Here is a 199,143-nt window from a genome sequence, read left to right on the forward strand (position 1 = left end):
AGGTAAATGGAAAAGGAATAACATCGGCCTTTTTTCAAAGGGCGAGAAAGTTTTTGACCCACCCTTTCATATGTTTCGTTTTCTCTTACTACCATTCCCAAGTAAGTATTTCCGTGGTACGCTGGTTTGGTTACTCTGAAAAAAGGTTCCCTCCCCGGAATCTGAGGTTGAATGTCGGGAGGAGTTTCGGCACGAAAACCGCAATCAATCCATGCGGCGGGCGGATTTCCAGGCTGAGGAGTTCCTTCAAATGAACCATTAATCAAAACAATGGTAGATGTGTCTGCTTGCCCCAATAAGTTTGGATGAATATATAATATGAAAAAAGCGAATATAATAAATCTGGCAACCATGGATGTGATCTTGGAAAACATTAACGCAAGACTTAAATATTTTGTTGGAGAAAGATAAGAAATTTATTTGGCAATTGGAAAGAAAAATTGAATTAATTTAAAGTGTGTAATTTAAATTCATACAAATCCACTTATGAGTCAAATGACCAAATATGGTGTTAATAGTTAGAGTCAGAATTAAATTTTTAAAACACCTCTTTTGTCATTAAATTCATAAAGTATAAACCAGGTTATATTATTTTTATTAATTAGAGGGAAGGAAAAGGAAGCAAGATTTATTTGGTCATTTTGAAAGAGAATCTTATCATTTACATCATAAATTAAAATTGATAAGGTTTCATTTTTATTTGTTTGAGCCGCTCTAAGAAATAGAAAGTTGTTTTCTAAAATGGGTCTAAGCACGGGTTGGTCAATGTCACAAGAGTAAATTATAGAGTAGTCTTCATTATTCTGGTCAGTATAACTAAGTTTATAGCAGACATTTTCTTCATGAAAGGAATTGATGTGATCAATAAGTAGTATTTCTGAATGGTTTCCAATGAAATTTTTAAAGGGTTTTAAATTTTCAGAATTCACCCCTTTTTGAATAGATAAATTGTGAATAACATCGGGAAAGTCAATTTTTAACTCTGCAAAATCATAACCAATTTGTGTGAAAACGAAACTAATTTTGTTTTCTGCAGGTGAATTGGCGAGACAAAAGGAATTCAAAAGAACAAAAGGGAACACCCAATTTATACCTTTGAATGCGAAAGCAAAAAGAGTTTCAGTTAAATAAGACATATTCAAAAATTATATAATGTATAATTATCAAATAATGTGCCAAATGCGTTTTTAAAATACAAATTAATATAAATTAAAATTAGTCCATACAAGCATAATGTGATTATTTGAAACTCATGTCTATCGGATGTTAAAGTCAATAGGATAATTATCTTTGCTTTAATTTCATATCGAGATATGAGAATATTAATGGTTTGCCTGGGAAATATTTGTCGTTCTCCAATGGCTCAAGCGATCATGGAGTCGTTGGTTAGAGAAAAAGGTTTGGACTGGATTATTGATTCTGCGGGAACCAATGGATTACATGATGGCGAAAGTCCAGATGTCCGAGCAATTGAAGAAATTAAAAGGAGGGGTTTAAAAATTGGCCAACAGAGATCAAGAAAAATTCAAAAATCTGATGGGGAGAATTTTGATTTGATTTTGACAATGGATTATTATATTTTAAATGAATGCAAGAAAATATTTGCTAATAAGCCACACCTTAAAATTGAATGTATAATGAATTTTGTTAGTCCTAGTGAAGTGGTAGAGGATCCTTATTATGATGGAAGTTTTGATAAGGCTTTTGATAAAATTGAATCTGGGTGCAGAGCAATTCTCCACCGTTACTTAAAACATTATTGATACAGAAATTATTAATTAGTTTTAAAAAATATACAATGATACCAGAAATTGAAAAGGCTATAAATGAACAAATTGCGATGGAGGCTGAAGCAAGTTTCTCTTATTTAAGCATGGCGGTTTGGTGCGATTACAAAGGTTTAGAGGGTACAGCACAATTTTTTTACAGACAGTCTGAAGAGGAAAAATTTCACATGATGAAATTGGTCGAATATCTTTTGGAGATGGATTGCAAACCAGTAATTCCGGCATTGGGTAATGTGGTCAACGATTATGAATCTGTTCAATCTATTTTTAAACAAACATTAGTACAGGAGAAAACAGTTAGTCAATCTATCCATAGGATTATAGAAATGGCGACACAGACAAATGACCATGCTACGAATAATTTTTTACAATGGTATGTTGCTGAACAAAGAGAAGAAGAATCTATGATAAGGAAAATAATAGATAAAATTGAGTTAATAGGAAATGGACCCCAGAGTTTGTACTATATTGACAAAGAAATGGATCGCTTTAACCAAGCTATAATTAAGAACATAGAAGGAGAAAAAGGTAAATAAAATCCAAACTAAGGGACTTTAAAATAAAATATATTTAATTTGGCAATTAGGCCACATTACTAAATATAATTTGTAAACCTACCTTATATTACTCAATTGCAATATAAAATTTTATTATAGATTAAATAATAAAATTTCTCTTTTAAGATTCTTGCGATTTACCAGATAATTAAATCCAGACTTTTGTGTTTCTGGAACAAACATTGTATTTTTATAGTACAATTCAAAATTATGAAAGTATTTTTCTTTGCTGTTTTGGTTAGTTTAAGTGGTTTTATTGCTGCGCAAAAGATAACCCCAGAGGTTATTGGATCTGCAGGAGATGTTTTTAAATCCGGGGGATTTACGCTGGAATGGACTTTGGGTGAAATTGCAACAGAGAGCCTGACGTCAACTAATTTTAAACTCACTCAAGGTTTTCATCAAGGAAGAATAGTGATTTCTTCTGTCTCAAATCCTGTCCTTGAAGGGTTTAATGTTTATCCAAATCCTGTACGGGCAAGCCTTAGTATGGAGAATTTTACAAATGGAATGGTAGATTTTATTTTAACGGACATTCAAGGCTTGAAAGTTGTCCAAAATAAAATTACAGAAGGAGTTCATCTGCTCAATACAGAAAATATTCCTGCCGGGGTATATATTTTAAAAGTGCAAAATCAAAACCAATCACAATATTTCAAAATTGAAAAATTAAATAAATAATTTGAATCATGAATAAAAGTCTACTAATCTTCGCATTCACCTTTGGTCTTATTGTTAATATGGTGGCACAAGGTCCATCATTTAAGTATCAGGGTGTAGCCCGTAATGCACAAAATGCTGCATTGGTGAATCAAAACATCTCGTTGCGACTTTCAATTGTTAATGCAGCAAATGCCACGGTTTATTCCGAAATTCATAATACAAGAACCTCAGATTTAGGAATTTTTAATGTAAATGTGTGTGGAGGATCTAATCCATCAGGCACATGTGCAGCAATAGATTGGAGTGTTTCCGGATATCAATTAAAAGTTGAATTAGATCCAGCTGGCGGTTCAAGTTATTTGAATATGGGAAATTCTCCGATTTTAAGTGTTCCTGTTGCAGCATATGCAAGCAAGGCTGGATCCGTAACTGGGGATAATGATGGGAATCCACAAAATGAATTGCAGACGCTTAGTTTTAATTCAAACAGTAACATGTTATCCATATCCCAAGGAAATAATGTAGATCTAACTGCCTTGAAGAATGATGCTGATTTTGATCCAACTAATGAAATTCAAACCATTTCTTTGGACACCACAAATAATGAAATTAGGTTGAGTAAAAATGGGGGTAGTTTTTTGTTACCATCAAGTGGAAACAGCTTGTGGACAAAAGCAGGAAGCGAGCTTAAATATTCTCATTCTTCCAGTGTTGGAATAACATTTAATCCAGGTAAATTCGAACTCTCCTTTGGTCCAACATCTAAAAAGAATTTTACATCTAGTACAAATAAATGGGCTGAAGAGTATACAACATTTCCAACAAATGCAATGAAGACAACGGCATACGGAGCTGAGATTCAAGAATATCCTGCAACATTTAGTCAATATTATCTAAGGTTTAATGCAGATACCTTCTTCCAAGTAAGGGCAACGAATTTTACTTCACCCGGCGTAAGTACCCAATTGGTTTTAAGTAATGCAGTTCTAAGTGGAACCACACCCGTAAGGGTAATTGGAACCCTTTTGGATGCACAAGGCGGAATTGGAAGGGCTATCACCGCGTTAGCGGGCCGACCTGGATGTGGATTGGTTGCAGCTACAATTAATAATACCGTGACTCCATACATGGGGGTTTTTAGTCCTTCAAATCCAAATTCTTTGATAGGCGGAATTTATATAAATGGTACTCAATCAATAGTAGCAGCCAACATGAAAAACTTTTGGATGGATCACCCCACTGATCCAACAAAAGAAATTTGGTATGCTTGTGTGGAAGGTCCAGAAGCTGCAGCTTATGAAAGAGGAACAGCACAGTTGATCAATGGTGAGTGTGAAGTAAAGTTTAGTGAACATTTTGAAATTGTGATCAATCCTACAACAATGACAGTCCAGCTTACCCCACAGTCTTCTGAATCTGAAGGACTTGCAGTTGTAGAACGAACAGCTACTGGCTTTAAAGTCAGAGAACTTAGAAAAGGAAAAGGGACATATAAATTTGATTGGGAGGTAAAAGGAGTAAGAAAAGGATATGAAGACTATAAAGCCATAAGAGTTAAAGGACTTGAAACACCAGTGTTAGTTAAAGAAGGATCATCCATTGGGTTGGACTGGAAGGTAACAAATCAAAAGTAAATTAAATTTAATAAAATATAATAAAAGCCTCTACATTATATGTGGAGGCTTTTTTATTGTATCGGTTATATTTTAAAATTAATTTATTTAAAGAGACACAAAAATTAGAGGCAACGATTACAGTTCGTTTTCCTTATTGTTCAAATTGTTATACAGACGATCGAAATACTTTAGTTTTATATAATAATCCATCATTTTTTGGATAACATCCTTTGAATTGTCGCCATGATCAAATTGAACAAGATATTTTTCAATCTCATTTTTTTCATTTAAATAGAGCTGGTCGACAGTTTCTTTGAGTGATATGATTTCTTTTGAATTGTTGTTATCAACAGCCTTATCTATCATTTCATGGAGATCCATCATTTCAGATAAGAAAAGAGTATTAGGTTTTGGTTCATTTAGATCCGGACCCAATTTGAGATTAAGAATGTATTTTAGACGAAGCGAAGGGTTGGAAAGAACTCTAAAGGCTTCATTGTTGTATGCAGAACTAAGGTGATTGACAGCGTCATCCTTATCAAGATGATCAGGATGACTTTCTCTTGATTTTATGTAATACTGTTTTCTTAAATGATCAAGATCTAAATTAAAAATACATGCTAATCCAAAATGTTCGAAATAGTCCACATTATTTATTTAGAAAGCGAAATAGATCTAAACCATTTGCATAGAGCAGTAAGCTAAGTAATAATATAAATCCAATTAAAGTTGCTTTTTCGATTATTTTGTCTGGAACCTTTTTTCCACTTATTACTTCAATCAACAAGAAAACTACATATCCTCCATCTAATGCAGGTATTGGAAGTAAATTCATAAATCCCAAAATAATTGAAAGAATACCGGTCATTTTCCAGAACGATGTCCAATCCCAAGTTTTCTCAAACATATTTGCTATCGAAGCAAAGCCACCTAAGGAATCTTTAGCTTTAATTTTCCCTGCAAACATCTGCTTAAAAGCCATTAGTTGGCCTGACAATAAATCTACTCCTGTAGTTACCCCTTTAGGCAGAGATTCAAAAAAGCTAAAGTGTTCTTTTTCTGTTTTTAAGAATTTATCCATTAATTTCCAACCCAACCCAATAATACCTTTTTCATCAGATAGCACACTTATATTTATACTATCCGCTCCTCGTAAAATACCAAGTTTAAAAGCTGTATTTGGTTTGTTCTTCAATTTGCGATGCGCTTCATGTAAGTAGCCTACATTTTCTCCATCAATAGAATATATTATATCGCCAGGAAGAACACCAGATTTTGATGCTGAAGAATTATCAAGTACCCGAGCGATAGAAATAGGAATACGGGCACCCCAAAGTTCCATGGATTTAATTTCGGGTTTGGCCAGCTTTTGAGCATAATCCGGCGAAATCTTTAATTCAACAGGAACTTCATTTCTAAGTACAGTTATGTTGGTTGCGTTCTCTAAAACAATGCTCTTCAGTAATTTTCCCCTATCAAATCTTTCAAAATCTGAATTCCCAATTTTGATAATTTTATCACCATCTCTAAAACCCATAGCATATGCAAAGCTATCTACACTTATTCCATATGTCATATTTGCAGTGGGTAGGTATTCTATACCATTTCTCCAAAGTAGCATCCCAAAGATAAAAAAGCCAAGAATAAAGTTAACGGTTACGCCACCAAGCATAATAATTAATCTTTGCCATGCAGGTTTGGACCTAAACTCCCATGGTTGGGGTTCTTGTTTGAGTTGTTCAGTATCAAAGCTTTCATCCACCATGCCAGAAATTTTAACATAACCACCAAGGGGAAGCCAACCAATACCGTATTCCGTTTCACCTATTTTCTTTTTAAATAAAGCAAAATATGGATCAAAAAACAAGTAAAATTTTTCAACCCGAGTCTTAAACCAACGGGCAGGAAAGAAATGACCACATTCGTGCAAAACCACCAAGATTGTGAGACTTAAGACAAATTGGCTTATCATTATTAAATTGTCCATGGTACTAATATTGAAGTTGAAAACTACAAAAACGAAGAATTGTTTAGGTGGCGAAGATAAGTACTTAAATTCAGGATTTGTAACTCTCAATTTACGCATCAATTTATAGGAATCTATAAAAGAGAATACCGATATCTTTGGGCATAATTTTTCAATCATGCTTTTGTTTAAGGGATTAAGAAATGGCCAGAGAAACATTTTACTTTCACCTGAAGAAAGTCACCACTGTTTAAAAGTTACCAGACATAAATTGGGCGATATCGTTTTAGTATCAGATTTTGAAGGTATTATTTGGTCCGGAAGGATCGTAGGAACTGTAAAAGATCAATGCGACATTGAAATAATTGAAATTTCAAAAGAAATAAAAGTAAAGGGGGGAAAAGTATCGATAGCTGTAAGTTTGACAAATCATTTGGATAGGTTTGAATGGTTTCTAGAAAAGGCAGTAGAAACGGGAGCTGACCAAATTTATCCTATGGTGTGCGCACGAACCGAGAATCATAAGCAAAAGAGGGAACGATGGGAAAAAATTATTTTGTCCGCCGCAAAGCAAACATTAAGACCTAGTCTACCTATTCTTGAACCTTTAATAAATTTTGAAGCATTACTAAAAACAAATAGCACGGCGCAACGTTTTATCTGTCATTGTGAAGATGGTGCGGATCAGTTTATCGGGTCAGTATATAATTCAAACCAAGATGTAATTGTGTTGGTTGGCCCTGAAGGAGATTTCTCGAGTTCAGAAATAAGTAATAGTCTTTTGGCCGGCTTTAAAGAGGTAAATTTAGGAGACTTCCGATTGAGGACCGAAACTGCAGCAATTGCATCCTGTATCATTTTACAAACCATAAAAAATATTAAATGACAAACAGATATTTTATACAAATTGCTTTACTATCCATTCTTTCTTGTTTGGCTTTTTCTACCGCTCCACCCAGTATTAAACTTGGTTTATTAAAATATAATGGCGGTGGAGATTGGTATGCAAATCCGACTTCTTTAAGTAATTTATCCAAATTTTGTAATAAAGAAATAAGAACTAATCTTGATATTAACTATGGAACGGTTGAAGTTGGTAGTGCAGAAATTTTCAACTATCCATTTATTCACATGACAGGACATGGCAATGTTGTGTTTAGTGATATGGAATCTCAAAATTTAAGACAATACTTAATTGCTGGTGGATTTCTTCATATTGATGACAACTTTGGTATGAATCCTTTTATTCGGCCATCTATGAAAAAGGTGTTTCCCGAATTGGAATTTATAGAACTACCTTTCAATCACCCTATTTATCATCAGTCCTTCAATTTTAAAAATGGGTTGCCTAAAATCCATAAACACGAAGGAAATGCCCCCCAAGGCTTTGGCTTGTTATGGGAAGGAAGGTTGATTTGTTTTTATACTTATGAATGTGATTTGGGAGATGGATGGGAGGATAGAGAAGTTCACAAAGATCCTGAAGAAATTAGGACTCAAGCCCTACAAATGGGAGCCAATTTAGTTCAATATGCTTTTACGAGATAAGGATCTAGAGAAAAGAAATAGTTTTGTCTTCTAAAGATTTTATATTTATTGTTTGGGAAGCTACCAACACCCATTTTTCATCAATAAAGGTGTAGAGTTGAACTACATATAATCCTGGTTGAGCGAATTTCATGTATATATTGGTACTCAGCATTTTTTGGCGAATTCCATTGCCAAAATCAATAAGGTATTTTTGATTTGGATTAAATTCTATAAACACAAAATTGAGTAATTCATTGGTAACAAAATTTCCTTGAATTATCAATTTTCCTGACTTTTCTAATTCAGATTTTTGGATTAAAGTATTGTTTTGTATGGAGTTAAAGGTCTTGTTTTTACTTAAGAATCCTGAGCCCGAAATGGTTTCAGGATCCGGGGTAATAGACCGTCCAAGTATCATATAGCTTCCAATGATACCGACTATAGTGATAATAAATGCTAAAAGAAGGTCTTTTGTCCTTTCGGTAAGACCTTTAAAAGGTAAGAAGCTTAATAAACTTAAATTGCGTTCCATTAAAAATCAGATCTGGGAGAGCAAATATATAACAATTAATCATAATATTAATTATAAATAACTATATTTTAAATAATTATATATATTTTATAAATATAATATGTATAATTTGATATAAAAATTAATAATCCCCCAGAATTTCAATAAAACCAAGTGTAAAAACCAGAGCCATTAAAATACTTGCTACCTTTGGAGTGTAAAAAAATAAAATGGATTGGTTAAAACAATTATTAGATTTCCTTTTGCATGTTGACGTTCATTTGGTTGAGTTAACAACTCAATATGGGATCTACATATATATTATACTTTTTTTAATTCTTTTTTCTGAAACCGGACTTGTTGTAGCTGCTATTTTACCTGGTGACAGTCTTTTGTTTGCAGCAGGAGCAATGGCCTCAAGTGGTAATTTGGATTTACTCACCGTGATGTTTGTTTGTATAATAGGAGCAATTTTAGGGAATACAGTAAATTTTTTTATTGGTAAATGGTTAGGGCCAAAAGTTTTCGAACAAGATTCTAAATATTTCAGAAAAGATTACTTAATCAGAACACAAAAGTTTTATGAAAAACATGGAGGTAAAGCCTTAGTAATTGGAAGGTTTTTACCTTTAATCAGAACTTTTGTGCCGTTGGTTGCAGGGATCGGTAAAATGAATTCAGGTCGGTTTACTTATTACAATGTACTAGGTGCCATTCTCTGGATTATTCCTTTGACTACAATCGGGTTTTTATTTGGTAATATTCCCTTTGTTAAGAATAATTTTTCATTGGTTATAATTTTTATCATAATTATAAGTGCAATGCCATTATTTATTACAATTCTTAACCGTAAGCGTATTTTTAGCAAAACTAAAATATTTGATGAATAAGTCAGATTTTAATGCACCGAATTCCTACTGTTGATTATGAAAAGCCGTATTCGCAAACACATCAAATTGGTTTATTTGTTCACCATTATAATTGGTGTATTCTCAGCTTTACATGGTTTAATACAGTTTGATATTCCAGACACGGTTAGTGGAGGGATTAGATGGGTTGGGATAATTGGATTGTTAATAATAGGAATAAATTCTAATAAGCTAACAACATGGATTTTTATCAGCATGTTTATTGGCGCAGAAATTGGTTATGATTTTCCTGTCCTAGGAAATGAGCTTAATGTACTGAGTAAAATATTCATTAAATTAATTAAATCGATTATTGCACCTCTTTTATTTGGAACTCTTATAGTGGGTATAGCGGGTCATTCCAATATAAAACAGGTGGGGAGACTAGGTTGGAAATCCTTATTATATTTTGAAGTGGTGACTACTGTTGCTTTAGTTATTGGATTAATTGCAATAAACATAAGTAAGGCAGGAGTTGGCATAGTGAATACTGGAATTAAAGAGGAAATTCCTCAAACAATTAAACAGCAAGGCTGGAAGGACCTTGTACTTCATGTTTTTCCGGAAAATTTTATTAAAGCCATTTCTGAAGGACAGGTGTTACAGATTGTAGTTTTCTGTTTACTTTTTGCAATTTCTATGTTGTTTGTAAGTAAAGAGACAAGGAAGCCTTTTATTACTTTTGCTGAATCTCTGTCTTCAATTATGTTTAAGTTTACCGACATAATTATGTACTTTGCTCCATTTGCAGTTGGTGGAGCAATTGCTTATACCATTTCTAATCTTGGAATTGATATAATGAAGAATCTTATCCAATTGCTTCTTACCTTATATCTTTCACTAATAGCATTTGTATTATTGGTTTTTGTACCGATGATATTCTTTTTTAAAATTCCGATAAAAAGATTTATTGCATATGTTACAGAGCCGGTGACTATTGCTTTTGGTACAGCGAGCTCTGAGGCAGCGCTGCCATTAGCTATGGAAAATATGGAAAAATTTGGTGTAAACCGAGAAGTTGTTGCTTTTGTACTTCCAACGGGTTTAAGTTTTAATTTGGATGGTACAACGTTGTATTTATCTTTAGCTGCGATTTTTGTAGCACAAGCTGCAGGAATTGAACTGACTTTGGGTCAGCAAATAGTTATGCTACTAACACTTATGCTTACCAGTAAAGGTGTTGCCGGAGTGGCAAGAGCCTCATTAGTAATTTTAGCAGCTACAGTAAGTTCTTTTGGACTTCCGGAATGGCCAATTGCAGCAATTTTAGGAATTGATGCTTTAATGGATATGGCAAGAACTGCTGTCAATACTCTTGGTAATTGTTTAGCAACTGTGGTTATCGGTAAATGGGAAAATGAACTTAACATACCTACAGAAAAGATTAACTAACTTGAAATTTAAAGAACGTTGAATTTCGATTAGTATAAATTCCAAGAAAAAATATTTTTTGATCTTTTTCAAATGTGATGTATTAAAAGACTTTTATCTTTCTATTGATTATAATTTACTGTTAAGCTGTATTATAATAGATATAACTAATTTTAAGAAAATTAAAAGTTAGTGAATCTTTCTAGAATGTTTCCATCTTTTGTGTGACCAAAGCCAGTTTGAAGGATCTTTTATAATTGTTTTTTCAAGTTGCGACATAAATTTTTGCGTAATTTCTCCAAAGGAACAACTGGAAGGATTTTCTACTAACATACTAAACTCTAAGGTGTAATAGGATCTTTTGATTCTTTGCATTTCCATATAAATTACAGGTAAATTATAAGCTCTTGCATATTTTTCCAAACCATGCAAACATGCAGTTTCTTTATTAAAAAATTTTACCCAAATTGCATCATTAACGTTGGAGGGATTCTGATCTGCCATTAGTAGAATAAGTTTTCCATTTGGAATTTCTTCAATCATTTTTCTAGTTTCACTGGTAGGCAAAAGCAACATTGAACTTTTGGCTCTTAATTTTCTAATATAATTTTCAACATAAGGATTAGAAATTTTTTTATAAATACCAATGACTTTATTTTGAAAATAGTAACCAATTCCTAATACTGTCCATTCCCAGTTATTGTAATGCCCACAAACACAAATTACAGACTGCCCTTTATTTAAATAGTCATTTACAAGGTTGGAATTGATGAATGTGTTTCTGGTAAATATTTCTTCTTTACTCAGCAGCAATCCCTTGATGCCCTCAATAAATATATCAGAGATGTTTTGGTAAGTTTTTTTAATTATATTTATTTTTTCTATACCTCTTAAATTGGGAAAGCATGAAACCAGATTATCTTCTATTACCTTACGACGATATCTAATTATATAAAATAAGACATAATACACAATATCAGAGAGAAGACGCAGTACTCCGAAGGGCAAGAACCTGAAGAAAAAAAGAAAAAATCGGATAATTAAATAAATTAGCATGCGAGTGCAAAAATAATCAATGACAATTCATAACACTAAATTATATTTGAGTATTAGTAGCTGAAATAGTTTTATGTATAAAAATTTGTTCTGGTATTGTTTATTTTTTCCATTGTTTTCCCATGCTCAATATGTTGAGTATGTAAATCCATTTATTGGCACGGGAGGACATGGTCATACCTTTCCTGGTGCTACAAGTCCCTTTGGAATGGTGCAATTAAGTCCGGATACCAGGATTAAAGGCTGGGATGGTTGCTCCGGATATCATTATTCAGATTCAATAATATATGGATTTAGCCATACACATCTTTCTGGAACAGGGGTCGCTGATTATTGTGATATATTGGTTATGCCAGGCTGCGGAAAGCTGGAATTTTCAGATGGATTTTTAGGCAACCAATCATGCGCTGCAGAATTTGACAAGAAATTGGAAAAGGCCGTACCAGGAAAATATGAATGTTTCTTGATCCAACCAAAAATCGAAGTACGTCTTACGGTTACCCCGCGGACAGGAATTCATGAATATTTTTTTAAAAAGGAAAACGAACACAAGTGGATTAAAATTGACCTAAAACATCGAGACAAAGTGATAAGCGGGGGCTTCGAAACTATAGGTAAGAATGAAATTTCAGGGAGGAGAATTTCCTCCTCTTGGGCAAAGGAACAGCATATTTATTTCGACTTAAAATCATCTGTACCATTTAAAAGGACCTTATTAAGTAGAGATAGCTTAGTACTTTTTTGCGAATTTGAAAAGAACACTAAACGTGTTGTTTTGCAATGTGCTATTTCGGCGGTGGACGAAGATGGAGCTCAAACTAATCTTCAATCAGAGTGGGTTGGCTATAATTTTGAAAAGGCGTATAAATCAACCAGGAGTTTATGGAACAATATGTTAGGGAGAATCGATGTAGGCTCTAAAAATTCTGAACACAAAAGTAAAGTCATATTTTACTCCGCACTATATCATTTGTTAATCCAACCAAATCTTTTCCAGGATACCGATAACAGGTATCGTGGAATGGACAATAAAATTCATATTGGTGAATCAGAATATCCAAGATATACAGTATTTTCACTTTGGGACACCTATAGGGCAGCTCACCCTTTATATCAATTAGTTTATCCCGATTTTAACGAAAAATTTGTTTTGAGTTTTCTAGGGCAGTTTGAAGAATCTGGAAGACTTCCTGTTTGGGAATTGGCAGGAAATGAAACTTATTGTATGATTGGCAATCATTCAATTCCTGTTTTAGCAAATGCATTGTTGGATCGTAATTCCAGAATTGAAAAATATAGACAAAATATTGAAAAGGCAATTCGCGGAACTTTGGCTTTAGATTTTTCTTGTTTAGAAAATTTTAAAAAGGGGTTTATTTCCTCTGAGGAATGCAGTGAATCAGTGTCAAAGACTATTGAAAATAGTGTTGATTTTGGGGCACTAAAATGGATTGTTCCTGATGATGAAAGTATAAGGGAACATAATTACTTTAAAAATTTGTTTAATCCCGAAACAAGTTTTTTTCAAGCAAAACTTAACCATACGTTCATTGAACCCTTTGACCCAAAGGAAGTTAATTTCCATTTCACCGAAGCAAATGCATGGCATTACTTATTTGGGGCTCATCATGATGTATGGGGTATGATAGAATGTTTTAATAATACAAGAGGAAAAGGCAAATCAAATATTTTTGACAAGCAACCTCTGGAAATTTTACTGGATAGTTTGTTTCAATCTGATTCAAAAATGACGGGTCGTGAACAATCTGATATTACCGGTTTGATTGGGCAATATGCACATGGCAATGAACCAAGTCATCATGTAGCATATTTATATAATTATTGTAATCGCAGCAACAAGACCCAGCAAATTGTAAAAAGAATTTTACAAACGATGTACACTACACAACCGGATGGATTATGTGGAAATGAGGATTGTGGACAAATGTCTGCCTGGTATATTTGGAGTAGTTTGGGATTTTATCCTGTAAATCCAATTTTGAATTCTTATGACCCAGGATATTTTATTTTTGATAAAGCGAGTATTAAAGTTCCTGGCGAAAAACGAATACATATAATTTCCAATAGAAAAAGTGGATCTAAGTATGTTCACCAGATTATTAAAAACGGAATTCTCCAGAACTCTTTAGTTGAATTAAATCCCGGAGACAAATTAGAATTTATTTTTAATGATGATAAATTTATAGACTTAGTAATGAATCAAGATACCTTGGCTGATGATTTTAAATTTACATTGCCATATATTTCTGAAGGAAACAGGACTTTTCAAGATAGTGTAAAAATAAATTTCTCATCCTTGGGAAATTTCGGGATAGTATACAAAATTGGAAATCTAGATGGTCCTGAACGTAATTACACAAATTCTATAATATTCAGAGAAAATCAAAAAATTTTCTTCAAAAACAAAAACAGTGAACCAGCAGGGAAAACCAGTCCTTGGTTATTGGCTAATTTTACAAAACGTCCAGGAGGTTATGAGATTAGAAGAATCACTGAATTTTCTCCTATGTATGCAGGAGGAGGAAGGGAAGCCCTGATGGATGGATTGGAAGGGAGTTTAGATTTTAGAGATGGACATTGGCAAGGGTATTTTGGTAAAGATTTCAATATTGAATTTTCTCTGGAAGAGAATTTGGGAATTGAAAGGGTGGAGGCGAGGTTTTTACAAGATCAAAATTCTTGGATTCTATTACCAGCTAGCGTTCAGGTTTTGACTTCACCAAATGGAACGGATTATATTCTAGAATCAGAATATTTTAACACAACACCACAAAATACGAATGGTGCTTTTGATAAATTATTTCAATTTGAAATAAAGCAGAAAGGCACTAGGTTCATCAAGTTAGTAGCAAAAAATCCTGGAAAGCTTCCTGAGTGGCATCTTTCATCAGGAGAAAATAGTTGGATTTTTATTGATGAAGTAAAGCTTATAAAAAAGTAGGAATATGAAAGAAAGAAGAAAATTTATACAATCCATTGGGATTTCAGTCTTAGGTATTTCATCAGCAAATTGGTTTAAAGAACTAGAATCAATTGTTGGAAAGAATAATAAAATTCCAAAAATGAAAGTGATTGCCACATGGAATAACCCAAAAGCTGCTAAAGCAGCTTGGAATAAGCTTTATGAAGGAGGAAGTGCATTGGATGCTGTGGAAGCGGGAGCAAGGGAACCAGAAGCTGATCCATTGGACACTTCAGTAGGCTTAGGTGGATTTCCTGACCGAGATGGCGATGTTACCTTAGACGCATGCATAATGGATCATTTAGGAAATGCTGGGGCTGTTCTTTATTTGCAAGACATACTTCATCCAGTATCCGTTGCCAGAAAAGTTATGGAAAAAACACCACATGTATTTTTAGCCGGGGATGGTGCACAGAAATTTGCGCTGGCGGAAGGATTTGAAAAGCAGAATTTATTAACTGAAAATGCGAAAAAAGCTTGGAAAGATTGGTTGATAAAATCTGAATATAAGCCTATAATTAATGTAGAAAGGCACGACACCATTGGAATTCTTGCAATGGATAATATGCAACATCTTTCAGGAGCGTGCAGCACCTCCGGACTTGCATTCAAGATGAAAGGAAGAGTTGGAGATTCTCCTATAATTGGTGCAGGGCTTTATGTTGATAATGAAATCGGTGCAGCAACGGCAACTGGTCTTGGAGAAGCAGTAATTAAAAAGGTTGGGGCTTTTTCGGTTGTTGAAATGATGAGACATGGTTTGAGTCCACAAAATGCATGCAAAGAAGCCATTAAAAGGTTGTTAACTCTTAAAGAATCAAAGGACATGCAAGTGGGATATATAGCCATAAATAAGCGGGGTCAGATAGGGGCATATGGGCTAAGAAAGGGCTTTCAATATATTGTTGCTGAGGATGGTAAAATCACTGTACATGATGCCGATTCGTATTTTCCATACTAAGAATGACCACCCCAAACTAACTTATTAAAAAAAAATTATATCCATTATTTTAAGTGCATAATGCATTTTTATTGGATATAATATATTGATAAACAACACTATATATTAATTTACAACAACTTCAATTTTAATCTTCTAAAGAGAATTGACCCCATAAATACAGCTTTTGGCATTGGTTTTGCTTGTAGAAACGCAAGACATATTAGACCAAGACTATATGCGAAGTTTGAAAGTTGGCGTGGTTGATGATCATGAGTTGTTTCTAAGAAGTTTTGTACTTCTATTGACAACTATAAAATCCGGATTTGATATCACGGTAGCTGTTGAAAGTCTATCAGAAGATGACTTTTTAGCCAAACTTCGACAAAATGATCTTGATTTAGTATTTCTGGATCTTAATCTGACCAAATCAGATGGGATTCGGTTGATTCCGAAAATCAAGGAGAGGAATCCGGAAACCAAGGTTTTAATTGTGAGCATGTCTACAGAAGCCAAGGTCGTACGGGAGTCTTTCCAGCAGGGTGCCGACGGGTATCTTTCAAAGTATTCTGATCTTGATAATCTAGTTGAAGGAATTAGAGAGGTGATGGATGGAGAAATTTTCTTTGGTAAAGGCATCGAAGCTACCCAGAAAATTTCATCTGAAGTGGTAAAGCAGACAAGTACACCAATGCTAAACCGCTTTAATGCAAAGTTCCATCTTACCAAAAGAGAATCAGAAATACTTGAGAAAATGACCGAAGGGAAGTCTTCAAAGACGATAGCTGCAGAACTGTTTATCAGTAAGGAGACCGTGAGTGTTCACAGGAAGAATCTGATGAGAAAGTTAGGAGCTTCCAATGCTTTGAATCTTCTTAAGATAGCCCGGGACTATAATTTGATTTAAGAAAAAACAAAACTAAAACTATCGACTCACACTTGGACCAGATTGTCCGAGAAGCTAAGCATTTGTAAAAATTTTTGATTTACTCATATCCGTTTAACTGAAAGTATTAACATGAAAAAGGAAACGTTTACTACCAAAATTAATTTCCAAACTCGAAGGCAGGCAGTCTTTATGAATGCACTGTTTCTTTTGCTCAGCTTTTTTATAATTCAGGTGCAAGGAATCTCTCAATGTCCATTGGCATGTGATGATGATATTCAGGTTTCACTTGACGAAAATTGCGAAGCAACGATTACTCCAGACATGATACTTGAAGACCCAGGTGGTCCGTGTAATTATGTTGTTGTTGTTTTCGGAACCAATGGACTTCCATTACCACTTCCAGAGGTAAATAGTACGCATGTTGGCAAACGTCTAAAAGTTGCAGTTTACTTGGGAAACAATTCTTGCTGGGGTCACATACTTGTCGAAGATAAGTTGCCTCCAACGATCATTTGTCCACCCAATGACACAGTATTTTGTAACAATAGAGACCATTTGTTATTACAGCCATTTGTACGAGACAATTGTTCAGGGGTAACTCGAATCAACTTATCTGATAACACAGAAATGTTTGATTGCACACTTAACCCGAACGACAGTATAATTGCAAAAAGGACCATTAGATACTACTATGTTGATGCAAGTGGAAATAAATCAGATACATGTAATCAATGTGTCTATTATAAGAAATTCAAACAATCAGATATTGTATGGCCAAGCGATGCAATTTATAGTTGTGATCAATTTGATACTATTCCTTCCCCTTTAATAAGCGGAGTTCCTCTAGTAGGAAATGACACAATTTTTCCAAACTGGGGAGTATGTAAAATAGCTGTAGCCTATGAGGACCAACTCATACCTGTGTGTCCAAAATCATTTAAAGTTTTAAGAAAGTGGACCGTTTTGGATTGGTGTGCTCCGGCAGGGCAAAATATTTTTACTCATTTCCAAATTGTAAAAGTAATTGATGACAGAGGTCCAATTCTTTTTTGCAATCCATTAATGAATATTAGTACAGACGTTTGGAGTTGCACAGGAACTGTTTTAATTCCGCCGCCAACCATAGTTAAGGAATGCTCAAGAGTTACTTTTCAAGTTGGATACAAAATACAATCTCCTGGAGGAGTGCCTACATATGAAGGAACCTCTACTGCCAATGTGGTAAAATTACCTAATGGATATTTTTCTATATCTGGACTACCATTGGGGTTAAATTGGGTAATTTTCAGAGCTACGGATGAATGTGGAAATTATACAGATTGTTCAACTGAAGTACTTGTTGAAGATAAAGTGCCTCCAGTCGTAGTGTGTGATCAGAAAACAGTGGTTACCCTAACTGTAGACGGTACAGCTAAAATAGAAGCCTTGACTTTTGATGATCGTTCACACGACAATTGTGTAATTGATAGATTTGAAGTAAAGAGAATGGATAATGGCGTACCATGCAAGGATACGGCCAGAAGTAATAAATGGGGCCCTTATGTTTATTTTTGTTGTGATGACATAGGAAAGACAATAATGGTTTCTTTGAGGGTGTGGGATTTAGCAGGCAACAGTAATACTTGTATGGTTGAAGTGGAAGTTCAAGATAAAATTGCTCCATTCATATTTTGTCCTCCTAATATAACAGTAAGTTGTGAATATGACTATCCAGATTTAAGTGTTTTTGGAACAGTGAGAAACAATGTAGCTGATAGAAAGCCAATAATAATTAAAGACCCACGTGTCATCATGGATGCTCCAGCAATCGACGGATATGCATACGATGGTTGTGGAGTTACCATAAAAGAATTCGTCTCAACCAGAGGTAAATGTGGACGGGATACTATTACCAGAGTATTTGAAGCAACAGATGGCAACGGTTTGGTAAGTAGATGTACACAAACTATTGTTGTTTATGATTTCACTCCAGATAATGTAAAAGTGACTTGGCCATTAGATTATATCAGCAATACTACTTGTCTAAACAAACCAGAAATTTCACCAGATATTACTGGCAAACCAAAGGTAGAGTTTGCAGATAGATGCAACAGCATTTTTACAAATTATACAGATCAAGTATTCACTTTGGATCCTGATGCATGTGTAAAGATTATCAGAACCTGGACCGTGATAGATTGGTGTCTTTATGACCCAAATAATTCACAAACGAAAGGATATTGGACCTGGAAGCAAATAATTAAAATCAGCAACACAGTGCCTCCAACAATTATAAGTGATTGCAGAAACAGAACTGTAGATGTTTTCGGCCCAGGATGTGCAGGGTTTGTAGATCTCAGAGGAAGAGCAACAGATGATTGTACGGATACATTAAATCTTGTGTGGTATCATGAGGTTGATTTAAATAATGATGGTATAATTGATGCAGCATTCACAGGAATTGGAGCCGATGCAAGTGCAGTTTACCCTGTAGGAGAGCACAAAATTACATTTAGAGTTAAAGATGCCTGTAATAACCTTACTAGTTGTACTTTTATTCTAAACGTTAGAGATGGTAAAAAACCGACACCATATTGCAACAGTGGTATAACAACAACAGTAATGCCTAGTACGAGAAGTATTGAGATATGGGCAAAAGATTTTAATATCAACAGTGAAGATAATTGTACTCCAAAAGATAGTTTGAAGTACTATTTTCTGGTGAATAATACCTTTGTTCCAAGCATGATATTTGATTGCAGCAATAGAGGAAAAAATATTCTAAGGATCTATGTAGTTGACAAAGCAGGAAATTCAGATTATTGTGAAACAACTTTAGAAATTCAAGACCCAAATCATGTTTGTCCTACCGGCTTGACAATTCAGGGTAGAATTGCAACACAGGATAATAGATCCTTGAACAATACTGAGATATTGCTTGAGCGTACTAATCCCGCAGGAAGCAATATAACTTATACCAATGCCAGTGGAATTTACAGCTTTAATACAGTTACTTCAAAGATAGATTATACAGTTATTCCTTCCAAAAACTATGATTTCTTGAATGGAGTTAGTACACATGATATTTTGTTGATTCAAAAACATATCCTTGGTCAACAAGAGTTTACCTCTCCTTATTTGATCATTGCAGCTGATGCCAATAACAGCAAGACAATTACAGCTGCAGACATGGCTGAACTTAGAAAGTTAGTGCTCGGTAAAATTGATAAATTTACAAATAATAAATCATGGAGATTTGTACCAACATCTTTCAATTTTGCGAATCCTAAAAGTCCATTTCCTTATGACGAGTTCATAAAATATGGTTCAATTGGACAAAACGAAATGAACACAGATTTTTATGGAATTAAGATAGGGGATGTTTCAGGGAATGCAGATGTGAACAATCTTGGAAGAGAGATTAGTTCAAGAACCTCAGGAGAATTTAAATTATACACCGATCAAATAGAATTAACAGCAGGAGAACAAATTACTGTTCCAATATTTGCCTCAGATGATTTGATTTTAGGAGGAATTCAAATGTCCTTAGATATGGATATTTCTCAGGCAGATTTTGTAGGATTGAATTCCGGTTTATTAAATTTAACCGATGAAAACTATGCTATTACAGACAATAAGTTAAAACTAAGTTTTGTCGCTCCCGAAGCAATTAGCATAAAAACCGGAAGTCATTTGTTTAGTATTGTTTTGAGGTCCAAGAGTGCAACAAAATTAGATAAAGTATTGAATATTAATAAATTAGGCTTTAATTCAGAGATCTATGATGATCAAGCAAATTTATTTGAATTGGATCTTAACTTTAGGACTAAGAATCATACGGAGGAAAAACCAACCCAAGCGGTAGCAAAATTGTATCAAAACAAGCCAAATCCATTTAGCGATCATACAGTTGTTGGGTTTGAAATACCTGAAAGTCAAGAACTTAGTCTTGTAATATACGATTTAGACGGAAAAGTTTTGAGAAGGAATACAAAAGTATACGGCAAAGGATATCATGAGTATATAGTTAAAGCATCGGATTTGGGTTCAGCGGGTATCTTTTATATCCAATTAAATTCCCAGAACTTTAGCGAAACTCGTAAAATGGTGTTTATAAAATGATAAGGATTGAGTAAATGCAGAATAAAGGCCTGATTGTGGATAACCCACAGTCAGGCTAATTTTATATCAGAATAAATGAAAATTAAAGCGAAATTAAAATTCATTGTCAAAAAATTAGATATTAAAGAAAATTACCATATTGCTAAAACAATTGTTAACTTGTCTTTATCTTTGTAAAGTGTTTTATGTATTTGGTTTTCCCGAAATTCAGTAAATTATGAAAAAATTAATTTTAGCGTTTTTTTTACTCCTCTCCATTTTTACTGTGAATGCTCAATTTTTAATTAAATTCAGCAGTCCCAATGGTAATCAGAATGATTTTGTAAATGTTAAAGTAGAAACAGATAATTTTACAAAAATTACCGCAACCCAGTATTCAATAACCTATGATTCGGCTGTATTGGAGCTTGTTGACGTGGTTAATAAAAAGATAGATTATAATGTAAATGTTGGAGATCATAGAGGTGGTGCAGCAAATATTAAAAATGGGCAACTAACTTTTACCTGGAATAGCGAAACATCGGATCCAGTAACCTTTCCTAATAATACAGCCCTATTTGAAATTCGATTTAAATTAATTGGAAAGCCTTGTGATTCATCTTTTATTCGATTGGCCAATAAACCTACCTCAATAGAGGTTTTAGATGAAAATGAAGAGCCCATAACAGTAAATTCTCAAGAAGGAAAAGTTAAAGTTAACGGCGTTGGGTGCCCAGGTTCAGGTGGCGGCGGAGCAAAGGATTTCACCTTTACAGCTTCAAAAATTACTGTACCCAGAGGTACAGATGGATGTATCAGTGTGAGTGTAAAGAATTTTACGGGAATAGAAACTATGCAGGCAACTTTGAAATGGAACAAATCAGTTGCAAAATTTAAAAGTGTGGGCAGTTTTAATCTTGTTGATTTAAACGGAGGGGATTTTAGTATTAATTCAGACAGTACAGAACTTGGGTGGGTTTGGTCACCTAATAGTGGAGTTGGGGTAACCATTCCAGATAATCAGGTAATCTTCCAAGTTTGTTTCACTGCAGTTGGCTCGAATGGATCCTCGACAGACATGGAATTTGTAAATGCTCCATTTAGGGTTATAGAAGTAACTAATGCACAAGGTAATGTACCCGTTGTTTCTGAAAAAGGTTCTTATACAATTGTTGAACCACAATCCTTGTTGACCTTATTCACAAGAGACACTAGTGTTTTGGAGGGGACTGAGCTTTGTCTGCCTATTTATGTTAACGATTTTAGTTGTATTGAAGCTTTTCAATTTGCTATAAAATATGACAATACTAAACTCAGATTCAAAAGAGTCTCTGGAATAAATCTTGCCGATCTACAACCTTCAGATATTGTTCCAACAAATGATACCATTAAGGTGCTTTGGGCTTTCAGAACGGCCGGTGCACAAACTTTAGCAAATGGCACATCCCTATTCAGTTTATGCTTTGATGTGATTGGTAAATGTGTAACCACGACGAGTCCTAAGTTTATTCCTTTAGGCGGAAGTCTAGAATTTTCTGCAGGATGCAATAAACCTGAACCAACAGTTGTGCTCAGTGAGAAGACGATTACCATCCAATGCAATACAGGGCCAACAGACCCAATAGTGAGTATAAATTCAATTGGCCATGTGAAATGTGCAGGAGATTGTAATGGGTCAGCTTCTGTTAACGTTACAGCTGGTTCCGGGAATTTTACATATCAGTGGTTTGATGCAAATACCAACCAACCTGTTTCCCCAGCAATTACGACTAAAGACCCGACAACTTTATGTCCTGGAAGGTATTATCTTAAAGTTACGGATACTGCGCCACCTAATAAAACTGCAAACAGCCCAACAATAACCATTAATGATGCATTGCCTATAGTAATTAACGCTTCAGTAACACACGAATCGGATATAAAAAATGATGGAAGAGTTGAAGCAATAGTGACTGGAGGTTGCCAACCGTATAAGTATAAATGGTTTAGAACACCTAATAATACAGTTCTAGATACAATTGATAAAGTAATCAACCTTAGATGTGGTAATTATGCTGTAAGTGTGACGGATTGTAATGGATGCATTAGCAAAGATACCTTCAGAGTCAATTGTCCAGTTACACCATTAGTTTCCAACATCACAAGGACAGACAGTATTCGTTGTTTTGGAGAATGTACTGGTGCGTTAAGAGTTGAAACTCAAGGAGGAGCCATACCATATAGTTATCTTTGGGCTCCCGGAGGGCAAACGACTATTTCCATTAGCAATCTATGTGCGGGAACCTATAATGTAAGAGTTACAGATGCAAATGGTAATGTTTCAAGAGACACATTTATTATTACTGAGCCTCAACGATTGAGTGTTGTGGTGAATCAAATCGTTCCATCGTCTGGATCAAATGGCTCAGCAACAACTACAACAACCGGAGGAACTCCTCTATATAAATTCGAATGGTCCAAAGCAGGGACCGGAGTAGTTTCGACCGCTAAAGATTTAACTAATGCGGCACCGGGGACTTATACTTTTCTTGTCACAGATGCTAACAATTGCACTCAGCAAATTGAAGTTATAATACCGCAGGATAATTCTGGAGGAGGTCCTTCTGTAAGTATAAAAATTGATACCAAACCTGGAGGATCAGCAGTAAGTTGTAGAGGTGTGTGTGATGGGAAGATCATCGCAACCACAACCGGGGGTACAGCTCCAATAACTTACAGATGGTCACATAATCCAAATTTAAATTCAAACATAGCAGATAATCTTTGTCCTGGTACCTATACGTTAACGGTGACGGACGCACTTGGAAAAACCAGCACGTCAACTTCATTAACAGTTAATGATGCACAGGATATTAGCATTAATATTCGCAAATTAAGTTGTGCTACAGACAATACAACCTCTGATGGCAGATATGAAGCTGTGGCCACTGGAGGATCAGGTACTTTGACTTATCTATGGTGTTCTAATGAAATAACTCCAATAGCAGATGCCCTTCCTTCGGGAACTTGCAGCTTAAGAGTAACTGATCAAAATGGATGCAGTAAATCACAAAGTTTTACAGTTTGCGTTGGAACTCCACCGGATGAACCATGTTTTAAAGGACGGTTGGCGATATCTCCGAACGGAGATGGTTTTAATGATTTTTTTGTCATTGAATGTATTGAAAATTATAGCAATACTCTGCAGATCTTTAATCGTTGGGGAAAGCTAATTTTTAACAAAAGTAACTACGTAAATGAGTGGCCAGATCAAAACCCTGATGAAGCAGACTTAACTGAAGGAACATATATGTGGGTTTTAACCGTAAAGGAACCTGGAAAAAATGATGTAATTTATAGAGGAACAGTTACCCTTGTAAAATAATTTTAAACCAAGTAAACACCGAAAAATGAAATCAATTAATTCAATTATAATATTTGTAGTTCTGGTGACTCTTGGCCAATCTATTAAGGCACAAGATTATGCTGTTGCATTAAAAACTCCAGCTGTATATAATCACTATACTCTTAATCCTTTCTTGATTAATCCAGCACATACAGGATTTGAAAAAATAAATAGAATTGTTTTTAATTTTAGAAATCACTGGGCCGGTTTTGAAGGATCACCTAAAGGATTAACCCTTGGAATTAATGGTAGTCCAGCGGAAAACATGGGTTTAGGTGGAATCATATATTCTGAGAATTTTGGTGTAGCAAATCGATTCACAGGTCAGGTTAATTATGCCTATAATTTTAAAGCAACAGAAACCACAAAAATGTCCTTAGGTTTATCAGGTTCTTATATCCAGTACAGCTTGGACAATGAAGCGATCACAGATGGTTTGCATCAAGCTTCTGATGGGATAATAAATGCTGCGGTAAATGGAGAGAACTTTTTTGGTGCAGATTTAGGTTTTTGGGCTGATTTTTCTGATAAATTCAGGATAGGTATTACTTTACCTCAACTTGTTTTATCCAGATTGGATAACAAAAAATCAGATGAGAATAAGCCATTTAATTTTATTGGTTTTCTAGGGGTAAAATGGAATGTTCCATCTTATCGAATGAGCATAGAACCCTCAGTTTGCGTAAGAAAAATTAGTGATGTTCCTTTTGGAACAGATTTAAATGTGGTGGCTAATATGCTTGATGACCGATTGTTTGCTGGATTCACTTATAGCTTTGGCCCTTCGGACAGTAGGGTTTCATTTTTAGGCGGAGTAAGGGTAGAACAGTTTAGATTTTATTATTCTTATGATCAGTCATACCAATCCTTCCAAAGTTTCAATAATGGTTCACATGAATTAACCTTGTCATTTGATCTTGGCAAAGGCAAACAAATGTCTAAACCAAAAATGAATAACGGGGAGGAAAGTATTGGAGATGTAAAGAACTAAAAGGAATTAATTTCTATTCAAAAAGGAAATTATTATCAATAATATTGTGCCAATGAGAGCAAGGTATGCTAATGCATCACCAATTTTGCAATAGACTGTAACCGTTTCATTGAAATTACAAATTCCTCTTATTGCCGCATCTTGTCCATATTTTGTAGCCTGATGAATGTTGCCCTTGGGATCAATAAAACAAGATATTCCTGTATTAGCTGAGCGAGCAATAGGTTTTCTTAATTCTATCGCGCGTAATGCACCAAATGCAAGATGTTGTTTATAACCTGGGGTATTGTCCCACCAACCATCATTGGTCATTATAAAAATTGCTTGTGCCCCATTTTTCATATAACCTCGCATGTAATCACCATATATGGATTCATAGCAAATTACTGGTGCGATTTTAAAGTTATGATTTGATATTATGGATCTTTCTTTTTGAATGGCTAAACCAGCTGGAGAACCTCCCAGTTTGTCTACTAAGGGCTTAAGAAATGGCAAGAATTTACGATAAGGAAAGATTTCTGCCCCAGGAACTAGCTTTGATTTTCTATATAATTGGAAGCTAGAATCCTCTTTACTTATCTTTATTGCGCTGTTTTCCAGTTCATAAAATCTTGCTTCTGTGCTATTGCGAAAAGGCCTGGAGAATTTAGTAATTCCTTCATTTTTTTCAACAATTCTGATGCTTGTAATTCCCATTACGATACTAAGATTTTCATAATTGCTAATAAAATTTTGCCATTCCTGAATTCTGGTATCTGAGGACAATTCGTTTCTTCTAAAAATATTTCCAGGTGGATCTCCAAAACTTGTTTCCGGGAAAATTAAAAATTGGGTTGATGGACTCACTGCTTCTTTTGCTAACTTTCTAAATTTTTTTAATTGTAAATATTCAGGAACGCTAAATTTTTCATAATGTGGTTCTAGATTAGGTTGCACAATTCCAATTTCAACGGGCGTCCCATTAATTTTATAATTAAGAGATATAAAAAGTGAAATAAGTAAGGGGATAAAAAGCACACAGCAAATACTCCAAATCAGTTTTTTATGCGTAGAAAACATTGTCTGCCAACCAAGATTTTTATAAACAGAAAATATTTTATAGAAAAGTATATTTGATAATAGAATCCAGGAGGTTCCCCCGAAAACACCAGTAAATTCGTACCATTGAATCCATGAAGGCCAAGAAGCAAAGCAATTACCTAAAGTGAGCCAAGGCCATGAAATTTCCCAATTCAAATGGATCCATTCAAATGTCATCCAAAAACAAATTAGGGCCCAGTAGTTGATACTATTCTTATTTTTACTCAATTTAACTGCCCCCCACCAGGGGATTAGCATAAAAAATGAATTAAGCCAAATAGCTACCATACCTGGAATGAGTGCAGCATTTGCAACCCAGTATGTTGCAACAATATTCCAAATAACAAATGTATTAAAAGGGAAAAAGAGAGTCAGTTTATTGAATTTATCCTTTAAGTATAATAAAGGAACCCAAGCAACAAAAATGAGTGGTGTCAAGCCAAATGGTGGAAAGGAAAGTGCAAAAAACAAACCAGAAAGGCCAGACCAAAGAAAACATTTAATGTATTCAGACGGGTTAGGCTTGAATTTATAAATTGACAGAACTACAGTTCCCCAAAGTGAAGAAAAGAAAAGGAGTGGCAGATGTCCCCATAAAGGAAGATTATACATTTTCCACCCTGAAAAAATTAAGATTATTATTAAACAAAATAAGGAGGGAAAATACCAATGTTTTATTCTGATCAAAGTAAGAAATTTAGTCAGAAAATTACATATAAAAATTAGTTTCTAGATATATTTTAGCATTTTAGATTTCGCAAGAGTATAATACCTTAAACCATTTTGATTATATAATCATCATCCATTTAAATTGACTCTTTTTATTTTTTTAAAAGTTAACTGCCAATGAAAGTTTTAAACAATGGCTTGTAATAGGATTACAATATAACTGGAAGTTATTTATCCATTGGATCCCGATAAAAAATTTAGAAAATTTTTAAGGTCTTCAAAATTGTATATTGCTCTGATTTGAGCATTACATCTACTTATTTCTGGTGCGAGAAAACCAACAAAGACTGGAGTAATATTTTCAGGAACCTTTTGTATACAGTGTAATAAGTCCTTCGCATAATTGAGAGTAGGTTCTTCATTTACAAAGCATAAAATGAATTTAGCTTTGTAAGTTTGAGCTGCTTCAACTATGTCTTTTACATCGGAATCGTTGCTCATATACAAGGAAGGAATGGATCTCTGACAAAGTAAATATTCGATAAAGAAACGACTTAGCTGTTGATTTTCAGTTCCAGGCATTGCCAGGATGAACTTATTTTCATTGAGTTTTGGTTTATCTTCAAATAAGATAATTTGTTGAATAATTTTTCGCTTAATTAATTGCATGGCAAATTCTTCATGAGCTTTCCGAATGGAACCTCCCAGCCACATGTCATGAAGTTTGTCTAATAGAGGCATCAACAATTCTTCAAAGGTCTGATCAAATCCATGTTGCTTTATATGCCTATCAATAATGTGAATAAATTTTGTTTGGTCAAGATGAATAATACTAAGCGTTAATGCATCAATAGAATCCACATTAAAGGAAGCGACATCACTTAAGTGTGCTACTATATCTTCAATTTCATTATCAGGCATCATGCTGATAGAAGAAATTTTGTACCCTTTATGATTCAATAATGCAATACTGGTAACCTTTTTAAGGTCATTATCGTCATAATATCGAATATTTGTAGTAGTTCTTTTAGGATGAATAATGTTAAATCGCTTTTCCCAAATACGAATGGTGTGGGCCTTTATGCCGGTTAATTTTTCTAAATCCGTAATTGAATATATGGCCAACTTTATCCCTGATTTGTTGCAAAGAGGATAACATTTAATCTATTTTTTTGTTTAACTGAATGTATGAGGAAGGAGTTTATCAATATAGGAATAGTGTGTTACCCAACCTATGGTGGAAGTGGTGTTGTTGCTACAGAGCTGGGTAAAGCTTTGGCCGCAAAAGGACATCAGGTACATTTTATTTCTTATAAAAGACCAGCCCGACTTGGCTCTTTTCAGTCGAATGTCTATTATCATGAGGTTTCAACCAGTGAATATCCTTTGTTTGATTTTAAGCCATATGATACTGCATTAACAAGTAAGATAGTTGATGTTTCTATTCACCATAATCTCGATATACTACATGTTCATTATGCAATACCTCATGCTATAATTGGATTTGTAGCCAGAGAAATTCTTGCAAAAAAGGGTAGAAGGGTACCGTTAGTTACAACGCTACATGGTACTGATATAACCTTGGTTGGTGTTGATGGGTCCTTTTATCCAGTTGTTGAGTTTAGTATAAATGAGTCAGATTGTGTTACTGCAGTTTCTGCATCTCTTAAAGACGATTCAATAAGAGCATTTAATTTGACGAGAGAGATTGAAGTTATTCCCAATTTTGTTGATTCAACAAGATTTAAACCAATTGATAATCAATATCTTAGATGTCGTTTTGTAAGAGAGAGTGAAAAAATTATCAGTCATATTTCAAATTTTAGAAAGGTTAAAAGAATAGAAGATATCGTCAAGTCATTTTTTGAAATTGACAAAACAATACCCTCAAAACTATTACTCATTGGGGATGGGCCTGAGCGTTCTGGTTTGGAGGATTTAGTGAGGGAATTAGGTATTGAAGAGAAAGTATACTTTTTGGGTAAACAAGATGCTGTGGAAGATCTTCTGGCAATAACCGATCTTTTTATGTTGACCTCAGAACACGAGAGTTTTGGTCTTTCAGCCCTGGAGGCAATGGCATGTGCTGTTCCGGTTGTTTCATCTAATGCTGGGGGATTACCAGAGGTGAATGTTGAAGGATATTCAGGGTTTAATTGTCCTGTGGGCAATGTTCCCGCTTTCATTGATGCGAGTCTAAAGATTTTAGGTACCAAGAAGAAACATGAACAGTTTAAATCCAATGCTTTACAGCAATCCATGAAATTTGAATTAAGCAAGATTTTACCGATGTACGAAAAAGCATATTGGAAAACCTTGGATAGAATTTAAGATTGATTTGGAATCTTTGCTGTCCTTTAGAGTTTATGAAGTTCAGCATTTACCTTTGCAGAAAATTAAAGATATGGCCAATCGAAAGGATTTGTATGATGGACATGATTATTACAATCTTGATGAATTTCTTTCTGAGGAGCATTTGCTTGCCAGAGAATCTGTAAGAGAATGGGTAAAACAGGAGGTCACACCATATATTGAGCAGTATGCTGAAAAAGCAGAGTGCCCAACTCATTTATTTAAAGGCCTTGCAGAAATAGGAGCATTTGGACCAAGTCTTCCGGTGGAATATGGTGGAGGAGGGATGGATGAAATCGCATATGGAATTATTATGCAGGAATTGGAGAGGGGTGACTCTGGTTTGCGTTCCATGGCATCAGTCCAAGGTTCTCTGGTGATGTATCCCATTTTTAGATTTGCTTCGGAAGAGCAGAAAATGAAATACCTGCCAAAGTTAGGTGCAGGAGAACTAATAGGATGTTTTGGGCTTACAGAACCCGACTTTGGTTCTAATCCTGCCGGTATGGTCACAAATGTTAAGGATGATGGAGACTGTTTTATTTTAAATGGGGCTAAAATGTGGATAACCAATTCCCCCGTGGCAGATCTTGCAGTAGTTTGGGCAAAGAACGAAGAAGGAGATATTTTAGGAATGGTGGTTGATAGTGATTCAAAAGGTTTTTCTGCACCTGAGATGCATGGAAAATGGTCATTAAGGGCCTCTATTACAGGTGAATTAGTTTTTGAAGATGTTAAGGTCCCCAAAAATCAAGTTTTTCCATTGGTCAAAGGGTTGAAAGGACCCTTATCTTGTTTGTCAAAAGCCAGGTATGGAATTGCCTGGGGAGCCATTGGGGCAGGCTTGGATTGTTATGATACCGCTCTTAGATATTCAAAAGAGAGAATTCAATTTGGAAAACCATTGGCCTCATTTCAGTTGACCCAAAAAAAATTAGCTGAGATGATAACAGAACTTACTAAGGCTCAGCTTATGGTTTGGAGGTTGGGAAAACTTGCAAATGATGGGAAAGCTACTCCTGCACAAATTTCAATGGCCAAGAGGAACAGCGTTATTACAGCACTAAATGTAGCAAGAGAATCCAGACAAATTTTAGGAGGAATGGGCATTACCAACGAATATCCAATCATGCGACATATGATGAATCTTGAAACCGTCCTTACTTATGAAGGGACTCATGATATCCATTTACTTATAACAGGCATGGATATAACAGGCATTAACGCATTTAATTAATTGGAATTAGATAAGCTCGCTTTAATCCAAAAAAAAAGGTTTATCTTAAGTAATCATTTACTAGAAGAAACGGCTTTTGATTTTTTTATAATGGGATCGATAAAAAGACTCCCCATAATGATCATAACACCCACATAAAAGAGTCCGTTTAATTGCTTATGCTCCTGAAGAAAAACAATTGATAGTATAATTCCATATACCGTCTCCATGTTGAATGCGAGCATAACTGAAAATGCGGACAAGAATTTCATTGCTTTCAACGCCAACACGTAAGCAAAAACGGTACAAAATAAAGACAATATGAATAAATAAAACCAGTCACTGGAGGAAGGTAAAAATGTATTTTCCGGTTTAAACCAATAAAATCCAGGTAGAATAAAGCTAATAAATAACCAAACTGACAATAACTCTATCCAAGTTATGAGAATTGGATCCGCTTTGGTAATGTGCTTCTTATTATAGCTAGCAAAAAGAGCTGACAAAGCAGCTGCTAGTAAACCTACGAAAAAGCCTAATCGAAAATTATCGGGAATACTTTGGTTAATCATTAAAATGCCAGGGATAGTTAGTAATCCTATAAGAGCGTCTTTCCACATAATTGCTTTTCTACTTGTCCAAGCTTCAAAAAAGGCAGTCAGGACAGGAATTGTTGCCAAACAAATCATAGCGACTGAGGCGTTTGCAAGCTTTATGGATCCATAAAAGCAAATCCAATGCAAGGCAACTAAAATTCCAATTCTTCCAAAAATTATAAAATTACCTTTATTAAACTGACGAAAAGCCCCATTATAAAGCATATACGGAATGAGAAGAAGCCATGTTAGTAATGCACGCCACCAAACTAATGTGATAGCTGGAAGTTCAATTAATTGTCCTAAAATACCTGTAAATCCAAATAGAAAAACGGCAAAATGAACATAGAAATAAGATTTTTTTTCAGACACCATAAATAGCTCTTCGCTAGAATTTTATTGATATGAGGAAACCAAAGGCGTATTAGACTAAATAAAATTAACTCCTCTTAGCTTAAATATGAGGCAAATATCTATTTTTGCGTGCTTTAATTTGAAGGGGAATGAAAATTTTAAATATTGGTGATAAAGCACCTGGATTTACAGTTGTTTCAACAGACAAACAAATGGTAAGTCTTTCTGATTTTGCAGGTAAAAACGTTTTACTACTGTTTTTTCCTTTTGCTTTTACAGGAACATGTACCAAGGAGCTATGCATGATAAAAGATGATATTGCAAGATATACAACCGTCAATGCTCAAGTAGTTGCTATATCAGTGGACAGTCCACATTGTCTCAAAAAATATAAAGAAGAATTACAGTTACCATTTATAGTGCTTTCTGATTTTAACAAATCAATTTCGAATTCCTATGGCTGCTTGTATGAGGAGTTCTTTCTAGGTCTTAAAGGGGTATCTAAGCGATCGGCTTTTGTTATAGACAGTGAGGGAGTAATAAAGTATGAAGAAATTTTGGAAAATGCAGGAGATATTCCTAATTTCGAACTTATAAATCAAACCTTAGCTTCATTAAATTAATTTATATGATCAATTCTACTCCAGAAATATGGAAGGATCTTGATGAAGAAGTTCTAATTGAAGATCACGCAGGGGAAGTATCAGAAATCATTGTATATAATGATGACGTGAACACATTCGATTGGGTTATAGAATGCTTTGTCGATGTATGTAAACATACTTTTGAGCAGGCAGAGCAACTTTCATTGATGGTTCATTTTAATGGGAAAGCAAGTGTTAAAAGAGGGGCTTTTGACACGCTTAGACCTATGAAAGAATGTTTGTGCGAACGAGGTTTGTCAGCAGTGATAGAAAAAATTAAAGTTTAAGCTCAATGCCGGTTTTCAAAATACCGGACAATAAAATTATTTTTCCACACCCTACTTTCGCTAATAGAGATGGCTTACTTGGAATAGGTGGTGATCTAAGTGAGCAGAGATTAATTTTAGCATATCAGAATGGAATTTTTCCCTGGAATAATGAAGGAGAACCCATCTCTTGGTATTGCCCTGTCCCGAGGCTAGTTCTTTACCCTTCAGAAATTAAAATAAGTAAAAGCATGGAGGTTTTATTGAGGCGTAATAAATTTCAATTTACTGTAGACCAAAATTTTAAAGAAGTAATTGCTTTATGTGGGCAAGTCAACAGAAACGGACAAAATGGAACCTGGATTTATGAGGAACTGGAAAAATCATTTTTGTCATTACACCTAGCAGGGTTTGCACATTCTATTGAAGTATGGAAAGAGGATAATTTGGTAGGAGGATTATATGGCCTTGCTCTGGGAAAAATGTTTTGTGGTGAGTCAATGTTTTCTTTGGTCTCTGATGCATCCAAGTTTGCACTTATAGTTTTATGTAAGATATTAAAAGAGAATTCTTTTGAGTTAATAGATTGTCAGCAGGATACTAATCATTTGAGGTCAATGGGCGCAGACTTGATGGAGGCGGAGGAATTCTTTTCATTTTTAGAGAACAATAAATTACATCCTCAAATCAAAGAATTTTGGAAAAAATATGACCAAAAACAAACACTTAATTAGTTTTGGCAAAAGGACACAACATTAAACCTACCTGTTTAGGTTATCCATTTACTGTTACCTAAAATTTCAAAATATTCAACATCTTTTTAAGGATACTTATTAATTCTGCAAAGTTCTTTAAGTATGTTTGAGAGGGCTTTTAAAATAAACAATTAACCTAAACAGTTGTAGATCTCTCCTTGTCAAATTAAGTTTACCAAATGAGATCGACAATACAAGTAAAATATTTCAAAAAAGGTAAATAGAAATATTTTATCTAGAATTTTACACAAACAATATTAAGACTTCTTCTTTATGAATGCAAAGTAGATATTTACTTGAGTGCAAACTTTTATAAAAATGACAGTAGCTTCTTTTCTAATTCATGTTCATCACCAGGTGTGTATCCGGAATGAGTATAAAGGATTTGACCATTAGCATCAATTACAAAAGTCTGTGGAATTGATTGAAAGCCTAATTTTTTTAGACTGTCCTTATTCACATCTGAAAGAATAGTGTAACTCCAGCTTTTTTGTTGGACCATTGGCTTTACTTTATTAACTTGTTGAATATCATCAATAGTAACAGCAATTACCTCAATTCCCTTTTTTTGCCATTCTGAATAATGACTACTCATGGCATCCAGCTCTTTTTTACATGGAGAACACCAAGTAGCCCAAAAGCTGACCACAGTGAGTTTATTTTTAGAGAATTTTTGATTTAATTCAAATGCCTTTCCATCAAGAGTTTTTAAACTTAAAGTCGGAAACTTGCTATGAACAGGTGTGAAAGAGAATAAAACTGATGAAAATATTAAAGAAAAAAGAACAAGATTTTTCATGAAGCACTAAGTTTTTTATTCAAACGTAAAATTCAATTAAAATTTCCATTAATTTGGGGCTTCTAAAAAATTTTAACGAATGATTAACCTATTCAGAAAACTGTTCATAACCAAGCTATTAGTATTTGTTTTTTGGACTGTTGGCGCACAAGAGTCACTATTAATTAGTGGCGGTTTTCAGACGAACGGTAATTTATTCTTGAGAGATAGTGCAATTGGGGCTGCTGGAATTCCTCAATATGATTATCAGCTTTTTGGAGCAGAGTCTTGGTTGGACTTGAATATGTCTTATAATGGGTTTAATGGGGGAATAAGATTTGATCTTTTCAATAATTCAAATCTACTAAATCCACTTAGTTCATATACAGCGCAAGGAATTGGAAGATGGTTCATCAATAAAGAAATTGACCGATTAGATTTAACAGTAGGTTACTTATATGACCAAATTGGTTCAGGGATTATTTACAGAGCGTACGAAGAAAGGGCACAATTATTAGATAACGCACTTTTAGGGGTTTCAGCTAAATATAGAGTGGGAGAACAGTGGAATGTAAAAGCGTTCACCGGTAAACAAAAGAATTTATTTACCACATATAATTCAATTATCAAAGGAATTTCAATAAATGGCTTTTATCAGCCCAATGATTCTTCGATTTGGTCAATAGCACCAGGGGCAGGTTTTGTAAACAGAACTTATGGGGACGCTATAGTAACAGACCTCACGAACATTTCTGCAGGGTATTTAGTTAAGGATCAGTTTATTCCAAACTATAATACCAATGCATTTACCTTATTTAATACCTTCCATATTAAGGAATTTAGTTGGTATGCGGAAGCTGCATTTAAACCAGATGATGTTTTTTATGATCCAAACGCAGTACGAGCTTTACCTAAGGGAGAGTCCAGTATAGGTAAATTTGTGAAACGTAAAGGATCAGTATATTATACAAGCCTTGGTTATGCTGCACATAATTTGGGCATTACCATTGAAGGGAAAAGAACGGATGGTTTTGATTTTCGTGCGGAGCCGCAGTTAAGTTTGAATCGCGGATTGGTTTCATATATTCCTCCGATGGCCAGAATTAATACTTATCGATTAACGGCTTATTATTTTCCCGCCACACAATTTCTAAACGAAATGGCTTATCAGGTTGATCTCAAGTATGGCCTGGGAAAACATTGGAACTTTTCTGTCAATTTTTCAGACATTCGAGATCTAGATTTTAAAAGAGAATTTTATAAGGAAATCAATGCGGAGGTAGTTTTTAAAATGGAAGAAAAATATCAGATATTAGCCGGGATTCAACATCAGAGGATGGATATAGAATTGTATTTTGGGAAGGGAGGAGAAGAAGATGTAAGGACCATTACCCCATATTTGGAACTTTTATATTACATCAACGAAAAAACTTCATTAAGAATTGAATCCCAGTATATGCATAACAAACATGATATTGGTTCTTGGGTATATGGATTAGTTGAATTAGGTATTTCTCCACACTGGATCTTCGAATTGTCTGATATGTATAACACCTATTCCCCGAAAGGAAACAAAGCTCTTCATTACCCTACAGCCGGGATGGTTTTTAACTATGGAAATAACAGATTTGGACTGAGATACGTTAAACAGATTCAAGGAATTGTATGTTCTGGTGGTATCTGTAGGTTGGAACCTGCATTTAGTGGTTTTAGGGCATCAATTACTTCAACGTTTTAATTTACAATTTATGAAAAAGATTTATGCTTTAGGATTTTGTTTGATCAATATCTGTACACTATTATTGTTAGAATCATGTGCGGATTGGGAACAACCAATCCAATTGCCTACAAGTGGTGGAATTAAGTCTTCAAGGGTTTTATTGGTGGAAGAATTTACAGGAGCTTCATGTCCGAATTGCCCTTCAGGTACGGCTGAACTCAATGGGATAATAGATAAATATCCTGACAATATTGTTGCAGTTGGAATTCATTCCAATTTTTTAGGAGCGCCAGCTACACTTGGAGAAGTCGATTTAAGAACTCCAGAGGCACAAGCTATAGAGACATTTCTTGGTGCTTGGCTTGGAAAACCAGAAGCTGCGTTTAACAGAAGGAAATTTAATAACCAAAATGGAATTAGAATAGGTAAGCCTGACACTTGGATCACTTTTGTAGAACAAGAGTTGAAAGAAATAAATGAAGCTGAACTTAAGATTAGCAATAGGTATGACTCAACAACTCGAGAATTAGAAATTACCTTAACCGCCACAGCATTGCGCACCATTTCCAAACCAATCTATATTCATGCATTGATAACTGAATCTGAAATTTCAGCTTCTCAGAAAAATCAAACTGGAGTATTAAAGGATTATGTGCACGAGCATGTGTTGCGCAAGCTACTCACCCCAGTTGCGGGAGATTTATTGATAAATTCACTAGAAGAAGGTAAGAGTGAAAGTAAAATATTCAAATACACCCTACCTGCAGAAAACAAATTATGGGTTGCAGAACATTGCTCCACGGTTGGATATTTAAGTTATTCCGAGCAGGAAAAGTATGTGATTCAGGCCGCAGAAAGTAAAATAAAATTATGAGGTTTTAAAAGTTTATAAAAGTGCAGCTCCAATTACACCCGCACTATCACCAAGTTTTGGTTTTGCAAAAATGGTTTTGAGGTCATTATTGAAGAGATGTTTTTTAACTTCCGGTTTACCCTTTTCATAAAGCACATCAAGATTACCTAAACCACCACCAAATACTATAATGTCCGGATCAATTATGTTAATAATTACAGCTATCGCTTTACCAAAATAATGAATTAATCTATCTATGGTTTGAACTGCATAGTCATCGCCAGATTGGTACAAGCTATAAATATCTTTCATGGACTTTTTTTCACCGCTGATTTTTGTAAAATACTTTTCAGTCCAGGGTCCGGCAAGAAATGTTTCTACACATCCCCTTCTACCGCAGTAACACATTTCACCTGATTCATCTAGACAATTATGTCCCCATTCGCCACTGATTCCATGTTTTCCATTTAGAACTTTACCATGAACCACAATTCCTCCTCCTACACCAGTGCCCATAATCACACCAAAAACAGATTCAGGATTTATTACATAGTCCGGGACAACCCCAAGATGTGTTTCTGCCATCGCGAAACAGTTTGCATCATTAGCCATTCTGACTTCGATACCTAAAAGTTTTTCTAAGTCTTTTTTCATGGGTTTCCCAATAATACATTGGGTGTTACTGTTTTTTATCAGTTGGGTATCTGTATCAATTATACCAGGAGTGCCTACCCCTATTCTAATAGGTTTTTTGCCCGTTTGTTCTCTTAACATATCTACCAATTTTTTAAACTGATTTAAGACATGTTCATAACCTCCTTCTTGTTCAGTAGGAACTCTAAGGCGACTGATAATATTAAAATTAGGTTTTGATTGCAATACTACACCCTCAATCTTGGTTCCACCCATATCAATACCCCAACAAAGATCCGACATAAATTTTTTGTTAAGGTAAGGCAGTTCTAACAAAATCTCATGATGAAATAAATTTTATTTAATTAAATTCTTGAGTTTAAGGGATTTAATTTAATGAAATAAATTTATGAAATCTAAAATTACTTTTTTCTGAAATCGCCTCTTTTCCAAGCTTTGAAAAATTCTATCCAAGCCATAGGATTTAAAATTTGCATGGGCTTAAATTGACCAGCGTAGTAATATTTTTGTGCATTTTGAGAAAGGTATAAGCTGGAAGTTTCACGACCATCAGCGGGTGTGATTTCCATTAATCTTCTAATTTTATCCTGAGCTAAGTTTGCTGCAGCAATATCTTCCATGCTTTTAGATATATCCATTGCAAGAAACTCTTGGCGGAAAAACTCCCTGTCCGGCCATGGATAAACAACAGTTTGTGGCAGAAATATAGTATCTCTGGTCATAATTTGAAAAATAGTATAATGGTCTTTATGAAGACTGTCTGGAACGGTAAAATATGCCGGTTTAAATCCAATATAATTGAATACCAGGGTATCCCCATTTTCTACAGCAAGGGAGAAGAAACCCTTTACATCTGAATAAACTCCCCTGCTGGTGTTTAAAATACTAATTTCAGCAAAGGGCAATGGTTTTGGTTCTCCATCAGAATCAGTCATGACCATACCAGATAATTGGACAAGTCTATAATTTTGGGTAAACACATAATTAGGCCACCAAAAAAGAAAAGCAATAAATAAAACAAAAACTCTCATTTTCCTGAAGATAACGTAAAGATAAAACAGATATTCTATTGGGCATCAGTGACTATCTACTAGAGTCGTATATTTACCTTTTAATAAGATAGCCAAATGTTAAAGTCGTTTCAATCCATTCAGATTTTTTTGTATATTTTTTATACTTTCAATCAAATTGGTGCACAGATTAAAAGTGGACCAATGTTGGCCTATGTAGAATACAGAACTGCCAAAATATGGTGCGAAGCAGAAGGAGGTGCTAATTTAATACTTAAGTATTGGCCAACCAACCTACCCAGTCAAGTTAAAGAAGCATATGTAACAACCCACAAAGCATTTTCTTTTGAAACTTTTGAGTATGATTTGGTAGATCTGATTGCAGGGACAGAATATAATTATCAGGTTTTTAATAAGAAAACAAAAATTCATGGTGCTAATGGTAGCTTTAAAACACAGGAAATATGGAAATGGAGAAAATCTGCACCAGACTTTAAATTTTTAGCTGGTAGTTGTAATTATGTAAATGATGTGGAGTTTGACAGACCAGGTAAACCATATGGATCTGATTCAATCATCTTCACAACGATGGCAAAGGAGAAACCAACTTTTATGCTTTGGTTAGGAGATAGTTGGTATACAAGAGAGCCAGACTTTCAAAGTAAATGGGGATTATGGTATAGGGCATCTCATGATCGGGCAACTCCCGTTGTACAACAATTTTTAAAATCAACTTCCCATATTGGCATTTGGGATGACCATGATTATGGTCCAAATAATGAAGGTATCTCATATCATTTAAAAGAGGAAGCCAGAGAAGTTTTTAAAGCATATTTTCCAAACCCAAGTTTCGGTTTTCATGGGAAAGGTACCTATACTAAAGTCACTTATTATGATGTGGATCTGTTTTTAATGGATAACAGAACGTGGAGAACTTCAGATAATATGAACCCATATATTGGAGATAAGCCAAATCCCGAAAAGAAAATGTTTGGGCCAGAACAAATGAGCTGGTTAAAGAATAGTCTACTTAATAGTACAAACACATTTAAGATAATTGTAAATGGATCTCAATCTCTTAATAAAACCTCTTCAGGAGATTGCTGGGCTAATTATCCAGTTGAATTAGAAGAACTCTTGGAGTTTATAGAATTTTACAAAATTAATGGTGTGCTTTTTCTTTCTGGAGATAAACATATCAGCGAAATTATTAAACTTGAAAGACTTAATTCATATCCGTTGTATGATATAACGACTTCGTCCCTTACAGCTGGAATTAGTAAAGTTTGGGGACAAGAAATAAACAATCCCCTCAGAGTAAATAATATCCTTTTAGAAGAACATAATTATGGTAGATTTTCAATATCTGGACCAAGTAAAGAAAGAGAGATTAAAATTGAATTTGTAGATATCAACGGAAAATCACGAAGGGAATTTGTCATCAAGGAAAGCGATATCAGCTATAACAAGAAATAATCATTCTTTATGAATTGGTATAATTGGATTATTATAATACCTATACGTCTTTATCAACATTTACTTTCTCCTTTGCTAGGAAAAAATTGCAGATTTCGGCCTTCATGTTCGAATTACATGATTGAGGCTGTTAATGAATGGGGTATTTTTTATGGAGTTTTTCTTGGTATAAAAAGGATTAGCAGATGTCATCCATGGGGCGGACATGGAGATGACCCGGTACCAAAACGAACTAAATAATAGAATTATAAAGGGTGTCTCACTACACTTCTCCCCTATTATGTTGTTTCCAAATATTCCATATAAGTTTAAATGGTATAAGTAAAATTCCAATTAGACAAGATATTGAAAAGAAAACCATTTGGCTTCTTATATATATAGCCATTGAAATTTGTTCCCTTTCTGGAATATCATTAAGTATCTCTTGAATTCCAACTTCGTCAAGAAAATTTTTAAAATCAGAAAATGCATAAATCCCATAGAAAAAGATTGGAATCATTAGAAAGATTAATGCAATTTTTAAAATTTGAATTCTTGCGTAAGGAGTCAAATGCCAAAAAAAAAGCCATCGCAAACCAATAAAGAAACCGATTATGAATAAGAGGTTGCTTAAATAAAAATCATATGGAATTTTGAAGTAATAAATAGGAAACAAAATAATAATCGAAAGGAGTATAGAAAAAAACCACCAAATACCTTCCGATCTAAGTTTAACCAAAGTTGAATTCAAAATAAATTTTATAAATTTTTTATACTAATTAAATATTCTCCTCCAATGATTTAAAAAGTTGATTAGGATCTTCCTTTTTTAAAACCAAGGCAATGATGGATGAAATTATAAAGTATATCAAGAAAGAAGACGCCAATATGATCATCAAGTTTCCAAATCCAAATGGATTCTGTTCCTGAATTCTCTCTATAGCTTTATCTGCTTCAATATCTCCCATGTTAGCTCTAAAATTTTCGATAAGTTTTATTTGAGCTTCTTTTTGTTGCTCAGCTAATTCTGGATCAATATAGTTATATAAAACAGCCATAAATAATACGGAAATAATTCCATAAACAATAGAGCTAACCCAACATGGAATCAAAGCTTCTTTCCAGGAGATAAAGCCACCCAATTTTTTCCTAGTATCTAGTCCAGAAAAATACATAAATACAATACCAATTAAAAACAAAACAATACCAACCCCAAAGTTTTGAATCATATTATGGTCAAACAAATATAAAACTAGGGTTAATACTACATAAACTGCGGACCAAATTAGTCCATACCGAATAGCAATAGTGTGTTTTTCCATTTTCAAAAAATTTAATTGATATATATTTTTTTATAGAAAGTTCCTAACACCTTACCCCGTAGGGTTTTAGAAATACAAGGACTATTTTTAGAAACTGATTTTATATTTTCCAAAGAATAATTCCAACTTTTAGTGGGATTAAACCAAGTAATGTTAGCTATATTACCCACTTTAATACTGGCATCAGTTAAATTGAATATTTTTCTTGGATTTATAGATGCTTTTTCCACCCACAAATCAGGATTTATTTCATCTGAAATAAATGTTTGGCTTAAAGCAAAAGAAGTTTCTAGCGAAATAGCGCCAAAGGCGGCAGCTTGAAATTCAAGATCTTTTTTCTCAGGATTCATCGGTGAATGGTCACTGACAATAATATCGATTGTGCTATCTTGCAAGCCTTTAATTAGATCTAATCTATCTTTCCTGGATCTAATCGGGGGCATTAGCTTCAAATTTTGAGAAAAGGATATTAAATCAGAATCTTCAAACACCAAATTAAAAATAGAAACAGAACTAAAAAGTCCGGACTGTTTTTTCTTTGCAGATCTTAAAAGGTTAACAGCTTCGGAGGTAGAAATTTTGTGAATCATTAATCTGGATTCAGAATATTTTAATATTTCCAAATCTCTAAGTACAGCAGTTATTTCGGCTAATGATGGAATCCCTTTAAGCCCAAGATATGTACTCGATTCCCCTTCATGCATTTGTCCAGAACCACCCAATTCCTGTTCATAGGAAGAATTGAGAATTATACTCTCAGGTATGTTCTTAATGTATTCTAGCGACCTTAGTAAAAGACCAGTTTTTTGGATTCCGCTGCCACCATCAGAAAATGCAACAGCGCCAGCTTCGTGCATTTGGAGAATTTCAGCCATTTCAAGAGATTGGGTATTTTTACTAATCGCGCCTATTGGGTGAATATCTATATTCAAATCCTTTGATCTGCTTTGAATAAAATGGATTTCCGATTTTGAATGTAATGCTGGCTTTGTGTTTGGCATACAACAAATGGCAGTATATCCTCCTGAACTTGCAGCTTCATTTATATTTAAAAGGGTCTCTCTTTCTTCAAAACCTGGTTCTCCTGTATAACATCCTACATCGACCCATCCGGGAGAAATGCATGAATCAGGTTGATTGAAGATTTTAACATTTCTTGGGGTGTCAATAGAAGTGGCAATTTTAAAAATCAACCCATCTTTGATCCAGATATCACGAACTTTATGGTGTAATTTATGACCAGGTTCAATAATTTTGACGTTTTTTAATAAACAATTCATATTCATGTATTCTTCCAAAGTCTGATCAGCAGGCTTTCCAAAATTAAGAATAAAATACTCCCTAGTACCAAAATCCACCAAAGAGATTTTTTGCTTTTGGATTCTTTAATGACTATACCTAAATCTGTTATACTTTTTTCGTTGATTATCTCCGCATTTATACCAAAATATTCATTTAGTATATCATCAGAAATCCTTTCCATATTTGATTCTAATCTATTTTCATTAAAAGCGATAAGATCGATAACTTGATCTTGGTTTTTAACTTCATAAATACCAGGCTTTTTTATTTGGTCGTATAGTTCATAAGCCCACTGATTTCCAGCTACTCTTATAGAGGGAATGAATTCTTCCGGACCCGAAAGTGAAAATCCTTTCTCAGGATTTGGAAATTCCTTAGACTTGGGCAACAAAATTACATCATCTATACCAATAGTGTAAGCTAATTTTATTCTTGCATTTCCACTTATTGCTGCTTTGAAAAGAAAAGGAAGTAAAATTTCCGGGCTTTTTATCAAATTATTGTAATCTTCAGCAATTGGAGAGGCAACTGTGTATATATACCCATTGTTTGCTCTTGATTTCATTAAAAATGGGGAACCGTCACGATAACTAAGAATGGTTTCAGAGGATAAACCATTACTCAAAGTATATTGGCCTTGGGTGAAAGGTAGTTTAAGGTTAGCCTTAGGATTGGTGAATACATCTGAAAACAATTCACTTTCAAGATTAATTGAACCGACTTCTTTTCTTGTTTTGTCAAAGTTCTTAAAGGATGATAGACCAAATTGATTTTCTAAACTTTGATAAGCTTGAGGTTCTGCTTCAGGTTTTGGAAAAATGATGATGTTTGTCCCATCTGAAGAGGCTTTATACAATTCCTTCGTAAATCCTGATGAAATTTCATTTAAATCACATAACACAATCAACCTGAAGTCACTAAACTTACTATAATCTATTGAACTAGAACTTACCAGCATTGGTTTAAAATGGGGTATAGCTGCTAGGGCATTGAGCATAGACTGGGGTAAAATATTGTCATAAATTACCAAAACTTTAATTTCCTGATCCACTCGAAAAGCAGCATGGTATTCATCATCAAAAAGGATTGGGTAGTCCTTGATTTTTAAAATGAGTTTTTGATATGGGGAAGTATCTACATAGACTTTTAAGGTGTCAGATATGGTTTGTTGAGCATTTAAATTTAAACTGGTATGAGGAAATTCTTGACCGTTCAACAAATAGCTAACACGGACATTTTGAATAGGATTATTTCCATGATTAGTTAGGCTAAAAACTAATAAATTTATTTGATCTGGTATGATGACAGGTGAAATAAAATAAGCACTATCAAGACTTAAATTGTTTTCACTAATTCTTTGCAGTGGAACCAAATGGTAGTTTACGGTGGAATCAATTTGTTCTGAAGTAATGTCTATTATTGATTTTTGGAAATCGGATATTATATAGGATTCCTTTTTAAAACCCTCTACTCCTGACAAAGTTTGACTTTGTTTTTTAAGAATCTTACTCATTAGATTAACCACAGGTCCCTCATCGATTTCCTGGATTGCAGAGATGGCATCACTTTTTGAAAGTAGCCTAAGCTGTTTGCCACTTAAATCGTGACTCAGGATTTGAAATTTATCGTATTCAGTATAGCCATTTATAATTTCAACAGCTCTTCTCTTTGCTTGTGAAAACAAAGAACCCTGCTCTGATTCGGCACTCATGGAATGGCTGTTGTCTATAAAGATACTGACCGCATTCAATTGGGTATTTTCCTTATTTCCTTTAGGAAAATATGGTTGTGCAAAGGCCAAGATTAGCGCCGATAAAGCCAATAGTCTCGATAATAGGATTAACAGATTTTTTAACTTATTTCGACTAGAGGTTTCTTCGACCAGTTCTTTCAAGAACCGGACATTGGTAAATAGTACCTTTTTATACCGTTTGAAATAAAAAAGATGAATAACGACAGGAAGAGCCAAAAGGCTCAAGACCCAAAGAAATCCGGGAAATAAGAACTGCATGTTCTGTTTAACGTTTGAAGGCGTAAAACTAATTAATTATCGGTCAAAATATTTTTGTGAATACAGAAATCTATAAAAAGATTTGGCTCGTTATAACAAACAAAAGTTCTACAATTACGCATTAAAAAATAATTTAATATTAATTTTGTAATTTTGTGCTCTATGATAGCATATATAAAGGGTATTGTTACAGAATGTGCTCCAACTCATGTTGTAGTAGAAGCCGGCGGAGTGGGTTATCAGATTTTTATTAGTCTGAGTACCTTCAGCCAGATAAATGGCTTAAAGGAATTGAAAATACTTACTTATGCCCATTACAAAGAAGATGGCCAGAGTTTGTATGGTTTTTATAAAGATGATGAAAGATCTCTTTTTGTGCACTTGATTTCTGTAAATGGCGTAGGACCCAATACTGCAAGACTCATTCTTTCTTCGCTAGATACTTTGGCACTTAGGACTGCAATAATTAGTGGTGACGACACAACATTTAAGAGGGTCAAAGGGATAGGTCCCAAAACTGCTCAAAGAATAATTATTGATTTAAAAGATAAATTGACCAAAGATTCAGTCCATGACTTGGGATCTTCATTTATTTCGACTTACAATCTCAGAAAAGAAGCTCAATCCGCATTATTAGCCCTTGGATTTGGGAGGCCCCAAATTGAACAGGCATTGAACCGGATTCCTGCGCCTGTATCCGAAGGTATGAGTTTAGAAAATATGATAAAGGAAGCTTTAAAAAATTTATCATAAAAGCTTATAAAATATACCTTTTGCGCAAAAATATCGTTCTAATTATTCCTTTTTAAAAAGTCGGGAGTTTTTTGTTCCAGAATATGAGAAGTTTTTTTTTAGTTTTATTTATATGGATTTTATCTGAAAGGGTGCTATTAGCAGGAGGCAAGGAGCTTCCAGAACCGATACAGATGAATAATAAGCCTTATTCCGATACTATTCCGTTTAAAGACAGAACAGGCAGTTTTACCGATCCAGACGCAAAAAACCCATTTGATCTAAAGGACCCTAAAGTAATAGACCAAACTATTGAATATGATCCGGTGACAGGTCAATATCGTGTCACAGAAAAAGTAGGGAATGATTATTACAGGCCATCTACTTACATGAGTTTTGACCAATATATGGCATTCAAATCCAAGCAACAAGACAAAGAATACATGAAGTCTCTTGCAGGAATTAGCTCAGGCAAAAGGAATCTGAGTGGACTTGTAGATCCAGTTAGCAAGATAGATATTAAGAGGAATTTGGTTGATCGGTTGTTTGGAGGTTTGGGAATTCAGATAGAGCCAAGGGGTAATATAGACATGACAGTAGGTGGTTTTTATAATTTTACCGATATCCCCAATATTCCAATCCGACAAAGATGGCAGGCCGGGCCTGATTTTGATATGGATATTCAAATGGAAGTTGCAGGAAACATTGGTGATAAGCTAAAATTGAATACCAATTATAATACCCAATCTTCTTTTGATTTTGAAAATAAGCTAAAGCTTGAGTACGATAGTGAGAAATTTTCAGAGGATGACATAATCAAAAAAATTGAAGCAGGAAATGTCAGTTTACCTTTAAGATCCACCTTGATTAAAGGAAGTCAAAATTTGTTTGGATTCAAAACGGATTGGCAGTTTGGTCATCTGCGATTGACGGGCTTAGTATCACAGCAAAGGTCAAGACAAGAGAATATCAAAACCAAAGGGGGCGGAGTTGTTCAGGATTTTCAGATCAGACCGGATAATTATGACGAAAACAGACACTTCTTTCTGAGTCACTATAACCGAGAAAATTATGAAGTATCTCTTTCCAATCTTCCTGAGGTCAATAGTCAATTCAGGATTAAGGACATTGAAGTTTGGTTAACCGAAGATGGCCAGAATTCTAGGGAAACTAACGTTAGGGATATAATTGCCTTAGCTGACCTAGGTACTCCGGATGGATTACCTTTTGATATGTCGGCTAGTCAACAATCTAAATTTCTTCCCGGAAAAGCGGTTCCCAGAGACCTTCATGGAAAACCATTGCCCTCCAATACTTCAAATCAACTGTTACAACAAATACTTGCCCTTCAGGGGTCCAGAGATTTGAATGAAGTGGTAAGAGTACTCTCTGATCCAAATGGTCTTAACCTTTTACAAGGTCGGGATTTTGAAAAAATTAGGGCAAAAAGACTAACCCCAAATGAATTTACATTTAATCCTGATTTGGGATTTATTTCCCTTAGAGTACGACCACGACCAAATCAAGTTCTTGCTGTCGCTTATCATTATACCTATAATGGAAAGGATATGGACCCAAGGACTCAAACTCAACTTAAAGTTGGGGAATTTTCAGCTGAAGTAAAGTCAGATTCGCTTAACTATAAGGTGATGTTTGTGAAGATGTTAAAATCATCCAACCAAGTTACCTTCCTTCCGTCTTTTGATCTGATGATGAAAAATGTTTACCCTATTGGGGGCTTTAATTTGAATCAGGAAGATTTTAAGTTTGACATTTTTTATGAATCTCAAGACGGAGCTCAAAGAAGATTTATTGAAGAAATAGATGGATATCCGTTATTAAACCTCTTTCAACTTGATAATTTAAACAGGACAAATGACCCTCAACCCGATGGAATATTTGATTGGGTTAACGGTCAAACTATAATTCCCAGCAGCGGAAGTGTTATTTTTCCAGTTTTAGAGCCCTTTGGATTGTCTTTTAAAAACTTATTATCAAAGCTTGAGTTTCTAAAAAACGATCCAGTGAAGATAGAAGCCATATATAAAAAGTATGCCTATCCACAACTTTATGACACCTCTGTAACATCAGCACGTCAAAATTTACAATCCAACCAATTTATTCTAAGAGGAAGTTATCGTGCCGGGAAATCAAATGAAATTCCTCTTAATACTTTTGGGTCTGACCCAAATGCTAAGATAATTGTACGTGCTGGATCATTAGTTTTGACTGAAGGAATTGATTATACTGTTGACCGAAGTTTGGGAAAAGTGACCATTCTCAATGAATCTTTATTACAGTCAAATACCAATATTAGTGTGGATTTTGAAAATAATGCACTTTTCAATTTCAATACCAGAACCATGCTTGGTTTCAGAGCTGAATACTCAAAAAGCAAAGATGTATATGTGGGGACTACATTTATGAAATTATTTGAAAGACCTTTCACCCAAAAAGTAAATTTAGGTGAGGATCCAATAAATAACAATATATATGGCCTTGACTTTGGAATAACTAAACCGGCACCCTGGATAACCAGGACATTAGATAAACTTCCACTTTATAGTACTAAGGATCCATCCAGATGGTCACTGCAGGGGGAAGCTGCTTTACTCCAGCCTGGTTATTCAAGAGCAATTAATCAGGATGGAAGTGATGGAGGCGTTGTATATATAGATGATTTTGAAGGAAGTTCGACTGGTATTGGCTTGTATTTTAATACCACTCAGTGGATTCTTGCAACGCCACCAACATCAAACCAAGTAGACGGAAACCTTGGTGGAAATAATGTATATAATAACTTTTATACAAGTTCAAATAGAGCACTCTTATCATGGTATAGAATTGATGATTTTGCAAGAGTTGGGGCCCCAGATGCAGCATCTACCTATTCCAGACTGGTGGATGAGCTTGAGATTTTTCCTCAGCGACAGCGACCAGTTGGATTTGCCACTGAACTAACATTTGACCTTACATATTATCCTTATGAAAAAGGTCCTTATAATTATGAACTTCCCGAGGGAATTAGAAGTGGAGATTCTACCTATACGACAAAAGGGTTAAATTCAGATAATACATTAAAACAACCAGAAACCAGGTGGGCAGGGATAATGTCTAAACTGAATACCAATGATTTTGAATTGGCCAATGTTGAGTATATAGATTTTTGGTTGTTAAATCCATTTTTGCCAAAAGCCAATGGAAGTAAGATTTCAAACAGTGGCAAGCTATTTTTTCAATTAGGGACTTTTTCGGAAGACATTTTAAAGGATGGTAAACAACAATTTGAACACGGATTGCCAACCCCAAATTTAAATCTACCAACGGATAATAGTATTTTTGGCAAAATCAGTAGAAAACCTCCGGTAACTAATACTTTTGAAGTCAGAGACAGAGAAACCCAAGACTTAGGTTTGGACGGATTGAATAGTATAAATTCAACTCAAACACAAACAGAGCGTAGTCATTTTAATGATTACCTTGAAAGAATGAGGAATTTTCTGGACCCTCAGGCTTTTAACCAAATTCAACGAGATCCATCAAACGATGACTATCTTTCCTATAGGGATAATTCCTTTCCAAATGGAACAACTGTACTGGAAAAATATAAAAGGTTTAATATGCCTGAAGGCAATTCACAAATTGATTTAGGAAACCAACAATCCACTGCATATACGGCAACTCCGGATATGGAGGACCTTAACTTTGATAAGTCACTGAATGAAATTGAATCATATTATAGTTATGAAGTTCCAATCAATAATGTGAATAATAGTTTGGGACGCAATCCTTTTATTACAGATTCTGTAATTGTTTCTAAACCTTCTGGAAATGAAACTTGGTATAGGTTTAGAATTCCTATTACAAGGTGGAATTACAAAGCTGGCCAAATAAGTGATTACAGATCAATCCAATCTATGAGATTATTGATGACAGGCTTTGACGAGCAAATTACTTTCCGGTTGATAAAGTTTCAATTAGGTAGAAATACCTGGAGAAGAAATTTTGACAAAGCCTGTACAAATGATATACCTGAAAAGCCACTAATATTAGATAAAATAGATATTGAAGAGAACTCTTCAAAGAGACCTTTCAATTATGTCTTACCAAAAGGAATTCAACGAGAGCGTTTTTTTAGTACTCAGTTTGCTGATTTATTTCAAAATGAAACAAGCCTTTTATTAAGAAAGGAAATATTTCCTCCAAGATGTGAACAATCAGTTTTCAGAGTTATAGATCTTGACATCAGGCGGTATAAGAGACTTAAAATGTTTTGCCATACAGAAAGTTCTATGAATTTGCAAAAGGGGATGTTTCCGTATTTATTAGATTGGGTAAAGATTTTACTCAAAACTATTATGAATATGAAATACCAGCACGAATTTCACCACAAGGCAACATTAGTTTTATTAAGGACCAAGATACTATTTGGCTTAAAGAGAATGAATTTGATTTTCCTTTACAAGCATTAATTGATTTAAAAAATAAAAGAAATCTTAATAACATTCCATACAGTACCGTATTTTCAATGCCAGATCCTGATAAACCTCAGAATACGATAAAAATTGTAGGTAATCCAAACATTGGATTGGTTCGAGGAATACAAATTGGATTTCGAAATAATACAGACACACTTATTTCAGATTATGAAGTTTGGGTTAATGAGTTGCGCTTAACTGGATTAGAAAATAGAGGAGGGTTTGCTGCGTTGGCAAGAGGTGAGGTACAACTTGCTGACTTAGGTAACTTGAGTCTTGCTGGTAGTTATACTTCATTGGCCTGGGGAGGTATAGATCAACGATTGGCAGAACGTTCTCTCGAAAAAATTCAGCAATATGATGCAACGACAACTTTGGAACTGGGTAAGTTTTTACCTAAAAATGCCAATGTTGTGATTCCATTTAGTGCACAATATTCACAAGGCACAAAAACTCCCGAGTTTGATCCAAATGATCTTGATGTTAAATTAGAAGACAAGTTCGATCAAGCTTTAAATAAACAACAAAGAGATTCAATTAAAGAGAGGGCAGTTGACTATACACGTGTAACCGGATTTGCATTTAATAATGTACGTAAAAACAGAGCCGGTGGGGCAAAACCAAAACCTTGGAATATTGAAAATTTTAGTTTGTCTTATGGACAATCAACTACATTAAAAAGAAATCCAATTGTAGCTGAGGATAAAGAAAATATAAAAAGGGGAGGAATAGATTATAATTTTAGTCTGACACCTAAATACATAGAGCCTTTTAAGAAGATTGTAACGAATAAGAACCTTAAATTTATTTCGGATATTAATTTTAATTTGGTACCAAATTCATTTGCTCTTAGGAATAACCTTGACAGAAGATATTCAAATAGGATTTATAGATTTGCTGCTCCTCAATATGCAACTTGGGAGAATGTTAAGTTTATCTGGTTAAGAGATTATAATCTTAATTGGGATCTGACTCGATCTATTAAATTGAATTTCAGTGCTCAGAATGAAGCAACAGTAGACGAAATTACTTATAACCCACTCAGGCAATCTTATGTTGATCCTTTGAGTAACGAATTAGTTTCCAGAGCAGAAAAAAAACCATTTTTATATAAGAATTTGGGAAATTTTGGAAGAACAAGAGATTATAAACATAGCCTTGGTTTAAGTTATGCACTTCCGACAAGATTAATTCCAATATTGGATTGGATTCAAGTAAGAGGACAATATAATTCTACATTTAATTGGGCTTCAGGATCAATAAGAACTATAGATACATTGGGAAGTGTAATTTCTAATTCTCAAACCATTTCATTAAGTGGTGAATTTAACTTGGTTTCTCTTTATAATAAATCAAAATACCTAAGAGGAATAAATGGAGAGAACACACCTGGTGGGAAAAAGAAACCGACTCCTTCAAAAGTTCCGAAACCTAAAAGCCTGGAAGAAGGAAGTAAAAATGAGTTAAAGAAGAAGGCTAAGGAATCAGAAAGAAATACAAGCAGGATTCCTACGTTAGCGGAGAAAATACTTATCAGACCATTAATGTCCGTTAGAAGAATTCAATTCAATTATTCTGAGAATAACTCAACCATCATCCCGGGTTTTATGCAATCACCTGAACTATTAGGAATGGATAAAGGCTTTGTTGCTCCGGGTTGGAAATTCGTTTCTGGTTTTAAGCCTGATTTGAAGCCAGGGGGCTATCTTGATCAAATTGCAAGTAAGGGTTGGATAACCGATAATAAATATTTCAATAGAGAAATGATTCAGAGGCACGCAACTACAGCAGGAGCAAAAGTCAGATTGGAGCTATTTAAAAATTTTAATATAGATGTGAACATTGATAGAAATTTCACAAGAGATTATACTGAAACTTTTAAATTTGATTCTGTTTTAGGATCACCAAATCAATTGGCTTTCCAACATTTTACTCCATTTGAGAATGGGCAGTTTACAATATCTTATGTCTCCTTTCAATCGATGTTCACCAAAGATATTAACAAATTGTTCAATAGTTTTTCTGAGATGCGAAAAACCATGTCCCGACGAGTGGGAGAACAATATGGAATAACACAACGAAGTACAGTGAATCCAGATTATATAGATGGTTTTTTAGGAGATCATCAAGATGTAGTTTTACCAGCTTTTCTCGCCACATATAGTCATGCTAATCCTGAAAAATCTAATCTTGATATTTTTAAAACAATCCCTTTACCAAATTGGCAGATAAACTATTCAGGTTTATCAAGATTGGAAGGAATGAAAAATATTTTTCAAGATTTCTCCATTAGACATGCATATAAGAACACACTTACCATGAATAATTATAGGACAAATCTGGATTACAGAGAAAATGTTCTCGAGGTTCCAATACGAAGGAAGGGTGATACAATAATTGCATCCTATTATGCTCAATATGAAATTCCTGAAATATCCATAAATGAATCCTTTGGTCCTTTGATAGGCATAAATGTCAAGACAAAAAATGGAATTGAATTGGGCTTTGATTTGAACAAGACCAGAAATCTTCAATTAAAAAATGGAATAGAGGGTCAGCTTGAAGAAAGAAACTCAACAAATTATACTTTTAAGGCTGGCTATGTTATAAAGAATGTGTATTTATCTTTTATTCCCGGCGTTAAAAAAATGCAGAAAAAGGCAACCAAAAAGAAGAAGAAGGGGGAAGATCCAAAAGAAGCAACTGCAAACAAACCAAAAGGTAATGACTTGGTAATAAGTGTTGATTTTGGAATCAGGGATAACATTTCGAAACTATTTCGGTTGGATGAAAATATAGAAGCCCAGGCATTTGAAGGGTCAAAACAGATAAATTTCACCCCTTCCGTTCAATATAATGTAAACAAAAGTTTGAACTTGAGACTCTTTGTTGATTATTCCAAATCCATTCCATATGTTCAAAATTCTTACAAAAGCGTAAGGATTAATGGAGGTTTGACTGTACAATTTCTCCTGAATTAATCGCTAATGTGGTTAATCAACAATTTTGGTATGAGTCCTTTACTTGTTGATTCAAACGGAATCCTCTATTAGTAAATTGATAGTCTTGTTATTGTGCTTGAACTTGTATACTTCTTCCTATTTGATGAACGAAGGTTGATTGTGATGACATTCGACAAACAGATGAAATTATTCAAGAATAAAAATCAAGAATTATTTTATTAAAAAATTTGGCAGACATCCTTTAATGAAGATGCACAATTTTCAAAAACTGATGAAGTGAATTTATTTTTTCCACTTGATGTTACAACCAGCACTTGGATATTGATTGCCAGAAGGCTTTTCACCAATTAAAATTTGATCAATTGCTGATCGAAGATCATTTCCAGTAAGAGGAATATTATTTCCAGGTCTTGACTCATCCATTCTTCCCCTATAAGCTAAAAGGGAATACTTGTCAAACAGATAAAAATCAGGAGTGCAGGCGGCATCAAATGCCTTAGCTACTGATTGGTCTTCATCGTAACAATAGGGGAATTTAAATTTCCATTCTAGCGCAAGATCTTTCATTTTATCCGGACTGTCATCTGGGTAATTTTTTATATCATTTGAACTGATGGCAATAATTTTTATTCCCTTTTGTATATAGTCTCCTGCTATTCTTACAATTTCGGGCAACACGTGAATCACGAACGGGCAATGATTACAAATAAACATTATTAAAATACCATTGAAACTCTCCCCTTCGTCAATAGATATTATTTCCTTATTTTGAACATTTACTAGGGAAAACTTTGGCATTTTAGTTCCTAGTAATAGCATATTGGATTCTTTAAATGACATCTAGTGACAAGTATTAATTGAACTGAGATATTCTTTGGCAAAATTTAATTTTCTCACAGACTGATAACCTTTGAAGTTGCAAAGGTTATTTTCCGAATAACGGTCCATTTGGTTAATCCATATCCTATGGGCTATTTTTATGTAAGACCAGTGCCATTTTTCTTCTTTAAAACCTGATGGTCTTAAGGAATCTTGTTCAGTATATATTTGGCAAAATCCAAATTTGGGTGCATTATTTTTAAGCCACGCATATACTTTGGCTCCTTCTGTAGTATTGAAGTATTCTTCTTCAACAGAATTAATATCAATATCAGTACCCCAATGGTGTCTGGTAAAACCGGGAGGCGCAGTATATTCAAGTATCTTACGAGCCCTTTCTATTGGATTTTTATGGCTTTTATTCAATTTCATATGATCAACTAAAGTTTCACCAACCCATTTTTTCTCCCAAATTTCTTTTTGGTATTCAAAATTTCTAGTAGCTGAAATAATTTTTAGTTCAATGGAATCGGCTTTAGCTGCTTCTGCCATTGAGACAAAAGCATCGTAGGCTTCTTGCAGCATATATGAATTCTTGTCACAATAGAAATTGTCTATTTTGACAAATTGTGGATGATCATCTGGTTGGAATTTCCCATATATGAAATCATCTTCCTCAATAAAGTTATAGGTATTTATATTATTGCTAATCATTGGGTTAAATGAATAGCTTTGCGATTTAACCGAAATTAAATACGCCCAGCATATAAGTAAGAGTTTGAGTTTTTTAATATCTATTGATTTTCTCTTTCCAATTTCTTTTTTCTAATTTCTTCTTCTTCTTGAATCATTTCTTCTATTGTCTTCTTTTTCTGAAGTGTTTTAGAATATGAACCGGTATTATCAAGAAGATAGTAAATATTAGTCAACCATTTGGAAGTATCCGGCTCCTGTGAAGGACTAGTTACATACTCTTCAATAATCGGGGAAAACAATACAAAATTTGAAGAGCTCATAATGTAATCCAGTTTTGAATGTGCATGCTTAAGCGTTTTGTAAGATCCAAAATGCTCTAATTTCAAACAAGGTATATCAGGGACTTCTTCATAGTCAAATCCAAGTGGAGGTCGTACGACGCGACCCACAGGAAGTGCTGCCATTATGTAAACATAGTTTGAAGAACCTTCCCAATCGTAAATCAGTCCGACTGGTGGACCACTTGGTGTTATGCCGAGTGAATCAAGAGCTTTATATATTTTTGGGTATGACTCGGCATAAAATTTTGGGATGTTAGCATTATAAATTGGAGCTTTCATACCAAAATAACCTTGTTTTTTAAAGGATGAAGGTTTAATACCAAATTGGGTATTAATCATTCCCTCAATGTAATTCTTTAAGTTATTCAAATCATTTTGATGCAAGTTTGCATATTCTTTTTCAAATGACCAGTAAAAGGGCCTTTTAAAAAAAGGTACTTTAGTTAGCAACCTATTACGGCTGATTAATAAAACTGAAGTTCGGGTTTCCGGGATGATTTGCCAGGTTGTAGACACTTTTCCCGGCCAATTACTATTGGTAATGTAAGATGCAAGTAGAGAGTCTTTGTGCGATTCCTGAACTTCTACAATACCTTTACCGAAAGATTTACCTTCGAATGTAAAATTAGCGCCAATATTTACTTGTCGACCACCCATTGAAAAACTAAGATTTGAATCTTCTTTTTTCCAACTAATCCAATTTGGCCATTCTTTAATGTCGTTTATCATTACATACATTAAGCCTTTTGAGCAATTGATCTTAATTTCATTAGTTTGGGACATTGATGATGGAGAAACAAAACAAGCCAATAGATACATCAATAGTAAAACACCGACAGCAACAATGATTTTAATAAAATTATTAGACATATGTATAATTTATAAAACTTCGAGTCCGAATTAATATATACAATTTAAAAGACTCTATTATTATGCAAATATAAAAAGATATTATTGTAAATTTTGTATATAAAAACTTATGGTAAGTAAAATTAGTATAAGTTATTCTGGAAGACTATAATTGAAAATATCTTCAGAATTTGTTGATTTAGATTCACAAAATTTGATTCTGACATTTGTATTAACTGTTTGTTTTAAGTTTTTTACATTTTTAATCCCATCTCCAAGGGGTGGCTGCGCCGAACCAACAATGATGCAATTACTAGGATCAATGGACAAATCTGTACCATATTTGTATTCACCAAATAATTTCTCATATCTGAAAGGCAAAACATTTGCTTCAATTGGCTCTTTGCCAGACGCTAAGAATTGTAAGCCTTCATAAGTACTAAGACTCAACCACCTTACATCAGATTTATTTGCCATTTCCTGTGGTCTAACCTGAGGAACATTAAACTCTGTAACAGTACTTTTAAAATTTCCTATTAACATCCCAACTTTACGATCCTGATATGAATCATAAGGCCCTCTGCCATACCATTTTGCTGAACCAAATGAGCTGGGGATATCAAATATCCAACCAATCCTTGGAGGAATGCTGGCTGTGTCAGATTTTTTGATTATTTCCATCTTTAGAGCAATATCACCGCTAGCATAAATCAAATATTCAGCTTGAAGACTGATGTCATTTTTATTGATTATTGTAGCAGAATATGAAAATTTAATGACCTTATCGTTTAGTGCTTTAATATTTTCAGATTCAAGTATAATTTGATCCGATATTTTCCACCACGATAAAAGGTCAGCTCTTTTACCAGAGTAAATGTCATTATCAATTGGTGCTCTACTAAATATTAGCCTAATTGGAGACTTTAACATTTCGATTCCTTTCATTTTAAGAGAAGAAATATTTCCATTTTTTCTATCAATTGTAAATTGATATACATTGTTCTGAACAAAATGTAATTTAGAATCTGTACTTATTTTCATTTTGTCATAGCTGTTAAGATCTAATTCTGGAACTTTTCCTCTAGGGAAAATAAATTGGTCAACTGCCATAAGTTGAAACCTAAACATACCCTTAAACTTGCTAGTTTTATTAATTGTAATATTTATAGTGTATTCTTTTCCAGGTTTTCTATCGAAGGGGCCATAATCAATTTTTACCAGTTTATGAGCACCAGGCAAAAGATGAAAATTTGCAATTTTTCCTTCTTTTATTATATCACCATTTTCAGAAATGTTCCAAAAATAATTAAATGCAGTATCCTTGATAAATTTATGGTAATTGTAAATTTCAAATTGACCATTATTAATATCAATAGCTTTGGTTTCAAACCAATTAAAAACAGTACTCACAACTTTGGCAGAAGGTTTAGGTGTTTTATTTGAAGTCATTATTCCACTGACACAAAGGAAAGAATCAGACTGTGTTTCACCAAAAGCACCGCCATATGCAAAGAAAAGTTTCCCACTTTTATTTTTCATATAAAAGGTTTGGTCTGTAAAATCTTCAATAAATCCGCCAACGATATTTTCATTCTTTTTGACTTCATCCCAACATTCACTAAAACCACCTAAACCATTTCCTTTGTTGGTACTCATTTTATAGAGAATAGTAGGTTTGCTTTTTTGAGGACCCAAACTTTCCCCACAATTAAGTACCAAATCTCCATAAGATTGGTTAGAAGAAATCCATGAAGCAGGTCTTTTACTATCCTTTGTTTTGATCCATTTGTATGCTTTCATAATTGAAGCGCCTTGATTCAATTGATAACCAAGAGACCAACAAATAATGTTACAATAGTTTTTATTTCTTTCAAACATATTTTGCACCCTTTGAAGGTAGATGGCTGAACAAATAGAATCATCTGGAAAAGAAATATTTTGATTAGAAAAGACAGATGTGGTAAGGTTACTTTCATCTAATACAAAGAGACCAAATTTCTGCATAGTTTTGTACCAACTAGACGGAAAAGGATAATGATTATTTCTTACTGCATTTATATTATATAATTTGAGGACATCGGCATCATTTTCCATCCATGGTACATCCAAAATCACCCCTTTAAGCGGGTGAAATTCATGACAACTCACCCCTTTAATTTTTATTTTTTGGTTATTCACTAACATTACACCATTATGGAATTGAATTGAGTTAAAACCAATTTTGTATTGAATTGCTTCAAGACAATTTCCTGATGAATCGCTAAGGATTATTCGAAGATCATATAGTTTTGGTATTTCATCTGACCATGGCTGTATATTGGAAATTGACCCATTCACAATTTTCAAAATATCCTTTGTCTTGAGTCCATTTAGAGAAATGTTTTTTTCAAAAATTTCCTGACTACTATCTTTAAATATTTTAATTTGTAAATTATGATTATTAATTACTTGCGAAGTGTTGTTTTGGAGGTTTAATTCCAAATTAATTGAGGCTGAATTTCCTTGAAAATTCGTTTTAGCATAAAAATCTCTTATTCTAAATTTTGGTCGGGAAATTAAATATGCATCTCTGTTTATACCAGTTAAATGCCATTTATTTGATGATTCAAAATAGGACGCATCACTCCATCTGTAAAGAACCAAAGTTAATTGATTTTGATTTTCTTTCAAATATGGATTTAGGAGGAATTCAGACATAGCTTTTGAATCTTCATTGTATCCGACCAATTGCCCATTGACATATAGGAAATATGCTGAACTTATTCCTTCAAAAAGTGCAAAAATATCTCTGCTCTTCCAGTCATCAGGAATGTCTATATTTCTTTTTAGAACCATTACTGAATTGCTATCTCTGGGTACGTTTGGGTAATTGGCTTTAAATGGAAGGTCAAAGTATTTGAAAATAGGTTTACCAAATCCTTTTAATTCTATACAAGCCGGAAAACTCATTTCCAACCAAGTATTTGAGGACTCTGATTTTTCAATCTCCGCAGGTACGTAATCAGGACCGGGATAATATTGGTATCTCCAAAAACCATTTAATGTTTTCTGATATTTGCTGTTTACCGGTATATCAGATATTGATTTGATTTCAGATTCGTAAGGGAAAAAATCTGTTCTTGACTTTTCTCGTCCATATTCAAAAATATGGGGATCATTCCAAAATTCCGGAATAGTAGAATTCTTTACTGCATGTAAAGTTTGTTTATCTAATACTTTTTTTTCGCTTAAGTCGTTTTTGCATGAAAATGTAAGGGAAAATACAAACAATAATAAAAAGGCACGGTACATCATAAAATTAGTTCTTTTTAAATAGACCCTTTAAGTTAGAGAGTTGTGGTACCCAAAAGACTTTTTTTAAGTATCTATATTTTAGAAATTTGAAAATGTATTGTTCTGAAATATTGAACTTGTTTAAAAAGAAATTACAAAAAGGCAAATTTTTAAAATAGTATTTAATTATAATAATAATTTAATTGAGAATTCTATTTAAGATATGATTTAGTTTATTTATAAATAAGATTATTGCTTAATTCAGTTCATAAATGTTAAATAAAATTTTAATTGATCACAGTTAGTTCTTAATTAATTTATAAGTGTTTACAAAATTGCCATCGCTTAATGTTAAAAAGTAGATACCGGGAAGAACATTTTGAGTTTGGCAATTAACAATATTTGGACTAACTACACAGTCAAATAAAATCTGATTACCTAAAATGTTTCTTAAGCTAATATCTAAATTCTTCAATTCACTTTGGTTAAAGTTAATAACAAACCTTTCCTTAAGCGGATTTGGATAAATATGAAAATCACTTAAACTTTTAACAGGGCTTGAAGTAGAGTTTGGAGAACAATTTAAATTTAAAGTGTTAAATATTATTTGAAGTGAATCTATGGGTTCTATCTTACTATTGGCTCTGGTTTTTACACCAATTTTAATACTGGGTTTGGTATATTCATCATTTGGTTTTGATACTTTTAGAAAAGCAAATAAAGAAGAAGTTCCATTTGGGCTGCAACGAGAGTCAGCACCCGAAAAGTTAGCACCCTGTAATGAAGCCATTAGTTTACACGCAAGGTTACCTTTGGTTTGAATAAATTCATCTTCCATTTTATCTAGCACTTCGGGTCCCAGTAATATATTTCCCTGAATGGAATAATTTGATCCAATGCGGTGACCTTTATAATCAAAGCAATTTTCGCCTGTAAATGCAGCTGCCTGTATTCTTCCATTTTTAATACTTACTACACCATATTGTCTTACGGAAGGGTTGTCTTCAACATCATTGTTGAACAACCAATCCAGTACTTGTTGAGCGTTATCACCAGCAAGAAGTCTTGTTCTTGCATTTGTCTGGTTGGCGGCAATATAATATGATTGCGTATTAATAGCTCCGCGACCAGGAACTACATCAGCAATCAAATCGGTTTCATATGGAAGACCAAAAAGATCAAGACATGAGGCCCCAGCGGATCCGATCTCTCCAGTTAAAGTATCAATGGCTACAATAGAAAAAGTTTCCTGAGCTTCTGAATTTTGAATATTAATTAGTAAACAAAAATGAAGAGAAAAGATATACAAAAATTTATGAATCATATTTAATTGTAATCTAATTTCCTGTTATTACTCCTGAACAAGAACCAAAACCAATTCTGTAATGCTCATTTTCGGCATATGCCTTCATCTCAATGCGATCCCCGTCTTCAAGGAAGACCCGACTGGAACCATCTTTTAATTGTATTGGTTTTGTACCTTTCCATGCCAACTCAAGCATTGAACCAAAGGATGTTTGGTCCGGACCAGAAATAGTTCCTGAAGCACAAATATCTCCAACTTGCATGTTGCATCCATTAACTGTGTGATGTGCGAGTTGTTGTTTAATACTCCAATATAAATATTTCATATTCGATTTTGAAACCAAATTATTATTCAACCAAACCTCTAATTGAATATTATAATTATTTGCTCCACTCTGTTTAAGATAGTCTAGCGGGACAGGATTTTGTTCTGGGCCTGCAACTCTAAATTTCTCTAACGCTTCTAAGTCAACAAGCCAAGGTGAAGCTGTAGATGCAAAATTTTTCCCAAGAAAAGGCCCTAAAGGCACATACTCCCATTTTTGGATATCTCTTGCCGACCAGTCGTTAAAAAGTAATAAACCTTGAATATGTTCTTCTGCTTTTTCAATAGGAATTGGTTCACCCAATGCATTGCCTTTACCAATTACGAAAGCCATTTCCAGTTCAAAGTCAAGTTGACGACTGGCACTATAAACAGGGGGTTCCCCATCTCTTAAAACTATTTGTCCGTGAGGTCTTTTAATAGGAGTTTCACTAACGACAATGGATGAAGATCTGCCATGGTATCCAACTGGCAAATAAAGCCAATTTGGTAATAGGGCATTTGCAGGATCCCTAAACATCATTCCAACATTGGTAGCATGTTCCCGGCTACTGTAGAAATCTGTATAATCACCCGCCTTTACAGGTAAATGGAGTTTAACCATGCTGACAGGCCTTAAAGCTGAGCTTAAAGATTCTTTCGATTTATCATTTTTCTCAGAGAAAATTGTTAACAGTTCTTTTCTAATGAGACTTACTTTATCTTTTCCTAGAGTTAGTAAAGGGTTTAAAAAATCATTATAAAAAATTGACTTTGGAATACCACAATTAGATGTAATATCTGGAATTTCACTAAGATCAATAATTTGATCTCCAATAATGCTGCATATTTTTTTTTGACCTCCATTTACACTAAAAATACCCAAGGGTAAATTGTGGATGGGAAAATCACATTCACGCTCGTATGGGATCCAAGATTTTAATAACGCGGGCAAAGAATTTTCCATATTTGAAATGTAAATGATTAAACGGTAAAAATAATGGTTATGTTAGGATAGTTAATAGAAAAAATCGCAATGATCCAATCAACCACTAGAAAAAACTTTCTCATATAGTTCATTGACAGTTGATAGAAGTAGAACTTTTATTTTTGCGTTTCTTGACAAATCAATTTTTCCGTTATATTTAGAGATGCAAATGGCTTTAAATCCAAGACGCTCAGCCTCTTGAATTCTAGCCTCTACTCTTGAAACAGCCCTAATTTCACCGGAAAGACCAACTTCTCCTGCGAAACATATTTGACGGTGCAAAGCATGGTCTTCCAAGGATGAAATTAATGAGGCTACTACAGCAAGATCTATTGCAGGATCGCTAATTCTTATACCCCCGGCAAGATTTATAAAAACATCTTGAATTCCGAAATGAAACCCACACCTTTTTTCAAGGACAGCAAGCAACATGGAAAGTCTTCTTGTGTCAAAACCTGTGGCAACCCTTTGTGGCGTTCCATAAACCGCAGCGCCAACCAATGCCTGGGTTTCAATTAAAATTGGCCTTAAACCTTCAATTGTACAAGCAACAGCACTACCACTTAATCTATCTTGGTGTTGGGAAAGAAGCAATTCACTTGGGTTTTCCACAGGTTTAAGTCCTGTGCTATCCATTTCATAGAGACTTAATTCATCTGTAGAACCGAATCGGTTTTTTAGAGTACGCAGTATTCTGTAGGAATTATGTTTTTCGCCTTCAAATTGTAAAACAGTATCCACCATATGTTCCAATAATTTAGGCCCAGCAATATCACCTTCTTTGGTTATATGTCCTATTAAAAAGACAGGTACACCCGTTTCTTTAGCATATCTAATAAGCTCATTAGTGCATTCACGAATTTGAGAAATTGTCCCAGGGGCAGAATCAAGATGAGGCGAACTTAAGGTTTGTATGGAATCAACTATAAGAAGTCCCGGTTTAAGTTTTGCAGATTCTGATAGTATAATATCCACCTTAGTCTCTGAGAATAAATAGCAACTTTCCTGACTGTGATTTAGTCTATTTGCTCTAATTTTGATTTGTTCCTCACTTTCTTCACCGGAAACATACAAGACTGCATTAAGACCTATTTGAAGAGCAAGTTGAAGAAGCAATGTGGACTTTCCTATGCCCGGCTGACCAGCCAATAAAGTTACAGAGCCCCTAACTAAACCACCACCAAGGGCTCTGTTTAATTCTTTATCGTGCGTGTCCAATCTAAGTAATTTTCCAGTCTCCAGTTGATCTAGTCTAACTGACTTTATACTTTTGTGGTCCTCTTTAATAGTTTTCCATCCGTGTTCAGAATCCTCCTTTTTATGAAGAATCTCTTCCTGATAGCTATTCCAGGCACCGCATGAAGGACAGTGGCCAATCCATTTGTGTGCATTGGCTCCACAACCTGAACAGACAAATATTATACGAGCTTTTGACAAGGGATAGTTTTAATAATTTTATGTGCTTAATTTCTGTATATACCTAAATAATTAAGGCAATTCTAATCGAAAGACCAAAATTAATAAATAAAACAAGATTGTAATATATTGAATGAAAGCTATCAGAGGAAAAGGAGCATCGGATCAATTTATTAAAAGGAAAATATCGCAGTCAATCTTCTGGATTTTGTAATTTATCTCCAACCTATTATATTATTTAGTTATTTATTCAGGAAATCCCAACTAAAATCAATGTGAAGGATTTTAGAAATTGTGCTCTAAAACAGATTTTTAATTAAGCTTTTAAAAATTAAAATTTCAAGTTCCCATAATAAAATAAAAATTTATGTTAAGTTACAGGTATAAACAATTAGGGAATTTACTATTTTGAGTTTAAATCCTCAACTATTATAGAGGATTGATGGTTTTAGTAATTACTTTTGTATCATGAATACTACGAATTTTATACCAGCTATAGAAAGTTTAATATTTGCTGCTCCAACGCCAATTTCTGTTGCAGATATTAAATATTGCCTTGAAAACACCCATGCAATAAGTATTGGCATTGAAGATATTGAAAACTGCATTCATTTGATAGAATCAAGATATCAATCCAGTGATTTCGGAATTGAGTTAAAGGAAATTTCGGGAGGCTTTCAGTTTCTTTCAAAACCTGATTTTTTTCCATTGATTGCTGAATATATAAAAGTTAATAACAGGAAAAAATTATCCAGGGCAGCAATGGAAAGTTTAGCCATAATTGCTTATAAACAACCTATTTCTAAATCTGAAGTTGAGCAAATTAGGGGAGTTAATAGCGACCATTCGATACAAAAATTGCTTGAAAAAGAGTTGATTGAAATTACCGGTAGAAGTGAGGGCCCAGGCAAACCCATTCTGTTGGGCACAAGTAACAGGTTTATGGAATATTTTGGATTAAAAAATCTTGCTGACCTACCCAAACTTAAAGATTTGGCAATGCCCGAAAATGAAATTGGAGAGCCAGCGCCTATTGAAGAAACGGTTGCCTTATTAGAAGACCATGAAAATTTAAATAAACTACCAAAAGATGAATAATGCAGGCGAATTGGTTAATCGGGTTGCTTCAAGTGGTTTGGTAACAATTAAACTTGAAGATTTTTATCCTGTCGAAGAGATAGTTGAATTTGATATCAAACCATTTCTGTATAAGGAATTGATTTTAAAAGAATTAGACTTCCGGGAGGCAATGCAAAATCACAATTGGTCAAGTTATGCCGGAAAAATACTTGCTGTTTTTTGTTCCAATGATGCAATAATTCCTACATGGGCATATATGCTTATCTCAACACACGCTTCAAGGCAGACAGCAGATTTATTTTTTGGTAGCTCGGAACAAGTACTTATCCAGTATTTTAACCGTATTTTAGATAAGTTTGATTGGAAACAATTTCAGGGTTCTAAATTGGTTATTAAAGGTTGTAGTGACAAACCAGTACCGCCATCTGCATATCTGAGGGTTACCCATCATCTTTTACCGTATGCTTCGAGTATTATGTATGGAGAACCCTGTTCTACGGTTCCCGTTTATAAGCGAGCTAAAATTAGTACATGACGAAGTAGAAGTTGTACTTATTAAAACCTTAACTCCACGTTAAATCCCAGTTAAATAGAAAGAACCTGAAACAAACACAATAAAACTTAAGTTATGCTCATTAAACCAGGAGTTATTCAAGGAGAAGTTTAACTTCAGTAAATTGTCTGAATATTATTAAAAACCAACACAAATTCTATGAAGTCATTAAGTAAGCTCACTTTTATCATTATTTTGATTTTAAGTACAAACTATTCCTATGCTCAAAGATTTGCTCTAGTCGATGTCAATAAAATACTTGAGAATCTGGACGATTACAAAAAAGCCCAAGAGGAACTGGATCGAGTAGCAGCCACCTGGAAACAGGAAATAGCGGTTGAATATGATAAAATCAAAGCCATGTATAATAAGTATCAGGCAGAACAGGTCCTTTTAACCGATGAACAAAGAAAGCAAAAGGAGGAGGACATCATGAGTAAAGAAAAGGAAGCCAGAAAATTACAAAAAGACAAATTTGGCGAAGAAGGAGAATTATTTAAAAAGAGGCAAGATCTTGTAAGACCTATACAGGACAAAGTTTATACTGCCATTCAGGACTATGCAGCTACCAAAGGATTAGAAGCAATTTTTGATACCAGTGGATCAGCTGGAATTATATATTACAGTAAAGAATTAGATAAAACTGATGAAATTCTTAAAAAATTTAAAGTTACGGCCAAATAAGCTTTCCATTCTTTTTTTAAAATATGTATATTTGCCCGTTTTTAAAACATAATTAAATGAAAATCAACACATTAAAATTTTTATTGCTAACTTTTTTGTTGGCTTACCAAGCTCCTTCTTTTGCTCAAAAATTTGGCTATTTAAATTCACAAGCACTTTTATCCGAATTGCCTGAAGTAAAACAGGCCGATGCTAATTTACAGGCTTTACAAGCTCAGTTGGAGAAAAAGGGCCAGCAAATGGTTGCGGAACTTGAAAATAAATATAAGGATTTGCAAAGGAAAGAGCAATCAGGAGAAATTTCCCCTAAAGCACTTGAAGAGGAAGCGAAAAAGCTAAAAGAACAAGAAGCAGAACTGGGAAAATATGAACAGGAAATGCAAAAGCAGCTCTTAGCTAAAAGACAAGAAACTTTACAACCGATTTTAGATAAAGTAAATAACATTATCAAACAAGTTGCAACCGAAAATCAATTTACATACATATTTGATTCAAGTGCAGGAATTTTATTATACGCACAGGAATCAATGGATGTGACTGCCTTAGTCAAAACCAAATTAGGAATCTAGGGCTTGCCTAATATTCAAGAGCGGCCTATAGGTATTTTTGATTCAGGGATAGGTGGACTTACTGTTGCCCAAGCAATAAATCGTTTACTTCCTAATGAACAATGTATTTATGTTGGGGATACGGCACATATGCCTTACGGCGATAAGTCAGTAGAATTGATTCGTCATTTCTCTTTGCGTATTTCCGAATACCTATTGAATAATTATAATTGTAAAGCTCTTGTAATAGCATGCAATACAGCATCGGCTGCTGCTTATGAGTTTCTCCGAGATAGACTTAAGGGAAAAGTTCCAGTAATTAATGTGATTGACCCAATGGTTGAGTTTGTGATCAATCAGGAATCTATCCAACATGTAGGCATAATCGCGACCAAAACAACCATCCAATCTGAAGTATATCAAGAAAAATTTTCCAGAAGGAAAAAGGAATTAAAATATTCAACTTTAGCTACTCCATTGCTAGCCCCAATGATTGAAGAAGGCTTTTATAATAATACCATCAGCAATGCCGTACTTCATGAATACCTTGACATGCCAGATCTCAGAGGCATAGATAGCCTTATCCTGGCATGCACACATTATCCACTGATAAAAAAAGAGATTGAAGCATTTTATGAACATAAGGTGAAAGTGATTGACTCAGCTGAAGTTGTAGCGATGAAATTGAAACATATTCTAGTAAAGGAAAGTCTACTTAATGACACACAAAATGCACAAAAGAATTTGTTTTTTGTGACTGATTATAGTGTTCACTTTGAAAGAACCACAAAACTATTTTATGGAGAAAAAATTAACTTGCAGAAAATTTCAATATCTGATTAAATTTTGATTTCTAAAATGTTCGGTTAATATTTTTCTTGTTTCACCCGGTTATAAATTCCTAAATAAATCAATTGTTTCAATTGAATTCTTAAAATAAAATAAGTTTGTTGGATTAGTATAAGAACTAACAACATGAAACTTAATTCGTGATTTAAAATATTTTCTAACATTAAGTAGATGAAAAGGATGCACAATTGAAAAAAAATCATTAACAATATAAATTTTAACAAAACTAGCCAATTTTTTACTAATGATTTCAAACCTATACGAAGGCACTTTCTATATGTAAATTTTTCTTGCATAAAGATCAGTTTACTGATCACTGACCAAGTAAATATAGATAATATTAAAATTGCAAGTATTATTACTAAAATGATTAGTAGAATAAAAATAAACTTTTCTGATGAAAAATAATTCAAAAGTGAATCTAAGGATAAAGCAAAGGGAACTATAAAGGATAAAATTGAAATTAAAATTAAAGTGAAGAAGAATAAATTAAACTTTAAATTAGGGATAAAATATTGTATAGAATTTTTGAAAAATGAAATTGCAGAATTTTGATTTTTATTTACGGTTGAAAATAGTATTCCTGCATTAATTAAATTACTTACCAAAACCCAAACCAACAGAGAGTATTTAGCTGAATGCAAAATTGTCAGAATTGAAGATCTATTAAATCTCATATAATCTGAAAATACTGTATGATTGTAATGGTTTATCAAATCATTTAGTTCTAAGGAACTTCCTATTGAACCTTTTAGTATGGAATATAAATCAAAGGCAAATAGACCTACAATGGCAAGTTGGATAAAATAGTTGGTCAATGTAATTTGCCAATTATCAAAGATTTGTTTTATTTCATTTTGGTAATATTTGAACATACCTCTATAATAGTATACTAAGTGATTGAAGTATGTTTTGAAAATAAAACATAAATTTATTGGAGTACCATATTAGAGCAACTTGGTTCGGCTCTACCGAAAAGCTATTATTGTTTAAATCGATATCTAGTAGTAAATTATGTTTAGGGTCAATATGAGCTGATATTACTTTAGATGAATTGTAAATATTTAAAATTTTGCTGCCTTCAATTCCACTCCAATTTATTATTTGTGAAGATCCATTTTCAAAATTAATCTGAATTTCAACAGGAATTATCCAATCTCCTGTTCTTTCAACATGTACCTTTGAATGAATGAGTGCTGATATTTCAGGAGATAAATAGTTTGAGTCAAATATTCCACTTTTTTTAAGCTGGTGTTCATAAGTTATATTGGTAACAGCATAGTCCAGAATTTTCGAATCATATAAACTGCATTCAAATAGTTCATAGTTCCGAATTGCAATCACAGAATCAAATTTTTTCAATAGCTCTGATTTCATAAGATTCATAAAATCTATACCCTTTGGGTGTTTGAATTTCCAAAGGTTGAAATAAGATTTTATAATAGTATCCAAATTACTCTCCCCAATTAGATTTTGCAAAGTGTGTAGCGTAGTAGCTGTCTTGCTGTAAATAAGTGATTTGTAGTTTTTCTCATTAAATAACCAGGCTGGCCTAGCAGTGGGTCCTTCTCTGTGATTATTCATAGTAGTATATTCCAGGCGTGTTAAATCTCGATTATCGATTTTTATTCCTATAAAATCTACAAGTGATTTAGATTTACCAAATGCAGAGTCTATAATTCGGTCCTCAAAATAAGTAGAAAAGCCTTCATCTAACCATGGTTCTTCCTTTTCATTGTTGGCTACCACTGCCATAAAATATTGATGAACAAATTCATGCACTACGAGTGATTCTGTTGTTCTGATATTTTTTGGCATTCCATAAACAGACCCCGTAGTAATGAGTGTAGGATATTCCATTAGGCCGGATTTTAATCCATGGAATGGAGGGCAGACAATAGTTATCGAAGGATATGGATATCTTCCAATGTGATTTTCCATATATTCCATTGCAAAAATTAATATTTTTATGTATCTGTCTATCTGATCATCATATTCTGATGGTATTAATAATTTTATTTTTATCCCATTCCAGATTTCTTCCTTAGTTTTAAAGTTAGGGTAAGCCGTCCAGGCAAAATCAATTACATCGTTAGCTTGATACTTTCTTGTAACTGTATTATTTAAATTTAGTATTTCTGATATTAAGCAGCCGGAGGCACCTACAATATATTTCTGTGGAACAGTTATTTGAACATTATAATTTCCAAAGTCTGCATAAAATTCTGTAGAACGTAAGAATTGATGACAATTCCAATCCCAAATTCCAAATTTATTTTTCTCAAAAACACCAAGCTGTGGAAACCAATGACTTAAAAAGTAAAAATCTCTACTGTATCCGCACCGGGCAATGGTTTTAGGAATTTTAGCTTTCCATTCTAAGTTAAATATAGCTGTGTCTCCTGGCTCAATTTTATTCTTTAATAGAACTTCCAAAACTGACTGATCATTAATATTTCCATCATCGCATTGAATGTATCTTGTATTTTTTGTTAGATCATATTTAGTTTGATGCTTTTCCTGGGTAATTTTTTCAATTGAAATCCATCCCCATTCATTGAGATTTCGATTAGAAAATTGATTTCCAAAAATTGTTGAGGTTCCCTTAAGAAAACTTGTTTCCGTGTTTTTAAATGAATTTAAATACATGTAGAATTGCAAATTCTGAATACAAGTATTTGATTGATTAACAAAATAAATGGTTTGTGTTCCGGATAAGATATTATTTATATCATCTAGTGAAGTTTGGATCTCATAGTTGGTGGTTCGTTGGCTTAATACAGGTTGAGGATTTTCAGAACAAGATGAATTAACCTCTTGCTCCGTTGGGATAATAATATTAAAAAAAATAAATATTAAAGTAAAAAAAATCATTCAATTGTTTTTAGCAGTAGACTACAATGCCAATCGGACCAATTAGTATTATACCACAAAAGGTGAAATTTTGACTAATTGTACTTCGCTAATTTAGGTAGTTTAGCGGAAATTATTTTAGAATATTTAAATGCCCTAACCCAATTTATTTTGCTATTTCTTTCAAACGGGCAGTGAAATGCCTTAAGGTAGGAGCCTCATAGACTATTTCCATTCCCTTAATTGAATTTCTCTTTTGAAAAACATCAATAATTACTTCTGCGACATAATCTATATGGCTTTGAGTGTACACACGTCGCGGTATAGCCAGTCTTACAAGCTCCATCATAGAAGGAATTAGATTACCATTTTCATCATATGTTCCAAACATAAGTGATCCAATTTCACAACTTCGGATTCCTCCTTCTAAAAACAACCAGGCAACTAATGCTTGGCCAGGATATTGATGGGTTGGAATATGCGGTAAGAATTCTTTTGCGTCAAGATAAACTGCATGTCCTCCAGCAGGTTGCATAACCGGAATTCCTTCTTTAATTAGTTTTTCAGTAAGGTATTCCGTTGTTCTAATTCGATATTGTAAGTAATTTTCTTCTAAAACCTCCTCAAGACCAATGGAGATGGCTTCAAGGTCACGGCCAGCTAAACCACCATAGGTCGGAAATCCTTCAGTAATGATTAGTAGATTCCGACAATCTTGGGCTAATTTCTCGTCATATAAGGCTAGAAAGCCACCAATATTTGCAAATGCGTCCTTTTTGGCGCTCATGGTACACCCTTTGGCATAGGAGAATAACTCTCTTGCAATTTCTTTGACAGACGTGCTCTCATAGCCTGGCTCTCTTAACTTTATAAAATAACAGTTTTCAGCAAAGCGGCATGCATCAATGAACAAAGGAATTTCAAATTTATCACAAATACCTTTTACAGCTTTAATGTTTGCCATACTAACAGGTTGTCCACCACCTGAGTTGTTGGTTACTGTAATTAAACAAAGCGGAATATTTTCCGAACCCTTTTCTAGAATAAAACTTTCTAAAGCGTCAACGTCCATATTACCCTTAAAGGGTGCTGATATAGTTGGTATTTTTCCTTCCTTGCAAAGTAGATCAACGCCAACCGCACCACTTGCTTCAATATTAGCTCTAGTGGTATCAAAAAGAGTATTACTTACAATGTATTTACCTTTACCGCCCATTATCGAAAAAAGTATCTTTTCAGATGCTCTTCCCTGATGTGTTGGTATTATTATAGGCATACCGGTAATTTCTTGTATGGTTTTTTCAAAACGAAAGAAACTTCTACTGCCAGCATAGGATTCATCTCCCAGCATAATTCCTGCCCATTGAGCGCTGCTCATGGCACTTGTTCCACTATCTGTGAGCAAGTCAATTATTACATCCTCCGCTTTAATTAAAAAGGGATTATAAAATGCATCGGCAATAATTTTTTTTCTCTGTTCTCGTGAAGTAAACTGAATAGGCTCTACTGATTTTATTTTAAACGGCTCAATTATCGTTTTCATACTAATATTCTTATGTAGTTAATAAATTTTAAAAAAACATTTTATAAATTTTCCAATTTAGTATGAAAGAATATTTGGTCAAAATTTATGTAATGTTTTTTTGAATTGAATAATTGTGCAATACAATAAATTTATTATGTATTAACATATGATCAAAATCATTTGATTTAATGATATTTATTTTCATTTAAAGCTTACAGTTTAAAAACCTAAATTTCTAATATAAAATAACATAAGATAAGTGATAAATTTCCATAAATGAAAAGAATATATTGATAAAATGGCATGGACTATATACCATTAGCAGATGCTATTTTTCATCGTCCAATGGTTGAGTTGAGCTATATTCCTGATTATAGAGATTCAATAGTAAAAGAACAATTGAAATTAAAATAGGACCAAAGATTAAGCCAATAAACCCAAAAATTTTAAGGCCAATGATGACACCAAAGATTGTAATTAATGGGTGAGTATCCCCTATTTTTCTTTGCAACCAAAATCTGAATAAATTATCTACAGAACCTACAATCAATAATCCGAATGCTAAAAGAAAAATTCCACCAGAGAGATTTCCATTGTAAATTAAAATTATTGAGAGTGGCACATAAATTAACATAGCTCCAAGCATTGGAATGAATGAAGCTATAAAAGTTACCACAAACCAGAGAAAGGGTTCTTCTACACCGGCAACCCAATATCCAATTAAAGCTACAAGGCTTTGAAATAATGAAACCAAGGGGACTCCAATGGCATTGCTATAAACAAGAGATTGAAGATGCTTCTTTAAATATCTGCCACTATGTTCATTTAGCGGTAACATAGAAAGAAATTTCCCCTCAATTTGGCTTCCATTAGTCATGAGAAAATACAAAATAAAATATAGTAATGCCACAATTCCCACACTCTTGAGAGTTGCATTGATAAATATGCCACCTTCTTTAACTAACCAATCCCCTATCGAGCTTATGTTTTCTTGTGTCATAATTTCAATATTATACTTTCTTTCAATGTCTCCTATAAAATCCTGAACTATTGTATACAGATATTCAGAATTCTGAAAGTATGGCAAAATTTTAGACCCTAATATTTGAAATAGACTATTTAGGGGAAGAATAAAAATAATTATTGATACAACCATCAATAAAATGGCGGAGAAAGACTTAGGCCATTTTTTTTGATTATGAAGGTAAAACATTGGTCTTCTAAGAAGAATGTATAATGTATACGCTCCTAAAAAAGATGGTACAAATTCCTTGAGGTTCCAGAAAATTAAGCTAAATAGAGTTATAATTACTATGATTAAAAGTATCTGACGAGTTAACGAATTTGGAATTTGTTGCATTTTATAATTTTTTACAATAATATTTGAAAGTTTAAATGAAATCCATTTAATATTTCTATAATTTATTACAGATACCTAGAATTATTCAAGTGTACACTTGTTTAATAAACTCCTCCCTGTTGTAATATATTTTCATAAGAAAAAATCGAATTTAATTGATAAGGAAATAGTTCATTTACATTTGATGAAATCATATTTAAAAACTAGTAAAAATTCAAAAATCAATTTTTAATCTCCACCCTAAGACAGCATATATTATAAAATAAGGATGTGTTTATTTTATAAGTTTACTATGAGATTTAAATTAAAAATTACTAAGTATCATTTTTTTTGTTGAATAAATATTACCATTAATTTTTAGAGTATAAAAATAGTTGCCACTCTGGTAATTGTTCCATTGATAATCATAAAAAATTTCATTCAGACCTGATTTTAAATCAAGCTTTATTACTTTTATTAAATCACCCATTTCATTGTGAATTTCGAGGTTTGCACTTTTTACGAATTGAAGGTCATTTATAACAATGGGGATCAAAGTCAATTCATCAAAGGGGTTTGGTCTATTTTGCATCAATTCAACAGGGGGTAAAAGTGTTAAATTGTTGGATTTTGAGAGTACCCTAGTACTGTATTCTTGTCCAAACATTCCAATCCATCCATTAGTGTCCTTCCCTGTTGCAGTTACATAATATAAACTTGGGTTAAGTCCACTAATTAAAATCTCAGGCGTATTTGAGAATATGATGGTGTCAAAGTAGGCAGAATTAATTTTCCTGATTCCTATGATATACTCTACTGCATCTTGTGGATTTTCTATGATAACCTTTAAAGTATTGACGCCTGCAGTTAGTTGTAGTATGTAAGTGTTTAGAGTGCTGGAAGCAGCATTTACTGCTGATATGGCATTTACAAGACCATTATTTTTTAAGTAATTAAAATTCACATACAAGCTGTCCAATATTCCATCTCCATTAAAATCCTTGCCAAGGATATCACGGGAACTATGTTGTCTGTCTGAATAATCTGGTTGATTGGGATTTCCGTCTCCATGTTCGTATGAAGAAGTAAGCCTTATTGCACTATAACCTTGCTCTCTGAATGGGATATGGTCGCTTCCCCTTCCACTCCTGTCTTCTCCAAACATAACATCAATTTTGGGTAAAGAGAAGGAAGTATCTTTAGAGGTGTAATCCATAATCAATCTGGTGAGACGTGCAAGATTTTTTGACATGCTGTTGGTTACCCCCGAAGAAAATATTCTCAATCTTGTACTATCATATTGAAATGGTCCAGGACAACTTGGAGGAGAAGAAGTTTTACCACATTCTATGCCACCCACAATATCATTGTTAAAAACAGCTTTTACAGGAATAGAATTTATTTTGCAAAATGAAGCAAATGATCTGGATCCACCAAGTCCTTGCTCTTCCCCGGTTACCCAAAGAATAACAATTGTTCTTGAAAGATTTACTTGACAAAGGTTTCTTGCAATTTCTATAAGCAATGCAGAGCCTGATCCATTATCATCAGCACCCTCGGCCAAACAAAGAGTATCACAAAGGATTTCGCAACGACTATCTAAATGGGCCTCCACAATTACTAGTTCTTTGCGCAAAGGACCATTACCCGGAATAATACTTAATAATTGCGAATGTCTTGTACGGTTACACATTAAATAATCAAATTCAAATTCACAAGTAAAGAGATCGGCACCTGGTAGCATAGACCATTTATCCAAATGTGCTTTGATCCAATTTCTCGCACCTCGTATCCCTTGATTTGGCTTATCATTGAAATCATTTACTGTATTTCGATTTTGAAAGGATACAATTCCTTTTAGGAAATATTCAATGGAGTCCTTGTTTAGATTTTGATTTAAAAAGTAGTTCAGACTTTTGTTAGAAACTATAGGTCTAGTTGAAAAACTGTCTGTACTAAAATTTCCCTTTAGTAATTCCAAACAGAATGGGTCTGATAAATTAAAATTTGTTTGGGCATTAATAGGTAATACAATCAATTGTATTAGAAAGAAAATCAGTCTAGTATTTTTCATAAACATTATATTTTTATTTAATAGTCTGCATATGTAAAAATATACAATATATGTGATCCGTTTTTGAGAATAATAATTTTATCATTTTGCTATACCCAAGATAATCACAATATTTAAAAAGAGTGAATCTTTTTTAAATCGGAACGTATTCCTGGATGTATAATATGGTTAAACCTAATTAATAAAATTGGATTTATGAATCCATTCAAATAACCTTCAAATAACCTATATGCTGATTAGGTAGCCACGTGAATAGCCAAGAAGAGTAGACAAGTCGACCTAGTTGAAAATATAGATTGGGTAAGGATTCCTTCTATTATTGCTTTTTATCCTTGCTAGCTTTGCATTGATAAGTAAGGGAATTACATTCCTAAGTACCTACCTAGTATTATTATACAAGAATTATTATAAATATTAAGTTTCTTATAAAATAAGTCAGAAAATGATGTGTTAATCATTTGAAATTTAGCGGGACCTTATTTTTTCTACTTTAGTACAAAATTTTTTATATGTCTAATCTTTATTCCTCCAAATCTGTAAACGAGCAATACAGATTTGCAATTCGACCTTTTAGGTTAAATTAAGGAAACGAAACTGAGATAAATTATACCAGGTAATAAGAATTAATCATCCTTTTTCAAAACGAAACTTCGAAAAATGCATCTATAATAGACAAGGAAAAATCGAAAATATTATAATAAAATACCCAATAGCCAATAGTTCAAAATTAAAATTAATTTCTCCTGCGTTTGTTGCCTTTAAATTCTTGCCTACCTTCTTTAAATTCCAGTCTCCCTTCTTTAAATTCTTGTCTCCCCTCTTTTTGTTTAGAAGCTTCATCAATTCTGAAGGGCCTTCCGTTAAAGGATGCATTTGTAACTTGACACATTTGATCTGCACTTTCCCGATCTGTCATAAAGAAGGAATAAACTCCTTTCATTTCAATATCTCGAACGGCTCTTCCACTTACTTTTGTGTTTTTGAAAATCAGTTCCCTAACCTCATCATACTTGAGTTGATCCTTTTTACCGACATTCACAAATAATCTAACCATTTCGGAAGAATTTCTTCCCGAGTCTCTTTTACCTTTGCTCCTGCTATTATTTCCTCTTGAATCATCAGAATAGGATGGTGATTTGGTAAAAGATCTTGGTTCTCTAACCTTTTCATCGATATTTATATCCGGAGAATCCTTATACTGAATTCCAAAACGTTTCATCTCAAGGGATAGCAATCTATGTACAAGATCCTCTTTTTCCATTTCCATTAATGGCCAGATCCATTCATTTTTAAACTTAATTTTATTTTCCGCTTCATCCTGATTTTTAAAAAATTCGATAAAGTTGTTGATTCTCACATGGATAACATCCTCACCAGTAGGAATCAGGTATTTTTCAAATTTAACACCTGCTAGTTTTTCTATTTGATGTAACTTGTAGGCCTCTCTAATATGCAGCAAAGCAATAGAAATACCTTTTTGCCCCGCACGTGCTGTTCGCCCACTTCTGTGCGTGTAATTCTCAATATCATCCGGAAGATGGTAATGGATAATATGGGTAATATTTTTAATATCGATACCTCTAGCTGCCACATCTGTCGCAAGCAAAGCTTTAATGGCTTTATGGCGGAAACGATGCATGACCTTATCGCGCTGAGCCTGTGCCAGGTCTCCATGCAGACAATCTGCAGAATATCCATCTCTTACGAGGTGATCACTTAGATCCTGAGTTTCTGCTTTTGTAGTACAAAAAACAATACCATAAAAGTCCTCATGAAAATCAATGATTCGTTTAAGTGCTGTGTACTTGTCTTTGGCTTGAACTACGGAATATTGATGAGAGATATTTTGTTGTGCGGCGTTCTTTTTACCTATGGTAATTTCAGCAGGATTTTTTAGGTAGGTGTTGGCAATTTTTCGGATATCAGGCGACATAGTTGCGGAAAACAAACCCGTAATTTTTTCTTCAGGTGTTTGTGCCAGAATGGCCTCCATGTCTTCTCTGAATCCCATATTTAGCATTTCGTCCGCTTCATCCAAGACGACAGTGTGGATGTTATTCAGCTTTATAACCTTTCTTTCCATTAAATCCATCAAACGCCCTGGAGTTGCTACAATAATTTGGGCAGATCGTTTGATGTCCTTTATTTGCTTAAGGATACTACTACCACCGTACACAGCCACAACACTTATGGACCTAAGGTTTTTAGAAAACTTAGCTAAATCATTAGCTATTTGCATACATAATTCTCGCGTGGGCGAAATGATAAGCGCTTGTGTAAAATGGTTGTTTGGATCAATATTTTGAAGAATAGGTAAACCGAAAGCAGCTGTTTTCCCGGTGCCAGTCTGGGCAAGGGCAATCAAATCGGTATTTTGCGCAAGAAAAATTGGAATTGCTTTCTCTTGAATTTCTGTGGGTTGTTCAAAACCGAGTTCGGTAACTGCGGTACAAAGTGCGGGCTGTATGCCCAAAGTTGCAAAAGGATTCATTGGTTAAATTGGTTAAATGATAAAATACCCGCAAATCGCTTGCCTCATTTATCAGAACCCTATAAGTTTAGTCGATCTAAAACGACACCCGAATCCTGTGCTGCGTGAGCAGAAAAATGTCAGAAAGGCGATTTTGGAAATAAAATAAAACCTGCTGTTAACATAACAGCAGGTTTTTTGTATAAATCTTTACTGTTTGCTTATCTAATAATTCATTGTACTCAAGTGAGTAGAGACTCCTGGATCCAAATCAAATCGAGAAAAGAGAACAAAAGATTTATAGGATCCGTCCTTAGAATCTTCTAAAACGGTTGCCACCACCTCCACCACCGTTGTTATTCGGGCGGAATGGTTTACGCTCTCTTTGTTCAGGTGGTTGAGCTTCTGAAACAGAAATGTTTCTGTCTTTGATAGCCGTTTGATCAAGATTTTTGATCGCTTCTCTGGCTTCATCGTCATTTGGCATTTCGACAAATCCAAAGCCTTTTGATCGGCCGGTCATCTTGTCAGTGATGATTTTAACAGAACTAACCTCACCAAATTCAGAAAACATGGCAGAGAGTTGTTGTTCCTTGACGGAGTAGTCAAGGTTTCCTACATAAAGATTCATTATAAAAAATATTAGAGATAAAAAAAAATTACAACGGTGAGATAATATAATCGAGCATTCTCCTAAAAAACCAATTAAGTACAAATTTCGTTCCACAAAAATATAAAAAAGTATGAATAAAACCCGTAAATATTAATATTTAGAGAATTGCGTTGGGTAAGACTCTATTTTAAGCTTAAGTATGTTTCATAGTCCGTATTAAAATTTGTATTTTTATATTTTAACAGCAGCATATAATTTCATATAAAATACAGATTATCAATACTATATGAATTTATTTCAATCGAATTTATTAAAAAACAATTTATAATGATCTTTTTGCTGCACTAAATCCTATTAACCCCTAATTTTGTTGGAATTTAATTGATTATGGATACTCAAAAGTCAGAGTTTTGGCAAAAACCAATATTTCCAGGGTTGCTTTTCGTGCTTTTAAGTCTTGGATTATATTGGCAAAGCGTTGGTTTTGGTTATGTTTTGGACGATACGATTGTCCTAGATGAGAATAAGTTTGTCGCAAAAGGATTTTCTGGCATTTGGGACATCCTTAGTAAGGAAAGTTTCACTGGTTACTTTGGAGAACAGAAAAATTTAGTGGCTGGGGCCCGATATAGACCACTTTCTATAGTGAGTTTTGCGATTGAACGACAAATATTGGGTAAAAACCCATGGTTTAGCCACTTGATCAACATTCTTCTTTATGCGATCTGTGGTTGGCTTATTTACCGTTTAGGTAGACTATTAAATCTTGGAAAGAGTTTGGGTTGGGAAAAAATTTTTCCTTTAATTTTTGGGATTCTGTTTATATGTCACCCGATTCACACCGAAGCAGTAGCTAATATTAAAGGTCGGGACGAAATAATGTGCCTGCTGTTCTCATTGTTAACTGCTATCTATACCTTGAAGTTTATTGATTATAAATCACAGAAATACTCGATTTTATCCTCTTTATGCTTTTTTCTTGCCTTGATGTCTAAGGAAAATGCCATCACTTTTTTGTTAGTTATACCTCTAATCCTTGTTTTTTTTAGGAGTGAAAAATTTTGGCCAAGTATCCGTCAAACATGGTATTTATGGATTGTAGCTGCAGTATTTTTATTCATTCGGACCAGAGTAATTGGTTTCTTTTTTGATAGTGGTATTAAAATAACAGACTTAATGAATGATCCATTCATTGGAATGTATCCCCTCCAAAAAATATCTACAATTCTATTTTGCATTGGTTGGTATCTCAAGTTACTCCTATTTCCGCATCCGCTTACACATGATTATTATCCATACCATGTGCCCAAAATGAACCCCACTGATGCGATGACACTACTTTCTCTATTGATGATATTAAGTTTGGTTGCCTGCTCATATTATTTCAGGAAAAAAGAAAAAGTCGGATGGTTTAGTGTTTTGTACTTCTTTATCACCATATCCATTGTCTCAAACCTTATATTTCCAGTAGGTACTTTTATGAATGAGAGGTTTTTGTTTATGCCATCTCTAAGCTTTTCATTTTTTTGTGCTTATTTAGCTGTTAAAGGTTTGGAAAGTAATTGGAAGGCTTCAAAAATATTGGTTTATAGTATACTCTCTTTGGTTGTGGTATCCTATGGAATAAAAACAATTCTTAGAGTACCGGATTGGAAAGATAGTTTGACACTTAATTTAGCAGGTGCAGCTGTATCAAAAAATAGTGCCAGAATTAATCTTTTTACTGGAGTCAGTTATTTCCATTTGTATGAAAAAGAAATGGATGTCTCCAAGAAAAAAGAGTATTTAGATATTGCAAACAGATACATTGACAGATCATTAATCATTTTTCCTGCATATGGACAAGGATTAAATATGAAAGCGGGAATATTGGCAGAATACCACAAAATGTCAGGAGATTTGGATAATTTCTTAGACGGTATCAGGAAAGTAATAGTAGTTAAACCTGATTTAAGTTTTGTAAATGAATATTTGAGTTATATAAGCAAGAAGGATGAAAATAAACATAAAATGTATTTATTCCTGAGAGAAATGGGTTATCAGGTTTTGTTTAAAAAAATGAAACGATATGATTTCGCATATCAATATATTAATCAAGCTCATGAAATGCGACCATATAATCTTGAGGTAAGTAAAGAAATGGTTGAAATATTAGATGCCTATTTATCCAAACCAGGTATTAATCCTCAACAGGTAGACGAAATGAGAAAAAAAGCTGAAGCACTAAGATTACAAAATACACTTATGGAACCTAAAAATGAATGATTTACTTTATCTAATAGCACTAACCCAAACTGAAAATATCGGTCCTATTATTGCCAAGCAACTCATTGGATATTGTGGAGGGGCAGAAGCAGTATTTAAAGAAAAGCCCAGTAGATTATTGAAAATTCCCGGAATAGGAATGCAAACCGTGTCGGGACTGAAGAACAAAGACAGCATTACCAAAGCTGAAAAGGAACTCCACTTTATCCAAAAGGAAAACATAAAAGCATTAGTACAATCAGATAGTCTTTATCCTGGCAGGCTAAAACATTTTCCGGACAGTCCATTGGTATTGTTTTTTAAAGGAGAAGCAGATTTGAACACAGAACATGTTGTTTCAATTGTAGGGACAAGAAGTATAAGTTCGTATGGAAAACAGCTTACAGAACAGCTCATTCAGCATTTAGCTGAATTCGAAGTTTTAGTAATTAGTGGACTAGCTTATGGGGTTGATTCGGCAGCCCATCGAGTTTCATTATTAAACGATATACCAACTGTGGGTGTACTTGGTCATGGTTTGGATAGAATTTATCCGGCTGAGAACAAAAGTTTGGCGGCAAAGATGTTGACAAAAGGAGGTCTGCTCACTGAATTCTGTAGTAATACTAAGCCAGACAGACAGAATTTTCCCATGCGGAACAGAATTGTTGCCGGTATGTCTGATGCAATCGTCGTTATTGAAACAAAGTCTGGTGGGGGTAGCTTAATCACTGCCGAGTTTGGAAATGAATACAATAAGGATGTTTTTGCATTTCCTGGAAAAGTGGGGGATGAATTGTCTGCAGGTTGTAACCAGTTAATTAAAAATCACAAAGCTCATCTTATTGAAAGCGGAGAAGATCTTACAGAAATGCTTCGATGGGAAAAGCCCGGAAATGTTAGGCATAAGCAAGTAAAAAAGGAACTTTTTGTAAATTTTACTGAAGATGAGGACATAGTTGTCCAAATGATCAGGAGTAAACAAAAAGTTAATATTGATCTGTTAAGCCATTGTCTTAATTTTACGCCAAGTCAACTGGCAAATATTTTACTCAATTTACAATTTAAAGGAGTTGTCCAAGAAATGCCGGGGAAAACATATTCAATTTGCATTTAAAATGTTTAAAAATCAATTCAAAGGAATTCTATTAATAGGATTTCTTCTACATTTAAGTTGTTTACCAACAAAGCCTGTACAAAATGTAAATCCCGTTTTGGTTCAAGAGGTTGAAGAGGTGTCGCATCCCAAAAACATCATTTTGTTAATTGGTGATGGTATGGGAATTTCACAAATTACCGGAGGGCTTTACGAAAATATGAATTGGTTAAACTTAGAGAGGTTTCCTGTAATTGGTTTACACAAATCATATTCAGCAGATAGCTTGGTTACAGATTCAGCTGCAGGAGCGACAGCATTTTCTATAGGAATTAAATCTAAGAACGGGTACTTAGGAATAGATTCGAGTAAAAAATCTCACATTACTATTTTGGAGGAATCTGTAATAAGGGGACTTGCCACTGGGTTAATTACTACAACAAGTGTCGTACATGCGACCCCAGCAGCATTTGTTTCGCATCAACCGGATAGAGAGCAATATGAATTAATTGCAATGGACATGATGGATGTTGATTTTAATTTATTAATTGGAGGAGGTAAGAAATATTTTGAACGAAGGAAAAAGGATAGTTTTAATTTGATAAACTTACTTTTATCAAAAGGATATATGGTGAGAGATTACTTTGAGGAGGATTTTGAAAGTTATAAAATTCCTTCCGTTAAAAAGTTCTGTTTTTTTACTGCTGATGGAGACCCTTTACCAGCTAACAGAGGGAGAAATTACTTGCAAAAAGCTACAAAAGAAGGATTACGTTTGTTAGAAAATGCAAGTCAGAAAGGTTTTTTCTTAATGATTGAAGGCGGTCAGATTGATTGGGGAGGACACGATAATGTAAGTGAATACCTTGTTTCGGAAATGCTAGATTTTGACAAAGCTGTAAAAGAAGCTTTAGATTTTGCAGAAAAAGATAAAAATACAATGGTCATTGTAACCGGGGACCACGAGACTGGAGGATTTTCAATTTTGCCAGGTTCTGAAATGGCTAAACTAAAAACTGCTTTTACAACAAAAAAGCACACTGCAGATCTGATTCCAGTATTTGCTTATGGCCCAGGCTCTGAGCGATTTGCAGGAATTTATGAAAACACAGCAATTTATCATAAAATGAGAAAATTGCTTTTTAATATTAATTAATTTACTAGTAGTAATCATTTAGAATACCATCCATGCTATTATTATTTTCTGGATTGTTGAAAATGTAATTCACGGATTAGTTTTCTGTGAAACTTGAAAAGTCGAATACAATAGTTTTTCAAAAACAATAATTTTAGTATTATAGCATTTAGCCCACCCAAAGTGATGTATTATATACAATTGCAATTTCTTAGAAGTGGTTTAATAGATTATTCAAAACATTATTGAATAAGAGAAAATTAACTCACTTACTTTTCTTAGGTTGATCAGAAAATTTAATTCAAGCTTAGGGTTATTTGTTGTTGCAGTGGATATTTAAGAGATTGCTTCATTAACGCAACATTAACACCCTGTTTTATAGATGAATTTTTTGTTGTGACAATGGATTTTTTTGGTAAAAAGTTGAGATAATTTTTTTGTTGAATATTTTTTGCATTGAATAGCTATTGCAAAATTAAAATCATGTGAGAATTGGTATTACCCAATTAGAATTTCACCCAATGGAGTATAATTAATACATATTACTATATTGAATAATATGAAAATATGCTCATATTCATAGTATTATAAAGGAATTAATCCCTGTTAACAAAATTCAAAAATTCAATTGTTCGTATAAAAATTAGAACCTTTGGTCGATAATATTTGTCTGAATAGAAGAATAATGCAAAACTTTGCAACGTTATTTTGATCCTTTGATCATTAAAGTGGAATTCAAAGATTTTAATTTTAAATATTATTTTATGAAACAGTTTCTATTATTAGGTATGTTATTTTTAAGCGCGTTTTCAAATGCACAGTTGAATAGTGAAACGCATCCAGAGATTTTCCGTGGTGTACTTTTTGATTTAAAAACCAGCCAACCGATTGAGGGTGCATTGTTAACCATTAGTTCTCCTTTGGGTGAAATGGTAACCATGACAGATGAAGAGGGTTTTTTCATTGTACCAGGTGCGCCGAAGTCAAATTTTAGAGTGATTATTTCGATGACGGGATACGAAGATAAAGTACTTGAACAAGTAAGCAGAGTAAACGATGTTGAATACCATATTGGTTTGGAACCAAAAAAGGTAAAGCATCTAACCACTGGCTATTAAAAATTTTGATGCAGAAAAAAAGGTACCTGATCTGTAAAGATCAGGTATTTTTTTTGTTAAAAATCATAGGATTTCCTAATAATTAAGATCATACAACAAGATGATAATACTCAGGTCAATTCTGTTTTATGACAATTGAAATATTCGCCATTATCTGATATATTTGCAGGACAGATGCAACATAGTTATCCCATTAAAATAAAGGAGGTCCGGCGCGAGACCGATCAGTGCGTTTCGATTGCACTAGAAATTCCTGAGGATCAAAAGGAGTTATTCAGATATACGCCTGGACAGTACATTAATCTTATAAAAAATGTTGATGGAGAGGAGTTACATAGGTCTTATTCCCTATGTTCCAGCCCAGTGGAGCAGGAATGGAGGGTAGCAGTAAAGCAAATTGAGGGTGGAGCTTTTTCAACCTATGCAAATAAAAAACTTAAAGCAGGTGATATCATAGAGGTGATGCCTCCAAATGGAAAATTTACATCAGAAATCAAGACAGGACAAGCTAAATCTTACTTATTTTTAGCGGCTGGCAGCGGAATAACACCCATCATTTCACTTGTAAAGACTATTCTGAAAACTGAAAAACTGAGTCAAATATGCCTTATTTATGGCAACCAAAAGACTGATCAAATCATATTTCTGGAAGAATTGATGGGTCTGAAAAATTTATTTCTTGGAAGACTTAGTTTATATTTTATACTCAGTCGGGAGTTAATGGAGGAACCTTATTTTAACGGTAGAATTTGTCGAGAGAAACTTGAGCTTTTCAAAAGTAAATTGTACGAACCGAATGATGTAGACGAGGCTTTTATATGTGGCCCAGAGGAAATGATTTTAGAGACCAAGGCCGCCCTTGAAGAACAAGGTATTGCTCCACAAAGGATTCACGTTGAATTATTTGGAACCAAGTCCTCAGCCAAACCTACAAAGTTTGCAGGCTTAGGTTCAGATAAAGAATCCAGTATTTTGCTAAAGACGGATGGGAGAACTGTCAGCTTTAATCTTCCATTTAATTCTACGAGTCTATTAGATGGTGCGCTTAAGAATAAAGTCAATCTTCCGTATGCATGTAAAGGTGGGGTTTGCTGTACATGTAAGGCAAAGCTTCTTGAAGGTGAGGTGGAAATGGTTAGAAATTATGGGCTAGAGCCTGAGGAAATAGAGGCAGGATATATTTTGACTTGCCAGTCATTTCCAAAGTCTGCTAAAATTTCAGTGGACTTTGATCAATAGTCGATTATTGTTGTTTAAAATTGGGTCAATGCCTAACTTTACTTTGTTCTCAAAATAAAAATTTTATGTCAAACGAGGAGCTGTTAGTACATTTTCAAAGTCGAATAGATGCCGAGGAGAAAATCGAAGCAAAGGATTGGATGCCTGAAGAATATAGAAGAACTTTGATTCGTCAAATTTCGCAACATGCTCATTCTGAGGTAGTTGGGATGCTTCCTGAAGGAAATTGGATAACCAGGGCTCCTAGTTTAAAACGGAAATCGGTTCTGTTAGCCAAAATTCAAGATGAGGCGGGTCATGGTCTTTATTTATATGGGGCTGCAGAGACACTTGGCGTGGAAAGGGATGTTCTAATTGATGAACTTCATTCCGGAAAAGCTAAATACTCAAGCATATTTAATTATCCGGCCATCAGTTGGGCAGATATGGGTGCGATTGGTTGGTTAGTTGATGGGGCGGCCATAATGAATCAGGTTGCATTATGCAGAACTTCTTATGGACCATATGCAAGGGCAATGGTTAGAATCTGTAAGGAGGAGAGCTTTCACCAACGTCAGGGATATGACATTTTACTTACTCTCTCAAGGGGTTCCGATGAGCAGATCAGAATGGCTCAGGATGCTCTAAACAGATGGTGGTGGCCTTCCTTGATGATGTTTGGACCTAATGATTCAAATTCACCTCATTCTGCACAAAGTTTGATGTGGAAGATTAAAAGATTCAGCAACGATGAATTGAGACAGAAGTTTGTCGACATGACCGTTCCACAAGCTGAAATATTGGGTTTGAAAATCCCAGATGCTAAACTAAAATGGAATCCAGATAGAGGACACTATGATTTCGGTGAAATCGATTGGGTAGAATTTAATAATGTGGTAAAAGGTGATGGACCTTGTAATAAATTAAGGCTTGAAGCCAGAATAAAAGCCCATGAAGAAGGAGCATGGGTAAGAGAAGCGGCACTTGCTTATGCTGAAAAACGATCACGAAAAATCGCATAAAACCAACATCATGAAAAATTGGCCATTATTTGAAATTTTTATCAGAAGTAAAAACGGATTGGACCATCGCCATGTTGGAAGTTTGCATGCAGCAGATGCGCATATGGCACTTGAAAATGCACGCGATGTCTATACTAGACGGCAAGAAGGAGTTAGTATTTGGGTAGTTGAATCTAAGGACATTACTGCTTCAGATCCATCAGAGAGCGGTGCTTTTTTTGAGCCTGCGGAGGATAAAATATACCGTCATCCAACCTTTTATGAGCTTCCTGAGGCTCTTAAACATATGTAAAATATGACGGACAATAAGAATTTGTTAGATTTCTTACTAATTCATGCTGATACAGGTAATATTATCGGCCACAGATTAGGTGAATGGTGCGGACATGGTCCCGTCTTAGAGCAAGACTTAGCGATGACAAACTTTGCTCTAGATCATCTTGGGAGAGCTAGATTGCTTTACCAATACGCTGGAGAAGTTGGAGGTAATTCTAAAACTGAAGATGATTTGGCTTTTTTGAGACATGAATATGAATATAAAAATCTTCTCCTCGCAGAATTTTCAAACACCGATTTTGCCCATACCGTAGCTCGTCAATTTTTTCTGGATGCATATTATATTGATCTTTTGGAGGAACTTATAAAATCATCTGATCAAAAGATATCCCAAATTGCTTCAAAATCACTTAAAGAGACATCATACCATTACAAATGGAGTAGTGAGTGGCTTATTCGGCTTGGAGATGGAACAGAAGTAAGTCACTCCAAAATGCAAACCGCCGTAAATCAACTCTGGGAGTTTACAGGGGAACTTTTTGTGCTGGTTGAATCAGAAACCTACTTGGCAAATGAGGGGATAATTCCTTCTGCCGATACCTTGTCTCCAAAATGGAAAAAGAGAGTAAAGGAGATATTTTCAGAAGCAACAATTTCGATTCCAGACAGGAAATATCAGCAAACAGGAGGCAAGTCAGGAAATCACACGGAAAGGCTCGGCTATATACTTGCGGATATGCAATATATGCAGCGTGCATTTCCAGGACAAAAGTGGTGATTCGTTTTATAAAGTTATTGAAATTTGGCACAAAATGTAATGACAGAAAACGAAAATTTAATTAATCTAGATAATCCTAAGATCCAAAAAATTCGAGACATTTTATCCAATGTCTTTGATCCTGAAATTCCGGTTTTGTCTATTATCGATCTGGGTATATTAAGAAACATTAGATTGGAAAATGAGGTTTTCATTATTGAGATCACCCCTACGTATAATGGATGCCCTGCAATGAATGTTATTGAGTGGGCAATGAAAGCTGCACTTGATGATGCACAAATTCAGCACTATGTGATCCATACGATATTATCACCTGCCTGGACTACGGATTGGATGACTGAAGAAGGAAAAACTAAATTAAGGGAGTATGGCATCGCTCCTCCAGCAACAAAAGCCAGAATACGCAAAATGTTTGATCCTCAAGAATTAGTATCCTGTCCGAGATGTAATTCAAATCAAACACATTTGGTTAGCGAATATGGTTCGACAGCTTGTAAATCAATGTATAGGTGTATGAACTGTTTAGAACCCTTTGATTATTTTAAATGTCACTAAAAATTTCAGTTTAATGAAAGTGGGTGTTGTAGGGATGGGTGCCATGGGTCAAGGAATTGCATTAATTGCTGCAATGGCAAATTGTGAGGTGGTTGTTTATGATACATTTGCTCCAATGTTGGAAAAAGCCAAAGAAGAATTGAAAAAAAACCTTGGCCAGCTTGTATCAAAATCCAAAATTGATGAAGAAAAGGCAAAAAAAATTGCTGCAAGATACCATTGGTGTCATAGCTTGAATGAATTTTATAATTGTGAACTTATTATTGAAGCGATAAAAGAAGATTTGGAAACCAAAAAAAAATTGTTTGGAGAATTGAGCAAGATAGTTTCTGATCAATGTATTCTTGCAAGTAACACTTCTTCATTATCTATAACCTCTCTTGCAAACAGTGTTTCCGTGCCGCAAAGGTTTATAGGCATTCATTTTTTTAATCCTGCACAAATTCTTCCGCTTGTTGAAATAATCCCTGCGATACAAACCGAAGAAAATCTTACACGGAAAGTAGTCCAAATTATTACAGATTTCAATAAAATACCAATCCAAGTAAAGGATACTCCCGGCTTTGTAGTCAATAGGATTGCACGACCTTATTATGGCGAAGCATTGAGAATTCTAGAAGAAGGAATTGCAGATGTAACCACTATTGATTGGGCCATGACGGAATTGGGACAATTTAAAATGGGGCCTTTTACACTTATGGATTTTATTGGCCATGATGTTAATTATCATGTAACCGAAACCGTTTTTAAAGATTTTTATTATGACCCAAGGTATAAACCTTCATTCACACAAAAGAGATTGGTTGAAGCTGGTTATCTTGGCAGGAAAACAGGGAGGGGATTTTATGATTACAGCAAAGAGAACTTACCCCCTCAGACAGAACCGAATTTAAGTTTGGGTGAAGAAATTAAGGATAGAATAGTTGCCATGTTAATAAATGAAGCTGCAGAAGCACTTCTTTTAAACATTGCATCCAGAGAGGATATTGAAATTGCAATGACTAAAGGTGTTAATTACCCAAAAGGACTTCTGAGGTGGGCAGATGAAATTGGTATTGAAGAATGTGTGAGAAGATTGGACAACTTATATGATCATTACCATGAGGATCGCTATAGGTGTTCTTCAATTCTTCGGAATATGGCAAACAGGGGTGAAAATTTTTTTAATTGACATATGATTGAAGAAAATAATATCCCGGAAAAAGTGCTAAACAGAATGTTCAATCAGGATGGTTTTAGTCAATGGTTGGGAATTGAAAAGGTATTGGTAAATGAAGGTCATTGCATACTGAAAATGAAAATAAGAAAGGAGATGCTGAATGGATTTAAAGTTGCTCATGGTGGTATTTCTTATTCTTTGGCAGATAGTGCATTTGCTTTTTCATGCAATAGTTACAATAAAATTAGTCTTTCAATAGAGACCTCAATTTCTCATTCCAAACCAATTGTTGAAGGCGACGAATTGATAGCGGAATCAAAAATGATTACCCAGTCTAATAAGATTGGAAATTATCAGGTAATTATTAAGAATCAAAAGGATGAAATTGTGGCTGTTTTTAATGGAATTTGTTATCGTACAGAAAAACAAGTCATAGAAGAATGAAAACAAGTTATATTGTTGATGGGGTTAGAACCCCGATTGGATCTTTGGGTGGAATGTTGGCATCGGTCCGAACAGATGATTTAGCCGCACACGCAATAAAAGCATTGGTTGAGAAATTCCCAAATCTTGATCCATATTTTATTGATGATGTTATTCTTGGCTGTGCGAATCAATCTGGGGAAGACAACAGAAATGTCGCAAGGATGGCCCTTTTATTGGCCGGTTTGCCAACCCATATACCAGGAGAAACCGTAAACAGACTCTGTGCATCCGGAATGTCAGCGGTGGTTGCGGCTCACCGTTCAATACAAAGTGGAGATGGAGATTTGTTCATTGCTGGTGGAGTAGAAGGCATGACCAGAGGACCTTGGATTATTTCTAAGACTTCTTCAGCATATGGTAGAGATGCAAAAATGTATGACAGCACTTTTGGTTGGAGGTTCATTAATCCTAAAATGGAGAAAAATTATGGATGTGACAGTATGGGTCAAACTGCTGAAAATTTGGCAAAAATGTATCAAATCTCAAGAGAAGACCAGGATTTGTTTGCTTATAAATCTCAAATGAAATATTCTAGGGCTTTAGCGGTAAATCGATTTGAAGAAGAGATTGTTGCTGTTGAAGTTTCTATTGGTAAGACTGAAACTACAAAGTTAGTTAACGATGAATTCCCTAAACCCTCAACAACTTTGGAAAAATTATCCTTGTTGAAACCCGCATTTGAATTAAACGGAACGGTTACCGCAGGTAATTCTTCTGGTCTTAATGATGGCGCAGCAAGTCTTTTAATTGCTTCAGAAAAAGCTTTAAAACAGCATCCCTTAATTCCATTAGCACGTATAGTTTCCAACAGTGTGATAGGTGTAGAACCCCGAATTATGGGGATTGGACCGGTTGAAGCGAGTAAAAGGGCTTTGGCTAAGGCAGGTTTAACCATTGGAGAAATGGATATAATAGAGTTGAATGAAGCATTTGGTGCACAAGTGTTGGCTTGTACCCGGAATCTTGGTTTGGATGATGCAGATCCCCGGATAAATCCAAATGGAGGAGCAATCGCACTAGGTCATCCATTAGGAATGAGTGGAGCAAGACTCATTCTCACGGCAGCTAAAGAACTGGCCATAAATCAAAAAAAATATGCCTTGTGTACCATGTGTATTGGCGTTGGTCAGGGATATGCAGTAATAATAGAGCGCGTATAATCCTTGTATTAATTTCTGAAGCCTTCACTACTGGATTAGCCTCACAAAATTTTTTCTGCTACATTAAATTATTTTTAATCCTAAGGTATTTTATCGTTAAATACCTTAATTATATCTTAAATATCAGTGATTTCGTATAGTTATTAACCTAACATTGAAGGCTGAGGTTATTTTTGTACAAAATTTAAAAATGATAAAAATGAAAAGTTTCATTAACCTATTGATTGTATGTATTTTAGGTGTTTCTACTTCGGTTACAAATGCTCAAACAGCAGATGAAATTGTACAAAAGCATTTAACTGCATTAGGAGGTATTGATAAGCTCAAATCAATAAAATCAGTCACCATGGAAGGTAAAATTACTGCTCCAAATATGGAAATTGCAGTCAATATGACAACTGTTCATAATAAGGCCTGGAGAATGGATATTGATTTGATGAGCATGAAAGGCTGGATGATTATAAGACCTGATTCAGGATGGGTATTTATGCCTTTTCAAGGACAAACCACTCCGGATGCCATGGCGCCAGATGCAATTAAAGAACAAATGGACCAACTAGATCTTGAATCTACCTTGTGTAATTTTAAAGAAAAGGGGCATACGGTTGAATATTTAGGAATGGATGATGTGGAAGGAACTGAATGTTTTAAACTTAAGACAATTACAAAATCGGGAAAAACAATATATCAATTTCTTGATCCAAACTCCTATTACATTGTGCGGACTATTTCCAAACAAAAAGCAGGCGGAAAAGAATTTGATGTACAGGCCGATTACAGTAATTATAAGCCTGTTGAAGGTGGATATATCTTTGCTCATACCATTGCAAGCCAAAATGGACCAATTGATTTTCAGAAGATTTCTGTGAATACAAATGTTGATGAGCGCATTTTCTCACCAACGAAATAATTAAAGATTTAAAATTAACAATTGACACGGCAAATGAAGATTTGACGTGTCTTTTTTTTGATCCTGGCTCAAAACATTTACCCTTTATTATTCCAAATAAACTTCAGTTCCTATGAAAATTACAATTCAAATTTTCTTTTGTCTCTTTGTATTGGAGAATCTTTATTCACAGGTCAAGATCAATTCCTCCACTTTTGGGTCAATAGAAGCAAGAGCAATGGGCCCTGGAACAATGAGTGGTAGGATAACAGCCATTGAAGGTGTAAATCAAGATGGTAAAACTTTATACATTGGAACTGCCGGAGGTGGAGTTTGGAAAAGTACTAATGCAGGTGCATCATTTATTCCCATTTTTGATAAATATTGTCAATCCATTGGAGCATTGGCTGTGGATCAAATGAACCCGACAACTATCTATGTAGGCACTGGTGAAAGTAATATGAGGAACTCCGTCTCTATAGGGGTGGGAATGTTCAAATCCAATGATGCTGGTGTAAATTGGACAAGAATAGGACTTGATAGCACAGAACATATCAGTAAAGTTATTATAGATCCCAAAAATTCAAATACTATCTATGTAGCTGCTCCAGGACCACTTTGGTCAGACAGCCCTCACCGGGGACTATATAAATCAATGGACGGAGGTAAAACATGGGATAAAATATTGTATATTGACATGAAGACAGGTTGTGCTGACTTTGCTATAGATCCAAATAATCCTGCCATCATTTATGCTACCACCTGGGAGTTCAGGAGAACTCCCTACTCATTCAATTCTGGAGGAAAAGGAAGCGGATTTTACAAGTCGGTTGATGGAGGTAAAAACTGGAAAAAAGTTACCAAAGGATTACCTGAAGGAGACTTTGGAAGAATTGCACTTGCACTCGCTCCAAGCGCTCCCAATAATCTAATTGCAATTGTGGAGTCAAATAAAACTGGTCTTTATATTTCTTCCGATTCAGGAGAGAGCTGGAAACAGCAATCTGCAACCATGAATGTTGTATCCAGACCTTTTTATTTTTCTACCATTGTTGTAGATCCAAAAGACCCTAAAAGAGTCTATAGACCAGCTTTTAATTTTGCTTATTCAGATGATGGAGGATTTTCATTTAATGATGCCTCTAATGATGGAGGCTGGGTACATTCTGACCATCATGCCCTTTGGATTAATCCTAACAATACAAATTTCCTTGTTTTAGGAACAGACGGTGGAGTCTATATTAGCAATGATCGTGGGGCTACATTTACTTTTTGTCAAAACTTACCTGTTGGACAATTTTACCATGTTGCAGTAGATGATAATAAGCCATATAATATATATGGTGGATTGCAGGATAATGGAAGTTGGATCGCTCCATCTGCAAAACCTGGAGGAGTTTCCAATGGTGACTGGAAAGGGTTATATTGGGGAGATGGTTTTTGGACAATACCGGATTTGGACGATTCGGGAGTTGCCTATGCGGAAGCTCAGGGAGGGAATATGGCTAGAATTGATCTAAATACCTTTAAATCTTATCCAATACAACCACAACAAACTACAAATGATGACAAATTAAGGTGGAATTGGAACACCCCAATTATAAAGGGAAAAAAGAACAAAAAAAACCTTTATGTGGGATCCCAGTATCTGTTTAAATCAAATGATCAAGGGTTAAATTGGACAAGGATTTCACCGGATCTTACGACTAATGATAAGAATAAACAGAAACAGGAAAATTCAGGAGGATTAAGTGCGGACAATACCAGTGCCGAAAACCATTGCACCATATTTACAGCTTCGGAATCCTATGTTGATGAAAACATGATTTGGGTCGGCACGGACGATGGCAATCTTCAGGTGACTCTGAATGGAGGGAAAACCTGGAACAATGTTTCAGAAGCTTACACAAAAGCAGGCATTCCCGCCCAAACTTGGATATCAAGTATTGAACCATCCAGATTTGATGCCAAAACAGTTTATGTAACCTTAGATAATCATATGTACGGAGATCATAGCACTTATCTTATAAAGTCAAAAGATGGTGGGAAAACATGGGAAAGATTGAATAGTACAGAATTTACTGGCTTTGCTCATAAAATTACAGAAGACAGGATGAATAAAAATTTACTCTTTCTGGGTACAGAAATGGGTTTGTTTGCTACCCTGGATGGTGGAAATAATTGGTTCAGAATGAAAAACAACATCCCAGAATATGCCTTAGTAAGGGATATACAGATACATCCTTCTGAAAATGCCTTGATCATTGGAACGCACGGCAGAGGTGTTTATATATTCGATGACATAAGCACCTTAAGGACAATGAACAGAGAAGTTGCAGATAAGGAATTGCATCTTTTTGAAATAAGTGATATGGTTATTTCTGATGGTAAATATGGTGGAGGAAATCCTTTCTCAGGGGGATGGAATGCACCAAATCCTGAAGAATTAGTTCCAATTCAATATTATCTCAAAGATCGACTCATGAATGGGGATGTGAAAATTGAAATTTATGATCAAAACAAAAAACTGGTGCAAAGCATTCCTGGTGGGAAAAGGAAAGGGATCAACAAAGTTTTTTGGAATTATAGGATGAAACCACCAAAGGTAGCGGAGGGAGGAACAAAATTAGATTATGGTGCTTTTTTTGCACCACAGGTTTTACCAGGAAATTATACAATTAAACTTAAAGTAGGAGATAAAGAACTGGAAGATAATATTTTATTGAGGCATTTGGACGAGAAAAATTATACTTTTGAGGACAGAAAGCTTCAATATGAGACAAGTATGAAGTATTTCAAAATGCACGAAGATTTGGCTAAGACCGTGGATGATATCAATAAAGAACAAAAAATAATTGTTGAAACCAAAGAGAAATTAAAATCTAAAAAATCAAAAGAGGCTGCCAGTCAATATTTTGATCAACTTGAAAATCTAAGATCTACCTTGCTGGCCACCAAGCAAAAATCAATCTTTGCCGATGAAACCAAATTAAGAGAAGAGATTACTGAGGCTTATAGTGCGGTTGTTCAAAGTCAGCAAAGACCGTCTAATTTATCTATAGAACGAATTTCGGTATTACAAAAACGGGTTGACCAGGCAAAGACTACTTACCAGGATATTAGAGACAAACAAGGATCAAAGTTTCTTAAGCATCTGAAGGAGGAGGGAATTAATTTACCCTTAAAGTCTTAATAAACCGAAGGTTAACTTCTAGATTATAGATAAAAGGTCCAAAGTTCAGATTTAAAATATTTATTGGGTTTCGAATTAAATTCAAGAATTTCTAAAGCTTGGTATAATTTTTGTTGCCAATAGAAATGAATGAATAAAACAATCGGATCTAAATATCGATTGTTAAAAATGATCTAATTTGGAACCTGTTCAATATTATTCAAATTCTTTGTGTCAAAAATTGACTCAATATCAAGTCTTAGACATTGATAAACAGGAGGATATATTCCTTTTAGCATTTAAATTTATAAGCTTTTTTCATTCGAATAGTTCCTTAAAAAGAGACTACAAAAGATCCTATGCGTATTACCCTTTACTGATGCGGAGTACTTCGATTAGAAATACTTGAGTGAATGAATGAATGAAACCAAAAAAGGCGCCATCGTAAGATGTGCGCCTTTTTGGTTTTGTACCGAAAGTGGGACTCGAACCCACACGACTTTAAAGGTCACTGGATTTTGAGTCCAGCGCGTCTACCAGTTCCGCCATTTCGGTGCAGGTTTGTATGTAGATACAAAAGTAAAGATTTTCCGACACTGAAGAAATAAATTAATCAATTTGAATTCATAGAAAATTAATTGAATTTAGTTTTCATCTATGGCATTGTCTCCAGTTGTGGAATTCTCAGTTTCTTCTGAATCATGGTCAAAGCTCAAAAGACTATTAGGCAAGTTTTTTCGACTAGTAAGGCCTAGTTTCTTTAATTTCATGGCATGGTCAACCAAATTACCTTTACCATCACGAAGTTTTTTAATGGCATCTCCATAGGCTTCACTAGACTTATTCAAATGTTTTCCTATTTCTTCCATACTTTCAGCAAAACCTAGAAATTTGTCCAAAAGGCGCTCACCCTGTTTAGCAATTTCTATTGCATTACGATTTTGACTTTCCCGTTTCCATAAATCAGCAATCAGTTTAAGAGCTGCGATAAGATTTGTTGGACTAATTAACAAAACTCTTTTATTGTAAGCGAAAGACCAAAGATCTCTATCCGATTGAATGGCAATCATATATGCAGGTTCAATTGGAATAAACATCATCACAAAGTCAAGGGATTTAGCCAATTGTTCATATTTTTTTTTGCTTAAGTCCTCAATGTGATTTTTAATGGATTGGATATGTTGTTTTAAAGCTTCTAATTGTTCCTCTTTTGTATCGGAACTACAGAATCTATCATATGCCACAAGCGATACTTTTGAATCAATGACGATGGTTCTTTCTTCTGGCAGGAAGACCATTACATCTGGCCTAAATTCTCTACCTTCTTCATCTTTGAGACTTTCTTGTATTACATATTCTCTGTTTTTTTGTAATCCGGACTGATCCAAAATACTTTCCAAAATAATTTCACCCCAATTTCCCATTTTCTTTGCATCACCTTTTAGAGCTGAGGTTAAATTTTTGGCATCGTTACTAAGACGATTGTTTAATTCAATCAATTCTTTTATCCTGTCTTCCAAACTAAATCTTTGTTTGGATTCTTTGTCATAAGTTTCCTCTACTTTTTTCTTAAAACTATCTAAATTTTCACCAAGTGGCTTTAACAGATTTTCAATATTGTCTTTATTGGTTTGGGTAAATTTCAATGATTTTTCTTCCATGATTTTATTTGCCATATTTTGGAACTCTGTCATGGATTGATTTCTGAAGTCTTCAATCTCCTTTTTTTGCGTTTGCAATTTCTCCAATAAATAACGGTTATCAAATTCGATGGCATTTAACTTTTTTGATAATTCATAACTTTCAAGTTGTTGAGAAGAATTTATTTTTTTTTGTTCTTCAAAATCGTACTTCAAAATACTAAAATTTTGCTTTGCATTTTCAAGCGTTGTCAGGAGACCAGATCTTTCTGCGATTAAATTAGTGAATTTCAAACGTGATTCTTCCAGTTTGGTGAGATTTTGAGAAAGTTCAAACTGGACTCTGTTGTTTGTATCTTGTAAAATTTGATTTTGTGTAGTTAATTCATTCAACTTTCTTTCTAACTCTAGGTATACATTTTTATCTACAGCGTTTGATTTATAAATCAATAGAATTACAACTCCAATTGCAATTCCAATAAGGAGGTATAATATTTCTACGGGCATAAGTGTATTTTAAAGTTAAGTTACAATTTCTCTAAGATCACAAGCACTATTTCTGCCAGGTTAAAGACAAGTTGCCTTTTTGTTTTAAGAGCAGGTCAGCGTATTTCAGTCCAGAACATTCTTCGTTCTCCAATAAATCCTTCAAGCAAGTCGCCAGAATGAACAGAACCTACACCTGCAGGAGTTCCAGTGTAAATTAAATCCCCTGAATTTAACCTAAAGTAAATGGATAGATAACTGATAATTTGGTCAAAAGAAAATATCATTTCTCCTGTATTACCTGATTGAACTACTTTTTTATTTTTCAATAAAGAAAAGTTGATTTTATCAAGTTCAAATTCTTTTATTTCAATCAAATCACCAAGTACTGCAGAGTTATCAAAAGCTTTAGATATTTCCCATGGAAGTCCTTTATTTTTACATTCTTGCTGAAGGTCCCTGGCAGTAAAATCGATTCCAAGTCCAATATGACTATAATATTCTCCAGCTTTACTTAATGGTATTTGTTTTCCTGGTTTTGAAATTTTTAAAACAATTTCTACTTCGTGGTGTATGTCTTTGCTAAATTCAGGAAGGTAAAAAGCTTTATTTTCTTTAAGCAAAGCGGTTGCTGGTTTACAAAAAATTACGGGTTTGTCAGGAACTGGATTATTCAGCTCTTTTGCATGATCAATGTAATTTCTTCCAATACAAAAAATAGTCATGTTTTCAATATCTAATATTGCAGATAGAGGTTAATGTGTCATCATGATAAACCGCATAAGACTTTCACTTCTTTTAATGTTTCTGAAGCCCTTAAGCGAATTTCAGCCGAAGATTTTTTAATTTGATCTTTTACCGATTTTTTGTCCTGTATAATTAATTCCTTGCGGGCTTGAATTGGTTTTACCAATGCAACAATCGCATCGGCAACCGCATCTTTGAGGATACTATATTTCAGATTGCCGCTTTTAAAGGAATTTAGAAGATCCAAATGTAAATCATGCTGTCCACAAGCCAATAAGATTGAAAAGAGGTTTTCTGTGCCCGGTGCCATTTTTGATGGATCAATTCCGGCATCCGTGACTGCAGATCGGATTTGTTTTCTTATTTGTTCTTCTGAGGCAAAAACATTAATGTTGTGTTTATCTCCTGCACTTGCGCTCATTTTTTTTAATGGATCAGCTGTAGACATCACTTTTGGAATCTCAGTATACATAGGTTCAGGCATGACAAAATATTCTTGTCCTACAACATTGTTAAACCTTTGTGCGATGTTACGGGTAAGTTCAAGGTGTTGGTCCTGATCCTTTCCAACTGGAACATAATCTGCCTTATAAATAAGGATATCTGCTGCCTGAAGAACCGGATAGGTAAATAAACCTGAAGAAATAAACATGTCCTTGTCTTTTTCTTTTACTTGTTCAGATTTATCCTTAAACTGAACCATTCTGCTCAATTCACCATAGCTGCACATGCAGCCTAAAATCCACCCCAGTTCGGCATGTTCCGGAATCATGGATTGGATAAAAAGGTTTTCCGGTTTAATACCGCAGGCAATCAAATTAATACTTAGTTCCCAAACATTTTCACGCAGCTTGATTGGGTTATAGGGCATAGTCATTGCATGGTAATCTACAATTCCATATACACAATTATAATTTTCCTGAAGGTTTACCCAATTCTGGACGGCACCGAAATATCTTCCCAAATGCAGATTACCTGTTGGCTGAATGCCCGAAAGAATTTTTTTTTGAATCACAAGTAAAAATTTTATTTATAGGCTATACAAGAGATCTCAACATTTACACCCTTTGGAAGCTCAGAAACCTGAACTAATTCTCTCGCAGGTGCCCCATGTGCTGGAAAGTAGGTGGTATAGACCGCATTGATATTGTTAAATTGCTTAATATCCTTAACAAAAACAGTGCACTTGGTGATCTGTTCAAAATCCATTCCTGCAGCTTGTAGAATGGCTCCAATATTATCCATAACCCGGTGGGTTTCCACCTCGATATTGGTGGTAATTAATTCATTAGACTTTGGATCTAAAGCAATTTGACCAGATATGTATAAGGTATGTCCTACTTGAATTCCTTGACTATAGGGCCCAATTGGTTTTGGGGCATTATCAGTATAGATAACTTTTCGCATGATTAAAATTGAATTTAAAGTCAGAAAGCCCCAAAAAAGGAGCTTCCATGATATATTTTATATATCTAAAAATCAAATGTTCAAATACTTAGACCACTTGATCAATAAATTTTGAAGAACAAATTATGCTTCCGCCGTAGCCTCTTCAGCCGCCTTAATCACGACATGCCCTTTATAATAAAGGTTACCCTCGTGCCAGTGCGCGTGATGCATAATATGTATAGCTCCAGTAGTTTTACAAGTCGCCAATTGAGGAGTTTCTGCCTTATAATGGGTTCTTCTTTTTCTTTTTCGCGTTTTCGAATGTCGCCATTTCGGATTAGGCATAATCTTTAATTTTAATTAGTTTTCAATTTTTTAAGTTCATCCCAAATGGGATTTATTTCCTTAGTTTTTTCTTCTTTTTGGATGTATTTCAGAACTTCCTGATTGCATGGCGGCTCCGCTAAACCGGAACAATCAAATCGCTTAATCAGCGGTACTGAAAGGCAGGCATAATCATAAAGCAACTCTCCAATCGGCAACTCGTGTGCATCTGGAGCTAGATGAACTAGATCAGGATCATCAGATATACCTTCCGCCCTTTTTACTACAACCTTATAAGATTTATCAATTGGGAGGTCAATATCGGCCAAACATCGATCACAGGCGGTTGGAATGTAGCCCTTAATATTTAGGCCCATAACTAAAAGTTCAACCTGCTTGTCAAGATTAAGTTTTACCACAAGATGAGCCCTCTCTATTGGACTAGCTTCAAAATGTTTAAAAAACTCATCATCTAAAAGGAACTCATATTGATGATAACCATCTAGTAGCCCTTTGATCGGGATGGCAAACTGCTTTAAGAAATCCATAAAATGAACGTTTCCAAAATTTGGACTGCAAAGTTAGGATTAATTCCTAAAATTCATTCAAAAATTATAAAAAACTTATCTTTGACCAGATATTTATTTAGAGAATTAACTTAAAAAAGAACCAAATAGTAAAATTTAGTGTGGTTTTGGTGTTGCAGAATTGAAATTTTTAAACATAACTAAAGGATACCTTAAACCATGCTCATTAAAGAGTATGCCTTTGCGCATGGGGAATTTGGGGAATTTTAGTCAACCATAAGCGATTAATTCAGCTAAATTTTTTAAAGCCATCTTTTATTTTTTTTTCCATAATTGGCTTTAGATTTATGGCTGATTGAAAATACAATCATACCTCTTATTCATGAAAGACCAGGATAACAGTACTTTTAGGTTTGCCGATTTGGGTTTATTTTTACGAAGTAAGTTATTCAGATTTAGCCTTATACGTATAGGTATTTTCCTATTATTACTTTGGACCGCACATTCGTTTATCCTTAATTTCTATACAAATCATGGCCAAAAACTGAAATTAGGAAAATATGTAGGGATACCATTGAATGAGGCTATAAAACATGCCGACCCAAGAGGTTTCGAAATAATTGTTACGGATTCAATTCATTTAATCGGCAAGCGAGGGGGTGTAGTTATTTCACAAATACCTAAACCAGGATCATTGGTTAAAAGAGGTAGAAAAATATATGTGAGCATCACCAGATTTAATCCGGATCTTATTGACTCTGAAGAGCTTATAGGATTATATGGAAAGAAGTTTGAACATAAGAGGGCTGAGCTTGAGGCCTTGTTCCAACTCAAAACCAAGATTTTAGGTGCAGAGTATGATCCAGGCCCAACAGGACATATTTTAAAAGTCTTATATCATGGTGAACTTATACTGGATTCGAAGACACAGAATAAAGGCATTAAAATATCTAAGGGCGATACCTTACAAATTATAATATCCAAACAAAGAGATGGTGAAATTGAGATTCCGAATCTCAAATGTAAAACACTGGCTGAAGTGAGGTTTGAGCTCGAAGCCTCCCAATTGCAATTAGGAGAGATTAACTATGATGGGGAAGTTACCGAACCAGAAGATGCATTTGTGACCGGGCAAAATCCTCCATTTAAATCAGGAAATTTAATTAAACTTGGTGATAAAATTAGCATAACCCTTCAACAAAATAAGCCTCAAGATTGTGAAAATCAATAGAATGTAAATACCTATGCGTTAACTGGATTTAAAGTAATATTTTACAATTTATAGTATCAAATTAAAAATTTTAAGATAAATGAATGATATTTCTGTACAGGAATTGAACGAAAGACTCAAAAAGAAAGAAGATTTTATGCTAATTGATGTTCGGGAGAAACACGAGCATGATGAATTTAACATCGGTGGCGAATTGGCTCCTTTGCAGACTTCATTGCAAGCTAAAATTACAGAATTGGCTGGCCATGAAGAAGATGAAATAATTGTTTATTGTCGAAGTGGAAACAGAAGTGGTTTTGCAAAACAATTATTTGAACAAGCAGGTTTTAAGAAGGTACGCAATCTTTTGGGTGGAATGCTTGCATGGAAGGAAAACATTCCCGCATAGTGAAGTGCCTTATCGTTGAAAGCCAAATTGAGTTAACAAGAATTATGCTTAAAATTAAAAAGAAACTTATCTTATTTCTGGCTCGGAATTCGTTAACGCTAGGATGAAAGTTATTAATCTTCTTTTGCATCTGCAGTTTGTTGTTTTTTATCTGCAGGCTCAATATACTGAGCATACAACAATTGTTGATGGTCAAGAAGTAAAGGTTTTGATTTTGGAAGGTGATACAATTGTAGTTGCACAATTGGAAAAAATCTCAGTTACAGCACCAAAAGAATTCGATTATTCTGATGACCGTGAGCGATATGCTAAATACAGAAGGTATGCAGCTGTGGTTTACCCATATGCAGTCCAGGGAGTAAGACTTTATACTCAGTTGTCAAGAGAAACTGAAGGAAAATCAAAACGGGAGAGGAAACGATTATATAAAGAAATTTCCAAGCGCCTTGAAGAAGAATTTGAAACTCCGTTAAAAAATTTAAGTAGAACACAAGGTTTAATATTAACCAAAATGATGGAAAAGGCAATAGACAAATCATTTTACGATATCATCAAAGAATTCAAAGGTGGTTTTTCAGCCTTATATTATAATGAGTTCAGTAAAGTGTATGGATATCGGCTCAAGGATAAGTATATTTATGGAGTTGATCCTGTAATGGATGCTGTGCTTGAAGATTTTGATGTCATGAAAGATGTTCAACAATGAAAACAAACAAAGTATGTTGGCAAAGCCCGTCCAATCTAGCTATTGTCAAGTATTGGGGAAAGTATGGGACTCAAATCCCAATGAATCCCTCGCTTAGTTTCACATTAGACAAAAGCTATACAGAAACATCTATAGAATTATTAGAAGGAGGGAAAGGGAATGTTGAATTTTTCTATGATGGAAACAAAAATGAAAAATTCGGATTTAAAGTTACACAATTTATTCATTCATTGAAACTCAGTTTTATTAATAGCTATGATTTAAAAATAAATAGTAAGAATACCTTTCCACACTCTGCGGGTATAGCATCTTCTGCTTCTGCCATGAGTGCAATAGCCTTATGTATTACAGAGACTGAATTTATGCTAGAAGGTAAGAATATCCAATCAGAAGAATTCTTAAGAATTGCTTCATATAGATCAAGATTGGGGAGCGGATCTGCCTGCCGTTCATTATTTCCAACCGCCTCACTGTGGGGTCAAATCCCGGAATTTGAAAAATCTTCCAATGAATTTGGAATTGACTGGTCAAGTCATATTCATCCAAATTTCAAAGATCTACAAGATTGGATTTTTATCATAAACAAAGATGAGAAGATGGTCTCATCAACTGCAGGACATGAGCTAATGAAAGCACATCCATTCAAAGATGCAAGAATTCATCAAGCAAATGAAAATATTCATAAATTGATAAAAGTATTATCCAGTGGAGATTGGAATGGATTTATTGATGTATCTGAGGAAGAGGCTCTAACGTTGCATGGATTGATGATGAGTTCAAGACCAGGATACCTTCTACTTGAACCCGACTCCATTAGAATAATTCAAGCCATTAGGAAGTTTAGGAGTGAAACCGGTAACAGTATTTGTTTTAGTATAGATGCTGGCCCCAATATACACATGCTATTTCCTTTTAAGATTTTGCCACAAGTAGAAACCTGGTTCAAGGCACAATTTGAAGATTACTTTGATCAAGGTAAAATAATTTTCGACCAAGTAGGCAAAGGACCTAAAAGAATTGAGTTATGAGAATTTTATTATTATTGAATTTTATAGTTCTGTATTCCAATATTAATGCACAGGAAACCTCTTTGGTCAAACAAGCTAGAGTAAAGAGCAAATCCTATCAGTTGCTTTTGAATACATTATTGAAGCACTCAGTAACTGAGATAGAAGTTTCAGAATTAGCATCTCGAATTGATCAATATGTTTTACTGGACAGCAGAGAATTAAAAGAATATGAAGTAAGTCATTTGCAAGGTGCAAAGTGGGTTGGTTACGATAATTTTAACATCCAAAATTTAAAGTATCTTGACAAAGATTGTCCAATTGTATGTTATTGTTCAGTCGGTTACCGTAGTGAGAAAATTTGTGAAAAACTTAAAGCTAATGGCTTTAATAATGTTTCCAATTTATACGGAAGTATTTTTGAGTGGGCAAATTCAGGATATCCACTGTATGACTCTGAAGAAAAGTTGACCAATAAAGTACATGGATTTTCAAAACTTTGGGGAAAATATATGAATAACAAGACTTATAAAAAGGTGTATAATTAATCCCTAAAGTATACATAAAACAAGCAAAATTACACTTTTAAAATTTGAAGAATTTAATCTGCATTCTTCAATTAAGGTATCTATAAGAGAGGTTTCAGTATATTATTTTTAGAATGGAATTTTATCTTGTAAATCATTTTCAGCGACTATTATATTTTCAATACCTCTTATTAAAGCGTCCGGGTTAAATGAAATACTGTCAATTCCTTCACTAACGAGGAATTGCGCAAATGCGGGGATGTCGCTTGGTGCTTGTCCGCAAAGACCTATTTTAATATTATTTCTTTTAGCGGCTTGTATGGCCTGATGAATAAGCAATTTAACTGCTTCATTTTCCTCATTGAATAAATAATTTATTAAGGATGAGTCTCGATCTAATCCTAAAGTGAGTTGCGTTAAATCATTTGAGCCAATTGAAAAGCCATTAAAAAAACGAGCAAATTCATCTGCCAGAATAACATTACTTGGCACCTCAATCATTACATATATTTCCAATCCATCTTCTCCCTGAACTAAATTATTAAGAGCCATTTCGTCTAATACTTTTTTGGCTTCTTCAGTAGTTCGACAAAATGGGATCATAAGTTTGATATTTTTGAGACCCATTTGAGTTCTCACTTTTTTCATTGCCGCACATTCCAACGCAAATCCTTGTCTATAAAAATTGCTGTAGTATCTTGATGCTCCCCGATATCCTATCATAGGATTTTCTTCTATTGGTTCAAAATATTTTCCACCCAAAAGATTTGCATATTCATTACTCTTAAAATCACTCATGCGAACAATAACATCTTTTGGATAGAATGCAGCCCCTACCAGACCAACAGCCTCTGCCAATTTATCAATGAAAAAGTCTCTGCCATCTTTATAATCTTTTATCAATTCGTTAATTTCTTTTATGACTTTATCGTCAACTATCTTTTTGGTATCGCAAAGTGCAAGAGGATGAATCCTTATACTGTTTGATATAGCAAATTCAAGTCTCAAAAGTCCCACACCTTCATTTGGATATTGGCTCAGTTTAAATGCTCTATCCGGATCAGCCAAAATTAGCATGGGATGTGTTTTTGGCATTTTTATACCACTAAAATCCTGCTCCTGAACATTCCATTTAAGATAGCCATTATAAACATTTCCAATATTTCCTTCAGCGCAAGAGACAGTAATTTTCTGACCTGTTTTAATTTGTTCAGTTGCATTATTGCATCCAACGATTGCTACAGTTCCAAGTTCCCTGGCTGCAATAGCAGCATGACTTGTTCTTCCTCCTTTATTGGTTATTATAGCACCCGCTTTTTTCAAAACTGGATCCCAATCCGGATTGGTCATATCTGTTACCAAAATCTCACCGGGTTGCAGAATTTCAGCCTCCTGCGGATTGTTTAATATACGTGCACTCCCAAATGTAATTTTATCTCCAAGTGCTATTCCTTTAGCTAGAATTTCACTTTTCTCCTCCAATGTGAAAATTTCCTTTATATTCTTTTTTATTTTACTATGAACAGTTTCTGGCCTAGCTTGCAAAATAAAAAGTTCTCCAGTTTGTCCATCTTTTGCCCATTCAATATCCATAGGTTTACCATAATGAAGTTCGATTTTATAACACCACTGTGCCAACTCTTTCACCTCTGAATTAGAAAGAGAATGTTGGTTTATCTTGGATAATGGTGTAGGGTGATTGACAATTGTATTTTCAATTTTTGCACTTGTTGTATTTTCACCATAAATCATGGTGTACTCTTTTTTCCCACATGAAAATTTAATAATGGGGTCAAAATTCTGGTTAAACAATGTTGGTTTGAAAACAATCCACTCATCAGGACTCACTCTTCCTTGTACAATGTTTTCCCCCAATCCAAAACAACCATTGATAATTATTACATTCTGAAATCCACTGTCGGGGTCTAGTGTAAATGCAACTCCGGAAGAAGCTAAATCACTTCTAACCATTTGTTGAACTCCCACAGACAATGCAATGTCAAATGATTTAAAACCCATGTCGTGTCTGTATTTAATTGCACGATCGGTATAAAGAGAGGAATAACATCGTAAGACTGCTTCTTGTAGTTGGGATTCTGTACTTATATTCAGAAAAGATTCCATTCTTCCAGCAAAACTTGCTGAAGGTAAATCTTCTGCAGTTGCACTACTCCTCACTGCAACATCTAAATTTTGTTTTCCACATTTTTTACTGAGATCCAAATAAGCATTTTTTATGTCCGTTTTGATTGATTCCGGCATCCTTCCAGACAATATTAAGGCTCTGGATTTTTCACCGACAATACTTAAATTGGAATATTCCTTTGTATCCAATTCATTGATAATTTGATTTAAGGCAAATTCCAAATCATTCTCCTTAATAAATTGTCTGTACGCACTAGCGGTGATTGCAAAGCCATCAGGAATATGGATCCCTATGGGTTTTAATAAATTATACATTTCTCCGAGAGAAGAATTTTTTCCTCCTACCTTATCTAAATCAGACAGATGAATTTCACTAAAAAACAGAATACTACTAGTTGGCGACATGCGATGAGAAAATTGAGTAATTTTATAAAAATAGTCTCTTGTGTAACTTTTCACACATAAAGTATATGAATGTAGATATTTTAAATCCAATTATTTATGATATTTCTCATTTTGGTGCATAATTTAATTTAAAATATTTTTAGGTGTGCTCTAGGGTATTTATATTTTACCCAACACCATTAGAATTCCAAATACTATTAGAAATAAAGCCACGGAGTATTTTAAAAAGGGGAGTGTCGTTTTATGTAGAAATTTTTGACCTGACCAGGCTCCTAGGAATGCTGCAATGCATGGAAAGAGAATGTAGTTGTAGTTTTGGTAAATGTCACTAGTATTTTGCAAATACAAACTAATTCGACTTATATCAACCAAGCAAGCAATCATAATCCCAGTCCCAATGTAAGCTTCTTTGTTTAGAGAAGTATGAATTAAAAAAATTGAACGGAGTGCACCCTGATGCCCCGATAATCCGCCAAAGAAACCGCTCAAGAGACCGCCGGGTATGATCCAAAATGTGCTGGATCTTAGATTAAAAGATTTCTGAAAAAATTCCAATAGGGAGAAGCATATTAATAGTAATCCAATACAAATCTTTAACACGGAGTTTGTGCATTCCAAATTGAATATATTGTAATGGATTTCCATATATTGAAATGTAAGCAGTCGAAGAATATTTGCACCTAAAATTGCACCTAACATTGCCGGAACCCCAAAGGTAAATACCATTTTCCAATCAACATATTTAAGCATTAATGCTAATTTAAAGGCATTGTTTAGAAAATGGACAATTGCTGTAAGTCCAATTGCAATATGAATTGGGAAAAATAAATTGAAAACAGGTAATAAAAGTGTTCCAAGTCCAAAACCTGAAAAAAATGTAAGTAATGAACCAACAAAGCACACAATGCAAACTAATAAAATTTCAATGACCATAAGTGAATTATTGCATGGATTAGCTATGTAACAAATTACTATTTGAAATTTCTAAAAAATAATAGAGCGCTTAAAAGCATAATTGCAATAAAAAGTCCAATCATCATATTTCTTTGGTCAACTTGCTCTCTAGCCTTAAGTTGAGTGTTGTATGGAGTATCTGCATCCATATCCACTTCCAGAGAATAGGTGTATTCCTCCATATTTTTAATTATTTTTAAATGCATAAATTCATGGCCTATAAAAAAGTGATATGATTTACTCATTAAGATTTTGAAATCAATTATCATAATGTTATTGTTTAAATAAACAACAACATGTCCACTTTCTTCGCCATGATAAATACCCAAGGTATATTCTTCCCCGGTAATATCCAGAATATTCCATGTTTGTTGGCCCATTGAAGAGCAAAAATTTGACTAAAGATAGTTAGTAATAATAGTTCAATCCATATCAAATCTTAAAATTTTCAATTATTATTAAAAGTTGGAATACTTTTACGTTAAAATAGAAATTAATAAATTATCTCGAATAGTAAGTTATGATTCAAATCGATTTAGCAGGGAAAAATGCATTAATTTGTGGTGCAAGTAAAGGGATTGGCAGAGCCATAGCTATACAAATGGCCAATGCCGGAGCTTCAATTATGGCAGTGTCAAGAAATCAAATTGAGTTAAGCCAACTTGTTTCTGAATTACCAAAAAGCGACAACCAGGTGCATTCTGCCATTTGTGCAGACTTGAGTAATCTTGAGGAATTAAGTATAATAATGTCAAAACTGGCCAATGAGAAGAACATACATATTGTTGTAAACAATACTGGGGGACCACCATCGGGTCCTTTAAGTAAAGCGCCGATTGAATCCTTACAGTCGGCTTTTCTGCAACATGTTTTGGCTAATCAGATAATACTTTCAATGTTTGTAGATAGGATGAAGTTGGAGGGATATGGAAGAGTTATAAATATAATATCCACCTCTGTCAAGCAGCCATTGGATAATTTAGGTGTATCCAATACTATAAGAGGAGCAGTAGCAAATTGGGCTAAGACGCTGGCAAATGAATTGGCTCCATTTAAAATAACGGTTAATAACATCCTTCCTGGTGCCACAATGACTGAAAGATTGAGTTCATTAATTGAACGCGAAGCTTCCACACAACAACTTTCAAAAGATGAAATTTCAAAAAAGATGATCAACAGTATTCCTATGGGAAGGTTTGCTTTACCTGACGAAATTGCTTTTGCGGCAGTTTTTTTAGCCTCACCTATGGCTTCATACATTACAGGAATAAATTTTCCTGTAGATGGTGGCCGGACAAAAAGTCTTTAGAAACCTCTTTTATTTAAATAAGATTGAATTTTGGCCTTGAATTCTTTTTAAAATTTTATTGATAAATTATATATATAAAGTATAATTTCAATATGTTTAAAGAGTCACTATTAGTTACTATTCTATAATGACAATTTTTATTAATTAAGAAACTTCAATTAAGTTCTTTTAACATCAGCCATATAAATGGTAAGTGCACAGGCTACCAGAACCACATTCTTTACAATATACTGACCCGTTAATGTTAATGCCCAATCACCTTGCCAAGTATCTTTTGTCAAGAAAATCAATGGGAGAAAAGTGGTAAACATATGAAAGGAAAATAGTGCAAAAGTCCACTTAGTTAGTTTAGGGAATAGCCACATAATACCAATAAGACATTCAACAATCCCAAGAATTAAAACAAAAGAATTAATTTCTATAAATGATGATAGTGTAGCAGTATATAGATTTTTTACCAATCCTTCGGCAGGGGAAATACTAATCACTTTAAGGAAGCCGAACCAAAAGAAGACTATAGCAAGAGAAAACCTATTGATGAATAAAATCAGATCTTTTGAATCTACTGTTGTACCGGTTTGGCTTAAGCTTAAAATTTTCATGAGTCAGGTTTTAAATAACAAAGGCTAAGTTAGGTTCGGGAGAAACTGGATTGGTGTATAAATTGACGAAATAGATGAAAGAATGTATGAAATACACCAATTAGTGGATAATTCAAAATTTGAACAAACCAATACTATTCTGTATTAACCTAATTAAATTGATAGTTCTGCAGCGAAAGAAATAGTAGAGAAAGACCTATAAAACATTTTAACTATTTATAATACACTGATCTCCCCAACAAAAAGCCAAGCTTTATGACCCGCGCCAGGAAAAGTTTCACCAATTTCTCCATGATTCTTAACCATTATTTTTAAATACCTGGCATTAGCCTTTTCTTTAAGGATGATTTCAGGTTCCAAACATTTTTTCATTTCAGCATTAATTTTCTCTTGATGCAAGCTTTTGAAATTGTTACCATCATTTGAAGTATAGAGATGAATTTCTGATGGAAAATAAATCCAAGAACTTTCACTTGAAAAGAATTGAAAGCCAATCGATTGAAACTCCTGGATGCTGTCAAACTCAATAATTGCTTCGAAGTCCCTACCTTCCATGCCTACCCATTCTTCACCTGAAAATTTGTTTTGCGGAGCTTTGAATCCATTGACAAGATTGCCACTTTCGCCACTGAAGTATTTCTCAGAGGGCTGCTGCAAGAACCTAATTTTTTTGCCGGCTGCAAGATGATGAATAAAATTCAACCTTAATGGCCTACCCAAGGTGTTGTCTTCATCTCGAAACCAAGCACTAAAATTTATGGTTTTGTTGAGGATAAAAGTATCCTGTGAACTATTGTCCTGTACTATACCTTCATCAGGACTTTCCCTTTCGATTAAAACACTCCCTTTCTTATTTGGCTTAACGAAATAAAATTCAACTCCCTTCGGATTTGATTTTGTTTTATAGTTCAGATCTAAGTATGCTAGTGAAAACGGTATCTTATTAGATTTGAACCACTTAGCATGTTCTTTAAGTCTTTCCAAAAACCCTATATAGTTTTTATCTGAATTGCCACTCCAGTTCACTTCAGAAAGTGCGATCGCTCTGGGGTAAGTCATATAAAGCAAGTGATTTTCATTGGGCATGTACTCGGTCCAAAGATTTCCCTGAGCTCCTAGGATGTGCTTTCCTTCTTCCGGGGTCAGACTAGTAGGAATGGGGTTAAAATTGTAAACTTTCTCGAGGGAAGTGTAGCCACCAATGGCTAATGGTTCCTTAACATGACTAGATTGGTAATGATCAAAATAGCAATGTGTTCCAGGACACATGATTACATCATGATTTTCTTTAGCTGCTTGTATACCACCTTTCATTCCCCGCCAAGACATCACAGTGGCATTGGGAGAAAGTCCGCCTTCAAGAATTTCATCCCAACCAATTAATTTTTTACCCTTATTGGTCAGGTATATATCAATTTGTTGGATAAAATAACTTTGTAATTCTTCATCATTCTTTAAGCCCTGTCTTTGTTTAATTATCTTACAATTGGGACATAAACTCCAACTTGATTTTGGCACCTCATCTCCACCAATATGGATATATTTGGAAGGAAATAACGCGCATACTTCTTCGAGAATTTGTTTTACAAACCAGATGGTTGTGTCTTTTGTACAAAATACAGAATTAAAAACTCCCCAAATTTTCTCCACTTGGTATGGTCCACCTGTACAACCAAACAACGGATAGGACGCAAGAGCAGCACTAGCATGACCTGGCATTTCTATTTCAGGAATTACTTCAATAAATCTATCCGCCGCGTAAGCAACAATTTCTTTTACTTCTTCTTGAGTATAGAAACCACCATATTTTTTCCCATCAAATGTATGAGGTTGATCGCTATAATGACCAACAAGGGTTTCATCCCTATAAGCCCCTTTTGAAGTTAGTTCAGGAAACCTCTTAATTTCAATACGCCACCCCTGATCATCTGTCAAATGCCAGTGAAAGGTATTGTATTTATATCTTGCCATAAGGTCAAGGTATAGCTTGATTGTTTCCAAAGAAAAGAAATGGCGGGAAACATCCAAATGTAGTCCTCGATACTTGAAGGCAGCATCATCATCAATATTAATGAATGGAATAGATGTCTTCGACACTCCTTTTTCGGTATCAGATTCCAGCAATTGGAGAAGTGTTTGCAAAGCATAAAATAACCCTTTCTCAGTAGAAGCAATTATTAATATACCGCTCTTACTACTGGTAAGAGAATATTGATCAGGATTATTTTCTTTAAAATTAAGTTGTAGAATTATAGATTTTGCTTTGGTGAATGCTGGTTTTGCAGATTCTAGGATTTTGAACTTTTTTAAATTTAGGGTTTTGGCATATAATTGAGCGATTCTTTTACATTGTTTGTTTTGTTTTGGAATATTTATAATTGAAATATCATCTAACCTCATTTTACCACCTGCAACTTTAATTGTTTTGGGTTGAGGTATGATATTGTGCACAAAGTTATTTTGAGCAGTGACAATTAAACAATTACAAATAAATAAAAACAACAATAACTTTTTCATATTGGAAGGATAAATCATAAGAAGTTGAACTGCAAAGCTAAGAAAACAACAAAACGAAGAAACCTTAGTTTTGTTATATGCCCCAATTTAACATCAACTATGGTTTTATTTTTACCTTTGACTCAATAAATTTGAAGTATTATGTTTGTAATTAATATATATCTTAAAATAGCGATTATAGTATTGTGTTTGATAGGAGGAGCTATTTTAGCTTTCACTATTGGCTTTTGGTATGCTTTTCCAATCTTGTTAATTGGCATTCTATTTCTTTTGAGTTATATCTTTCTTGGTACCATCCAATCAGCAGCTCAATTTATGCAAACAATGGATTTTGAAGCATGTGAAAAAAGGCTTAGCATGACCATCAAGCCTGAGTGGTTGTATGTAACAAACAGAGCATATTACTATCTCATCAAAGGATCTGTAGATGTACAGCGTGAACGTCATAATGAAGCTGAAGGATGGTTTAATAAAGCTTTATCTTTAAAGTTGCCGTCAGACAATGAGCGAGCAATGATTTTAATCCAAATGATCAATATCCATATTTCCAAAAGCAGATGGACCCAGGCTAACAATACCTACCGGGAACTAAAGAAATTGAACTATTCCAAAGAGATGTTCAAAGAACAGGTAAAGATGATTGATCAGGTAATTGGCCAACAAGGAAAAATGAAAATGATGGGACAAATGGATCAGCGCATGATGTTTCGTCCCGGAGGTAAAAGGAGAACACCTAGAATGAGATAATGAAAATTTAAATGTATACTCTGTTATTTTTGAAACTATTTAAGACTTTTAAATTTTCAACAAGTATACCACTGATTAACATTGTCTCTTAAAATCCAAATAAATTGAGGATTTTGGCACCCAATAATATATATAACTTTTATAATCTTTCTCTCTAACTTTCATGAAGACATATAAAACAGTAAAAGGCTTAGAGAAAGTTCTGGCAAAATGCAGAGACGAAGGAAAACAAATAGCTTTTGTGCCAACAATGGGGGCACTTCATGAGGGTCATATCAGTCTTGTTCAACTTGCAAGTCTAAAAGCAAGTGTTGTGGTTGTCAGTATATTTGTCAACCCCAGTCAATTTAATAATTCTGAAGATTTGATGAAGTACCCAAGAATGGTTGAAAAGGACAGCGATCTCTTGCGGAGGGCAAACTGTAGTTTTCTTTTCATTCCTGATGTTGATGAGGTTTATCCTAAACATCTAAATACTTCCGTGTCCGTTGATCTTAATGGCCGAGACCTTGTAATGGAAGGCCATTTCAGGCCTGGTCATTTTGATGGAATGCTACAGGTTGTGCATCGTCTATTAGAAATTGTAAAACCAGATTACCTTTTCATGGGGCAAAAGGATTTCCAACAATTTACTTTAGTACATCAGATGATTAAGGAGCTAAAACCAAAAATAGAGCTGGTAATTGGACCAACAATGCGCGAGGAAGATGGGTTAGCAATGAGTTCAAGAAATTTAAGATTAAGCCTGGAAATGAGGAAAATAGCTCCAGAAATTTATAGAACATTACAAATTGCAAAAGAACTTTATCGAACCACAGATTTAAATGATCTGGAGAAGAAATGCCTTGATAAACTTACTTCAGCTGGATTAAAACCGGAATATTTTGATATAGTAGACGGGTATTCTCTTAAGAAAGTTAAAACCCAGGCCAAATCGAATTATTTAGTGGCATGTGTTGCTGTATGGGCTGGAAATGTTAGATTAATCGACAATATGATCCTAAAAGGACATCCTAGCTAAACTATTTTATCAAAAATGACTTAATATGGTTGTCAGACAAATTAATTAATTTTGCCACATGCTTTTGCAATTTTTTAAATCCAAGATTCACCGAGCAACGGTAACACAAGCTAACTTACATTATGTTGGAAGTATTACCATTGATGAAACCCTTATGACCGCCGCCAATCTATATGAGGGTGAAAAGGTTCAAATAGTAAACAACAATAATGGTGAGCGTTTCGAAACCTATGTAATTAAGGGAGAAAAAGATTCAGGTATGGTATGTCTGAATGGAGCTGCTGCACGCAAAGCAGAGATAGGGGACATCATTATAGTAATCTCATATGCACTTATGACTCCTGAGGAGGCCCAAAATTTTCATCCCATTTCTATTTTTGTGGATGATAAAAATAGGGTTAAAGATTTATAGCCTTGCCACAATATTTTAAGAAGTTTTTACAATTTCTCTTTTTTCTTGCCTTAGGCGTAGGAATAATGTACTGGGTTTTTGTTACCCAGGATAAATCCTATCAGGCATATTGTAGAGAGAATGGAATTGGGGTGGATGATTGTGTTCTTTGGCGAAAAATGCTTCACGATTTATTAGAGGTCAAATGGATATATATTGTAATAATATTTCTATCCTTTTATTTGAGTAATTATTTCAGGGCGCTGAGATGGCTAATCATTTTAGAACCACTGGGATATCATCCACATAAAATCAATACCATTGGATCTGTTTTGGTTTCCTATTTTGCCAATCTTGGGATACCAAGGAGTGGAGAATTTGTTCGGGCTGCATTGATCAGTAAATACGAAAAAATCCCTTTAGATAAGGCTTTTGGCACTGTCGTTTTAGACAGAATGGTTGACTTGATTTCTATGGCGGTAATTATTTTTATTACCACACTTACTCAATTATCCACATTTCGGATCTTTTATGAAAAGTATTTTTCGGAAGTTTCCTTGGGACAAAAATTAATACTTCCTTCAATTTTTCTTGTATTTTTAGTTATATTATATTTAACCAGAAACCGTTGGAGGAATTTTTTATTCTTTAGTAATTTAAAGAACCGGATAAGGGGATTCTATGAAGGCTTGGTGGTAATTAAAAGAATCAAACAGCCCCGCGCATTTATGCTTTATACACTGCTTATTTGGGTATGGTTTTATGTTATGCTTTATGCGGCCCTCCAATCTTTTGAACCTACGGCTCACCTTTCTTTAATCGCCGGGCTCGTGATTTATGTATTTGGGTCTTTAGGTATGTTAATCCCAACTCCTGGAGGCATGGGTAGTTATCATTATTTAATTATTCTTGTATTAGCGTATTATAACATTAACCCTGTAGATGCATTTTCCTTTGCAAACATATCGTTTTTCTGCGCTCAGTTTGCAGACAATGTAATTCTCGGCCTTGCCGCTCTTTTGGTGATGTACATTTTTAACAAACGACAAAAGAAAGCTATCATTTCTGACCAAATTGAAAATAAAATTCAAACTGAAGTATAAAATGACAAGCTTGTAAAGCATACTTACATCCATTAAAGACCAGTTTATTTCTCATTTAATAAAAAACATGTCGAATAGAATATCAGATGTCACGGAATTTCTTGAGCAAATTGCGCCTTTAAATTATCAGGAAAACTACGACAATTCCGGACTAATTACTGGAGATCCGAATTGGAAAATCAGTGGGGTATTAACCTGCTTAGACACTACTTTGGAGGTCATCCAGGAAGCCAAGATAAAAGGCTGTAATTTAATTATCAGTCACCATCCAATAATTTTCAGAGCGATAAAAAAACTGGATGTCCAATATTATGTAGACAAAGTAATAATCCAGGCTGTAAAAAATGATATAGCTATCTATGCAATTCATACAAATTTAGACAATGTGTTGACCAATGGGGTCAATGAAACCATAGCGAACAGATTGGGGTTAATCAATTATAGTATACTGCAGGTGAAAAATCATCCTGAAAATGTTATTGGCGCCGGTTTATTGGCAGAGTCAAAAGAGCCCTTAAGCTGTCAGGATTTACTGTTTTTATTAAAGAAAAATTTGCTAACAGGGATAATTAAATATACTAAGGATCTCGGAAGACCTATTAACAAGCTTGCCATTTGTGGTGGCTCCGGATCATTTTTGATAAGAGAAGCTATAAAGCAGGGAGCCGAAGTTTTGATAAGTTCAGATTTTAAATACCATGATTTTTTTGAGGCGAATGATCAAATTGTGTTAATGGATGTTGGACATTTTGAAAGCGAACAATTTACCAAAGATTTATTATTTAATTTGATTTCAAGGAATTTTCCTAATTTTGCATCCCATTGTACAAAAATTAATACAAACCCGATACAATATTATTGATTATGGCAAAAACAGTTCCGGTTTCTGAAATACCAATTGGGGTGAAGTTGAAACAATTATTTGAATTACAAATGATTGATTCTGAGGTAGATCAGATTAAAGTATTGAAGGGAGAACTACCTATGGTCGTGAGCGATCTTGAGGATGAAATTTCTGGGCTAGCCGTTAAAGTTGGCAAACTTCAAAGTTCTGTAACCGAGTTAGAAAAAGAAGCCTCAGCCCATAAATCCAATATAAAAGCAGCTGAAGACGCCATAAAAAAATATGAAAAGCAGCTGGATGGGGTAAAAAATAACCGAGAGTATGATGCTTTAACGAAAGAAATAAACCTTCAAAGGCTTGAAATTCAGCTCTCTGAAAAGAAAATGAAGGAATCCTCTGAACAAGCCAAAGCTAAAAAGCTGACCCTTGATGCTATAGTTGAAAAACAAAATACAAGACAGAGGGATCTTGAAGAGAAGAAAACAGAGCTTGATAAAATTATTGAAAAGACTGACAAGGAAGAAACTACACTAATTGCCAAGTCTGATAAATACAGAAAGAAGATTGAAGTAAGGTTGCTACATGCTTATGATACTATAAGAAAACGTTACCGAAATGGATTGGCCGTTGTTATGGTAAAACGTTCAGCTTGTGGAGGTTGCTTCAACCAAATTCCACCACAAGTACAATTAGAAATTGGTCTCCGCAAAAAAATAATTGCCTGTGAACATTGTGGTCGTGTATTGGTAGATGATCTTATACAAGAAGTCGAATTATAAATTTTTATAACTCCATCTTTGGATTGCAATACCAGATTGAAGGCCCAAGTGGTATAATTGCACAGATATTTACTTTATTTTTGTTTGTCAAGATGATATTTAATTAAAATATCATCAATCATTTTGGCAAGTTTTTTGTCTTTTTCAGTGATTTTGTCGCCGGCATCATGTGTACACAATACGATATCCACTTTATTCCAGGTGTTCGTCCAGGTTGGGTGATGATTTATCATTTCAGCCTTTAGGCTGACTTCATTGACAAAACCCATCGCCTCAGCGAAATCCTTAAACTCAAGATGAATACATAACTTGTTATTTAGTTCTTCCCACATAATTTAGGTATGACTCCATTCAAAATTAATAATATTTTTTGCCAAAGCAGAAATTAGCTGCCTTGTGGCGTTAACATCTGATTCGTGTACCATTTCGATAACCTGGTGGATATGACGAGTTGGGATTGAAATTGCACCGCAGATGCATCCGTCTCCTGCCATTTGAATTGCTGAAGTATCGGTACCTCCTGCGGGTAACAATTCATTTTGCCACTTAATTTGTTGATCTATGGCAATTTTTTTAATAAACTTTACCATTCTATAATCACACATAACACTTTGATCCATGATTTTAATTGCAACTCCTTCCCCAAGTCTGCTTACGAATTCATGAGATTGAGCCCCCGGGACATCAAAAGCAATTGTAGTATCAATATTGATGGCAAAATCAGGCGATATTTTATGAGCAACTGTGCGTGCACCTCTTAAACCAAGTTCCTCCTGAACAGTAAAAACCGCATAAATGGTACAATCAAACTTTTCCAGTTTCATTTTTTTAAATGCTTCAAGGAGAACAAAAACAGAAATTCTGTTATCTAAAGATTTGGCATTTATGCAAGGACCCATTTTTATCAATTCCCGTTCTCTAGTGATTGGGTCACCAATCTCTATGAGTTCCAAAACCTCAGATTTTTTAAGTCCTGTATCTATAAAATAATCTTTTATTTTGGCTGGTTGGTTGCGTTCTTCAGGACTCATCAGATGTATAGGTTTGGAACCCATTACTCCCACCACATCGGTTTTACCATGTATGGTCACTCTTTGCGAAGTGAGTGTTTTGGCATCAAATCCCCCCAGAGGCAAAAATTTTATAAATCCCTCATCATCAATATGTTGAACAATAAAACCTATTTCATCCATATGGGCTGAAAACATGAGTGTTTTATTTGAAGTTCCTTTATAACAAGCTAAAAGATTTCCCATAGGATCAATAGATAATTCATCAGCATATGGTTTTAACTCCTGTAGCAAATAATTTCGGACTGCCTGTTCAAAACCCGGGACACCAGGTAATTTGCATAGTTTTTTTAAAATTTCAATTCCTTCCATGAACTAAAATTGGTAATTTACCAAAGGTACATTAAATGATTGCCTCGAGCATAATAATAACCATTGTATAGATTAAAAAAGTTGAAACTGTTGATAAGTTTTAATGTGTCTTATAAGTTGAAAACACACTTGTTTTAATGTGGATGGTAGTTGCTGCTTCTAAAACAGATTTTTTTTTTAATCTTTACACGTAATAGATATAAAAGTTAGTGTCCGTAATTGCATCTTTAGCTAAAGAAACCTTGATTTATGGTTTAAGTTACTCATTAGGTAGGGTAATAAATTTCTTACTGGTAACATCTTATTTGACCTATAGAGTCTTTACAGGAGAAGATGGTTATTTTGCAATTTATCAGGATTTATATTTTTACATAGGGTTGTTACTTGGAGTATTAACACTTCGAATGGAAACAACGTATTTTAGGTTTGTTTCAGAAGATAAATATTCAGAATGGATCTATCCACTGGCAACACAAGCTGTTTTTTCGATTTCCGTTTTTTTTACAGGAGTATTAATAATAGGAGAAAGAGAAGTTCTTAGTTTTTTAAACTATGAAGGAGAGTTTCGTGGTCATCTTTATATAGCCATTGGCATATTAATTTGTGATGTTTTCAGTTCCTTACCATTTGCAAAATTGAGGTACGAAAAACGACCAAAGAGATATGCGTGGATTAAGTTGTCTGGTTTGTTGTTGAACATATTTTTGGTGCTTTTTATTTTTGAATGTCTTCCTCTTATAGTACCTACATTTATCAATCTAATTTCTACAAGTTCTCAGAAATTGTACATGGTACTTATTTCAAACTTTTTGGCTAGTATTTTAAGTCTATTACTCTTGCATAAGGAAATTAAAGATGGACTACGTTTGGTAAATTGGTCATTGCTAAAGCCTGTATTGCGTTATTCCTGGCCTTTGATATTGGTTACTTTGAGTTATACAATTATTCAAAACGGATATACCAGTTTTTTAAAATATATTCTTCCAGGCGAATCTTTGGAAAATTTAAGGATGAGTGATTCTTTAGTAGCGGCAACTAGATTGGCAGTCATAATGAATCTATTCGTTACGGCATTCAATTATGGAGTAGAACCTTTCTTTTTTCGGTATGCTGGAAAAAAGAATTCCGGAGAAGCATATGCTACAATTTCATTATTTTTTATTATTTGTGCCAGTGCGATTTATATTTTCACATGTATTAATCTTGGACTTTTTGCTAATTTATTAGGGCCCACATATAGGAAAGCAATTTACTTAGTACCAATTTTGCTAATGGGTAATATTTTTGCGGGAATGTATACCAACATGTCGGTATGGTATAAACTTGCTGACAGGACTGCTACTGCAGCATTTATCAGTAGTTTAGGCTTGATCTTAAATGTTTTGCTTTTTATCATCCTGATTCCAAGATTCGGATTAGACACATCTGCGTGGATTACTTTAACGGTTTATATTTTTATTTCTATCATGTCTTATATTCAAGGGCAAAGAAATATGCCAATTCCTTACCACATGATGAGGATGTTTGCTTATCTGATTTTTAGTATAATTGTAGTTTATCTGACAAATTTGATTTTTAATTCTATGATAGTAAATAATGCAGCCAGATTGATTTCATCTGTTGTTATTTTAGGGGTTTATGCATATTGGGTTTATCAGAAAGAGGTGCTTTCAGAAAGATTTCAAATTAAAGACCATAGCAAAACTTTATAGTTTAATGGTAAATTTATAATATTCACTTGCCAAGAATTGTGGAATCATTTGGGATTTAGAAACAATAAACTGTAGCAATCAGAATTGCCGCAAAATGATCAAGATTTATCAACACTCAACCCAAACAAGATTTAGAATTTGTACAAGCAACAAAAAAAATTCCGGCGATTAGTAAAAATTACTATTTTTGGTCTCTAATCCTTTAATAATCAACATATTAAAATAAGTTTACCAAGCTTATGTGTTGATTCACAATGGGTTAGATGAAAAGACGATTTTTAACCAAAGCCAACCTGCTCTCATGAACAGCAATTGTATCTACGATTTAAGGTCAGTAAGACATATTTGTGTCTTTCTGGTTTTCTCCCTTCTTTTTTCCAACTTTGTTTATTTAAATGCCCAATCACCTCAAGAAAAGGTGACTAGCTACTTAAAAAGTACCTCAGCTTATTATGGGCTTAAAAGCGGGGATATTAGTGACTTTGAAATTACTTCGCACCATGTAAGTTCTGTGTCAGGAATTCAGCATATTTATTTTACACAGCGCTATACGGGTATTGGTATTTTCACCACTGAGAGTTCTGCCCACTTTAAAAATAACGGAAATTTATTTACAGCAAATAATTTGTTTATCCCTGACCTGAAGGAATCTGTTGAGGGGGATGGGACACCCGATCTTTCGGCCATTCAGGCTATTGAAAAAGTATCTGCGGAATTAGGATATCAACAACTTGGTAATCTGTTTGTCATGCAGTACCAAGGTGGTAAAGAACAAAAGTCCATAATATCTAAAGGTCAGATTTCCATTGAGGATATTCCGGTTAAGTTAAAATATTTTCCGTTTAGAACCAGGAGTACAGTTTCCAATTCAACACAAAAAGATCGATTGGTCTTAGCCTGGGAAATGTACATTTATGAACCCAATCAACTGAACTACTGGCATATTTTAGCAGATGCCACAACAGGTAAAATCTTATTTAAAAACAATCTTGTTCTAAATTGCGGATTTGGAGAATCACATAGTGCAGATAATTGCACTGGACATTTGCATGAAGAGAAGATCAATAAATATTCAGTTCCCGCTTTTCCAACCCCAGCTATGGTTGGGGGTTACAGAGTTTATGCCATGCCTATTGAATCTCCTGGTCATGGTGGCAGAACATTGGTACTGAATCCCGATAATCCTTTGGCATCTCCATTTGGTTGGCATGATACTAATGGTGCTTCAGGTGCTGAATACACAATTACCAGAGGGAATAACACGCATACTTATGAAGATGGAAATAATTCAGGTTATAGTCCTGACGGTGGAGCAGGTTTGACGTTCGATTTTCCGATAAACACAGTTTATACCATGGGAGTTGATGAATCTGAGCCAGCTGCGATAACCAATTTGTTTTATTGGACCAATATCATTCATGATGTGATTTACCAATATGGTTTTACGGAAGCTGCAGGGAATTTCCAGGTAAATAACTATGGAAGAGGAGGCACTGGAAATGACGATGTTATGGCAGAGGCTCAGGATGGCTCGGGTACTTGTAATGCGAATTTTGCTACACCAATTGAAGGGAACAGACCGAGAATGCAAATGTATGTTTGTGGAAATCGAGATGGTGATCTTGACAATGCAGTAATTATTCATGAATACGGCCATGGTATATCCATTAGATTAACAGGGGGGCCCTTTAATTCTAGTTGTTTAAACAATCAAGAACAACCTGGAGAAGGATGGAGCGATTGGTATGGTCTTATGCTGACCATGAAAGCCGGAGACGCAGGCCCTAATTCAAGGGGTATTGGGACATGGTTATTTGGTCAACCACCGACAGGTCCCGGCATCAGACAATACCCATACAGCACAAATTTAGGGATTAATCCACACACATATGACAATATTAAGACCGCTGCTGTACCTCATGGTGTGGGTTCTGTTTGGTGTGCAATGCTTTGGGAAGTTACCTGGGATCTAATTGCACAATATGGATTTGATCCAAATTTTTATACTGGTAACGGAGGAAATAATCGTGCACTTAAATTGGTTACGGAAGCCTTAAAAATACAGCCCTGCTCACCTGGATTTGTCGATGCCAGAAATGCCATTCTCAAAGCGGATACCGTACTGTATAATGCACAAAATGCATGCTTGATTTGGAAAGCTTTTGCAAAAAGAGGATTAGGATACAGTGCACTTCAGGGAAGTTCAGCCAGTAGATCTGATGGAACACAGGCTTTTGATATACCGCCTGCTTGTATGGCGCAAGCACCACAGACGGTGTGTTTTGATTACACCGGTGGAATGCAGACTTGGGTAGTGCCAGCAGGAGTTACTTCTGTTACTATTGAAGCCAATGGTGCTGAAGGTGCAACCGCACCCTCAAGTATAAGTGTTTGTGGAGGATCGCCGGATAGAGGAGGCAGAGGAGGACTTGCAACAGGTACCCTGGCAGTTACCCCTGGCGAAACTTTAAATATTTTTGTTGGTCAAAAAGGATTTAACGGTCCGGGAAATGCCTTTAACGGAGGTGGATCAGGATGTAATGATCCGAGCACATGTAGTGGTGGCGGCGGAGCTTCTGATGTCAGAAAAGGCGGTTCCGGACTTGCAAACAGAGTTATTGTTGCAGGAGGAGGAGGTGGAGCTGAATTTTCCTGTGGTAATCAAGGTGGAGGTGCTGGTGGAGGACTTGCGGGTGCAAATGGACTTGGAGGGGATTGTTCAGCAGGTGATGCAACCGGTGGAACTCAAGTTGGAGGAGGAATAGGGGGAAATGGACCAGCTTGTGGTTGGCCAAGTGGAGGAGGACAAAATGGGACACTCGGTCAAGGAGGAAACTCCAGTTTAGTTGGAGGAAGTTCATTACATTCCGGTGCTGGTGGTGGCGGGTACTATGGTGGAGGAGCTGGCAGTGTTGATGGACATGGCGGCGGAGGTTCGTCCTATATTGGAGGAGTTACAGGAGGTAGCACTACACCAGGTGTGAATTTAGGAAATGGACGAGTTTGTATCACTTTTGGTGCAGCTAATGGTACTGGACCTTCGATTACATGCCCGACAAATGCAACAGTAGGTTGTGCTGTGGATATTCCACCTGTAAATATCGGGGCACCAAGGGTAGCCAATGGAACTTGTCAAGGTACTTTAGTCGTAACGCACAGAAAAGATTCTATTACTGACCAAACCTGTCCAAACAGATATAATGTACACAGGATATATAGGGTTACCGACCCATGTGGTAATTTTGCAGAATGCATTCAACTTATTATAGTAAATGATATAACTGCCCCTTCGGTGGTTTGTCCTGCTCCGGTTAATGTACAATGTGCATCTGCGGTTCCACCAGTTAACATAAATAGTGTAATTACTGCAGATCATTGTGGTAATGTTGGACTTGTAGTTACGCATGTAGGTGATGTGATTACCAATAGAACATGTGTCAATAGATTCACGATCACAAGAACCTACCGTTCAACGGATGCTTGCGGGAATTCCGGCACTTGCAGCCAGGTTATAACGGTTTTTGATAATACTGTTCCTTTAGTTGTTTGTAGAAACATTACAGTAAATCTTGATGAGGCGGGCAATGCTATAATTACCCCGTCACAGATTACCCAAAGTGTCTCCGATAATTGTACTCCTAATGCATTATTGGTGGTAACTGCAAGTCGGACTTCATTTACTTGTGCCAACATTGGACCAAATAATGTGACATTATCCACTACAGACGAATGCGGGAATGTAGGCACCTGCCTTGCTGTAGTTACGGTTGTAGATAACCTGCCACCGATGATTATGGGCTGTCCCACGAAGTCACCTATTACTATTAACCTAGGACCTGGGGAGTGTGAAGCCAGCTGGGATGCACCACCATTTATGGCGATGGACAATTGTCCTGCAGGCGCATACTTTGGCAACCGAAATACGACCACAGTATGTTTGCCACCGGCATCTTACTGGTCAATTACAGGAGGAGCTGCGAGCTGGGGAGTAATGTTTGACCTGATTAATACTTCAGGAAGTTTATTGAATTTACAGTTGTTGGGAGAGCGAGCGTTTGCGAATGTTCCACACAACATCTATTATACAACCAATCCTGGCGGACACGCGCCGGTAGTAGCTACGCCGAATGCGTGGACGCTGTGTGCGACACGTACACCACAGTTTGGCGCGCAGTTTACCACCAGGATCGACAGTTTTGGATTGTTGACGGGCTCCAGAACGGATACCCTTAAGCGTTGTGCACCGATACAGACAGAGACGACGGTATTGGGCTGCTTGACGATGGCACCTGGAGAGACCAGAGGAATCTATATCCATGCACCTGGAACAGGAGGCACGAATGCATCCCTGTTCAGTGGATGTGCAGGAAGACCGATGGGAGATGCCAATATTCGAACACCGATAGATGGAGCAACGTATACTGGAGGTCAGTTTGCAGCACCATTTATCAACAGTTCATTTGGATTTGGAGGAGCAAACTGGATGGGCGTGATCGGTTACAATCTGGCGAATTCGAATCGAGTACCATTGGTACAGACATGTGGAGCGCCATATGGTCCTGGATGTTTCTTCCCAATAGGATGTACGAAACTATGTTACCGGGCAACAGATGCATCTGGTAATGTAGGCACCTGTGAGTTTGAGGTGTGTGTGAATAAGTACGCAAATCCAACCAGAGCACTGGCATGTAATGATGACATCCAAATCAGTCTGGACGATAGCTGCAGAGCTACGATCTACCCTGATATGGTACTGGAAGGAGGTCCATACTCTTGCTATGATGATTACATAGTAGAAGTTAGAGACTGGAAGGGGAGGACCATTGATCGACCGTGATCCAAACAGGAGAGGGGTACAAATCAATGGCAACGACATAGGAAGAGAATTAAAGATAACGATAATAGATCCAGTAACCGGCAACAGCTGTTGGGGACATGGAAGAGTTGAGGATAAATTAGCACCAAAAATATCTTGTCCGCTTACCAACGATGTTTCTTGTGGCACAAATACTGATCCTGGCGGTCCATTAGGTTTGCCATCAGTTGAAGAAAATTGTGGAGGATATAGTTTGACTTATAGAGATTTAACTATAAATGGTAATTGTGAAGTTGGGTATTCCAAAATTATTCAACGTACTTGGATCGCTACTGATGGTTCTGGAAACAGATCAGAATGTATTCAAAGTATTAGGGTAAAAATTGGCGATTTGTTTGAGGTAACAGTACCTGCGAATTATGACAATTTGGATCAGGCGGCATTAGAATGTGATGAGAAGATAGACAGGAACAAGAATGTAACGCCGCATATGTTGGATTTCCCAGAGTGTGTGGATGGTTATATTCTGGATTCCGCGTTTTGGTTGGCAAATCCAAACGCACCGGATCAGTATCCAAACAGAAGGTTACCGAGAGTGTTGGGTTGGAATTGTATCGATGATGTGAATGATCCACATTATGGACATCCAAGTCCTGATCCAGTGTATTATCCACAGCACAGACAATGGTCACCAAACAATCCATTGTGCTGGGGCCCTGACCGCCACATTATGTGGGTAGGAACAGGAAGACCTGGAGGAGCGGAGTGTTCTAATCTTACAGTGACGTATAAGGATATCGTATTTGACCTGGCGACACCTGGATGTGATGCAGGTCCTGTAGGCTGTTTCAAAGTATTGAGACAGTGGACAGTGATGGATTGGTGTACCAGCCAGGTGGGTGGTCATAACCAAATCATCAAGGTAATAGACGATGAAGGACCACAGGTATTGTATCCGGACAGTGCACGGGTGAATATGGAGAGCTGGACATGTACAGGACGCTGGGAAGTACCTGCGCCATGGATATTGGACAATTGTTCAAATGAAGTACACTACACAGTGGAAGTGGACAATGGAACGGTATTAGGAGATGAGACAGCAGGCTTTGTGGTGTTGGATATGCCGGAAGGAATATACAATGGGTATATAGTTGCAACGGATTGTTGTGGCAACATCACGAAGAAGCGAATAGTGTTGAATGTAATAGACCGAGTACCGCCACAGGCAGTATGTCGTACAGCTACGGTGGTGAGCCTTAATGGAAATCAGAGTCCATTGACGAATTATGCGAGATTGCATGCAGAAGATCTGGATGAAGGAAGTTTTGACAATTGTCAGCCGCATGTATACTTCAAGGTGATCAGGATGGCAGAATTGCTGGGCACGAATAATGGAAGTAACTCAAACAATGTGGTGGCCTGTCAGGGACGCAACGGAGATGACAACAGTATATTGGCAGGCAACCAGATTTATTTTGATGATTATACAGATTTCTGCTGTGCGGATGTAGGGACGAAAGTGATGGTAGTGTTACGAGTGTTTGATGTAGATCCGGGACCGGGACCTGTGACGCCGATCAGGATGACAAGTACGAGCAGTGTGTTGAATGGAAGATTCAGCGACTGTATGGTAGAAGTGGAAGTACAAAACAAAGCAGTACCTACAGTTATAGCACCACCGAATATAGTGGTAAGTTGCTGGTTCTGGTTTGATGTAACGAAGTTGACGAATCCGAATGATGCGACTTTTGGAAAGGTGGTAACGAGCTTAACCGACAGGAGGAAAGTGGTAACCAAGGATTTGGTATGCTACAAATTCTGTGAGCGCAATGATTATACAGGTTACCCTGGATATGTACAGACGAATGCACAACCGAAACCTGCACCGAACCAGGCATGTGAATACTACTATCAGTATTTTGACACTGCACATTGGGACAGGAAGTATGAGTTGACCTGGGGATTTGACGGATATGTATTGAGTCCATGCGGGTCAACGCCTACAATTACGGTAAATGACCTAAGAGAGTGTGGTCAGGGTGTGATACAAAGGATCATTTCGACCACAGGACCTAACAACATCAATGTAACAGCAATACAGACAATCTGGGTAGTAGATTGCGATCCATTCTATATAGATGATGTAGCATGTAACGATCCGAGATATACGGACTTATTGTGGCCAAACGGAGTGTGTACACAGACGCCGGTAACCTTGGATGGTTGTGGAGCAGATATTTCCCCGGACAATCCACAATTGGGACGCCCACAGGTGATCAATAATGCAGATGACAACTGTGCGTTATTGTCGATAGAATATTTTGACGAGCAGTTTAACATAGAGCCGGATGCATGCTTCAAGGTGTTGAGGAGATGGGTGGTGATCGACTGGTGTCAGTACGATCCATTTATCGATCCTGATCATGGAAGATGGGAGGCATTACAGGTAATCAAAGTAAGGGATCAAAATCGTCCGGTGGTAAGTTGCAATGTAGGACCATGTGAACCGGCGAAGATCGACAGCAAGTTAGGCGTGTGTGTAGGTCATATCAGTTTGACGGCAAGTGCTACAGATAATTGTACGCCAGCCGACTGGTTGTTCTGGGAATATAAGATCGATGCGTTCAATGATGGCAAGGGCGTACATGGAGGATATGACTTCCGTGTAGGAACCTTAACAAGCAAGCAATATGCAGCTGGGGATACGGTAGAATTCAGTCACAATCCATTTGCAGATGACAGTCATAATCCATTCAATGCAAGTGGCACGTACCCGATAGGAATCCACAAGATCAAATGGTTTGTGGAGGATGGCTGTGGGAATGTGGGAGTATGTGAGAGCTTGTTTGAGATCAAGGATTGTAAAGCACCGACACCATATTGTTTGACAGGAGTGATTACCGTGCCTATGCCAAGCAGTGGATGTGTGGATATCTGGGCCAAAGATCTGGATAAGGGAAGTTATGACAACTGTACCAGTCAGGAAAATCTGAAATTCTACTTCGATGAAGATCCAACCAAACCATCGCTTACAGTTTGTTGTCAGGATTTTGTGGACAAGAAATTAAACGATGAAATAATTTTAGAAGTAGAACTGTGGGTTGAAGATGAAGAAGGCAACAAGGATTATTGTAAAACAATTATTGTCATTCAGGATAATCAAAACATATGCCCTAATGTGGGCTCGGCAAAGGGTAAAATTAGCGGAAACATTAAGACGGAGACAGGGGTAGAAACAAGACCTGTTGAAGTTAGTTTATTCCACAATGGATCCATGATGAGACAAATGATGGGAAGTCCATATAGCTTCGGAGATTTGGCAATGAATACCACGTACAGTGTTAAACCAGAGCGTAACGATGAGCATGCAAATGGAGTAACTACACAGGATATCGTAAAGATCCAGAAACACATTCTTGGTCAATCAGAGATTACAGATCCGTACAAATTGATTGCGGCAGATGTGAATGCCAGCAAAACAATCACTGCATCGGATATGGCTGAATTGAGAAAGTTGATCTTGGGTATCAACAATGAGTTCAGAAATGTAAAGAGCTGGACCTTTGTTCCTGCGGATTATGTTTTTGCGGATCCAAAATCACCATGGGATGCACCAAGAAGTGCTGACCTGATGTTGGATCATAATAGAGTGATGGATTTTGTGTCTGTAAAAATGGGAGATGTAACAGGAGATTCCAGAGCGAACGGTGCGCAGGGTATTCAAAGCAGAACGAATGGCAAATTGAGTTTTGAAATCAAGGACCAGGAAGTAGTTGCAGGAGAAAGTTACCGAGTCAGTTTCAAATCATCAGATTTTAGAAATATTTCGGGTTACCAGTTCACCTTGAAGTTTGATCAGAGTAGTCTGATGTATGAGGGAACAGAATCAGGAGTGTTGAAGACAACAGAGGCTAACTTTGGAACAAAGCGAGTATCGGAAGGAATGTTGACAACGAGCTGGAATGCTGATAAGGGATTAAGTTATGGAAAGGAAGATGAATTATTTGTGATAAACTTCACGGCAACCAGAAATGGCGTGTTGAGTAAGATGATGGCAATAAACAGTAACATCACCTCAGCTCAGGCATACGATGAGAAAGACAATCTACTAGAGCCAGTGATGGGAGTGAGAACAGACAGAGGAATAGTAGAGAGTGGAGTATTTGAATTGTATCAGAATGAACCAAACCCATTCAGCAAGGAGACGGTAGTAAGTTATCGTTTACCTGAATCCGGAGCTGTGAAGTTAACAGTATATGATGTAACAGGAAAAGTACTTCGGGTATATGAACTTAAAGGTCAGAAGGGATTGAATCATCACCAGATTAGCAAAGGAGACTTGAATGCAACTGGTGTGTTGTATTATCAGTTAGACGCTGCAGATCATACGGCAACGAAGAAGATGGTATCCATTGAGTAAAAGTTTTTGAAAATATCTACCTAAAAAGGGTTGCATTTATGCAACCCTTTTTTATTAATATAACTTTTCAGTAAGACATTAATTGTTTTATGCTATTACTTTAAGTATGATTTAAATAAAAATATTCATAAAGATTTCATCAAGAGGATGAACTTAATTAACATGTACTAATTTTACGCATCCATAGCTCAATCTCAGAGTATTTTACCAAATTCTGAGTTAGGTCCAAATGACGGAGCAATTCCAAACTTGATTTAATTAAGAATTTGCCAAAGTAGTTTTTAACAGATGTCAAAAATTATTTTGTTGTAATAATCTTATATCTGAGATTTTGGTAAGATACCTATTGTATTAAAATAACGAATTTTAATAATATGGTATTTATACATACAACCCCTCAATGTCATTACTTATCCTATATAGGTAAGAATTTGGCATATGTTTTATTTTTAATTGTCCTTGTTCAATCTAAAATACAGGCACAAGTACAAAATATTAATACGGGAAACAATTATGCTACTATTCAATCCGCTATAGATGATGTAGCAACATTAAACGGGCATACCATTTCCGTTTCTTCCGGAAGTTATTCAGAAAATATTATTGTATCCAAATCTGTTACAATTCTTGGACCAAATGCAAATATTAATCCATGTAATGGTATTAGAGTAGCTGAGGCGAGAATTTATTCTGCAAACTCTTCAGTTTCTACAGCTGAAATTTTTCATGTTGCAGCATCAAATGTTACCATTCAGGGATTTACAATAGATGGTGACAACACTTCCTTGACAAGTGGATTTCTTGGAACAAATGGTGCAGATTTAGATGCGGCAGAAGGCGTTACGGTTTATGAATCAGGCATCAGTAATTTAAAAGTTTCCAACAATGTATTTCAAAATTTGTCATATTTTGGAGTGACACTTTATGATTATCCTCTAGCTGTTCCTTCAAGCGGACATTTAATAGAGAATAATAAATTTATTAATCTAGGTACCTATGATCTAAATTCAGGAGTAGCATATTGGGGAGGTGGAATACTGTTATATAATAACCAATATGCTTCAGTGATCCACAACTGTATGGAAAATGTCCGCATTGGAATTCAAACAGGGAATTTTCATCTCGCAAATCCAGGCGCAGTATCTTTTCAGAATATTTCAGATAATTCTATCGAGGCAAGAAGGAGAGGAATTTTCCACAATTTATTTTATAACACTGCTTCCCCATATAATATTGAAAATAATACAATAGTTGGAATTGATCATCCAGATGAATTGGTTTGGGATGGAATACTAATCGCTTCTCAAACTATAAATTCAACTATAAAAAATAACCATATTGATGGAAGTGCAATAACAGGAAAACCGACAGAGGGCATTGAAGTTTGGAATGTAAATATTTTATCTCCTGCAATTATCAATGGTGGTAGTATAAAAGGTGTAGCAACTGGAATTTATGTTAATAATTTTGATGGTTACAGTTCTGACGCACCAGATGGGGCTTATTGCGAGATTGGTGGAATCAGTATAAATGGTATATTGACAGGAATAAGAGTGACTGATAGCCCTCTCAGCTCACATGCTGGGGTGTTTGCACATATAAAAAACGATTGTGAAATTGAAGGGAATCCAAGTTCAATCACCGGAATTATAATTAACGGCACAAATGCTTCGGCATTAATAATGGACAATGATGCTTCCATTCATGGGTTTCAGATTGGCATTGATGTGGATGGCGCTTATGCGGACATAAACAATAACCACATTTATAATAATGGTATTGGAATCCGTTTTTCCAATCTCGGATTTGGTAATGTAGTCGGTAATAATTTTAACGATGCAATAGATAATGGAACAGATTTATTAATTGCTGTGACTGGAGGCATGGTTAATGCTTCCGGTAACAATTGGTTTGCTGGAGATAACTTTGGGGTAAATAATTTAAGCCAAAATATTATTAACGCTGAGTCTAATTTTTGGGATCATAACTCTGGTCCATCGTCAGTGGCAGCAGGTAGTGGGGTCATGATTTCTTCCAAAGTTTTGTACTGTCCCTGGTTGAACGGACCGCCTCCTTTTGGGGTAGAAGAAAATGCAGTAGCTAATTTTACATTCTCAGAAAATGGAGGATTGGCTCAATTAGCAAGTATTATTAATAACGGTTTGGTAGATCCAGCTGAGGAAATATTTATTGATATCTGCAATGGTGGAACTTACCAATGGAACAATATAACTTCCAATGCAACGCATGTTCAAATTGTTCAGGTTTCTTCTAATGGAAATATTGCCGGTCTGAGTCAAAGTCCACCACCTACTGAAATTGAACAGTTTGATGGAACACTAACCGCATTGAATGCAGCCTATTTTAATGGGTCAACTCAATCCTTGAATTTAATAAACCCCATCAATACTGGAGTGGCAACACAAATGGTGAGATTTTATAATGACGTGGATGTTAATGGCGATTTTGATCCCGCCATTGATTGTTACGGAGATCCTATAATTATTAACTATATTGTTTCACCGGCACCAGTACTTACATCCACCATTAATGGATTACAACTCACCGCGAACAATGATGGCTTAGATGAAAGTGGCACGTTAGTTATCTGTAATTCTCAATCAAATAATTTATTTTTTACTCAATTTATTGATGTTAATAATACCATTCCATCAAATTTACTGAAAGTTGAACAGTCATTTGTAAAAAATAATGTTTTGTTTAGCCCTGTAAATTCCATTGTTACATTGTCCTCTTTTTCACCTGCCTTCAGCAGAAATGCTTCTTTAGTGAACCAATTATTACCTGGAACATTGAGTATGAGATTCAGGTTAATTTTCGATGCAAATGACAACAATGTATTCGATTCAGGTGATTGCGCTGGAGATTGGTTAGTTAAACCCTTTACTTCCTGGTACCCTAGCTCTTAGGTTTAAGGTTTTTTATGATGTGAATAATAATAATTTCATTGATACTGATGAGTGTCCAGGAGATTGGATAGTTTATAATATTACTTTAGAAAATCCAGTTCCGGTTTGTCCACCTATACAAAATGTCTCTTGTACAGTAGATCTTTTAAATCCTGATCCAGCTTTGGTTGGATTTGCCAATAACTGTGCTGGAGATGTCGTCCACTTAAGAGATGTAGTTTCAAATCAAACTTGTCGAGATAGGTATACTTTAACACGACGTTATGGAATTCAAATTTCTGGTATTATAGTGGATAGTTGTTCACAAACTATTTTAGTGAACGATTTAACCGCACCAAGTGTAATCTGTCCCTCTTCCGTTTCAATTTCATGCGCCGCACATATACCCCCTGTTGACCCTGGCTTGATTATATCAGCAGATCATTGCGGAAACTTAGGCATTGTGAATTCTCATATAGGTGATGTCATCACAAATCAAATTTGTACAAATAAATTTATTATTACAAGAACCTATCAAGCTACAGATATTTGCGGAAATGCAAGGACATGTACCCAGACGATAACGGTAAATGATAATGTTGCACCAACAGCTTTGTGTAAAGATTTGACAGTATATTTAAATAGTTTAGGTACAGTTCAAATATCAAGTAATCAATTGGACAATGGAAGTTTTGATAATTGTAATTTAACCGGAATAAAGTCTTTAATTTCAAACGATACGATATTCAATTGTGACGATATTGGCATCTTGAATGTTACATTAACCGTAACCGATGTATGTGAAAATCAATCCGTCTGTAATTCTCAAATTACTGTTTTGGATACTACACCTACTAGAATATTTTGCAGCAATCAATCCATAAACCTATCACCAGGAGAATGCGATGCTACATTGATTTATTTACCTTTAGTAACCAATTCTTTTGTAACTCTAATCCTTATCTGAACACCATTGATTCAAACACTTATAAGATTGGTGGACCGATTAAAGTAGGAATACATCAGGTATGTTATATTGTTTCCGATAGAGCTGGTAACTCTGCAACTTGCTGTGCCCAAATTACTGTCAATGAGTTCCCAAATGCAAGCAGGGAGTTGGCATGCAATGGAAACATTCAAATAAGTCTTGATGACTCATGCGAAGTGACCATCAACGCAGACATGGTACTTGAAGGTGGCCAATATGGTTGTTATGACAAATACATCATAGAAGTGAGACCTTGGAATGGAGGTGCATTAATCGACCGTAATCCAAATAAACCCGGCGTACAGATTGATTATAGGGATATTGGTAAAGAACTTAAAATTTCCATAATCGACCCTAGAACAGGAAACAGTTGTTGGGGAAAAGCTTTTGTTGAAGACAAGTTGGCACCAAAGATTATTTGCCCTGCAGATGCAGTTATTTTATGCAGTGTAGAGCCTATTCCATTGAATACAGGAACGCCAATAGTCATTGAAAAATGTGGCTCCTTTTCACTTACTTATAAAGATGATATAATTCTTGGTTCTTGTGAGGATGGTTACCAAAGCATCATCCACAGAACTTGGACTGCTATTGATGAGTCTGGCAATAAATCAATTTGTGTTCAAAACTTAACCATAAGTTTAGGGGACTTGACACAAGTTAAAGATCCACATAATTATGACGATCATGATCAGCCAACCTTGTCATGTAATGAAAGAAGAGATACATTGAAGAATGTTATTCCTCATTTGGTTGGCTCACCCCAGTGCGTGGATGGATACCTTCTTGATTCAATATTTTGGAATGCAAATTCTGGTCAACCGGATATATATCCATTAAGAAGAATTCCTCGAATTTTAGGTTGGAATTGATTCAGAATACTGCTGACCCAAATTATGGACACCCAAGTCCTGACCATATTTATTATCCAACTCATACAGAATGGGATGTTCAAAATCCCGTTTGTTGGGGACCAAATCAGCATATCATGTGGCATGGAACGGGACGGCCATTAGTAGAGGGTTGTGAAAATCTAGCATTTTCTTATCAGGACATATTTTTGATCTTTCTACGCCAGGGTGCAAAACTGGATCAACGGGATGTTATAAAATTGTTCGACAGTGGACGGTACTGGATTGGTGTTCTGGTCAGGTTAAAGAAATAAATCAAATCATAAAAGTTATTGATAAAGTTGGACCTGAAATTGTTTATCCAGACAGTATTACGGTTAACATGAGTCCATGGTTGTGTTACGGAGAGTGGACCGTCGCGAAACCATGGATTGCAGACAACTGCAGCGATGAAGTTCACTTTTCAGTTGAGGTTGAATTTGGAACTATAATAGGGGATGAAGTCTCAGGATATTTAGCAATGGATTTACCACCGGGTATTCAAAATGGATACATTGTAGCATATGACTGTTGTGGTAATGTTTCCCGCAGAAAAGTTGTCTTAAATATTTTAGATGAAACTCCACCACAAGCTGTTTGTCAAACCAGAACAGTGGTGAGTATTGTGTCAAGCCATGGATTTGATCCAATCGGTAAGGCTTATGCAAGTTCTTTTTGACGATGGATCTTTGACAATTGTAATCCACATGTATTTTTTTAAAGTAATCAGAATGTCTGAATTATTAGAACCAGGAATGGTTCCCAGAGTTCTAATCTAATTTCTTGCGGTGGTTTAAATGGAGATGATGACACCAGAGTATTTGGAAATCAAATTTATTTTGACGATGAAATCAAATTCTGTTGTGAGGATATCGGAAAGAGAATACAAGTTGTTTTTAGAGTTTTTGATGTAGACCCAGGCACAGGACCTGTTTTGCCAGGATTGATGAATCAGGGTGGATTTCTGGACAAACATTTTAGCGACTGCATGGTTGAAGCTGATGCACAGGATAAAGTAATTCCAAGCATTATACCTCCTCCTGATATAGTTGTTAGTTGTGCGTTTTGGTTCGATGTGAACAACATTTCGAATATAAATGATTCACTTTTGGACGTGTTGTCAGCAATTATTTAGATAGAAGAGAGGTTAAAACAAATGATGTGGTATGCGCACCATATTGTGAAGCAAATACACTAACGGGTTATAAAGGTTTTATATCAGGTAATCCACTTCCAAAGCCGGTTTCTAATCAGGCCTGTGAGTTTTATCAACAATTTTTTAATCCTGCCTATAGGAATAATAAATATGACTTGACATGGGGTTTTGATGGATATATTTGGGAGGATGTGGAGCAACGCCAAGTCTGACCGTTCAAGACCTAAGGCATTGCGGACAAGGAAAGATTTTACGTATATTCAGTGTTACCGACCTAATAATATTGAAGTCTCTGCAACCCAAACCATTTGGGTAGTCAATTGTGATCCTTTATGTGGATCTCAAACATTGTAATGATTCATTATTTTCCGATATTATTTGGCCAAATGGAGTATGCAACAACAGCTCTGTGAGAATTAATGATTGCAAAGCTGATTTAAGCCCCTGATAATCCATTGTTGGGCAGACCACAGGTGGTGAATCATTCCAATGACCATTGTTCATTAATTGCAATTAATTACTCAGATGATGTTTTCACCACTGAAGTGGGATGCTTGTTATAAAGTATTAAGAAAGTGGGTGGTGATTGATTGGTGCCAATATGATCCTCATCTTAATCCTGGTAAAGGTCGTTGGGAACAAACTCAGGTTATAGAAGTAATGGATCAAACAAAACCTGAAGTAAAATGCCTTGCAGGTCCTTGCGAACCAGCCAATATTAAATCCCAGTCAGGAATATGTTCAGGGCATATCCAACTTACAGCTGAAGCTAGCGATTTGTGCACCAAGGATGATTGGTTGTCCTGGGATTATAAAAATTGATTTATTTAATGACAACAGAGGTGTATTGGGTAACCATGATTACAGAGTTGGTGCTCTGACCTCGAAAACAATTTCTTTAGGGGATACTGTTCAATTTAATTTTAACCCATCAGCGGATTATTACGGAAATCCATTTGATGCAAGCGGTATTTACCCATTAGGTATTCATAGAATTATTTGGTTCGTGGAGGATGGTTGCGAAATATTGGAATTTGTGAAAAGTTATTTGAAATCAAAGACTGTAAAGCACCAACACCACAATGTCTTAATGGAATCATTACTGTGCCAATGCCAACTTCCCAATGTATTGATATTTGGGCAAGGGATTTGATAAGGGAAGCTACGATAACTGTACCAAACAAGAAAATTTGAAATTGTATTTTTAATGGTGATCCAAATAAGACAAGTATTCGGGTATGTTGTGATGATTTTGTAAAAGCCGAAGCAAACGATGAATTGGTAATTGAAGTGGAAGTATGGGTGGAAGATGAAGAGGGAAATAAAGATTTCTGAAAACACTAATCATTATTCAGGACAATCAGAATATTTGTCCTAATAAAGGTCCAATAAAAGGTACCATCACTGGAAATATCAGAACCTCATCCGGAGTGGAAACTAAACCTGTTGATGTAATGCTTTATCAAAATGGTTCAATGATGCGGCAAATGTCTGGAAGTCCTTACAGTTTTGGCGATTTGAAACTAAATCAATCCTATCAGGTCAGCCCTGATCGCAATGACGAGCCTTTGAATGGGGTTACAACAAACGACATTGTTAAAATTCAAAACATATTCTGGGCTTGGCAGAAATCACAGATCCATACAAATTGCTGGAGCAGATGTAAATGCCAGTAAAGGTATTACAGCTTCGGACATGGCAGAACTTAGAAAATTGATTTTAGGAATCAATAGTGAATTTAAACAAGTAAGGAGTTGGACTTTGTTCCATCGGAATATAAGTTTCAAGATCCGAAGTCTCCAAGGGATGCGCCAAGAAGTTCTAATTTGTTACTGGATCGCAATAAGATTGCTGACTTTGTTTCCATAAAAATGGGAGACATTACCGGGGACTCTAAGGCCAATGGAGCTCAGAATATTTTTACCAGATCATCTGGAAAACTAAATTTTGTAGTTAATGATTTGGATTTAGTATCCGGTGAAAATTATAAAATAGGTTTTAAATCATCAGATTTTAAAAATATCGTTGGTTATCAGTTTACTTTAAAATTTGATCAGGGGAGTTTAAGGTATGAAGGGGTAGAGTCAGGAGCATTGCAAATCACAGAATCAAATTTTGGATCGACAAGAATTGCAGATGGTATCCTTACTACCAGTTGGAATGCTGATGAGGGAGTTACTAGGAGTGAGAATGACGAGTTGTTTATTCTGAAATTTAAGGCTATAAAAAGTGGTAAACTGAGCAATTTGATGGTGATTACCGGAAACCCTACCTTGGCACAAGCGTATGACGACAAGGATAACATTCTTGAAGCTGTATTGACCGCTAATACCGGTAAAGAAAGTGTGGAAAGCGGTGTGTTTGAATTATTACAAAACGAACCAAATCCGTTTAGTAAAGAGACCAGCATAGGCTTTAGATTGCCGGAGACATCAGTAGTTAAATTAACCATTTATGATGCAACGGGTAAGGTCATTAGTGTTCAAGAGATCAAGGGACAAAAAGGACTCAACCAACACAAAGTGAGCATTGGCGAGTTAAATACATCAGGGGTTTTATATTATCAATTGGCAAATCTTATTATATTTTTGCATAAAATATTGATTTTCAATAAGTTTGAGAGTAAATGTGTGTATAATTCCTATACATTATTGATTTGTTTGATAAGTGGATTACCCTATTAATTGTATTTTCAATTTCTATCTCAAAAAAAAGTTGCAAAATGGAATAATAATTTTGCACAATTCAATCAGCCCATTATCTTTGTAATGATGAAGCAGTTATATATTTATTTTTTTTAATATAAAAAAGATACGTTTTTAACAGATTAGGTATTTACGAAGCATTTTAATAGACCAAAACTCTCTCTCATGAAAACCCACTTTCAAGACATAAGGCTGTCCAGTTATGTGTAAGGAGGGTTTTTTTTTTAGGATTTTTTCCTTTTAAACCATTATTCTCCCAAATCACCTTATTATGCCCCCCTAACCTTTCGGTCAGTTGTACTATGGAGATTCCTCCGACTCTTCCATTTACGGGGACCGCAACCACCACATGTGTTCCTAACACAGTCACGGTTACTCATTTAAGCGATGTAATTTCCAACCAGACGTGTGCTGACAGGTATACCTTAACCAGGACCTACAGGGCAACAGATCAGTGTGGCAATGTAGCTACCTGCCAGAGGATTATTACGGTTAATGACCAAACCCCTCCTATCGTAATTTGCCCACCAAATACGACGGCTCAGTGTTTTACAGATATTCCATTATTTTCAGTTCAGGAGAGTGATAATTGTAATGGTGCTAGTGGTCATGGTTATTAAGTGACTGATACCACCAATAGAACATGCTATAACCGATTTACATTAACAAGAACCGCCAGAGCTACCGATAGTTGTGGTAACTCTGCTACCCGCAGTCAGGTAATTTACCGTTAATGATAACAACGGTCCGACAATTACTTGTCCAGGACCTCTCACTGTTAGTTGTGCTGCCTGGAAGTACCTCCACCAGATACAAACTTGTCATCGTTTCCGATGGTTGTACCGGTGGTTCAATAACAAGAGCTTTCGTAAGCGATGTAATCAGCGGACAAACTTGTGCCAACAGATATACACTGACAAGAACCTATAGAGCTACCGATATCTGTGGTAATGTTTCTACTTGTACCCAAATTATCACAGTGAATGATCAAACACTTCCGACTTTAACCTGTCCGGGTCCTTTGACCGTAAGCTGTTCTTCTGATGTACCTCCACCCAATATTTCCCTTGTAACCGGGGTTAGCGACAATTGTGTTGGAACAGTTACAGTTTCTCACATAAGTGATGTAATCAGTGGTCAGACCTGTGCCAACAGATATACTCTTACAAGAACTTACAGAGCAACTGATGTTTGTGGTAATACTGCACAGTGTACACAAATTATTACGGTAAATGATCAAACACCTCCAACATTGACATGTCCCGGACCAATTACGGTTAGTTGCGCTCCTGAAATTCCTCCTGTTAATACAAACTCTGTAACCGGAGTAAGTGATAATTGTCCGGGTACCGTAACTGTGAGCCATGTAAGTGATTGTTACCTCCAATCAAACCTGTACGAATAGATTTACGGTAACAAGAACTTACAGAGCCACTGATGTATGTGGAAACACTGCTCAATGTACTCAAATCATAACTGTTAATGACCAAACACCTCCTGTTATAGTATGTCCTGCAAATATTACAGTAAGCTGTGCTTCTTTAGTTCCAGCTCCAAATGTAAGTGGGCCCACTTTACTTGCGAATTATCCTTTAATATCTAATCTAACAGATGCCACCGGAACTTTTGGACCTGCAGTCTTGTCTGGAAACCCAACACCACCTGTTCCACCAACATTTGGAACTCCATTATGCCAAAACGGGATATATATTAGTAACCCAAATGGACAGAATGTTACATTTCCAAATATCGGATCATTAAATACCAATAATTTCATTCTGAATATTGATTTTCAATTAAATGGATATGGAGCCGCGCCAGGAAATCCAGTAATCATGGGGGGTAATAGTTTTCGCTGGATTGGGATCTATGTTTCACCTTCAGGAGCATTAGGTTTTAAGCACAACAATAGTAATCTTGTGTTTTCCTCCACAACGGTTTTACTGAACAAGTGGTACTCTGCTAAATTAGCTTATGATGCTGGTAGTGTAACCCTAATATTAGATGGTGTTTCCGTTTTAACTTCAGTTGTAGGGCCATTGAATACTGGTGGAAATCTAAATTTCACCACAAATGACTTTTCTCAAGGAAGAGCTCATAACGGTTGCATTCGTAATTTTTCAATATACAACGGAGCCCTGGTTAATGCATTTGATAATTGTAATGGAATTCCAACCATAACTCATCTTGGTGATGCTATAAGTAATCAGACTTGTGCCAACCGCTATACAATTACCAGAACATACAGAGCAACAGACTATTGTGGAAATTCTGCAACATGCACCCAAACAATAACTGTCAATGACGTAACCCCACCAACCATCACTTGTCCGCCAAATGTTACTACTGCTTGTGCAGGGGGAGCACCACCAGCAAATTTTGCAGGCGGATCGGCATCTGACAATTGTGGAGGAGTACCAACCGTGACTCATGTAAGTGATGTATATAGTTCAGCTCCATGCCAGATAACCAGAACTTATAGGGCTACAGATGCATGCGGGAATTCGGCTACTTGTGTGCAAATTATTACACTCAGTGATGCTGTACCACCTGTCATTACCTGCCCAACGACCGTTACAGTAAGTTGTACAAATCAAGTTCCACCACCACTTCCTTTTGGCGGTACGGTTTCGGATAACTGCGGAGGAACACCAACCGTTGTTCATGTCGGCGACGTAATAAGTGGTCAAACTTGTACTAACCGATATACCATTACCAGAACATACAGAGCCACGGATGCTTGTGGAAATACAGCAACTTGTGCAGCTATCATTATTGTAAATGATCAAACCGGACCAACGTTGACTTGTCCAACAAATGTTACAGTACAATGCGATACAGATATTCCTCTACCAGGTGCATCTGCTAGCGACAATTGTAATGGTTTGATTACAGTTACCTTGATCTCAGAAGTCAGATCAAATGTAACCTGTACCCATAGATTTACTTTGACAAGAACTTATAGAGCTACTGACGAATGCGGTAACTCAAGTCAATGCACACAAACCATTACGGTGTTTGATAATACCCCACCTGTCATAAATTGTCCTATAAATTTAACGGTACAATGTGCGACGGATGTTCCTTTGCCGGGAGCAACTGCCAGCGACAATTGTTCGGGTTTGATAACTGTTACACTTATTTCTGAAACCATTTCAAATCAAACCTGTGCAAATAGGTTTACGGTTACTAGAGTCTATAGGGCAACTGATGTCTGCGGGAATTCATCCCAATGTACACAAGTCATAACCGTTTTTGACAACACTCCTCCGACGCTAACTTGCCCAGCAAATACTACCGTGCAGTGTGCAGCTGATGTACCACCGGTTAATGTTAATACTGTAACCAATGTTTCTGATAATTGCGGAGGCACGGTAACAGTTACTTGGGTTAGTGATGTAATCAGTAATCAAACCTGTGCAAATAGATACACGCTAACAAGAACTTACAGAGCGACAGACGTTTGTGGAAATTCAGCTACCTGCGCTCAGATAATTACCGTTTTTGACAACACACCTCCAACACTAACTTGTCCAGGCCCAATCACAGTAAGTTGTTCCAGGGATGTACCGGCACCTAATCCGGCTACTGTAACACCTACTTCCGACAATTGCGGGGGAACTGTTACAGTTACTTGGGTAAGTGATGTGATTTCAAACCAAACCTGTGTCAACAGATATACCTTAACAAGAACATACAGAGCAACAGACGTTTGTGGAAATTCCGCAACTTGTACTCAGATTATAACAGTAAATGATGTAACCGCACCAACTATTACATGTCCTCCTCCGGTTACCGTAACCTGTGCTTCTCAAGTTCCTCCAGCTAACTTTGCAGGGGGAAGTTCAAGCGATAATTGTGGTGGAACACCAACTGTTATTTTGTAAGTGATGTAGAAAGTAATGTAATCTGTGTAAACAGAAAAACGATCACTAGAACATACAGAGCAACTGATGAGTGTGGAAACTCTGCTACTTGTACTCAGATTATCACCGTAAGTGATTTGGTTCCACCTACTATTACCTGTCCGGCAAATACCACCGTTACGTGTGCTGTATTTGTACCTCCGGCTCTTCCATTCACCGGAAGTGCATCTGATAATTGTGGAGGGACACCTACTATTACTCATGTTGGGGATGTAATTACCAACCAAACGTGCAGGGATAGATTTACTTTAACAAGGACTTATAGAGCTACGGACGCATGTGGTAACTCAGCGACTTGTGCTCAGATTATTACTGTTTTTGATAATGTTGCCCCATCTGTTATTTGTCCTGCCCCTGTTACCGTTCAGTGTGCCAGTGCAGTACCACCAGTAGACGTAAATACCGTAATAACCGCAGACTTGTGTGGAAATGCCGGTCTGGTAGTTACCCACGTTGGAGATGTGATCAGTGGTCAGACTTGTGCCAACAGATTTACTGTTACCAGAACCTATAGGTCAACAGATGTATGTGGCAATTCGGCTACTTGCTCTCAGATTATAACCGTATTCGACAATACAGCACCGGTTGTAGTGTGCAGGAATGTGACCATATTCCTGGATGCCAATGGCAATGCTACGGTTACCCCTGTTCAGTTATTGTCCAGCGTGTCTGACAATTGTACTGCTACTCCTGCATTGGTCTTGACAGCTGTACCGTCCACATTTACTTGTGCCAACATTGGGCCAAATAATGTGAATTTAAGGGCTACAGATGAATGTGGCAACGTAGGCACCTGCCTTGCTGTAGTTACGGTAGTAGATAACCTACCACCGGTTATCATGGGTTGTCCAACAAAATCACCTGTTACCATAAACTTAGGACCTGGGGAGTGTGAAGCCAGCTGGGATGCACCACCATTTATGGCGATGGACAATTGTCCTGCAGGCGCATACTTTGGCAACCGAAATACGACCACAGTATGTTTGCCACCGGCATCTTACTGGTCAATTACAGGAGGAGCTGCGAGCTGGGGAGTAATGTTTGACCTGATTAATACTTCAGGAAGTTTATTGAATTTACAGTTGTTGGGAGAACGAGCATTTGCGAACGTACCACACAACATATATTATACCACAAATCCGGGAGGTCACGCGCCGGTAGTAGCTACGCCGAATGCATGGACCTTATGTGCGACAAGGACCCCTACATCCGGAGCACAGTTCACCACAGTGATAGACAGCTTCAGATTGTTGACCGGAACAAGGACAGATACGATCAAGCGATGTGCACCAATACAAACTGAGACTACAGTGTTGGGCTGTTTGACGATGGCACCTGGAGAGACCAGAGGAATCTATATCCATGCACCTGGAACAGGAGGCACGAATGCATCCCTGTTCAGTGGCTGTGCCGGAAGACCGATGGGAGATGCCAATATTCGAACACCGATAGATGGAGCAACGTATACTGGAGGTCAGTTTGCAGCACCATTTATCAACAGTTCATTTGGATTTGGAGGCGCCAACTGGATGGGCGTGATCGGTTACAATCTGGCGAATTCGAATCGGGTACCATTGGTACAGACCTGTGGAGCGCCATATGGTCCTGGATGTTTTTTTCCCGATAGGATGTACAAAGCTTTGTTACCGTGCGACAGATGCCTCGGGTAATGTGGGTACTTGTGAGTTTGAGGTGTGTGTAAATAAATATGCAAATCCAACCAGAGCACTGGCATGTAATGATGACATCCAAATCAGTCTGGACGATAGCTGCAGAGCTACGATCTACCCTGATATGGTACTGGAAGGAGGTCCATACTCTTGCTATGATGATTACATAGTAGAAGTTAGAGACTGGAAGGGAGGACCATTGATCGACCGTGATCCAAACAGGAGAGGGGTACAAATCAATGGCAACGACATAGGAAGAGAATTAAAGATAACGATAATAGATCCAGTAACCGGCAACAGCTGTTGGGGACATGGAAGAGTTGAGGATAAGATAGCACCTTACATGACTTGTCCTCCGGATGTAAGCTTATCGTGCGGATCAAGTACAGCACCAAGTGTAGCAGGTCAGCCAAGTGTTTACGAGAATTGTGGTGGAGCAAGTATTGGCTATCGTGACAGTGAAGTTCAGGGAGGATGTCCGCAAGGATATGCAAGAAGAATTACTAGAACCTGGACAGCCACGGATGCCTCCGGCAATAAATCAGTATGTGTACAGACCATTACTGTAAAGATTGGAGATTTATTTGAGGTGACCGTTCCATCGAACTATGACAATTTGGATCAGCCTGCGTTAGAATGTGATGAGAAGATAGACAGGAATAAGAATGTAACACCACACATGGCGGATTTCCCTGAGTGTGTTGATGGGTATATCCTGGATTCAGCGTTTTGGTTGGCAAATCCAAACGCACCGGATCAGTATCCAAACAGAAGGTTACCGAGAGTGTTGGGTTGGAATTGTATCGATGATGTGAATGATCCACATTATGGACATCCAAGTCCTGATCCAGTGTATTATCCACAGCACAGACAATGGTCACCAAACAATCCATTGTGCTGGGGCCCTGACCGCCACATTATGTGGGTAGGAACAGGAAGACCTGGAGGAGCGGAGTGTTCTAATCTTACAGTGACGTATAAGGATATCGTATTTGACCTGGCGACACCTGGATGTGATGCAGGTCCTGTAGGCTGTTTCAAAGTATTGAGACAGTGGACAGTGATGGATTGGTGTACGAGCCAGGTGGGTGGTCATAACCAAATCATCAAGGTAATAGACGATGAAGGACCACAGGTATTGTATCCGGACAGTGCACGGGTGAATATGGAGAGCTGGACATGTACAGGACGCTGGGAAGTACCTGCGCCATGGATATTGGACAATTGTTCAAATGAAGTACACTACACAGTGGAAGTGGACAATGGAACGGTATTAGGAGATGAGACAGCAGGCTTTGTGGTGTTGGATATGCCGGAAGGAATATACAATGGGTATATAGTTGCAACGGATTGTTGTGGCAACATCACGAAGAAGCGAATAGTGTTGAATGTAATAGACCGAGTACCGCCACAGGCAGTATGTCGTACAGCTACGGTGGTGAGCCTTAATGGAAATCAGAGTCCATTGACGAATTATGCGAGATTGCATGCAGAAGATCTGGATGAGGGTAGCTTTGACAATTGCCAACCACATGTATACTTCAAAGTGATCAGAATGGCAGAATTGCTGGGAACGAACAATGGAAGTAACTCAAACAACGTGGTGGCCTGTCAGGGACGCAACGGAGATGACAACAGTATATTGGCAGGCAACCAGATTTATTTTGATGATTATACAGATTTCTGCTGTGCGGATGTAGGGACGAAAGTGATGGTAGTGTTACGAGTGTTTGATGTAGATCCGGGACCGGGACCTGTGACGCCGATCAGGATGACAAGTACGAGCAGTGTGTTGAATGGAAGATTCAGCGACTGTATGGTAGAAGTGGAAGTACAAAACAAAGCAGTACCTACAGTGATAGCACCACCGAATATAGTGGTAAGTTGCTGGTTCTGGTTTGATGTAACGAAGTTGACGAATCCGAATGATGCGACTTTTGGAAAAGTAGTAACGAGCTTAACCGACAGGAGGAAAGTGGTAACCAAGGATTTGGTATGCTACAAATTCTGTGAGCGCAATGATTATACAGGTTACCCTGGATATGTACAGACGAATGCACAACCGAAACCTGCACCGAACCAGGCATGTGAATACTACTATCAGTATTTTGACACTGCACATTGGGACAGGAAGTATGAGTTGACCTGGGGATTTGACGGATATGTATTGAGTCCATGCGGGTCAACGCCTACAATTACGGTAAATGACCTAAGAGAGTGTGGTCAGGGTGTGATACAAAGGATCATTTCGACCACAGGACCTAACAACATCAATGTAACAGCGATACAGACAATCTGGGTAGTAGATTGCGATCCATTCTATATAGATGATGTAGCATGTAACGATCCGAGATATACGGACTTATTGTGGCCAAACGGAGTGTGTACACAGACGCCGGTAACCTTGGATGGTTGTGGAGCAGATATTTCCCCGGACAATCCACAATTGGGACGCCCACAGGTGATCAATAATGCAGATGACAACTGTGCGTTATTGTCGATAGAATATTTTGACGAGCAGTTTAACATAGAGCCGGATGCATGCTTCAAGGTGTTGAGGAGATGGGTGGTGATCGACTGGTGTCAGTACGATCCATTTATCGATCCTGATCATGGAAGATGGGAGGCATTACAGGTAATCAAAGTAAGGGATCAAAATCGTCCGGTGGTAAGTTGCAATGTAGGACCATGTGAACCGGCGAAGATCGACAGCAAGTTAGGCGTGTGTGTAGGTCATATCAGTTTGACGGCAAGTGCTACAGATAATTGTACGCCAGCCGACTGGTTGTTCTGGGAATATAAGATAGATGCGTTCAATGATGGCAAGGGCGTACATGGAGGATATGACTTCCGGGTAGGCACGTTGACCAGCAAACAATATGCAGCAGGGGATACGGTAGAATTCAGTCACAATCCATTTGCAGATGACAGTCACAATCCATTCAACGCAAGTGGCACGTATCCGATAGGAATCCACAAGATCAAATGGTTTGTGGAGGATGGCTGTGGGAATGTTGGAGTATGTGAGAGCTTGTTTGAGATCAAGGATTGTAAAGCACCGACACCATATTGTTTGACAGGAGTGATTACCGTGCCTATGCCAAGCAGTGGATGTGTGGATATCTGGGCCAAAGATCTGGATAAGGAAGTTATGACAACTGTACCAGTCAGGAAAATCTGAAGTTGTATTTTGATAATGATCCAACAAAAACTTCAATAACTGTATGTTGTGATGACTTTGTAAATGCGGGTCAAAATGATGAATTGATTATAGATGTAGAGCTTTGGGTTGAAGATGAAGAAGGCAACAAGGATTATTGCAAAACTATAATTGTAGTTCAGGATAATCAGGATATTTGTCCAGATAAAGGTTCAGCGAAAGGAAAGATTTCTGGTAACATTAAGACTGAGACGGGTGTAGAGACAAAACCTGTTGAGGTAAGCTTATTCCATAATGGATCCATGATGAGACAGATGATGGGAAGTCCATATAGCTTCGGAGATTTGGCAATGAATACCACGTACAGTGTTAAACCAGAGCGTAACGATGAGCATGCAAATGGAGTAACTACACAGGATATCGTAAAGATCCAAAAACATATCCTTGGTTTGGCAGAGATTACAGATCCGTACAAGTTACTTGCAGCAGATGTAAATGCAAGTAAAACCATAACTGCCTCAGACATGGCTGAATTAAGAAAGTTGATCTTAGGCATCAATAGTGAGTTCAGAAATGTAAAGAGCTGGACTTTTGTTCCTGCGGATTATGTTTTTGCGGATCCAAAATCCCCATGGGATGCACCAAGAAGTGCTGATTTGATGCTGGATAAGAGTAAAGTGGTAGACTTCATCTCTGTAAAAATGGGAGATGTAACAGGAGATTCCAGAGCGAACGGTGCGCAGGGTATTCAAAGCAGAACGAATGGCAAATTAAGTTTTGAAATCAAGGACCAGGAAGTGATTGCAGGAGAAAGTTACCGAGTCAGTTTCAAATCATCAGATTTTAGAAATATTTCGGGTTACCAGTTCACCTTGAAGTTTGATCAGAGTAGTCTGATGTATGAGGGAACAGAATCAGGAGTGTTGAAGACCACAGAAGCTAACTTTGGAACAAAGCGAGTATCGGAAGGAATGTTGACAACGAGCTGGAATGCTGATAAGGGATTAAGTTATGGTAAGGAAGATGAATTATTTGTGATAAACTTCACGGCAACCAGAAATGGCGTGTTGAGTAAGATGATGGCAATAAACAGTAACATCACCTCAGCTCAGGCATACGATGAGAAAGACAATCTACTAGAGCCAGTGATGGGAGTGAGAACAGACAGAGGAATAGTAGAGAGTGGAGTATTTGAATTGTATCAGAATGAACCAAACCCATTCAGCAAGGAGACGGTAGTAAGTTATCGTTTACCTGAATCCGGAGCTGTGAAGTTGACAGTATATGATGTAACAGGAAAAGTACTTCGGGTATATGAACTCAAAGGTCAGAAGGGATTGAATCATCACCAGATCAGCAAAGGAGACTTGAATGCAACTGGTGTGTTGTATTATCAGTTAGACGCAGCAGATCATACGGCAACGAAGAAGATGATTTCCGTAGAGTAATAAAGATCAAAATATTTTTAATAAAGAAGCCTGCAGAAATGCAGGCTTTTTTATTGCTTTAAACTCTATTTTCTTTTTGAAAAGTATTGTCTATACAACGAATTTCAAAGTTGAAATTCTTGATTTTAAATTTAAGTATTTCTGCTGTTGATATGAAATATTTGAAACGCATTTTATGCATTAGTTATTATATTTCAAATATAAACTCCTACTATTGTCTAAAATATATCTGTCATGATTTTTCACCGCCTAGAATGAGGGCCAAATTGCAAGAGGCATTTAGCAAGAGTACGTTCATTTAATGCACTACCTTTCCTAGCGAAATGCAAATACATAAAGTGAGATAGAAGACCAGAATAATTTGGGTAAGTTGAAATATTGTAGTATCGTTTTGGAAATAAATAAGGTCAATAAGGAAATCCGTATTTAATACTTTTTAGAGTGATTCAAAATATTAAGGATAAAAGAAAGTGCTGAAAATTTTGACTATGAGAAGTACTTTTTAGGATAATAAAATGATATAGTTAGATATTTTGTAAGGTATTATTTTCTGAAAGTTGATGGAAATTTTAACAATTTGAAATCAAGGATTTGTTCAGTCAATATCCTATTAGTTTAAATGGTAAATCTGATATATTTCTTTAGATTAAATCAATAAGAAAATATAGAATGAATTTAAGCACACTCTATCAGTTAAATATTGACTATTATTTACTTAAAATTGTTGTGTGACACTGACTGCAATAAAACATTTAGATTATGTGAAATAAGGTAAATCAAAATTAAGTTGTACTTGCTATAATTGTCAAGATTTATTTAATATTATTTGATATCCAATGATAGTAAACATATTTATTATTTTAATTGTGCAAGTTCATTTTTTACCTCTACATAATCAGGATTAATTCTTAATGCTTGTTCAAAATCAATTTTAGCTTTGATTTTATTTTTTAAGGTGAGATAGCATTTTCCTCTTTGGTAATACGTAGTTGGTTCGTTAGGATTTAGTCTTATGGAATGAGTTAGGTATATAATTGCTTGATCTATTGAATCTAAACTTTGATAATACAGACCTAAATTGTAATAACTCAATTCATATTCCGGAAAGGATTTAACGTTTGAAAGATATTGTTGAATGGCTTCTTTTTGTCTATCAAGTGATTGTAAAGCAAATGCTTTATTGTGTAACGTTTCAATGTCATTGCTATCTAATTTTAAGGCATTATCATAATATCGTATGGAAAGTGGATTTTTACGAAGAGACATTACATCTCCCAATTGAATCCAAGCTTCCCTAAGTTCTGGGTCATTGTCCGTGGCTTTTTGATAACTATTGATTGCTCTTCCTGTATCTCCAGTTTCATAAAATATATGTCCTGCAAGATAGTATCCGTAGGCATTTTGTGGATCTAACAAAAATAATCTGTCTAAAGTCGCTAAGCCATTCATATACTGTTTGAGGATAAGTTGGAGTCTTGTCTTTTTTAGAAGAGTTTCCAAGTCGTCAGGGAAAAGTAAAATGGCGGAATCCATGACAGTTAATGCATTTTTAGAGTCTAGAGCAAGGATATATGCATCAGATAGAAAATAGTAGTATTTAGGATTCTTTGAATTCAGTTCGATTGATTTTTTAGCATCTGAAATAGCTGAATCAATTTGTTGGGATTCAAGATACAATTGAGCTCTTTTAATATAAAGACTATCAGATGTAGGATTTTGGTCAATTAATTGAGTTACTTGAAGAATTGAATTCAGATCAATTGAATTACTTTTATTAGGATCAGCAACATTTTTGACCTTGCAACTGAACATTACTAAAAGCAATACAATTGAATTGTATTTAATTAGAAATTTAACATACTTATGAGTCATTCGTTAAAATAGTTAATTATAATATTATTTGTATTGTTTTCTTATTTAACCTACTTTTTTCTGCAGCAAATCCCATAATGTGGCTTTCTATGGATGCGTCAATTGTCGAAGTGAGTAAATTTTCATTTTGTGCAGAAATTGCGGCTACCCAATCATTCATTAGTCGATAATCTCCACCACCATGTCCATGATGTTTATAGATACCATCGTCAATCTGATTAGTATCCCAATCCATAGTTTTTCCAGTCCGGAAATCAGTATAGACAAATTTTGACATATCACCAACTATATCACCCATACTACCCATAACTCTTGTTCTTCGTCCACCGTATGAAGTAAAGGCTTCCATACTGAAATTAGCAGTTATGTCATCGTCAAATAAAATGGAACAAACAATATGATCAGGTTGATTATTTTCCATTTTATAAACACATCTTCCATAATTAGTAGTTTTTAAATATTCTAATATGGCATCGCCTTGTTCTTCTTTTTTTAAAGGAAGATCAAATACATATGTCCAGGATCTCTTATCATAGTAAATTTTCTTCGCAGAATATGGACACGAATTTTCAACTTTACAACCATCTAAACATCTATTGGAACTGCCTTCCGGAGCATTTTTACTGGTAAACCACTTTAGATTTCCAAAAGCGGAAATATGTTTAGAATTTTTGCCAATCAACCACCTCATAATGTCTAAGTCATGGCAAGATTTTGCAAGAATTATGGGCGTAGTTTCTTTTGAATTGTGCCAATTACCTCTCACAAACGAATGCGACATATGTATGTGTTCGATAGGTTCAAAATGTTGAATACTTATCAATTCACCTATTGCGCCACTGTGAATAAGCTCTTTAAGTTTTATAAAATAAGGAGCATATCTCAACACATGACAAATAGCTACAATTCTTTTTGTCTTTCTTACTTGGGCGAGGATTGCTCTACATTCCTTTTCGGTTTGAGCCATGGGTTTTTCCAACAAAACATCATAACCCATTTCTAAAGCTTTCATGCAAGGGCCAAAGTGTAAATGATCCGGAGTGGTAATGATTATTGCGTCAGCAAATTTTGGTTTTTCAAAAACATGTTCCCAGGTTACAAACCTGTTTTCGTTTTGAATTTTGTGTTTTGTGGCGTATCGGTCATTTCTAATTTGGATTGGTTCTGCTACACCTACTATTTGAATTTGTTCGGGAAAGTCGATGGCATAATTTCCATATGTATTTCCTCTAGCACCAGCTCCTAATGTGATTGCAGTAATCTTTCTTTCAACTTTCTTAAAGGGAATTTTATCAACTTTGTCGAACAATTCATCAAAACTATTTTTAATGTCATCAAATGGAAACGCAAGTGTACCTGCGCTGAGTCCAAATAGTTTAAGCAGCTGCCTACGGCTGTATAGATTTGACATAGATATTTATATTTGGCTAAAAGTAAAAATAATTTTTGCATGTAGTGTGGATTGAGAATTATTTTTATTTATTATAAGCAGGTAACTATTTACTAATTTTTAATGTAATGAAAAAGCGGCATCTGGAAAATCCAGATGCCGCTTTTATATCATTTATACTTAGATAAAGTTTAAGGCTTTTTGATTTTATTGGCAAAATCACCACCTTTAAACATACTTATTTTGTCTAAACTTATGTGCTTTTTCATGGCTGAATTTACTTCTTCAACAGATAAAGTGGACAACTTTTTTTCTAATTCTTCATCAAAAGTAAAATTCCTGTTTAAAAAACTGTACCTGTTTAGTGTATTTGCTAAACTATTATCTTGGGATCTATTAACCTTTTTTGATTGTAAAATGCCGGATTTCGCATCTTCCAGTTCCTTAGCAGTAAAACCCTCTTTAAGCATTTTTTCAATTTCTTCTTTAAATGCTTTTTCTAATTTATCCCTATTCTCGGGAGCATAAATTGCATATACCGTAAAACTACCTGACTTGTCTAAAGCATCTGCTGAAAACATAGAGCCTACACCATAGGAAATACCTTCTTTTTGTCGAATTCGAGTAGCCAAACGACTATTCAGAAATCCACCACCCAAAATGTAATTACCCATTACCATTGCTGCGTATTCAGGATCGCTATCTTTTACCTGTAAATTACATCCTGCTAAGAAAATTGCATTTGCTTTGTCTGGGGTTTCAATGTTGAGTTCTGTTTTTGGAACATCAATATATTTATCTTCAATTCTTGAATACGATTTTTTACTGTTCCATTTGCTAAAGTCTTTATTCACTTGTGCTTTGATCGCAGGTTCATCAAAGTCACCTACCACTGCAAGAGTTGAATTATTTGCTCCATAAAATTCAGCATGAAATTTTTTTATATCTTCTAATTTAGTCGATTTAATCGCTTCAATCTCTTCTTCTAATGTCATCACATATCTAATATCATCTTTAGGATAGGGATTCAAATGACGACTTAATGCATTGCTCGCTAAAGCTTGTGGATCGGATTTTTGTTCTTCAATGCCGGCTAATTGTTCATTTCTCAATTCTTCAAACTCTTTCTCGCTAAATGCCGGATTTTTAAGTACATCTGCAACAATTTTCATCACTGCAGGTAAGTTATCTTTAGTGGTCTGAACGGAAACATTAACTTGTCCGCCAGCACCAAAAACATTAACTCTAGCTTTCAATCGATCAAATTCATCTTTTAGCTGTTGTCGACTCATGGATTTAGTTCCACGATCAAGCATTGAAGCAGTAAATTGACTCACTAAAGCCATATTTTTTAAACTCTTCTCATCACCCATTCGTAGGGTCAATGTGGCATTTACAATATTGCCTTTTGTAGATTTTGGTAGGAAGGCCCACTTAATAGACTTATTTTCCTGTCCTCTGTGTGTCCTGCTTTCAATATTCATAGGCGAAGGATCAAACTCTTCACCTTGGGCTTTAGGAGGATCTCCTTTATATCCATTTAGCAAAGCAGCAATATCCGGAGCTTGAGGAATTTCAGCACGATTAGGCTTATCTTCAGGAATAAATAAACCTACAGTTCGGTTTGATGGTTTCAAATATGTAGCAGCCACTCTTTGAACATCCTCGACTGTGACTTTTCTAACGTTATCTCTGTAAAGGAAAGCGAGACGCCAATCTCCCATGCCAATATATTCACTGATTGAAGTTCCCAATCTTTCTGTATTCAGAGACAAGAATTCCATGTCTTTCAATTGTTTGTTTTTAGCCCGTTCAACCTCTTCTTTCGAAATTGGGTTACTTCCTAATTGATCTAAGGTGTTCAAAAGAATACTTTTTGCTTCTTCTAAATTACTTTCTTTTCTGACTTGAGCATTAAAATAAACAAACCCGGGCTCGTTCAAAGTGGCGCACCAACCATAAATTTGTGAAGCTTTTTTGGTCTCAACTAATGATTTATATAGCCTTCCTGAGGGTTCTATTGTCAAAATGTCTGTTAGAATATCCATTGCTGCAGCATCGGGATGGGAACCTGGGGGAATATGGTACATACAGGAAGCAACCTGAACATCTCCAACCCTTTTTAAAGTTACCAATCGTTCACCATCTTGTACGGGTTCTTCTGTGTAAGTTGGAATTAACTCTCTTTGCGGTTTTGGTATTTTACCAAAATATTCGGTTACTAAATCTACAACCTTCTTTTCATCTACTTTTCCGGCAACCATAAGTACTGCATTGTCCGGTTGATAGTATTTTCTATAAAAACCCTGAAGTCTTTCAATTGGAACTTTCTCAATGTCTGATCTTGATCCTATGGTGGTATTTCCATAGTTATGCCATAAGAAAGCAGTGGACATTACTCTTTCCATCAATACTCCACCGGGATCGTTTTCACCAGATTCAAATTCATTTCTCACAACGGACATTTCTTTGTCCAAGTCCTTTTTAGCTATATAGGAATTCACCATACGATCAGCTTCCAGATCCAAAGCCCACTTAAGATTTTCCTCAGTTGCGGAGAAAGTCTCAAAATAGTTAGTTCTGTCATACCATGTAGTTCCATTTGGTCTGGCTCCATGACTGGACAACTCGTTGGGGATGTCCGGGTGATTTGGGGTGCCTTTGAAGACCAAATGTTCCAACAAGTGTGCCATTCCGGTTTCTCCATAAGCTTCATGTCTGGAACCCACCTTATAAGTGATGTTTACAGTAATGGTTTGCTTAGAGTTATCGGGAAAAACCAAAAATCGGAATCCATTTGGTAAGGAATATTCTGTAATTCCCTCTACGGTTGTTAATTTAGTGGCTCCAACTGCATTGGATGATACGGCAGGAGAGGCACTGGTAACATTTGAGGAAATACCTTTTGAATCTGAAGGAGCTGGCTTATTTGTGGCAGCTTCTACAATCTTTTTATTCTTTACACTCATTCCCTTCGATTGGGAAAAGCAATTGAAAGAGATCAGCAATAATCCAATTAAAATAACCTGTTTTCGCATAAGATTTATAAAATTAAAAATTAACATTAATGACTAAACGACAAAACTACGAATATGTTCGTAGTTGATTTAAATATTTTTTTCCAGGGTTCTGTTTTCCAGGCTAATGCCAAAAAGTCCGTAATCATAAAATGCAGGATCTTCAGGCCTCAGGTGACTACAGAAATCGGAGAGCTCCCGGACTGCCTTCCAATCCAATGACTTCCTGGTGAGCATTCCTAGCTTTCTGGCTGAACGCTCAACATGAACGTCCAAGGGAATCATTAATTGTGATGGATGAATTGTTTTCCATATTCCAAAATCTACCCCATTATCATCTTTTCTGACCATCCATCTAAGATACATTAGCAATCGTTTACATCTGGATCCCGTTGCTGGTCTTGAGACATGTTTGCGGGTTCTGCCAGGTACCAGGTCCATGGAGAAAAAGTTTTGATAAAACTGTTCTAGCATGCTCTCCATTTTTATACCCTGATGCTGATCAGGAAGCAAAAAGGCTGATTCAAGGCTTTTGTTTTTCTCATACCAATTTTGAAGGAATTCCAGAAAATAATAACTGTCGGTTGCATTAAATGTACGGTGGATAAATGAACTGAACCTTTTCCGATCTGAATCCTTGTGATTTCGGATAAAATCATATGGTGTATCTTCCATTAATCTACATAAATCAAGTCCTTTTGCAACAATAGATTTTCTGTTACCCCATGCAAGAATAGCTACCCAAAATCCAATAATTTCAATATCTTCAGGTTTTGAGTACCGGTGTGGAATTTGAATTGGATCCTGATCAATAAAACCTAACTGGTTATAATGTGCTGAATAATGTTCCAGTAAGTCCTTAATCAAGTTAGCATCCAAAACTAAAAAAATATTGATTTAGGGTCAAAAGTACAAGATAGGGCAATATGCACGTTATTGTAACTAATCATAAATTATGAAAATTCTGAGTTTAGAAGGCTTGATTCCAGCATTACTAAATGCATTTAGGCGTTTTCCATTGAGTCTGACTGTGGCTTATTTAGCTACTTTAATCTACTTATGGTTGTTTAGACATGAGGATAAGTCAGATTATTGGACTCCAATTTTATTTGCCATGCACGTGGGTTTTCCATTGTTGGTAGGGGCACAATTGATCCATGAGTCAATTCTTAAAGCACAGCTCCATAGATGGTTGCTTTATCTTGTGGGAATAATTCTAGTGGTGATCCTGGGATACTATACTGGTGATATAGAATCTCCTGAATATAGTTATTCATGTTTTTTGAGTTTTTTCGCTTCAGTCTTAATGGTATCCTTTACCGGGTTTTTAAAAGAAAAGGGAAACACCAGCTTTTGGATCTTTAATCAGGAAGTCTTTGTTAGCCTTTTTTTGACCGTTTTATATACGATTCTATTAATTGCAGGACTAGAAGGGGCGGTTGCAGCAATAAGGGCTTTATTTGAATTTAAATGGTATGAACAGATTTATTCCGACATTCCAATTCTGGTAATAGGCTTCTTTAGTACAAGCTATTGGGCTGCAAATTTGCCTGAAAAATTAATCCAGGAAAAAGATGAATTTGATTTTTATAAACAAAATTTGATTGTCGTAAAATTCATATTAATCCCTTTGACAATATTATATTTTTTGATTCTTTACAGTTATGGATTGAAGATCTTATTACAATGGAATTTGCCAGAAGGTTGGGTAGGTAGTTTATGTCTGGGGTTCTCTATGGTTGGCGTCTTTACTTATCTTTTGAATTACTTGTTGCCTGAATACAACAGCTCTAAGATTTTATGGTGGTTCAGAAAGTATTTTTTTCTTTCACTTATTCCTGTATTGATTCTTTTGGCGGTGGCTATTATCAGAAGGATTTTAGATTATGGTCTTACCGAAGAAAGAATTTTAGTAGCAGCTGCCGGTTTTTGGTTATTTCTAATTAGCATGCATTTTGTTTTTCAGCAAGAGAAGCTAAAGCTGATTCCCATAAGTCTTGCAATTTTTTGTTTGCTTTTAGCCTTCGGACCTACTAGCGTTTATGAATTGTCCTGGAAAAGTCAGGAAATTCAATTGAACAAGTTTGCAGACCGGAATGGACTAGTTCATAATGGTCTGTGGAAAACAGATATTGAATTGGACGCAGAGAAAATGGAAAGATTTAGAAATATTGTACATTACTTATCCTCCAGAGGAAAGCTCGAAACCTTAATTAGTAAAATTAGCAATGAGCAGGATAGGAAAATGATCAAAGAAACTGATAAATATCTCCAGACAGATCTGATCGTAAAGACACTAAATTATAAATCCAAAGAAGATATAGCAAACAATGACAATATTAGTTACAATTTGAATGGATTTGTTTCTGTATCTTTTGAAGATTTGGAAGGAAGTCTGATTGCAGAGATGTCTGCATTTGCTGATCAGTTAAGTTCAGAATCGAAAGAAAAATACAAGATAGATATTTCTGAAGACCAAAAGGATGTAACTCTAACGATTAGTGGATATACCCCAATTAAACTGAACTTAATTGACAGTCTTCAATTAAAATATAATAATTCTTGGGAGTTATCGCAACAGAGCAAGAACGGTAAAAGCAAATTATACCACTTTGTTTATAATTTGGGTGGATTAAAATACACCATCCTCCTGCGTGAATTTTCAATAATTAAATCGAAGGACGGTTATAAAATTGAAAGCCTTAGAGCCGATTTATTGAAGTGAATATAATTATATTTTATTAACGTAACTTTGTGAGGTCATGGAGAAAATAATTTCAAGAATTAGAGTTAAGTGGGTGTTTTTTATTTTCGTTTTTATTTTAGTCGTTGGAACGTTATTCGTAGCCACCAAAACACCTTATAACTTTTCATTTGACCCATTGCCTCAAAAGATTCATGCAATTAAATTGGGGAATCACATTACATTTTCAGGAGAAAATGTTCCGGTTGAATATTTTGATGTTGCAGAAAGATTGGATAGAGAACTTTTGTTAAATACATACCAACATTCTTCTACCATCCTAAATCTTAAGTTGTGTAGAAGATTTTTTCCAACCATTGAGCAAATCTTTAGAGAGGAAGGAGTCCCTGATGATCTTAAATATTTGGCTATAGCAGAAAGTTCCCTAAGAAATGCGGTTTCTTCTTCAGGAGCAAAAGGATTTTGGCAGTTCAGAGAATTAGCGGCAAGCGAATTTGGTCTGGAAATAAATGATTTCATAGATGAACGAAATCACTTTGAGAAATCCACACGGGCCGCTGCAAAATATCTTACCAAACTAAATTCCAGATTTGGTAGCTGGACATTAGCTGCTGCCGCATACAACATGGGTCCAACCGCTCTTCAAAGTGCAATGAATGAGCAAAAGGAGAACAATTATTATGACTTGAATTTAAGCGAAGAAACTAACAGATATGTATTTCGAATACTGGCTATAAAGGAAATTATGAAAGATCCGGAACGATTTGGTTATTTTCTGACAGAAGACGACCTTTATGAACCTTTAAATAAATATGAAATTGTGGAGGTTGACTCTGCATTGAATAGTTTAGCTGATTTTGCTCATCAAAATAATATTACATATCGACAATTGAAGTTATATAACCCATGGTTATTAAAATCTAATTTGCCAGTTAAACCAGGCAGAATTTATAAAATAAGTATTCCAAAATAAATTTGGCAAAATATAGTGGGTTAATTTTTTAATTTTGGGCATTCTACCTTGTCTTTGAATTATGAAAAACCTAATTAACTCAATCTGGGCGCAATACCTCAAAATTCATAAAGGAGAGATTGAAGAATTTATCAGGCACCCACATGATGTCCAATGGAAGCAATTAAAGAAAATTCTTAAAAGGGCAGAAAATACTGAATGGGGCCAAAGGTATTCTTTTAAAGATGTTGGAGAGGCTGGAGACTGGAAAACTGCGATTCCAATTTTTGAATATGATGATATAAAGACGGATATTCATCGAATGATGAAAGGAGAAAGGGATATACTTTGGCCTGGAAGGGTGAAATATTTTGCAAAATCATCAGGCACAACCGCAGATAAGAGTAAATATATTCCCGTTACGAACGAAAATCATAAAGATTGTCATACAAAGGGTGGATGGCGTCTGGTTTCCCGACTTTATGATAATTTAAAGAATCCACGAATTGTGGCAGGGAAAAGTATTTTGCTAGCTGGGAGTCTTAAAGATGACATTCCTGAGTTTCCCGGAAGTATTGTTGGAGATGTCTCTGCTGTCATTTTTAGTCGATTGAATCCCATTGCACTTAGTTTTATTACCCCTGGGCTTGAAGTGAACCTCTTGGAGAATTTTGAAGAAAAGCTTGATAAAATTGCAAGTATATGTAGTAAGGAAGATATCACAATGGTCGCAGGGACGCCTACCTGGTCCATGGTATTGTTCAAAAAAATACTTGATTTAACAGGAAAGGATAACATTCTTGAGGTTTGGCCAAATATGCAGGTGTTTGTTCATGGGGCTGTGAGTTTTGTCCCGTATCGTAAACCATTCGAACAATTTTTTCCATCTCCAGAGATGAGTTATATGGAGACTTACAATGCAAGCGAGGGATATTTTGCTGTACAGTATGATTTTGAACACGATGACATGCTTCTCTTGTTGGATAATGGTGTTTTTTATGAATTCATTCCAATGAGTGAATGGGAAGAGGAGCACCCTAAGACACATTTGCTTTCAGAAGTAGAGATTGGAAAGAACTACGCCATGGTAATTACCACTAACTCAGGTTTATATCGATATAAAATTGGGGATACCATTAGTTTTACTTCAACGGATCCGTATAAAATTAAAATTACAGGAAGGATAAAGCAGTTTATTAACGTCTTTGGCGAAGAGGTAATGGTATCCAATACAGATCAGGCTCTGGCAGACACCTGTGCATCTTTTGGAGCAATGGTAAAGGAATATACGGTTGCCCCTATATTTCTCCAAAGCACAAGTAAGGGTGGACATGAATGGGTCATAGAATTTGAAAAATCGCCACTTGATTCAGAGGCTTTTGCAATAGCTCTGGATCAAAATCTTCAAAGACTTAACTCCGATTACGAGGCAAAAAGGTATAAAAGTCTGGCTCTGGGGAATTTGAAACTTAATGTTGCTCCGGAAGGTACTTTTATGGATTGGATGAAATTCCGCAACAAAATTGGTGCACAGCAAAAAGTCCCAAGATTGTCTAATACTCGACAGTATATAGACGAAATTCTAAACATTATGAATAACAAATCATAACTTAATATTTATCTCTCAACCTTATTTAAATATTCCTAATCTTTAAAGGTATTTAGCAATTCTATTGTTGGGAAATCCTTTGTGGTAAGGATTTATGGATATTTGGATCATTTCTTTTCTAAATTAGATATTTATTTAAAACATTGAATAAAAGCACTATATGTATTTTAAAAATATTAATATTAATATTTTTCGAAATATTTATTTAAAAATATTACATATTAATTAAAATATATATATAAATTTGTTTTTATATAAAAAACTCTGTTATGCAAGGTTGGAAGAAAATTATGACTCTTAGAGACAGCTATAAGGCTGAGATTAAAAAAATTCAACTGATTAAAAACGGAATTGAGGCTATGATAATGGCCAAAAGTAAGGAAGCTATACAAGTTTCCCTTGGAGGAATAGACCTTTATGTCAAAGAGGGTCAATATGAAATAGCCTCAATCCTCTTGTTTGAAAATGAAGAGGATTAGTCTATTTCTGACTTACTTTAAAAACTAAGCTGGAAGTTTTTATTGTACACCCAAACAAGTAGGGTGATAAAAAGGAATAGAAATATCAGGAAGAAGACAAAACATCTTCCTTTGCTTCCTTTGTTAAGTTCATGCAATTCCATGGATCGTATTTAAGCTGCAAAATAAAATCAAAAACATTAGCTGGGCAAAAAAATTGCAATAAACCTTAGATTTTGGTGGAAAATTGTTTGCTTATTCATCAAGAATTTATGGATTTGAAGGTTCAACTATGATTTCCAGCCCAGTCTTGGCTTCCAAAGAGCTATATTTGAGCTCGACAATACCTCATTATGGAGTTACCGAAAGTTATTCTGCATCAAAACAAAACCTTTTCCATCAAAAGACAGCACCCCTGGATTTTTTCAGGGGCAATTCTCAAAAAGGATCATAAGATTTCTGATGGGGATATGGTAGATGTTTATGATGAACAGGGACAATTTTTAGGCTTCGGACATTTTCATTTGGGGAGCATTTCCGTAAAAATTCTCTCTTTTGGCATTAAGCATTTTTCCGATAAATTTTGGAAAACCAGACTTTCGGAAGCTTTTCAGTCCCGACAGAAACTTTTGTCAGCAGGGTTATTAATCTCAAATGCATTTAGATTGGTGCATGGAGAATCAGATGGATTACCTGGATTGATCATCGATATATATAGAGATGTGGCGGTTATTCAATGTCATACCATTGGGATGCATAGGCATATTGAACAAATCGTTGAAGCATTGGAAGCAATAGATCAATTAAAGCTAAATTCGATTTTTGACAAAAGTTGTGACAGTCTTCCCACAGAATATGCACGTCAAGTAGGTAACAAGTTTATTAAAGGAAATGAGGGCTTTCCACAAATCACTGAAAATGAATTACTTTATGAAATAAATGTAGTTCAAGGTCAGAAGACGGGTTTTTTCCTGGACCAAAGAGACAATCGTTTACTGGTTAAGGAGTTGTCCCAATCAAGGTCCGTTCTCAATGCTTTTTGTTACACAGGAGGATTTAGTCTGAGTGCTTTGAAGGGAAATGCATCTAAGGTAGTTTCCATTGATAGTTCAGCCAAGGCGATGGAGCTCTTGGAACGTAATCTTCATTTAAATGATTTACAAGGAGATAGGCACCAGAGCCTTACAGAAGATGTTATCAGCTATTTTAAACAAATTAAGGATCATGATTTCGACCTAATAATTCTTGATCCTCCGGCTTTTGCCAAAACATTAGCTAAACGACATACTGCCATTCAGGCTTACAAAAGACTTAATTTGGGGGCCATGCTTAAAATCAAATGCCCTGGATTTTTATTTACTTTTTCTTGTTCACAGGTAGTAACGGAAGAGTTATTTTATAGTGCAGTGGTGGCAGCTGGCATCGAATCCGGGAAAAGGATAAAAATTATTAAAAGACTAAGTCAGGCTCCGGACCACCCGGTGAGTCTTTTCCACCCAGAGGGATCTTATCTTAAAGGTTTGTTGTTGGAAATTAATAACTGATACAAATGACCCAATTAAATCTTCCACCATTGCCTCCCGAAATTCCATCAGATTCATCTGAGGAAGAAAATTATGTAGAATTGATATTGGAAAGAGTCGAAGAATTACTTGAAAAAGATCCCGGATTACTTTTTAGTCATATGTACCGCCTTGATATTGAAGAGAAAGTAATTAATACAATTCTCAAAATAAGCCCACCGGATCAAATTTCGAGACTGTTGGCTCAAGAGATTTGGCGCCGGCAAAAAGTTAGGATGATTCATAAAAAGAATACTTCTGTAAAACCAATACAGGATAAGGGATGGGATTATTGAGTTTCAAACCAGTCGAAAAGGTGTCTTAAAGCCCAATTTTAAAACTTAATAAGCAGAAAATCAATTTTTTTTGTGGTTTTCATGACTTAGTCATATCTTTGCAGCCCTTTAATAAAAATTATTAAGTCAAATGAAACATTTTGAAGTAAGCTTTATCGTAGATCCAGTGCTGTCGGGCGATGAAGTTAAATCGACAGCCCAGACCTATAAGGATATGCTGGTTACCGAAGGTGCGAGCATTGTTCATGTAGATGAAATGGGACTCAGGCCATTGGCCTATCCTATCAACAAGCGGTCCACCGGTGTTTATTATTGCATCGAATTTTCCGCAGAAAGTGGTTCTTTCATTGCCAAAGTTGAATTGGCTTTGAAAAGAGATGAGCGCATCATGCGCTTCCTTACAGTAAGTCTTGACAAATATGGCGTCAAGTACAATGAAGACAAGAGAAATGGAAAGATTGGCAAAAAAGTCAGGAAGGAAAAGCCGGCCAAAGAACCGTCCGGAAGACCTTACCAGGCCCCAAGGGCAGCAGCCCCGGTTGATGCGGAAGTTTCGACTGAAGTCGAAAATCCTGAAGTTTAATTTGTTCACATTTTAATTTAAAGTACATGGCCACGCAAGATGAAATAAAATTCCTCAGTAATCCCAACATTGGAAAAAAACAGAAGAAATATTGCCGATTTAAAAAATTCGGACTAAAACACATTGATTATAAAGATGCTGATTTTCTAATTCAGTTTGTCAATGAACAGGGAAAACTTCTTCCTAGAAGATTAACCGGTAACTCACTCAAATATCAAAGAAGAGTTGCCTCAGCTGTAAAAAGGGCTCGACATTTGGCGATTCTTCCATATTTATCAGACCTTCTTAAATAATTCAACCAAAAGATTAAGTCTATGCAAATTATATTATTAAATGATGTAGATAAAGTTGGCGACAAACATCAGGTAGTCAGCGTTAAACCGGGTTTTGGTAGAAACTTCCTCATACCTCAAGGATTAGCTATTGTAGCTTCTGAGGGTAACATGAGAAGGCTTAATGAACTTAAGCGTCAGGACGAAATCAGGGAAAACAAAAAACTTAATGTTTACAAGGATTTGGCCGCACAATTGGAAGGTGTTACCCTTAAGATTGGAGCCAAAACCGGAACCAGCGGAAAGATTTTTGGATCTGTCACAAATGTTCAGATTGCACAAGCCTTAAAGGATCAATGTAATCTGGACGTAGAGCGAAAGAAGATCCATATTCTTGAAGAAGTTAAAGAACTAGGTACTTATTATGCTCAAATAGATTTTCATAAGCAAGTAGTGTCTAAAGTTGCTTTTGAGGTTATTTCTGAATAATTAGTTTAATAAAAATTATAAATTGAGCCGTTGATGATGAAAATCATGAACGGCTTTTTTTATTTTACCAATAAAAATTCAAGATAATTGGTTATTTCAAAATCAATCTAAATAGTTATTACATGAAATATAAGGATTTACGTAAGGAATATATGCTCCACCAAATGGATCCTGAATTAATGAATGATTCTCCGTTTGATCAGTTCCGAAGTTGGTTTGATGAAGCCATAAGTGTGCATGCCAATGAGGCCAACGCAATGGTACTTTCGACAGTCAACCATGAAGGAAGACCCTCATCCAGATACCTGTTACTGAAGGAAATTTCAGAAAGAGGATTTGTATTTTTTACTAATTATAATAGCAGAAAGGGATTGGAAATGGAATCAAATCCATTTGTATGTTTAGTTTTTTACTGGCGTGAATTGGAACGTCAGGTAAGGATTGAAGGGAAAGTAGAAAAAATTAAAACAGAGGAATCTATAGAGTATTTTAATTCCAGACCTTTAGGTTCAAGAATTTCTGCCATTGCTTCACCACAGAGTCAAAGAATATTAAGCAGAAAAGTCCTGGAGGATAAGATAAAATTTTTAAATGAACATCCGGAATTGGTTACCATGCCTGATCATTGGGGAGGATTTCTGGTAGTGCCCGATAGAATTGAGTTTTGGCAAGGAAGAGAGTCTCGCCTGCACGATCGAATTTCCTACACTCTAAATTCAGAGGAACTATGGGAAAAGCAAATTCTTGCTCCGTAATTCATTTGAAATACATGTTGTGTATTTTAGGCTGATGAAAATATGTTAAAAGGATATTTTATCCAATTTGGTGTGCATTGTTCCTAACTTTTTAGACAGATTCAATTTTGACAATGATTCTTTTATTTTTATATCATCAGTTATTTAGCAAAATCCTTAAATATGCCTAAATCTGTTTTAATTAATGAATTGTTACATCATACTTATGTGAGATTACGTCCTTCATCTATCCACGGTATTGGGGTTTTTGCAATACGAAATATTCCAAAAGGATGTCAGAATTTGTTCTCAAAGAATCCTGGAGATTGGGTTGAATTAAGTAAAACGGAAGTAGAAGCTTTACCATCGGCTTCAAGAGATTTGGTTGAAACCTATTGCCTATTTGATCGTGAAAAATATTATATCCCAGCCAATGGATTCAAAGAAATGGATCTTTCTTTATTTTTAAATCACGCGGACAATCCAAATGTTCGTTCAGTAAATGATGGTGCTTTTTTCGAAGCAATAAGAGACATTGAAGAAGGCGAGGAAATCACAATAGATTATGGAGAATTGTGTGAATATAATGAATAAGAAAAATATTTTAAACAATTATTCAAATATAATTTCTACTTCTTCAGTCAGGGCCCTGGATTGGCAAGTTAAAATATAACCTTCATCAATTTCGTGTGGTTCCAAAGCCATCGAAACATCCATTTTAACCTTACCTGAGATCAATTTTGCTATACAAGTTGCACATGCACCGCTCGAACATGAAAAGGGAGGGCTTTGCTTGTTTCTAACCAGTGCATCTATTATCTTTTCACCCGGATACATTTCGATTTCTATAATTTTTCCATCCAGCTTCGCTTTAAGTTTAGCATAGACAAAAGAGGTGTTATTATCGTATGAATCCTTTTCTTTTTCAAGGTTGAAAAATTCTCTGTGGACTTGATTTCTGTCAATTCCCAGATTAGTTAATATTTTTTCAGTATTCTGTATAAATGATCCCGGACCACATAAAAAATAATTTGAAGGCAATTTGTTTGCCGGATGATTTTCCAGAAATTTTTCTATGTGTTTGTGGTCTATGCGCCCCTTTAGTCCAGTCCATTTTTTTAAAGAACCTTTAAACATAGACAACAAAGCATTCCCTTCAGGTTTTGATAAAACATGTTCGACAAACAATTGATCACTATAAGTATTGCTCAAACGATCCAATTGAGTTTTGAAAATAATGTCTTCTTCTTGCCTATTTCCATATAATAAGTTTACTATGGACTTTGGTTCATGCTCAAGTATATATTGGATTAAGGAGTAAATTGGGGTAATCCCGCTCCCTGCTGCAAAAAAATAAAATACCCTTCTGGCTGAATAATCTGATTTAATGGTAAACTTTCCATGAGGGCCAGCCAGCATTACTTTGTCACCAATTTTATATTCATCACATAATGCAGAAGATACCCTTCCTTTTTTAACTTTTTTTATAGTAATAGAAAAACTGCTTTGACCCGGTTGAGAGGAATACGAATAGCATCTGAGCAATTCACTTTTATTATAATCAAACTTAATGGTCACATACTGCCCGGCTTGAAAATCCAATAACGGATGAGTTGGTTCAGCTTTAAACACTAAACTTACAGCATCTTTAGACTCCTGTATTTTATCAATAATCTCGAGTGGATAAAAATTCATTTTTTTTGTAGCTTTACACTAATAAGAACGCAAATAGTATCTTTTGGTTTATAGATTTTGTGCCTATGAAAAAATTATCAATCATAATTCCTGTCTATAATGAAGAGAAGACAATACATAAGATTCTAGACAAAGTTCTGACAATAAATCTCATAAATCATATTGAAAAAGAAATTGTATTAGTGAATGATTGCTCTTCTGATAATTCGGAATCAGTATTACTGGATTATATTAACCATCATCCTGAACAGAGATTTATTTATCACAAACATTTGAAAAACCAAGGGAAAGGAGCAGCATTACATAACGGAATTAAAATTGCCAGTGGAGATTATCTCGTTATTCAAGATGCAGATTTAGAGTACGATCCCAATGAATATAATGATCTGCTTAGACCAGTGCTGGATGGGTTTGCTGACGTGGTTTATGGATCGAGATTTATGGGAGGCAGACCTCATCGTATTTTATTTTTCTGGCATTCAATTGGCAACAAGATTCTGACTTTTATTTCTAATATGTTTACCAATTTAAATCTGACTGATATGGAAACATGTTATAAATTATTCAAGTCCGATATCATAAAATCTCTGGATTTAAAAGAAAAAAGATTTGGATTTGAACCCGAAGTAACTGCTAAAATCTCGAGAATAGAAAACATCAGAATTTATGAAATTGGAATTTCCTATTATGGTAGAACTTATGCCGAAGGAAAGAAAATTAACTGGAAAGATGGCTTCAGAGCTATTTATTGTATTCTAAAATACAATGTATTCAGTTAGTTGCCAGGGTAGGCTAAAGGAGGACAACTCAGTCGTCCAAAATAATATAACAAACCAATGCCTACTGTCGCAAACATATCTCTGTCTTTACTGTCTCCCCGTTGAAAGCCTTTTTGACCTATTTTTTGCTGGTCCATGTTTGTAATGGAAGGATCTGAAAGGAAAGCTGCAGCAGGGCCTTTCGCATTAAGCAAGGCATTAACATCAGGGTAAACAGTGCTGACGTCATCTAGATAATCAGTAACTGCAAAGCGTGCATCAAGATCTATATTTATACTCCATCGATAATTCAAATCAAACTTTACACCAAAACCAAGTAACCAAGCTAAACTAATGGTTCCATACTCTTGACCGGCCAATTGTCCTTCTGTTCCTACACTTCTAAGCTGGTATACTTCACCATTAAATTTTCTTTTTGGATCATGGTAAAAAATACTTAATCCCATAATCATATGCGGGGTGACCGTGTAATCTTTTTTGCCATGGATGTAAGGAAAATAATTAAATGAAATGGATGGAGCCAATTCGATAATATCTGAATAAAATTTTAAATTTCTTCGTACATCAAAAGAATTAGAGGATTTTGCATCATTGCCACGAATTCTGCTGTAATTAAGCAGGATCTGGGGGCTGATCCTGTTGTTTAAATTAAACCTGAAGATACCTCCTGCTGCAAGTCCGGGTTCGTTAAGGCGATACAAATTATTAAGATCTCCGAAATAGTGAGCAGCACCAACCCAGGCTCCAATCTCAGCCCCTCTTTGGGCTTTTATGGAGGTACAGATAAAAAGAAAAGTAATAATTGTTTTAATGATCGAATTCATGGAATTATATGTGCGGATGGTCCAAAACGAAAATAGGTCTAAAAAAATTGTAGAAAAACATAAATTAGGATAATTGTCAGGTATTTTTTACAAATTTTGACGAAGTCAAAAGATAAAGTACACTTTAGTTTAGGTGACCAGAAAAGAATAAATCTGCTTAGTTAATCAAAAAAGTATATTGTTATCAATTATTCGTTAAATATGAATCAAAATATCACACAAATCTTAAAAATGTTGCCAACCCTGGGCTTTTAGGGTATGCATATTTCCGCCTGTTGTTTTGATTTTTATTCCTTCTTCAATTGGTTTGATTTCACCAATATAATAGAAACCGGGCAAGTAGCGTATTTTTTCAAAGTCCGATGGATCCACTGTCATCAATAATTCATAATCTTCTCCACCATTCAGTGCACAAGTAACCGGGTCTAAATTAAACTCGAGGGCCATAAGTTGAGCCTCTTCATGGATGGGGATATTGGCTTCTTCTAATAAAGCTCCGGTTTTGGATTGATTGCAAATATGAAATAAATCAGAAGACAATCCATCAGACAAATCTATCATGGATGTAGGAACAACACCTGCTTTTTCCAGAAGAAGCACAATATCTTTTCTGGCTTCTGGTTTAAGAAATCGTTCAACTATTAATTTATGATCTTCCAGTTTTGGTTTAATGTTTGGATCTGAAAGGAAAAGTTGCCTTTCCCTTTCCAGTAATTGGAGACCTAAATAAGCTCCTCCTAAGTTTCCAGTAGTAAAAATATAATCTCCGGTTTTAGCTCCTGATCGGAAGACCACTTTTTCTTTTTTCTGACGGCCAAAAACAGAGATCGATAAAATAAGACCTTTTTGAGAACTGCTGGTATCCCCACCAACCAGATCAATTTTATAGACATCACAAGCCAATTTAATTCCACTATATAATTCCTCTAACGCTTCTACTGAAAATCGATTGGACATAGCCACAGAAACAGTAATCTGCTGTGGAATTGCATTCATTGCATAGATGTCTGAGAGATTAACAATCACTGATTTATAACCAAGATGTTTTAACGGGAAATACATTAAATCAAAATGTATTCCCTCTATAAGTAAATCTGTGCTTAAAAGACCATTCTCTGTTCCTAAATCAAGGACTGCTGCATCATCACCCACACCTTTAATTGTGGTATCATGATAAATGCTAAATGGATCTGTAAGATGTTCAATCATTCTAAATTCTCCAAATGTGCTGATTTCGGTTCTTGACATTCCTTAATGAATTAAATTTTAATAATTGGCCAAAGATCGTGGTCTGGTAAGGGAGCCTCAAAACTTAACTCTTTGTTCAAAGTGGGATGATGGAATCTTAGTTTCCATGCATGAAGACCAATGCTACGGTCTTTATTACTTCGACGGGCTCCATACTTTACATCACCCTTTATGAAAAGACCATGGTGCCCCAATTGGCAGCGGATTTGATGATATCTGCCAGTTTCCGTAGTAATTTCAAGCAATAGATATTTGTCGAGACTGACCAAACATTTATAATCCATCATTGCAAGTTTTGCTCCCAAAATTTCTGCACTTTCCACAATCCTTGCTTTGTTGTTTTGGGTATCATGGATCATATAATCTCTGAATTGTCCATTGCTTGAGATCTCCTTTTTCTGAACCAAAGCAAGGTAAGTTTTATGGAGTAATCCATTTTCCATTTGCGCATTTATGGATGTTTGATCTTGGGGAGTTTTGGCAAGCAGGACTAGCCCTGAAACTGGCCTGTCAATCCGGTTACACAAAAAGAGGTCTCTATTAGAATAGGCTTGCAGCATTCTCAACAAGCTCGCATCTCCCGTTTTGTCTTCCTGAACTGGTATTCCCGCAGGTTTGAGTGCCACAATAAAATGGTGGTCCTTGTATAAAATAAAGGTTGATATTTGATTCAAAATGATTTTATTTTATTTCTTCATAATCAACAAAATCATTGGGCTTACCTTTGGTTGTATTATTTTCCTTAGGAATTGGCTTTTTCTTTTGAAAAAAAAGAATATAAACAGCATAAGCTGCAAGGCCATAAATAATTAATTTAAACATAATTAAGCTACATTGTCGGGCAAAGTTACGCATTCAGGCAATTCAAAAGCCAGAACATCGTTTTATTGACATTCCTATTGAATCTTACTGATTTGGTGGGATGTTTTCTTTTTTATACTTTTACATGTTTTTAATATAAATATATTTATTTTAAATTTATAAGCTATTGATAATCTGATGAATTCAAAGATTAATAAGGTCAATCTTACAGGATGGTTAGTGTTTTTGATAACCTTCACGGTGTATTTCTTTTCTGTAGAGCGCACAGGTAGTCTTTGGGACTGCGGAGAGTTTGTTCTTGGAGCATATAAATTACAAGTTGTTCACCCACCAGGTGCTCCCCTCTTTCTAATTATAGGTAGAATGTTTACCTGGGTAGCAGATGTATTATCTGATGATCCTTCAAAAATTGCCTTTGCTGTAAATCTAATGTCCGGAATTTGTTCGGCTTTTGCAGCAACATTTATATGTTGGGTTACTATCATATTTGGTAAAATCTCCTTGTATGGAAGAGGAAAAGACGAAGAAGCTTCACAAGACTTAGGTGTACTAGGCGCAGGCCTTGTAGCAGGACTAGCCACAGCTTTTGCCACATCTGTTTGGTTTTCCGCTGTGGAAGGTGAAGTTTATTCCATGTCTACCATGTTTACTACCATGACACTATGGGCTGCAGTAAAATGGTATTACCTTTCCAATGATCCCAAAAATGACCGATGGTTAATATTTTCTTTATATAGTGCCGGCTTATCGATTGGGGTACATCTACTTAGTTTATTGGCTTTTCCTACTATAGCAATTTTATATTATTATAAGAAATGGGAAAAGAAAAGTTTTCTTGGCTTTTGCATTGCTGGATTGGTTGGCGTTGTAAGCATTGTCCTTTTTCAAGCGCTTGTCGTATCGGGAATTCCACAACTGTGGAGTATGTTTGAAATGTTGTGCGTAAATTCATTTGGTCTGCCATTTCATTCCGGCTTAGTCCCAACAGTGGCTTTGTTAAGCTTTATTTTTTATTATGGATTGAAGAAAAGTAAAGAAAAAGGGAATGATTTGCTCTACAAACTTTTTTTAACAGGTTTGTTGATTACTATTTCCTATACACCTGTAGGTGTTGTTCTCCTGCGTGCAATGGCTAATCCACCTATTAATATGAATGCACCTAACGATGTGGTTAGACTATTGCCATATATTAATAGGGAACAATATGGAGACAGGTCTTTACTGAAGGGTCCTCACTTTGATGCAAAACCTATAGATACTAAATCTACGGACAGATATGGACGAGTAGGTAGCAAATATGTTGTGGTGGATAGAAAATTTGATTATGTTTTTTCCAAACGGGATCAAATCTTCTTACCTAGAATCAGCCACAATGATCAGGGCAGGGTACAGTTACACAGAATGTGGATGGATTATCTTGTGGACAACAAGACAGGAACTCCAACTATGCTTTATAATTTGAAATTTCTTTGGGCATACCAGTTTGGGTGGATGTATTGGCGATACTTTTATTGGAATTTTGTTGGTAAAGAAAATGGTGAACAAGGTTTCTTTCCTTGGGATAAAAAAGATGGGCATTGGCTATCCGGAATTTCGGCAATAGATAGTCAACGATTGTATAATCAATCACAACTCCCAAGAGTAATACGAGAAGACCAATCAAGAAATACTTATTTTTTCCTGCCATTAATTTTTGGTTTATTGGGAGTGGTGTTTCATGCTAGAAGAGACCGAAATGACTTTTTGGCATTGTTGGTTTTATGGTTAATTACAGGATTAGGTTTGTGTTTTTTTAATAATTCGCCGCCAAATGAACCAAGGGAAAGAGATTATGTATTGGTAGGTTCAATTTTCACATTCTGTATTTGGATTGGACTGGGGGTATTGTTTCTTGCTGATTTATTCAAACGACAATTTAAGTTGTCAGGAAATTTATCCGGGATTGTAGCAAGTTGTATTGTAATTTCCGCACCAATTATTATGGGTTTTCAAAATTTTGATGATCACTCAAGGAATGGAATTACTGCGGCAAGAGATTATGCAATAAACATTCTTGAATCTTGTCAACCTAACTCTATAATCTTTACTTATGGAGATAATGATACCTATCCGGTTTGGTATGCGCAGGAGGTTGAAGGCATCAGAAGGGATGTGAGGGTAATTAATTTGAGTTTGATTGCGGTAGATTGGTATATTGAATCTCAAAGGAGGAAAGTGAACGACTCTCCACCGATAAAAATGTCTATCCCATCAGAAAAGTATAGAGGATTTTTAAGAAATCAAATTTTCTATTTTAATCCTGCTGGTGAGGGGGCTCCTGATGTTGAAATGACTTCTGGACAGTTTTTAAAATTCATTGGTGAAGACCACCCAATTTCAGCAGGTTCTGGTCGTGAATTTGAAACTTTTATGCCAACTAAAAAAGTAGCTATTGAATATGACCCTTCCAGGGCTGTAGCCAGTGGGATGATCCAGCCTGGGGATACTAGTGTTGTGAATCGTATTCCATTGGCATTGAATGCTAATTACATTACAAAAGATGATCTCGCTGTATTGGATATCATTCATTCAAATATTAACGATAGACCAATTTACTTTTCTGTCACCTGTCAAAGTGAAAAATTGATGGGACTTGAAGATTTTACCAGCATGGAAGGACTTGCTCTAAGAATAGTTCCGGTAAAAACGCCTAGCGACCGTAGCATGTTTATTTATGGTTCTGGTAAAATGGATGTAGAAAAAACCTACGATGCCCTTATGAATAAATTTAAGTGGGGGAATTTTGATAAGAAAAAATTATTTGTTGACCATTCTTATGCACCGAGTGTACAAGGTTTAAGGATGATGATGATGCGTCTTGCTTCACTTTATGAAGCAAGAGGAGATAAAGAAAAAGCAGCTTCAGTCGCATTAAGGTATTTTGAAAGTTTTCCAAATATGAATTTTCAATATGACCTTAGAGTTATGCCATTTATTCAAAGTTTGGTAGGTGCAGGTAAATTGGATGATGCCAAAAAGCATTTAAAAATTCTTGCTATTGAAACTGCTGATATGATGAATTTTTACAATTCTCTTTCAGCCGAAGAATTAAAATCAAGCTTCCAACAAGAAAAAGCTTATGCAAATTCTGCTGTCAGGGAAATACTTTTGCGCAGCGGTGAACTTCAAGATCAAGAATTTGAAAAAGAAATGAAGGAATTACTCTCTAAATATGACCTTGCTCCGGTCAACAATTAATTTATATGTCCAGAGTAGTTGCTATCGGATCTGATCATGCAGGATTTGAATTAAAAGAATCATTAATAACCTATCTTGAATCCAAAGGATATAAAGTAATGGATCAAGGGTGTTTTGATAAAGAGTCCGTTGATTATCCTGATTTTGGTCACTTGGTAAGTGCAGCAATAATAAATCATGTTGCAAAATTTGGAATTGTTATTTGTGGTAGTGGAAATGGTATAGCTATTTCTGCAAATCGCCATGCAGGAATTAGGTGTGCATTATGTTGGACCCCTGAAATAGCTAGTTTAGCTAGGTCTCACAACGATGCAAACGTTTTGAGCCTTCCCGCAAGATTCATTGATGAAAGTATGGCAAAGTCAATAGTCGACACTTTTCTTTTAAAAGATTTTGAAGGTGGAAGACATCAGAGAAGGGTGGATAAAATTGAGATATGATGAAATTTATTTTGTTAAAACTATGCTTTGTTTTATCACTTATACCAGTTTTATCACAAAAGAAATTTATCAGTTCAGTTCATTTTCCAGATACCACAAAAAATATTATACGGGATAAAGTTTTTGGTTTATCAGAAGCTATTAAAGCCACTGAGTTAAAACCTATTTTAGAATTTCTGGCTTCTGATTCATGTGAGGGAAGAGAGCTTGGGACCAGAGGTAATGACCGTGCGGCTGAATTCATTGCCGCAAAATTTAATGAATATGGCATTCAAAAAATAAGTGATTCAGGTGATTACTTTCAACAAGTTGGTTTCAAATGGATTTCCTGGAAGAATATAAATGTGGAAATTAATGGATTTCCATATAAAAATATCTGGGATTTTGTCAGCTTGGCAACTGACAATGAAGATCTGAAAATTAATATTAACGAAATCGTTTTCCTAGGTTATGGTATTGAATCTTCTCAATACAATGATTATAAGAATGTTGATGTAAAAGATAAAGTTATCCTCATTTATAAAGGCGAGCCTTTTTCAAAAAAAGGGATAAGCTATGTGAATGGCAAATCAACTGCTTCTATCTGGTCGCAAAGTTTGGACCTAAAACTAATAGCTGCAAAAAAAAATGGAGTTAAATGTGTACTTATTATTGAAGACAAATTCAAGGAATTAGTGGATTCAAAACGAGGACTTATTTTATCTCCATCCGTTTTGCTGAACAAAGACGAATATGCAAAAATTCAATTATGCAATTCAATTCACTTGTCATCCTCCATGGCAGTAAAACTTTTGGGAAAATCTTTAAAAAAGGTAATTTCATACAGAGAAAAAATTCAATCAAAAGGTAAGCCTAAACATTTTACAATTAAGCAAAACATAAAGATTGAACAGGAAAGAGAGGTCAGCTCTGTGTCTGGACGTAATATTATGGCATATATTGAAGGGACGGATAAAAAAAATGAAGTTGTCATACTCACCGCACATTATGATCATTTAGGAATTAGAGGGAAGGACGTTTTTAATGGTGCAGATGATAATGCCTCCGGCACAACTACTTTGACACAAATTGCAAGAGCATTTCAGTTGGCAAAAAATAAGGGAATAAGTCCACGAAGATCAGTTTTGTGTCTTTTGTTAACTGGAGAAGAGAAAGGATTATTAGGCAGTATGTATTATGTAAATAATCCTAAATTTCCATTGCAACAGACCATTGTTGACATTAATGTGGATATGGTAGGAAGAATAGATGAAAAATATAAATCCAAAGGAAAATACATTTATGTAATTGGATCCGATAGAATAAGTAGTGAACTACATCTATTAAATGAAAAGGTGAATAATGATTATAGTCATCTGATAATGGATTACACATATAATGGGGAGAATGATCCTAATAAATATTACTATCGTTCAGATCATTACAATTTTGCTGAAAAAGGAATCCCATCTATTTTTTTCTTTAACGGGACACATGAGGACTATCATCGAATAGGAGATGATTCCTGGAAAATCGATTTTAATAAAATGGAAACTATTGGACGGCACATATTCATTCTCGCCTGGGAATTGGCCAACCGGGATCAAAAAATTTCAAAGGACAACAATTAGTTGATAAACTGCTTATAGCCAATCTTATATTTACTGTAATTGTGCTGGAAACAGCTTGTTTATATATGTGAATATATTTAATATATTTAATTAATATGGATTGCTTCATCAATCATGAGAATCCTCTATATTTAGACTTTCAAACAAAGCATAACAATTAAACCAACAACTAATGAATACAGAAACTAAACAAAACCATCCGAAGGGATTATGGGTACTCTTTGGAACAGAGATGTGGGAGCGGTTCAACTTTTATGGGATGAGAACTATTCTCACCCTTTTTATTGTGAATGCTCTTGCCATGTCAAAAGAAGAATCCTCAATTATTTATGGGGGTTTTCTGGGATTATGCTACTTAACCCCGATGCTAGGTGGATTTATTTCAGATAGATTTTTAGGGAATCGTTATTGCATAATGTTAGGCGGCTTATTGATGGCAATAGGTCAGTTATTACTTTTTACCAGTGCAAATATTTTTGACACTAATTTAGAGCTGGCGAGAACCGTTTTATATGTTGCGCTTGGCGTGATTATTTTGGGAAATGGATTTTTTAAACCTAACATTTCGAGCATGGTTGGAAGTCTTTACCCAAGAGGTGAAAAAAATAAACTGGATACAGCTTTTACCATATTTTACATGGGGATAAATATTGGTGCATTTTTAGGACAATTTATATGCCCAATTGTAGGTGATGTGGTAGATCCTAACGGAACAAGGGATGTATTTGCTTTCAAATGGGGTTTTTTAGCCGCGGCTATTGCAATGGTTATTGGAACTTTAACTTTTTTCTTTTTAAAAGATAAATATGTTAAGACACCAGATGGAAGACCAATTGGTGATTTACCTTCCAAAAACATCAGCACAGATTTTGAAGAAGGAGAATCTACAAAAGCTACTTTTTCACAAACTTCAATACTTATAGCTTTCGGTGTCTTTTCCGTTTTAGGACTTGTGTTTCACTATTGGTTTGGACAGAATTATATATATTCATTAATTTACGCTAGTGGTCTTACATTGGCTGGTTTAATCTTAAGTGATAAATCACTTACAAAAGTGGAAACAGATAGGATTTTAGTAATTTATATTGTATCTTTTTTTGTTATATTCTTTTGGGCAGCTTTTGAACAAGCGGGATCTTCTCTTACATTTATTGCGGATAATCAAACGGATAGAAATTTTCTTGGTTGGAACATGCCTCCTTCCATGGTCCAGATTTTTAATGGGATTTTCGTTGTAATGTTAGCTATCCCATTCAGTATGTTGTGGGATAAATTAAGGGCTCATGGGAAGGAACCTATTTCACCTATGAAACAAGCCATTGGACTTGCTTTGATTGCCTTGAGCTATTTCATCATTGCACATAATGTTAAAGATTTAGGCAGCGATGGATTGTTGGCAGTAAAATGGTTGATTTTACTTTATTTGATTCAAACCTTAGGAGAACTTTGTCTTTCACCGATTGGATTATCCTTGGTTGGTAAGTTGGCACCGAAAAGATTCGCTTCATTATTATTTGGTGTGTTCTTTTTGTCAAATGCCTCCGGATATGCACTTGCTGGTACACTGGGAGCAATTTTACCAGCCACAGGTGAACAATATACAAAGGCAACTTCATTGGGTATAGACCTTAAAGCAATTTTGGACAAAACTGTGACGCCTACAGCAGAACAGTTACAATTGTTAGCCACAAATAAAATAAGTGACCATTACCCGGTTTTTGCCGGATTTACCATCCATAGTTTGTATGAATTTTTTATGGTATTTGTGGTCCTTTGTGGTATAGCGGCATTACTACTATTCTCCTTGACGCCACGATTAAAAAAGATGATGCATGGCGTTAATTAATTTTGAATTAAATTGAAATTGTTGAATTAAAAGTATAGGGTGAATTTAATCATTCACCCTTTTTTATTGCAGTAAAAATACAAACCGTATCATGAATCAAAATCAAGATCGAAAACATCCAAGAGCTCTTCCTTTTCTATTCTTTAGTGAGATGTGGGAAAGATTTGGTTACTATCTCATGATTGGGATTTTCACTTTGTATCTTAAAGATGTTAAAGAAGGATTTGGCATGACTGAAGCTGAGGCATCAGATCTATACGGTACATTTATCGCATTAGTTTTTCTCACACCATTTCTGGGAGGATTATTGGCTGACCGATATTTTGGATATAGAAAATCAATCATTTTCGGAGGAATTCTAATGGCTATTGGATATTGTATGATGTTTTTTCATTCTTTACCCATTTTGTATGTAGCGATGACATTGGTCATCGTCGGGAATGGTTTTTTCAAACCAAATATTTCAACACTACTGGGAAATGTGTATAACAAAGCTGAGTATATTGATCGAAAAGATGAGGGCTATAATATTTTTTATATGGGAATAAATATTGGCGCTTTTATTTGTAATTTTTTTGGTGCTGCATTGTATACTATGTTGGGTTGGGGATATGCATTCCTTGCTGCAGGAGTGGGTATGATCATTGGTGTGATTGTATTTATTGTAGGGACTAGGCATTATAAAGATGCCGATGTGATCAAAGGAGTGAGAGAAGGTGAAATGAGTTTTACCAGAATATTATTTTTAATATTATTTCCAAGTTTGATTGCTGGTATTTTAGGTTGGCTGATCAATGGCGTGACCACGGACAGCAATCCCGGCGGAAATATTTTTGGTAGTGACAGTACGGATGCTTTTATTTTTGCATGTATTCCAGTTTTGTACTTTTATTTTTCATTGTGGAAAAAAGCAACCTTGGAAGATAAACGCCCCATTGCAGGTTTATTGGCTATATTTTTAGTTGTTATTTTGTTTTGGGCGGTATTTAAACAAAACGGATCAGCTTTAAATACATGGGCTGATCGCTATACGAACAGAGAAGTAACTGGAACTACAGAAAAGGTTTTTCTCGCATTGAAACAGGCTAAACCCCTTGAATATAAATTAGATTCTGTAGCAAAATATGATGAACTGTTCCGAATACAAAAAGAATCTGGTGTAATTCTCAAGGAATATAATTACCCTGTGTATTTTAGAAATATTCCAAAAGAAAAACTTCCAACAGAAGGTTCCAAAATTAGCCTTTGGATTACAAGTTTGAGTCAATCCATTAATCCTGGTTGGGTAATTATACTTACCCCTTTGGTTGTGGCTTTCTTTACCTTTCTCAGAAGGAAAAATAGAGAGCCAAACACTACCACAAAAATTGCGTATGGTTTATTGATATCTGCTCTGGCGGTATTGGTTATGGTAGCTGCAGTCAAGTCAGGGGCAAACGGGTCAGAGAAAGTTAGTGTTTGGTGGTTAATTGCTAGTTATGGTGTAATCACTGTGGGTGAATTATTTTTAAGTCCGATGGGCTTATCACTAGTTTCCAAATTAAGCCCGGCACACATTACCAGCTTAATGATGGGGGGATGGTTTTTAGCTACAAGTATAGGAAATAAGTTATCCGGCGTTTTAGCAAGCAGCTGGGATGGGTACAGTGATAAATCAATTTATTTCCTGGTTAATTTTGCACTGCTTGGTGCAGCTGCATTGATTGGCTTTATTATGTTGCGTTGGCTTAATGGAATCATGAAAGAGAAAAATATCCATTAAATTTAAGTAAATGGAGATGAATATTTATGACTAAACTTTATTTAAATTACCCAGAATTTTTGGTCAAAGGCATTTATATCTTAAAAGATAAAATAAGAAACTTTAGAATTCGCATTATTTTACAAAGACATCAAATTCAACTGTAATTCTGTGGTCAGAATTTGATTGAGGGATATTGCGATATCTGAGATTTACACTCAATTCAAATGCGTCAAGACGGACATAAGGGAGAACATTTGTTAAACCAGGTAATAAAAAAAGTTCCCCCACTGATTCGTTTGGAACAGGGTAAGCACTTCCGATTTGAATTTTAGATCCCTTATCTCCAGGATCAGAAATGAAAACTCTCACCTCCTCAAAAAAGCCATAACTTATAGGGCCGGAAAGCAAAGGTTCAATTTTTATTGATTTTATCCTGATCATGGATATCTTGCTGTTATCAAGGGAATTAGAGGAAAGGAATCCTGTCCAAAAACTTGGTATTAGACTGGTATAGACATGTGTTAATAGCGGGTTTGAACCAGCCTGAATGTCAAAATCCAAGAGGTACTCCAGTTTATATTGACCATTCTCCTGTCTTTGACACGAAACAAATAAAAAACAAATAATAAGGACTCTTAATAGTTTCATTTGATAAAGAAACGCTTAAGCCAGAATTCTGTTTTGTTCCTATAAATTTAAATTTCTTATCATCTATTTTCTTATTTATTTGTTAGGGTAACTACATGGTTAAAAGTTGTTTTGGCTTTGTTTTCCCACTAGATACGAGTAGATTTGCAGCTTGAAAGCAAGAATATTAAATAATTTTAACATAAAGGCACATGTCACAACCGTTTGATTTTGATCTATTAAAAAAGCATTATGAAAACTTTAGTAATAAGGTTAAAACTGTAAGATCTGTATTAGGCAGACCATTAAGCCTGAGTGAGAAAATCCTTTATGGTCATCTCCATCCCGAGTCTCCTATCCAAGAATATGTTAGAGGTAAAGATTATGTCTTTTTTGCTCCTGACAGGGTGGCAATGCAAGATGCAACAGCACAAATGGCTCTACTTCAATTTATGACGTGTGGTAAGGCAAAGACTTCTGTACCCAGTACAGTCCATTGCGATCATTTAATTTTAGCAAAGGATGGGGCAGACCAGGATCTTAAAACCTCAAATATTGAAAATGCAGAGGTTTTCGAATTTTTGAAAAGCATTTCAACAAAATATGGAATTGGTTTTTGGAAACCCGGCGCAGGGATTATTCATCAGATCGTACTAGAGAATTATGCATTTCCCGGAGGAATGATGATTGGAACAGATTCCCACACACCAAATGCTGGAGGATTAGGTATGGTAGCCATTGGAGTAGGAGGTGCGGATGCAGTAGATGTAATGTCTGGAATGCCCTGGGAATTGAAAATGCCGAAACTCATTGGGGTAAAATTAACAGGGGCACTAAATGGTTGGACATCTGCAAAAGATGTCATTCTTAAAGTTGCAGGAATACTGACGGTAAAAGGAGGCACAGGAGCAATTGTAGAATACTTTGGGGAGGGCGCAAGATCTCTTTCCTGTACAGGTAAAGGAACCATCTGTAATATGGGTGCAGAAATCGGAGCCACAACATCTACTTTTGGTTATGATGAATCTATGGCCAAATACCTTCAGGCAACCGGGAGGTCTTCTGTTGCCGAACTTTGTAATCAAATAGCAAGTGAACTTACAGGTGATCCCGAATGCTATGCTTCTCCAGAAAAATATTTTGATCAAGTCATTCATATTGATCTTTCTACCCTTGAGCCACATGTGAATGGGCCGTATACCCCAGATCTTGCTTGGCCTATCTCCGAATTTGCAAAAGCTGTTAAGGAAAATAATTACCCTGAAAAACTTGATGTTGGTTTGATTGGGTCGTGTACAAATTCTTCCTATGAGGACTTATCCAGAGCTGCTTCCTTAGCCCGTCAGGCGGTTGAAAAGAAATTAAAGGTTAAATCAGAGTTCACCGTAACTCCGGGGTCAGAACAAATTCGCTATACAATTGAAAGGGATGGATTACTTACGGACTTTGAAAAAATGGGTGGTGTCGTTCTCGCAAATGCGTGTGGTCCTTGTATTGGTCAATGGTCCAGGCATAATGTAGACCCTTCCAGAAAGAATTCTATCATAACTTCCTTCAATAGAAACTTTTCGAAAAGGAATGATGGAAATGCAAATACCCACGCTTTTGTGGCTTCCCCTGAAATTGTAACAGCTCTTTCTATCGCCGGCACCTTAAGTTTTAATCCTTTGACGGATACTTTAGAAAACGAAGAGGGGCTTCAGGTGAGACTTGATCCACCTGTTGGGCATGAACTTCCACCAAAAGGATTCGATGTGGAGGACGCAGGGTATGTTGCCCCCGCTGAAAATGGACATGAAATTCAAATCAACATCAGTCCAACAAGTAAGAGACTTCAAATTTTAGAACCTTTCAAGCCCATCTTATCTGGCCAATTAAAGGGAATGCGAGTGCTTATCAAGGCGAAAGGAAAATGTACTACCGATCATATCTCAATGGCAGGGCCATGGCTTGAATTTAGAGGGCATTTAGAAAATATATCAAATAATTGTCTGATTGGAGCTACAAACTATTTCAACGGTGAGGCTAACAAAGTACTCAATCTGCACAAAAATGAATATATGGGGGTCCCTGAATCTGCTCGAACGTATAAAGCAAATGGAATTAGCACAGTAGTTGTTGGGGAGGAAAATTACGGGGAAGGGTCTTCCAGAGAACATGCAGCTATGGAACCAAGACATCTGGGCGTAATGGCTGTTATTGTAAAATCATTTGCAAGGATTCACGAGACAAATTTGAAAAAACAAGGAATGCTTGCCTTAACTTTTGCCCAACCTACTGACTATGAATTAATCAGACAGGATGATCTATTAGAAATTAAAGGTTACGAGAACATGACCCCCGGAAAGCAACTGGAATTGATTTTGAATCATTCTGATGGGCATGTAGATACGATTTTATTAAATCATACCTATAACCAGCAACAGATCGAATGGCTGGTTGAAGGATCTGCATTAAATAAAATTAGGAAAGAACTCATCTGATTATAAATTAATGTATATTTTTATGGGTGACTTGATGAAATACTTAGGTCAAAAGTTTTTTTCATACTATAAAACTTAACCCATGTTTAAGGAATTCAAAGAATTTGCGTTAAAGGGAAACCTAATTGACATTGCTGTTGGTTTGGTAATGGCCACTGCGTTTACGAGTATTGTGACATCTTTTGTGGATGGGATGTTTATGCCACTGGTAGCCAAGATTTTTCAATTAGGTGACTATAAAGAGGCAAAAATAGTTCTTGATGAAGCTGTATTAAGTACTGAAGGAAAAGTTATAAAACCTGAGAATGCAATTTTTTATGGTAACTTTTTTTCTGCAATCATTAACTTCGTCATTATTGCTTTTTTTATGTTTTCTATTGTTAAGTTAATGAATTCCATGAAAAAAGAAGAAGCTGCTGCCCCTGCAGGCCCCACATCCGAAAGTCTATTGACTGAAATCAGAGACCTTTTGTCAAAAAAATAGCTTTTTAAGCTCTTTGAATCATGAATTAACTTAATGTATCTAATTTTAATTACATTTTAGGGAGCGTTGTATTTTGACTATGCGTTAGTATAGTAATAAAACTACTCGCATATGAAAACCTTTTTTAACTCAAGCCTGCCATTAGACGAGCTGGTATTTGAAAATCGCAACAAGGGATACGGTGCGTATTTGCTCAGGAAATCTTATGCAGATCATTTATTAATTGGAATTGTTGGTTCTTCGATTTTGGTAATTGGGTTTTTTCTTTTACTCAGTATGAGTTTGACTAAAAATGATGAACAAAACTCTATTCTAAAGTACTTTCCGCCAATAGAACTGCAGGATTTTGATGTGATTATTCCTGTAAGACCCAATAATCCCATTAAATCATATTCAAATGCGAAAAGTTTCACCCATTCTGATCCGATAAAAGTTGTGAGCGATGAGGAAATTATAGAGGAAAAGAAAGAATTGTCTAATGAAAATGTTAAACTTTTTGATGGAGTATTATTTGGCAGTGAGAGTTCCGCTTCAGGAGTAATTGATGGAGATGCATTTTCAGTTGAGAATGAAACAAGATTTTCTGTTGATGACGAACCTTTGAAATATGCAGATGAGATGCCCATATTTAATGGTGGTTTAGTTGAAATGTACAAATATTTGTCACGAAATATAAAGTACCCTGTGATAGCGAGGGAAAATGGAATTGAAGGTATCGTCATAGTAAATTTTGTAATCGATCCTTTTGGGAAAGTAAGTAATGTACGCGCCATAAGGACAATTGGAGGTGGTTGTGATGAGGAAGCGGTGCGGGTTATTTCAGCTATGCCCAATTGGATACCCGGAAGAAATCACGGTAAAACTGTATCGGTCAGTTACTCATTACCAATAAAATTCAAAATTGAATTTTAGAAAATAATTATTTTTTGACGCGGAGAAAGGTGTTGAGATTTTGTTCATCTAAAAGATGGAGGGAATCGGATTTAAATAGAATTACTCTATAAGAATAGTCAAAACTTGTAAAATAAATAATAAGACTATCCTTTACCAATTGATATGGAAAGGCCTTCGGCTGATCTCCTTGCAAAAACAACATGCTGTCACCAACGATCTCAAAATCAGGACTATTGCTTGTACGATTCTGCCATGTCCCCTGAAGATTTTCTTTATTGACTTCAAGATATTCAGGTTTTATTTCTGGGATTTTATCTTTACAGGATGAAAAGAGAATAATTATTAATGAAAAAAGATTTAAGAAACGCATATTCAATGATTAATTACCCAAAGGTAAACTGTATTTTAAGATTTACGGAACTAGCATTCAAATAACTTTTTAGATTTGATTGAATCTACTATCTTGCATGCAAGTGAAATTTGATTATATCATTATAGGTGCGGGTTCAGCTGGATGTATTCTAGCTAATAGGCTAAGCGAACATCCCAAAATTAAAGTTTTGCTGGTGGAAGCTGGGCCAAAGACATCAAATCAATTGATTAAAATTCCCGCTGCATTTTCTGAATTATTTCTTAGCAAATATGATTGGAAGGATTATTCGATTCCGCAGAAAGGCTTAAATGGCCAGCGTATGTATAGTCCAAGGGGTAAATTAGTCGGAGGATGCAGCAACATAAATGCAATGATATTTACCAGGCCACACCCGGATGATTTATCGGAATGGGAATCTGGTGGCGCCAAAGGATGGAAGTGGGCGAATTGCAAGGAGCATATGATCAAAGTAGAAAAAACTCTAGGATTTTCTCACGATCTTAGGCAAGAAGCGAAATCTGCTGAACGCTATTATTTGCATCCTCTAAGTAAATCTTTCCTCGAATCAGCCAGGACATTAGGTTACCCTGTTCATGAGCCAGTTTCAACGGTGCAATTTGGTGTCATGCCTTTTCTAAAAAATATTCAAAATGGAAAAAGGAAATCTGCATCTGACGCGTATTTGAGACCTATAGAGCATCGTCAAAATTTGGTTTTGACTACACAGGCTTGGGTTGAAAAGGTTGAAATAAGTAATCACCGAGCAAAAAGTATTGTCTTATCTATAAAGGGTAATAAATATTCTATCGAAGTTGAAAGAGAAATCATTATTTCAGCTGGAGCTTTTCAATCACCAGCAATTCTGGAAAGATCGGGAATAGGGGATCCCGATTTGCTTGCAAATTTGGAAATTCCAATAGTAAAAGCAGATCAAAATGTTGGGAATAACCTACAAGACCATCTGGTATGTGGTTTTGGTTTTAGGGTAGACCCGCATAAGTCTCTGGATATTTTAAATGAACCATTAGGAAAGTTTAATGAAGCAGTTAAATATATATTTGGAAAAAATTCTGCTTTAAGTAGCAATGTTGCAGAGGCAGGAGGATTTACTAAGCCAATTGAGAAAGATAGCCGACCAGAAATTCAGTTTCATTTTGGACCCTTATTTTTCATAAAGCATGGATTTATCAGACCAGGAGGAAATGGCTTTAGTCTTGGACCTATGTTGCTTCATCCAAAAAGTAGGGGATCTGTACACATTACTTCTACCAAAGAAAAGGATCAAGTTTGTATTGATCCTAAATATTATAGCCATGAATCTGATCTAAAGATGATGATTACCGGCTTAAAAGAAGCTTTGAATATATGCAATCAAGCACCATTAAAAAATTATATCAGTCGAATTGAGATTCCCAAAATTGAACCTGAAAATGACGATGATTACTTGGATTTGATTAGGGAATACAGCCAAACTCTTTATCACCCTGTTGGAACTTGTGCGATGTCTGATCTGTCTCATGGAGTAATTGATTCCAAACTTAGAGTCAAAGGAATTGAGGGACTGAGAGTGGTGGATGGTTCCTCCATCCCTGTTATAACAAGTAGTAACACTCAGGGGGTGATTATGATGCTTGCAGAGAAAGCAGCAGAATTGATTAAAGAGGCAAGTGAATAAAATTGTATTTTAAAGAATAAATAATCTTGTTTCCAAACTGGGTATGAACGAAAGCCATTATTTAATTGTTGGTTTTAAAGATGGCATTTTATAAGATATATGAAACAGGATTTTGATTTTAAAAGGGATGTAGTTGACTTGAGTTTTGTCAAACCGGTTTTAATTGATTTTTGGGCAGACTGGTGCGGACCATGTAAAACACTTGGTCCAATATTGGAAGAATTGTATATTGAGGATAAAGGTAAATGGGAACTAATTAAAATCGATACAGAAGAACATCAGGAAATTGCCAGTTATTTTAAGATACAGAGCATTCCACATTGCAAACTCATTTATGAAGGAAAAATTGCAGATGAATTTTCAGGAGCTCAGACGAAAGCAACTGTAAGAAAGTTTTTGGATAAAAACTTATCTTTATTATTGAATGAAGAAACTGAACCTGTTGATGAAGGATTTATTCAGTTAATGAGCAACCAAAAAAATATTCCTGATCCTGAATTCATGCAGGAACTTGAAAAATTTATATATTCCTTTCCGGATCATCAACAAGCAAATATAGCATATGCGAAACATGAAATTTTCTTTGAACCTGAAAAGGCAATGCATAGAATAAGTATTGGAGAGGATAAAAAAACTCTACTTGAATTAAAGGAAGACTTTGAAGTGATCAGAAGTTTTATGGGTACTGAATTTGATCTTAATTCCAAGTCAGGGGAATTATTGAATTTAATAAAACTGAATTTACTATCCGGGCAAGCACAATTGGCCATTGATAATATCATAGAATCAGTTTCAAAGGACATTAATTATTTGGATGGAATAGCACGAAAATTGGGCATAGCACTATTTCATATTTGGGGGCAACAAGCGAATATCACTAAAGAAAATAGGAAACTTTTTGATATGGCTATTTGGTAGTAAATTATTGAATTACGAAAAGCAAAATTTAATATAATTAAGTCTTCAAGTAATATAAGAATTAACTCAGCTTGAATTAACGAAGTTAATCCATAAAAAATTGAATTCGTTTTAATCTATATGCAACTGATAAATATCTGCTAAACCTCTTCCATAACCGTTGTAATCCATACCATACCCTATAACAAATAAGGGCGAAATTTCAAAACCGAACCAATCAACTTTTACATCCTTCCTAAGTATTTCTGGTTTAACAAGAAGTGAGCATATTTTTATATCATTTATGCCAAATTTTTTTATTAATTCAAGAAAGGCTGTCATAGTATTTCCACTGTCTAAAATATCTTCAATGATTAAAACTGATTGATTTTGTAAAAATGTAAAATCAGTTTCTTTGAATTGAATTATTTTCTCTTGGTGAATTCCCGAATAGGAAGAGATTTTTGTAAACACAGGATTCAGATCTAAAGTCATGTGTCTTAATAAGTCAGCTGCAAAAATGAAAGCCCCGTCCATAATTATTATGGGTACAGGGTTTGTATTATTTGATGTATAAAAATTGTCAATTTCTTTAGCGAGGTTGACAACTTTTTGGTCAATTATTTCTTTTGGAATTAGCAGATCAAAATCTAATTTACTAACCTCTATCATCAAAAAGTGTTTTGGAATATTTTAAAATTAATCCTGGAATTTCATCTTCCAGGATCCTAATTTTCAATTCGCTACCCCACCGATAATGGCCTGTATTTCCATTTGAATAAAGTATTCTGTGGCAAGGAACGAGAAAGGCAAAAGAATTTGCTCCCACAGCTGCACCAACTGCTCTTATGGCATTGGGATATCCAGAACGTGCTGCCAAATTTTTATAACTCAAAGTTTGACCCCTTGTAATTTCTAAAAGTTGATTCCAAACAGCCAATTGAAATTCAGTGCCTCGGATAAGTAAATCAAAAGAGGTATCGGTTTTGCCTTCGATAAAATCAATAATTTTCCGATAACCATTATTCTCAACTGGAGTAAATCGAGTATTCGGGAATTCATTATTCATTTGAATAATAAATTTTTCTTCTTCCATGAAATGACAATTTAGCAATCCATTTTCAAAAAAAGAAACACTCAATGGTCCATATTTACAAAGTCCTGATTGATACTGTATGTTTCCAGGTATCTCCAGAGGATTAAGAATTTGAAATTTATGCATTGACAGCAAATTTAAGTTACCTCTACCTAATTTATTATTTATTTATTTTACATAGTTTGAAGTGGTTTAGCAAAACAATATGTAATACCTTTGAGGTTTTATTTCATGAAGCAGCAGGAAGAGTTCGAATTTATTGAAGTTTATGGAGCAAAGGAGCACAATCTGAAAGATGTGTCGGTCAAAATCCCCAGAAATGAAATGGTAGTTATTACAGGCATTTCTGGAAGTGGAAAATCCTCTTTGGCATTTGATACTATTTATGCAGAAGGTCAGCGCCGTTACATGGAAACTTTTTCCCATTATGCCAGGCAATTTATTGGCTCCATTGAAAGGCCGGATGTGGAAAAAATTGATGGACTAAGTCCTGTTATTTCCATCGAGCAAAAGACTACTGGGTGGAATCCAAGATCAACAGTTGGTACCACAACTGAAATATATGATTTATTGAGGTTGTTGTTTGCAAGAGCGGCTGATGCTTACTCCCATGCAACTGGTAAAAAGATGGTGAGGTACACAGAAGATCAAATGATTTCCTTTATTTTCGAAAAGTTCGATCAAAAGCACATTTCTATCCTTGCACCTTTGGTCAGGGCAAGGAAGGGGCATTATCGTGAGCTATTTGATCAAGTGAGAAAGCAGGGATTCAATAAGATGAGAGTGGATGGTCAAGTGATTGATCTCAAACCCGGACTCCAATTGGACAGGTTTAAAACACATGACATTGAAGTAGTTATTGATCGTATTCAAGTTATAAAAGAGAGAGAAGAAAGGCTTAATTATAGTCTTGCTACAGCATTGAAAATGGGTAATGATGTTGTATTTATTCAAGATCAGGATAATTCAGAATTATTTCCTTTTAGTAAACGACTGATGGATCCACTTACAGGACTATCTTACGATGAACCATCTCCAAATACTTTTTCATTTAACTCCCCATATGGAGCATGTCCGGAGTGTAAAGGTCTTGGACAGATACATGAAGCAGACTTAGATCAGATCATACCCGATGACGCGAAATCTATTTCAGAATTAGGGATTGTTCCACTCGGTGAAGTACGAGATACTCTAACCTATAAACAACTAAAACAAATAGCTGACCGATATAAATTCAATTACCAAACCCCAATTAAAAAAATTCCTAAAAAGGCCCTGGATACTATCTTATACGGAGGAGATGATAGTTTTCCTGCACCACCAGGTTCAACCTGGTTTGAAGGTACTTATCACTTAGCTTATGAAGGTTTATGTAACATGTTGAAAAGGTGGTATAAAGATACCAGTTCGGAGAAAATCAGGCAGTTTGCAGAAGATTTTATGTCCATCCAGGATTGTCCGGCTTGTGGGGGAACGAGGCTAAAAAAGGATTCTTTGTTTTTTAAGATTGATGAAAAAAACATTGCAGAATTAGCCAGATTGGATATTTCAGATCTGATGAAATGGTTTGATGGATTGGAGAATAGATTATCTGACAGACAAAAGTTAATCAGTAAAGACATTATAAAGGAAATCAAAATACGATTGGATTTTTTGTTGTACGTCGGATTAGATTATCTTTCATTAGACCGTCCAACAATGAGCCTTTCTGGTGGAGAGTCCCAGAGGACCAGATTAGCCACCCAAATAGGATCGCAACTCACAGGTATAACCTACATCCTGGATGAACCCTCCATTGGACTGCATCAAAGAGACAACCACAGATTAATTAAATCGCTTCGGGAATTAACCCAAATTGGCAATACTGTAATAGTAGTCGAACATGACAAAGACATCATGATGGCATGTGATTACATCATTGATTTGGGTCCGGGTGCTGGAAAGCATGGTGGGGATATAGTTTCACAAGGAATTCCCTCAGAGTTTATTAAGGATCAGAATTCCCTAACTGCAAGTTATCTTTCCGGTAAAGCTTCAATAGAGATACCAACGCAAAGAAGAAAAGGAAATGGTCAGTATTTAAGCTTAATTGGGGCAAAGGGACATAATTTGAAGAATTTGAGTATAAAATTTCCCTTGGGATGTTTCATTTGTGTAACTGGGGTATCCGGAAGCGGAAAGTCAAGCCTGATCAACGAGACTCTTTATCCAATTCTAAGAGAGTATTTTTACAACAGCCTTCAAAAGCCATTATCCTTTGATAAAATTGAAGGGTTGGAGCATTTGGATAAAGTGGTTGAGGTTGATCAAAATCCTATTGGTAGAACACCCAGATCAAATCCTGCAACCTATACAGGCGTTTTCACTGAGATCAGGAATCTTTTTTCGAATCACCCCGAATCTAAAATACGGGGCTATAAACCAGGAAGATTCTCTTTCAATGTATCCGGAGGACGTTGTGAAGTTTGTGAAGGTGGAGGAATGAGAATCATTGAAATGAATTTTCTTCCCGATGTCCAGGTACATTGTGAAAGTTGTCATGGTAAGCGTTACAACCGAGAAACACTTGAAGTATTGTATAAAGGAAAATCAATCGGTGATGTATTAGATATGACTGTAGAAGAAGCCACCGAATTTTTTGAGCATTTGCCTGCCATTTATCGAAAATTAAAAACATTAAGGGATGTTGGTCTCGATTATATCACTTTAGGACAACAGGCAACAACGTTGTCAGGCGGAGAAGCCCAACGCGTTAAATTGGCTGAAGAGCTTTCTAAAAGGGATACCGGAAAGACATTATATATTTTAGATGAACCAACAACCGGATTGCATTTTGAAGATATCAAACATTTACTAAATGTCCTTCAAAAACTAGTGGATAGAGGAAATACCGTCATGGTAATAGAGCACAATCTGGATGTCATTAAAGTAGCGGATGTTGTTCTGGATTTAGGGCCTGAGGGAGGAAAACATGGGGGAAAGGTTGTTGCCTATGGGTCACCTGAACAAGTTGCAAAGGTGAAGGAATCTTTTACAGGACAATATTTAGCTGAAGAATTAAATATGAAAAAAGCCGCTGTAAAATAGCAGCGGCTCTTCTAAATATTAATTATAACTTTTAAGAAGAAACTATTTTTTTGTTACCCTTAAGGAAACCCTACGATTTAAATCTCTTCCGGATTCCGTTTTATTATCACCTACAGGGTGTTCCTGACCATAACCTTCAGCCTCCATTCTTCTAGACTCAATCCCATTGGTAAGCAGTGCAGACATTACCATTTCAGCTCTGGCCTGTGATAATTTTTGATTAACCTTTGGGTCGCCTACATTATCTGTGTAACCTCCCACTTTGATATTAACCTGTGGGAAGGCTTTCAATATGGCGGTAATGTTATTGATTTGAATTTGTGAAGCAGGATTGAGCTTACTTGATCCAGTTTCAAAAAGGATTCTGTCAAAATCAAACCAAGTTGTTTTATCAATTGTCTTGTTTTTATCTTCGATAAAGTTAACTAACCTGGCCTCAACCCCTTTTTCAGGAATATTTATATCTATTCCACCGGGCAGTGAAAGCTTGATTGGCTTTCCCAATATTGCCCACTTCGCTTGGACTACAGAATCGAGTTTGGCTATAAGTCCGTCAGCAGTGTTATCTATTTCTTTGGTTTGATCGCCAGTTTTAATTGTTGTAGAATCAATTTTTAAGGTTGTACTTTCCTTATTGTTGTTCCATTCATTTTTATTACAACTTTTCATAACAAACCACAAAAAGGCGAGTAATGCAAGTAATCCTATTAACCACATCCCCCAATTATTATTTGAATGGTCATGCTCATAGGTTGGAGCGGAAGTCATTTTATCTAAATTTTCTCCGGGATTTCCAAAGTTTAAAATTGAAAAAAGTGAAGAGGGTACTGAAGTTTGAACCTCTTTTTTAAAACTCCCTAACCACATGGTCAATCCGCTAATACCATAGTCTTCTAAAAGTGCTTTCTTTTTTAAATAAGCAAGGACCAGTGGAGCTGTTAAATTCAATAATTTAGATGCAGAGTTTTCACTTTTAAATTCTGCATAATTGCTAAGTTCCTGATTAACGGCCTGAAATCTTTGACCAAATAATACTTCAAGCAGTATGCTTCCAAACCTGTTTTCTAACCGGTTTTCATATTTTCCTTCAAAAAGATTTTCCAGATTTTCTAAATCAAAAGATTCGTTATCCATTTGGGTAACTAAATCCCAGATTTGGTCCATGGTACTTTTATTAGAGGAGTCATGAATAATTGCTCCGAGAATGGATGGTATAGCTGCATTAAAGCCCTTAACGGTAGCATGTTCAGATTCTGTTAAGTATTCAGACGCCTTTTTAATTAGGTCGGGGGTCAAATAGCTTGTGAGGGTTTCGACTAATTTCATATTTAATGGATTTCCTAAAATTAATATTAATTGATTTGGAGCTGCAATTTATTAATAGTGTAACATTGCTCCTTGTAATTTTGCAGTTATTTAATTATTATTATGGATTTAGAAAAGTTAAAATACCCAATTGGTAAATGGAGTTCGCCTGAGGTTATTGATTCAGAAATGATAATTGCCTGGATAGCTGACATTGCAAGTGTTCCAGGTCTGCTTTCCAACTTAGTCAACCATGGTAAGGATGTAAATCTTGCATTGACCTATAGAAATGGGGGTTGGACGATCCGTCAACTTGTACATCACCTTGCCGACAGTCATATCAATGCCTACGTCCGCCATAAGCTGGCAGCTTCTGAGCAAACACCAATCATTAACCCATATAATGAAGGATTGTGGTCCGTAATGAAAGATGTAAAAGATGTGGATGTTCAAATATCCCTACAATTGCTAGATGCCTTGCATCAAAGGTGGACAGTATTTTTGTCCAGTTTAAGTCATGAGGAATTGAAAAAAAGTTTTTTTCACCCGGGACACAATAGATTAATCACGTTGGGCGAGTCTATTGGGATGTACAGCTGGCATGGCAAACACCATCTAGCGCACATTATGCTGGCACTTGGCCAGGGAAACTATTGAAATTTAAGATTTAAGGTCTGAAGTTAAGACTGCGGTGGTGTAATATCTGTTCAATCTGGCTATATTTTCAAGGGATATTTCTTTTGGACATTCAGCTTCGCAAGCACCTACATTAGAACACATACCAAAACCTTCTTCATCCATTTGTTTAATCATATTCAATACCCTCCTTGAGTTTTCCACTTCACCCTGGGGCAACAATCCCAGATGAGAAACTTTGGCAGCAGTGAAGAGCATGGCAGACCCATTGGGACAGGCCGCAACGCAAGCTCCACAGCCTATGCAAGCGGCAGCATCAAAAGCCTTCGATGCCAAGTCTTTTTCAATTGGGATGGAATTTCCATCCATTGCTTGACCTGTGTTGACAGATATATATCCACCTGCCTGGATTATTCTATCAAAGGCTCCTCTATCCACCACCAGATCTTTAATTACAGGGAATGACCTGGCTCTAAAAGGCTCTACTACAACTGTATCGCCTTCTTTAAAAAATCTCATATGCAACTGACAGGTGGTGGTTCCACTGTTTGGACCATGAGGTCTGCCATTTATAACCATACTGCAAGCTCCGCAGATTCCTTCACGACAATCATGATCAAATGCGACTGGTTCTTTTTTCTCATCAATCAGGTCCTGGTTCAGCACATCCAGCATTTCAAGAAATGACATATGTTCATTGGCCTCTACGGAATATTTTTCAAAACCACCTTTCTGGGCAGGTGACTTTTGTCTCCAAATTTTAAGATTCAGCTTCATATATGGCTATTTTGAATAATGGCGTAAAAGTAAGGATTCTGATGTTAAATCACACATTTAGACAACAAAACAAAATGATAATGGATTGTATACTTTCAGGAAATAAAGCGGATATTTCTTTGAAAATTTCCCTTTCCTGCTCTTTTAATGGGTGATTCGAATGATAATTTATTCCAGGTTTCATCTGAAATTTCTAACCATTCTGATAAAGTCAGGTCCAATAAATCTTGATTTGGTTTGAAATCTTCAACCTTTGAGGGGACAGAAAAGCGGTTCCACGGGCACACTTCCTGACAAATATCACATCCGAAAATCCAGTTTTCCATTTTGGGTCTGAATTCTTCCGGAATGGCATTTCTTAACTCAATAGTAAGGTAGGAAATGCATTTTGAGGCATCCAACAGATAACCATCCTGATGAATTGCACCGGTTGGACAAGCATCGATACATCTTTTACAAGTTCCACAATGATCCCTTATGGACTGGGAATATTCAAACTCCAAATCCGTAAGAATGCAGCTTAGAAAATAATAAGAACCCTTTTTTGGATTTATGTTAAGTGTGTTTTTGCCATTCCAACCAATTCCAGCTTTTTCTGCCCAAATTCTTTCCATTATTGGACCCGAATCAACAAATGCCCGGATTTGAATATCTCCATATAAAACCTTCAGGTATGCAATCAATTTTTTGCATTGTTTTTTAATGACCTTATGGTAATCCTTCCCGAAAGCATATTTTGATATTTTTGGTTTATTTGGTTTAGATTCTTGTGTGGGTTGATCATAATTCATGCTCAACACAATGACAGATTTGCACCCTGGTAAAAGCAATGTTGGGTCGGTGCGTAAGTCAAAATAACGCTCCATGTAATGCATTTCACCATGATAATTTTTATTCAACCACTCTTCAAGTTGTTTTGATTCCTTGTCTAATTTTTGCGCCTTAACAATACCTATTTGGTCAAAACCTAATTGTAAGGCCTTTTCATGTAAGAGCGATTTATTGATTTTCACGGGTTAATTTGTGGAGTAAAAATAAGGCAGTTAATGACATTCTATCTTAAAATAAAAAAAGCCCGCAATCATCATTGCAGGCTTACCACATTTAGAAGAAAGTAAAACGATACCTTAAATTTTATAAGAGAATTAGAAATCTAACCAGATTCCGCACTCCAAAGTCCGAAAGTCATTTTTTTCCCAGGTAGGACTAAGATCATAGTTGGCATAGAACTTTAAAGCGCCTATATCAATTCTACTGCTAAGACCATAGCGATATGTGTTAAAACCAAAGTCTTCTTCGGTTTCGATTTTTCTCCTGACATCCTCCCTTCTCACTTCTGATTCCTGATGCACCAACACTCCAGCATAGCCCCCTACACCCATTCCAATTCTTCCCAGGCCTTTAATTTTGTTGCTTTGGAAGTATAACATAAGAGGTATTTGTAAATGTTGGAAATCCATACTGGATACTTTAACTTTATCATCCTTTGTATATACCAAGGTTTGATTTGGTTCAAAACTCAGTTTTTCTTTAAAAGTTAATTCTCCAATTCTCCAACCTAAAGATGTCATGAGCTGTACATTTTTACTCCCTAAATATATCTTAGTAGGTAGAAAGTTGAGAGTCCAGGACCAGGAACTAAATGGTTTATTTTCAAGATCATTGACCAAAACTTCGTTATTGACCTTATTACTTTGTAGTAGATTTAATCCTAAGTCAATATCAAGAAAATCAACATCAGCGCCCTTTGATTTCTTATGTTTTTTTTCGGGATTGATATTTTCTTTATTTGAATGTTTGCGATCTATGCTTTTGTCATCATCATCATCATCATCATCATCATCATTCTCCTTTTTTGACTTCTTATCTTCACTTTTGCGTTCAATAATAAAAATATCCCTGTCACCAAGTTTTATTTTGACGGTGTCACCATTTTCTTTTTTTTCCATTGAAGGTGGTTCCGGCGGTGTTGGTGGAGAAGGAGGAGCAGGAGGTGGAGTTACTTGAGCATTGAGCATCATTTGGATACCGAGCAATAGAGATAAAAAAACAGTTTTCATATTTTCAGATTTATGATTAAAATTTTAAATAAATTATTTAGTAGTAAAAGACAATGACTTTGACATTTCAAAAGCTTCGCTTTTAAAATCTACTGCAATAGTCGTTTTATGTTGAGATTCTGATTCTTTAATTGTGAGTGTATTGTCCGTCCATTCACTTGTCTTTTTGGATAGCATATTAAAGATTCCCTTTCTAATTGTCTTACCCAGTGACTGGGCTTGATCGCCTTCCAATGCCAAGTCTTTGTTTATATTGCTCTCAACTGGGGCATTTCTGGTCTCTAAAACATTGTCTTTGAAATTATCAGTTTCATTATTTTTAATTTCCGAATCGTTGACGACAACATCTTTAGAAATGAAGTTTTCGGTAGTGTCTATTGTGGATGCAACTTGTGAATTAAACTCAATATTTTGATGATCTTTTTCTACTGTGGATAATGATGAAAGTTTATTTGGTTTTTCATTAGGTAACTTGATTTTGTTATTGAGTATTTTGGTACCGATATTATTTTGGTGTGAAATGATTTCTTGTTGGCTAATAAGATTGGTATCAGCGTTTAAATCAGTTTCGGAATCATTGATTTGTTCAATGACCGATCCCTGGTTGGACAACAGAGGACTAATTTCTTGCATTGGATTGTTGGTAAAATAAGGAGAACTGGATGTATTGTTTTGATAATAATAAAACAGTCCAATGCCAAGAATTAAAGAAGCAGCGGCATAATAGTATTTGAAAGGTGATGAAAAGAATAGTTTATATGTTTTACCAGACTCCTTTTTATTTAAAGGAAAGGACTTATCCAGGATTTTATCAATGAGCTCTGCAGGAGGTGTCCTTTGATCAAGTTCCGTTTTATGCAGTTGTATACATTCTTTGAGTCGATCTTTCATAATTTTCATTTTTTTTTAAAATTTCAACCAACTTTTGTTTGGCCCTTAAATATTGACTTCTTGATGTTGCATTTGCTATCCCCAGCATCTGGCTTATTTCTTCGTGGGAAAAATCTTCTATGGCATACATCGTAAAAACAATTCTGTATTTTTCCGGCAGCAGACTAAGAGATGACATTATTTTATTAAGATTATTTTCAAACTCTTCCTCATTTACCAAATTTTCTTCATCATTCATGTTTATAAGGACAGGCGTATTTTCTATGTCTTCAAATCTCAATTTTTTCTTTTTTTCAATTGACTGAAGGCATGTGTTCACGCAAATTCTTTTAATCCATGCTGGCAATAATCCTTCCTGATCCAATTGACCTATGTTCTGGAAAATCTTGACAAAAGCCTCCTGCAAGACATCCAGAGCATCGTGCTCATGATTCATCATTCTCAGACAAAGGTTGTACATGGGTTTACTGAATTGATCATACAATTCCCTGCACGCTCTCTGGTCGGCTCTTTTTACTCTTTCTACAAGGGACTCCATTTTGTTTGATTGTGGCTGTCTTGTAATATAAAGAGTCGCTTAATTATAAAACGTTGCAAAATAATTGAATTAAGTATGAAAAATTAAATTATAAACTTATAAATAATTGATATTCAATTATATAAAATTTACCAGTGATATTCTTCACCATGTTTTTTTAACCATTTTTCAGCAGTCATATAGTCAGGCATCACCGATTCTACAAGATTCCAGTATGCTTTTGAATGGTTGTGGTGCACCAGATGAGATAATTCGTGTATTATTATATAGTCAAGAATGAAATCAGGACACAACAAGAGTCTGGAAGAAAGACTAATGTTCTTGTTTGTACTACATGATCCCCAATTGCTGTTATTGTTTCTTAATCTGATCGAGTTGATTTCCTGTTTAAAAAACTTTTCGTTGATAGATTGAACTCTTGATTTGACTCCATTTAAATAGGTTGTAGACATAACTTTACTCATGATGTCGCTAATCATTTTTTGACTGGCTATGGAATCTAAATTTTTAGGAAGTTCAATAAAAATATTGGTCTTAATTCTTTTTCCAACTCCATTTATTCTTTTATCAGATTCTGAAATGAAAATGGTAAATTCAGTTTGTCTGACTTGAAATTTTGAACCATTTTCATATACGCGCGGGCTATATTTTTTACTAAAGCTGGGATCTTTTGTGATTTTTTTATAAATCCATTCCTTTGCCCACAGGATATGCTGATCCTTTTGTCCACTGCTGGCAATTATTGGAATTCGGACTATTGCTTTATTTTTGCCAAGAGAGACCCTTGCAGACATCCTGTATTCAAAGTGAATTTCAAGAGGTAATTCAAAATCAAGAAATTTGATTTTTTGTATTTCTTTAAAAGGTTTTATTCTAAGCATATTTAAGTGCAAAACTTTGCATTACCTCTACCAGAACTTCAACACTTTCTTTTTCCAACGCATTGTATAAAGATGCCCTGAATCCCCCTACAGATCTATGTCCTGCAAGTCCAACACAACCCGCTTTTTTACATTCTTCAAGGAATAATGTTTCATATTCTTTTTGTTTAGGAACAAAAACGACATTCATCCACGATCTGTCTTCTTTTAAAACAGTTCCTTCAAAACAAGGGTTATTGTCAATTTCATGATAAAGAATTTCTGCTTTGAGCTGGTTTCGTTTTTCCATTGCCTCCAAACCGCCCATTTGTTTTATCCATCTCATGGTTAACATGGAAACATAAATAGGAAAAACTGGTGGGGTGTTATACATAGATCCCTTTTCAGCATGTGTTTTGTAGTTTAACATGGTCGGCAATATTCTTTGGGTTCTACCCAATAGATCTTTTCTTACTACAACAAGCGTGACTCCTGCAGGGCCCATATTTTTTTGAGCACCGGCATAAATTAATCCAAAATCTTTTCCATCAATTTTTTTACTAAAGATGTCTGAAGACATATCACAGACTATGGGAATTGCCGCCTTTGGAAATGTTTGAAATTGACTCCCATAAATGGTGTTATTGGATGTCAAATGAAGATAGGCCCCATCATTGGGAACAGCAAATCCTTTTGGTATTTGCCTAAAATAATCATTTTCCGAAGAAGCCAAAACCTCAACTTTTCCAAAATTTCTTGCTTCCTTAATGGCCAATGTTGCCCAAGTTCCTGTGTTTATGTAATATGCTTTCTCAGTTTCTCCGAGTAGATTCATTGGAACCATAAAAAATTGTGTGCTGGCTCCTCCGGAGAGAAATAATACAGCATAATCATCATTCAGAGAGAGTAATTCTCGCACAAGTTGTTCTGCTTCAGCCATAACAGCTTCAAATTCCTTACTTCTGTGGGAAATCTCAAGTAAGGAAAGATCCATATTACTGAAATTAATTACTGAATCTGCTGCCTGTTTTAGAACCGATTGTGGCAGGATTGCAGGACCTGCGTAGAAATTGTGTTTTTTCATGCTTTACATTTAATATCCATTCGCAAAGTTATGTATTGTTGCTTGATATAGAGTAGGATAAAGTTCAATTTTTACCAGAGTCAACAAATGTTCAGTTTATTAATCAAATTCCACTAATTTTATATAAAATTTTAGATGTGTCAAGGAGATTAAAATTTTCCACTATTCTCATGAGTGTAAGGCTAGAAAACTTTACATGCAGAATGAATGAAATTAGTTATATCAAAGGTACACCTACAATCTGGCACGAAGAGACGCCTGAAATTATTTTATCCGTAACGGCATTAACCTAATTTTTAAGTCTATGAAGAAATACCGTTATAAAGTAACTTATAATATTGGGTTAGTTTTAGTTTTATCAGGACTTTTCGCCCTTTGTCTAAAGGCTCAATTGAAGAGTTTAAATAATAAGATTAATCTTCCAATTGGAATTGTGCAGGGTGGAACCTGTTGTTGTGGTAATTTTACAGAATTAAGTTTTCCAAATCTTGATTTTGAGGAGGGAACATCTCCACCTATTGGAGGATTTATCACCTATGGGTCAGGTTCGGTTTTTGCCGGATGGCGAGTAACACGCGCAACGATAGACCATGTGGAAGGAAGTCACGCCAATTTGGGAAATGGGAATCCGAATGGGGCAACTAATTTTATCGATTTGCATGGTTCTCCCGGTTTTGGTGGAATTTCCTACATGCTTACAGGACTTACGGCCGGAAATAATTATAGAATTGATTTTTGGACGGCTCAGAATGGAAGCGGACATAGTTCAACAGGTACCCTACAAATTGCAGGCGGGGCCTGGTTAGATGTTAGTTGGACAGTAACTATTTCCGGGGCAATTGCCTGGTTTAAGCAATCTTATATGTTTATAGCCCAAGGGCCTACAGCAGAAATGGAATTTAGCAGCGTGGGTGATTTGATTTATGCCGGGACTTTAGTAGATGATATTAAAATTTTTGAATGTCCGGCTGACAAGGAACAGCCCATGATCCTTAATGAACCTCTTAATGAAATCTATTCTTGTCTCAAGGATGTACCTCCTCCTCCGGGATTGCAAATCAGTGATAATTGCGATCCTAATCCGGTCGTAAAAATAAAGACCAGCACCCAAAAGATTGATGATTGTGAACAAATTCTTCTCAGAGAATGGACCATTACTGATAAATGCGGCAATACTAAAATCCTTAATCAGGAGATAATTATTAAAGATGAAGAAGCTCCTAAAATTATTACGCCCCCAAAGGACAAAATTGTTGATTGTAAAACGCATAATAAAAATACATTTTTAAGCTGGGTTTCATCATCTGGCGGGGCTTCGGTCAAAGACAACTGTGGAAAGGTTTATTTCAGTGCCCAATATGACAGCATACCAACTAGGCCATGCGACACTATGACAGTTTATTTTATAGCCACTAGATGACTGTAATAATGAAACATATTTTTCAGCACATTACATTATTAGTGATACTGTTAAACCAATCTTATTAAACCAGCTCTCACTGTTCTACTTCAATGCTCTTCATTGGCCAGGGATTCTCTAAAAAGATGGCTGATGCAAAATGGGAAATGCAGAAGCAATTGATGAATGTTCCAATCTAAAATGGAAAAATAATTTTAATGGAGATTCTTTTGCTTTAGATATTACCGTTGAATTTACAGCAACCGATCTTTGTGGTAATTTTATTAAAACATTCGCCTCTTTCAAACAATAGGATGCAAGTGATACCAGTGTTGTTCGTAAAGTATGTTTGTGGAGGAAAAGTATCGAAACAAGATACCCAAACTTATTTTTACCTGGCTGCGATAGTGTCGTGATTACAAATAATATTGGAGCTATAATTGATACAACTTTTATAAGACGCTTGACTTGTGATCGCAATCTTCCGGCAATCCAGCTGGAAATTTTAAATTCTCATCTGTCTTGTGATTCTGTAATAGTATATCTAAATCAATATGTAAAGCCAGATTCATCATTGATTATTCAATATGATTGCTTTTCATTGGATACTAGCTTTAATTATATAAGTTATCCGGATAAACCTTGTGATAGTGTAGTTATCATCCAAACAAACCCAGCCCTTAAAAATTATAATGAAAATATATTTTTTACATGTGATTCAAATGAAGTAAGAAAAGATAGTTCATTTTTAAAAACAAATATGGCTGTGATTCAATTAATTAATCTCTTTAAGTATAACGCTAAAAAATTTACCTATAGAGATACTGCGATTTGTGGAATATTTTTATCATTTCAGGATACGGTGACAATCTCTACAAATTTCTGTGACAGCCTTGTAATAACCAGATTTTATCCCTTAAGCGAGATAGTAATTTTATCAAACACAGGACTTGTGATCCCTTAAAGGAAGGAACCTTTGTCTATAATTTGACCAATATTTTTGGCTGTGACTCAATTTTAATCAAGGAAATTAGTCTGCAAAAGCAGATACCAGCATAATCCAAAAATTCACCTGCTTGGGAACTATTCCAAAGCAAGACACAATATATTTTCAAGTTAATGGAAAATGCGATTCTGTTGTAATTGTAAATTATCTCGATGCCAGCATTGATACATTATTTATAAACTCAAGAACATGTGATCCAACTCAGGCAGGGATTAAGGTAGATCGATTTAATGGAGTTTATTGCGACAGTATAGTTGTTATTCGAACTCACTCTGGAAAAATCATATTTGGAATATAGAATAACATCCACTTGTTTCAAAGATTCTGTTGGTATGGATACAATATCCCTGCAATCTCTATATGGATGTGATAGTGTAATTATCCGAGAGATTAAATACCTTCCTGTTAAGATTGAATGGACAATCGAGGATGTAAGTTGTTACCAAGCTCATGATGGTAAAATTATTTTAAATAATTTAAGGAATGTCAC

At 35.5% G+C, this 199,143-nt stretch carries 169 protein-coding genes and 1 tRNA gene (2 of these 170 cut by a window edge); 105 read left to right on the forward strand and 65 right to left on the reverse strand.

What is annotated here, in order from left to right; all coding sequences use genetic code 11:
- Together IPJ83_01165 and IPJ83_01170 are read right to left on the reverse strand one after the other, a co-directional pair.
- On the reverse strand, positions 1–95 hold the start of the coding sequence (locus IPJ83_01165; protein MBK7879156.1) for an OmpA family protein. It extends 832 nt beyond the left edge of the window; the window shows 95 of its 927 coding nt (coding positions 1–95); it begins with the start codon at positions 93–95; its stop codon lies beyond the left edge, outside the window.
- 435 nt (positions 96–530) lie between these two features.
- Positions 531–1,136, reverse strand: coding sequence for a hypothetical protein (locus IPJ83_01170; protein MBK7879157.1), 606 nt, complete (start codon positions 1,134–1,136; stop codon positions 531–533).
- A gap of 177 nt (positions 1,137–1,313) precedes the next feature.
- On the opposite strand from IPJ83_01170, the gene IPJ83_01175 reads away from it, so the two are divergent.
- From IPJ83_01175 to IPJ83_01190, 4 genes are all read left to right on the forward strand, one after another.
- On the forward strand, positions 1,314–1,763 hold the full coding sequence (locus IPJ83_01175) for a low molecular weight phosphotyrosine protein phosphatase (GenBank protein ID MBK7879158.1): 450 nt from the start codon (positions 1,314–1,316) through the stop codon (positions 1,761–1,763).
- 35 nt (positions 1,764–1,798) lie between these two features.
- Entirely contained in the window at positions 1,799–2,323 is a 525-nt protein-coding gene (locus IPJ83_01180; protein ID MBK7879159.1) for a ferritin, read from the forward strand.
- A 231-nt stretch (positions 2,324–2,554) separates the two neighbouring features.
- Positions 2,555–3,025 carry a T9SS type A sorting domain-containing protein gene (locus IPJ83_01185; GenBank protein MBK7879160.1) on the forward strand — a complete coding sequence of 157 codons (471 nt, stop codon included), beginning with the start codon at positions 2,555–2,557 and terminating at the stop codon, positions 3,023–3,025.
- Positions 3,026–3,033: 8 nt separating this feature from the next.
- A complete protein-coding gene (locus tag IPJ83_01190; protein ID MBK7879161.1) occupies positions 3,034–4,641 on the forward strand; it encodes a hypothetical protein in 1,608 nt (535 codons plus the stop codon).
- A gap of 117 nt (positions 4,642–4,758) precedes the next feature.
- On the opposite strand, the gene IPJ83_01195 is transcribed toward IPJ83_01190, so the two are convergent.
- Both IPJ83_01195 and rseP read right to left on the reverse strand, forming a co-directional pair.
- A complete protein-coding gene (locus IPJ83_01195; protein MBK7879162.1) occupies positions 4,759–5,271 on the reverse strand; it encodes a hypothetical protein in 513 nt (170 codons plus the stop codon).
- A gap of 1 nt (position 5,272) precedes the next feature.
- The gene (gene rseP / locus IPJ83_01200; protein ID MBK7879163.1) at positions 5,273–6,610 is read right to left on the reverse strand and encodes an RIP metalloprotease RseP; all 1,338 of its coding nucleotides are present in this window, start codon (positions 6,608–6,610) and stop codon (positions 5,273–5,275) included.
- A gap of 157 nt (positions 6,611–6,767) precedes the next feature.
- On the opposite strand from rseP, the gene IPJ83_01205 reads away from it, so the two are divergent.
- Positions 6,768–7,475, forward strand: a complete 708-nt coding sequence (locus tag IPJ83_01205) for a 16S rRNA (uracil(1498)-N(3))-methyltransferase (GenBank protein ID MBK7879164.1) — start codon at positions 6,768–6,770, stop codon at positions 7,473–7,475.
- On the forward strand, positions 7,472–8,137 hold the full coding sequence (locus tag IPJ83_01210) for a DUF4159 domain-containing protein (GenBank protein ID MBK7879165.1): 666 nt from the start codon (positions 7,472–7,474) through the stop codon (positions 8,135–8,137). The genes IPJ83_01205 and IPJ83_01210 overlap by 4 nt, the downstream gene beginning before the upstream one ends.
- 4 nt (positions 8,138–8,141) lie before the next feature.
- On the opposite strand, the gene IPJ83_01215 is transcribed toward IPJ83_01210, so the two are convergent.
- Positions 8,142–8,651 (reverse strand): hypothetical protein, encoded by a 510-nt coding sequence (locus tag IPJ83_01215; protein ID MBK7879166.1) that lies wholly within the window; start codon positions 8,649–8,651, stop codon positions 8,142–8,144.
- 209 nt (positions 8,652–8,860) lie between these two features.
- Here IPJ83_01215 and IPJ83_01220 point away from each other — a divergent pair, with 209 nt between their 5' ends.
- The gene (locus tag IPJ83_01220; GenBank protein ID MBK7879167.1) at positions 8,861–9,520 is read left to right on the forward strand and encodes a DedA family protein; all 660 of its coding nucleotides are present in this window, start codon (positions 8,861–8,863) and stop codon (positions 9,518–9,520) included.
- Between the two features lie 36 nt (positions 9,521–9,556).
- Positions 9,557–10,930, forward strand: coding sequence for a cation:dicarboxylase symporter family transporter (locus tag IPJ83_01225; GenBank protein ID MBK7879168.1), 1,374 nt, complete (start codon positions 9,557–9,559; stop codon positions 10,928–10,930).
- 168 nt (positions 10,931–11,098) lie between these two features.
- On the opposite strand, the gene IPJ83_01230 is transcribed toward IPJ83_01225, so the two are convergent.
- On the reverse strand, positions 11,099–11,965 hold the full coding sequence (locus tag IPJ83_01230) for a lysophospholipid acyltransferase family protein (protein MBK7879169.1): 867 nt from the start codon (positions 11,963–11,965) through the stop codon (positions 11,099–11,101).
- 73 nt (positions 11,966–12,038) lie between these two features.
- Here IPJ83_01230 and IPJ83_01235 point away from each other — a divergent pair, with 73 nt between their 5' ends.
- The 6 genes from IPJ83_01235 (at position 12,039) to IPJ83_01260 (ending at position 25,233) form a co-directional block, all read left to right on the forward strand.
- The gene (locus tag IPJ83_01235) at positions 12,039–14,927 is read left to right on the forward strand and encodes a GH92 family glycosyl hydrolase (protein MBK7879170.1); all 2,889 of its coding nucleotides are present in this window, start codon (positions 12,039–12,041) and stop codon (positions 14,925–14,927) included.
- Between the two features lie 4 nt (positions 14,928–14,931).
- The gene (locus IPJ83_01240) at positions 14,932–15,909 is read left to right on the forward strand and encodes a N(4)-(beta-N-acetylglucosaminyl)-L-asparaginase (GenBank protein MBK7879171.1); all 978 of its coding nucleotides are present in this window, start codon (positions 14,932–14,934) and stop codon (positions 15,907–15,909) included.
- A gap of 166 nt (positions 15,910–16,075) precedes the next feature.
- A complete protein-coding gene (locus IPJ83_01245; protein MBK7879172.1) occupies positions 16,076–16,795 on the forward strand; it encodes a response regulator transcription factor in 720 nt (239 codons plus the stop codon).
- A gap of 111 nt (positions 16,796–16,906) precedes the next feature.
- Complete coding sequence (locus IPJ83_01250) at positions 16,907–20,878, forward strand: T9SS type A sorting domain-containing protein (GenBank protein MBK7879173.1); 3,972 nt, start codon at positions 16,907–16,909, stop codon at positions 20,876–20,878.
- A gap of 217 nt (positions 20,879–21,095) precedes the next feature.
- A complete protein-coding gene (locus tag IPJ83_01255) occupies positions 21,096–24,221 on the forward strand; it encodes a gliding motility-associated C-terminal domain-containing protein (GenBank protein ID MBK7879174.1) in 3,126 nt (1,041 codons plus the stop codon).
- 25 nt (positions 24,222–24,246) lie between these two features.
- Positions 24,247–25,233: a PorP/SprF family type IX secretion system membrane protein gene (locus IPJ83_01260; GenBank protein MBK7879175.1), complete on the forward strand. Its 987-nt coding sequence runs from the start codon at positions 24,247–24,249 to the stop codon at positions 25,231–25,233.
- Between the two features lie 6 nt (positions 25,234–25,239).
- Here the strand turns inward: IPJ83_01260 and lnt are convergent, their stop codons facing one another.
- Complete coding sequence (gene lnt, locus IPJ83_01265) at positions 25,240–26,925, reverse strand: apolipoprotein N-acyltransferase (protein MBK7879176.1); 1,686 nt, start codon at positions 26,923–26,925, stop codon at positions 25,240–25,242.
- Between the two features lie 288 nt (positions 26,926–27,213).
- Positions 27,214–28,107 carry a MerR family transcriptional regulator gene (locus IPJ83_01270; protein MBK7879177.1) on the reverse strand — a complete coding sequence of 298 codons (894 nt, stop codon included), beginning with the start codon at positions 28,105–28,107 and terminating at the stop codon, positions 27,214–27,216.
- A gap of 78 nt (positions 28,108–28,185) precedes the next feature.
- On the opposite strand from IPJ83_01270, the gene bshA reads away from it, so the two are divergent.
- On the forward strand, positions 28,186–29,313 hold the full coding sequence (gene bshA, locus IPJ83_01275; protein MBK7879178.1) for an N-acetyl-alpha-D-glucosaminyl L-malate synthase BshA: 1,128 nt from the start codon (positions 28,186–28,188) through the stop codon (positions 29,311–29,313).
- A 73-nt stretch (positions 29,314–29,386) separates the two neighbouring features.
- Positions 29,387–30,571: an acyl-CoA dehydrogenase family protein gene (locus IPJ83_01280; GenBank protein MBK7879179.1), complete on the forward strand. Its 1,185-nt coding sequence runs from the start codon at positions 29,387–29,389 to the stop codon at positions 30,569–30,571.
- Between the two features lie 53 nt (positions 30,572–30,624).
- Here the strand turns inward: IPJ83_01280 and IPJ83_01285 are convergent, their stop codons facing one another.
- Positions 30,625–31,518 carry a DMT family transporter gene (locus IPJ83_01285; protein MBK7879180.1) on the reverse strand — a complete coding sequence of 298 codons (894 nt, stop codon included), beginning with the start codon at positions 31,516–31,518 and terminating at the stop codon, positions 30,625–30,627.
- A 128-nt stretch (positions 31,519–31,646) separates the two neighbouring features.
- On the opposite strand from IPJ83_01285, the gene IPJ83_01290 reads away from it, so the two are divergent.
- The 3 genes from IPJ83_01290 to IPJ83_01300 are packed head-to-tail and all read left to right on the forward strand — an operon-like array spanning position 31,647 to position 33,141.
- Entirely contained in the window at positions 31,647–32,120 is a 474-nt protein-coding gene (locus IPJ83_01290) for a redoxin domain-containing protein (protein ID MBK7879181.1), read from the forward strand.
- 5 nt (positions 32,121–32,125) lie between these two features.
- Positions 32,126–32,428: an ATP-dependent Clp protease adaptor ClpS gene (locus tag IPJ83_01295; protein MBK7879182.1), complete on the forward strand. Its 303-nt coding sequence runs from the start codon at positions 32,126–32,128 to the stop codon at positions 32,426–32,428.
- Positions 32,429–32,433: 5 nt separating this feature from the next.
- Positions 32,434–33,141 (forward strand): leucyl/phenylalanyl-tRNA--protein transferase, encoded by a 708-nt coding sequence (locus IPJ83_01300; protein MBK7879183.1) that lies wholly within the window; start codon positions 32,434–32,436, stop codon positions 33,139–33,141.
- Between the two features lie 331 nt (positions 33,142–33,472).
- On the opposite strand, the gene IPJ83_01305 is transcribed toward IPJ83_01300, so the two are convergent.
- Entirely contained in the window at positions 33,473–33,961 is a 489-nt protein-coding gene (locus tag IPJ83_01305) for a TlpA family protein disulfide reductase (GenBank protein ID MBK7879184.1), read from the reverse strand.
- 79 nt (positions 33,962–34,040) lie between these two features.
- On the opposite strand from IPJ83_01305, the gene IPJ83_01310 reads away from it, so the two are divergent.
- Positions 34,041–35,678: a hypothetical protein gene (locus tag IPJ83_01310; GenBank protein MBK7879185.1), complete on the forward strand. Its 1,638-nt coding sequence runs from the start codon at positions 34,041–34,043 to the stop codon at positions 35,676–35,678.
- 10 nt (positions 35,679–35,688) lie between these two features.
- Positions 35,689–36,534 (forward strand): Omp28-related outer membrane protein, encoded by an 846-nt coding sequence (locus IPJ83_01315; GenBank protein MBK7879186.1) that lies wholly within the window; start codon positions 35,689–35,691, stop codon positions 36,532–36,534.
- 12 nt (positions 36,535–36,546) lie between these two features.
- On the opposite strand, the gene IPJ83_01320 is transcribed toward IPJ83_01315, so the two are convergent.
- Together IPJ83_01320 and IPJ83_01325 are read right to left on the reverse strand one after the other, a co-directional pair.
- Positions 36,547–37,449, reverse strand: a complete 903-nt coding sequence (locus IPJ83_01320) for an ROK family protein (GenBank protein MBK7879187.1) — start codon at positions 37,447–37,449, stop codon at positions 36,547–36,549.
- Positions 37,450–37,568: 119 nt separating this feature from the next.
- Positions 37,569–38,198 carry a carboxypeptidase-like regulatory domain-containing protein gene (locus IPJ83_01325; GenBank protein MBK7879188.1) on the reverse strand — a complete coding sequence of 210 codons (630 nt, stop codon included), beginning with the start codon at positions 38,196–38,198 and terminating at the stop codon, positions 37,569–37,571.
- Between the two features lie 96 nt (positions 38,199–38,294).
- Between IPJ83_01325 and IPJ83_01330 the strand changes: the two genes are divergently transcribed.
- Both IPJ83_01330 and yidD read left to right on the forward strand, forming a co-directional pair.
- Positions 38,295–39,653: an alkaline phosphatase family protein gene (locus tag IPJ83_01330; protein MBK7879189.1), complete on the forward strand. Its 1,359-nt coding sequence runs from the start codon at positions 38,295–38,297 to the stop codon at positions 39,651–39,653.
- 9 nt (positions 39,654–39,662) lie between these two features.
- Positions 39,663–39,893, forward strand: coding sequence for a membrane protein insertion efficiency factor YidD (gene yidD, locus IPJ83_01335; GenBank protein ID MBK7879190.1), 231 nt, complete (start codon positions 39,663–39,665; stop codon positions 39,891–39,893).
- 22 nt (positions 39,894–39,915) lie between these two features.
- Here the strand turns inward: yidD and IPJ83_01340 are convergent, their stop codons facing one another.
- The 4 genes from IPJ83_01340 to IPJ83_01355 are packed head-to-tail and all read right to left on the reverse strand — an operon-like array spanning position 39,916 to position 44,267.
- On the reverse strand, positions 39,916–40,383 hold the full coding sequence (locus IPJ83_01340) for a hypothetical protein (GenBank protein MBK7879191.1): 468 nt from the start codon (positions 40,381–40,383) through the stop codon (positions 39,916–39,918).
- A gap of 28 nt (positions 40,384–40,411) precedes the next feature.
- A complete protein-coding gene (locus IPJ83_01345) occupies positions 40,412–40,954 on the reverse strand; it encodes a DUF4199 domain-containing protein (GenBank protein MBK7879192.1) in 543 nt (180 codons plus the stop codon).
- An 11-nt stretch (positions 40,955–40,965) separates the two neighbouring features.
- Positions 40,966–42,234 carry an amidohydrolase family protein gene (locus IPJ83_01350; GenBank protein MBK7879193.1) on the reverse strand — a complete coding sequence of 423 codons (1,269 nt, stop codon included), beginning with the start codon at positions 42,232–42,234 and terminating at the stop codon, positions 40,966–40,968.
- Between the two features lie 2 nt (positions 42,235–42,236).
- Positions 42,237–44,267 carry a BatA domain-containing protein gene (locus IPJ83_01355; protein MBK7879194.1) on the reverse strand — a complete coding sequence of 677 codons (2,031 nt, stop codon included), beginning with the start codon at positions 44,265–44,267 and terminating at the stop codon, positions 42,237–42,239.
- 162 nt (positions 44,268–44,429) lie between these two features.
- On the opposite strand from IPJ83_01355, the gene ruvA reads away from it, so the two are divergent.
- Both ruvA and sprA read left to right on the forward strand, forming a co-directional pair.
- The gene (gene ruvA / locus IPJ83_01360) at positions 44,430–45,020 is read left to right on the forward strand and encodes a Holliday junction branch migration protein RuvA (protein MBK7879195.1); all 591 of its coding nucleotides are present in this window, start codon (positions 44,430–44,432) and stop codon (positions 45,018–45,020) included.
- An 83-nt stretch (positions 45,021–45,103) separates the two neighbouring features.
- Positions 45,104–49,471 (forward strand): cell surface protein SprA, encoded by a 4,368-nt coding sequence (gene sprA / locus IPJ83_01365; GenBank protein MBK7879196.1) that lies wholly within the window; start codon positions 45,104–45,106, stop codon positions 49,469–49,471.
- Positions 49,472–52,722: 3,251 nt separating this feature from the next.
- On the opposite strand, the gene IPJ83_01370 is transcribed toward sprA, so the two are convergent.
- The 7 genes from IPJ83_01370 to radA form a co-directional block, all read right to left on the reverse strand.
- Positions 52,723–53,280 carry a thioredoxin family protein gene (locus IPJ83_01370; protein ID MBK7879197.1) on the reverse strand — a complete coding sequence of 186 codons (558 nt, stop codon included), beginning with the start codon at positions 53,278–53,280 and terminating at the stop codon, positions 52,723–52,725.
- A complete protein-coding gene (locus IPJ83_01375; protein MBK7879198.1) occupies positions 53,281–53,973 on the reverse strand; it encodes a M15 family metallopeptidase in 693 nt (230 codons plus the stop codon).
- Positions 53,974–54,053: 80 nt separating this feature from the next.
- Positions 54,054–55,166, reverse strand: a complete 1,113-nt coding sequence (locus IPJ83_01380) for a GyrI-like domain-containing protein (protein ID MBK7879199.1) — start codon at positions 55,164–55,166, stop codon at positions 54,054–54,056.
- A gap of 132 nt (positions 55,167–55,298) precedes the next feature.
- The gene (locus IPJ83_01385; protein ID MBK7879200.1) at positions 55,299–58,439 is read right to left on the reverse strand and encodes a hypothetical protein; all 3,141 of its coding nucleotides are present in this window, start codon (positions 58,437–58,439) and stop codon (positions 55,299–55,301) included.
- A 280-nt stretch (positions 58,440–58,719) separates the two neighbouring features.
- The gene (locus IPJ83_01390; protein ID MBK7879201.1) at positions 58,720–59,742 is read right to left on the reverse strand and encodes a DUF1028 domain-containing protein; all 1,023 of its coding nucleotides are present in this window, start codon (positions 59,740–59,742) and stop codon (positions 58,720–58,722) included.
- A 13-nt stretch (positions 59,743–59,755) separates the two neighbouring features.
- Entirely contained in the window at positions 59,756–60,994 is a 1,239-nt protein-coding gene (gene fahA, locus IPJ83_01395; protein MBK7879202.1) for a fumarylacetoacetase, read from the reverse strand.
- Positions 60,995–61,072: 78 nt separating this feature from the next.
- On the reverse strand, positions 61,073–62,452 hold the full coding sequence (gene radA, locus IPJ83_01400; GenBank protein ID MBK7879203.1) for a DNA repair protein RadA: 1,380 nt from the start codon (positions 62,450–62,452) through the stop codon (positions 61,073–61,075).
- A gap of 447 nt (positions 62,453–62,899) precedes the next feature.
- On the opposite strand from radA, the gene scpB reads away from it, so the two are divergent.
- The 5 genes from scpB (at position 62,900) to murI (ending at position 66,139) form a co-directional block, all read left to right on the forward strand.
- Positions 62,900–63,529 carry an SMC-Scp complex subunit ScpB gene (scpB, locus tag IPJ83_01405; GenBank protein MBK7879204.1) on the forward strand — a complete coding sequence of 210 codons (630 nt, stop codon included), beginning with the start codon at positions 62,900–62,902 and terminating at the stop codon, positions 63,527–63,529.
- Positions 63,522–64,046: a DUF2480 family protein gene (locus IPJ83_01410; GenBank protein MBK7879205.1), complete on the forward strand. Its 525-nt coding sequence runs from the start codon at positions 63,522–63,524 to the stop codon at positions 64,044–64,046. Before scpB ends, IPJ83_01410 begins: the two co-directional genes overlap by 8 nt.
- Before the next feature lie 177 nt (positions 64,047–64,223).
- Positions 64,224–64,748, forward strand: coding sequence for an OmpH family outer membrane protein (locus IPJ83_01415; protein MBK7879206.1), 525 nt, complete (start codon positions 64,224–64,226; stop codon positions 64,746–64,748).
- 56 nt (positions 64,749–64,804) lie between these two features.
- Positions 64,805–65,317, forward strand: a complete 513-nt coding sequence (locus IPJ83_01420) for an OmpH family outer membrane protein (protein ID MBK7879207.1) — start codon at positions 64,805–64,807, stop codon at positions 65,315–65,317.
- 12 nt (positions 65,318–65,329) lie between these two features.
- Positions 65,330–66,139, forward strand: coding sequence for a glutamate racemase (murI, locus tag IPJ83_01425; GenBank protein MBK7879208.1), 810 nt, complete (start codon positions 65,330–65,332; stop codon positions 66,137–66,139).
- Positions 66,140–66,162: 23 nt separating this feature from the next.
- Here the strand turns inward: murI and IPJ83_01430 are convergent, their stop codons facing one another.
- The 7 genes from IPJ83_01430 to IPJ83_01460 all read right to left on the reverse strand — a co-directional run bounded on the left by IPJ83_01430 (position 66,163) and on the right by IPJ83_01460 (position 77,037).
- Positions 66,163–67,020: a hypothetical protein gene (locus tag IPJ83_01430; GenBank protein ID MBK7879209.1), complete on the reverse strand. Its 858-nt coding sequence runs from the start codon at positions 67,018–67,020 to the stop codon at positions 66,163–66,165.
- Between the two features lie 4 nt (positions 67,021–67,024).
- Positions 67,025–69,019: a M1 family metallopeptidase gene (locus IPJ83_01435; protein MBK7879210.1), complete on the reverse strand. Its 1,995-nt coding sequence runs from the start codon at positions 69,017–69,019 to the stop codon at positions 67,025–67,027.
- A 145-nt stretch (positions 69,020–69,164) separates the two neighbouring features.
- The gene (locus IPJ83_01440; GenBank protein MBK7879211.1) at positions 69,165–70,541 is read right to left on the reverse strand and encodes a tryptophanase; all 1,377 of its coding nucleotides are present in this window, start codon (positions 70,539–70,541) and stop codon (positions 69,165–69,167) included.
- Between the two features lie 310 nt (positions 70,542–70,851).
- Positions 70,852–71,883 (reverse strand): AI-2E family transporter, encoded by a 1,032-nt coding sequence (locus IPJ83_01445; protein ID MBK7879212.1) that lies wholly within the window; start codon positions 71,881–71,883, stop codon positions 70,852–70,854.
- Between the two features lie 304 nt (positions 71,884–72,187).
- Entirely contained in the window at positions 72,188–73,936 is a 1,749-nt protein-coding gene (locus IPJ83_01450; protein MBK7879213.1) for a M28 family peptidase, read from the reverse strand.
- A 733-nt stretch (positions 73,937–74,669) separates the two neighbouring features.
- Positions 74,670–76,427 (reverse strand): DEAD/DEAH box helicase, encoded by a 1,758-nt coding sequence (locus IPJ83_01455; GenBank protein MBK7879214.1) that lies wholly within the window; start codon positions 76,425–76,427, stop codon positions 74,670–74,672.
- A 292-nt stretch (positions 76,428–76,719) separates the two neighbouring features.
- Positions 76,720–77,037 (reverse strand): RNA-binding protein, encoded by a 318-nt coding sequence (locus tag IPJ83_01460; GenBank protein ID MBK7879215.1) that lies wholly within the window; start codon positions 77,035–77,037, stop codon positions 76,720–76,722.
- Positions 77,038–77,406: 369 nt separating this feature from the next.
- Between IPJ83_01460 and IPJ83_01465 the strand changes: the two genes are divergently transcribed.
- The 14 genes from IPJ83_01465 to IPJ83_01530 all read left to right on the forward strand — a co-directional run bounded on the left by IPJ83_01465 (position 77,407) and on the right by IPJ83_01530 (position 93,348).
- Positions 77,407–79,284, forward strand: a complete 1,878-nt coding sequence (locus IPJ83_01465) for a hypothetical protein (GenBank protein ID MBK7879216.1) — start codon at positions 77,407–77,409, stop codon at positions 79,282–79,284.
- Positions 79,277–80,380 carry a DNA-protecting protein DprA gene (dprA, locus tag IPJ83_01470; GenBank protein MBK7879217.1) on the forward strand — a complete coding sequence of 368 codons (1,104 nt, stop codon included), beginning with the start codon at positions 79,277–79,279 and terminating at the stop codon, positions 80,378–80,380. Before IPJ83_01465 ends, dprA begins: the two co-directional genes overlap by 8 nt.
- A gap of 1 nt (position 80,381) precedes the next feature.
- Positions 80,382–81,515, forward strand: a complete 1,134-nt coding sequence (locus IPJ83_01475) for an alkaline phosphatase (GenBank protein ID MBK7879218.1) — start codon at positions 80,382–80,384, stop codon at positions 81,513–81,515.
- 743 nt (positions 81,516–82,258) lie between these two features.
- Entirely contained in the window at positions 82,259–82,612 is a 354-nt protein-coding gene (locus IPJ83_01480; GenBank protein ID MBK7879219.1) for a carboxypeptidase-like regulatory domain-containing protein, read from the forward strand.
- 135 nt (positions 82,613–82,747) lie between these two features.
- A complete protein-coding gene (locus IPJ83_01485; GenBank protein MBK7879220.1) occupies positions 82,748–83,851 on the forward strand; it encodes a 2Fe-2S iron-sulfur cluster binding domain-containing protein in 1,104 nt (367 codons plus the stop codon).
- Between the two features lie 65 nt (positions 83,852–83,916).
- Positions 83,917–84,852 (forward strand): 1,2-phenylacetyl-CoA epoxidase subunit A, encoded by a 936-nt coding sequence (paaA, locus tag IPJ83_01490; protein ID MBK7879221.1) that lies wholly within the window; start codon positions 83,917–83,919, stop codon positions 84,850–84,852.
- A 10-nt stretch (positions 84,853–84,862) separates the two neighbouring features.
- On the forward strand, positions 84,863–85,144 hold the full coding sequence (paaB, locus tag IPJ83_01495; protein MBK7879222.1) for a 1,2-phenylacetyl-CoA epoxidase subunit B: 282 nt from the start codon (positions 84,863–84,865) through the stop codon (positions 85,142–85,144).
- Positions 85,145–85,147: 3 nt separating this feature from the next.
- Entirely contained in the window at positions 85,148–85,906 is a 759-nt protein-coding gene (gene paaC / locus IPJ83_01500; GenBank protein MBK7879223.1) for a phenylacetate-CoA oxygenase subunit PaaC, read from the forward strand.
- A 39-nt stretch (positions 85,907–85,945) separates the two neighbouring features.
- On the forward strand, positions 85,946–86,461 hold the full coding sequence (gene paaJ / locus IPJ83_01505; GenBank protein ID MBK7879224.1) for a phenylacetate-CoA oxygenase subunit PaaJ: 516 nt from the start codon (positions 85,946–85,948) through the stop codon (positions 86,459–86,461).
- A gap of 13 nt (positions 86,462–86,474) precedes the next feature.
- Entirely contained in the window at positions 86,475–87,632 is a 1,158-nt protein-coding gene (locus tag IPJ83_01510) for a 3-hydroxybutyryl-CoA dehydrogenase (GenBank protein MBK7879225.1), read from the forward strand.
- A 3-nt stretch (positions 87,633–87,635) separates the two neighbouring features.
- Positions 87,636–88,064 (forward strand): hotdog fold thioesterase, encoded by a 429-nt coding sequence (locus IPJ83_01515; protein ID MBK7879226.1) that lies wholly within the window; start codon positions 87,636–87,638, stop codon positions 88,062–88,064.
- Positions 88,061–89,266 (forward strand): 3-oxoadipyl-CoA thiolase, encoded by a 1,206-nt coding sequence (gene pcaF / locus IPJ83_01520; GenBank protein ID MBK7879227.1) that lies wholly within the window; start codon positions 88,061–88,063, stop codon positions 89,264–89,266. Before IPJ83_01515 ends, pcaF begins: the two co-directional genes overlap by 4 nt.
- Before the next feature lie 199 nt (positions 89,267–89,465).
- Positions 89,466–90,176 (forward strand): hypothetical protein, encoded by a 711-nt coding sequence (locus IPJ83_01525; GenBank protein ID MBK7879228.1) that lies wholly within the window; start codon positions 89,466–89,468, stop codon positions 90,174–90,176.
- A gap of 112 nt (positions 90,177–90,288) precedes the next feature.
- The gene (locus IPJ83_01530) at positions 90,289–93,348 is read left to right on the forward strand and encodes a glycosyl hydrolase (GenBank protein MBK7879229.1); all 3,060 of its coding nucleotides are present in this window, start codon (positions 90,289–90,291) and stop codon (positions 93,346–93,348) included.
- A gap of 449 nt (positions 93,349–93,797) precedes the next feature.
- On the opposite strand, the gene IPJ83_01535 is transcribed toward IPJ83_01530, so the two are convergent.
- The 7 genes from IPJ83_01535 to IPJ83_01565 all read right to left on the reverse strand — a co-directional run bounded on the left by IPJ83_01535 (position 93,798) and on the right by IPJ83_01565 (position 98,461).
- Positions 93,798–93,882: transfer RNA gene (locus IPJ83_01535), tRNA-Leu, on the reverse strand.
- 89 nt (positions 93,883–93,971) lie between these two features.
- Positions 93,972–95,417, reverse strand: coding sequence for a DNA recombination protein RmuC (gene rmuC / locus IPJ83_01540; protein MBK7879230.1), 1,446 nt, complete (start codon positions 95,415–95,417; stop codon positions 93,972–93,974).
- A 152-nt stretch (positions 95,418–95,569) separates the two neighbouring features.
- Positions 95,570–96,178: a fumarylacetoacetate hydrolase family protein gene (locus IPJ83_01545; GenBank protein MBK7879231.1), complete on the reverse strand. Its 609-nt coding sequence runs from the start codon at positions 96,176–96,178 to the stop codon at positions 95,570–95,572.
- Between the two features lie 41 nt (positions 96,179–96,219).
- Positions 96,220–97,212, reverse strand: a complete 993-nt coding sequence (trpS, locus tag IPJ83_01550; GenBank protein MBK7879232.1) for a tryptophan--tRNA ligase — start codon at positions 97,210–97,212, stop codon at positions 96,220–96,222.
- 14 nt (positions 97,213–97,226) lie between these two features.
- A complete protein-coding gene (locus IPJ83_01555; protein MBK7879233.1) occupies positions 97,227–97,607 on the reverse strand; it encodes a RidA family protein in 381 nt (126 codons plus the stop codon).
- Between the two features lie 123 nt (positions 97,608–97,730).
- The gene (rpmF, locus tag IPJ83_01560; GenBank protein MBK7879234.1) at positions 97,731–97,934 is read right to left on the reverse strand and encodes a 50S ribosomal protein L32; all 204 of its coding nucleotides are present in this window, start codon (positions 97,932–97,934) and stop codon (positions 97,731–97,733) included.
- Positions 97,935–97,945: 11 nt separating this feature from the next.
- On the reverse strand, positions 97,946–98,461 hold the full coding sequence (locus tag IPJ83_01565; GenBank protein MBK7879235.1) for a DUF177 domain-containing protein: 516 nt from the start codon (positions 98,459–98,461) through the stop codon (positions 97,946–97,948).
- A 361-nt stretch (positions 98,462–98,822) separates the two neighbouring features.
- Between IPJ83_01565 and IPJ83_01570 the strand changes: the two genes are divergently transcribed.
- From IPJ83_01570 to IPJ83_01590, 5 genes are all read left to right on the forward strand, one after another.
- A complete protein-coding gene (locus tag IPJ83_01570; GenBank protein ID MBK7879236.1) occupies positions 98,823–99,671 on the forward strand; it encodes a PASTA domain-containing protein in 849 nt (282 codons plus the stop codon).
- A gap of 79 nt (positions 99,672–99,750) precedes the next feature.
- Positions 99,751–100,059 (forward strand): rhodanese-like domain-containing protein, encoded by a 309-nt coding sequence (locus tag IPJ83_01575; GenBank protein MBK7879237.1) that lies wholly within the window; start codon positions 99,751–99,753, stop codon positions 100,057–100,059.
- 103 nt (positions 100,060–100,162) lie between these two features.
- Entirely contained in the window at positions 100,163–100,765 is a 603-nt protein-coding gene (locus IPJ83_01580) for a DUF4294 domain-containing protein (GenBank protein ID MBK7879238.1), read from the forward strand.
- Positions 100,762–101,793 carry a diphosphomevalonate decarboxylase gene (locus IPJ83_01585; GenBank protein ID MBK7879239.1) on the forward strand — a complete coding sequence of 344 codons (1,032 nt, stop codon included), beginning with the start codon at positions 100,762–100,764 and terminating at the stop codon, positions 101,791–101,793. The genes IPJ83_01580 and IPJ83_01585 overlap by 4 nt, the downstream gene beginning before the upstream one ends.
- Complete coding sequence (locus tag IPJ83_01590; protein MBK7879240.1) at positions 101,790–102,320, forward strand: rhodanese-like domain-containing protein; 531 nt, start codon at positions 101,790–101,792, stop codon at positions 102,318–102,320. Before IPJ83_01585 ends, IPJ83_01590 begins: the two co-directional genes overlap by 4 nt.
- 108 nt (positions 102,321–102,428) lie before the next feature.
- Here IPJ83_01590 and ppsA read toward each other — a convergent pair whose 3' ends face one another.
- The 3 genes from ppsA to IPJ83_01605 form a co-directional block, all read right to left on the reverse strand.
- A complete protein-coding gene (ppsA, locus tag IPJ83_01595; GenBank protein MBK7879241.1) occupies positions 102,429–104,849 on the reverse strand; it encodes a phosphoenolpyruvate synthase in 2,421 nt (806 codons plus the stop codon).
- A 159-nt stretch (positions 104,850–105,008) separates the two neighbouring features.
- Complete coding sequence (locus tag IPJ83_01600) at positions 105,009–105,782, reverse strand: sulfite exporter TauE/SafE family protein (GenBank protein ID MBK7879242.1); 774 nt, start codon at positions 105,780–105,782, stop codon at positions 105,009–105,011.
- A gap of 38 nt (positions 105,783–105,820) precedes the next feature.
- Complete coding sequence (locus IPJ83_01605) at positions 105,821–106,183, reverse strand: hypothetical protein (GenBank protein ID MBK7879243.1); 363 nt, start codon at positions 106,181–106,183, stop codon at positions 105,821–105,823.
- Between the two features lie 143 nt (positions 106,184–106,326).
- Here IPJ83_01605 and IPJ83_01610 point away from each other — a divergent pair, with 143 nt between their 5' ends.
- Entirely contained in the window at positions 106,327–107,112 is a 786-nt protein-coding gene (locus IPJ83_01610; GenBank protein MBK7879244.1) for an SDR family oxidoreductase, read from the forward strand.
- A gap of 158 nt (positions 107,113–107,270) precedes the next feature.
- Here the strand turns inward: IPJ83_01610 and IPJ83_01615 are convergent, their stop codons facing one another.
- Both IPJ83_01615 and IPJ83_01620 read right to left on the reverse strand, forming a co-directional pair.
- On the reverse strand, positions 107,271–107,714 hold the full coding sequence (locus tag IPJ83_01615; GenBank protein ID MBK7879245.1) for a DUF417 family protein: 444 nt from the start codon (positions 107,712–107,714) through the stop codon (positions 107,271–107,273).
- A 216-nt stretch (positions 107,715–107,930) separates the two neighbouring features.
- Positions 107,931–110,231 carry a beta-N-acetylhexosaminidase gene (locus IPJ83_01620; GenBank protein ID MBK7879246.1) on the reverse strand — a complete coding sequence of 767 codons (2,301 nt, stop codon included), beginning with the start codon at positions 110,229–110,231 and terminating at the stop codon, positions 107,931–107,933.
- 141 nt (positions 110,232–110,372) lie between these two features.
- Between IPJ83_01620 and IPJ83_01625 the strand changes: the two genes are divergently transcribed.
- From IPJ83_01625 to IPJ83_01650, 6 genes are all read left to right on the forward strand, one after another.
- The gene (locus tag IPJ83_01625) at positions 110,373–110,978 is read left to right on the forward strand and encodes a hypothetical protein (protein ID MBK7879247.1); all 606 of its coding nucleotides are present in this window, start codon (positions 110,373–110,375) and stop codon (positions 110,976–110,978) included.
- Positions 110,979–111,141: 163 nt separating this feature from the next.
- A complete protein-coding gene (locus IPJ83_01630) occupies positions 111,142–111,999 on the forward strand; it encodes a pantoate--beta-alanine ligase (protein MBK7879248.1) in 858 nt (285 codons plus the stop codon).
- Between the two features lie 58 nt (positions 112,000–112,057).
- Positions 112,058–112,411, forward strand: coding sequence for an aspartate 1-decarboxylase (locus tag IPJ83_01635; protein MBK7879249.1), 354 nt, complete (start codon positions 112,058–112,060; stop codon positions 112,409–112,411).
- Positions 112,412–112,413: 2 nt separating this feature from the next.
- Positions 112,414–113,493, forward strand: a complete 1,080-nt coding sequence (locus IPJ83_01640; protein ID MBK7879250.1) for a flippase-like domain-containing protein — start codon at positions 112,414–112,416, stop codon at positions 113,491–113,493.
- Between the two features lie 67 nt (positions 113,494–113,560).
- Complete coding sequence (locus tag IPJ83_01645; GenBank protein MBK7879251.1) at positions 113,561–114,355, forward strand: Nif3-like dinuclear metal center hexameric protein; 795 nt, start codon at positions 113,561–113,563, stop codon at positions 114,353–114,355.
- 2 nt (positions 114,356–114,357) lie between these two features.
- Positions 114,358–115,116, forward strand: a complete 759-nt coding sequence (locus tag IPJ83_01650) for a hypothetical protein (GenBank protein ID MBK7879252.1) — start codon at positions 114,358–114,360, stop codon at positions 115,114–115,116.
- A gap of 74 nt (positions 115,117–115,190) precedes the next feature.
- Here IPJ83_01650 and IPJ83_01655 read toward each other — a convergent pair whose 3' ends face one another.
- Together IPJ83_01655 and IPJ83_01660 are read right to left on the reverse strand one after the other, a co-directional pair.
- Positions 115,191–115,448, reverse strand: a complete 258-nt coding sequence (locus tag IPJ83_01655; protein ID MBK7879253.1) for a 4a-hydroxytetrahydrobiopterin dehydratase — start codon at positions 115,446–115,448, stop codon at positions 115,191–115,193.
- A 3-nt stretch (positions 115,449–115,451) separates the two neighbouring features.
- Complete coding sequence (locus IPJ83_01660; protein ID MBK7879254.1) at positions 115,452–116,498, reverse strand: M42 family metallopeptidase; 1,047 nt, start codon at positions 116,496–116,498, stop codon at positions 115,452–115,454.
- 209 nt (positions 116,499–116,707) lie between these two features.
- Here IPJ83_01660 and IPJ83_01665 point away from each other — a divergent pair, with 209 nt between their 5' ends.
- The 20 genes from IPJ83_01665 to IPJ83_01760 all read left to right on the forward strand — a co-directional run bounded on the left by IPJ83_01665 (position 116,708) and on the right by IPJ83_01760 (position 146,298).
- The gene (locus IPJ83_01665; GenBank protein ID MBK7879255.1) at positions 116,708–118,210 is read left to right on the forward strand and encodes a polysaccharide biosynthesis C-terminal domain-containing protein; all 1,503 of its coding nucleotides are present in this window, start codon (positions 116,708–116,710) and stop codon (positions 118,208–118,210) included.
- 301 nt (positions 118,211–118,511) lie between these two features.
- Positions 118,512–123,047 (forward strand): M36 family metallopeptidase, encoded by a 4,536-nt coding sequence (locus IPJ83_01670; GenBank protein ID MBK7879256.1) that lies wholly within the window; start codon positions 118,512–118,514, stop codon positions 123,045–123,047.
- Positions 123,034–127,446, forward strand: coding sequence for a T9SS type A sorting domain-containing protein (locus IPJ83_01675; protein ID MBK7879257.1), 4,413 nt, complete (start codon positions 123,034–123,036; stop codon positions 127,444–127,446). The genes IPJ83_01670 and IPJ83_01675 overlap by 14 nt, the downstream gene beginning before the upstream one ends.
- Positions 127,447–127,820: 374 nt before the next feature.
- A complete protein-coding gene (locus IPJ83_01680) occupies positions 127,821–130,376 on the forward strand; it encodes a hypothetical protein (protein ID MBK7879258.1) in 2,556 nt (851 codons plus the stop codon).
- A 19-nt stretch (positions 130,377–130,395) separates the two neighbouring features.
- Positions 130,396–131,322: a hypothetical protein gene (locus IPJ83_01685; protein MBK7879259.1), complete on the forward strand. Its 927-nt coding sequence runs from the start codon at positions 130,396–130,398 to the stop codon at positions 131,320–131,322.
- Positions 131,256–132,215, forward strand: a complete 960-nt coding sequence (locus IPJ83_01690) for an HYR domain-containing protein (protein MBK7879260.1) — start codon at positions 131,256–131,258, stop codon at positions 132,213–132,215. The genes IPJ83_01685 and IPJ83_01690 overlap by 67 nt, the downstream gene beginning before the upstream one ends.
- Positions 132,212–132,508: a hypothetical protein gene (locus tag IPJ83_01695; GenBank protein ID MBK7879261.1), complete on the forward strand. Its 297-nt coding sequence runs from the start codon at positions 132,212–132,214 to the stop codon at positions 132,506–132,508. Before IPJ83_01690 ends, IPJ83_01695 begins: the two co-directional genes overlap by 4 nt.
- Before the next feature lie 68 nt (positions 132,509–132,576).
- On the forward strand, positions 132,577–132,912 hold the full coding sequence (locus tag IPJ83_01700) for a hypothetical protein (GenBank protein ID MBK7879262.1): 336 nt from the start codon (positions 132,577–132,579) through the stop codon (positions 132,910–132,912).
- A gap of 267 nt (positions 132,913–133,179) precedes the next feature.
- Positions 133,180–133,368 (forward strand): hypothetical protein, encoded by a 189-nt coding sequence (locus IPJ83_01705; GenBank protein MBK7879263.1) that lies wholly within the window; start codon positions 133,180–133,182, stop codon positions 133,366–133,368.
- 26 nt (positions 133,369–133,394) lie between these two features.
- Positions 133,395–133,601, forward strand: a complete 207-nt coding sequence (locus tag IPJ83_01710; protein ID MBK7879264.1) for a hypothetical protein — start codon at positions 133,395–133,397, stop codon at positions 133,599–133,601.
- 313 nt (positions 133,602–133,914) lie between these two features.
- Positions 133,915–134,211, forward strand: coding sequence for a hypothetical protein (locus IPJ83_01715; GenBank protein MBK7879265.1), 297 nt, complete (start codon positions 133,915–133,917; stop codon positions 134,209–134,211).
- Positions 134,180–134,542 carry a hypothetical protein gene (locus IPJ83_01720; protein ID MBK7879266.1) on the forward strand — a complete coding sequence of 121 codons (363 nt, stop codon included), beginning with the start codon at positions 134,180–134,182 and terminating at the stop codon, positions 134,540–134,542. Before IPJ83_01715 ends, IPJ83_01720 begins: the two co-directional genes overlap by 32 nt.
- A 277-nt stretch (positions 134,543–134,819) precedes the next feature.
- Positions 134,820–135,065 (forward strand): hypothetical protein, encoded by a 246-nt coding sequence (locus IPJ83_01725; GenBank protein MBK7879267.1) that lies wholly within the window; start codon positions 134,820–134,822, stop codon positions 135,063–135,065.
- 78 nt (positions 135,066–135,143) lie between these two features.
- Positions 135,144–136,073: a T9SS type A sorting domain-containing protein gene (locus tag IPJ83_01730; protein ID MBK7879268.1), complete on the forward strand. Its 930-nt coding sequence runs from the start codon at positions 135,144–135,146 to the stop codon at positions 136,071–136,073.
- A 323-nt stretch (positions 136,074–136,396) separates the two neighbouring features.
- Entirely contained in the window at positions 136,397–136,714 is a 318-nt protein-coding gene (locus tag IPJ83_01735) for a hypothetical protein (GenBank protein ID MBK7879269.1), read from the forward strand.
- Positions 136,715–136,827: 113 nt separating this feature from the next.
- The gene (locus tag IPJ83_01740) at positions 136,828–137,499 is read left to right on the forward strand and encodes a hypothetical protein (GenBank protein ID MBK7879270.1); all 672 of its coding nucleotides are present in this window, start codon (positions 136,828–136,830) and stop codon (positions 137,497–137,499) included.
- On the forward strand, positions 137,465–139,981 hold the full coding sequence (locus tag IPJ83_01745) for a hypothetical protein (GenBank protein MBK7879271.1): 2,517 nt from the start codon (positions 137,465–137,467) through the stop codon (positions 139,979–139,981). The genes IPJ83_01740 and IPJ83_01745 overlap by 35 nt, the downstream gene beginning before the upstream one ends.
- A complete protein-coding gene (locus tag IPJ83_01750; GenBank protein MBK7879272.1) occupies positions 139,951–141,690 on the forward strand; it encodes a hypothetical protein in 1,740 nt (579 codons plus the stop codon). The genes IPJ83_01745 and IPJ83_01750 overlap by 31 nt, the downstream gene beginning before the upstream one ends.
- A complete protein-coding gene (locus tag IPJ83_01755; GenBank protein ID MBK7879273.1) occupies positions 141,620–144,871 on the forward strand; it encodes a hypothetical protein in 3,252 nt (1,083 codons plus the stop codon). The genes IPJ83_01750 and IPJ83_01755 overlap by 71 nt, the downstream gene beginning before the upstream one ends.
- 2 nt (positions 144,872–144,873) lie before the next feature.
- Positions 144,874–146,298: a T9SS type A sorting domain-containing protein gene (locus IPJ83_01760; GenBank protein ID MBK7879274.1), complete on the forward strand. Its 1,425-nt coding sequence runs from the start codon at positions 144,874–144,876 to the stop codon at positions 146,296–146,298.
- Positions 146,299–147,153: 855 nt separating this feature from the next.
- On the opposite strand, the gene IPJ83_01765 is transcribed toward IPJ83_01760, so the two are convergent.
- The 4 genes from IPJ83_01765 to IPJ83_01780 all read right to left on the reverse strand — a co-directional run bounded on the left by IPJ83_01765 (position 147,154) and on the right by IPJ83_01780 (position 153,444).
- On the reverse strand, positions 147,154–148,170 hold the full coding sequence (locus IPJ83_01765) for a tetratricopeptide repeat protein (protein ID MBK7879275.1): 1,017 nt from the start codon (positions 148,168–148,170) through the stop codon (positions 147,154–147,156).
- 16 nt (positions 148,171–148,186) lie between these two features.
- Entirely contained in the window at positions 148,187–149,581 is a 1,395-nt protein-coding gene (locus tag IPJ83_01770) for a Gfo/Idh/MocA family oxidoreductase (GenBank protein MBK7879276.1), read from the reverse strand.
- Between the two features lie 170 nt (positions 149,582–149,751).
- On the reverse strand, positions 149,752–152,529 hold the full coding sequence (locus IPJ83_01775; protein ID MBK7879277.1) for an insulinase family protein: 2,778 nt from the start codon (positions 152,527–152,529) through the stop codon (positions 149,752–149,754).
- 138 nt (positions 152,530–152,667) lie between these two features.
- Positions 152,668–153,444 (reverse strand): TIGR02757 family protein, encoded by a 777-nt coding sequence (locus tag IPJ83_01780; protein ID MBK7879278.1) that lies wholly within the window; start codon positions 153,442–153,444, stop codon positions 152,668–152,670.
- Positions 153,445–153,532: 88 nt separating this feature from the next.
- Between IPJ83_01780 and IPJ83_01785 the strand changes: the two genes are divergently transcribed.
- The 11 genes from IPJ83_01785 (at position 153,533) to IPJ83_01835 (ending at position 162,830) form a co-directional block, all read left to right on the forward strand.
- On the forward strand, positions 153,533–155,302 hold the full coding sequence (locus IPJ83_01785) for a DUF4153 domain-containing protein (protein ID MBK7879279.1): 1,770 nt from the start codon (positions 153,533–153,535) through the stop codon (positions 155,300–155,302).
- 37 nt (positions 155,303–155,339) lie between these two features.
- The gene (locus IPJ83_01790; protein ID MBK7879280.1) at positions 155,340–156,254 is read left to right on the forward strand and encodes a lytic transglycosylase domain-containing protein; all 915 of its coding nucleotides are present in this window, start codon (positions 155,340–155,342) and stop codon (positions 156,252–156,254) included.
- Positions 156,255–156,315: 61 nt separating this feature from the next.
- Positions 156,316–157,842, forward strand: coding sequence for a GH3 auxin-responsive promoter family protein (locus IPJ83_01795; GenBank protein MBK7879281.1), 1,527 nt, complete (start codon positions 156,316–156,318; stop codon positions 157,840–157,842).
- A 269-nt stretch (positions 157,843–158,111) separates the two neighbouring features.
- Positions 158,112–158,321, forward strand: a complete 210-nt coding sequence (locus IPJ83_01800; protein MBK7879282.1) for a hypothetical protein — start codon at positions 158,112–158,114, stop codon at positions 158,319–158,321.
- Positions 158,322–158,653: 332 nt separating this feature from the next.
- Complete coding sequence (locus IPJ83_01805) at positions 158,654–159,844, forward strand: class I SAM-dependent rRNA methyltransferase (GenBank protein MBK7879283.1); 1,191 nt, start codon at positions 158,654–158,656, stop codon at positions 159,842–159,844.
- A gap of 5 nt (positions 159,845–159,849) precedes the next feature.
- Positions 159,850–160,158 (forward strand): hypothetical protein, encoded by a 309-nt coding sequence (locus IPJ83_01810; GenBank protein ID MBK7879284.1) that lies wholly within the window; start codon positions 159,850–159,852, stop codon positions 160,156–160,158.
- Positions 160,159–160,288: 130 nt separating this feature from the next.
- Positions 160,289–160,741 (forward strand): 30S ribosomal protein S6, encoded by a 453-nt coding sequence (gene rpsF, locus IPJ83_01815; protein ID MBK7879285.1) that lies wholly within the window; start codon positions 160,289–160,291, stop codon positions 160,739–160,741.
- Positions 160,742–160,767: 26 nt separating this feature from the next.
- Positions 160,768–161,034 carry a 30S ribosomal protein S18 gene (locus tag IPJ83_01820; GenBank protein MBK7879286.1) on the forward strand — a complete coding sequence of 89 codons (267 nt, stop codon included), beginning with the start codon at positions 160,768–160,770 and terminating at the stop codon, positions 161,032–161,034.
- A gap of 21 nt (positions 161,035–161,055) precedes the next feature.
- On the forward strand, positions 161,056–161,502 hold the full coding sequence (locus IPJ83_01825; GenBank protein MBK7879287.1) for a 50S ribosomal protein L9: 447 nt from the start codon (positions 161,056–161,058) through the stop codon (positions 161,500–161,502).
- Between the two features lie 122 nt (positions 161,503–161,624).
- A complete protein-coding gene (pdxH, locus tag IPJ83_01830) occupies positions 161,625–162,257 on the forward strand; it encodes a pyridoxamine 5'-phosphate oxidase (GenBank protein ID MBK7879288.1) in 633 nt (210 codons plus the stop codon).
- Positions 162,258–162,419: 162 nt separating this feature from the next.
- Positions 162,420–162,830, forward strand: a complete 411-nt coding sequence (locus IPJ83_01835) for an SET domain-containing protein (GenBank protein ID MBK7879289.1) — start codon at positions 162,420–162,422, stop codon at positions 162,828–162,830.
- Between the two features lie 18 nt (positions 162,831–162,848).
- Here the strand turns inward: IPJ83_01835 and IPJ83_01840 are convergent, their stop codons facing one another.
- Positions 162,849–163,931, reverse strand: coding sequence for a ferredoxin--NADP reductase (locus IPJ83_01840; protein ID MBK7879290.1), 1,083 nt, complete (start codon positions 163,929–163,931; stop codon positions 162,849–162,851).
- Between the two features lie 65 nt (positions 163,932–163,996).
- Between IPJ83_01840 and IPJ83_01845 the strand changes: the two genes are divergently transcribed.
- On the forward strand, positions 163,997–164,710 hold the full coding sequence (locus IPJ83_01845) for a glycosyltransferase family 2 protein (protein MBK7879291.1): 714 nt from the start codon (positions 163,997–163,999) through the stop codon (positions 164,708–164,710).
- On the opposite strand, the gene IPJ83_01850 is transcribed toward IPJ83_01845, so the two are convergent.
- The 4 genes from IPJ83_01850 to IPJ83_01865 form a co-directional block, all read right to left on the reverse strand.
- Positions 164,707–165,534 carry a hypothetical protein gene (locus IPJ83_01850; protein ID MBK7879292.1) on the reverse strand — a complete coding sequence of 276 codons (828 nt, stop codon included), beginning with the start codon at positions 165,532–165,534 and terminating at the stop codon, positions 164,707–164,709. The genes IPJ83_01845 and IPJ83_01850 overlap by 4 nt on opposite strands.
- Before the next feature lie 225 nt (positions 165,535–165,759).
- Positions 165,760–166,782, reverse strand: coding sequence for a thiamine-phosphate kinase (gene thiL, locus IPJ83_01855; GenBank protein MBK7879293.1), 1,023 nt, complete (start codon positions 166,780–166,782; stop codon positions 165,760–165,762).
- Positions 166,783–166,793: 11 nt separating this feature from the next.
- Positions 166,794–167,456: an RluA family pseudouridine synthase gene (locus IPJ83_01860; GenBank protein MBK7879294.1), complete on the reverse strand. Its 663-nt coding sequence runs from the start codon at positions 167,454–167,456 to the stop codon at positions 166,794–166,796.
- Positions 167,457–167,463: 7 nt separating this feature from the next.
- A complete protein-coding gene (locus IPJ83_01865) occupies positions 167,464–167,604 on the reverse strand; it encodes a hypothetical protein (protein ID MBK7879295.1) in 141 nt (46 codons plus the stop codon).
- A gap of 177 nt (positions 167,605–167,781) precedes the next feature.
- Here IPJ83_01865 and IPJ83_01870 point away from each other — a divergent pair, with 177 nt between their 5' ends.
- The 5 genes from IPJ83_01870 (at position 167,782) to IPJ83_01890 (ending at position 176,499) form a co-directional block, all read left to right on the forward strand.
- Positions 167,782–170,841: a DUF2723 domain-containing protein gene (locus IPJ83_01870; protein MBK7879296.1), complete on the forward strand. Its 3,060-nt coding sequence runs from the start codon at positions 167,782–167,784 to the stop codon at positions 170,839–170,841.
- Between the two features lie 5 nt (positions 170,842–170,846).
- Positions 170,847–171,281: a ribose 5-phosphate isomerase B gene (gene rpiB / locus IPJ83_01875; GenBank protein MBK7879297.1), complete on the forward strand. Its 435-nt coding sequence runs from the start codon at positions 170,847–170,849 to the stop codon at positions 171,279–171,281.
- Positions 171,278–172,891 carry a M28 family peptidase gene (locus IPJ83_01880; protein MBK7879298.1) on the forward strand — a complete coding sequence of 538 codons (1,614 nt, stop codon included), beginning with the start codon at positions 171,278–171,280 and terminating at the stop codon, positions 172,889–172,891. Before rpiB ends, IPJ83_01880 begins: the two co-directional genes overlap by 4 nt.
- A 172-nt stretch (positions 172,892–173,063) precedes the next feature.
- Positions 173,064–174,737 carry a peptide MFS transporter gene (locus tag IPJ83_01885; GenBank protein MBK7879299.1) on the forward strand — a complete coding sequence of 558 codons (1,674 nt, stop codon included), beginning with the start codon at positions 173,064–173,066 and terminating at the stop codon, positions 174,735–174,737.
- 91 nt (positions 174,738–174,828) lie between these two features.
- Entirely contained in the window at positions 174,829–176,499 is a 1,671-nt protein-coding gene (locus tag IPJ83_01890) for a peptide MFS transporter (GenBank protein ID MBK7879300.1), read from the forward strand.
- Positions 176,500–176,613: 114 nt separating this feature from the next.
- Here IPJ83_01890 and IPJ83_01895 read toward each other — a convergent pair whose 3' ends face one another.
- Positions 176,614–177,129, reverse strand: coding sequence for a hypothetical protein (locus IPJ83_01895; protein ID MBK7879301.1), 516 nt, complete (start codon positions 177,127–177,129; stop codon positions 176,614–176,616).
- A 191-nt stretch (positions 177,130–177,320) separates the two neighbouring features.
- Here IPJ83_01895 and IPJ83_01900 point away from each other — a divergent pair, with 191 nt between their 5' ends.
- The 3 genes from IPJ83_01900 (at position 177,321) to IPJ83_01910 (ending at position 180,987) form a co-directional block, all read left to right on the forward strand.
- Complete coding sequence (locus tag IPJ83_01900; protein MBK7879302.1) at positions 177,321–179,591, forward strand: aconitate hydratase; 2,271 nt, start codon at positions 177,321–177,323, stop codon at positions 179,589–179,591.
- 82 nt (positions 179,592–179,673) lie between these two features.
- Entirely contained in the window at positions 179,674–180,075 is a 402-nt protein-coding gene (gene mscL, locus IPJ83_01905) for a large conductance mechanosensitive channel protein MscL (GenBank protein ID MBK7879303.1), read from the forward strand.
- A gap of 111 nt (positions 180,076–180,186) precedes the next feature.
- Positions 180,187–180,987 carry an energy transducer TonB gene (locus tag IPJ83_01910; protein ID MBK7879304.1) on the forward strand — a complete coding sequence of 267 codons (801 nt, stop codon included), beginning with the start codon at positions 180,187–180,189 and terminating at the stop codon, positions 180,985–180,987.
- Between the two features lie 7 nt (positions 180,988–180,994).
- Here the strand turns inward: IPJ83_01910 and IPJ83_01915 are convergent, their stop codons facing one another.
- On the reverse strand, positions 180,995–181,339 hold the full coding sequence (locus IPJ83_01915) for a hypothetical protein (GenBank protein ID MBK7879305.1): 345 nt from the start codon (positions 181,337–181,339) through the stop codon (positions 180,995–180,997).
- 97 nt (positions 181,340–181,436) lie between these two features.
- Here IPJ83_01915 and IPJ83_01920 point away from each other — a divergent pair, with 97 nt between their 5' ends.
- Positions 181,437–183,017: a GMC family oxidoreductase N-terminal domain-containing protein gene (locus IPJ83_01920; GenBank protein MBK7879306.1), complete on the forward strand. Its 1,581-nt coding sequence runs from the start codon at positions 181,437–181,439 to the stop codon at positions 183,015–183,017.
- Between the two features lie 99 nt (positions 183,018–183,116).
- Positions 183,117–183,935 (forward strand): tetratricopeptide repeat protein, encoded by an 819-nt coding sequence (locus IPJ83_01925; GenBank protein ID MBK7879307.1) that lies wholly within the window; start codon positions 183,117–183,119, stop codon positions 183,933–183,935.
- Positions 183,936–184,046: 111 nt separating this feature from the next.
- Here the strand turns inward: IPJ83_01925 and IPJ83_01930 are convergent, their stop codons facing one another.
- The gene (locus IPJ83_01930; protein MBK7879308.1) at positions 184,047–184,586 is read right to left on the reverse strand and encodes a hypoxanthine phosphoribosyltransferase; all 540 of its coding nucleotides are present in this window, start codon (positions 184,584–184,586) and stop codon (positions 184,047–184,049) included.
- Positions 184,573–185,136, reverse strand: a complete 564-nt coding sequence (locus tag IPJ83_01935) for a methylated-DNA--[protein]-cysteine S-methyltransferase (protein ID MBK7879309.1) — start codon at positions 185,134–185,136, stop codon at positions 184,573–184,575. The genes IPJ83_01930 and IPJ83_01935 overlap by 14 nt, the downstream gene beginning before the upstream one ends.
- A gap of 105 nt (positions 185,137–185,241) precedes the next feature.
- On the opposite strand from IPJ83_01935, the gene uvrA reads away from it, so the two are divergent.
- Positions 185,242–188,097, forward strand: coding sequence for an excinuclease ABC subunit UvrA (uvrA, locus tag IPJ83_01940; protein ID MBK7879310.1), 2,856 nt, complete (start codon positions 185,242–185,244; stop codon positions 188,095–188,097).
- Between the two features lie 42 nt (positions 188,098–188,139).
- On the opposite strand, the gene IPJ83_01945 is transcribed toward uvrA, so the two are convergent.
- Positions 188,140–189,423 carry an OmpA family protein gene (locus IPJ83_01945; protein ID MBK7879311.1) on the reverse strand — a complete coding sequence of 428 codons (1,284 nt, stop codon included), beginning with the start codon at positions 189,421–189,423 and terminating at the stop codon, positions 188,140–188,142.
- 102 nt (positions 189,424–189,525) lie between these two features.
- Between IPJ83_01945 and IPJ83_01950 the strand changes: the two genes are divergently transcribed.
- On the forward strand, positions 189,526–190,059 hold the full coding sequence (locus tag IPJ83_01950; protein MBK7879312.1) for a putative metal-dependent hydrolase: 534 nt from the start codon (positions 189,526–189,528) through the stop codon (positions 190,057–190,059).
- Between the two features lie 3 nt (positions 190,060–190,062).
- Here IPJ83_01950 and IPJ83_01955 read toward each other — a convergent pair whose 3' ends face one another.
- The 7 genes from IPJ83_01955 to serC all read right to left on the reverse strand — a co-directional run bounded on the left by IPJ83_01955 (position 190,063) and on the right by serC (position 196,248).
- Positions 190,063–190,815 carry a succinate dehydrogenase/fumarate reductase iron-sulfur subunit gene (locus IPJ83_01955; protein ID MBK7879313.1) on the reverse strand — a complete coding sequence of 251 codons (753 nt, stop codon included), beginning with the start codon at positions 190,813–190,815 and terminating at the stop codon, positions 190,063–190,065.
- 95 nt (positions 190,816–190,910) lie between these two features.
- Positions 190,911–191,828 carry a tRNA epoxyqueuosine(34) reductase QueG gene (gene queG / locus IPJ83_01960; GenBank protein MBK7879314.1) on the reverse strand — a complete coding sequence of 306 codons (918 nt, stop codon included), beginning with the start codon at positions 191,826–191,828 and terminating at the stop codon, positions 190,911–190,913.
- A 132-nt stretch (positions 191,829–191,960) separates the two neighbouring features.
- On the reverse strand, positions 191,961–192,875 hold the full coding sequence (locus tag IPJ83_01965) for an outer membrane beta-barrel protein (protein MBK7879315.1): 915 nt from the start codon (positions 192,873–192,875) through the stop codon (positions 191,961–191,963).
- 33 nt (positions 192,876–192,908) lie between these two features.
- The gene (locus tag IPJ83_01970) at positions 192,909–193,766 is read right to left on the reverse strand and encodes a hypothetical protein (GenBank protein MBK7879316.1); all 858 of its coding nucleotides are present in this window, start codon (positions 193,764–193,766) and stop codon (positions 192,909–192,911) included.
- Positions 193,729–194,304, reverse strand: coding sequence for an RNA polymerase sigma factor (locus tag IPJ83_01975; GenBank protein MBK7879317.1), 576 nt, complete (start codon positions 194,302–194,304; stop codon positions 193,729–193,731). Before IPJ83_01975 ends, IPJ83_01970 begins: the two co-directional genes overlap by 38 nt.
- Positions 194,305–194,432: 128 nt before the next feature.
- Positions 194,433–195,185 (reverse strand): M48 family metallopeptidase, encoded by a 753-nt coding sequence (locus IPJ83_01980; protein ID MBK7879318.1) that lies wholly within the window; start codon positions 195,183–195,185, stop codon positions 194,433–194,435.
- Positions 195,178–196,248 carry a 3-phosphoserine/phosphohydroxythreonine transaminase gene (gene serC, locus IPJ83_01985; GenBank protein MBK7879319.1) on the reverse strand — a complete coding sequence of 357 codons (1,071 nt, stop codon included), beginning with the start codon at positions 196,246–196,248 and terminating at the stop codon, positions 195,178–195,180. The genes IPJ83_01980 and serC overlap by 8 nt, the downstream gene beginning before the upstream one ends.
- A 137-nt stretch (positions 196,249–196,385) precedes the next feature.
- Here serC and IPJ83_01990 point away from each other — a divergent pair, with 137 nt between their 5' ends.
- The 5 genes from IPJ83_01990 to IPJ83_02010 form a co-directional block, all read left to right on the forward strand.
- On the forward strand, positions 196,386–196,541 hold the full coding sequence (locus IPJ83_01990) for a hypothetical protein (protein MBK7879320.1): 156 nt from the start codon (positions 196,386–196,388) through the stop codon (positions 196,539–196,541).
- Positions 196,542–196,552: 11 nt separating this feature from the next.
- Positions 196,553–197,668 carry a hypothetical protein gene (locus tag IPJ83_01995; protein ID MBK7879321.1) on the forward strand — a complete coding sequence of 372 codons (1,116 nt, stop codon included), beginning with the start codon at positions 196,553–196,555 and terminating at the stop codon, positions 197,666–197,668.
- A 139-nt stretch (positions 197,669–197,807) separates the two neighbouring features.
- Entirely contained in the window at positions 197,808–197,960 is a 153-nt protein-coding gene (locus IPJ83_02000) for a hypothetical protein (protein MBK7879322.1), read from the forward strand.
- 36 nt (positions 197,961–197,996) lie between these two features.
- A complete protein-coding gene (locus IPJ83_02005) occupies positions 197,997–198,611 on the forward strand; it encodes a hypothetical protein (protein ID MBK7879323.1) in 615 nt (204 codons plus the stop codon).
- A gap of 329 nt (positions 198,612–198,940) precedes the next feature.
- A protein-coding gene (locus tag IPJ83_02010) for a gliding motility-associated C-terminal domain-containing protein (protein MBK7879324.1) crosses the window boundary here: on the forward strand, positions 198,941–199,143 show its 5' end (the start). The gene runs 679 nt beyond the window's last position; only the first 203 of its 882 coding nucleotides appear in the window; the start codon lies at positions 198,941–198,943; its stop codon lies off the right edge, out of view.

This window comes from Candidatus Vicinibacter proximus (assembly GCA_016713905.1).
Taxonomy (GTDB): Bacteria; Bacteroidota; Bacteroidia; order Chitinophagales; family Saprospiraceae; genus Vicinibacter; species Vicinibacter proximus.

Coding starts and splice junctions, on each gene's coding strand:
- IPJ83_01460 (MBK7879215.1), bottom strand. CDS start 77,037: ATGAATCTTTATGTAGGAAACCTTGACTACTCCGTCAAGGAACAACAA.
- IPJ83_01605 (MBK7879243.1), bottom strand. CDS start 106,183: ATGGGCCAACAAACATGGAATATTCTGGATATTACCGGGGAAGAATAT.
- IPJ83_01995 (MBK7879321.1), top strand. CDS start 196,553: ATGAAGAAATACCGTTATAAAGTAACTTATAATATTGGGTTAGTTTTA.
- IPJ83_01820 (MBK7879286.1), top strand. CDS start 160,768: ATGGCCACGCAAGATGAAATAAAATTCCTCAGTAATCCCAACATTGGA.
- IPJ83_01915 (MBK7879305.1), bottom strand. CDS start 181,339: ATGCGTTTCTTAAATCTTTTTTCATTAATAATTATTCTCTTTTCATCC.
- IPJ83_01955 (MBK7879313.1), bottom strand. CDS start 190,815: ATGAAGCTGAATCTTAAAATTTGGAGACAAAAGTCACCTGCCCAGAAA.
- IPJ83_01810 (MBK7879284.1), top strand. CDS start 159,850: ATGACCCAATTAAATCTTCCACCATTGCCTCCCGAAATTCCATCAGAT.
- IPJ83_01220 (MBK7879167.1), top strand. CDS start 8,861: ATGGATTGGTTAAAACAATTATTAGATTTCCTTTTGCATGTTGACGTT.
- IPJ83_01510 (MBK7879225.1), top strand. CDS start 86,475: ATGAAAGTGGGTGTTGTAGGGATGGGTGCCATGGGTCAAGGAATTGCA.
- IPJ83_01620 (MBK7879246.1), bottom strand. CDS start 110,231: ATGAAAAAGTTATTGTTGTTTTTATTTATTTGTAATTGTTTAATTGTC.
- IPJ83_01310 (MBK7879185.1), top strand. CDS start 34,041: ATGATTAACCTATTCAGAAAACTGTTCATAACCAAGCTATTAGTATTT.
- IPJ83_01655 (MBK7879253.1), bottom strand. CDS start 115,448: ATGTGGGAAGAACTAAATAACAAGTTATGTATTCATCTTGAGTTTAAG.
- lnt (MBK7879176.1), bottom strand. CDS start 26,925: ATGTATAATCTTCCTTTATGGGGACATCTGCCACTCCTTTTCTTTTCT.
- IPJ83_01565 (MBK7879235.1), bottom strand. CDS start 98,461: ATGGATTTCTTAAAGCAGTTTGCCATCCCGATCAAAGGGCTACTAGAT.
- IPJ83_01680 (MBK7879258.1), top strand. CDS start 127,821: ATGGTATTTATACATACAACCCCTCAATGTCATTACTTATCCTATATA.
- IPJ83_01625 (MBK7879247.1), top strand. CDS start 110,373: ATGTTTGTAATTAATATATATCTTAAAATAGCGATTATAGTATTGTGT.
- IPJ83_01345 (MBK7879192.1), bottom strand. CDS start 40,954: ATGGAAAAACACACTATTGCTATTCGGTATGGACTAATTTGGTCCGCA.
- IPJ83_01825 (MBK7879287.1), top strand. CDS start 161,056: ATGCAAATTATATTATTAAATGATGTAGATAAAGTTGGCGACAAACAT.
- IPJ83_01965 (MBK7879315.1), bottom strand. CDS start 192,875: ATGAAAACTGTTTTTTTATCTCTATTGCTCGGTATCCAAATGATGCTC.
- IPJ83_01705 (MBK7879263.1), top strand. CDS start 133,180: ATGAATCAGGGTGGATTTCTGGACAAACATTTTAGCGACTGCATGGTT.
- IPJ83_01440 (MBK7879211.1), bottom strand. CDS start 70,541: ATGAAAACGATAATTGAGCCGTTTAAAATAAAATCAGTAGAGCCTATT.
- IPJ83_01475 (MBK7879218.1), top strand. CDS start 80,382: ATGTTTAAAAATCAATTCAAAGGAATTCTATTAATAGGATTTCTTCTA.
- IPJ83_01865 (MBK7879295.1), bottom strand. CDS start 167,604: ATGTTTAAATTAATTATTTATGGCCTTGCAGCTTATGCTGTTTATATT.
- IPJ83_01375 (MBK7879198.1), bottom strand. CDS start 53,973: ATGATTAGCAATAATATAAATACCTATAACTTTATTGAGGAAGATGAT.
- IPJ83_01445 (MBK7879212.1), bottom strand. CDS start 71,883: ATGCAACAAATTCCAAATTCGTTAACTCGTCAGATACTTTTAATCATA.
- IPJ83_01615 (MBK7879245.1), bottom strand. CDS start 107,714: ATGAAAATTTTAAGCTTAAGCCAAACCGGTACAACAGTAGATTCAAAA.
- IPJ83_01410 (MBK7879205.1), top strand. CDS start 63,522: ATGAATAATGCAGGCGAATTGGTTAATCGGGTTGCTTCAAGTGGTTTG.
- IPJ83_01185 (MBK7879160.1), top strand. CDS start 2,555: ATGAAAGTATTTTTCTTTGCTGTTTTGGTTAGTTTAAGTGGTTTTATT.
- IPJ83_01805 (MBK7879283.1), top strand. CDS start 158,654: ATGGAGTTACCGAAAGTTATTCTGCATCAAAACAAAACCTTTTCCATC.
- ppsA (MBK7879241.1), bottom strand. CDS start 104,849: ATGTCGCCAACTAGTAGTATTCTGTTTTTTAGTGAAATTCATCTGTCT.
- IPJ83_01900 (MBK7879302.1), top strand. CDS start 177,321: ATGTCACAACCGTTTGATTTTGATCTATTAAAAAAGCATTATGAAAAC.
- IPJ83_01430 (MBK7879209.1), bottom strand. CDS start 67,020: ATGTTCAAATATTACCAAAATGAAATAAAACAAATCTTTGATAATTGG.
- IPJ83_01190 (MBK7879161.1), top strand. CDS start 3,034: ATGAATAAAAGTCTACTAATCTTCGCATTCACCTTTGGTCTTATTGTT.
- IPJ83_01755 (MBK7879273.1), top strand. CDS start 141,620: ATGGTCCTGGATGTTTTTTTCCCGATAGGATGTACAAAGCTTTGTTAC.
- IPJ83_01590 (MBK7879240.1), top strand. CDS start 101,790: ATGAGAATTTTATTATTATTGAATTTTATAGTTCTGTATTCCAATATT.
- IPJ83_01870 (MBK7879296.1), top strand. CDS start 167,782: ATGAATTCAAAGATTAATAAGGTCAATCTTACAGGATGGTTAGTGTTT.
- IPJ83_01575 (MBK7879237.1), top strand. CDS start 99,751: ATGAATGATATTTCTGTACAGGAATTGAACGAAAGACTCAAAAAGAAA.
- IPJ83_01205 (MBK7879164.1), top strand. CDS start 6,768: ATGCTTTTGTTTAAGGGATTAAGAAATGGCCAGAGAAACATTTTACTT.
- IPJ83_01735 (MBK7879269.1), top strand. CDS start 136,397: ATGGAGATTCCTCCGACTCTTCCATTTACGGGGACCGCAACCACCACA.
- IPJ83_01690 (MBK7879260.1), top strand. CDS start 131,256: ATGCGATGCTACATTGATTTATTTACCTTTAGTAACCAATTCTTTTGT.
- IPJ83_01350 (MBK7879193.1), bottom strand. CDS start 42,234: ATGAATTGTTTATTAAAAAACGTCAAAATTATTGAACCTGGTCATAAA.
- IPJ83_01355 (MBK7879194.1), bottom strand. CDS start 44,267: ATGCAGTTCTTATTTCCCGGATTTCTTTGGGTCTTGAGCCTTTTGGCT.
- IPJ83_01240 (MBK7879171.1), top strand. CDS start 14,932: ATGAAAGAAAGAAGAAAATTTATACAATCCATTGGGATTTCAGTCTTA.
- IPJ83_01715 (MBK7879265.1), top strand. CDS start 133,915: ATGATGTTTTCACCACTGAAGTGGGATGCTTGTTATAAAGTATTAAGA.
- IPJ83_01970 (MBK7879316.1), bottom strand. CDS start 193,766: ATGAAAGATCGACTCAAAGAATGTATACAACTGCATAAAACGGAACTT.
- IPJ83_01235 (MBK7879170.1), top strand. CDS start 12,039: ATGTATAAAAATTTGTTCTGGTATTGTTTATTTTTTCCATTGTTTTCC.
- fahA (MBK7879202.1), bottom strand. CDS start 60,994: ATGGAAAATTCTTTGCCCGCGTTATTAAAATCTTGGATCCCATACGAG.
- IPJ83_01545 (MBK7879231.1), bottom strand. CDS start 96,178: ATGACTATTTTTTGTATTGGAAGAAATTACATTGATCATGCAAAAGAG.
- IPJ83_01895 (MBK7879301.1), bottom strand. CDS start 177,129: ATGAAACTATTAAGAGTCCTTATTATTTGTTTTTTATTTGTTTCGTGT.
- IPJ83_01925 (MBK7879307.1), top strand. CDS start 183,117: ATGAAACAGGATTTTGATTTTAAAAGGGATGTAGTTGACTTGAGTTTT.
- IPJ83_01175 (MBK7879158.1), top strand. CDS start 1,314: ATGAGAATATTAATGGTTTGCCTGGGAAATATTTGTCGTTCTCCAATG.
- IPJ83_01980 (MBK7879318.1), bottom strand. CDS start 195,185: ATGCTTAGAATAAAACCTTTTAAAGAAATACAAAAAATCAAATTTCTT.
- IPJ83_01670 (MBK7879256.1), top strand. CDS start 118,512: ATGAACAGCAATTGTATCTACGATTTAAGGTCAGTAAGACATATTTGT.
- IPJ83_01250 (MBK7879173.1), top strand. CDS start 16,907: ATGAAAAAGGAAACGTTTACTACCAAAATTAATTTCCAAACTCGAAGG.
- IPJ83_01765 (MBK7879275.1), bottom strand. CDS start 148,170: ATGACTCATAAGTATGTTAAATTTCTAATTAAATACAATTCAATTGTA.
- IPJ83_01420 (MBK7879207.1), top strand. CDS start 64,805: ATGAAAATCAACACATTAAAATTTTTATTGCTAACTTTTTTGTTGGCT.
- IPJ83_01215 (MBK7879166.1), bottom strand. CDS start 8,651: ATGGAACGCAATTTAAGTTTATTAAGCTTCTTACCTTTTAAAGGTCTT.
- IPJ83_01580 (MBK7879238.1), top strand. CDS start 100,163: ATGAAAGTTATTAATCTTCTTTTGCATCTGCAGTTTGTTGTTTTTTAT.
- sprA (MBK7879196.1), top strand. CDS start 45,104: ATGAGAAGTTTTTTTTTAGTTTTATTTATATGGATTTTATCTGAAAGG.
- IPJ83_01585 (MBK7879239.1), top strand. CDS start 100,762: ATGAAAACAAACAAAGTATGTTGGCAAAGCCCGTCCAATCTAGCTATT.
- IPJ83_01950 (MBK7879312.1), top strand. CDS start 189,526: ATGGATTTAGAAAAGTTAAAATACCCAATTGGTAAATGGAGTTCGCCT.
- IPJ83_01435 (MBK7879210.1), bottom strand. CDS start 69,019: ATGATTTTTTTTACTTTAATATTTATTTTTTTTAATATTATTATCCCA.
- IPJ83_01255 (MBK7879174.1), top strand. CDS start 21,096: ATGAAAAAATTAATTTTAGCGTTTTTTTTACTCCTCTCCATTTTTACT.
- IPJ83_01385 (MBK7879200.1), bottom strand. CDS start 58,439: ATGATGTACCGTGCCTTTTTATTATTGTTTGTATTTTCCCTTACATTT.
- IPJ83_01600 (MBK7879242.1), bottom strand. CDS start 105,782: ATGGTCATTGAAATTTTATTAGTTTGCATTGTGTGCTTTGTTGGTTCA.
- IPJ83_01845 (MBK7879291.1), top strand. CDS start 163,997: ATGAAAAAATTATCAATCATAATTCCTGTCTATAATGAAGAGAAGACA.
- paaJ (MBK7879224.1), top strand. CDS start 85,946: ATGACAGAAAACGAAAATTTAATTAATCTAGATAATCCTAAGATCCAA.
- IPJ83_01260 (MBK7879175.1), top strand. CDS start 24,247: ATGAAATCAATTAATTCAATTATAATATTTGTAGTTCTGGTGACTCTT.
- rpsF (MBK7879285.1), top strand. CDS start 160,289: ATGAAACATTTTGAAGTAAGCTTTATCGTAGATCCAGTGCTGTCGGGC.
- IPJ83_01230 (MBK7879169.1), bottom strand. CDS start 11,965: ATGCTAATTTATTTAATTATCCGATTTTTTCTTTTTTTCTTCAGGTTC.
- thiL (MBK7879293.1), bottom strand. CDS start 166,782: ATGTCAAGAACCGAAATCAGCACATTTGGAGAATTTAGAATGATTGAA.
- serC (MBK7879319.1), bottom strand. CDS start 196,248: ATGAAAAAACACAATTTCTACGCAGGTCCTGCAATCCTGCCACAATCG.
- IPJ83_01975 (MBK7879317.1), bottom strand. CDS start 194,304: ATGGAGTCCCTTGTAGAAAGAGTAAAAAGAGCCGACCAGAGAGCGTGC.
- IPJ83_01480 (MBK7879219.1), top strand. CDS start 82,259: ATGAAACAGTTTCTATTATTAGGTATGTTATTTTTAAGCGCGTTTTCA.
- pcaF (MBK7879227.1), top strand. CDS start 88,061: ATGAAAACAAGTTATATTGTTGATGGGGTTAGAACCCCGATTGGATCT.
- IPJ83_01285 (MBK7879180.1), bottom strand. CDS start 31,518: ATGGTGTCTGAAAAAAAATCTTATTTCTATGTTCATTTTGCCGTTTTT.
- IPJ83_01630 (MBK7879248.1), top strand. CDS start 111,142: ATGAAGACATATAAAACAGTAAAAGGCTTAGAGAAAGTTCTGGCAAAA.
- IPJ83_01770 (MBK7879276.1), bottom strand. CDS start 149,581: ATGTCAAATCTATACAGCCGTAGGCAGCTGCTTAAACTATTTGGACTC.
- IPJ83_01835 (MBK7879289.1), top strand. CDS start 162,420: ATGCCTAAATCTGTTTTAATTAATGAATTGTTACATCATACTTATGTG.
- IPJ83_01645 (MBK7879251.1), top strand. CDS start 113,561: ATGTCGAATAGAATATCAGATGTCACGGAATTTCTTGAGCAAATTGCG.
- IPJ83_02000 (MBK7879322.1), top strand. CDS start 197,808: ATGGGAAATGCAGAAGCAATTGATGAATGTTCCAATCTAAAATGGAAA.
- IPJ83_01885 (MBK7879299.1), top strand. CDS start 173,064: ATGAATACAGAAACTAAACAAAACCATCCGAAGGGATTATGGGTACTC.
- IPJ83_01890 (MBK7879300.1), top strand. CDS start 174,829: ATGAATCAAAATCAAGATCGAAAACATCCAAGAGCTCTTCCTTTTCTA.
- IPJ83_01320 (MBK7879187.1), bottom strand. CDS start 37,449: ATGTCGGATCTTTGTTGGGGTATTGATATGGGTGGAACCAAGATTGAG.
- pdxH (MBK7879288.1), top strand. CDS start 161,625: ATGAAATATAAGGATTTACGTAAGGAATATATGCTCCACCAAATGGAT.
- IPJ83_01315 (MBK7879186.1), top strand. CDS start 35,689: ATGAAAAAGATTTATGCTTTAGGATTTTGTTTGATCAATATCTGTACA.
- mscL (MBK7879303.1), top strand. CDS start 179,674: ATGTTTAAGGAATTCAAAGAATTTGCGTTAAAGGGAAACCTAATTGAC.
- IPJ83_01945 (MBK7879311.1), bottom strand. CDS start 189,423: ATGAAATTAGTCGAAACCCTCACAAGCTATTTGACCCCCGACCTAATT.
- IPJ83_01210 (MBK7879165.1), top strand. CDS start 7,472: ATGACAAACAGATATTTTATACAAATTGCTTTACTATCCATTCTTTCT.
- IPJ83_01880 (MBK7879298.1), top strand. CDS start 171,278: ATGATGAAATTTATTTTGTTAAAACTATGCTTTGTTTTATCACTTATA.
- IPJ83_01515 (MBK7879226.1), top strand. CDS start 87,636: ATGATTGAAGAAAATAATATCCCGGAAAAAGTGCTAAACAGAATGTTC.
- IPJ83_01555 (MBK7879233.1), bottom strand. CDS start 97,607: ATGCGAAAAGTTATCTATACTGATAATGCCCCAAAACCAATTGGGCCC.
- IPJ83_01930 (MBK7879308.1), bottom strand. CDS start 184,586: ATGATAGAGGTTAGTAAATTAGATTTTGATCTGCTAATTCCAAAAGAA.
- IPJ83_01795 (MBK7879281.1), top strand. CDS start 156,316: ATGAAAAACCTAATTAACTCAATCTGGGCGCAATACCTCAAAATTCAT.
- ruvA (MBK7879195.1), top strand. CDS start 44,430: ATGATAGCATATATAAAGGGTATTGTTACAGAATGTGCTCCAACTCAT.
- IPJ83_01850 (MBK7879292.1), bottom strand. CDS start 165,534: ATGAATTCGATCATTAAAACAATTATTACTTTTCTTTTTATCTGTACC.
- IPJ83_01840 (MBK7879290.1), bottom strand. CDS start 163,931: ATGAATTTTTATCCACTCGAGATTATTGATAAAATACAGGAGTCTAAA.
- IPJ83_01935 (MBK7879309.1), bottom strand. CDS start 185,136: ATGCATAAATTTCAAATTCTTAATCCTCTGGAGATACCTGGAAACATA.
- IPJ83_01570 (MBK7879236.1), top strand. CDS start 98,823: ATGAAAGACCAGGATAACAGTACTTTTAGGTTTGCCGATTTGGGTTTA.
- IPJ83_01450 (MBK7879213.1), bottom strand. CDS start 73,936: ATGAAAAATACTAGACTGATTTTCTTTCTAATACAATTGATTGTATTA.
- IPJ83_01180 (MBK7879159.1), top strand. CDS start 1,799: ATGATACCAGAAATTGAAAAGGCTATAAATGAACAAATTGCGATGGAG.
- IPJ83_01525 (MBK7879228.1), top strand. CDS start 89,466: ATGAAAAGTTTCATTAACCTATTGATTGTATGTATTTTAGGTGTTTCT.
- scpB (MBK7879204.1), top strand. CDS start 62,900: ATGAATACTACGAATTTTATACCAGCTATAGAAAGTTTAATATTTGCT.
- paaA (MBK7879221.1), top strand. CDS start 83,917: ATGTCAAACGAGGAGCTGTTAGTACATTTTCAAAGTCGAATAGATGCC.
- IPJ83_01170 (MBK7879157.1), bottom strand. CDS start 1,136: ATGTCTTATTTAACTGAAACTCTTTTTGCTTTCGCATTCAAAGGTATA.
- IPJ83_01225 (MBK7879168.1), top strand. CDS start 9,557: ATGAAAAGCCGTATTCGCAAACACATCAAATTGGTTTATTTGTTCACC.
- rseP (MBK7879163.1), bottom strand. CDS start 6,610: ATGGACAATTTAATAATGATAAGCCAATTTGTCTTAAGTCTCACAATC.
- rpmF (MBK7879234.1), bottom strand. CDS start 97,934: ATGCCTAATCCGAAATGGCGACATTCGAAAACGCGAAAAAGAAAAAGA.
- IPJ83_01785 (MBK7879279.1), top strand. CDS start 153,533: ATGAAAATTCTGAGTTTAGAAGGCTTGATTCCAGCATTACTAAATGCA.
- IPJ83_01325 (MBK7879188.1), bottom strand. CDS start 38,198: ATGAGAGTTTTTGTTTTATTTATTGCTTTTCTTTTTTGGTGGCCTAAT.
- IPJ83_01380 (MBK7879199.1), bottom strand. CDS start 55,166: ATGTCTAATAATTTTATTAAAATCATTGTTGCTGTCGGTGTTTTACTA.
- IPJ83_01920 (MBK7879306.1), top strand. CDS start 181,437: ATGCAAGTGAAATTTGATTATATCATTATAGGTGCGGGTTCAGCTGGA.
- IPJ83_01800 (MBK7879282.1), top strand. CDS start 158,112: ATGCAAGGTTGGAAGAAAATTATGACTCTTAGAGACAGCTATAAGGCT.
- IPJ83_01650 (MBK7879252.1), top strand. CDS start 114,358: ATGGCAAAAACAGTTCCGGTTTCTGAAATACCAATTGGGGTGAAGTTG.
- IPJ83_01700 (MBK7879262.1), top strand. CDS start 132,577: ATGAGTCCATGGTTGTGTTACGGAGAGTGGACCGTCGCGAAACCATGG.
- IPJ83_01390 (MBK7879201.1), bottom strand. CDS start 59,742: ATGATTCATAAATTTTTGTATATCTTTTCTCTTCATTTTTGTTTACTA.
- IPJ83_01280 (MBK7879179.1), top strand. CDS start 29,387: ATGGCCAATCGAAAGGATTTGTATGATGGACATGATTATTACAATCTT.
- IPJ83_01300 (MBK7879183.1), top strand. CDS start 32,434: ATGCCGGTTTTCAAAATACCGGACAATAAAATTATTTTTCCACACCCT.
- rpiB (MBK7879297.1), top strand. CDS start 170,847: ATGTCCAGAGTAGTTGCTATCGGATCTGATCATGCAGGATTTGAATTA.
- IPJ83_01635 (MBK7879249.1), top strand. CDS start 112,058: ATGCTTTTGCAATTTTTTAAATCCAAGATTCACCGAGCAACGGTAACA.
- IPJ83_01295 (MBK7879182.1), top strand. CDS start 32,126: ATGATCAATTCTACTCCAGAAATATGGAAGGATCTTGATGAAGAAGTT.
- yidD (MBK7879190.1), top strand. CDS start 39,663: ATGAATTGGTATAATTGGATTATTATAATACCTATACGTCTTTATCAA.
- IPJ83_01740 (MBK7879270.1), top strand. CDS start 136,828: ATGATAACAACGGTCCGACAATTACTTGTCCAGGACCTCTCACTGTTA.
- IPJ83_01660 (MBK7879254.1), bottom strand. CDS start 116,498: ATGGAAGGAATTGAAATTTTAAAAAAACTATGCAAATTACCTGGTGTC.
- IPJ83_01455 (MBK7879214.1), bottom strand. CDS start 76,427: ATGAATCCTTTTGCAACTTTGGGCATACAGCCCGCACTTTGTACCGCA.
- IPJ83_01330 (MBK7879189.1), top strand. CDS start 38,295: ATGTTAAAGTCGTTTCAATCCATTCAGATTTTTTTGTATATTTTTTAT.
- IPJ83_01910 (MBK7879304.1), top strand. CDS start 180,187: ATGAAAACCTTTTTTAACTCAAGCCTGCCATTAGACGAGCTGGTATTT.
- IPJ83_01720 (MBK7879266.1), top strand. CDS start 134,180: ATGATTGGTTGTCCTGGGATTATAAAAATTGATTTATTTAATGACAAC.
- uvrA (MBK7879310.1), top strand. CDS start 185,242: ATGAAGCAGCAGGAAGAGTTCGAATTTATTGAAGTTTATGGAGCAAAG.
- paaC (MBK7879223.1), top strand. CDS start 85,148: ATGACGGACAATAAGAATTTGTTAGATTTCTTACTAATTCATGCTGAT.
- paaB (MBK7879222.1), top strand. CDS start 84,863: ATGAAAAATTGGCCATTATTTGAAATTTTTATCAGAAGTAAAAACGGA.
- IPJ83_01415 (MBK7879206.1), top strand. CDS start 64,224: ATGAAGTCATTAAGTAAGCTCACTTTTATCATTATTTTGATTTTAAGT.
- IPJ83_01775 (MBK7879277.1), bottom strand. CDS start 152,529: ATGAGTGTAAAGAATAAAAAGATTGTAGAAGCTGCCACAAATAAGCCA.
- IPJ83_01790 (MBK7879280.1), top strand. CDS start 155,340: ATGGAGAAAATAATTTCAAGAATTAGAGTTAAGTGGGTGTTTTTTATT.
- IPJ83_01305 (MBK7879184.1), bottom strand. CDS start 33,961: ATGAAAAATCTTGTTCTTTTTTCTTTAATATTTTCATCAGTTTTATTC.
- IPJ83_01370 (MBK7879197.1), bottom strand. CDS start 53,280: ATGTCATTTAAAGAATCCAATATGCTATTACTAGGAACTAAAATGCCA.
- dprA (MBK7879217.1), top strand. CDS start 79,277: ATGAATGATTTACTTTATCTAATAGCACTAACCCAAACTGAAAATATC.
- IPJ83_01530 (MBK7879229.1), top strand. CDS start 90,289: ATGAAAATTACAATTCAAATTTTCTTTTGTCTCTTTGTATTGGAGAAT.
- IPJ83_01465 (MBK7879216.1), top strand. CDS start 77,407: ATGGATACTCAAAAGTCAGAGTTTTGGCAAAAACCAATATTTCCAGGG.
- IPJ83_01290 (MBK7879181.1), top strand. CDS start 31,647: ATGAAAATTTTAAATATTGGTGATAAAGCACCTGGATTTACAGTTGTT.